194 protein-coding genes, 7 pseudogenes and 1 riboswitch (1 of these 202 cut by a window edge) are annotated in these 229,837 nt (G+C 72.3%); of the genes and pseudogenes, 124 read left to right on the forward strand and 77 right to left on the reverse strand.

Annotation, left to right across the window (positions count from 1 at the left end; genetic code table 11):
* Positions 1-18: the 3' portion of a C40 family peptidase gene (locus tag OHB04_RS30865; RefSeq protein ID WP_326690910.1), read on the forward strand. The gene continues 1,047 nt to the left of window position 1, outside the view; only the last 18 of its 1,065 coding nucleotides appear in the window; its start codon lies off the left edge, out of view; the stop codon is at positions 16-18.
* 124 nt (positions 19-142) lie between these two features.
* Entirely contained in the window at positions 143-1,465 is a 1,323-nt protein-coding gene (locus OHB04_RS30870) for a hypothetical protein (protein WP_326808744.1), read from the forward strand.
* A 35-nt stretch (positions 1,466-1,500) separates the two neighbouring features.
* On the opposite strand, the gene OHB04_RS30875 is transcribed toward OHB04_RS30870, so the two are convergent.
* Complete coding sequence (locus tag OHB04_RS30875) at positions 1,501-2,940, reverse strand: glycosyltransferase 87 family protein (protein ID WP_442815115.1); 1,440 nt, start codon at positions 2,938-2,940, stop codon at positions 1,501-1,503.
* A 92-nt stretch (positions 2,941-3,032) separates the two neighbouring features.
* On the opposite strand from OHB04_RS30875, the gene OHB04_RS30880 reads away from it, so the two are divergent.
* Both OHB04_RS30880 and OHB04_RS30885 read left to right on the forward strand, forming a co-directional pair.
* Positions 3,033-4,175 (forward strand): glycosyltransferase family 4 protein, encoded by a 1,143-nt coding sequence (locus tag OHB04_RS30880; RefSeq protein WP_326690913.1) that lies wholly within the window; start codon positions 3,033-3,035, stop codon positions 4,173-4,175.
* 49 nt (positions 4,176-4,224) lie between these two features.
* Complete coding sequence (locus OHB04_RS30885) at positions 4,225-4,377, forward strand: hypothetical protein (protein ID WP_326808746.1); 153 nt, start codon at positions 4,225-4,227, stop codon at positions 4,375-4,377.
* Here OHB04_RS30885 and OHB04_RS30890 read toward each other — a convergent pair.
* Positions 4,365-6,194 carry an AMP-dependent synthetase/ligase gene (locus OHB04_RS30890; RefSeq protein ID WP_326690915.1) on the reverse strand — a complete coding sequence of 610 codons (1,830 nt, stop codon included), beginning with the start codon at positions 6,192-6,194 and terminating at the stop codon, positions 4,365-4,367. The genes OHB04_RS30885 and OHB04_RS30890 overlap by 13 nt on opposite strands.
* A gap of 323 nt (positions 6,195-6,517) precedes the next feature.
* On the opposite strand from OHB04_RS30890, the gene OHB04_RS30895 reads away from it, so the two are divergent.
* The 6 genes from OHB04_RS30895 to OHB04_RS30920 all read left to right on the forward strand — a co-directional run bounded on the left by OHB04_RS30895 (position 6,518) and on the right by OHB04_RS30920 (position 12,234).
* Complete coding sequence (locus OHB04_RS30895; RefSeq protein WP_326690916.1) at positions 6,518-7,279, forward strand: metallophosphoesterase family protein; 762 nt, start codon at positions 6,518-6,520, stop codon at positions 7,277-7,279.
* A 103-nt stretch (positions 7,280-7,382) separates the two neighbouring features.
* A complete protein-coding gene (locus OHB04_RS30900; protein ID WP_326690917.1) occupies positions 7,383-7,874 on the forward strand; it encodes an SRPBCC family protein in 492 nt (163 codons plus the stop codon).
* A gap of 26 nt (positions 7,875-7,900) precedes the next feature.
* A complete protein-coding gene (locus tag OHB04_RS30905; RefSeq protein WP_326809558.1) occupies positions 7,901-9,379 on the forward strand; it encodes an ArsA family ATPase in 1,479 nt (492 codons plus the stop codon).
* 317 nt (positions 9,380-9,696) lie between these two features.
* Positions 9,697-10,362 (forward strand): DUF5304 family protein, encoded by a 666-nt coding sequence (locus tag OHB04_RS30910; RefSeq protein WP_326690918.1) that lies wholly within the window; start codon positions 9,697-9,699, stop codon positions 10,360-10,362.
* Positions 10,363-10,488: 126 nt separating this feature from the next.
* Complete coding sequence (locus tag OHB04_RS30915; protein ID WP_326690919.1) at positions 10,489-11,430, forward strand: ROK family glucokinase; 942 nt, start codon at positions 10,489-10,491, stop codon at positions 11,428-11,430.
* Between the two features lie 18 nt (positions 11,431-11,448).
* A complete protein-coding gene (locus OHB04_RS30920) occupies positions 11,449-12,234 on the forward strand; it encodes an endonuclease/exonuclease/phosphatase family protein (protein WP_326690920.1) in 786 nt (261 codons plus the stop codon).
* Between the two features lie 29 nt (positions 12,235-12,263).
* Here OHB04_RS30920 and OHB04_RS30925 read toward each other — a convergent pair whose 3' ends face one another.
* Together OHB04_RS30925 and OHB04_RS30930 are read right to left on the reverse strand one after the other, a co-directional pair.
* Positions 12,264-12,851 carry a hypothetical protein gene (locus tag OHB04_RS30925; RefSeq protein WP_326690921.1) on the reverse strand — a complete coding sequence of 196 codons (588 nt, stop codon included), beginning with the start codon at positions 12,849-12,851 and terminating at the stop codon, positions 12,264-12,266.
* Positions 12,848-13,627: an alpha/beta hydrolase gene (locus OHB04_RS30930; protein WP_326690922.1), complete on the reverse strand. Its 780-nt coding sequence runs from the start codon at positions 13,625-13,627 to the stop codon at positions 12,848-12,850. The genes OHB04_RS30925 and OHB04_RS30930 overlap by 4 nt, the downstream gene beginning before the upstream one ends.
* 259 nt (positions 13,628-13,886) lie before the next feature.
* On the opposite strand from OHB04_RS30930, the gene OHB04_RS30935 reads away from it, so the two are divergent.
* The 5 genes from OHB04_RS30935 to OHB04_RS30955 all read left to right on the forward strand — a co-directional run bounded on the left by OHB04_RS30935 (position 13,887) and on the right by OHB04_RS30955 (position 19,584).
* A complete protein-coding gene (locus tag OHB04_RS30935) occupies positions 13,887-14,687 on the forward strand; it encodes a lysophospholipid acyltransferase family protein (protein ID WP_326690923.1) in 801 nt (266 codons plus the stop codon).
* A 119-nt stretch (positions 14,688-14,806) separates the two neighbouring features.
* Entirely contained in the window at positions 14,807-16,108 is a 1,302-nt protein-coding gene (gene macS, locus OHB04_RS30940; protein WP_326809559.1) for a MacS family sensor histidine kinase, read from the forward strand.
* A 94-nt stretch (positions 16,109-16,202) separates the two neighbouring features.
* Entirely contained in the window at positions 16,203-16,847 is a 645-nt protein-coding gene (locus OHB04_RS30945; protein ID WP_326693004.1) for a response regulator transcription factor, read from the forward strand.
* Positions 16,848-17,042: 195 nt separating this feature from the next.
* Entirely contained in the window at positions 17,043-18,071 is a 1,029-nt protein-coding gene (locus tag OHB04_RS30950) for a 6-phosphofructokinase (protein WP_326690924.1), read from the forward strand.
* Positions 18,072-18,201: 130 nt separating this feature from the next.
* Positions 18,202-19,584: an SLC13 family permease gene (locus tag OHB04_RS30955; RefSeq protein WP_326808747.1), complete on the forward strand. Its 1,383-nt coding sequence runs from the start codon at positions 18,202-18,204 to the stop codon at positions 19,582-19,584.
* Positions 19,585-19,689: 105 nt separating this feature from the next.
* Here the strand turns inward: OHB04_RS30955 and OHB04_RS30960 are convergent, their stop codons facing one another.
* The gene (locus OHB04_RS30960) at positions 19,690-21,759 is read right to left on the reverse strand and encodes an anthranilate synthase family protein (protein WP_326808748.1); all 2,070 of its coding nucleotides are present in this window, start codon (positions 21,757-21,759) and stop codon (positions 19,690-19,692) included.
* Positions 21,760-21,995: 236 nt separating this feature from the next.
* Entirely contained in the window at positions 21,996-23,105 is a 1,110-nt protein-coding gene (locus OHB04_RS30965; protein ID WP_326808749.1) for an Lrp/AsnC family transcriptional regulator, read from the reverse strand.
* 137 nt (positions 23,106-23,242) lie between these two features.
* Between OHB04_RS30965 and OHB04_RS30970 the strand changes: the two genes are divergently transcribed.
* From OHB04_RS30970 to OHB04_RS30985, 4 genes are all read left to right on the forward strand, one after another.
* Positions 23,243-24,550 (forward strand): metal-dependent hydrolase family protein, encoded by a 1,308-nt coding sequence (locus OHB04_RS30970; protein ID WP_326690928.1) that lies wholly within the window; start codon positions 23,243-23,245, stop codon positions 24,548-24,550.
* Positions 24,551-24,561: 11 nt separating this feature from the next.
* Positions 24,562-26,241 carry an AbgT family transporter gene (locus OHB04_RS30975; RefSeq protein ID WP_326808750.1) on the forward strand — a complete coding sequence of 560 codons (1,680 nt, stop codon included), beginning with the start codon at positions 24,562-24,564 and terminating at the stop codon, positions 26,239-26,241.
* Between the two features lie 83 nt (positions 26,242-26,324).
* Complete coding sequence (locus tag OHB04_RS30980) at positions 26,325-27,674, forward strand: class II 3-deoxy-7-phosphoheptulonate synthase (RefSeq protein ID WP_405803243.1); 1,350 nt, start codon at positions 26,325-26,327, stop codon at positions 27,672-27,674.
* A gap of 121 nt (positions 27,675-27,795) precedes the next feature.
* Positions 27,796-28,095 (forward strand): (2Fe-2S)-binding protein, encoded by a 300-nt coding sequence (locus tag OHB04_RS30985; protein WP_326808751.1) that lies wholly within the window; start codon positions 27,796-27,798, stop codon positions 28,093-28,095.
* Between the two features lie 51 nt (positions 28,096-28,146).
* On the opposite strand, the gene bfr is transcribed toward OHB04_RS30985, so the two are convergent.
* Positions 28,147-28,635, reverse strand: a complete 489-nt coding sequence (gene bfr, locus OHB04_RS30990; protein WP_326690931.1) for a bacterioferritin — start codon at positions 28,633-28,635, stop codon at positions 28,147-28,149.
* A 239-nt stretch (positions 28,636-28,874) separates the two neighbouring features.
* Here bfr and OHB04_RS30995 point away from each other — a divergent pair, with 239 nt between their 5' ends.
* Entirely contained in the window at positions 28,875-29,498 is a 624-nt protein-coding gene (locus tag OHB04_RS30995; protein ID WP_326690932.1) for a sulfite oxidase-like oxidoreductase, read from the forward strand.
* A gap of 51 nt (positions 29,499-29,549) precedes the next feature.
* On the opposite strand, the gene OHB04_RS31000 is transcribed toward OHB04_RS30995, so the two are convergent.
* The 7 genes from OHB04_RS31000 to OHB04_RS31030 form a co-directional block, all read right to left on the reverse strand.
* Positions 29,550-30,041: a DUF4396 domain-containing protein gene (locus tag OHB04_RS31000; RefSeq protein WP_326808752.1), complete on the reverse strand. Its 492-nt coding sequence runs from the start codon at positions 30,039-30,041 to the stop codon at positions 29,550-29,552.
* Positions 30,042-30,209: 168 nt separating this feature from the next.
* The gene (locus OHB04_RS31005; protein ID WP_326690933.1) at positions 30,210-31,097 is read right to left on the reverse strand and encodes a deoxyribonuclease IV; all 888 of its coding nucleotides are present in this window, start codon (positions 31,095-31,097) and stop codon (positions 30,210-30,212) included.
* Between the two features lie 19 nt (positions 31,098-31,116).
* On the reverse strand, positions 31,117-31,896 hold the full coding sequence (locus OHB04_RS31010) for a transglycosylase SLT domain-containing protein (protein ID WP_326690934.1): 780 nt from the start codon (positions 31,894-31,896) through the stop codon (positions 31,117-31,119).
* 480 nt (positions 31,897-32,376) lie between these two features.
* Entirely contained in the window at positions 32,377-34,515 is a 2,139-nt protein-coding gene (locus OHB04_RS31015; protein ID WP_326808753.1) for a Stk1 family PASTA domain-containing Ser/Thr kinase, read from the reverse strand.
* Between the two features lie 133 nt (positions 34,516-34,648).
* The gene (locus tag OHB04_RS31020) at positions 34,649-35,446 is read right to left on the reverse strand and encodes a thiazole synthase (RefSeq protein ID WP_326690936.1); all 798 of its coding nucleotides are present in this window, start codon (positions 35,444-35,446) and stop codon (positions 34,649-34,651) included.
* A gap of 8 nt (positions 35,447-35,454) precedes the next feature.
* On the reverse strand, positions 35,455-35,682 hold the full coding sequence (thiS, locus tag OHB04_RS31025) for a sulfur carrier protein ThiS (protein WP_326690937.1): 228 nt from the start codon (positions 35,680-35,682) through the stop codon (positions 35,455-35,457).
* Entirely contained in the window at positions 35,679-36,935 is a 1,257-nt protein-coding gene (locus OHB04_RS31030; protein ID WP_326808754.1) for a glycine oxidase ThiO, read from the reverse strand. Before OHB04_RS31030 ends, thiS begins: the two co-directional genes overlap by 4 nt.
* Positions 36,933-37,045, reverse strand: a riboswitch (TPP riboswitch). (Overlaps the previous gene by 3 nt.)
* A gap of 140 nt (positions 37,046-37,185) precedes the next feature.
* Between OHB04_RS31030 and OHB04_RS31035 the strand changes: the two genes are divergently transcribed.
* The 5 genes from OHB04_RS31035 to OHB04_RS31055 all read left to right on the forward strand — a co-directional run bounded on the left by OHB04_RS31035 (position 37,186) and on the right by OHB04_RS31055 (position 41,793).
* Positions 37,186-38,427 carry an NAD(P)/FAD-dependent oxidoreductase gene (locus OHB04_RS31035; protein WP_442814992.1) on the forward strand — a complete coding sequence of 414 codons (1,242 nt, stop codon included), beginning with the start codon at positions 37,186-37,188 and terminating at the stop codon, positions 38,425-38,427.
* Positions 38,428-38,460: 33 nt separating this feature from the next.
* The gene (locus OHB04_RS31040; protein ID WP_326690939.1) at positions 38,461-38,835 is read left to right on the forward strand and encodes an Rv2175c family DNA-binding protein; all 375 of its coding nucleotides are present in this window, start codon (positions 38,461-38,463) and stop codon (positions 38,833-38,835) included.
* Positions 38,836-38,975: 140 nt separating this feature from the next.
* Positions 38,976-39,677 carry a thiamine phosphate synthase gene (gene thiE, locus OHB04_RS31045; protein ID WP_326808755.1) on the forward strand — a complete coding sequence of 234 codons (702 nt, stop codon included), beginning with the start codon at positions 38,976-38,978 and terminating at the stop codon, positions 39,675-39,677.
* 116 nt (positions 39,678-39,793) lie between these two features.
* Positions 39,794-40,711 carry a methylenetetrahydrofolate reductase [NAD(P)H] gene (gene metF / locus OHB04_RS31050; RefSeq protein WP_326690941.1) on the forward strand — a complete coding sequence of 306 codons (918 nt, stop codon included), beginning with the start codon at positions 39,794-39,796 and terminating at the stop codon, positions 40,709-40,711.
* A 47-nt stretch (positions 40,712-40,758) separates the two neighbouring features.
* A complete protein-coding gene (locus tag OHB04_RS31055) occupies positions 40,759-41,793 on the forward strand; it encodes a hypothetical protein (RefSeq protein WP_326690942.1) in 1,035 nt (344 codons plus the stop codon).
* Between the two features lie 49 nt (positions 41,794-41,842).
* Here the strand turns inward: OHB04_RS31055 and OHB04_RS31060 are convergent, their stop codons facing one another.
* From OHB04_RS31060 to OHB04_RS31075, 4 genes are all read right to left on the reverse strand, one after another.
* Complete coding sequence (locus OHB04_RS31060) at positions 41,843-43,300, reverse strand: phytoene desaturase family protein (RefSeq protein WP_326808756.1); 1,458 nt, start codon at positions 43,298-43,300, stop codon at positions 41,843-41,845.
* A gap of 440 nt (positions 43,301-43,740) precedes the next feature.
* Positions 43,741-44,370, reverse strand: a complete 630-nt coding sequence (locus tag OHB04_RS31065) for a TetR/AcrR family transcriptional regulator (RefSeq protein WP_326690944.1) — start codon at positions 44,368-44,370, stop codon at positions 43,741-43,743.
* Positions 44,371-44,425: 55 nt separating this feature from the next.
* On the reverse strand, positions 44,426-46,642 hold the full coding sequence (locus OHB04_RS31070) for a YhgE/Pip domain-containing protein (protein ID WP_326690945.1): 2,217 nt from the start codon (positions 46,640-46,642) through the stop codon (positions 44,426-44,428).
* Complete coding sequence (locus OHB04_RS31075; protein ID WP_326690946.1) at positions 46,614-47,462, reverse strand: ATP-binding cassette domain-containing protein; 849 nt, start codon at positions 47,460-47,462, stop codon at positions 46,614-46,616. The genes OHB04_RS31070 and OHB04_RS31075 overlap by 29 nt, the downstream gene beginning before the upstream one ends.
* A gap of 202 nt (positions 47,463-47,664) precedes the next feature.
* On the opposite strand from OHB04_RS31075, the gene OHB04_RS31080 reads away from it, so the two are divergent.
* The 3 genes from OHB04_RS31080 to OHB04_RS31090 all read left to right on the forward strand — a co-directional run bounded on the left by OHB04_RS31080 (position 47,665) and on the right by OHB04_RS31090 (position 49,856).
* Positions 47,665-48,258, forward strand: coding sequence for an SAV_6107 family HEPN domain-containing protein (locus OHB04_RS31080; RefSeq protein ID WP_326808757.1), 594 nt, complete (start codon positions 47,665-47,667; stop codon positions 48,256-48,258).
* 132 nt (positions 48,259-48,390) lie between these two features.
* On the forward strand, positions 48,391-49,167 hold the full coding sequence (locus tag OHB04_RS31085) for a methyltransferase (RefSeq protein ID WP_326690948.1): 777 nt from the start codon (positions 48,391-48,393) through the stop codon (positions 49,165-49,167).
* A 260-nt stretch (positions 49,168-49,427) separates the two neighbouring features.
* Positions 49,428-49,856 (forward strand): DUF3040 domain-containing protein, encoded by a 429-nt coding sequence (locus OHB04_RS31090; RefSeq protein ID WP_326690949.1) that lies wholly within the window; start codon positions 49,428-49,430, stop codon positions 49,854-49,856.
* A 452-nt stretch (positions 49,857-50,308) separates the two neighbouring features.
* On the opposite strand, the gene OHB04_RS31095 is transcribed toward OHB04_RS31090, so the two are convergent.
* From OHB04_RS31095 to OHB04_RS31110, 4 genes are all read right to left on the reverse strand, one after another.
* Positions 50,309-52,708 (reverse strand): transglutaminase family protein, encoded by a 2,400-nt coding sequence (locus OHB04_RS31095; RefSeq protein ID WP_326808758.1) that lies wholly within the window; start codon positions 52,706-52,708, stop codon positions 50,309-50,311.
* Positions 52,705-54,177 (reverse strand): DUF58 domain-containing protein, encoded by a 1,473-nt coding sequence (locus OHB04_RS31100; protein WP_326690951.1) that lies wholly within the window; start codon positions 54,175-54,177, stop codon positions 52,705-52,707. The genes OHB04_RS31095 and OHB04_RS31100 overlap by 4 nt, the downstream gene beginning before the upstream one ends.
* Positions 54,177-55,271, reverse strand: coding sequence for an AAA family ATPase (locus OHB04_RS31105; protein WP_326808759.1), 1,095 nt, complete (start codon positions 55,269-55,271; stop codon positions 54,177-54,179). Before OHB04_RS31105 ends, OHB04_RS31100 begins: the two co-directional genes overlap by 1 nt.
* Positions 55,272-55,407: 136 nt before the next feature.
* The gene (locus OHB04_RS31110; RefSeq protein ID WP_326690953.1) at positions 55,408-55,977 is read right to left on the reverse strand and encodes a beta-class carbonic anhydrase; all 570 of its coding nucleotides are present in this window, start codon (positions 55,975-55,977) and stop codon (positions 55,408-55,410) included.
* Between the two features lie 397 nt (positions 55,978-56,374).
* Between OHB04_RS31110 and rsmH the strand changes: the two are divergent.
* The 16 genes and pseudogenes from rsmH (at position 56,375) to OHB04_RS31190 (ending at position 74,472) form a co-directional block, all read left to right on the forward strand.
* Positions 56,375-57,294 (forward strand): annotated as a pseudogene (gene rsmH / locus OHB04_RS31115) (16S rRNA (cytosine(1402)-N(4))-methyltransferase RsmH).
* A gap of 5 nt (positions 57,295-57,299) precedes the next feature.
* On the forward strand, positions 57,300-57,662 hold the full coding sequence (locus tag OHB04_RS31120; protein ID WP_326690955.1) for a septum formation initiator family protein: 363 nt from the start codon (positions 57,300-57,302) through the stop codon (positions 57,660-57,662).
* Between the two features lie 80 nt (positions 57,663-57,742).
* Positions 57,743-59,758, forward strand: coding sequence for a peptidoglycan D,D-transpeptidase FtsI family protein (locus OHB04_RS31125; RefSeq protein WP_405807300.1), 2,016 nt, complete (start codon positions 57,743-57,745; stop codon positions 59,756-59,758).
* 12 nt (positions 59,759-59,770) lie between these two features.
* On the forward strand, positions 59,771-61,600 hold the full coding sequence (locus OHB04_RS31130; RefSeq protein ID WP_442814994.1) for a UDP-N-acetylmuramoyl-L-alanyl-D-glutamate--2,6-diaminopimelate ligase: 1,830 nt from the start codon (positions 59,771-59,773) through the stop codon (positions 61,598-61,600).
* Positions 61,597-63,033, forward strand: a complete 1,437-nt coding sequence (locus tag OHB04_RS31135; protein ID WP_326690958.1) for a UDP-N-acetylmuramoyl-tripeptide--D-alanyl-D-alanine ligase — start codon at positions 61,597-61,599, stop codon at positions 63,031-63,033. The genes OHB04_RS31130 and OHB04_RS31135 overlap by 4 nt, the downstream gene beginning before the upstream one ends.
* Positions 63,030-64,094, forward strand: coding sequence for a phospho-N-acetylmuramoyl-pentapeptide-transferase (mraY, locus tag OHB04_RS31140; RefSeq protein WP_326690959.1), 1,065 nt, complete (start codon positions 63,030-63,032; stop codon positions 64,092-64,094). Before OHB04_RS31135 ends, mraY begins: the two co-directional genes overlap by 4 nt.
* Positions 64,095-64,177: 83 nt before the next feature.
* On the forward strand, positions 64,178-65,581 hold the full coding sequence (murD, locus tag OHB04_RS31145) for a UDP-N-acetylmuramoyl-L-alanine--D-glutamate ligase (RefSeq protein WP_442815116.1): 1,404 nt from the start codon (positions 64,178-64,180) through the stop codon (positions 65,579-65,581).
* 50 nt (positions 65,582-65,631) lie between these two features.
* Positions 65,632-67,032 (forward strand): putative lipid II flippase FtsW, encoded by a 1,401-nt coding sequence (gene ftsW / locus OHB04_RS31150; RefSeq protein ID WP_326690961.1) that lies wholly within the window; start codon positions 65,632-65,634, stop codon positions 67,030-67,032.
* Positions 67,033-67,038: 6 nt separating this feature from the next.
* The gene (gene murG / locus OHB04_RS31155; RefSeq protein WP_326690962.1) at positions 67,039-68,133 is read left to right on the forward strand and encodes an undecaprenyldiphospho-muramoylpentapeptide beta-N-acetylglucosaminyltransferase; all 1,095 of its coding nucleotides are present in this window, start codon (positions 67,039-67,041) and stop codon (positions 68,131-68,133) included.
* Positions 68,134-68,180: 47 nt separating this feature from the next.
* Positions 68,181-69,035, forward strand: coding sequence for a cell division protein FtsQ/DivIB (locus OHB04_RS31160; protein ID WP_326808761.1), 855 nt, complete (start codon positions 68,181-68,183; stop codon positions 69,033-69,035).
* 342 nt (positions 69,036-69,377) lie between these two features.
* Positions 69,378-70,598: a cell division protein FtsZ gene (gene ftsZ / locus OHB04_RS31165; RefSeq protein ID WP_326808762.1), complete on the forward strand. Its 1,221-nt coding sequence runs from the start codon at positions 69,378-69,380 to the stop codon at positions 70,596-70,598.
* Between the two features lie 16 nt (positions 70,599-70,614).
* The gene (pgeF, locus tag OHB04_RS31170) at positions 70,615-71,346 is read left to right on the forward strand and encodes a peptidoglycan editing factor PgeF (protein WP_326690965.1); all 732 of its coding nucleotides are present in this window, start codon (positions 70,615-70,617) and stop codon (positions 71,344-71,346) included.
* Positions 71,347-71,349: 3 nt separating this feature from the next.
* On the forward strand, positions 71,350-72,099 hold the full coding sequence (locus OHB04_RS31175; RefSeq protein WP_326808763.1) for a YggS family pyridoxal phosphate-dependent enzyme: 750 nt from the start codon (positions 71,350-71,352) through the stop codon (positions 72,097-72,099).
* Between the two features lie 137 nt (positions 72,100-72,236).
* Positions 72,237-72,875, forward strand: coding sequence for a cell division protein SepF (locus tag OHB04_RS31180; protein ID WP_326690967.1), 639 nt, complete (start codon positions 72,237-72,239; stop codon positions 72,873-72,875).
* A gap of 63 nt (positions 72,876-72,938) precedes the next feature.
* Entirely contained in the window at positions 72,939-73,223 is a 285-nt protein-coding gene (locus OHB04_RS31185; RefSeq protein WP_326690968.1) for a YggT family protein, read from the forward strand.
* Between the two features lie 52 nt (positions 73,224-73,275).
* On the forward strand, positions 73,276-74,472 hold the full coding sequence (locus OHB04_RS31190) for a DivIVA domain-containing protein (protein ID WP_326808764.1): 1,197 nt from the start codon (positions 73,276-73,278) through the stop codon (positions 74,470-74,472).
* An 86-nt stretch (positions 74,473-74,558) separates the two neighbouring features.
* On the opposite strand, the gene ileS is transcribed toward OHB04_RS31190, so the two are convergent.
* Positions 74,559-77,705 (reverse strand): isoleucine--tRNA ligase, encoded by a 3,147-nt coding sequence (ileS, locus tag OHB04_RS31195; RefSeq protein ID WP_326690970.1) that lies wholly within the window; start codon positions 77,703-77,705, stop codon positions 74,559-74,561.
* A gap of 460 nt (positions 77,706-78,165) precedes the next feature.
* On the opposite strand from ileS, the gene OHB04_RS31200 reads away from it, so the two are divergent.
* Positions 78,166-78,984: a TraR/DksA family transcriptional regulator gene (locus OHB04_RS31200; protein ID WP_326690971.1), complete on the forward strand. Its 819-nt coding sequence runs from the start codon at positions 78,166-78,168 to the stop codon at positions 78,982-78,984.
* Between the two features lie 44 nt (positions 78,985-79,028).
* The gene (lspA, locus tag OHB04_RS31205; protein WP_326690972.1) at positions 79,029-79,634 is read left to right on the forward strand and encodes a signal peptidase II; all 606 of its coding nucleotides are present in this window, start codon (positions 79,029-79,031) and stop codon (positions 79,632-79,634) included.
* 63 nt (positions 79,635-79,697) lie between these two features.
* On the opposite strand, the gene OHB04_RS31210 is transcribed toward lspA, so the two are convergent.
* Entirely contained in the window at positions 79,698-81,011 is a 1,314-nt protein-coding gene (locus OHB04_RS31210; protein ID WP_326808765.1) for a peptidase M6, read from the reverse strand.
* Between the two features lie 131 nt (positions 81,012-81,142).
* On the opposite strand from OHB04_RS31210, the gene OHB04_RS31215 reads away from it, so the two are divergent.
* Both OHB04_RS31215 and OHB04_RS31220 read left to right on the forward strand, forming a co-directional pair.
* Positions 81,143-82,084 (forward strand): RluA family pseudouridine synthase, encoded by a 942-nt coding sequence (locus tag OHB04_RS31215; protein WP_326690974.1) that lies wholly within the window; start codon positions 81,143-81,145, stop codon positions 82,082-82,084.
* A 3-nt stretch (positions 82,085-82,087) separates the two neighbouring features.
* Entirely contained in the window at positions 82,088-83,710 is a 1,623-nt protein-coding gene (locus tag OHB04_RS31220) for a Na+/H+ antiporter (RefSeq protein ID WP_326690975.1), read from the forward strand.
* A 136-nt stretch (positions 83,711-83,846) separates the two neighbouring features.
* Here OHB04_RS31220 and OHB04_RS31225 read toward each other — a convergent pair whose 3' ends face one another.
* Positions 83,847-84,887, reverse strand: a complete 1,041-nt coding sequence (locus tag OHB04_RS31225) for a mechanosensitive ion channel family protein (protein WP_326690976.1) — start codon at positions 84,885-84,887, stop codon at positions 83,847-83,849.
* A gap of 151 nt (positions 84,888-85,038) precedes the next feature.
* On the opposite strand from OHB04_RS31225, the gene OHB04_RS31230 reads away from it, so the two are divergent.
* A complete protein-coding gene (locus OHB04_RS31230) occupies positions 85,039-85,617 on the forward strand; it encodes a dienelactone hydrolase family protein (protein ID WP_326808766.1) in 579 nt (192 codons plus the stop codon).
* A gap of 89 nt (positions 85,618-85,706) precedes the next feature.
* On the opposite strand, the gene OHB04_RS31235 is transcribed toward OHB04_RS31230, so the two are convergent.
* From OHB04_RS31235 to OHB04_RS31250, 4 genes are all read right to left on the reverse strand, one after another.
* Entirely contained in the window at positions 85,707-87,314 is a 1,608-nt protein-coding gene (locus OHB04_RS31235; protein WP_326808767.1) for a serine/threonine-protein kinase, read from the reverse strand.
* A 116-nt stretch (positions 87,315-87,430) separates the two neighbouring features.
* A complete protein-coding gene (locus OHB04_RS31240; protein ID WP_326690979.1) occupies positions 87,431-88,192 on the reverse strand; it encodes a thioredoxin domain-containing protein in 762 nt (253 codons plus the stop codon).
* 43 nt (positions 88,193-88,235) lie between these two features.
* On the reverse strand, positions 88,236-88,934 hold the full coding sequence (locus OHB04_RS31245; RefSeq protein WP_326690980.1) for a hypothetical protein: 699 nt from the start codon (positions 88,932-88,934) through the stop codon (positions 88,236-88,238).
* A 222-nt stretch (positions 88,935-89,156) separates the two neighbouring features.
* Positions 89,157-90,509 (reverse strand): DUF2252 domain-containing protein, encoded by a 1,353-nt coding sequence (locus OHB04_RS31250; protein ID WP_326690981.1) that lies wholly within the window; start codon positions 90,507-90,509, stop codon positions 89,157-89,159.
* 256 nt (positions 90,510-90,765) lie between these two features.
* Here OHB04_RS31250 and dnaE point away from each other — a divergent pair, with 256 nt between their 5' ends.
* Positions 90,766-94,311, forward strand: coding sequence for a DNA polymerase III subunit alpha (gene dnaE, locus OHB04_RS31255; RefSeq protein WP_326690982.1), 3,546 nt, complete (start codon positions 90,766-90,768; stop codon positions 94,309-94,311).
* Positions 94,312-94,502: 191 nt separating this feature from the next.
* Here dnaE and OHB04_RS31260 read toward each other — a convergent pair whose 3' ends face one another.
* Positions 94,503-94,667, reverse strand: a complete 165-nt coding sequence (locus tag OHB04_RS31260; RefSeq protein WP_326690983.1) for a hypothetical protein — start codon at positions 94,665-94,667, stop codon at positions 94,503-94,505.
* A 259-nt stretch (positions 94,668-94,926) separates the two neighbouring features.
* On the opposite strand from OHB04_RS31260, the gene OHB04_RS31265 reads away from it, so the two are divergent.
* From OHB04_RS31265 to OHB04_RS31280, 4 genes are all read left to right on the forward strand, one after another.
* The gene (locus tag OHB04_RS31265) at positions 94,927-96,303 is read left to right on the forward strand and encodes an NYN domain-containing protein (RefSeq protein ID WP_326690984.1); all 1,377 of its coding nucleotides are present in this window, start codon (positions 94,927-94,929) and stop codon (positions 96,301-96,303) included.
* Between the two features lie 94 nt (positions 96,304-96,397).
* Complete coding sequence (locus OHB04_RS31270; protein WP_405807297.1) at positions 96,398-97,417, forward strand: ABC transporter ATP-binding protein; 1,020 nt, start codon at positions 96,398-96,400, stop codon at positions 97,415-97,417.
* A gap of 139 nt (positions 97,418-97,556) precedes the next feature.
* Positions 97,557-98,468, forward strand: a complete 912-nt coding sequence (locus OHB04_RS31275; RefSeq protein ID WP_326690985.1) for an ABC transporter permease — start codon at positions 97,557-97,559, stop codon at positions 98,466-98,468.
* 46 nt (positions 98,469-98,514) lie between these two features.
* Positions 98,515-99,219 (forward strand): hypothetical protein, encoded by a 705-nt coding sequence (locus OHB04_RS31280; protein WP_326690986.1) that lies wholly within the window; start codon positions 98,515-98,517, stop codon positions 99,217-99,219.
* Positions 99,220-99,544: 325 nt separating this feature from the next.
* On the opposite strand, the gene ybaK is transcribed toward OHB04_RS31280, so the two are convergent.
* The 3 genes from ybaK to OHB04_RS31295 form a co-directional block, all read right to left on the reverse strand.
* The gene (gene ybaK / locus OHB04_RS31285) at positions 99,545-100,045 is read right to left on the reverse strand and encodes a Cys-tRNA(Pro) deacylase (RefSeq protein WP_326690987.1); all 501 of its coding nucleotides are present in this window, start codon (positions 100,043-100,045) and stop codon (positions 99,545-99,547) included.
* Positions 100,046-100,173: 128 nt separating this feature from the next.
* On the reverse strand, positions 100,174-100,983 hold the full coding sequence (locus tag OHB04_RS31290; protein ID WP_326808768.1) for an LON peptidase substrate-binding domain-containing protein: 810 nt from the start codon (positions 100,981-100,983) through the stop codon (positions 100,174-100,176).
* Positions 100,984-101,032: 49 nt separating this feature from the next.
* The gene (locus tag OHB04_RS31295; RefSeq protein ID WP_326690989.1) at positions 101,033-102,679 is read right to left on the reverse strand and encodes an oxidoreductase; all 1,647 of its coding nucleotides are present in this window, start codon (positions 102,677-102,679) and stop codon (positions 101,033-101,035) included.
* Between the two features lie 179 nt (positions 102,680-102,858).
* Here OHB04_RS31295 and hisD point away from each other — a divergent pair, with 179 nt between their 5' ends.
* The 8 genes from hisD to hisF are packed head-to-tail and all read left to right on the forward strand — an operon-like array spanning position 102,859 to position 108,626.
* Positions 102,859-104,202, forward strand: a complete 1,344-nt coding sequence (gene hisD, locus OHB04_RS31300) for a histidinol dehydrogenase (protein ID WP_326690990.1) — start codon at positions 102,859-102,861, stop codon at positions 104,200-104,202.
* A complete protein-coding gene (locus OHB04_RS31305; protein WP_326808769.1) occupies positions 104,199-105,350 on the forward strand; it encodes a histidinol-phosphate transaminase in 1,152 nt (383 codons plus the stop codon). The genes hisD and OHB04_RS31305 overlap by 4 nt, the downstream gene beginning before the upstream one ends.
* Positions 105,350-105,940 (forward strand): imidazoleglycerol-phosphate dehydratase HisB, encoded by a 591-nt coding sequence (gene hisB, locus OHB04_RS31310; protein WP_326690992.1) that lies wholly within the window; start codon positions 105,350-105,352, stop codon positions 105,938-105,940. Before OHB04_RS31305 ends, hisB begins: the two co-directional genes overlap by 1 nt.
* The gene (locus OHB04_RS31315; protein ID WP_326690993.1) at positions 105,937-106,101 is read left to right on the forward strand and encodes a hypothetical protein; all 165 of its coding nucleotides are present in this window, start codon (positions 105,937-105,939) and stop codon (positions 106,099-106,101) included. Before hisB ends, OHB04_RS31315 begins: the two co-directional genes overlap by 4 nt.
* Positions 106,098-106,745: an imidazole glycerol phosphate synthase subunit HisH gene (hisH, locus tag OHB04_RS31320; protein ID WP_326690994.1), complete on the forward strand. Its 648-nt coding sequence runs from the start codon at positions 106,098-106,100 to the stop codon at positions 106,743-106,745. Before OHB04_RS31315 ends, hisH begins: the two co-directional genes overlap by 4 nt.
* On the forward strand, positions 106,742-107,464 hold the full coding sequence (gene priA / locus OHB04_RS31325) for a bifunctional 1-(5-phosphoribosyl)-5-((5-phosphoribosylamino)methylideneamino)imidazole-4-carboxamide isomerase/phosphoribosylanthranilate isomerase PriA (protein ID WP_326690995.1): 723 nt from the start codon (positions 106,742-106,744) through the stop codon (positions 107,462-107,464). The genes hisH and priA overlap by 4 nt, the downstream gene beginning before the upstream one ends.
* Positions 107,464-107,871, forward strand: coding sequence for a Rid family hydrolase (locus tag OHB04_RS31330; RefSeq protein WP_326690996.1), 408 nt, complete (start codon positions 107,464-107,466; stop codon positions 107,869-107,871). Before priA ends, OHB04_RS31330 begins: the two co-directional genes overlap by 1 nt.
* Positions 107,868-108,626, forward strand: coding sequence for an imidazole glycerol phosphate synthase subunit HisF (gene hisF, locus OHB04_RS31335; protein ID WP_326808770.1), 759 nt, complete (start codon positions 107,868-107,870; stop codon positions 108,624-108,626). The genes OHB04_RS31330 and hisF overlap by 4 nt, the downstream gene beginning before the upstream one ends.
* 40 nt (positions 108,627-108,666) lie before the next feature.
* Here the strand turns inward: hisF and OHB04_RS31340 are convergent, their stop codons facing one another.
* Positions 108,667-109,305: an SIMPL domain-containing protein gene (locus tag OHB04_RS31340; RefSeq protein WP_326808771.1), complete on the reverse strand. Its 639-nt coding sequence runs from the start codon at positions 109,303-109,305 to the stop codon at positions 108,667-108,669.
* Positions 109,306-109,413: 108 nt separating this feature from the next.
* Complete coding sequence (locus tag OHB04_RS31345; protein WP_326808772.1) at positions 109,414-110,199, reverse strand: class I SAM-dependent methyltransferase; 786 nt, start codon at positions 110,197-110,199, stop codon at positions 109,414-109,416.
* A 122-nt stretch (positions 110,200-110,321) separates the two neighbouring features.
* Here OHB04_RS31345 and OHB04_RS31350 point away from each other — a divergent pair, with 122 nt between their 5' ends.
* Positions 110,322-110,987 (forward strand): DUF1707 SHOCT-like domain-containing protein, encoded by a 666-nt coding sequence (locus OHB04_RS31350; protein WP_326808773.1) that lies wholly within the window; start codon positions 110,322-110,324, stop codon positions 110,985-110,987.
* 28 nt (positions 110,988-111,015) lie between these two features.
* Here the strand turns inward: OHB04_RS31350 and OHB04_RS31355 are convergent, their stop codons facing one another.
* The 3 genes from OHB04_RS31355 to OHB04_RS31365 are packed head-to-tail and all read right to left on the reverse strand — an operon-like array spanning position 111,016 to position 114,546.
* Positions 111,016-111,756 (reverse strand): succinate dehydrogenase/fumarate reductase iron-sulfur subunit, encoded by a 741-nt coding sequence (locus OHB04_RS31355; RefSeq protein ID WP_326691001.1) that lies wholly within the window; start codon positions 111,754-111,756, stop codon positions 111,016-111,018.
* 29 nt (positions 111,757-111,785) lie between these two features.
* Positions 111,786-113,780 carry a fumarate reductase/succinate dehydrogenase flavoprotein subunit gene (locus OHB04_RS31360; RefSeq protein WP_326691002.1) on the reverse strand — a complete coding sequence of 665 codons (1,995 nt, stop codon included), beginning with the start codon at positions 113,778-113,780 and terminating at the stop codon, positions 111,786-111,788.
* A 1-nt stretch (position 113,781) separates the two neighbouring features.
* Positions 113,782-114,546 (reverse strand): succinate dehydrogenase cytochrome b subunit, encoded by a 765-nt coding sequence (locus OHB04_RS31365; protein ID WP_326691003.1) that lies wholly within the window; start codon positions 114,544-114,546, stop codon positions 113,782-113,784.
* Between the two features lie 94 nt (positions 114,547-114,640).
* On the opposite strand from OHB04_RS31365, the gene OHB04_RS31370 reads away from it, so the two are divergent.
* On the forward strand, positions 114,641-115,531 hold the full coding sequence (locus OHB04_RS31370) for a LysR family transcriptional regulator (RefSeq protein ID WP_326691004.1): 891 nt from the start codon (positions 114,641-114,643) through the stop codon (positions 115,529-115,531).
* 69 nt (positions 115,532-115,600) lie between these two features.
* Here the strand turns inward: OHB04_RS31370 and OHB04_RS31375 are convergent, their stop codons facing one another.
* Positions 115,601-116,794: a serine hydrolase domain-containing protein gene (locus OHB04_RS31375; RefSeq protein ID WP_326808774.1), complete on the reverse strand. Its 1,194-nt coding sequence runs from the start codon at positions 116,792-116,794 to the stop codon at positions 115,601-115,603.
* Between the two features lie 123 nt (positions 116,795-116,917).
* On the reverse strand, positions 116,918-117,550 hold the full coding sequence (locus tag OHB04_RS31380; protein ID WP_326691006.1) for a TIGR03085 family metal-binding protein: 633 nt from the start codon (positions 117,548-117,550) through the stop codon (positions 116,918-116,920).
* A gap of 101 nt (positions 117,551-117,651) precedes the next feature.
* Between OHB04_RS31380 and hisI the strand changes: the two genes are divergently transcribed.
* The 18 genes from hisI to OHB04_RS31465 all read left to right on the forward strand — a co-directional run bounded on the left by hisI (position 117,652) and on the right by OHB04_RS31465 (position 134,843).
* The gene (gene hisI, locus OHB04_RS31385) at positions 117,652-118,008 is read left to right on the forward strand and encodes a phosphoribosyl-AMP cyclohydrolase (RefSeq protein ID WP_326691007.1); all 357 of its coding nucleotides are present in this window, start codon (positions 117,652-117,654) and stop codon (positions 118,006-118,008) included.
* A 77-nt stretch (positions 118,009-118,085) separates the two neighbouring features.
* Entirely contained in the window at positions 118,086-119,609 is a 1,524-nt protein-coding gene (locus OHB04_RS31390; RefSeq protein ID WP_326808775.1) for an anthranilate synthase component I, read from the forward strand.
* 25 nt (positions 119,610-119,634) lie between these two features.
* Positions 119,635-120,315, forward strand: coding sequence for a TIGR02234 family membrane protein (locus OHB04_RS31395; RefSeq protein WP_326691009.1), 681 nt, complete (start codon positions 119,635-119,637; stop codon positions 120,313-120,315).
* A 218-nt stretch (positions 120,316-120,533) separates the two neighbouring features.
* On the forward strand, positions 120,534-120,788 hold the full coding sequence (locus tag OHB04_RS31400; protein ID WP_326691010.1) for an HGxxPAAW family protein: 255 nt from the start codon (positions 120,534-120,536) through the stop codon (positions 120,786-120,788).
* Positions 120,785-121,231, forward strand: coding sequence for a DUF2752 domain-containing protein (locus OHB04_RS31405; protein WP_405807294.1), 447 nt, complete (start codon positions 120,785-120,787; stop codon positions 121,229-121,231). The genes OHB04_RS31400 and OHB04_RS31405 overlap by 4 nt, the downstream gene beginning before the upstream one ends.
* 171 nt (positions 121,232-121,402) lie before the next feature.
* Positions 121,403-122,221: an indole-3-glycerol phosphate synthase TrpC gene (trpC, locus tag OHB04_RS31410; RefSeq protein WP_326691012.1), complete on the forward strand. Its 819-nt coding sequence runs from the start codon at positions 121,403-121,405 to the stop codon at positions 122,219-122,221.
* A 6-nt stretch (positions 122,222-122,227) separates the two neighbouring features.
* Positions 122,228-122,386, forward strand: a complete 159-nt coding sequence (gene trpM / locus OHB04_RS41975; RefSeq protein ID WP_405803230.1) for a tryptophan biosynthesis modulator TrpM — start codon at positions 122,228-122,230, stop codon at positions 122,384-122,386.
* A gap of 116 nt (positions 122,387-122,502) precedes the next feature.
* On the forward strand, positions 122,503-123,759 hold the full coding sequence (gene trpB, locus OHB04_RS31415) for a tryptophan synthase subunit beta (protein WP_326691013.1): 1,257 nt from the start codon (positions 122,503-122,505) through the stop codon (positions 123,757-123,759).
* Complete coding sequence (trpA, locus tag OHB04_RS31420; RefSeq protein ID WP_326808776.1) at positions 123,756-124,571, forward strand: tryptophan synthase subunit alpha; 816 nt, start codon at positions 123,756-123,758, stop codon at positions 124,569-124,571. Before trpB ends, trpA begins: the two co-directional genes overlap by 4 nt.
* A gap of 167 nt (positions 124,572-124,738) precedes the next feature.
* Complete coding sequence (locus OHB04_RS31425) at positions 124,739-125,476, forward strand: DsbA family protein (RefSeq protein WP_326691015.1); 738 nt, start codon at positions 124,739-124,741, stop codon at positions 125,474-125,476.
* An 88-nt stretch (positions 125,477-125,564) separates the two neighbouring features.
* On the forward strand, positions 125,565-126,647 hold the full coding sequence (lgt, locus tag OHB04_RS31430; protein ID WP_326808777.1) for a prolipoprotein diacylglyceryl transferase: 1,083 nt from the start codon (positions 125,565-125,567) through the stop codon (positions 126,645-126,647).
* A 214-nt stretch (positions 126,648-126,861) separates the two neighbouring features.
* Positions 126,862-129,948: a Na+/H+ antiporter subunit A gene (locus tag OHB04_RS31435; RefSeq protein WP_326808778.1), complete on the forward strand. Its 3,087-nt coding sequence runs from the start codon at positions 126,862-126,864 to the stop codon at positions 129,946-129,948.
* Complete coding sequence (locus tag OHB04_RS31440; protein ID WP_326691018.1) at positions 129,945-130,577, forward strand: Na(+)/H(+) antiporter subunit C; 633 nt, start codon at positions 129,945-129,947, stop codon at positions 130,575-130,577. The genes OHB04_RS31435 and OHB04_RS31440 overlap by 4 nt, the downstream gene beginning before the upstream one ends.
* A gap of 232 nt (positions 130,578-130,809) precedes the next feature.
* Positions 130,810-132,645 (forward strand): Na+/H+ antiporter subunit D, encoded by a 1,836-nt coding sequence (locus tag OHB04_RS31445; RefSeq protein WP_326808779.1) that lies wholly within the window; start codon positions 130,810-130,812, stop codon positions 132,643-132,645.
* On the forward strand, positions 132,642-133,226 hold the full coding sequence (locus OHB04_RS31450; protein ID WP_326691020.1) for a Na+/H+ antiporter subunit E: 585 nt from the start codon (positions 132,642-132,644) through the stop codon (positions 133,224-133,226). The genes OHB04_RS31445 and OHB04_RS31450 overlap by 4 nt, the downstream gene beginning before the upstream one ends.
* Positions 133,217-133,582, forward strand: a complete 366-nt coding sequence (locus OHB04_RS31455; RefSeq protein WP_326691021.1) for a monovalent cation/H+ antiporter complex subunit F — start codon at positions 133,217-133,219, stop codon at positions 133,580-133,582. Before OHB04_RS31450 ends, OHB04_RS31455 begins: the two co-directional genes overlap by 10 nt.
* A complete protein-coding gene (gene mnhG / locus OHB04_RS31460; protein WP_326691022.1) occupies positions 133,579-133,941 on the forward strand; it encodes a monovalent cation/H(+) antiporter subunit G in 363 nt (120 codons plus the stop codon). The genes OHB04_RS31455 and mnhG overlap by 4 nt, the downstream gene beginning before the upstream one ends.
* 170 nt (positions 133,942-134,111) lie before the next feature.
* Complete coding sequence (locus tag OHB04_RS31465) at positions 134,112-134,843, forward strand: VIT1/CCC1 transporter family protein (protein ID WP_326691023.1); 732 nt, start codon at positions 134,112-134,114, stop codon at positions 134,841-134,843.
* 36 nt (positions 134,844-134,879) lie between these two features.
* On the opposite strand, the gene OHB04_RS31470 is transcribed toward OHB04_RS31465, so the two are convergent.
* The 11 genes and pseudogenes from OHB04_RS31470 to OHB04_RS31520 all read right to left on the reverse strand — a co-directional run bounded on the left by OHB04_RS31470 (position 134,880) and on the right by OHB04_RS31520 (position 147,467).
* Positions 134,880-135,749: an HpcH/HpaI aldolase/citrate lyase family protein gene (locus OHB04_RS31470; RefSeq protein ID WP_326808780.1), complete on the reverse strand. Its 870-nt coding sequence runs from the start codon at positions 135,747-135,749 to the stop codon at positions 134,880-134,882.
* Complete coding sequence (locus OHB04_RS31475; protein ID WP_326691025.1) at positions 135,746-136,948, reverse strand: CaiB/BaiF CoA transferase family protein; 1,203 nt, start codon at positions 136,946-136,948, stop codon at positions 135,746-135,748. Before OHB04_RS31475 ends, OHB04_RS31470 begins: the two co-directional genes overlap by 4 nt.
* A complete protein-coding gene (locus OHB04_RS31480; protein ID WP_442815117.1) occupies positions 136,945-137,826 on the reverse strand; it encodes a ribokinase in 882 nt (293 codons plus the stop codon). The genes OHB04_RS31475 and OHB04_RS31480 overlap by 4 nt, the downstream gene beginning before the upstream one ends.
* 120 nt (positions 137,827-137,946) lie before the next feature.
* Positions 137,947-139,419 (reverse strand): annotated as a pseudogene (locus tag OHB04_RS31485) (ADP-ribosylglycohydrolase family protein); the annotation flags it as partial.
* Positions 139,416-140,624, reverse strand: coding sequence for an ADP-ribosylglycohydrolase family protein (locus OHB04_RS31490; protein ID WP_326691026.1), 1,209 nt, complete (start codon positions 140,622-140,624; stop codon positions 139,416-139,418). The gene OHB04_RS31490 and the pseudogene OHB04_RS31485, both read right to left, overlap by 4 nt.
* Positions 140,621-141,835: an ADP-ribosylglycohydrolase family protein gene (locus OHB04_RS31495; RefSeq protein WP_326691027.1), complete on the reverse strand. Its 1,215-nt coding sequence runs from the start codon at positions 141,833-141,835 to the stop codon at positions 140,621-140,623. Before OHB04_RS31495 ends, OHB04_RS31490 begins: the two co-directional genes overlap by 4 nt.
* Entirely contained in the window at positions 141,832-143,019 is a 1,188-nt protein-coding gene (locus OHB04_RS31500; RefSeq protein WP_326691028.1) for an ADP-ribosylglycohydrolase family protein, read from the reverse strand. Before OHB04_RS31500 ends, OHB04_RS31495 begins: the two co-directional genes overlap by 4 nt.
* Before the next feature lie 62 nt (positions 143,020-143,081).
* Positions 143,082-144,455, reverse strand: coding sequence for an ABC transporter substrate-binding protein (locus tag OHB04_RS31505; RefSeq protein WP_326808781.1), 1,374 nt, complete (start codon positions 144,453-144,455; stop codon positions 143,082-143,084).
* Complete coding sequence (locus tag OHB04_RS31510; RefSeq protein ID WP_326691030.1) at positions 144,455-145,342, reverse strand: carbohydrate ABC transporter permease; 888 nt, start codon at positions 145,340-145,342, stop codon at positions 144,455-144,457. Before OHB04_RS31510 ends, OHB04_RS31505 begins: the two co-directional genes overlap by 1 nt.
* On the reverse strand, positions 145,339-146,328 hold the full coding sequence (locus OHB04_RS31515; protein WP_326691031.1) for a carbohydrate ABC transporter permease: 990 nt from the start codon (positions 146,326-146,328) through the stop codon (positions 145,339-145,341). The genes OHB04_RS31510 and OHB04_RS31515 overlap by 4 nt, the downstream gene beginning before the upstream one ends.
* Complete coding sequence (locus OHB04_RS31520) at positions 146,325-147,467, reverse strand: LacI family DNA-binding transcriptional regulator (RefSeq protein ID WP_326808782.1); 1,143 nt, start codon at positions 147,465-147,467, stop codon at positions 146,325-146,327. The genes OHB04_RS31515 and OHB04_RS31520 overlap by 4 nt, the downstream gene beginning before the upstream one ends.
* 343 nt (positions 147,468-147,810) lie before the next feature.
* Between OHB04_RS31520 and OHB04_RS31525 the strand changes: the two genes are divergently transcribed.
* Both OHB04_RS31525 and OHB04_RS31530 read left to right on the forward strand, forming a co-directional pair.
* Positions 147,811-149,013, forward strand: coding sequence for a cytochrome P450 (locus tag OHB04_RS31525; RefSeq protein ID WP_326693010.1), 1,203 nt, complete (start codon positions 147,811-147,813; stop codon positions 149,011-149,013).
* A gap of 176 nt (positions 149,014-149,189) precedes the next feature.
* A complete protein-coding gene (locus tag OHB04_RS31530) occupies positions 149,190-150,395 on the forward strand; it encodes a cytochrome P450 family protein (protein ID WP_326693011.1) in 1,206 nt (401 codons plus the stop codon).
* A gap of 55 nt (positions 150,396-150,450) precedes the next feature.
* Here OHB04_RS31530 and OHB04_RS31535 read toward each other — a convergent pair whose 3' ends face one another.
* Complete coding sequence (locus OHB04_RS31535; RefSeq protein ID WP_326691033.1) at positions 150,451-151,062, reverse strand: TIGR03086 family metal-binding protein; 612 nt, start codon at positions 151,060-151,062, stop codon at positions 150,451-150,453.
* Between the two features lie 469 nt (positions 151,063-151,531).
* On the opposite strand from OHB04_RS31535, the gene gltB reads away from it, so the two are divergent.
* Together gltB and OHB04_RS31545 are read left to right on the forward strand one after the other, a co-directional pair.
* The gene (gene gltB, locus OHB04_RS31540) at positions 151,532-156,160 is read left to right on the forward strand and encodes a glutamate synthase large subunit (RefSeq protein WP_326691034.1); all 4,629 of its coding nucleotides are present in this window, start codon (positions 151,532-151,534) and stop codon (positions 156,158-156,160) included.
* Positions 156,153-157,616, forward strand: a complete 1,464-nt coding sequence (locus OHB04_RS31545) for a glutamate synthase subunit beta (protein WP_326691035.1) — start codon at positions 156,153-156,155, stop codon at positions 157,614-157,616. The genes gltB and OHB04_RS31545 overlap by 8 nt, the downstream gene beginning before the upstream one ends.
* A gap of 163 nt (positions 157,617-157,779) precedes the next feature.
* On the opposite strand, the gene OHB04_RS31550 is transcribed toward OHB04_RS31545, so the two are convergent.
* A complete protein-coding gene (locus OHB04_RS31550; protein WP_326691036.1) occupies positions 157,780-158,115 on the reverse strand; it encodes a DUF427 domain-containing protein in 336 nt (111 codons plus the stop codon).
* Between the two features lie 143 nt (positions 158,116-158,258).
* Positions 158,259-158,825, reverse strand: a complete 567-nt coding sequence (locus tag OHB04_RS31555) for a MarR family winged helix-turn-helix transcriptional regulator (RefSeq protein ID WP_326691037.1) — start codon at positions 158,823-158,825, stop codon at positions 158,259-158,261.
* Between the two features lie 65 nt (positions 158,826-158,890).
* Between OHB04_RS31555 and OHB04_RS31560 the strand changes: the two genes are divergently transcribed.
* Positions 158,891-159,610 carry an SDR family NAD(P)-dependent oxidoreductase gene (locus OHB04_RS31560; RefSeq protein WP_326691039.1) on the forward strand — a complete coding sequence of 240 codons (720 nt, stop codon included), beginning with the start codon at positions 158,891-158,893 and terminating at the stop codon, positions 159,608-159,610.
* Positions 159,611-159,716: 106 nt separating this feature from the next.
* Positions 159,717-160,796 carry a helix-turn-helix domain-containing protein gene (locus OHB04_RS31565; RefSeq protein ID WP_326691040.1) on the forward strand — a complete coding sequence of 360 codons (1,080 nt, stop codon included), beginning with the start codon at positions 159,717-159,719 and terminating at the stop codon, positions 160,794-160,796.
* A gap of 318 nt (positions 160,797-161,114) precedes the next feature.
* Here OHB04_RS31565 and OHB04_RS31570 read toward each other — a convergent pair whose 3' ends face one another.
* A complete protein-coding gene (locus OHB04_RS31570) occupies positions 161,115-161,750 on the reverse strand; it encodes a TetR/AcrR family transcriptional regulator (protein ID WP_326691041.1) in 636 nt (211 codons plus the stop codon).
* 85 nt (positions 161,751-161,835) lie between these two features.
* Here OHB04_RS31570 and OHB04_RS31575 point away from each other — a divergent pair, with 85 nt between their 5' ends.
* Together OHB04_RS31575 and OHB04_RS41980 are read left to right on the forward strand one after the other, a co-directional pair.
* Positions 161,836-162,243 (forward strand): RidA family protein, encoded by a 408-nt coding sequence (locus OHB04_RS31575; RefSeq protein ID WP_326691042.1) that lies wholly within the window; start codon positions 161,836-161,838, stop codon positions 162,241-162,243.
* Between the two features lie 227 nt (positions 162,244-162,470).
* Positions 162,471-162,578: pseudogene (locus tag OHB04_RS41980) on the forward strand (IS5/IS1182 family transposase); the annotation flags it as partial.
* A gap of 17 nt (positions 162,579-162,595) precedes the next feature.
* Here the strand turns inward: OHB04_RS41980 and OHB04_RS31585 are convergent.
* Positions 162,596-163,204 carry an HD domain-containing protein gene (locus OHB04_RS31585; protein ID WP_326808783.1) on the reverse strand — a complete coding sequence of 203 codons (609 nt, stop codon included), beginning with the start codon at positions 163,202-163,204 and terminating at the stop codon, positions 162,596-162,598.
* Between the two features lie 397 nt (positions 163,205-163,601).
* Here OHB04_RS31585 and OHB04_RS31590 point away from each other — a divergent pair.
* Positions 163,602-164,801 (forward strand): annotated as a pseudogene (locus OHB04_RS31590) (Cmx/CmrA family chloramphenicol efflux MFS transporter); the annotation flags it as partial.
* Positions 164,802-164,928: 127 nt separating this feature from the next.
* Here the strand turns inward: OHB04_RS31590 and OHB04_RS31595 are convergent.
* Complete coding sequence (locus OHB04_RS31595) at positions 164,929-165,681, reverse strand: maleylpyruvate isomerase family mycothiol-dependent enzyme (RefSeq protein ID WP_326808785.1); 753 nt, start codon at positions 165,679-165,681, stop codon at positions 164,929-164,931.
* A gap of 212 nt (positions 165,682-165,893) precedes the next feature.
* Positions 165,894-166,781 carry a helix-turn-helix transcriptional regulator gene (locus OHB04_RS31600; protein ID WP_326808786.1) on the reverse strand — a complete coding sequence of 296 codons (888 nt, stop codon included), beginning with the start codon at positions 166,779-166,781 and terminating at the stop codon, positions 165,894-165,896.
* Positions 166,782-166,892: 111 nt separating this feature from the next.
* On the opposite strand from OHB04_RS31600, the gene OHB04_RS31605 reads away from it, so the two are divergent.
* Positions 166,893-168,458, forward strand: coding sequence for an MFS transporter (locus OHB04_RS31605; RefSeq protein WP_326808787.1), 1,566 nt, complete (start codon positions 166,893-166,895; stop codon positions 168,456-168,458).
* 267 nt (positions 168,459-168,725) lie between these two features.
* Here OHB04_RS31605 and OHB04_RS31610 read toward each other — a convergent pair whose 3' ends face one another.
* From OHB04_RS31610 to OHB04_RS31630, 5 genes are all read right to left on the reverse strand, one after another.
* On the reverse strand, positions 168,726-170,801 hold the full coding sequence (locus OHB04_RS31610; protein ID WP_326693012.1) for an ABC transporter permease: 2,076 nt from the start codon (positions 170,799-170,801) through the stop codon (positions 168,726-168,728).
* A 248-nt stretch (positions 170,802-171,049) separates the two neighbouring features.
* Entirely contained in the window at positions 171,050-171,850 is an 801-nt protein-coding gene (gene modA, locus OHB04_RS31615) for a molybdate ABC transporter substrate-binding protein (RefSeq protein ID WP_326808788.1), read from the reverse strand.
* Between the two features lie 304 nt (positions 171,851-172,154).
* Complete coding sequence (locus OHB04_RS31620) at positions 172,155-172,547, reverse strand: TOBE domain-containing protein (protein ID WP_326691050.1); 393 nt, start codon at positions 172,545-172,547, stop codon at positions 172,155-172,157.
* A 243-nt stretch (positions 172,548-172,790) separates the two neighbouring features.
* Positions 172,791-173,456 carry a response regulator transcription factor gene (locus OHB04_RS31625; protein WP_326691051.1) on the reverse strand — a complete coding sequence of 222 codons (666 nt, stop codon included), beginning with the start codon at positions 173,454-173,456 and terminating at the stop codon, positions 172,791-172,793.
* Positions 173,426-174,601 carry a sensor histidine kinase gene (locus OHB04_RS31630; RefSeq protein WP_326808789.1) on the reverse strand — a complete coding sequence of 392 codons (1,176 nt, stop codon included), beginning with the start codon at positions 174,599-174,601 and terminating at the stop codon, positions 173,426-173,428. Before OHB04_RS31630 ends, OHB04_RS31625 begins: the two co-directional genes overlap by 31 nt.
* Positions 174,602-174,711: 110 nt before the next feature.
* Between OHB04_RS31630 and OHB04_RS31635 the strand changes: the two genes are divergently transcribed.
* The 5 genes and pseudogenes from OHB04_RS31635 to OHB04_RS41985 form a co-directional block, all read left to right on the forward strand.
* The gene (locus OHB04_RS31635) at positions 174,712-175,572 is read left to right on the forward strand and encodes an ABC transporter ATP-binding protein (protein ID WP_326808790.1); all 861 of its coding nucleotides are present in this window, start codon (positions 174,712-174,714) and stop codon (positions 175,570-175,572) included.
* Positions 175,569-177,992 carry an ABC transporter permease gene (locus OHB04_RS31640; protein WP_326808791.1) on the forward strand — a complete coding sequence of 808 codons (2,424 nt, stop codon included), beginning with the start codon at positions 175,569-175,571 and terminating at the stop codon, positions 177,990-177,992. Before OHB04_RS31635 ends, OHB04_RS31640 begins: the two co-directional genes overlap by 4 nt.
* 71 nt (positions 177,993-178,063) lie before the next feature.
* Positions 178,064-179,080, forward strand: a complete 1,017-nt coding sequence (locus OHB04_RS31645) for a pentapeptide repeat-containing protein (protein ID WP_326691055.1) — start codon at positions 178,064-178,066, stop codon at positions 179,078-179,080.
* Positions 179,081-179,528: 448 nt separating this feature from the next.
* A complete protein-coding gene (locus tag OHB04_RS31650; RefSeq protein ID WP_326691056.1) occupies positions 179,529-180,806 on the forward strand; it encodes a tetratricopeptide repeat protein in 1,278 nt (425 codons plus the stop codon).
* 131 nt (positions 180,807-180,937) lie between these two features.
* Positions 180,938-181,018: pseudogene (locus OHB04_RS41985) on the forward strand (hypothetical protein); the annotation flags it as partial.
* A 417-nt stretch (positions 181,019-181,435) separates the two neighbouring features.
* Here the strand turns inward: OHB04_RS41985 and OHB04_RS31660 are convergent.
* The gene (locus OHB04_RS31660; RefSeq protein ID WP_326808792.1) at positions 181,436-182,011 is read right to left on the reverse strand and encodes a dihydrofolate reductase family protein; all 576 of its coding nucleotides are present in this window, start codon (positions 182,009-182,011) and stop codon (positions 181,436-181,438) included.
* 292 nt (positions 182,012-182,303) lie between these two features.
* The gene (locus OHB04_RS31665) at positions 182,304-182,690 is read right to left on the reverse strand and encodes a nuclear transport factor 2 family protein (RefSeq protein ID WP_326808793.1); all 387 of its coding nucleotides are present in this window, start codon (positions 182,688-182,690) and stop codon (positions 182,304-182,306) included.
* 98 nt (positions 182,691-182,788) lie between these two features.
* Here OHB04_RS31665 and OHB04_RS31670 point away from each other — a divergent pair, with 98 nt between their 5' ends.
* Positions 182,789-183,367: a TetR/AcrR family transcriptional regulator gene (locus OHB04_RS31670; RefSeq protein ID WP_326808794.1), complete on the forward strand. Its 579-nt coding sequence runs from the start codon at positions 182,789-182,791 to the stop codon at positions 183,365-183,367.
* Positions 183,368-183,625: 258 nt separating this feature from the next.
* Positions 183,626-183,917, forward strand: a pseudogene (locus OHB04_RS31675) (helix-turn-helix domain-containing protein); the annotation flags it as partial.
* 564 nt (positions 183,918-184,481) lie between these two features.
* On the opposite strand, the pseudogene OHB04_RS31680 reads toward OHB04_RS31675, so the two are convergent.
* A pseudogene (locus OHB04_RS31680) lies at positions 184,482-184,820 on the reverse strand (transposase); the annotation flags it as partial.
* 166 nt (positions 184,821-184,986) lie between these two features.
* Between OHB04_RS31680 and OHB04_RS31685 the strand changes: the two are divergent.
* The 6 genes from OHB04_RS31685 (at position 184,987) to OHB04_RS31710 (ending at position 192,289) form a co-directional block, all read left to right on the forward strand.
* Positions 184,987-185,313, forward strand: coding sequence for a type II toxin-antitoxin system PemK/MazF family toxin (locus OHB04_RS31685; protein ID WP_326808795.1), 327 nt, complete (start codon positions 184,987-184,989; stop codon positions 185,311-185,313).
* A 356-nt stretch (positions 185,314-185,669) separates the two neighbouring features.
* Positions 185,670-186,614: a thiopeptide-type bacteriocin biosynthesis protein gene (locus OHB04_RS31690; RefSeq protein WP_326808796.1), complete on the forward strand. Its 945-nt coding sequence runs from the start codon at positions 185,670-185,672 to the stop codon at positions 186,612-186,614.
* Between the two features lie 439 nt (positions 186,615-187,053).
* Positions 187,054-190,101 (forward strand): lantibiotic dehydratase, encoded by a 3,048-nt coding sequence (locus tag OHB04_RS31695; protein ID WP_326808797.1) that lies wholly within the window; start codon positions 187,054-187,056, stop codon positions 190,099-190,101.
* A gap of 20 nt (positions 190,102-190,121) precedes the next feature.
* On the forward strand, positions 190,122-190,283 hold the full coding sequence (locus tag OHB04_RS31700; protein WP_326691064.1) for a hypothetical protein: 162 nt from the start codon (positions 190,122-190,124) through the stop codon (positions 190,281-190,283).
* A 128-nt stretch (positions 190,284-190,411) separates the two neighbouring features.
* Positions 190,412-191,176: a lanthionine synthetase LanC family protein gene (locus OHB04_RS31705; protein ID WP_326808798.1), complete on the forward strand. Its 765-nt coding sequence runs from the start codon at positions 190,412-190,414 to the stop codon at positions 191,174-191,176.
* 483 nt (positions 191,177-191,659) lie between these two features.
* A complete protein-coding gene (locus OHB04_RS31710; protein ID WP_326808799.1) occupies positions 191,660-192,289 on the forward strand; it encodes a GrpB family protein in 630 nt (209 codons plus the stop codon).
* Positions 192,290-192,365: 76 nt separating this feature from the next.
* On the opposite strand, the gene OHB04_RS31715 is transcribed toward OHB04_RS31710, so the two are convergent.
* Complete coding sequence (locus OHB04_RS31715; protein ID WP_405803215.1) at positions 192,366-192,872, reverse strand: ATP-binding protein; 507 nt, start codon at positions 192,870-192,872, stop codon at positions 192,366-192,368.
* A gap of 125 nt (positions 192,873-192,997) precedes the next feature.
* Positions 192,998-194,212 carry a helix-turn-helix domain-containing protein gene (locus OHB04_RS31720; protein WP_326691068.1) on the reverse strand — a complete coding sequence of 405 codons (1,215 nt, stop codon included), beginning with the start codon at positions 194,210-194,212 and terminating at the stop codon, positions 192,998-193,000.
* A gap of 250 nt (positions 194,213-194,462) precedes the next feature.
* Here OHB04_RS31720 and OHB04_RS31725 point away from each other — a divergent pair, with 250 nt between their 5' ends.
* The 15 genes from OHB04_RS31725 (at position 194,463) to OHB04_RS31795 (ending at position 214,249) form a co-directional block, all read left to right on the forward strand.
* Positions 194,463-196,313, forward strand: a complete 1,851-nt coding sequence (locus OHB04_RS31725; protein ID WP_326691069.1) for a glycoside hydrolase family 15 protein — start codon at positions 194,463-194,465, stop codon at positions 196,311-196,313.
* A gap of 559 nt (positions 196,314-196,872) precedes the next feature.
* A complete protein-coding gene (locus tag OHB04_RS31730; protein ID WP_326691070.1) occupies positions 196,873-198,729 on the forward strand; it encodes a fatty acyl-AMP ligase in 1,857 nt (618 codons plus the stop codon).
* Positions 198,726-200,636: an acyl-CoA dehydrogenase family protein gene (locus OHB04_RS31735; RefSeq protein WP_326808800.1), complete on the forward strand. Its 1,911-nt coding sequence runs from the start codon at positions 198,726-198,728 to the stop codon at positions 200,634-200,636. Before OHB04_RS31730 ends, OHB04_RS31735 begins: the two co-directional genes overlap by 4 nt.
* Complete coding sequence (locus OHB04_RS31740; RefSeq protein ID WP_326691072.1) at positions 200,630-202,408, forward strand: acyl-CoA dehydrogenase; 1,779 nt, start codon at positions 200,630-200,632, stop codon at positions 202,406-202,408. The genes OHB04_RS31735 and OHB04_RS31740 overlap by 7 nt, the downstream gene beginning before the upstream one ends.
* Before the next feature lie 39 nt (positions 202,409-202,447).
* Positions 202,448-202,897, forward strand: coding sequence for an acyl carrier protein (locus tag OHB04_RS31745; RefSeq protein ID WP_442814997.1), 450 nt, complete (start codon positions 202,448-202,450; stop codon positions 202,895-202,897).
* 2 nt (positions 202,898-202,899) lie between these two features.
* A complete protein-coding gene (locus tag OHB04_RS31750; protein ID WP_326808801.1) occupies positions 202,900-206,040 on the forward strand; it encodes a type I polyketide synthase in 3,141 nt (1,046 codons plus the stop codon).
* Complete coding sequence (locus OHB04_RS31755; RefSeq protein WP_326691074.1) at positions 206,040-207,101, forward strand: 3-oxoacyl-[acyl-carrier-protein] synthase III C-terminal domain-containing protein; 1,062 nt, start codon at positions 206,040-206,042, stop codon at positions 207,099-207,101. The genes OHB04_RS31750 and OHB04_RS31755 overlap by 1 nt, the downstream gene beginning before the upstream one ends.
* Entirely contained in the window at positions 207,094-209,031 is a 1,938-nt protein-coding gene (locus tag OHB04_RS31760; protein WP_326808802.1) for an HAD-IIIC family phosphatase, read from the forward strand. The genes OHB04_RS31755 and OHB04_RS31760 overlap by 8 nt, the downstream gene beginning before the upstream one ends.
* On the forward strand, positions 209,010-209,237 hold the full coding sequence (locus OHB04_RS31765) for an acyl carrier protein (RefSeq protein WP_326691076.1): 228 nt from the start codon (positions 209,010-209,012) through the stop codon (positions 209,235-209,237). The genes OHB04_RS31760 and OHB04_RS31765 overlap by 22 nt, the downstream gene beginning before the upstream one ends.
* Positions 209,234-210,112, forward strand: a complete 879-nt coding sequence (locus OHB04_RS31770; RefSeq protein ID WP_326808803.1) for a 2-oxo acid dehydrogenase subunit E2 — start codon at positions 209,234-209,236, stop codon at positions 210,110-210,112. The genes OHB04_RS31765 and OHB04_RS31770 overlap by 4 nt, the downstream gene beginning before the upstream one ends.
* Positions 210,075-210,884, forward strand: a complete 810-nt coding sequence (locus OHB04_RS31775; RefSeq protein ID WP_326808804.1) for a 4'-phosphopantetheinyl transferase superfamily protein — start codon at positions 210,075-210,077, stop codon at positions 210,882-210,884. Before OHB04_RS31770 ends, OHB04_RS31775 begins: the two co-directional genes overlap by 38 nt.
* The gene (locus OHB04_RS31780) at positions 210,874-212,202 is read left to right on the forward strand and encodes an FAD-dependent monooxygenase (RefSeq protein ID WP_326808805.1); all 1,329 of its coding nucleotides are present in this window, start codon (positions 210,874-210,876) and stop codon (positions 212,200-212,202) included. Before OHB04_RS31775 ends, OHB04_RS31780 begins: the two co-directional genes overlap by 11 nt.
* Positions 212,199-213,314, forward strand: a complete 1,116-nt coding sequence (locus OHB04_RS31785) for an alpha/beta hydrolase (RefSeq protein WP_326808806.1) — start codon at positions 212,199-212,201, stop codon at positions 213,312-213,314. The genes OHB04_RS31780 and OHB04_RS31785 overlap by 4 nt, the downstream gene beginning before the upstream one ends.
* Positions 213,311-213,679 carry a DUF4260 family protein gene (locus OHB04_RS31790; protein ID WP_326691081.1) on the forward strand — a complete coding sequence of 123 codons (369 nt, stop codon included), beginning with the start codon at positions 213,311-213,313 and terminating at the stop codon, positions 213,677-213,679. The genes OHB04_RS31785 and OHB04_RS31790 overlap by 4 nt, the downstream gene beginning before the upstream one ends.
* A gap of 117 nt (positions 213,680-213,796) precedes the next feature.
* Positions 213,797-214,249 (forward strand): hypothetical protein, encoded by a 453-nt coding sequence (locus OHB04_RS31795; protein ID WP_326808807.1) that lies wholly within the window; start codon positions 213,797-213,799, stop codon positions 214,247-214,249.
* A 66-nt stretch (positions 214,250-214,315) separates the two neighbouring features.
* On the opposite strand, the gene OHB04_RS31800 is transcribed toward OHB04_RS31795, so the two are convergent.
* The 4 genes from OHB04_RS31800 to OHB04_RS31815 form a co-directional block, all read right to left on the reverse strand.
* On the reverse strand, positions 214,316-215,287 hold the full coding sequence (locus tag OHB04_RS31800) for an ornithine cyclodeaminase family protein (RefSeq protein WP_326691083.1): 972 nt from the start codon (positions 215,285-215,287) through the stop codon (positions 214,316-214,318).
* A gap of 955 nt (positions 215,288-216,242) precedes the next feature.
* Positions 216,243-216,422, reverse strand: coding sequence for a hypothetical protein (locus OHB04_RS31805; protein ID WP_326691084.1), 180 nt, complete (start codon positions 216,420-216,422; stop codon positions 216,243-216,245).
* Positions 216,419-216,634 (reverse strand): hypothetical protein, encoded by a 216-nt coding sequence (locus tag OHB04_RS31810; RefSeq protein ID WP_326691085.1) that lies wholly within the window; start codon positions 216,632-216,634, stop codon positions 216,419-216,421. The genes OHB04_RS31805 and OHB04_RS31810 overlap by 4 nt, the downstream gene beginning before the upstream one ends.
* 652 nt (positions 216,635-217,286) lie before the next feature.
* The gene (locus OHB04_RS31815; RefSeq protein WP_326691086.1) at positions 217,287-218,567 is read right to left on the reverse strand and encodes a cytochrome P450; all 1,281 of its coding nucleotides are present in this window, start codon (positions 218,565-218,567) and stop codon (positions 217,287-217,289) included.
* A gap of 125 nt (positions 218,568-218,692) precedes the next feature.
* Between OHB04_RS31815 and OHB04_RS31820 the strand changes: the two genes are divergently transcribed.
* Complete coding sequence (locus OHB04_RS31820; RefSeq protein WP_326691087.1) at positions 218,693-219,298, forward strand: response regulator transcription factor; 606 nt, start codon at positions 218,693-218,695, stop codon at positions 219,296-219,298.
* A gap of 48 nt (positions 219,299-219,346) precedes the next feature.
* On the opposite strand, the gene OHB04_RS31825 is transcribed toward OHB04_RS31820, so the two are convergent.
* From OHB04_RS31825 to OHB04_RS31835, 3 genes are all read right to left on the reverse strand, one after another.
* Positions 219,347-220,621, reverse strand: coding sequence for a sensor histidine kinase (locus OHB04_RS31825; protein ID WP_326808808.1), 1,275 nt, complete (start codon positions 220,619-220,621; stop codon positions 219,347-219,349).
* A gap of 74 nt (positions 220,622-220,695) precedes the next feature.
* Positions 220,696-222,951 (reverse strand): TOMM precursor leader peptide-binding protein, encoded by a 2,256-nt coding sequence (locus tag OHB04_RS31830; RefSeq protein WP_326691089.1) that lies wholly within the window; start codon positions 222,949-222,951, stop codon positions 220,696-220,698.
* Between the two features lie 4 nt (positions 222,952-222,955).
* Positions 222,956-223,309, reverse strand: coding sequence for a hypothetical protein (locus OHB04_RS31835; protein ID WP_326691090.1), 354 nt, complete (start codon positions 223,307-223,309; stop codon positions 222,956-222,958).
* Positions 223,310-223,624: 315 nt separating this feature from the next.
* Here OHB04_RS31835 and OHB04_RS31840 point away from each other — a divergent pair, with 315 nt between their 5' ends.
* The 3 genes from OHB04_RS31840 (at position 223,625) to OHB04_RS31850 (ending at position 226,513) form a co-directional block, all read left to right on the forward strand.
* The gene (locus OHB04_RS31840) at positions 223,625-224,476 is read left to right on the forward strand and encodes an AfsR/SARP family transcriptional regulator (protein ID WP_326691091.1); all 852 of its coding nucleotides are present in this window, start codon (positions 223,625-223,627) and stop codon (positions 224,474-224,476) included.
* Positions 224,477-224,713: 237 nt separating this feature from the next.
* Entirely contained in the window at positions 224,714-225,628 is a 915-nt protein-coding gene (locus OHB04_RS31845) for a thioesterase II family protein (protein ID WP_326691092.1), read from the forward strand.
* A gap of 27 nt (positions 225,629-225,655) precedes the next feature.
* Entirely contained in the window at positions 225,656-226,513 is an 858-nt protein-coding gene (locus OHB04_RS31850) for an AfsR/SARP family transcriptional regulator (protein WP_326691093.1), read from the forward strand.
* 275 nt (positions 226,514-226,788) lie between these two features.
* Here the strand turns inward: OHB04_RS31850 and OHB04_RS31855 are convergent, their stop codons facing one another.
* Both OHB04_RS31855 and OHB04_RS31860 read right to left on the reverse strand, forming a co-directional pair.
* Positions 226,789-228,171: a hypothetical protein gene (locus OHB04_RS31855; protein ID WP_326691094.1), complete on the reverse strand. Its 1,383-nt coding sequence runs from the start codon at positions 228,169-228,171 to the stop codon at positions 226,789-226,791.
* Positions 228,171-229,613: a DUF6002 family protein gene (locus tag OHB04_RS31860; protein ID WP_326808809.1), complete on the reverse strand. Its 1,443-nt coding sequence runs from the start codon at positions 229,611-229,613 to the stop codon at positions 228,171-228,173. The genes OHB04_RS31855 and OHB04_RS31860 overlap by 1 nt, the downstream gene beginning before the upstream one ends.
* Positions 229,614-229,837 lie beyond the last annotated feature (224 nt).

A 229,837-nucleotide genomic window follows, 5' to 3' on the forward strand; every position in this document is an offset into this window, starting at 1 on the left:
TCCGTCACCAGACCCTGACCCGGCCGCCGCCCCCCCATCGCCGCCCCGCCCGCCGCTGTCCCGGCCCTGTCCCCGTCCCTCCCACGCTCGTCCCCGTCCGTGCGCTCGTCCCCCTCCGCATCCGCGCACGTACGATCGACGCGTGGGCACGCAGGGACGAGAGGGCCGGGACGGCGGGGACGGCCGGAGCGAGCATCGTCCGCGCCCGCACACAGGGCGCCGGGGGCGAGTGCTGAGCGGAATGCTCGCACTCGCCCTTCTCTTGGGGCTCACCGGCTTCGCCGCGTGCGGCGCCACGGGCCGGAACGGCCCCGGGCACGCCGTCTTCCAGGCGGTGCTGGCACACCAGGCCGCCGCCGTCCGCAAGGGCGACGAGCGCGGCTACCTCGCCACCCTCGACCCCCGCGCGCACACCTACCGCACCGAGCGGCAGCGGGTCTTCCACAACCTGCGCCGACTGCCGCTGGCCACTTGGTCCTACGAGGTCGCCAAGGTGACCCCCGCCGGTAGGGGCCGGGCCACCGTCGAGGCCCTGCTGCGTTACCGCCTGCGGGGGTACGACCGGGTCACCACCGCCTCCACCGAGCGCCTGCGCTTCATCCGGCGCGACGGCACCTGGCGCGTCTCGGCCGAGGCATCCGGCAGTGCCGTTCATGTGTGGGAGCAGGGCACGCTGTCCGTGGTGAAGGGCGCGCACAGCCTGGTGCTGGGCGTCGGGCACCGGCGCACCACGCTGCGCTCGCTCGCCCGGGCCGCCGACCGCGCCGTGCCCGCCGTCGGCCGCGCCTGGCCGGACGGGTGGTCGCGCCGCCTGGTCCTGGAGGCGCCCGCGTCCCTGAAGTCGATGGCCCGGCTGCTGGACACGCCCGCCGCCTCGTACGAGGGCATCGCCGCGGTCACCACCGGCGAGGCGGGCGGGGCCCCGGGTGCGAAGGACGCGCCCCCCGACCGCGTTCTCGTCAACCCGGACGCCTACGACGTGCTCAGCGAGGAGGGCCGTCAAGTCGTCCTGACCCACGAGGCCACGCACGTCGCCACCCGCGAGCGGACCACGGCCGCCACCCCGCTGTGGCTGTCCGAGGGGCTGGCCGACTGGGCCGGATACCGCGAGTCGGACCAGACGCCCCTTCAGGCGGCACCCGAACTCGCCCGCGCGGTCGCGGACACGAGTGGGGGCCACGGCGCGGACTCCGTGCTGCGCGCGCTCCCCGGCGACGACGACTTCCGCTTCGGCAACGACCCCGCGCGGCTCGCCCGCGCCTACGAAGGGGGCTGGCTGGCCTGCCGGATGATCGCCGAGCAGTGGGGAGCGGACCGGCTGACGGCGCTCTACAAGCGGGCCGGCCGGGAGAACGGGGGGAAGCGGCCCGGCACGGACGCCGCCCTGCGCGCTGTATTGGACGTCGGCCGGAAGGAGTTCACCGCCCGCTGGCGCGCTTACGTCATCCGGGAACTCGGCCGCTGACGGCTACCAGGGCTGACGGCTACCAGGGCTGACCTTTACCAGGTGAGCAGCCGGTCCCCGGACGGGGAGTGCGCGCGGGAGGCACCTCCGTCGCCGTCAGCCTCCGGGCCCGACCCGTCCGAGCCCGAGCCCGAACCCCCCGAGCCCGAGCCCGAATCCGAGCCGTCCGAGCGCGAATCCGAGCCCGCGTCTTCGTCCTCGTCCCGCAGGCGCGGTTCGGTGACCGTCGAGCGCCACAGCCGGGCGCAGGCCAGGAGGGAGGCCGCCACCAGCAGCCCGTTGCGCGCCCCGAGCACCAGGACTCCCGGGCCGTCGCTCATGACGACGTGTGTGAACCAGATGGGGAACTCCAGCAGCGTCAGCCCCGTCGCGGCCAGCACCAGGGCGGCGGGCAGCGCCTGTCGGCTGGCGCGCAGCGTCAGGCACACGGCCGCGAGCCCGACCAGCCAGATCAGGTACTGCGGGCTGAGGACGCGGCTCGTGGTGGTGAAGATCAGCACAGCGGCGAAGGCAGCGTCAGCGGGAGTGCTCCGCGTCCACTCCCTGGCCCGCAGCCGCCACAGCAGCAGCCATCCGAACCCCAGCACGGTCAGCACCAGCGCCGCATCGCTGACCAGCCGCACATGGGGCCCCACGAACTCCATCGAGCCGTAGTTCAGCAGCACCTGGCCCTCCCAGCCGAAGTGCCGTGCCACGTGCAGCACCAGCGCGCCGAGCGACTCCACCTCCGTGCCCCGGCCGCCCTGCGCCGTCACGAAGTCCAGCGCGCCCGGCATCGTCGCCGTGAACAGCGTCACCACCACGGCGGCCGTCAGCAGGGCGCTCAGCCACACGGTGCGGGTGACCCGGCCGCGCGGGGTGCCGAGCAGCAACAGCACGGGCCACACCTTCACCATCGCGCCGAGCCCCGCCAACGCCCCCGCGGCACGCGGATGCCGGGCAGCGGCCAGCAGGGCGGCCACGGCGAGTGCGGTGACCATCAGGTCGTAGCGCGCGTAGGCCGTCGGGCCCAGCAGCGGAACCCCCACGATCCACACCCACACCCCGGCCCGCCGCGCCCCGTCGGCGGGGGCCCGCGCCCGCGCCCGGGAGGCGTACAGCAACAGGGCGAGCACGGCCGCGTCGGCGGCGCAGGCGAGCATGAAGAAAGCGGCGGCGTAGCTGAGGAGGCCGAGGCCGGTCAGCAGCCCGGGGGAGAGGATGGCGAGCGCGGCGGCGGGCGGATACTGCCAGGTCACATCGTCGGTGGGGAAGGAGCCGGCGCTCAGCTGGGTGAACCAGCCGTGGTAGATCACCGAGACGTCGGTGGTCACGTCCAGCCCGCCGGGCAGCGAGAACACCTTGAAGACGTACAGCAGCAGCGCCGTCCGCGTCACCGCCCAGGCCAGCAGGGGCACGGCAACGCCGCCGGTCGTCCTCGCCTCGCCCCGCACAGGTGTCCTCTCAGTCCGTCCGTTGTTCGACCGCGAGGCCATCATGCCGTCCGTCCCGTATGAGGGCCATCAGGAGCGCCGCCCGCCGCCCGTACCGGCCCGGGTGCCTGCCGCTCGGGGTACTGTCGGCGGCGATGCGCAAGACCTTGATCGTCACCAATGACTTTCCGCCACGCCCCGGCGGGATCCAGGCATTCCTGCACAGCATGGCGCTGCGTCTGGACCCCTCCGAGGTCGTCGTCTACGCCTCCACCTGGAAGCGCGGCACGGAGGGTGCGGAGGCCACGGCCGCGTTCGACGCCGAGCAGCCGTTCGAAGTCGTACGGGATCGTACGACGATGCTGCTGCCGACGCCCCGGGTGACGCGGCGCGCCGTGGAGCTGCTGCGCGAACACGGCTGCCGCTCCGTGTGGTTCGGGGCCGCTGCCCCGCTCGGGCTGATGGCACCCGCGCTGCGCAAGGCCGGGGCCGAGCGCGTCGTGGCCACCACGCACGGGCACGAGGCGGGCTGGGCGCAGCTTCCGGCCGCCCGTCAGCTGCTGCGCAGGATCGGCGAGGGCACCGACACCCTCACCTATCTCGGCGAGTACACCCGCTCCCGGATCGCAGCGGCCCTCACACCCGAGGCGGCGGGGCGTATGACGCAACTGCCGCCCGGGGTCGACGAGAAGACCTTCCACCCCGCCTCCGGCGGCGACGCGGTGCGCGCCCGGCTCGGCCTGACGGAGCGGCCGGTGATCGTGTGCGTCTCCCGGCTCGTACGGCGCAAGGGACAGGACACCCTCATCGAGGCCATGCCCCGGGTGCTGGCGACGGTGCCCGACGCCGTGCTGCTGATCGTCGGCGGCGGCCCTTACCGCGAAGACCTGGAGAAGCTGGCCGCCTCCCTGGAGCTGGGCGACGCGGTGCGCTTCACCGGGGCCGTGCCCTGGGCCGAGCTGCCCGCGCACTACGGGGCGGGAGACGTCTTCGCGATGCCCTGCCGCACCCGGCGCCGCGGCCTGGACGTGGAGGGGCTCGGCATCGTGTACCTGGAGGCGTCGGCCACCGGATTGCCCGTCGTCGCGGGGGACTCGGGCGGTGCGCCGGACGCGGTGCTGGACGGGGAGACGGGTTGGGTCGTGCGCGGCGGCAGCCCCGAGCAGGCGGCGGAGCGCGTGACCGAGCTGCTGCGCGACCCCCAGCTGCGGGCCCGCATGGGCGGGCGTGGCCGCCGGTGGGTGGAGGAGCGGTGGCGCTGGGACCTGCTGGCCGAGAAGCTGCGCGAACTGCTGTGAGCCGACGCGCCGGGGTGGGGCCTGGGCGCTGGGTTGAGCCCCACGCCGGGTGAGCCGCGCAGACGGCAGCTCCGCGAACGGCAACCCCGTGTACGGCAGCTCCGCGAACGGCAACCCCGTGTACGGCAGCTCCGCGAACGGCAACCCCGTGTACGCCACCCCCACGTACGGCACCCCGGGCTACGACGTCTACGCGGTGTAGATGGCCTCGATCTCGTCCGCGAAGTCCTTGGCGACCACACCGCGTTTGAGCTTCAGCGACGGGGTGATGTGGCCCGACTCCTCGGTGAACTGGTGCCGCAGCACGCGGAACTTCCGCACCGACTCGGCCTTGGAGACCGCCTTGTTGCCGTCGTCCACCGCGCCTTGCAGCTCGGCCAGCAGCTCGGCGTCCGCCAGCAGCTGCTCGTGGGTCAGCTCCTGCTTGCCGTGCTCCTCGGCCCAGCGCGGCAGGAACTCCTCGTCGACGGTCAGCAGGGCGCCGACGAAGGGGCGGCCGTCGCCGACGACCATGCACTCGGCGACCAGGGCGTGCGAGCGGATGCGGTCCTCGATCACGGCGGGCGCGACGTTCTTGCCGCCCGCGGTCACCAGGATCTCCTTCTTGCGGCCCGTGATGGTGAGAAAGCCGTCCACGTCAAGGGTGCCGAGGTCGCCCGTATGGAACCAGCCATCGGCGAGGGCCTCGTCGGTGGCCTGGGAGTTGTTCCAGTATCCGGTGAACAGGTGCTCGCCGTGCAGGAGGACCTCGCCGTCGTCGGCGATCCGGACGACGGAGCCGGGCAGCGGCTGTCCGACGGTGCCGACCTTCTGACGCTCGAAGGGGTTGAAGGCCGTGGCGGCGCAGGACTCGGTCAGCCCGTAGCCCTCCAGCACCGTGAAGCCCACGCCCCGGAAGAAGTGGCCCAGGCGCTCGCCGAGCGGGGCGCCTCCGGAGATGGCGTGGGTGGCCCTGCCGCCCAGGACGGCGCGCAGCTTGCTGTAGACGAGCTTGTCGAAGACCTTGTGCTGCACCTTGAGCCTGAGCGAGGGCCCGGCGGGCTCGTCCAGCGCGCGGCTGTACGCGCCGGCGACCTCGGCCGCCTTGTCGAAGATCTTGCCCTTGCCGCCCGCGACGGCCTGGGCACGCGCGGAGTTGAAGACCTTCTCGAAGACGCGCGGCACCCCCAGCACCATGGTGGGCCGGAAGGCGCCCAGCTCGTCGGTGAGCTTCTTGAGGTCCGAGACATGGCCGAGCTTGATGGGCGCCATCACGGCCGCCACCTCCACCAGGCGCCCGAAGACGTGCGCCACCGGCAAGAAGAGCAGCACCGAGCCCTCACCGGGGCGGAACATCGGCCGCAGCCGCTCGACCACGTTGCCGCACTCGGCGAAGAAGCTGCGGTGGGTGAGCACACAGCCCTTGGGGCGGCCTGTGGTGCCGGAGGTGTAGACGATGGTCGCCGGGGAGTCGGCGCCCGCCACGGAGCTGCGCTCCTCGACCGTCGCGTCGCTGATCGGCTCGCCGAGCGCGGTCAGCAGGGCGACGGCCCCCTCCGTCTCCTGCTCGGGCCCGCCGGTCTCCCGGCCGGGCTCGATCTGCCAGACCTCGCGGAGCGTGGGCAGCCGGTCGCGTACGGACTCCACGGCCGCGGCGTGGTCTTCGGTCTCCACCACACAGGCCACGGCGCCCGAGTCTCCGAGGATCCAGGAGATCTGCTCGGGCGAGCTGGTCTCGTAGACGGGGACGGTGACGCCACCGGCGCTCCAGATGGCGAAGTCCAGCAGCGTCCACTCGTAGCGGGTGCGCGAGAGCAGGCCGACCCGGTCGCCCGGCTCGACACCGGAGGCGATCAGCCCCTTGGCCGTCGTCTGCACCTCGGTGAGGAAGTCCGCCGCCGTGAGGTCCTCCCACTGCCCGCCGCGCTTGCGTCCGATGACGGGGAGGTCCGGCTGCTGAGCCGCGTTCCGGCGGATGAGGTCCGTCAGGTTGCCGTCGGCGGGGACTTCGTAGAGGGCCGGAAGGCTGAACTCGCGCAAGACTGCTGCTCCTCGTCGGCACCAAAGGCGGGGCCGTCGAGGGGCGGCCTCCATTGGCTCGGTCCAAGATCGACGTGGATCCCGGGAATGACGGCCCGGACGTTACCCATCGGTATGGGCGTCGGGATAGAGGGTGGCGCCGAGATGTCTCGTGCGTCACACGCGGTGGATGGCTGATATGCAGCCTAGTCGAGGCGTTCGGGGACACGGAGGCGATGACGGGTAGAGAGCGTGGAGGCCGGACGTACAACCGGTTTCCGGGCGATCTCGGGTGGGTTGACGGGCTCTCCCGGCCCGCGCCGTGGCGATCTAGGGTGGAGCGCATGCGAGTCCACGTAGTGAGCGACGTACACGGCAACAGCGAGGACCTCGCGAAGGCGGGTGACGGCGCCGACGCGCTGGTCTGCCTGGGAGATCTCATCCTCTTCCTGGACTACGCCGACCACTCGCGCGGCATCTTCCCCGAGCTGTTCGGTCAGGAGAACGCCGACCGGATCGTGGCGCTGCGCACCGCCCGCCGCTTCGCAGAGGCCCGCGAGCTGTCGCGCCGGCTGTGGACGGGGCTCGACCGTGAGGCGGCGACGGAGGCCGCGGTGCGCGCGCAGTACGCCGAGCTGTTCGCCGCCTTCCCGGAGCCCACGTACGCCACCTTCGGCAACGTGGACATGCCGCAGCTGTGGCCCGAGTACGCGGGCCCGGGTACGACCGTGCTGGACGGTGAGGCCGTCGAGATCGGCGGCCTGCGCTTCGGCTTCGTCGGCGGCGGCCTGCGCACGCCCATGCGCACCCCGTTCGAGATCGACGACGAGACCTACGCGGCCAAGATCGCCGCACTCGGCGAGGTCGATGTCCTGTGTACGCATATTCCGCCCGACGTGCCCGAGTTGTGCTACGACATCGTCGCGCGCCGCTTCGAGCGCGGCAGCCCGGACCTGCTGGCGGCCATCCACACGGTGCGGCCCCGCTACCACCTCTTCGGCCACGTCCACCAGCCGCTGGCCCAGCGCATGCGCATAGGCGCCACGGAGTGCGTCAACGTGGGCCATTTCAACGCCACCGGGACCCCCTGGGTGCTGGAGTGGTGACCCGCAGCGCACCGGCACTTCCGGACGCGGGGTAGCCTTCCACCGCAGACGCTCCGCGCCACCGGCGGGCGCACCGAATCGGGCACATCGGAGGGCCATGGCGATGGCGGAACACACCAGCTCCAGCATCACCGTCGACGCAGCACCCGAGGCTGTGATGAAGGTGATCTCGGACTTTCCGCGCTACCCCGAGTGGGCGGGCGAGGTGAAGGAGGCCGAGGTACTCGGCCAGGACGAGAAGGGCCGCGCCGAGCAGGTGCGGCTGCTGCTGGACGCCGGCGCCATCAAGGACGAGCACACCCTCGCCTACGAGTGGATCGGTGACCCCGACGTGCGCGACGTCAACGAGGTGCGCTGGTCACTGGTGAAGTCCCAGATGCTGCGCTCCCTGGACGGCGTCTACCGCCTCACGCCGGTCGACGGCGGCGAGCGGACCGAGGTCATGTACCAGCTCACGGTCGACGTGAAGATCCCCATGCTCGGGATGATCAAGCGCAAGGCCGAGAAGGTCATCATCGACCGCGCGCTGGACGGTCTGAAGAAGCGCGTCGAGGCGGGCGGCGCCTCGGCCGGAAGCGGCGGGGCCGAGAGCTGACCGGCGACGGGCGGCCACAGACCGTACTGGTCACCGGCGCCGGCGGGGCCGGCCGTACGACCGTGGCGGCGGCAACGGCCTGCGCCGCCGCGGGACAGGGCCACCGCACGCTGCTGCTGAGTGCCGAGTCCGCCCCGCGTCTGGCCGCGCTGCTCGGCGCCGAGGGCGAGGGGAGCACGTCCACGGGCGTGCCGAATGCCGCGCCCGGTTCCGGCGCACCGGATGCCGCGTCCCGTTCTGCCGCACCGGATGCCGCGAGTTCCGCCGGCGCACCGGATGCCGCGAGTTCTCACCGGCGCGCGCCCGAGCAGGTCGCCGCCGTGCCCGGTCTGTGGCTGCTGCGTATCGACTCCGGGGAGGAGTTCCGCGTCCAGGCCGTCGAACTCCAGCAGCGTGGCAAGGCCGCGCTCGACCTGCTGGGCGCCGCGCCCCTGGACGAGGACGAGCTGACGGAGCTGCCCGGCGCGGGCGCCTTCGCCCTCCTGCGCGCCCTGCGCACCGCACACGCCACGGCGGGGCCGGACGGAGGCGCGGGAGGCGCGGATCGCCCGGAAGGCAGCGTGGGGGAGAGCGCCTGGGACATCGTGGTGGTCGACATGCCGCCCACCCCCGACGGGCTCAACCTGCTGGCGCTGCCCGAGCAGTTGCGCCGCTACCTGCGCCGGCTCGTCCCGCACGAGCGCCAGGCCGCCCGCGCCCTGCGCCCCGTGCTCGCCCAGCTCGCCGGCGTCCCCATGCCCGAGCAGTGGCTCTACGACGCCTCGACGCGCTGGTCCGCCGAACTGGCCGAGGTCCAGCGGGCTGTGGAGTCGCCCGCGACCGTCGTCAGGCTGGTCACCGAGCCGGGACCGCTGGCCGCCGGGGCGCTGCGCACGGCGGGCGCCGGGTTGCGGCTGCACGGGCTGGAGCTGGAATCCGTGGTCGCCAACAGGCTGCTGCCCGTCGGCTCCGCCGACGCCTGGCTCGCCGGGCTGGCGGGGCAGCAGCAGGCCGCGCTCAAGGAACTGCGCGAGAAGTGCGAAGCGGAATCCATACCGCTCTGCGAACTCCCGCACCTGGGACGCGACCCGCGCGGTCCCGAGGACCTGGTGGCCCTCGCGAACGCCGCCCGTACCGCCGTCACGGGCGCGGCCGGTCCAGGCGCCCGTTCCGGAGCGCGCGCGACCGCCCCCACGGACGCCGCACCCGCGGCCCCCGTGCCGCAGCCCCGGGAGGGCGGGCCCGGCACCGACGTCGCGCACGGCTGGGTCGAGGACCGGCTCACCGAGGACGGCAAACTGGTGTGGCACCTGCCCCTCCCCGGCGCGACCAGGGAAGAGCTGGAACTGGTGCGCCGGGGCGACGAGTTGACGGTGGGCGTCGGCCCCTACCGGCGCGTGCTCGCTCTGCCCTCCGCGCTGCGCCGCTGCCGCGTCTCGGGCGCGGCCCTCAACGGCGGGGCGCTGCGGGTGCGCTTCACCCCCGACCCCGGCCTGTGGCCCGGGTCCGGCGACGGGGGCCAGTGAGCCGGACGCCCTGGCACGCGCACGCGCCGCCCGCCACCGGCCCACGGCTCGGACCGGCCCCGATCCGGCGAAACGGAATCGAAGCGGAATCGAAGCGGAAGCCAGGATCCCGCAGAAGCGGAACCCAGGCCCGGGAGAAAGCGGAATCCCGGTTCCCGCACGAACGGAATCCAGGCCGCCGAAGGGGAATCCGTCGCCTCTCAACGCCGTGCCCCCGTTCCGGTAACGTCGGAAGGTAACCGGACCCCGGGCGCTCCGCCCGGCCGGCCCGATGAACCGCACGCCCCAGCACTCACCCTCGCCCGTAGGAGCCCGCCATGAGCGACGACGCCGAGCGCCCTGACTCCAGCGCCCCGTCCGGCTCGCCCGCAGTGTCCGCCGAGTACTCCGCGCACGCGCCGGGCCCCGCGGCAGCACCGGACCCCGACGCCTGGGCCACCGCCTGCGAGGAGGACCTGGCAGCCGAGAAGGCCCGCCGCCGCGCGGAGTACGGGCCGCCGCCCACCAGTGCGGCCGAAGAGCTGCGGAGGCTGGCCGACGCCGTCACCGACAAGGTCACCGAGCTGGGCAAGCCCCTCTTCGGAGCGGTGGGCACGGCGGCGGCCCAGGGCGTGGCCCAGCAGTTGTTCGCCCAGGCCAAGGCCACCATCGAGCCCGTGGTCGAGCGCAACCCGCAGCTCTTCGACCACCTCGCGGCGGCCGGCGGCGAACTGCTCGCCGCCTACCGCTCCGTCGTCCAGGAGTCCGAGCGCCGCTGGAGCGAGCCCAAGGACGCGAACGCGGCACCGCCCGCCGCCGGCACCGAGCGGATCGACCTGGACGACCGGACCGGCGCGGACGAACAGGGCGGGCAGGCCGGGCCGGACGAGCGTGTCGTGCTCGACGCGCAGGACGAGCCCACGGACGACGCCAGGAGCGGCGAGGAAAACCGCGGGGACGAAAGCCCCGGCGGCGGGTCGGAAGGGCCGCGCACCGGCGCCTGACCCCGCTCCCACCGGCGGCGCCTCAGCGCCGGGACGATCCGCCACAAGCCGGACCGTGCCCAGCGCGTGGGAGCGCTCCGGTACGGTTGTCGGCGGCGGGGATCACACCGGATGACCGAGGGACACATGGGACTCACTATCGGGGTCGACATCGGCGGCACCAAGATTGCGGCCGGCGTTGTCGACGAAGAAGGCACGATCCTCGAAACGAGCAAGGTGCCGACGCCTTCCACCCCGGACGCTGTGATAGACGCCATCGCCGACGCGGTTCGCCAGGCGAGTGCGGAATACCAGGTGGACGCCGTGGGCATCGGGGCTCCCGGTTACGTCGACGACAAGCGCGCCAACGTGCTGTTCACGCCCAACCTGTCCTGGCGCCACGAGCCGCTCAAGGACAAGGTCGAACAGCGCATCGACCTCCCCGTCGTGATCGAGAACGATGCCAACGCGGCGGCCTGGGGCGAGTACAAGTTCGGCGTGGGCACCGGCCACGAGGACGTCGTCTGCATCACCATCGGCACCGGCCTGGGCGGCGGCACCATCATCGGCGGCAAGCTCCACCGCGGGCGCTTCGGCGTGGCAGCGGAGTTCGGCCACATCCGGATGGTGCCCGACGGGCTGCTGTGCGGCTGCGGCAACCAGGGCTGCTGGGAGCAGTACGCCTCCGGGCGCGCGCTCCTGCGCTACGCCCAGCAGCGCGCCACCGCCACCCCCGACAGCGCGAGCATCCTGCTCGGCCTCGGCGACGGCACCTCCGAGGGCATCGAGGGCAAGCACATCAGCGAGGCGGCCCGCCAGGGCGACGCCGTGGCCATCGACTCCTTCCGCGAGCTGGCCCGCTGGGCCGGAGCCGGGCTCGCCGACCTCGCCTCGCTGTTCGACCCGGGCGCCTTCATCGTCGGCGGCGGGGTCTCCGACGAGGGCGAGCTGGTGCTCGACCCCATCCGCAAGTCCTTCCGGCGCTGGCTCGTCGGCAGCCGCTGGCGCCCGCACGCCGAGGTCCTCGCCGCCCAACTCGGCGGCAAGGCGGGCCTCGTGGGTGTGGCGGACCTCGCCCGCCAGGGCTGAACACACCGGCGGGCGCTGATGACACGCGAATCGGCCGGTCCGGCCGACCTGCCCCCCTCCGGCACCGAGCCCGACGGCTCGGCCGTGGTCAGGCTGCTCAGTTACAACGTCCGCTCACTGCGCGACGACCGGGAGGCGCTCGTCCGGGTCATCCGGGCCTGCGCCCCCGACGTCGTGTGTGTGCAGGAGGCGCCCCGCTTCTTCCGCTGGCGCAAGTACGCCTCGTGGCTGGGCCGCAGGACCGACCTGACGTACGTCGCCGGGGGCGCGACCGCCGCCGGGCCCATGATCCTGGCCTCGCTGCGGCCGACCGTCGAGCATGCCGAGGATGTGCTGCTGCCGCGCACACCCGGGCTGCACCAGCGCGGGTTCGCCACCGCTGTCCTGCGCTTCGGGGCCGCCGCGCGGCTCGGGGTGGTCAGCTTCCACCTCAGCCTCCAGGCGCGCGAGCGGTACGCGCAGGGCCGGGCGCTGCTCGAACAGCTCGGGAGCCTGGGGGAGTTCGCCGTCGCCGCGGGCGACCTCAACGACCGCCCCGACGGCCGGACCTTCCGCCTCCTGGCCGACGGCCTCCAGGACGCCTGGCGGACCGCGCCGTGGGGCAGGGAAATGACGTCACCGGCGGCGGATCCCGTACAGCGCATCGACGCGGTCTTCGCCACGAAGGGCGTACGCCTCCTCGGCGCGGGCGTCCCGGCCGGTCTCCCGGGCGTCACCCCCGCCGACCTCCGCACGGCGACCGACCACCTACCGGTCCTGGCGGCCCTGCGAGTGCCCCCGGCCGGGGCGCCGGAGGGGCTGTGAACAGCCCGCCCGGCGTCTGAGGACCCGGCTCACACCACGGCGCCCCGGCCAGGGTCGTCCCCGTCGTCCTCGTCGCGTCCGTCGCGCATCCGTGCGACAAGCGTGGCGAAGCCGCCGAGGAACCCGCCCACGCCGAGCGTGACGATCCACCAGGTCAGGTCGGCCTGGAGCAGGATCGCTCCGAAGAGCAGCAGCGGCCCGCCCAGCACCGCGAGCCACGCGAACTTCGTCGTCGTGTCCGCCTGGGGCAGCGGCGGCGGCTCGGGCGGCACGAAGTGCCCCTCGTCCTCGTCGTCGTCCGCCTCCCAGTCGCGGGGGGCGGTGCCCGCCGCGTAGACGGTGAAGCTGCGCACCGGAGGCTCCGCGTCCGGCGCCTGCCGGGGCTTGGTGAGCATGTCTCCGTCCGACTCGTCGGCGGGGGGCGGCTCGCGGTCACGGGCGGCCTCGGAGGGGCCCGCCTCCGTCTCCGCCTCCGGGGCGTCGTCGTCGGCCGGCTCCGGCCCGTACGCGGCGACGATCGCCGCCCACGCGGCCTCCTCCTCGGGTGGGAGAGAGGGGCCGTGGCGCGCCTCGCCCTCGTCCGGGTCACGGTCCGGGCCCGGGTCACGCTCCGTCACTGGCTGTCCTTCGCGGGGAGCGGCTCGCGTGCCACGAGCCGGTCGATGAAACCGTGGGAATCGGCGAAGATCCGTTCCGCGTCATGATCCAGGGTGGCGACGTGGAAACTTCGCTCCAGCACCGTCTCGGTCACGTCGGTGGACGAGACGCGGCTCAGGACCAGCGCGGAGTCCGAGGAGGGCACCACATGGTCCGTCCTGCTGCGCAGGAGCAGCAGCGGCTGCGTCACCTTCGGCAGATCCTTGTGGACGACGCGGAAGAGGTTGCGCAGCGCGTACGCGGCCCGGGTCGGCACCCGGTCGTACCCCAGCTCCGTGCGGTTCTCCTTGGCGATGTCGTCCGTGATGCCCCGCACCGAGCGGAGCAGGAAGCGCCCGGCGGGGAGCGCGAACCCCTGCGCCCGGGGGAAGGCCGCCGCCGGGTTCACGACGACGACCCCGCTCACCGCGTGCCCGTGCAGCGCGGCCAGCCGCAACGCGAGGGCGCCGCCCATGGACAGGCCGCAGACGAAGACGTGGTCGCAGCGCTCGCTGAGCAGCCGCAGCTCCCGGTCCACCGTGGCGTACCAGTCCTCCCAGCTGGTGAGGGCCAGGTCCTCCCAGCGGGTGCCGTGCCCGGGCAGCAGCGGGAGCGAGACGGTCAGCCCGCGCTCCGCCAGATACTCGGCCCAGGGGCGCAGGGAGTGGGGCGATCCCGTGAAGCCGTGACAGAGCAGCACCCCGGTCGATGATCCGTCGCGGTGGAAGGGCTCGGCTCCGGGGAGGAAGGGCGACACGGTGGGCCTCCAGGGGCTCGGCGGGTGACGCGGTGGGCGGATCGGCTCGTCGGTGGCCGCCGGGTCCGTCGGCTCCGTCGGAGGACGGGGCGCACGGCCGGCAGGGGTGCTGCCACCCTAATTCGTCGCCGACGACTCCGGCAGTGCCGAGGGGGCCGGAGCAGGGGGCACGAGTGGGCGGGAAGGGACCCGCCACTCCGGGGAGTGGGTCCCTTCGGGGCGAGATAGGGTCGAAGGCGTCCGATGGAGGAGGTCCAGGTTGTTCTACGGCGCGATGAAGCTGTCGGTCGGCAGCACGCTCAAGCTCGCGTTCCGGCCCTGGGTCGAGGGTCTGGAGAACGTGCCCGAGGAGGGGCCCGCGATCCTCGCGAGCAACCACTTGTCGTTCTCGGACTCCTTCTTCCTGCCCGCCGTCCTCGACCGCAAGGTCACCTTTATCGCCAAGGCGGAGTACTTCACCTCGCCGGGCGTGAAGGGCAAGCTGACGGCCGCGTTCTTCAAGGGCGTCGGCCAGCTCCCCGTCGACCGCTCGGGTGTGCGGGGCGCGGGCGAGGCCGCCATCAGAAGCGGCCTCGAAGTGCTGGAGCGCGGGGAGCTGTTCGGCATCTACCCCGAGGGCACCCGCTCGCCCGACGGCCGCCTCTACCGGGGCAAGCCCGGTGGCCTGGCGCGGCTCGCGCTGCGTTCGGGGGCGCCGGTGATCCCGGTGGCGATGATCGACACGGAGAAGATCCAGCCGCCCGGCAAGGTGGTGCCCAAGCTGATGCGGCCCGGCATCCGGATCGGCACCCCGCTCGACTTCAGCCGCTACCACGGCATGGACAACGACAGGTTCATCCAGCGCGCGGTCACCGACGAGGTCATGTACGCCATCTTGAAGCTCTCCGGCCAGGAGTACGTCGACATCTACGCGACGGCGGCCAAGCGGCAGATCGCCGAGGCGGAGAAGGCGGAGAAGGCCGAGAAGGCAGCCAGGGCCGAGAAGGCCGCGACGGCGTCCGGGAACGCCGCGGGCGAATCGTCGCCGCCCCAGGGTGAGAACGGCAACAGGGCCGCGTAGGAGCGCTCTTCGTACGGGCGCGGCCCGGGGCAGGCCGTAAGAGCCGCAGGGGCCGGTGAAGTCAGGCCGGTGGAGGACAGGCCGGTGGAGTCAGGGGGGAAGACGTGGCCGTGAAGAAGATGTCCGTGGAGCAGCCGCTGTGGAACGCGCTGACCGGATACCGCATCCTGGCCGCTCTCTACGCCCTCGGCGTCTTCGCCTGGAGCTACGACGAGTACAGCGCTCCGGTGCCGGGGCTGGTCTTTCTGCTGCTCCTCACCACCTGGACGTTCGCCACGCTGCGCAACGTCGGCTCGGCCGCCCGCTGCACGCTGCCCTTCCTCGTCACCGACATCGCCTTCGGTATCGCCGGGATCCTGCTCTCCCCGTACATCGACGCCCACGACCACGTCGGCCCCACGCTGCCGTCCATATGGGTGGCGGGCCCCGTGCTGGCCTTCGCGCTCAAGGGCGGCTGGCGGTGGGCGGCGGGCGTCTCGGTGCTGGTGGGGATCGCCAACATCATCGAACGCGGCATGGTCACCCGCTCGACCTTCCACAACGTGCTGCTCGTGTGCGTCGCCAGCATCGCCATCGGCTATGTGATCGAGGTGGCCCGCGCCAGTGAACGCACCCTGGCCCGCGCCCTCCAGATCGAGGCGGCGACCAGGGAGCGCGAGCGGCTCGCCCGCGACATCCACGACAGCGTTCTCCAGGTGCTGGCGATGGTGCAGCGCAGGGGCAGCACCATCGGCGGGGAGGCGGCCGAACTGGGCCGCATGGCGGGGGAGCAGGAGGTCGCGCTGCGCGCCCTGGTCTCCAGCGGGGTGGTGCCGCGGCAGCGCCCGGCCCCCGCGGCGAACGGCGCACCGGATGCCGCACCACATCCGCCCGGCGCGGGCAGGGGCACCGGCCCCGGTTCCGGCGCACCGGATGCCGCGGAACCTGGCGGCGCGGAGCCGGGCTCCGGGTCCGTCCCCGACGCTCTCCTCACGCTCGATCCAATCGGCGAGACCGACGGCGAGGCCGACAGCGCGCTGTGCGACGTCCGCGCGCTCCTCTCCTCGCACGCCGCGGCGCGGGTCTCCTACGCCGAGCCCGGGGCGCCCGTACTGCTGCCCGCACGGGTGGCCACGGAACTGACGGCGGCTGTCAGCGCCGCCCTGGACAATGTGCGCAAGCACGCGTGCGGCGAAGCGGGCCAGGAAGCCCGCGCGTGGATCCTGCTGGAGGACGAGCCGGATTCCGTGATCGTGACCGTCCGGGACGACGGCCCCGGCATTCCGGCGGGGCGGCTGGCGGACGCGGAGGCGGAGGGCCGGATGGGCGTCGCGCTGTCCATCCGGGGACGCCTGCGGGACCTGGGCGGCACGGCGGAGCTGGTGTCGGTCCCGGGGCAGGGGACGGAAGTGGAATTGAGGGTGCCCAAGAATGACCAGTGAAGCGAACGGCGAGCCGGTGAACGGACAGGCCGCGCAGAGCGAGCCGGCGAGCGGGGACGCGCCGGACGGCGTCCGCCCTCAGAGCGTGCGGGTGATGGTCGTGGACGACCATCCGATGTGGCGCGACGCGGTCGCCCGCGATCTGGCCGAGGCCGGGTTCGAGGTCGTCGCCACGGCGAGCGACGGCCACCAGGCGGTGCGCAGGGCCCTCGCCACCTCCCCCGACGTGCTGGTGCTGGACCTGAACCTGCCCGGCAAGCCCGGCGTGGAGGTGTGCCGCGAGCTGGTCGGTCCCGGCGCCTCGCTGCGGGTGCTGGTGCTCTCCGCGAGCGGCGAGCACGCCGACGTGCTGGAGGCCGTGAAGTCCGGGGCCACGGGATACCTGGTGAAGTCGGCCGGCCCCGAGGAGCTGCTGGACGCGGTGCGCCGCACGGCGCTGGGCGACCCGGTCTTCACCCCCGGCCTGGCCGGCCTCGTCCTGGGTGAGTACCGCAGGCTGGCGGCCGACCCGGTGCCCGCCGCGCAGGAGAGCCCCGACGTCCCGAAGCTGACCGAGCGCGAGACCGAGGTCCTGCGGCTCGTCGCCAAGGGGCTGAGCTACAAGCAGATCGCCGAGCGGCTGGTCATCTCGCACCGCACCGTGCAGAACCACGTCCAGAACACCCTGGGCAAGCTCCAGTTGCACAACCGCGTCGAGCTGGTGCGCTACGCCATCGAGCGCGGCCTCGACGGCGAGTGACCGCGCGGTCGACCTCGCGAGGGGCACGTGTGTCCCTCGTACGAGTGACCGTCCGGCTCCCAATTCCCCGATGTCGCAAGGGAATCCGCCTCCCGGCACATCCCTTGTGACGTGGATCACCGTTAGCGTGGCGGTTGTTGCGCCGTGCGTCACGGCGTCGCGTCCAGGCGCGTCCACGCGGAGAAGGGAGATCCCATGCGGGTCGGAGTGCTGACCGGCGGCGGCGACTGCCCCGGTCTCAATGCGGTCATGCGGGCTGTGGTCCGCAAGGGAGTTCAGCGTTACGGCTATGACTTCGTCGGGTTCCGGGACGGCTGGCGGGGCCCCCTGGAGGGGGACACCACCCGGCTCGACATCTCGGCGGTGCGCGGCATGCTGCCGCGCGGCGGCACCATCCTCGGCTCCTCGCGCACGAACCCCTTCAAGGAGGAGAACGGCGTCCGCCTGATCAAGGACAACCTCGCCAAGCACGAGGTCGACGCGCTGATCGCCATCGGCGGCGAGGACACGCTCGGCGTCGCGGCGCGACTGACCGACGAGCACGGCATCCGGTGCGTCGGCGTCCCCAAGACGATCGACAACGACCTGTCGGCCACCGACTACACCTTCGGGTTCAACACCGCCGTCACCGTCGCCACCGAGGCCATCGACCGGCTGCACACCACCGCCGAGTCCCACATGCGGGTGCTGGTGGTGGAGGTGATGGGCCGGCACGCGGGCTGGATCGCCCTGCACTCGGGCCTGGCGGGCGGCGCCAACTGCATCCTCATCCCCGAGCAGCGCTTCGACGTCGACGAGGTCTGCGGCTGGGTCGCCTCCCGCTTCAAGGCGAGCTACGCCCCGATCGTCGTCGTCGCCGAGGGTGCGATGCCCAAGGACGGTGAGGCGGTCCTCAAGGACGGCTCGACCGACTCCTTCGGGCACGTCAGGCTCTCCGGCGTCGGCGAATGGCTGGCCAAGGAGATCGAGGCCCGCACCGGCAAGGAGGCACGTACGACCGTGCTCGGGCACGTCCAGCGCGGTGGCACTCCCACGGCCTTCGACCGCTGGCTGGCCACCCGCTTCGGGCTGCACGCCATCGACGCCGTGCGGGACGAGGCGTGGGGCTCGATGGTCGCCCTGCGGGGCACCGACATCGTCCGTGTGCCGCTCGCCAAGGCCACCGAGAAGCTCAAGACCGTCGACCCCTCCCTCTACGAAGAGGCGGGCGTGTTCTTCGGCTGAGCCCGCCGGTTCGGGCCGAGCCGCCTCTGGTTCGCTGAGCCCCGCCGCCCCCTTCTCCCCGTCGCCGGAGGGGCTGTTCGCAGCCCCTCCGGCGATCTGGTGGTCCCAAGGGGCGATACTCGGGGGGCCCATGAACAGCATCCAGGCCGAAGCCCTCTCCGTCGCACTCCTGCTCGCCGTCCTCGTCTGGGCGGTGGCCCGCCCGCCCCGCTTGCCGGAAGCCATCGTCGCGGTGCCCGCCGCGGCGCTGGTGATCGCCACCGGAGCGGTCAGTCTCGACCATGTGGCGGACGAGGCCGCCCTGCTCGGCCCGGTCCTCGGTTTCCTGGCCGCGGTGCTGGTGCTCGCCCGGCTCTGCGCCGACGAGGGCCTGTTCCACGCCTGCGGTCTGTGGATGGCCCGTATCGCCGCGCGCCGCACCCGCGAGCGGCCCCGGCGGCTGCTGGCCGCCGTCTTCGTCCTCGCCTCCGTCACCACCGCGGTCCTCAGTCTGGACACCACGGTCGTGCTGCTCACCCCGGTCGTCTTCGCGACGGCCGCCCGGCTGGGCGTGCCGGCGAAGCCGCACGTCTACGCCTGCACCCACCTGTCGAACAGCGCCTCGCTGCTGCTGCCGGTCTCCAACCTCACCAACCTCCTCGCGCTGGCGGCCAGCGGGCTGAGCTTCAGCCGGTTCGCGGGGCTGATGGCGCTGCCGTGGGTGGCGGCGATCGCCGTCGAGTACGCCGTCTTCCGCCGCTTCTTCGCCGCCGACCTGGTGGACCCGGACCGGTATGACCAGGTCGGGGAGCGGAGCCACGGGGAGCGGCACAAGAGGCACGAGCGGGCCGGGGACGCCGACGCCGACGAGGACGAGACCGAGGCCGAGAACGCGCGCGTACGGGGCTCCGGCGAGGTCGGCGGGCCCGTTGACGTCCCCCTGTTCGCGCTGGTCACCGTCCTGGCCACCCTCGCGGGCTTCGTGCTCACCTCCGTGGCCGGGCTGGAGCCGGTCTGGGCCGCGGCGGCGGGCGCGCTCGTCCTGGGCGTGCGGGCGATGGTGCGCGGACGCACCTCGCCGCGCGCCGTGCTCACCTCGGTCGGCGTGCCGTTCCTGGCGTTCGTGCTCGCGCTGGCCGTGGTGGTCCGGGCCGTCGTGGACAACGGGCTCTCCGACTGGCTGGGGGCGCTGGTGCCCGACGGGGCGAGCCTGCCCGCGCTGCTGGGGACCGCCGCGCTGGCGGCTGTCCTCGCGAACGTGATCAACAACCTGCCCGCCGTGCTGGTGCTGCTGCCGCTGGTGGAGCCGACCGGTGCCGGTGCCGTGCTGGCCGTCCTCCTGGGGGTGAACATCGGCCCCAACGTCACCTACGCCGGCTCCCTGGCCACCTTGCTGTGGCGGCGCACCCTGCACCAGCACAACCACTCCGTCGGGCTGCGCGAGTTCACCCGGCTCGGGCTGCTGACGGTGCCGCCCGCGCTGGCGCTGGCCGTCGTGGCGCTGTGGGGCTCGCTGCGCGTCCTCGGCGGCTGACCCGTACACGGCGTACTCACGCGTGACGCGGCGGCCGGATCCTCGACACCACCGTCAGCTGCGCCGAGGATCTGGCCGGCCGTCGCACCCACGCGAACGTCCTGGTCAGTCCAGGTCGGGCAGGAGCGGGGCAGTCGGACCGGGCGGGGCAGCCGGGACCGGGTCGTCGAGCGTGGCCAGCAGCCGCGCGGTGACGTTCACCCCGTCCAGCGTCAGCACCGATTCGGGGTGGAACTGCACCCCCGCGAAGCCTGGCCCGCGCAGCGCGTGCACCTCGCCGGTGACCGGGTCCCTGCTCAGCTCCACGCCGTGCAGGGCGAGTTCGCCGGCGGTCTCCTCGTCGCAGCGGGCGGTGTAGGAGTTGTAGAAGCCGACCGTCTCGGGCCGTCCGAACAGGTCGATCCGCTCCTGCGCGCCCTGGTACGGCTTTTCCTTGCGCACCAGGTCCACACCCAGCTCGGCGGCGAGCAGCTCGTGGCCGAGGCAGACGCCCAGCAGCGGCTGCCGCCGGGCGCGCACCAGCGCGGCGGCCAGCCCGCGCAAGAAGCGCATCTTGGGGTCGGCACCCTCGCGCGGGTCGCCTGGCCCCGGTCCCAGCACGACCGGGCCCGCGTGGGACAACGCGGTCTCGTACAGGTCCGGTTCGTCATAGCGCCGCACCCGCACGGCGTGCCCCGTCGAGCGCAGCAGATGGGCCAGCATCGAGGTGAAGGTGTCCTCGCCGTCCACGACCAGCACCTCGCGCCCCGGAGCCGCGGCCTCCGGGCCGGCCCCGGCACCCGTCCCCACCCCGGCTGCTGCCCCGCGTACGGGCCGCTGACCCACCCGCATCCGCAGCCAGAACGGGGCCAGCCCCGCGCGCCGCCCCTCCAGAGCGGCCTGCACCCGGGGGTCGTCGGCCAGCTTCGGGCGCGGCCCGCCCGAGGGCCGCGCCGGTGCTTCCCGTACGCCCAGCGCGGTCAGCACACCGGCGGCCTTCGCATGGGTCTCGGCGACCTCGCTCGCCGGGTCGGACGCCCGTACGAGCGTGGCACCGACGGAGACGCGCAGCCTGCCACTGGCCGCGTCGATGTCGGCCGTGCGGATGAGGATGGGGGAGTCGAGCGTCTGGGCGCCGCCCGAGTCGTGCCCGATCAGCGCCAGCGCGCCCGCGTAGTAGCCCCGCCCGCGCGGCTCGTGGCGCTCGATCACCCGGCAGGCGTTCTCCACGGGCGAGCCGGTGACGGTCGCGGCGAACATCGTCTCGCGCAGCACCTCGCGCACATCCAGGGTGCTGCGCCCGCGCAGCTCGTACTCGGTGTGCGCCAGGTGCGCCATCTCCTTGAGCCGGGGCCCGACCACGACCCCGCCCTCGTCGCCGACGGTGCACATCATCTTCAGTTCCTCGTCGACCACCATGGACAGCTCCTCGCTCTCCTTGCGGTCGGCCAGGAAATCCAGCAGCCCCGCCACGTCCGGACCCTGCGGGGGATAGCGGTAGGTGCCGCTGATGGGGTTCATCACGACGGTGCCCCCGCTCATGCGTACATGCGCCTCGGGACTCGCGCCCACCAGCACGCGCTCGCCGGTGTGCACGACGAACGTCCAGTAGGCGCCCTGCTCCCCGCGCAGCAGGCGGCCGAAGAGCGCCAGCGCGTCGGCGCGGGAGAAGCCGGGGATACGGCCCTCGTAATCGCGCCGGATGACGAAGTTGGCGCCCTCGCCCGCGCCGATCTCGTCCGCCACGACCCGGCGCACGATCTCCTCGTAGGCGCCGTCCGCCACGTCGAACGCGCCCTCTTCGACGTGCACCCGGTGGCCGGGCAGCGCCTCCAGCGCGGCGTCCAGCGGCAGTTCGTGCCGCTCCTGGGGCAGCAGCACCGACAGGGGAGTGCCGTCGTCGCGCGCGCCGAAGCCGCGCTCCTGGATCTGGCGGAACGGCACCAGCGCGAGCGCCCCCGCTTCGCCCTCCAGGCTGACGGGGATGTCGGCGAGCCGCTCCACCTCGCGCACGGGGCCGGTCAGCACCTCGACGGTCTCCGGGTCCCGGCCGGGCCCGGACCTGCGCAGCAGCGCGAAGGGCGGGGCTTCGTCGCGGGCCAGCGCCTCGATCAGCGCGCGGGGTGAGGGCTGGGAAGCGGGCGGGGCGTCGTCGCGGGTGGGGACGGGGGTGGGGCGGGACATGGGACGGGACATGGGGCGGTTCCTTCCGTCTCGATACGGGAGAGGAACGGCCGCACACACGAAAAAGGCCGCCCCTCGGGCGGCCTGTCGCGGTGGTCTGAGCGTGCTCAGTGCATACGCGCGTCGGGGTGGGCCGCCTGGGAAGCGGGCCACCACCAGTTCATGGTCGACAGCGTGTGCATGCGGGCCACCATAGCGGATGCCCTGGCGGGCGTGGCCCCTCGGCGGACGGCTGGGCGGCTGGACGGCTACTCCGCTCCGGGGACCGGCGCGCTCGCGTCCTCCCCGGGGGCCGTCGCGCTCGCGTGCGGCCCCGCGTCCTGCCCGAGGTCCATCGGCACCGCCTTCACCCCGAAGCCCCGTCTGTCCAGCACCCGGCCGACGTGCTTGACCGTACGCAGCACCACGGCGCGCTCGTTCACCCGCAGCGAGAGCCCGCTCAGCTCCCGGGCTAGGTGGACCTCCAGCGCGTGCACATCCGGCAGGGCACGCAGCCACATGTCGAGGATCAGGTTGTGCGGCCCCGCCGTGACCGTGCACAGCCGCAGCTCGGGCAGGGTCCGCAGGGCGCGCGTCGCGGCGTCCAGGTGTTCGGCCGGGACGGAGGCGAAGTAGACCGCCGAGACGGGGTAGCCCGACAGCGGCCGGGCCACCGTGCACCGCATGGACAGCCGCCCGCTGTCGACCAGTGTCCGGAGCCTGCGCCGCACGGTGGCCACGCTGGTGCCGGTGTGCGCGGCCAGCTCGTTGAGCGGCAGGCGCCCGTCCCGGCCCAGCGCCACGGCGATCCGGTGATCGAGCGGACTCAGCTGCCCCACAGGTGCCGCCGTCCGCTCCCGCTCGGGCTCCGTCAGCCGGGCCCGCTGCGCGGGGGTGAGCGCCCGCAGCCGCCATTTGTTGCCCTCGAACGGCGCCATCGTGATCACGTGGATGCGGGTCGTGCGGACGCCGGGGACGCGGCACACCCGCTCGGTGACGTAGTCCACCAGCCGCCCCAGGTCGCGCGCGACGACGATCGCCAGCAGATCGCGCGAGCCCGAGGTCTGCTTGAGGCTCAGGACCTCCGGATCGTCGGCGAGGACCGTCGCGATCCCGGCCAGGAGCGCGCCGTCGGTGACGATCTCGACGTGCGCGTGCACGGCGTGGTCGTACGCGGGGGAGAGGTAGCCGTCGACCCAGGCGATCCCCTCCGCGCTCAGCCGCTTCCAGCGGCGGGCCGCGGTGACCGGGTCGACGCCCAGCACCGGGCCGATCAGCGACCAGGGCGCCCGGGGCCTGATCTGGAGGGCGTGGACGAGCGCCCGGTCCAGCTCGTCGAGATCGCCCCCACTCGCGGCACCGGCGGCAGATCCCTGCATCTGTAAGCCCTTTCCGAATCCTGCGGCTGTTGAGCGCGGATGACATCTTCCGGCGATTTCACAGCTCTGTCATACAGATAACTGACCGTATCTCCAGCTCAGTCCCGTCCTCAGATCGCCCACCCAAGGAGCCCTCCGTGACCACTGCCGCTCTCAGGATCGTCGGCGCCCGCCTCATCGACGGCACCGGTGCGCTGCCCGTGGACGACGGTGTGATCCACATCGACGAGGACGGCACCCTCGCCTACGCCGGGCGCGCCGCGGGCGAGCCCGGCACGGCGCCCGGTGTGCGCACCGTCGACCTGCGGGGCCGTACCGTGCTGCCGGGCTTCATCGACACCCACGTCCACTTCGGCGCCGGGTCCCCCGCCGATGTGGCCCGCCGCTTCCAGGAGGACCCGACCCTGCGGGTCTTCCGCACCGCCGAGCGGATGCGCAAGACGCTCGACGCGGGCGTCACCACGGCCCGCGACCTGGGCGGTATCCCGGCCGGGTTCCGCACGGCGCAGGCCGAGGGGCTGACCGCCGGGCCCCGCCTCCACACCGCCGTACGGATCATGGGCCACACCGGCGGCCACGCCGACTTCAGCACCCCGTGCGGCCTGGACCTCAGCGACGGCATCGGCGAGATCGTGGACACCCCCGACCAGGTGCGGATCGGAGTGCGCCGGCTGCTGCGCGAGGGCGCCGACGTCATCAAGCTGTGCGCGACCGGCGGCATGGGCAGCCCCCACGACCAGCCCGACGACGAGGGCCTGAGCGAGGAGGAGATCCGCACCGTCGTCGACGAGGTCTCCCGGCACGGCGGACGCCCCGTCGCGGCACACGCCCAGGGCACGGCGGGCATCCTCAACGCCGTCCGGGGCGGTGTGACCAGCGTCGAGCACGGCTACGGGCTGGACGCGCGGGCCCGCGAACTGGCCGGCGAGCGCGGCACCTTCGTCGTACCGACCCTCTCCACGGTCTTCGACGGTATCGACAAGTCGACCATGGAGCCGTACCACTACGAGAAGAAGATCCGCTGGTCCGGCATCACCAAGGAGAACATCGCCGCCGCCATCGCCGACGGCGTACGGATCGCGATGGGCACCGACGCCGCGATGTGCCCGCACGGTCGCAATCTGCGCGAGCTGACCCACCTGGTCGCCCTCGGCATGTCCCCGCTGGCCGCCATCACGGCGGGCACCAGCAGCGCGGCGGAGCTCCTCGGCCTCTCCGAACGGATCGGCACCCTGACGGCGGGCAAGGACGCGGACCTGGTGGTGTGCGACGGCGATCCGCTGGCGGACATCTCGCTGCTCGCCGACCCGGCCCGCGTCGTCGCCGTCCTCCAGCGCGGCACCGTGCGCAAGAGCCTGCTGCCCGACGAACTGCCCGCCGACGTGCTGCCCGCCGGGGCGCCGTCCGCCGTGCCCGGCCCGCCGTCCCCGGCGCCCGGCGAGTAGAGGACACGACGATGGCCAAGACGACCCGCACCACCCCCGCCGCCACCGCCCCCGGGGGCGCCCTGCTGGACCGGATGCTGGGGCTGATCGAGCGCGGCGGCAACCGGCTGCCGCACCCCTTCTACCTGTTCACCGCGCTCTTCGCCCTCCTCGCGGTGACCACGACCGTGCTGGCCGCCGCCGGGGTGACCGTACGGGTGCCGGGCGCCGACAAGACGCTCCAGGTGCACGGCCTCCTCACGGGCGAGGGCATCAGATGGCTGCTGGCCAACCTGATACCCAACTTCACCGGCTTCCCCTCGCTGGGCACGGTGCTGCTGATGATGATGGCCGTCGGCGTCGCGGAGCGGACGGGGCTGCTGGAGGCCGCCGTCCGCATCTCCATCGCCCGCGCGCCCGCCCGGCTGCTGCCCTACGCGGTCGCCTTCATCGCCTGCCAGGCCCACCTGATGAGCGACATCGCCATCATCGTGATCCCGCCGCTGGCCGCGCTCGCCTTCAAGGCCGCGGGCCGCAACCCGGTCGCCGGACTCATCGGCGCATTCGCCTGCGTGTGCGCCGGATACGCGGCGGGCTTCACCATCGGCGCCCTGGACGCGCTCTACGTCGGCATCACCGAGAAGGCAGCCGCCGTGCTGCCCGACGTCGGCGGGGTCGAGACCCACATCCTGGTCAACTACTTCTACACCTCGACAGCCAGCGTCCTCCTCGCCCTCCTCGGCGGCTTCTTGACCAGTCGCGTCCTGGAGCCCCGGCTGCCCGAACCCACGGGCGACGGGGTCACCGACCCGGACACGGACGAGGCAGCGGCGCCGGGCACCGGCGCGGACCAGGGCACCGGCGCGGACCCGGGCAAGGACGGCGAAGCGCCGAAGTCCGGCGCCGCTGTGCCCGGAGCCGCGCAGGCCGCCGGGGTCAGCACCGCCGTCAGCGCGCGGGAGAAGCGCGGACTGCTGTTCGCGCTGCTGTCCGTCGCCCTCTACGGGGCGGCCGTGGTGACCGCCTGGCTGATACCCGGCAGCCCGCTGCGCGGTGAGGGCGGCGCGCTCGTCCCCTCGCCGGTGCTCGACGGGGTGGTGCCGATCCTGTTCGTGGCGTTCCTGCTGGGCGGCGCGGTCTACGGCGTCACCGTGCGGACGCTGCGCAGCGCCGACGACGTCCCGAAGATCATGGCCCAGTCGGTCACCGGAATGTCCGGCTACATCGTCCTGATCTTCGTGATCAGCCAGGTGATCGGGCTCTTCGAGTGGTCCAACGCCGGCACCCTGCTGGCCGTCAAGGGCGCCTCGCTGCTCAAGGCCGCCGGGCTGACCGGCTTCACCGGACTGTTGCTGTTCGTCCTGCTGGTCTGCGTCCTCAACCTGTTCATCACCTCCGGCTCGGCGCTGTGGTCCCTGATGGCGCCGGTCTTCGTGCCGACGTTCATGCTGCTGGGCCTGGAGCCCGCGGTGACCCAGGCGGCCTTCCGCATCGGCGACTCCGCGACCCAGATGATCACGCCGATGAACCCGTACCTGTTCCTCGCGCTCGCGCTGCTGCGCCGCTACGAGCCCCAGGCACAGCTGGGCACCCTGCTCTCCCGGCTGGCCGTCTTCACCGTGCCCTTCCTCGCCGCCTGGCTCGCCGTCCTGGGCATCTTCTATCTGGCCGACCTGCCGCTGGGGCCCGGCGCCGGCATCCACCTGCCGTGAGCCGGGCCTCGCGTGCCGTGAGCCTGATCTCGCATGCCGGTCAGGGGGACGGGTACCCGCGGCGACGCCGTAACCTTGGACGCGTGACTGTGAACGCCCACCCCGAAGCCGCTGACCACACCTGGCGAGATCTGCCCGCAGCGCAGCAGCCCGACTGGCCGGACCACCAGGCTCTGCGCGACGCCCTCGCGGAGCTGGAGTCCTATCCGCCGCTCGTCTTCGCGGGCGAGTGCGACCAGTTGCGTGCCCGGCTGGGTTCGGTCGCGCGCGGCGAGGCGTTCCTGCTCCAGGGCGGCGACTGCGCGGAGGCGTTCGACCAGGTCAGCGCCGAGCACATCCGCAACAAGCTGAAGACGCTCCTCCAGATGGGCGCGGTGCTGACCTACGCGGGCTCCGTGCCCGTCGTCAAGGTCGGCCGGATCGCGGGTCAGTACAGCAAGCCCCGCTCCAAGCCGACCGAGACCCGCGACGGGGTGACCCTGCCGGTCTACCGGGGCGACTCGGTCAACGGCTTCGAGTTCACCGAGGAGACCCGCAGGCCGGACCCCGAGCGGCTGAAGCGGATGTACCACGCCTCGGCCTCCACGCTGAACCTGGTGCGCGCCTTCACCACCGGCGGCTACGCCGACCTGCGCCAGGTCCACGCCTGGAACCAGGATTTCGTCAAGTCGAGCCCCTCCGGGCAGCGCTACGAGGCGCTGGCCCGCGAGATCGACCAGGCGATGAAGTTCATGCACGCCTGCGGCACCGATCCCGAAGAGCTCAAGACGGTCGAGTTCTACTCCTCGCACGAGGCGCTGCTGCTCGACTACGAATCGGCGCTCACCCGCGTCGACTCGCGCAGCGGCAACCTCTACGACGTCTCCGGGCACATGATCTGGATCGGCGAGCGCACCCGCCAGCTGGACGGCGCGCACATCGAGTTCGCCTCCCGGGTCCGCAACCCGGTCGGCGTCAAGCTCGGCCCGACGACGACCTCGGAGGAGGCGCTCGCGCTCATCGAGCGGCTCGACCCGGACCGCGAGCCCGGCCGTCTGACGTTCATCACGCGGATGGGCGCCGACAAGATCCGGGACCGGCTGCCGGAGCTGGTGGAGAAGGTCACAGCCTCCGGCGCGCAGGTCGCCTGGGTCTGCGACCCGATGCACGGCAACACCTTCGAGGCGGCCAGCGGGCACAAGACCCGGCGCTTCGACGACGTGCTGGACGAGGTCAAGGGCTTCTTCGAGGTCCACAAGGGCCTGGGCACCCACCCCGGCGGCATCCACATGGAGCTGACGGGCGACGATGTGACCGAGTGCGTGGGCGGCGGCGACGAGATCTTCGTCGACGACCTGCACCAGCGCTACGAGACGGCCTGCGACCCGCGCCTGAACCGCAGCCAGTCGCTCGACCTGGCGTTCCTCGTCGCGGAGATGTACCGCGACCAGTGAGTTTCGCACTAGTGGGGCCCGCGTCACCCTTGTGACGCGGGCCCCACTACGTGTATGTGGACACGTTCCGCCGGGTAAGGTTAGGTTAACCTCAGAACGACTGACCGGACCGGAAGCGGAGGTGAACCGCGTGTACGTCTGCTCATGCTTCGGCATCACCGAGGAGCAGGTGCGCGAGCACGCGGACGCGGGGGCGTGCACCCCGCGCCAGATTGCCTCCGCGAGCAAGGCCGGCACGGACTGCGGCTCCTGCGTCCGCAGTATCCAGGGCATCCTCGGGCGCGGCCAGTGCCCCCGGCGGGCGGCCATGGAGCGGGGCGAGACGGCGCTGACGGGATCGGCGCCGAGCAGCGGGGCGGAGCTGGCCGAGCTGAAGCCGGAGCCCGCGGAGACACCGGCCGCGGCCCGGGTGGCGGCGTAGCCCCACCGCCCTCCCGCGTCCCGCTTGCGCGCCCCCTGCGGCGCGATCTCATCAGGTCTCGTCGGGCGCCTTCTGCTCGATCTGCTGGGCGATGTAGAGCGCCTCTCCCAGCTTCTCGACCAGTTCGAGCTGGGTGTCGAGGTAGTCGATGTGGTGCTCCTCGTCCGCCAGGATGTCCTCGAAGATGTTTGCGGAGGTGATGTCGCCCTTGGCCCGCATCAGCTCGACGCCGCGCCGCAGCCGGTCGATCGCCTCGACCTCGATCTGCCGGTCCGCCTTGAACATCTCGGTGACTGTCTGTCCGACCCGCACATGGAAGAGCCGCTGGTAGTTCGGCAGGCCGTCCAGGAACAGGATGCGGTCGGTCAGCCGCTCCGCGTGCCGCATCTCGTCGAAGGATTCGGCGCGGGTGTACGCGGCGAGCTTCGTGTAGCCCAGGTGATCCTGCATCTTCGCGTGCAGGAAGTACTGGTTGATCGCGGTCAGCTCGGCGGTGAGCTGCTCATTGAGGAACTCGATGACCTCGGGGTCGCCCTGCATGGTGGCGGGCTCCTTCCAGGGGGCGTGAACACATGGATCGTCGTGCGACGGAGCAGAGAGGTGCGCGCGCAGGGCGCATCCTCGCACCGCGCCCGCGACCAGGTCCAGTAAGTGCAGGCTTACCGAATTTGCCCGAATTCACGGTCGTGAGCTGCGGCTCCGCCTTCCGCAGCGGCCCGCCCCGGAGCGGGGCTCAGGGGCGGTCAAGACCAGTGCCCGGGGTCTGTCACCATGGGGGCATGGGTCAGCCGCAAAGCCGCGAAGGGGAGCAACAGGAGCTTCCGCCCGGGCAGCGGCTCCAGCGAGGCTGGCCGGTCACGCACTACGGCCCCGTCCCGAAGTTCAAGCCCGAGCGGTGGGATTTCCGGGTCTTCGGCGCCACGGCGGACGGCGACAAGCACTGCTGGGACCACGAGCAGTTCTCGGCCCTGCCGTACGAAACGGTGCTGGCCGACCTCCACTGTGTCGCGAAGTTCAGCATGCTGGGCGCCGAGTGGGGCGGCGTACGCGCCCGTACGGTCCTTGAGCTGGCGCCCCCGGCCCCCGAGGTCACCCATGTGATGGTGTGGGCCGAGTACGGCTTCAGCTCCAACCTGCGGCTGTCCGACTTCGCGGCTGAGAACGCCGTCTTCGCCACCCACGGGGCAGGCGAGCTGCTCACGGCCGAGCACGGATTCCCCGTCCGGCTGGTCGTACCCCATCTGTACGCCTGGAAGGGCCCCAAGTGGGTCAGGGGTATCGAGTACATGACGGCCGACCGCCGCGGGTTCTGGGAGGAGCGCGGCTACCACAACATCGGCGACCCCTGGCAGGAGCAGCGCTACTCCTACCAGGAGGAGCCGGGAGACGGCCCCGAGCTGTAGCCCCGGGCTCCGGCGCACGCCGGCGGCCGTACGCTGTGGGCCGCCGCGCGGTCAGTGGTACTGGTGGACCACCGCGTGGCCCTTGCCCTTGCCGATCAGCCAGCGGTTGACCGGGGTGGTGGCCACGAACGCGAGCGCGAACGCGAGGGCCAGCGCGAGCCAGAACAGCCACTCCGACAGCTGGGCGTCCATGGCGCCCGGGACCACCAGCACCACGCCGTTGTCGATCAGCTCCATGACCAGGATGGAGACCGTGTCGGCGGCGAGCGCCACCTTGAAGGCGGCCCTCAGATCCAGGCCCGCGCGCAGCACGGCTGCCATGGTGAAGCTGTAGCCGAAGGCGAAGGCCAGGACGATCGCCACGGCCATCGTGGGCGCGTTGTGCCAGGCCAGGGCCGTGCCGATCACCATGCCCAGCACCTCGCCCAGCGCGCAGCCGGTCAGGCAGTGCAGCGTGGCCCGCGCGGCCATGGCCCAGGAGACCGGGCCATGGCCCCTGTGCTCGGTGTGGCCGTCGTGGTGGCCGTGGGGGTGCTGCGTCATCGTCGACACCTCGCCGGGAAGGGAGCGGATCCTGCCGTCGTCCCGCGCAACGCTATACCCCCTCGGGGTATTCCACGGGTCAGGCGAGCCCCGAAGGGGCGCGGGGAACTGCGCGCCCAGCCCGAAGCGGACCGCACTCTGCCAAGCACAGTCAGGGGCAGCCCCTGCTCAGCACCGGGAAAGAGAGCGAAGCTTCTTCAGCTGCTCCACGTCCGCCGCGTGCCCCGTCTTGCCGCCGGGCGTCTCGATCACCAGCGGCACCCCCGCCGTCAGGGGGTGGCGGAACAGGTCCTTGAAGGGGTCGGCGCCGATGTGGCCGGAGCCGATGTTCGCGTGCCGGTCCTTGCGCGCGCCTGCGACGTCCTTGGAGTCGTTGGCGTGGATCAGCCGCAGCCGTCCCGGGCCTATGACCGACTCCAGCTCGTCCAGCGTGCGCCGCACCCCGCCGGGGGCCGCCAGATCGTGCCCGGCGGCGAAGACGTGGCAGGTGTCGAGGCACACCCCGAGGCGCGGATGGCGCTCCAGTACGTCGAAGTAGGGGCCCAGGTCCGCCACTTGGGAGCAGAGCGAGGCGCCCTGCCCGGCCGTCGGCTCCAGCAGCAGCCAGGGATCCTCGTCGTGGGTCAGTTCCTCCAGCAGCGGGAGCATCAGTTCACGCGCCTGGGCGAGCGCGGCCTCCCGCGCCCGGCCGCCGGTCGCCGATCCGGTGTGCACGACGACTCCCCGGGCGCCGATGGCCCGGCCGCGGCGGAGTGAATGCCGCAACGAGGAGACGGACTTGGCGGCCGTCTCCTCGTTGTGCGAGCCGAAATTGATGAGATAAGGCGCGTGGATATAGGCGGGCAGCTCCTGCTCGGCGCACGCTTCCTGGAATTCCGCGTCCTGCTTCGCATTTCCGGGGGAGGTGGCCCAGCCGCGCGGATTGGCGACGAAGACCTGGACGGTCTCGGCGCCGATGTCGGCGGCATAGGAAATGCCATTGGCGGCCAGGCCCCCGGCTACGGGAACATGGCCGCCAATGGGATTGCGTGCGCGCTGCTTCTCGTTCGTGGTCACACCGCTCAGTATGCCGAACTCAGTATGCCGAGTTGACGTTGTCCATCGAACCGTACCGGTCGGCCGCGTAGTTGCAGGCGGCGACGATGTTCGCGACCGGGTCGGTCATGTCCGTGGAGGTGCCGTCCACGTGGTATGCGTTGAAGGTCGGCTGGATGGTCTGGAGCAGGCCCTTGGAAGGCACACCGTTCTGGGCGTTGATGTCCCAGTTGTTCTGCGCCTTCGGGTCGCCGCCCGACTCGCGGATGATGTTGCGCTTGATGCCCTCGTAGGAGCCGGGGATGCCGTGCTTGGCCATGATCGCGCGGGCCTCGCGGATCCAGCCGTCCAGGTTGTTCGGGTAGGTGGGCGCCGCGGCGCGCTTGGCGGACCGGCTGGCGGCCTGCTTGGCGGCGCGCTCCTTGGCGGCCTTCGCCTCGGCCTGCGCCTTCTTGGTGGCCGCGGCCTTGGCTGCCGCCGCCTTCGCCTCGGCGGCCTTCTTGGCCTGGGTGGCCTGCGCCGTCGTGGTCGCGTTGGCGGCGCTCTCGACCTTCTTGCCGTCCTTGGGGAGCTGGAGGAGGCTGGAGCTGCTCTGGCCGGTCAGGTCCTTGCCCTGCTTGGGCAGGACCGAGGAGGAGGTGGAGCTGAACGCGGTGTCCTGGGCCGAGATCTTCTTGGCCGAAGCCTGGCTGGAGTCGCCGTGCGCGGCGGTGCCGGGGATGACCGTCAGGGCGAGAGCCGCGGCGCCCGCGGTGCCGATGCCGATCGTGGAAATCTTCTTGGCCTTGGGACTGAGCGTGAAGCCGGTGATGCTGGGCATAAGGAGAACGGACCTTTCCATCGCTGGCGTCGCAGAGGCAGGGAAGCCGGTGGAAACGCCGAGTTCTGTTTCACGGCGCCGTGCGACGTCGGCAATTGTTAAAGGGTCCGTTTTGGGAAATCAATGATGTGACGTACTACCCCAATTCGTGGGTGGGGTCTCCGCTCATGCTTCCCAAATCCTTGCTTTCCAGGTCGCCGGGAGTTGTCGTCCCCACTAATTTCTTTCGTAGGTGACGTGCGTCCTATGTGCGGGCTCACATGTGGCGGGGGGTTTTGCGACAAACGGTTACCGGCTCTGCGCGCTTTGTGTGCAGGTTTCGCTACTATTCGCCCTTGACGGACATGCCGCGTCTCGGCTCCTGAAAACGCAGGTCACCGCCGGCGAAGAGCCGACGGTGACCGGTCGAGCACGTGGATGAGGCAATCCGGGCCTCCCGCTCAAAGGGCGGGCGGATCGGCGTCCAGGGGACGGGCGGGGTCAGCGGAGCCAGATGGTGACCTCTGAGCCCCGGGGGGCCTTCTCGCCGCTGTCGGGGGACTGGTTGAAGACCGAGTCTCCGAAGAAGACCCGGCGCACCGTGACGGAGAAGCCCGCCTGCTCCAGCTTCTGCCGGGCATCGTCCTCGCTGCTGTCCTCCACATCGGGCACCTCGACCATGTCGGGGCCCTTGGAGAGGGTCAGCGTGACCGTGTCGCCCTTGGCGGCCCGCGCCCCCTCCTTGGGGGACTGGCGGGCGACGGAGCCCTTGTCCTCCTCGGAGAAGACCCGCTTGGCCGCGATACGGACCTTCAGGCCCTCCGAGCGCAGCGCGTCCGCCGCGTCCGCCTCCTCGTCCCCGACCACGTCGGGGATGTCGATCGGCTCGCCCTTGGAGACCGTGAGGGCCACGGCGGCCCCTGGGCGGCGCTCGTCACCGGATGACGGGTCGGTGGAGACGACGGAGCCCTGCGCGGTCTCCTCGTCGAAGCGGCGCTTGACCACGCCCGGCTCCAGGCCCGCGTCCTTCAGCTTGCGGCGGGCGTCGGAGAGCGGCGTGCCCTTCAGGTCGGGGACCTTCACGACCTTGGGCCCGCGCGAGACGGTGAGCGTGACGCTGCCGGATTTGCGGACGCGCTCGCCCGGATCCGGATCGGTGCCGATCACATGGCCGCGCTTGACCCGCTCGCTGTAGTCGCGGTCGACGTTCACGTCGAGCCCGGCGTCCTCCAGCACCTTCGTGGCCTGGGGCTGGGTCTTGTCCAGCACGGGCGGCGTCTTGATGAACTGGCCGGAGTTGATGTACCAGATGCCCGTGCCGAGCAGCGCCGCGAGCACCACTCCCGCCGCGGCCAGCACCCCCCAGCGCGGCCTGCGCCTGCGGCCGGGGCCGCCGACGGACCCCATGACCTCGCCGTCACCGCCCTCGCTGTCGGACCCCTGGGGCACGACGGGCGGCACCAGCGGGGGCGCGGAGAGCCGCGTGGTGCGATCCAGCAGCGCCGCGTCCGGAACCGGCCCCGCTCCCGTCGCCGCACCGGCCGCCCTGGGGTCGGCAGGAGGGGGCTCGGCCGGTGCCGGGCGGGGGATCACATACGTCTCGGCCGCGTCCCCGGCGCTCCCGCCGTGCGCCGCGTCATTGACCGTCGCACCGGATGCTTCACCGGAAGCCGCTCCGGAGAGCGCACCGGATGCTTCATCGTGAGCGTCGTCGGCGTCGCCGGGCTCGGCGTCGCCGGCCGCGTTCGCCGTCTGCTCCTTGGCCTGGGGCGGCACCGCGTCCAGCTGGGTGTCGGTCAAAGCCGCGCGGACGGCGCGGGTCTCCGACAGCAGCGCCACCGCGTCGTCGGGCCGGTCCTCCGGAGAGCGGGCAGCGGCGCGGGCGACCAGCCCGTCCAGCGCCGCAGCCATGCCGGGAACGGACTCCGAGGGCAGCGGCATGTCCTTGTTCAGGTGCTGGTAGAGCACCTGCGCCGGCGTTCCGCCCGAGTGCGGCTTGGCGCCGGTCAGCATCTCGTAGAACATCACGCCGCACGCGTACAGATCCGTACGCGTATCCGCCGTACCGTCCTCGATCTGCTCCGGCGCGAGGTAGGAGACGGTGCCCAGGATCGAGTCGGTCGTCGCGGACGTCTGGCTGTCCACGGCCCGCACGAGCCCGAAGTCGGCGACCTTCACCCGGCCGTCGTCCCCTATGAGGACGTTCTCCGGCTTCATGTCCCGGTGCACGAGCCCCGCCCGGTGCGCGGCCCCCAGGGCCGCCAGCACGGGCTCCAGGACGTCCAGCGCCGCGCGGGGCTGGAGCGCGCCGCGGTCCCGCAGCACGTCCCGCAGGGTGCACCCGGAGACGTACTCCATCGCCAGATAGACGTACGTACCGTCCGTGCCCTGGTCGAAGACCCCCACCACGTTCTGGTGCGCCAGGCGCGCCGCGGACTTGGCCTCCCGGATGAAGCGCGTCACGAACGTCTCGTCCGTGGACAGAGAGGTGTGCATCACCTTCAGGGCCAGCACGCGGTCCAGACGGGTGTCCATCGCGCGGTAGACCGTCGCCATACCGCCGACGGCCACCCGCGCGTCGATGCGGTACCGGCCATCGAGAACCTGACCCACCAGCGGGTCCTTGAGGGTGGTGTCCATTGCGCAGAGTCTACGAGGACGTTTGGGGCCCGGGCCGCTCGGTGGTGGAGTTACGCCTGGACCGCATCCGAACGGTGACATCCCTTTGTCCTCAAGGGCCGGACGGGCTGTGAAAAGCCCGTCCCCGGGCACCTCAGCCGAACGCCGGCCGCTCCGGATCCAGCGCGGCGACCCCGGCGGCAGGCGACGACGCCTCGGCGAAGTGCCGCCGGGGGATGCGCCCCGCGCGATACGCGAGGCGCCCGGCCTCGACCGCGTGGCGCATGCCCTCAGCCATGAGCACCGGCTCCTGGGCCCGGGTGACCGCCGAGGCCAGCATCACCGCCGCACAGCCCAGCTCCATGGCGAGCGCCACGTCCGAGGCTGTGCCGGCGCCCGCGTCCAGCACCACGGGCACCCGGGCCCGCTCGGTGATCAGCTGGAAGTTGTGCGGGTTCCGGATGCCGAGCCCGGAGCCGATGGGTGAGCCCAGCGGCATGATCGCGGCGCAGCCCACGTCCTCCAGCTTGCGCGCGAGCACCGGGTCGTCGTTGGTGTACGGCAGCACCGTGAAGCCGTCGTCCACCAGCGTCTCGGCGGCGTCCAGCAGCTCGACGGGGTCGGGCAGCAAGGTGCGCTCGTCGGCGATGACCTCCAGCTTCACCCAGTCCGTGCCCAGTGCCTCGCGGGCCAGCCGGGCGGTGAGCACCGCCTCGCCGGCGGTGTAGCAGCCCGCCGTGTTCGGCAGGACGCGGATGCCGTGCTTGTCCAGCAGCGAGAGGACCGAGCCCTGCACACCCGGGTCGAGGCGGCGCATGGCCACGGTGGTCAGCTCGGTGCCCGAGGCGAGCAGCGCCCGCTCCAGGACCTCCAGGCTGGGGGCGCCGCCGGTGCCCATGATCAGCCGTGCGGTGAAGGTGGTGTCGCCCATGGTCAGCGGATCGTCGGCCATCGCTGTGCTCAGCCTCCCTGGACTGCGGTCAGAACTTCCACACGGTCGCCCTCGCCGAGGCGGGTCCCGGCCCACTGCCCCCGGGGGACGACCCCCTCGTTGACGGCCGCCGCGACGCCGGAGGGCGCCGTGGTGAGGGTGGCCACGAGCTGGTCGAGGGTGAGGCCGGCGGGGACGGCGCGGGCCGCACCGTTGACGGAGACGGTCACGTGCGCCGCCGCTGCTGAGGACGTCATGCGGGCTGCTCCTGGGGGTGAGAGAAGCGCTGGGGGGTGAAGGGGCGCGCTTGTCCGGGCAGCTCACCGGAGGTCAGCAGCTCGGCCATGACCTCGCCGGTGACGGGGGTGAGCAGCACGCCGTTGCGGTAGTGACCGGTGGCCAGGTGGAGCCCCGCCAGCGCGGTGGGGCCGAGCAGGGGCGCGTTGTCGGGGGAGGCGGGCCGCAGCCCCGCGCTGGTCTCGGCCAGCGGCAGCTCGGTGATGCCGGGCACCAGTTCGTGCGCGTCCCGCAGCAGCTCGTACACGCCGCCCGCGGTCACGGTGGTGTCCCAGCCCAGCTCCTCGCTGGTGGCGCCGATGACCAGCTCGCCGTTCCCGCGTGGGACCAGATAGAGCGCCCCACCGCGCACCACGGCCCGGACCGTGCGGGAGAGGAGCGGGCCGTGGGCGGCGGATCCGGAGCCCCTGCCGAAGCCGGAGCCCTCGCCGGGGCCGCCCGGGTCGGCGCCGTACTCACCCGGCATCCGGAGCCGCAGCACCTGGCCCTTCACCGGGCGCACCGGCGGCAGCAGCTCGGGCGGCACGCCCGCCAGCTGTCCGCTGCGCGAGCCCAGCGCCACCACGGTCTGCCCGGCCGGCAGCTCGGTGCCGTCCTCCAGCGCGACCCCCGTCGCGCGGTCTCGCGCGGTGAGCAGCCGCAGGGCCCGCGCGCGCCGGAAGGTGACCCCCGCCCGCTCGCAGGCGAGCAGCAGCGCTGCCGCCAGCCGGCGCGGGTCGATCTGGTGGTCGCCGTCCACCCGTGCCCCGCCGCTTACGGAGGGGGCCAGCCAGGGCTCCAGGCGGCGGCACTCGCGCCCGGTCAGCCACTGCGAGTCCAGGCCGCACCGCTGCTGGAGCGCGTGCAGCTCCCGCAGGTGCGCGCGGTCGTCGGCGTCCAGGGCGACCGCGAGGGTGCCGCACGCGCGGTATCCGGTCGGCAGCCCCGCGGCTTCCTCCAGCTCGGCCACGAAGTCCGGATAGCGGGCGGCGGAGGCCAGGTTGAGGGCCAGCAGCGTCTCCTCGCCGTAGTGCAGCTCGGTCACGGCGGCGAGCATTCCGGCCGCCACCCGCGCGGCCCCGCCGCCGGGTTCGGGGTCGACGACGGTGACGCGCAGCCCGCGCCGGGCCGCGCGCCAGGCGGTGACGAGCCCGATGATGCCGCCGCCGAGGACAGCCACGTCGGCCGGAGGGGCGCCCGCGCGGGGCCGGGTGCTGGATGTCGTGGCACGCATGGGGATGCCGCTGCTCCCTTCGCCGGAATGACCCGGATCAGGTTCGGACGGTCGGAGGCCGCGGCAGCCTCCCTCTCAGCCCGGTGCGCCGGGCTCCCGCGTATTGCCGGATGTGCGGGGCCCAGCCTACTGCCGTGCTCCGCCCGCCGGTAAAGGGGAGTTGCAGGTTCCGCGGACCGGGGCCGGAGGCGCCGCGAGCCCCCGGACCCGGCCGAGCGGGCCCGTGGGCGGACCGTCATACAGTGATCGGGTGAGCGAGAGCCAAGAGCAGCAGCGGGCCGTGATCGTCGGCGCCGGGATGGCGGGTGTGCAGACCGCCGTGCAACTGCGCGAGCACGGCTGGCCCGGCCCGGTACGGATCGTGGGCGCCGAGCCGCACCTCCCGTACGACAGGCCGCCGCTGTCCAAGGCCGTCCTGCTCGGCCAGGGCGAGGAGGACGAGATCCCGCTCCTGGAGGTCGACTTCGAAGCGCTGGGCATCGAGCTGGAGCTGGGCAGGACCGTCACCGGGCTGCGTCCCGCCGAGCGGCTGCTGGAGACCGACGCGGGCCCCGTCCACTACGACCGCCTCGTCCTGGCCACCGGCGCCGAGCCCCTCGCGCTCCCCGGCAGCGAGGGCGCCCCCGGCGTGCACCTGCTGCGCACCCTGGACGACGCGCGCCGGCTGCGGCCCGTGCTGGCGGCGGGCGGCGAGATCGTCGTCGTCGGGGCCGGCTGGATCGGAGCTGAGTTCGCCACGGCGGCGCGCGAGCGCGGCTGCCCCGTCACCGTCGTGGAGGCGGCGGACAGACCGCTGCCCGGCGCGCTGCCCGCCGAGGTCTCCGAGCCGATGCGCGCCTGGTACGAGGAGGCGGGCGCGACACTGCGCACCGGCGCCCGTGTGGCCACCGGCGGACGGGGCGAGGTGCGTCTCGCCGACGGGACCCGGCTGCCCGCCGACGCGGTCGTCGTCGGCATCGGCGCCCGGCCCGCCACCGGCTGGCTGGCGGGCTCGGGCATCGCGCTGGACGACAACGGGGCCGTGGTGGCCGACGCCCGGCTGCGCACCTCCGTGCCCGACGTCCACGCCGTGGGCGACTGCGCCTCCTTCCCCTCCGCCCGCTACGGCAAGCGCCTGCTGGTGCACCACTGGGACAACGCGCTCCAGGGGCCGCGCACGGTCGCCGCGAATCTGGTGGCCGAGGGACACGCGGACGGCGCGGCCGAGCGCGTCGACTACGACCCGGTGCCCTACTTCTGGTCGGAGCAGTTCGGCCGCTTCGTGCAGTACGTCGGACACCACGACGAGGACGACGAGCTGATCTGGCGCGGCACCCCCGATGGCGCCGCCTGGTCGGTGTGCTGGCTGCGCGAGGACCGGCCGGCCGCGCTGCTGGCCGTGGGACGGCCCCGCGATCTGGCGCAGGGACGCAAGCTGGTCCAGCAGGGCACACGGGTGGACAAGGCCCTGGTGGCGGACCCTTCCGTCGCTCTGAAGAGGGCGGCGCGCTAGTGGCTGTCAGCGCGGGATGGCACTCTGGAACCCGTGACCGAGATTGACGCAAAGACCGATGCTCTCGTCCCCACCTGGCTCACTCTTCCCGACGCAGCCGAGAAGCTCGGCGTGGAAGTGACCCGCGTCCGGCAGCTCGTGAAGGAGGGCCAGCTCCTCGCGGTGCGGCGCACGGCCGACTCGGGGAACAGGGTGCTTCAGGTGCCTGCCGCCTTCATCGGCGAAGGCAGAATCGTGAAGGGCCTGGCCGGCACCATCACGCTCCTGAAGGACGACGGGTTCAGTGACGAAGAGATGCTGGAGTGGCTGTTCACCGAGGACGAGACCCTGCCGGGCTCGCCCGTGTCGGCCCTGCGGGAGAACCGGGGGACGGAAGTGAAGCGCCGCGCCCAGGCCCTCGCCGTCTGAGCGCGCGGGCCCCGGACCGGACGGCGAGCCCCTCCGCCGGGACCCAGCAGCACACCAGCACGCCAGCACCACGAAACCGCACATCCACCGGGTGCATGGGCCGCGTGCGGCCCATGCACCCCTGCTTGGGGGAACGCACCATGTCCAGCGGCACGCCCGCCACCGCCCGCGAGCGGCTCAGCGGCGCACGGCTGTATCTGTGCACCGGCGCACGTGAGGAGCAAGGCGACCTCCCCGAGTTCCTCGACGCCGTCCTGGCCGGCGGCGTCGACATCGTCCAGCTGCGCGACAAGGGCATGGAGGCGGCCGAGGAGCTGGAGCATCTCGCCGTCTTCGCCGAGGCGTGCCGCAGGCACGGTGCGCTCCTGGCGGTCAACGACCGCGCCGATGTGGCGCATGCCGCCGACTCCGACGTCCTGCACCTGGGCCAGGGCGACCTCCCCGTGCCCGCGGCCCGCGCCCTGCTGGGCGAGGACGTGCTCATCGGCCGCTCCACCCACGCGGCGGCCGAGGCGGACGCGGCGCTGCGCGAGCCCGGCGTCGACTACTTCTGCACCGGCCCCTGCTGGCCGACGCCCACCAAGCCGGGCCGCCCCGCACCGGGGCTGGATCTGGTCCGTCACACCGCGTCACGTACCCATGGCGATCCGGCCGCCCGTCCGTGGTTCGCGATCGGCGGGATCGACGCGGGCAATCTGGACCAGGTGCTGGATGCGGGCGCCCGCAGGGTGGTCGTGGTCCGCGCCCTCACCGAGGCGGACGACCCGGGCGCGGCGGCGGCCGGGCTGGCGAAGCGGCTGCGCGAGGCTGCCCTTGCGGACCCGGAAGGGGCCTCCTCGTAACACGGTGTGGCCGCCCTGTCCACAGGGTGGACATCAGCCATCCAGGAAACGGGCAGATCATCCCTTAACGTCTCCATGTTGAGCCACTCTGCAGGCCAGGCCGCTAGCCTGCACATATGGCCATCGGTATCTCAGCTCCCAGGACAGACCGTCCGCCGACCGTGCGTGAGCTGCTCGCGAGCGGAGAGCAGTCCTTCTCCTTCGAGTTTTTCGCACCGAAGACCGAAAAGGGCGAGCGGACCTTGTGGGACGCGCTGCGCCGGATCGAAGCGGTCTCACCGACGTTCGTGTCGGTGACCTACGGCGCGGGCGGCTCCTCCCGTGAGGGCACCGTACGCAACACCGAGCGCATCGCCACCGAGACCACGCTGACCCCCGTGGCGCACCTCACCGCCGTGAACCACTCGCGGGCCGAGCTGCGCAACGTCATCGGGCAGTACGCCGACGCGGGCATCCGCAACGTGCTCGCCATCCGGGGCGACCCGCCCGGCGACCCGCTGGGGGACTGGGTCAAGCACCCGGAGGGGATCAGCTACGCCTCCGAACTCGTCGAGCTGATCAAGGAGTCGGGAGACTTCTGCGTCGGTGTCGCGGCCTTCCCCGAGATGCACCCGCGCTCGGACGACTGGGAAACGGACATCCGGCACTTCGTGAACAAGTGCAGGTCCGGCGCGGATTACGCGATCACTCAGATGTTCTTCCAGGCCGAGGACTATCTGCGGCTGCGGGACAAGGCCGTGGCCGCCGGTTGCCAAACGCCCATCATCCCGGAGATCATGCCCGTCACGAACGTGCGGCAGATCGAGCGGTTCGCGCAGCTCAGCAACGCGACCATCCCGCGGGAGATGGCAGAGCGCCTCCAGGCGGTCCAGGACGATCCCGCGGCTGTACGCTCGGTCGGGATTGAATACGCCACGGAGTTGTGTGCGAGGCTGATGGCCGAGGGCGTCCCCGGGCTCCACTTCATTACGCTCAACCACTCCACGGCGACGCTGGAAATCCACCAGAATCTCGGCCTCCGCGCGAGGCACTGAGCCGACTGCCGCCCCGAATGCGGCGAGCAGCGGGAAGAGGGGCGTAGATGGGCTGGACGGTCCTCTATATCGCGTTCGGCATTGTGGCGCTGTGGCTGCTGGGCGAGGTGCTGTTCCAGTTCAAGGCCCGGCTCCGCTACCGGCTGCTGGCCTTCGTGGGCTTCCTCGGCGTCGTGGTGGGGGCCGTCCTGCCCTCGGTGGTCGTGATCGGCATCGGCATCGCGGCCTTCGCCACGGGCCAGACCTTTGTGACCCTCTCCTACCGGCAAGGCTTCTCCACCGGCTGGGCCATCGGCGGACGGCCGGGCTCCAGCCGGCGGCGCCGCACCGGCGGGGGGAGGGCGGCCGACCCCTCCCTGGAGGTCTCCGACCTCCAGACCTACGCCCCCGGCACCGTCCCGGTCCCCGACCCGGTCGACGATTACGGCAACGCCGGATACCACGCGGAGAACAACCAGCCCGCCCCTGAGTACCAGGGCTACGGCGCCGCCGAGGAGACCCAGGCGTACGCCTACGGCGACCTCCAGACCCCGCACCAGGATCCGTCCTTCCAGGAGCCGTCCCCCTACCAGGACGCGTCCCTCCAGGCCCCGGCCCACTACCAGGCCGAGCCCCAGCAGTACGCCGCGTACGCGGACCCCTACCTCGGCTACGACCACCAGGGCGAGCCGGCGCCCGTCCCCGCCGCCGCACAGCAGCAACAGCCGTCCTACGACTACGGATACGGCGACTACGGCAGCGGCGATCACCTCAACGGGGGCTATGGCAACGGGGACTTCAACGGCGGGAACTTCAACAACGGCTACGGCGGCGGCGATTACCCCGCCGGCTCCGACGACGGCTACGGCGGCTACGGCTATCCGACGCAGGGGCAGCCGCCCCAGCAGCAGCCGTCGTACTACACCGACTACGCAGACGTCCCCGAGACCCCGCCCGGCGGTGTGTGGGTCCCCCAGCAGCGCGACGCGGGCGCGACGCCGCCCCCGCCCCCCGAGCAGCCGCCCGTGCCCTACGGCTACTCGGACGAGACGTACCAGCAGTACCCGCAGGGCTACTACAACGACCGCCACGGGACGTACTGAGCCGCTGAGCCGCCGCGGGGGGATCTGCTCCCGTAAAACCCCCGCAACCTCAGCTTGAGCCGCGCCAGTCGGGGTCCTGGAAGAGCCCGGCGGCCATCGCGCCGGTCATCCCCGCGGCGGGCAGCCCGCCGCCGGGATGGGACCAGCCGCCCACCGCGTAAAGGCCCTCCAGCGCCGTCCGGTTGGCGGGGCGCAGGAACGCGCCGCCCGCGCCCGGTAGCGACGGCGGGGGCACCAGTCCGCCGGGCGCACCGGTCTCCGCCTCGTTGTCGGCGGGCGTGCGCACCTCGTGCCACAGCAGGCGCCCGCTCAGCCCCAGCCCGGCCTCGTCGGCCGAGGCCAGCAGCTCTTCCGCGAGCCGCCGGGCCTCCTCCTCGGAGCGCACCGAGCCCACCGGCACCGGGAAGGACAGCACGGCCGATTCGTACGCGCCCTCCGGCCGCAGCGTGGGGTCGTCGGGCCGCAGTACGGTCAGCGGCCGGGCTGCGCCGTGCGCGCTGTGCACGACCGTGCGGTGCGGGGTGCCCTCGGGGCGCGCGCCGCGCAGCGCCAGCAGCACGGTGAGCCGGGCCATCCCCGGAGTGCTCCCCTCCGCCGCGCCCTGGCGCGCCACGGGCCCGCCGCCCGCGACCACCGCGTCCGCCTCGACGCTCTCCCCGTCGTCCAGCTCCAGGCCGACGGCCCGCCCGTCCTTCTCGCGCACCCGGGCCACGCCGCTGCCGAAGCGGAAGGTGACCCGGCGCCGGCGGCACCGCTCGTGGAGCGCGTCGGCCAGCGCGCGCATGCCGCCGCGTACGTACCAGGTGCCGAAGGTGTCCTCGATGTAGGCCAGCACGGCGGCCTCCGCCGGGGTCCGGGCCGGATCCAGTCCGTGTGCCCAGGCGTAGGAGCCCAGCACGGCCGCCAGCCGCGGGTCGCGCAGCTCGTCGGCCGCCACCTCGGCGAGCGTCGGCGGACGCCGCCGCAGCAGGCCCTTCCTGCGGAGCGCCGGATAGGCGCCGTCGCGCGAGAGCGCCGCCCGCGAGGCGGGCTCCTCGCGCAAAGGCTCCTCCAGCAGCGGCCGGCGTACGGCCTCCCACGCCTCCCGCCCCCTGGTCAGCACCCCGGCCCACCGCTCGCCCGCACCTGCGCCGAGCGCCTCGTCCAGCGCGTCGACGACCTTGCCGCGCGAGGCGTTCGGCAGCGTGACGGAGCCGCTGGGGAAGTCGGGGCCGGGGAAGCCGCCCTCGGGGAAGATGTGGTGCGCGGTGACCGGGACCTCCGTCAACTCCACGCTGTCCTCCAGCCGTTCGCGGCCGGTCTTGACGAACAGGTCTCGGTGGACGGCGGGCAGGTGCAGCAGCCCCGGCCCCGTGTCGAAGGCGAAGCCCTCCCGCTCATAGCGCCGTAGGGCGCCTCCATAGGTGTCCGTGCGCTCGTGGACGACGACCTCGTGCCCGGCCACAGCCAGTCGCGCAGCCGCCGCCATCGCGCCCATTCCCGCGCCGATCACCGCGATACGTGCCATGAGGAGCGACTCTAGCGAGCGGCGGTCACCCTCCGGATCACCGGCCGGGGCAGTGCACGGAGCACCGGCCGGAGCACCGGCCGGGTCAGCGCCCGGTGTGCGGCGCGGACGGCGTGCTCCGTACGGGGGCCTACTGCTAGGTACAGCTACTCAGGCCCCCGGTTGAGTAGCCGCACGGATGGGCCCCGACCTGCGCGGACGGCAGAGTTGTCGGCACGGAAGGGGCGCGGCACCGATACCGCCGGCACGGGGCTGCGGAGCGGTGCTGACGACCCTTCCGGAACAGGGGGATCCGGGGGAACGAGCCGGGAGCCCGGGTGCGTGCCCGGGGTCCACGGCACGACCGGGGGACAAGGGGGGCAGGACGGCCGGTTCCGGTAGACCAGGCCGCTTCGCGGCCACGCGCGGCGGACCCCACGCCGCCGCGCGGTGGCCGTGGGTCACCGGGACCGGCCCCGGCCCCCCACCCGCCCCTGCAACAGCAGGGACAGTGCGCCGTGCACGTCCTCCAGCGAGCGCTCGGGCTGGAACGCCTTCCAGTCCAGCGCCGCCACCAGCACCATCCCCACCAGCGCCGCCGCCGTGAGCTGGATGTCGATGTCCTCGCTCAGCTCGCCCTCGGCCACACCCGCGCGCAGCACGTCCTCCACCACGGCGACGGCCTGCTTGCGCACCACCATCAAGGTGTCGTTCCAGGCGCGGTTGGTACGCCACAGCTCCGCGACGTACAGCTGGGTGAAGGCGGGGTAGCGGTCGATGAACAGCAGCCCGGCGCGGATCATCGCGTCCAGCGCGTCCACCCTGGTGCCGTCGTTCCCGGCGGTCCGGACGGCGGCCTCCCGCAGGTCGGCGGTGAGCAGTTCGACGCCGTGCCGCAGCAGCTCCTCGAACAGCTCGGTCTTGCTGGCGAAGTTGTAGTAGACCGTGCCCTTCGCGACCCCCGCGCGCTCGGCGATCTCCTCCACCGTCGTGGAGGAGAAGCCCTGCTCGGCGATGAGGGTGACGGCCGCCTGGAAGAGCTTGTCCCGGGTGGCACTGCGGCTGCGTGAAGGAGTACGGGCACTCGTCATGCGGTCATTCTCCACTCGGATCATGGGTCTCCCGACAACGAGTTGTCCGTACGCCTCACAACGAGATCTCCGGGCGCAGCCGGTCCAGCGTCCACACCTGCTTACGGCGCGCGGTGACCGCGGTCAGCGCCAGGGCGCCCACCGTGAAGGCGGACAGCACCGCGCACGCCCGCCACACCGGCCACAGCTCCCCGCCGGTGATCAGGTGCCGCAGCCCTTCCACGACGTAGCTCATCGGCAAGAACGGGTGCAGCGCGTTGAAGAACCCGGGGCTGGTCTGGATCGGGTAGGTGCCGCCGGCCGAGGTCAGCTGGAGCATCAGCATCGCCAGTACGAGGATCCGCCCGGCGGGCCCGAAGCGGGCGTTGAGGAACTGCACGATGCTGGTGAAGCACGCCGTGACCAGCAGCAGGAAGCCCACCGTGCCCGCACCGCGCGCCATCTCCAGGCCCAGCCCCCAGTGCAGCACGCTCATCAGCGCGGCCACCTGGGCGACCCCGATCGCGGCCACCGGCAGCCAGCCCGCCAGCGCGATCCGCCAGGACGGCGCACCGGCCGCCAGCGCCCGCTTGTTGAGCGGCTGGAGCAGCATGTACGCGATCATCGCGCCGACCCAGAGTGAGAGCGGGATGAAGTACGGGGCGAATCCGGTGCCGTAGTTGGGCGCGGTGTGGGCCTTGCCGGAGTTGAGTCCCACCGGGTCGGCCATGACGCCGGTGCGGTCGGAGCGCTCCTTCTTGCCGTAGTCGGGGATCTGCCCGGCCCCGTCGTGCAGCCCCCCGGCCAGCTTGCCCGAGCCGTCGGCGAGTTTGACCATGCCGCCCTTCAGCGAGCCGGCGCCGTCGGTGAGTTTGCCCAGGCCGGTGTCGAGTTCGGCGGCCCCGCTCTTGGCGGTGCCGAGCCCGGAGTGGAGGGTGCCCGCGCCCTTGGAGACCTGGTGGGCGCCCTTGTTGAGGGTGTTGATCTGGTGCACCGCCTTGTCCATGTCCTGCTGGAGGTGCGGGGCACGCCGGGCGAGGAGGGTCGCCTTCTTGTCGAGGTCGTCGAGATGGCCGCCCAGCTCGGCGAGGTTCTTGCGGTTCTTGACGAAGCCGTTCACGTCATCGGCCACGCCGGCGGACCGCTCGGCCGCGTCGACCGCCTTCTTCAGGTCGGCGCAGGAGCTGTCGGGGCCGGGTTTGGCGGGCGGCCGGGGCTTGGCCGAGGACGCCTGGCCGGGAGCGGCGCCGGTCCCGGCGCCCGGAGCGGACGAGCCGGGCGAGGGCGCGCCGGGTGAGGCGGCCGGGGCCGTCGGGGCGCCCTTGGACGGTGCGCCCTTGCCGCAGCGTGCCTCGTACAGCGTCGAGAGGGTGTCGGCCGCCTCCCGCGAGTCGGTCTGCGCCCGCCGGGCCGCTCCGGGCAGCTTGTCCAGGTTCTCCTTGAGCGTCTTGCTCGTTCGGGCGACACCACGTGCGGCCTTGCCGATCTCGCCGCTGTGCTCCTTGAGGAAGGGCCGGACGTCATTGGCGGCGCCGTTGACCTTGTCGGCCAGCTTCTGGGTGCCCTTGGCGACCTTGCCCGAGCCCTTCTTGAGGGAGCCCGCGCCCTTGTGCAGCCGGGCCGTGCCGCTCTTGAGGCTGCCGCTGCCGTCCTCCGCGTCGCCGAGGCCGCTCTTCAGCTTGCCGGCACCCTTCTCGGCCTTGCCGATGCCGTCGCCCAGGTCGTCGGCGCCCTTCGCGGCCTTGGCCGTCTTGCCGTGCAGCGTCGAGAAGGACATGTAGATCTTGTCGTAGAAGCCGCGCGAGACCTTGCTGGAGGCGGCGGCGCGCACCTCGGAGAAGACGCTGCGGGATATCTGCCCGACGATGTAGTTGTTGGCGTCGTTGGCCCGCACCTTCAGCGCGCCGGTCTCGGGAGAGTCGCCGGAGCTGGAGGAGACCCGCTTGCTGAAGTCGGAGGGCACGGTCAGCGACAGGTAGTAGCGCCCGTCCTCGACCCCCTTGCGCGCGTCGGCCGCGCTCGTCTCGTGCCAGTCGAAGGAGTCGCTGTCGTGCAGCCCCTTCACGATGGAGTCGCCGGCCGCCACCTTCTCGCCCTTGACGGTGGCGCCCTGGTCGCTGTTCACCAGGGCGACCGGAACCTTGTCCAGGCGGTCGTAGGGGTCCCAGAAGGACCACAGGTACAGCGCCCCGTACAGCAGCGGCAGCAGCAGCATCGCGGCCATCGCGGCGCGCGGCAGCCGCCCCCTCCCGAACCGCTTCAGCTCAAGCGCGGCTAGCTTCGGCGAGCGCATCGGCCGCCCCTCCCTTTCCGTTCATGTCGTCCCGGCCACTCGCGCCCTCCGGGCCGTCCTCGCCGGGCCCGGCCCCTTCGCCCCCGCTCTCGTCCGCGCCCTGACCGCCCGGCGCCTCGGCCTCCGTGCGGACCACCACCGCGCCCAGATCGTCGGGCGGCGGCTCGCTGCACACCGCCAGCACCGTCGTCCCGGCGTCCGCGACCGAGCGCAACCGCGCCCAGGCCGCGGCGCGTTCCTCCTCCGACAGCTTCAGATCCAGGTCGTCGACGGCCAGCAGCCGCGGCTCGCCCAGCAGCGCGAGCGCCAGCGAGAGCCGCAGCCCGGCGGGGCGCTCCAGCTCCCGCACCGGCGTGCGCCCGCCCCTGGGCAGGGCGTCCAGATCGAGGCCTGCCGCCTCCAGCGCGGCCTCCAGGCGGGCGCGGCTCGCGGCGGCGCGCTCGGCGCGCGGGCGCAGCAAGGAGCGCACCGGGTTGCCGAACCGGCGCTGGAGCAGGACGCGTTCGCGCAGCTGCTCGGTGACGGTCAGCGCGGGGTCGAGGTCGTTGACGCCGGGGACGGGGCCCAGGGCGCTGACGCGGCGCACGGCCGACAGGCGCTTGGGCAGCGGGTGCCCGGCGACCTTCGCATGGCCCTCGTCCGCCTTCATCCGGCCGGTGAGCGAGAGCAGCAGACAGGTGCGCCCGGAGCCGGAGGGCCCCGCCAGCGCGATGAGCGAGCCGGGCCCGGCGGCGAAGGTGACGCCGCCGAAGATCCGGCCGCGCGGCCCCTGAAGTCCGAAGTTCTCCGCCGAGACGGCGGCTCCCCGACCCTGTGTCACGGGCCTCTCCTTCTTTGAACTGACCGGTCAGTTCAAAGTATGCAGCACGCCGTGCCGCCTGGGTCAAGCAGCCCCTGGCGTGGAGCTGTCAGGTGCGGTGTTTGCGCAGGTCAGCACGGATTGTCAGTGGCATGCGTCACGATGTGCACATACGGCCGATTCTTCTGAACCGGCAACCGCCGACGGGAGGTTGATTCACGTGATGCGACCTTCTCGGGGTGCGCACCCGGCGCCCCCGCAGCCGACAGCGCAGCCCGCGAGCCGTACCGACCAGGTGCCCGACATCCACCCGGTGCTCCGCAGAGCCACCGCACCGCCCGCCGCGCTAGACCTGCTCGCCCAGGCCCAGCACGGCCTGGACGAGGCGCAGGCCATGGAGACCGCCAACGAGCGCTATGCCACGGCCCACCTCGCGGCCCTGCGCACCGCCGCCGCCGTCCTCGCCGTACGCGGCAGACCCGAGCTGGAGCCCGCCCGCAGGCGCGGCGCCCCGCCCCGCCGCACCCGACGCGCCGGCATCCGCAGCGCCTGGGAGGTGCTGCCCGAGGTCGCACCCGAACTGGCCGAGTGGAGCGCGCTGTTCGCCTCCGGAGCCCAGCGCAGAGCCCGCGCCGAAGCGGGCATCAAGGGCGCCGCGAGCTGGCACGAGGCCGACGGGCTGGTCCGGGACGCCGGGATGTTCCTGCGCCTGGTCGAGCGCATGCTCGTCTCCCAGCCCGCGCTCCCGCAGCCGCGCGTCGCCCCCGGCGACGAGCAGCTCACCCGGCACCCGCCTCCCGACCGCCGCGCGGGATGAGCACACCCCGCAGGTCGGGGACGGTGCGCAGGGGCCGTCCAGGGGCGTGCGCCGGGGCGCCCACCGGGCGGCCCGGGCGGGCCCCGAGGCAATAGGGTGGGAGTGCCCGTCACTGAGCCGAGGAGCAGCCGCATGTCCCGCCCCAGCGCAACCCTCCGTACCGCCGTGGTCTGGGACGTCCTGCGAGGAGCCCTCGACCAGCGCGTCAAGCTGTCTGACCGCACCGAGCTGGAGGTCCTCGACACCGGCGGCGGCACCGGCAACTTCGCCGTGCCCGTCGCCCGCCTCGGCCACCGCGTCACCGTCGTCGACCCCAGCCCCAACGCCCTGTTCGCGCTGGAGCGCCGCGCGGCGGAGGCCGGCGTCGCCGACCGGGTGCGCGGCGTGCAGGGCGACGCCCACGGCCTCTTCGACGTCGCGGAGCGCGGCGCCTACGACGCCGTGCTCTGCCACGGCGTCCTGGAGTACGTCGACGACCCGGCGGAGGGCGTGCGCAACGCGGTCGCGGCCCTGCGCCCGGATGGCGGCACGCTCAGCGTCCTGGCCTCCGGGCTCGGTGGAGCCGTGCTCGCGCGGGCGCTGGCCGGACACTTCGCCGAAGCACGCCAGGCCCTCACCTCGGCCGACGGCCGGTGGGGCGAGAGCGACCCGATGCCCCGCCGCTTCACCCCCGAACAGCTCACGGCCCTGGTCACGGGCACCGGCCTGGAGGTCGTCTCCGTCCACGGCGTACGGATCTTCGCCGACCTGGTCCCCGGCGCCCTGGTGGACACCGGAACGGACGCACAGGAGGCGCTCACCAGGCTGGAGGCCGCCGCGGCCGAGCTGCCGGACTTCCAGTCGATCGCCGGCCAGCTCCACGTTCTCGCCGAGGTCCCGCCCCGGGCCGCGGGGGCCCACCAGGGCTGATCGTCCCGGTCACGGGCCGCCCGGCTGGCTCTCGCCCGCCCGATCATCAGCTACGCGCCGTATGATCGAGGCACACCGTCCGGCATGGCGGAAAGGCGGCGAGGGAATGTACGGAACACGTCGCTCAGCGCCACCGTCCGGCATGTCGGGCTTGGTGGGAGGAATTGGCGTAGAGGGGCGGGTTTCACGGGGGCGATTCCCTGCCTATCCTTTAAGGGTCGCATCCGGTCGCCCCCGCGACCGACGAGTAGGAGGACTCCGTGCCGCTCTCTGAGCACGAGCAGCGCATGCTCGAGCAGATGGAGCGAGCGCTGTACGCCGAAGATCCCAAGTTCGCGACAGCGCTCGAAGGAAGTGAGCTGCGCCGGTACACCCGCAGGCGGGTCTATCAAGCGGTCGCGGGCTTTCTGGTGGGTATCGCGCTCCTCATGGCCGGGATGGTCGCTCAGCAGATCTGGATCAGCGTGGTGGGCTTCCTCGTGATGCTCGGGTGCGCTGTGCTCGCGGTGACCAGCTGGCGGAAAGCCCCGAAAGCGGGCGAGCAGCAGGGCGAGGGCCAAGCGGCACAGAGCGGTCCGGGTGCCGAAGGCAGTGGCAAGCGGCAGTCCGGCAGACAGCAGCCCAGGGCCCGCCGGTCGATGATGAACCGCATCGAGGAGCGGTGGCAACGCCGCCGCGACGAGGGCTGACCGCGCGCTCCGGCACCCCCACAGCCCCACCCGTGGCCCCCAACCGGGGGCCACACCCATGTCGCCCCCCTCCCCGCCACGACGGCGCTCAGCCACCGGCTACGACTTCGGCCCCCCTTCCCGCCGCGACGGCGCTCGGCCGCCGGCTACGTGCTCGGCGGTGCCGGACGCCCCTTTTCCCCGCCGGGACGGCGGGCTCGGGCCCTCGCTGCGGGGGCACCCTTCTTCCCGCCGCGACGGCGCTCAGCCACCGGCTACGTGCTCGGCGGTGCCGCACCGGCGCGCGCCGGTGCGGCACCGCCGGTCTGCGCCGTTTCGCGTCCCGCCGTCGCGGCGGGAAAGAGGGCACCGCCCCGCCCTCGCGGCGGGAAAGAGGGCACCGCCCCGCCCTCGCGGCGGGAAAGGAAGGGGCACCGTCCCACCCTCGCGGCGGGGGAAAAGGGGCCGGCCCCTCACTTCGCGAAGCGGAGTCTCCAGGCTCCGCGCCACCTCGCCCGGAGGGCGGCGAGACGCCGGGACGCCGACCACAGGAGGCGTGCCGTCGACGGCGGCAGGAGAAGCGCGCGCAGCCGGATCCCCCGCGGTGCGGCCTCACGAAGGCCGCCGCGTACGCGGAGGACATCCTCGGCGAGGCCCGTCGAGACACGCGGCTCCGGCGCGTACAGCACCTGCTCGACCGCGAGGGCGAGCCGCCGCGCGGCCTCGGCCGCGTCCGGCTTCAGCTCACCGATGCGGGCCAGCCGCTCGGCGGCCTTGCGCGGGGTCGCCGAGTCCTCGGGGACGACGCCGTGGTCCCAGCCGGTGTCGATCAGCTCCTGCCAGGCGTCCAGCACGCCCGCCACCGCCGCCTCGGGATCGTCCGGCGCGCGGGGCCGCAGCCGGCGGGACCGCTTCCGTACCCGCAGCAGCATCGGCAACAGGGGCACCCCCAGCACCACCGACGCTGCGGCTGTGATCGCCGCGATCGTGCCCACGGGCGGCCCGTCGCCCCCCTGCCCCGAGCCGGAGCCCGGCGCCGCGGCGCCGCAGCCGGGGTCGGCACGCTTCTCCTCGGCCGTACAGGTGGCCGACCGGGAGGGGCTCGGTGTGGGCGAGGCGTTCTCGCCCCGGTCGGGGAGCCGCTCGGCGGGGTTCTGGTCGGCGTCGGGGGAGTCGGGCTGGGCGTACGAGGGGGTCGTGCCCCGCGTCGGGGTGGGCTCGAAGCGGGTCCAGCCCACGCCCTCGAAGTACAGCTCGGGCCAGGCGTGCGCGTCCTGGAGCCCGACCTCCATCTTCCCGTCGCCGCGCGCGGTCCCTGGGGTGAAGCCCACCGCGACCCGGGCGGGGATGCCCAGGGTGCGGGCCATCGAGGCCATGGCGAAGGAGAAGTGGATGCAAAACCCCTCCTTCGTCTCCAGGAACTTGGCGATCGCGGCCGTACCGCTGCCCGCCTGCACCTGGGTGTCGTAGCTGAAGCCGCCCTTTTCCGTGAACCACTCCTGGAGCATCACGGCGCGGTCGTAGTTGTCCTTGGCGCCGCTGGTGACCTTGCGGGCCGTGGCGTCCACCACGTCCGGCAGCGAGTCCGGGACCTCGGTGTACTCCCGCTTCAAGTCGGCAGGCGGCGCGGGGGCGTTCCGGAGCTGGTCGGAGGTCGGCCGGACCAGCAGGCTCTCGACGTCGTAGCGGGCGCCACGCGTGTTCTGGCCCTGGTAGCCGACGAGGGTGCGGCCCTCCGGCTCGAAGCGCCACTTTCCGTTGATGCGCACCCTGTCGGCGGGGTACGGCATGGGCAGCCAGTCCTGCGCGTACCAGTCGCTCGCCTGGACGGTGCTGCGGATCTTCGTCGTCCGCACGTCCGGCGCCAGTCCCGCGGGCGTCGGCATCGGGTCCGGGATCTCGCCGATGCGGCGCTCGGAGGGCTTCCACGCGGAGCCGTCGAACTTGTCCAGCGCGACGATGCGCATGTACAGCTCTTGGGTGTCCTCGACGTTCGTCTTGTAGGTGAGGGCCGTACGGTTCTCCGGCTGGTTGAGGCTGTCCTGGAGCGCGACGAGCGGGTTGACGGCCGAGACCGTGCCCCCGCCGCCCTCGCCCCGGCGCCCGCCGTTGCCGCCCGCCCCGTCCAGCAGCCCGCCGCTGAGGGAGGGCAGGAGGGCGGGCACCACGAGCGAGATCCCCAGCGCCAGCGCGCCGATCCGCCGCCCCGTACGCACGGGGGCGACGGCGGGGCCGCCGACGGCACCGGGCTGGTACGGGGCCGAGCCGGGGCGGGACTTGTCGGCGAACATGCGCCCCCACTGCGACAGCCGCTCGCGCCCTTCCGCCAGCAGGAGCAGCAGATAGCCGCCCGCCGCGCACAGGAACCACAGCCAGCGCGCACCGCCCTGGGAGAGCCCGGCGGCCACCGAGTACAGCGCCAGCAGCGGCAGCCCGGCCGGGGCCGCGCTGCGGAAGGTGACCGCGACCGTGTCGACCAGCAGCCCGATCACCAGCACCCCGCCGACCAGCATCAGCCGGATCCCGTCGGTGACCGGCGCGGGTATGGCGAACCGGCTCACATCCTGGGTGCCCTGCGTCAGCAGCGCCCCGAAGTGCTGGAAGACGTCCGGGGTCGGGACGAAGCCGCCCGGCGCGGACTCCCGGGCGAAGACGACGGTGAGCAGCAGCAGCGAGACGAGGAGCTGCAGCAGCGTCGTCACCGGCCTGGGGAGGGGCACCCGGCGTGCCGCGGCGCCCACCCCGGTCTGCACCGCCACCAGCAGTGCGGCCTGCAACAGCCAGGTGGCCGGGTCCACCAGTGGCAGCAGCGCGCAGGCCGCGGCGATGGTCGCCAGCGCCGCGCAGAAGGCGAGCCTTCCTCTTCCGCTCATCGCTCTCCACCCCGCACGGTCGTGTTGTCCGCCTCGCGCCACAGCGTGGAGACCGGCACGCCGGGCCCGCCCGGCAGCGCCGTCCACCCGGCCTCGCGCAGGGCGCGCAGCGCGGCCTCCTGCCCCGGCTGCCCAGGCTGTCCCGCGCCCGTCGCCACGCCCTCGCCGGCGCCCTCCGGACCGGGCTGCGTCGCGACGGCGGGTGCCGAGGACGACTGAAACGCCACAGCGCGGTGCGAGCGCTGCCGCATGCGGCCCACCGTGGCCGCCTGTTCCTCGTCGAGCGCGCCGAGGAACGCCACCAGCAGCCCCTCGGTGCCCGCCGTGCCGCCGCGCAGGGCGTTGAAGGCGCCCGCCAGGTTCGGTTCGGCGGAGTGTCCGACGACGGCGAGCGTGTCGAGGAGCAGTCCGGCGGTGTCCGAGGTGTCGGCGAGGAAGCCGCCGCTCTCGGGGCCCGGCACCATGGCACCGGTGTCGGTCAGCAGCCGTACGGAGTAACCGCGCTCCAGCAGATGCAGACAGACCGAAGCGGCCCCGGCGACCGCCCACTCGAACGCGGAGTCGGGCCCCGAGCCCGCGTAACCGGTGTGGCGGGTGTCCAGCAGGACGGTGCAGCGGGCCTGCTGCGGCTGCTCCTCGCGGCGCACCATCAGCTCGCCGTAGCGCGCGGTCGAACGCCAGTGGACGCGGCGCAGGTCGTCGCCGTGCCGGTAGCCGCGCGGGATCACATCGTCGTCACCGGCCAGCGCCAGCGAGCGCTGCCGGCCCTCCCCGTAGCCGCTCGTCTCGCCCGACAGCCGCGCGGGCGGCAGCGGCTCCACTGGCGGTACGACGGTGAGCGTGTCGAACGTGCTGAAGGAGCGCGTCAGCTCGCACATGCCGAACGGGTCCGTCAGCCGCAGCTGGAGCGGCCCGAGCGGATAGAGCCCGCGCAGATCGGAGCGCACCCGGTAGGAGACCTCGCGGCGACCGCCCGGCTCGACCTTGTCCAGCACGAAGCGGGGGCGGGGCCCCAGCACGTAGGGGACGCGGTCCTGGAGCATGAGCAGCCCCGTGGGCAGCCGTGAGACATTGTCGACCCGCAGGTGGACGCGGGCCTCCGAGCGGGCCGGAACCCGCGAGGGCGACAGCCGCCGGGAGCCCGCGACCCGGTAGCGGGTGCGGTGCAGCACCAGGACGCACACCAGCGGCAGGGCCGCCAGCAGCATCCCGACCCGCAGCAGCTCCTCCTGGCCCAGCGCGTAGGCGCAGATCGCGGCGGCCACTCCGGCGGCCAGGAAGGACCTGCCGCGCGTGGTCAGCCCGCCGAACGCCGTACGCAGCGAGCCTCTGCTCTCCTCCCCGGTGCCACCCGGGCCGGCCTGGCCCGGAGGGGCGGGATGACCGGGATGGCCCGCTGGGCCACCGGGTCCGGTGCCCGGCCCCGCGCCCGGTGCGGGCGGTGCGGCGGGTGCCGGTCCGAAGGCCATCAGTAGCCCCGGGGCTGTCCGGTCTGCGGTTGCCCCGGTTGCCCCGGGTGGCCGGGCTGCGCGTACGGGTTGGGCGAGCCGCCCGGCACACCCGGCGCACCCGGCATGCCCGGGGCCGCCGGGGGCGGGCCCATGGCGGGTACGGGGACGCGCTGGACGATCTCCCCGACGACCTGCTCGGACGTACGGCGGTTCAACTGGGCCTGTGCGGTGGGCAGCAGCCGGTGCGCCAGCACCGGCACGGCCAGCGCCTGCACATCGTCCGGCAGCGCGAACTCCCGGCCCGCCAGCGCGGCCGACGCCTTCGAGGCCCGCAGCAGATGCAGCGTCGCCCGCGGCGAGGCACCCAGCCGCAGATCGGGGTGGGAGCGGGTGGCCGTGACCAGCTCGACGGCGTACCGCCGCACGGCGTCGGACACATGCACCCCGCGCACCGTGTCGATCAGCTTGACGATCTCGTGGGCGTGCGCCACCGGCTGGAGGTCCTCCAGCGGGGAGGCCCCGCCGTGCACATCGAGCATCTCCAGCTCGGCGGCCGGACTGGGGTACCCGATGGAGACCCGCGCCATGAAGCGGTCCCGCTGGGCCTCGGGCAGCGGATAGGTGCCCTCCATCTCCACCGGGTTCTGGGTGGCGACGACCATGAAGGGGTCGGGCAGCTCGTAGGTCTGCCCGTCGATGGTGACCTGCCGCTCCTCCATGGACTCCAGCAGCGCCGACTGCGTCTTGGGCGACGCGCGGTTGATCTCGTCACCGATCACGATCTGCGCGAAGACGGCGCCGGGCTTGAACTCGAAGTCCTTGCGCTGCTGGTCGTAGACGCTGACCCCGGTGATGTCGGAGGGCAGCAGGTCGGGGGTGAACTGGATGCGCCGCACCGTGCAGTCGATGGACCGGGCCAGCGCCTTGGCGAGCATGGTCTTGCCGACGCCGGGCACATCCTCGATCAGAAGGTGGCCCTCCGCCAGAAGGACGGTGAGCGAGAGCCGGACGGCCTCGGGTTTCCCCTCGATCACCGACTCGATGGAGCGGCGTACCTCGCCCGCTGTGGTGCTCAGCTCGCTAAGGTTCGCCCGCTCGTCATAGGTCGTCACCGGCCCTCCTCGGCCCCATCCCCGCTGTACGTGTACCCGCTGCGGCTGTAGTGCTTTCGCGAGTTCTGCTGTGCCGCTCTCACGCATTCTTCACGGCGACAGGGCCGTTCGTCACTCTCCCGGGGTCATCCCTGGGTCACGCCGGGTCGATCTCGCGCAGCAGACCCGTCGTCACATCGAAGACGAAGCCGCGTACATCGTCCCTGTGCGGGAGGAACGGCGAGGTCCGAACGCGCTCCATCGACTGGCGCACATCCTGGTCGAGATCCTTGAAGGACTCGACAGCCCAGGACGGCCGCTGGCCCACTTCCAGTTCCAGCTCGTGCCGGAATTCCTCGGTGAGGTTGAGCAGCCCGCAGCCGCTGTGGTGGATGAGCACCACGGAACGGGTGCCGAGGGCGCGCTGGCTGATGGTGAGGGAGCGGATGATGTCGTCGGTGACGACGCCTCCGGCGTTGCGGATGGTGTGACAGTCACCCAGCTCCAGGCCGAGCGCTTCGTGCAGGTCCAAGCGCGCGTCCATGCACGCGACGATCGCGACGCGCCGCACGGGGCGGGCGTCCATTCCGGGGTCGCTGAACTCCTCGGCGTAGGTCCGGTTCGCCGCGACGAGCTGATCGATGACGGTGGTGGCAGAGCCGTCCTGGTCCGGACGGGAGCCGTTCCCGGAGGGGGCGGGCTTCGGCTGAGGTGCGGATATCGACATGAGTACGACGTTAGACGCCCAAGATGAATAAGGCCTGCTCAGAGACCGGCGAAAACGGGCAGCGGGGAGTGATGTGAGGTAACCCACAAGCGCCACACGAGCCTCCCCCATCCGGCGGACATCACCCCCGTGACCCGGATGTCAGCCGCTGCCGTGACGCGCCTCGTCCCGTAGTTGACCGAGGGGACGAGTGGACTAAAGTGACGCGAAGTGGGAGGCGAACTCTCCCCAAGGACCCCCGATTCCCCTCGCGTGCGCGGGCGCGCACGTGCGGCTCGGCCTCCTCCCGCTCCCGGTCCTCCGACGCCCACATCGTGGCGGAGGCGGGCCACTCCCCTTCGAGCGGGCGGGGACCAAGGAGCATGTGCACCAGTGCCCGCCAGATCTGAGAGGGCACATGACCACCAACGAGCGGCCCATCGGCGAACTCCACAGCCCGGTCATGCTCCGGCGCACCCTGGACCTGCTCGCACCCGCCCTCGCCGAGCCCGGCGCCACCGTTGTCGACTGCACCCTCGGCCTCGGCGGCCACAGCGAGGCCCTGCTGTCCACCTTCCCCGCGGCGCGGCTCATCGGCCTGGACCGCGACCCGGCCGCCCTGGAGCTGGCGGGGGAGCGGCTGGCCCCCTACGGCGACCGCGCCACGCTCGTCCACGCGGTCTACGACGAACTCCCCGAGGTCCTGGAGCGCCTGGCCGTCCCCCGCGTCCAGGGCGTCCTCTTCGACCTCGGCGTCTCCTCCCTCCAGCTCGACGAGGCCGAACGGGGCTTCGCCTACGCGCAGGACGCGCCGCTGGACATGCGCATGGACCAGACGACGGGCCCGAGCGCCGCCGAGGTCCTCAACACCTACGCACCGGGTGAGCTGGTGCGCATCCTGCGCGCCTACGGCGAGGAGAAGCAGGCCAAGCGGATCGTCGAGGCGACCTGATCCGTGACGCGCTGCCGCAGGCCGCCAAGCGCACCGGGGGCAACCCCGCCAAGCGCACCTTCCAGGCGCTGCGCATCGAGGTCAACGGCGAGCTGGCCGTCCTGGAGCGGGCGCTGCCCAGCGCGCTGGACGCGCTCGCCGTCAGCGGCAGGATGGCCGTCCTCGCCTACCACTCGCTGGAGGACCGGCTGGTCAAGAAGGTGTTCGCGGTCGGCTCCACCAACTCCGCGCCTCCGGGGCTGCCCGTCGTCCCCGAGCAGTACCAGCCCCGGCTGCGGCTGCTGACGCGCGGCGCCGAGCTGCCCTCCGACGAGGAGATCGCCGAGAACCGCCGTGCCGCCCCCGCCCGGCTCCGCGCGGTCCAGCGCATCAGGGAGGCGAGCTAGTCCACATGGCCGCACAGCAGCGCCTCGCGCGCCTGGCCAGGCTGGTGCCCGCCGGGAACTCGACAGCTGCGCGTACCCCCTTCGTCCTGCTGGTGGTCCTGCTGCTCGGCACCGGCCTGCTGGGCCTGCTGCTGCTGAACGCCTCGCTCAACAAGGGATCCTTCAAGCTGAGCAGGCTGGAGAAGCAGACCGAGGAGCTGACGGACCAGCAACAAGAGCTCCAGCAGCAGGTCGACGGCTACTCGGCCCCGGCCCAGCTGGAGAAACGTGCCCGCGGGATGGGTCTGGTGCCCGGCGGCAACCCCGTCTTCCTCAACCCCGACGGCACCGTCCGCGGCAAGCTCGACAGCAAGCAGGTGGGCCCGTGAGTGAGCGTCCCCGTGAGCCGGGCCGCGGTGCCCGCCAGAGCACCGGCAAGAGCGCGGGCAAGAACCCCGGAGGCGGCCGGCTGCCCACCGGGCGCGGCCAGGCCCAGGGAGGCGGGGGAGGGCGCGGCCAGGAGGCCGGGCGCTCCCGCGACCCGCGCCGGGTACCCCGCCCCGCCAGGCCCGGACCCTCCCGCGCACCCCGCGGTCCGGGACCCTCCCGCACCGGCGGCCCCAGGCCCCCGCAGGGCGGTGGCGGTGCCCCGCTGCGGCTGGCCAACCCGCGCCCCCGGCTGCGGCTGGTCGCGGTCGGGCTCACGCTCGTCATACTGGCCTTCACGGTGCGGCTGCTCCAGGTGCAGGCGGTCGATGCCGACGCGTACGCCGAGAAGGCCGCCGTCAACCGCTACATGACCGTCCCGCTGGCCGCCGAGCGCGGCACCATCGCGGCGCGCGACGGCTCGGCGCTGGCGGCCACGGTCGACGCCTACGACATCACGGCCGACCCCTATCTCTTCACCTCGAAGCAGACCAAGATCAAGGACGCCCCGGAGCAGGCGGCGAAGATCCTCGCGCCGCTCATCGGGAAGAAGCGCTCCGAGGTGGCCGAAAAGCTCTCCCGACGCGACACCCGCTATGTGCTGCTCGCCCGCCAGCAGACCCCCAAGACCTGGCGCCAGATCAAGAAGCTCAAGGCCAAGCTGGCCGAGAAGGCAGCCGCCGACCCCCAGGGCGGGAAGCCCAACGTGCTCGCGGGCATCTACCAGGAGAAGCACGCCAAGCGCGTCTACCCGAACAAGGAGCTGGCCTCCTCCGTCCTCGGCTTCGTCAACTCCGAGGGCAAGGGCGGAGCCGGCGTCGAGGCCCTGCTCAACAAGGATCTCTCGGGCGAGGACGGCAAAATCACCTACGCCCAGTCGGGCGGCCGTCAGGTCCCCACGGCGGGCGTGCGCGAACAGGCGGCCAGGCCGGGCTCCGACATAGAGCTGACGCTCGACCGGGACATCCAGTGGTCGGCCCAGCAGACGATCACCGAGCAGATCAACAAGTCCCACGCCGACAGCGGCTACGTCATCGTCCAGGACACCAGGACCGGGCAGCTGCTCGGCATGGCCAGTGCGCCCGGCTTCGACCCGAACGACATCTCCCGCTCGAAGGTGGACTCCTTCGGCAACGCGGCGCTCCAGGACGCCTACGAGCCCGGCTCCACCAGCAAGCTCATGTCCATGGCCGCTGTGCTGGAGGAGAAGAAGGCAACCCCCGGCACCGCCGTGACCGTGCCCAACCGGCTCAAGCGCGCCGACCGCTCCTTCGCCGACGACGTCGACCACCCCACCTGGCACCTCACGCTCAACGGCGTGCTGGCCAAGTCCAGCAACATCGGCACCATCCTCGCCACCGAGCAGCTCGGCCGCACCCAGCGCGAGGCCAACAAAGTGCTCCACGGCTACATGCACGACTTCGGCATCGGCAGGCCCACCGGACTCGGCTTCCCCGGTGAGACCGACGGCCTGCTGGAGAAGCCCGGCAAGTGGGGCTCCTCCCAGCAGTACACGATCCCCTTCGGCCAGGGCCTGTCCCTCAACGCCGTACAGGCCGCCTCCATCTACTCCACCATCGCCAACGGCGGCGAACGGATCGCTCCCACGCTCGTACGCGGCACCACCGGGCCCGACGGCCGCTACACCGCGGCCAAACGGCCCGACAAGCGCCGGGTGGTGAGCGAGAAGACCGCCAAGACCCTCTCGCGGATGCTGGAGTCGGTCGTGGACGACATGGAGGGCACCGGTACCACCGCCAGGATCCCCGGCTACCGCGTCGCGGGGAAGACGGGTACGGCCAACCGGGTGGACCCGAAGACCGGCCGCTACCACGGCTACACCTCCTCCTTCGCCGGGTTCGCGCCCGCCGACAAGCCCAGACTCACCGTCTACTGCGCCGTCCAGAACCCGAAGAAGGGCAGCTACTTCGGCAGCGACGTGTGCGGCCCGGTCTACAAGAAGGTCATGAAGTTCGCCCTCAAGACCCTCCAGATCCCGCCGACCGGGGCCGGCCCTGCACGGCTCCCGGTGCTCGCGGGGCACAAGCGGAACGGCTGACCGGTGCGCCACGTGAGAACGATCACTGAGAACGGGTACAACCCTCAGCCGGATCAGGGCCCGCCGCGCCCCTCGCTTCGCGACCCGGGCGCCGCGCCCGGTACGCTCACCGCCGTGCCACAAGCTGATCAGACCTCCCCCGAGTCCTACCCTGGGCCGCCCCGCCCCGAGCGGGTCACGCCCGTCCCGCTCGCGGAGCTGGCCCGACGGCTGGATGCCGACGACCCCGGCGCCCTGCTGAGCGGTGCCGCTGACGAGGCGTCCGCCACCGGCATCACCCACGACTCCCGCGCGGTGCGCCCCGGCGACATCTACGCGGCGCTGCCGGGGGCCCGGCTGCACGGCGCGGACTTCGTGGCGCAGGCCCAGAGCCTGGGCGCCGTCGCCGTCCTCACCGACCCGGGCGGCGCCGAGCGCGCCGCCGCCACGGGCCTGCCGGTGCTGACGGTGCCCGACCCGCGCGGCCGGATGGGCGAACTCGCCGCGGCGATCTACGGGGTGCCCGGCCAGGATCTGCTCCAGATCGGCATCACCGGTACCTCCGGCAAGACCACGACCGCCTACCTCATCGACGGCGGGCTGCGGAAGGCGGCGGAGAAGGGGCTGCTGGAGGATGGCGGCGGGCAGGCGGGCCACGCGCTGACCGGGCTGATCGGCACTGTCGAGTCCCGGATCGGCGACGAGCGCATCAAGTCCGAGCGCACCACCCCCGAAGCCACCGACCTCCAGGCGCTGTTCGCGGTGATGCGCGAGCGCGGCGTCCGCGCGGTCGCCATGGAGGTCTCCAGCCACGCACTGGTCCTCGGCCGGGTCGACGGCTGCGTCTTCGACATCGCGGTGTTCAACAACCTCAGCCCCGAACACCTCGACTTCCACCCGGACATGGAGGACTACTTCCAGGCCAAGCGGCAGCTGTTCACCACGGCACGCTCCCGCGCCGGAGTGGTCAACGTCGACGACGAGTACGGCTCCCGGCTGCTGACCGAGCTGAGGGACGAAGGCTTCCCCGTCACCTCCTTCTCCGCCGAGGGCCACCCCGACGCCGACTGGCGCGCCCAGGACGTGGAGATCGGCCCGCTCGGCTCGACCTTCACCGCCGTGGGGCCCCAGGGCCAGTCCGTGCCCGCGAGCGCGCCCCTGGCCGGGCCGTTCAACGTGGCCAACGCGCTCGCCGCGCTGACCGCGCTGGTCGCCGCCGGGATCGACCCGTACACCGCCGCTGAGGGCATCGGCGCCGTGCCCGGCGTCCCCGGGCGCCTGGAGCGGGTGGACGCGGACCAGGACTACCTCGCGATCGTGGACTACGCACACAAACCCGACGCCGTGGAGTCCGTCCTCTACGCGATCCGCAAGGTCACCGAGGGCCAGGTGCACGCGGTGCTCGGCTGCGGCGGCGACCGCGATCCGCACAAGCGCCTCGCCATGGGCGCGGCCCTCGCCCGCCTCGCCGACACGGCGATCCTCACCTCCGACAACCCCCGCTCCGAGGACCCCCTCGCGATCCTCGCCACGATGCTCGCCGGGGCCGCCGAGGTTCCCGCCTACGAGCGCGGCACCGTGCTGGTCGAGGAGGACAGGGCAGCCGCCATCGCCGCGGCCGTGGCCCACGCCCAGCCGGGCGACTCCCTCCTGGTGCTGGGCAAGGGCCACGAGCAGGGCCAGGACATCGCGGGCGTGGTCCGCCCCTTCGACGACAAGGACGTGCTGCGCAGGGCCATCCAGGAGCGCACGGCACACCGTGCCGCCCTCGTACCCTCCGCACCGCACGACCGCACCTCCGCCGCGGCCGAGAAGGCCGGGACAGCCGAGACACCAGACCGGACAGACAACCAAAATCGATGATCCCCCTCTCCTTCGCAGAGATCGCCGCCATCACCGGCGGACGGCAACACGACATAACGGACCCGGAAGCGCGGATCACCGGGCCTGTGGTGATCGACTCCCGGGAGGCAGGCCCCGGCACGCTTTTCGCGGCCTTCGACGGTGAGCACGTCGACGGCCACGACTTCGCCGAGGGCGCCGTCGCCTCCGGCGCTGTCGCCGTGCTCGCCACCCGGCCCGTCGGCGTCCCCGCGATCGTCGTGGACGACGTCACCACCGCCCTCGGCGCCCTCGCCCGCCATTCCGTCCACGCGCTCGGTACCCAGGTCATCGCGCTGACCGGCTCCAGCGGCAAGACGAGCACCAAGGACCTGATCGCCCAGCTCCTGGAGCGGCTGGGGCCGACGGTCTGGACGCCGGGCTCCCTCAACAACGAGATCGGGCTGCCCCTGACCGCGCTGCGCGCGGACGAGAGCACCCGGCACCTCGTGCTGGAGATGGGCGCCCGGGGCATCGGCCACATCCGATACCTCACCGAGCTGACGCCGCCGCGGATCGGCGTGGTGCTGAACGTGGGCACCGCGCACATAGGAGAGTTCGGCGGCCGGGAGCAGATCGCCCAGGCCAAGGGCGAGATGGTGGAGACGCTGCCGGCGGCCCGGGACGGCGGGGTCGCGGTGCTGAACGCCGACGACCCGAACGTCCGCGCCATGGCGGCGCGCACCAGCGCCGCCGTCCTCCTCTTCGGCGAAGATCCCGAAGCGGACGTTCGCGCTGAAAACGTCCGACTCACGGAGCACGGCACCCCCGCTTTCTCCCTTCACACCCCTACCGGGTGCGGTGACGTGACCATGCGGCTGTACGGTGAGCACCACGTGTCGAACGCGCTCGCCGCGGCGGCCGTCGCCCACCAACTCGGCATGCCCGCCGGGGACATCGCCGAGGCGCTCTCCTCAGCCGGCACGCTGTCGCGTTGGCGGATGGAGGTCACCGAGCGCGCCGACGGTGTCACGGTCGTCAATGACGCCTACAACGCCAATCCCGACTCCGTGCGGGCCGCGCTGCGTGCGCTCTCCACCATGGGGGAGGCAGCGAAGGCCAGGGGGGGCCGGACCTGGGCGGTGCTGGGCAAGATGGCCGAGCTGGGCGACGATACGTTCGCCGAGCACGACGCGATCGGGCGGCTCGCCGTCCGGCTCAACGTCAGCAAGCTCGTGGCGGTCGGTGGCCGGGAGGCCGCCTGGCTCGACATGGGCGCCAAGAACGAGGGTTCGTGGGGTGAGGAGTCGGTGCACGTGTCCGGCGCTGAGGCAGCCGTCGACCTGTTGCGCGGGGAACTGCGCGCGGGGGATGTCGTACTGGTGAAGGCTTCCCGTTCGGTCGGCCTGGAGAAGGTGGCTGCCGCTCTCCTTGACGAGAGTGCGAACTCCGGCGACGGGGGCGCCGCCCGATGAGGCAGATCCTTATCTCCGGGGTCATCGGACTGTTCCTGTCCCTGATCGGGACCCCGCTGCTGATCAAGCTGCTGGCGTCCAGGGGCTACGGCCAGTTCATCCGCGACGACGGCCCGCAGAACCACCACAGCAAGCGCGGCACCCCCACCATGGGCGGTATCGCCTTCATCCTGGCGACCCTGCTCGCCTATGTGCTCACCAAGCTGATCACGGGTGAGCCGCCCTCCTTCTCCGGCGTCCTGGTGCTCTTCCTGTTCGCCGGCATGGGCCTGGTCGGCTTCCTGGACGACTACATCAAGATCGTCAAGCAGCGCAGCCTCGGCCTGCGCGCCAAGGCGAAGATGTCGGGCCAGCTCATCGTCGGCATCGCCTTCGCGGTCCTCGCGCTCAGCTTCGAGGACGCGCGCAAGCTGACCCCGGCCTCCAGCAAGCTCTCCTTCACCCAGGACTTCGGCTGGGCACTGCCGCCGGTCATCTTCGTGGTCTGGGCGCTGTTCATGATCCTGGCGATGTCCAACGGCGTGAACCTGACGGACGGTCTGGACGGGCTGGCCACCGGCGCCTCGGTGATGGTCTTCGGCGCCTACGTCTTCATCTGCGTGTGGGAGTACCAGGAATCCTGCGCCCACATCGCCACCGCGGGCCCCGGATGCTACGAGGTACGAGATCCACTCGACCTCGCCGTCGTCGCGGCGGCCTTGATGGGCGCCTGTTTCGGCTTCCTGTGGTGGAACACGTCGCCCGCCAAGATCTTCATGGGTGACACCGGCTCCCTCGCCCTGGGCGGCGCGCTCGCGGGTCTGGCGATCTGCTCGCGCACCGAGCTGCTGCTGGCCATCCTCGGCGGCCTCTTCGTCCTGATCACCATGTCCGTCGTCATCCAGGTCGGCTCCTTCCGGCTCACCGGTAAGCGCGTCTTCAAGATGGCGCCGCTCCAGCACCACTTCGAACTCAAGGGGTGGTCGGAAGTCCTTGTGGTGGTCCGCTTCTGGATCATCCAGGGCATGTGCGCCATCGTCGGCGTCGGCATCTTCTACGCGGGCTGGGCGGCGAGCAATTGAGCACCGCGGACGGTACGGACTTCCAGGACCTCAAGGAGCTTGCGGGCCGCCGGGTGACCGTCGCCGGGCTCGGCGTCAGCGGGATGCCGGCGGCCAAGGCGCTGCACGGCCTCGGCGCCCGCGTCACAGCGGTCAACGGCGGTGACGGAGAGGGCCCGCGCCGCCAGGCCGCCGAGCTGGAGGCCCTGGGGATCACGGTACGGCTCGGAGACGACCGCACCCTGCCTCCGGGCACGGATCTGATCGTCACCACGCCCGGCTTCAAGCCCGACAGCCCGCTGTTCCAGGCGGCGGCCGAGGCCGGCGTGCCCGTGTGGGGCGATGTCGAGCTGGCGTGGCGGCTGCGCGGCCCCGAGAGCCCGCCCTGGCTCGCGGTGACCGGCACCAACGGCAAGACCACCACCGTCCAGATGCTCGCCAGCATCCTGCGCGCGGCCGGACTGCGCACGGCGGCCGTCGGCAACATCGGCGTCTCCCTCATCGACGTCGTCCTGGAGCAGGAGCCCTACACCGGGCTCGACGTGCTGGCAGTCGAGCTGTCCAGCTACCAGCTCCACTGGGCGCCCAGCCTGCGCCCGCACTCCGCCGCCGTACTCAACCTCGCCCCCGACCACCTCGACTGGCACGGCTCGATGGAGGCGTACGCCGCCGACAAGGGCCGGATCTACGAGGGCAACCAGGTCGCCTGCGTCTACAACGCCGACGACGCCCCCTCCGACGAGAGTGCCGGCCCCCGGACCGAGGACCTCGTGCGCGCCGCCGACGTCGTCGAGGGCGCCCGCGCCATCGGCTTCACCCTCGGCGCCCCCGCTCCCTCCCAACTGGGCGTGGTGGACGGCGTCCTGGTCGACCGCGCTTTCGTGCCCGCCCGGCACCAGCAGGCCCAGGAGCTGGCCGAGACCGGTGACGTACGCCCGGCGGCCCCGCACAACATCGCCAACGCCCTGGCGGCGGCGGCCCTGGCCCGCGCCTTCGGCGTCCAGGCCACCGCCGTACGCGACGGGCTGCGGGCCTTCACCCCGGACGCCCACCGCATCACCCACGTCGCCGACACCGGCGGCGTCGCGTGGGTGGACGACTCCAAGGCCACCAACACCCACGCGGCCGAAGCCTCCCTCGCCGCCTACGACCCGATCGTGTGGATCGCGGGCGGCCTCGCCAAGGGCGCGTCCTTCGACGAGCTGGTCGCCGCCTCGGCGCCCCGGCTGCGCGGCGTCGTGCTGATGGGCGCCGACCGGCACCTGATCAGGGAAGCGCTGGCGCGACACGCCCCTGATGTGCCGGTCACCGACCTGGACCGCACCGACACTGGGGCGATGGCGGAGGCCGTCCGCGCGGCGAAGTCCCTGGCGCGTCCGGGCGATACCGTACTGCTTGCCCCCGCGTGCGCCTCCATGGACATGTTCGTCAACTACAACGCGCGGGGTGACGCGTTCGCCGAGGCGGTCAGAGCACTCGCGTCCGCCGAAGGCCACAGCGAGGAGTAGCCCCGCAGTCCCCGCCGACCGAGGACGCGGGTGAGACGGAGGGGAAACGGATGACGGCGCGATCCGCCAAACCGCCCACGGCACGGCGCGCGAGCGGCCGGCCCGCGCCCGTGCGTCCGCCCCGGCGCCTCGGTACGCCTCGGGGCCCCTCCGGACCGCAGCGGCTCTTCGAGCGCGCCAAGCGCACCTGGGACCGGCCGCTGACGGCCTACTACCTGATTCTCGGCGGCAGCCTGCTCATCACCGTGCTCGGCCTCGTGATGGTCTTCTCCGCCTCCCAGATCCAGGCCCTCCAGTCGGGCCTGGCCTCCACCTACTTCTTCCGCAAACAGCTGGTGGCCGCCCTCCTGGGCACCGTCTTGCTGTTCGCCGCCATGCGGATGCCCGTACGGCTGCACCGGGCGCTTGCCTATCCGCTGCTGATCGCCTCCGTCTTCCTGATGTGCCTCGTCCAGGTCCCCGGCATAGGGCAGGAGGTGAACGGCAACCAGAACTGGATCTATCTGGGCGGCCCCTTCCAGCTCCAGCCCAGCGAGTTCGCCAAGCTCGCGCTCGTCCTGTGGGGCGCCGACCTGCTCGCCCGCAAGGGCGAGAAGAAGATGCTCACGCAGTGGAAGCACATGCTGGTGCCGCTGGTGCCCATGGCGCTGCTGCTGCTCGGGCTGATCATGCTGGGCGGCGACATGGGCACCGCCATCATCCTCACGGCCGTCCTGTTCGGACTGCTGTGGCTGGCGGGCGCTCCCACCCGGCTGTTCGCCGGCGTGCTCGCGGTAGCGCTGACCGTGGGTGCGTTTCTCATCACATCCAACCCGAACCGGATGTCCCGGCTCGCCTGCATCGGCGCCACCGACCCCGGCGCGGACGACCAGTGCTGGCAGGCCGTGCACGGCATCTATGCGCTGGCCTCGGGGGGCTGGTTCGGTTCCGGGCTCGGTGCGAGTGTGGAAAAATGGGGTCAACTTCCTGAACCGCACACCGACTTCATCTTCGCCGTGACCGGGGAGGAACTCGGTCTGGCGGGGACACTGTCGGTGCTCACTCTCTTCGCGGCTCTAGGCTATGCGGGTATCCGCGTGGCCGGACGCACGGAGGACCCCTTCGTGAGGTATGCCGCGGGAGGCGTGACCACCTGGATCACTGCCCAGGCAGTGATCAACGTAGGTGCGGTGCTCGGTCTGCTGCCGATCGCCGGTGTCCCGCTCCCGCTGTTCTCCTACGGGGGATCCGCCCTGCTGCCGACGATGTTCGCCGTCGGACTGCTGATCGCTTTCGCGCGCAGCGACCCGGCGGCGCGCGCTGCCCTGGCCGTGCGGCAGCCCGCCTTGCGGCAGCGCACGTCAGGGGGAGGGCCGGCAGGGGTGCTGCGAATCCCGGGGGGCGCTCCCCGCCGGAAGAGAGAGAAGACGATGAGACGGCGCGCTTCACGGCCGCCGTCCGGAGAGCGGTGAATCAGCGTGCACGTCGTACTCGCCGGTGGGGGGACCGCCGGCCATATCGAGCCCGCGCTCGCCCTCGCGGACGCCCTGCGCAGGCAGGACCCGACCGTGGGGATCACGGCGCTCGGTACGGAGCGCGGACTGGAGACGCGGCTCGTGCCGGAGCGCGGCTACGAACTGGAGCTGATCCCAGCGGTCCCGCTGCCCCGTAAGCCCACCCCCGAGCTGATCACCGTGCCCGGTCGGCTGCGCGGCACCATCAAGGCGGCCGAGCAGGTTCTGGAGCGCACCAAGGCGGACTGCGTGGTCGGCTTCGGCGGCTATGTGGCGCTGCCCGCCTATCTGGCCGCCAAGCGCGTCGGGGTGCCCATCGTGGTCCACGAGGCCAACGCCCGCCCCGGCCTCGCCAACAAGATCGGCTCGCGCTACGCCTATTCCGTCGCCGTCTCCACCCCCGACAGCAAGCTGCGCGGTGCCCGCTACATCGGCATCCCGCTGCGCCGCGCCATCGCGACGCTCAACCGCGGCGCCGTACGCCCCGAGGCACGCGCCGCGTTCGGGCTGTCGCCGAACCTGCCCACGCTGCTCGTCTCCGGCGGCTCGCAGGGGGCGCGCCGCCTCAACGAGGTCGTCCAGCAGGCCGTCCCGCACCTCCAGCGCGCCGGTATCCAGATCCTGCACGCCGTCGGTCCCAAGAACGAACTCCCCCACGTGGACCACATGCCCGGAATGCCGCCGTATGTGCCGGTATCTTATCTGGACCGGATGGACCTCGCGTACGCGGCGGCCGACATGATGCTCTGCCGCGCGGGCGCGATGACCGTAGCGGAGCTGTCGGCCGTCGGGCTGCCCGCCGCCTACGTCCCACTGCCCATCGGCAACGGCGAACAGCGGCTGAACGCCCAGCCGGTCGTCAAGGCGGGCGGCGGACTGCTCGTCGACGACGCGGAGCTGACGCCGGAGTGGATCCAGAGCAACGTGCTCCCGGTCCTCGCCGACCCGCAGCGGCTGACCGGCATGTCGCGGGCGGCGGCCGAGTTCGGCCGCCCGGACGCCGACGAGCTGCTGGTCGGAATGGTGTACGAGGCGATCGCCGCACGCGGCCAGGGCTGACCCGGCGCGGGCGCGGAGCGGCGGCGGAGAGAGAGCAGGGTGGTCCCGTGGCAAGAGGCGTCAAAGCTGCCAGAGCGACCGAGGCGACCGACGCCGCAGGACCGGAGAGGACCACCGGCCGGGGCGTGCGCGACAGCGCCCGCCCCGGCACCCGCACGGAGCCCGGCGACCCGCCCGGGGGCCGGGACTCACGGTGGACCCGCCTGCCGCGACGGCTCGTCGTGCTGCTCGTCCTCGTCCTGGCCGCCCTCCTCGGCGGCTTCGTCACCTGGGCGCTGTACGGCTCACCCTGGCTGCGGGTCGAGCAGATCGGGGTCCAGGGCAACAGTGTGCTCCACAAGAAGGAGATCGTGCGTGCCGCCGCCGTCTCGAAGGGCGCTCCGCTTGTGACGGTGGACAAGGCGGCGGTACAGCGCCGCGTGCGATCCGCGCTGCCGCGCGTCCGCGAAGTGACGGCCGAACGCTCCTGGCCGCACGGCGTCGTGCTCACCGTGACCGAAAGGCGGCCACATCTGGTCATGGAGAGCGCGGGAAAGTACGTCGAAGTGGACCGGCGGGGCGTCCGGTTCGCCACCGTCGTGAAGCCCCCGAAGGGGGTTCCGCTTCTCGTGCTGGACCGCGGCTCACGCGCGGCGCACTTCTCCCCGGCCCGCCTTCGCAGAGAAGCCGGGCGCGCGACCGAGGCACTCCCGTATTCCGTACGCCGGGACACCCGCACCGTGCGGGTCCGTTCCTATGACAACATCACGATGGAGCTGACCGGGGACCGAGAGGTGCGATGGGGGAGTGCCGAGCGCGGCAAGGCGAAGGCCAAGAGCCTCAGCGCCCTGATGAAAGCCGCCAAGGGAGCGGAGCACTTCGACGTCTCCGTTCCCAGCGCCCCGGCGGCATCGGACAGTTGACACCCCGTCTTCCCACGCGCTCCACCCGGAAGTCATCCCCGCGCCGCGGACCCGCCCCCGGCGTTGGGGTGCTCTCACCATTTGGGTGGGCCGTGTCAGTTGACGCGCATACGTGCTGGTGAGCACCCTGGATGGCTACTGCTTGGCCTGATCACATAGGGTGAAAAGAAAAACGGGAGGTTCGGCGTGTTCGTTGAACACCCACCACTTGTCGACTTAGTGTCCGTTGCGAAGAGTCCAAGTAAGACAGGCACTGGTAACCCTAAACTTCAGACTTAGGGTTCGGGTCGGCGTTCGAACCGCCCCACAGGGATACGTAACTCGAGGCGAGAGGCCTTCGACGTGGCAGCACCGCAGAACTACCTCGCAGTCATCAAGGTCGTCGGTATTGGCGGCGGTGGCGTGAATGCCATCAACCGGATGATCGAGGTCGGTCTCAAGGGCGTCGAGTTCATCGCGATCAACACTGACGCGCAAGCCCTGTTGATGAGCGACGCCGACGTCAAGCTCGATGTGGGCCGCGAGCTGACTCGCGGCCTCGGCGCAGGCGCGAACCCGGATGTCGGCCGCAAGGCCGCCGAGGATCACCGCGAGGAGATCGAGGAGGTCCTCAAGGGGGCCGACATGGTCTTCGTGACCGCGGGTGAGGGCGGCGGCACCGGCACCGGTGGCGCCCCGGTCGTGGCGAACATCGCCCGCTCGCTCGGCGCCCTCACGATCGGCGTCGTCACCCGCCCGTTCACCTTCGAGGGGCGCCGTCGCGCCAACCAGGCGGAGGACGGCATCGCCGGCCTGCGCGACGAGGTCGACACCCTGATCGTCATTCCGAACGACAGGCTGCTGTCCATCTCCGACCGTCAGGTGAGCGTGCTCGACGCGTTCAAGTCGGCCGACCAGGTACTGCTCTCCGGCGTGCAGGGCATCACCGATCTCATCACCACCCCCGGCCTCATCAACCTCGACTTCGCCGACGTCAAGTCCGTGATGTCCGAGGCGGGCTCCGCGCTGATGGGCATCGGCTCGGCCCGTGGCGACGACCGCGCGGTGGCCGCTGCCGAGATGGCGATCTCCTCCCCACTGCTGGAGGCGTCCATCGACGGAGCACGAGGCGTGCTGCTGTCCATCTCGGGCGGCTCGGACCTCGGTCTGTTCGAGATCAACGAGGCGGCCCAGCTCGTGAGCGAGGCGGCACACCCCGAGGCGAACATCATCTTCGGCGCGGTGATCGACGACGCGCTCGGCGACGAGGTCCGTGTCACCGTCATCGCGGCGGGCTTCGACGGCGGCCAGCCGCCGTCCAAGAAGGGCGAGAAGGCACTCGGCTCCTCCGCGCCCTCCTCGTCCGCGTACAAGGACGAGCCCTCCGAGCCCGAGCCCGAGCGGCCCTCGTTCGGCGGCCTGGGCGCGCTCACCCCGCGCGAGGAGGACAAGCCGCTCCGTGCCGAGCCCGCGCCCGTCGGCGAGGTGCCGCCGCCCCCGGCCACCACCCCGCAGGTGCCGCCGGCCCGTCCGTACACGGACAGCCAGGCGGAAGAGCTGGACGTGCCGGACTTCCTGAAGTGATGCCGGGCCTTCCGAAGTGATAGCGAGGCAAGAGACGGTCAGCGGCGCCCACTTCGCCTTCACCGACAGGTGGGGCGGGGTGAGCGCCGCTCCGTATGAGGAGCTGAATCTGGGCGGCGCCGTCGGCGACGACCCCGAGGCCGTACGGACCAACCGGCTGCGCAGCGCGCGTGCGCTCGGACTGCCACCCGGCGAAGTGGTGTGGATGAACCAGGTCCACGGGCGCGATGTCGCCGTCGTGGACGCCCCGTTCGGCGCGGACGCACCGGCGGTCGACGGAGTGGTGACGGCGCGGCGCGGGCTCGCGCTCGCCGTACTCACCGCCGACTGCACTCCGGTGCTGCTGGCCGACTCCGTGGCGGGTGTCGCCGGTGCGGCGCACGCCGGGCGGCCCGGGGTGCTGGCGGGGGTGACGGGCGCGACGGTGGAGGCCATGACGAAGCTGGGTGCCCGCCCGGAGCGGATCGTCGCCCGAACAGGGCCTGCCGTGTGCGGCCGGTGCTACGAGGTGCCCGAGGCGATGCGCGCCGAGGTCGCAGCCGTTGTTCCCGAGGCGTACGCGACGACCCGGCAGGGGACTCCGGCCGTCGACATGGCCGCCGGAGTGCGCGCTCAGCTCGCCCAAGCGGGTGTCACAAGATGGGAACAGTCTTCCGTATGCACCCTGGAATCGGCTGATCACTTCTCGTACCGGCGGGACAAGGCCACTGGGAGGCTTGCGAGTTATGTCTGGATCGAGGGGGAATGAGCCGTGACAGCTGAAGCGGCGCCGGAGCCCCCCGAGGCGGCTCGCAAGGCGGAGCTGAGCGAGAACCTCGCCCGGGTGGAGGAGCGCATCGGGAGCGCTTGTCTCGCGGCGGGGCGTAAGCGCGAGGACGTGACTCTCGTCGTGGTCCCCAAGACCTACCCCGCCGGTGACGTACGGCTGCTGGCCGAGCTGGGGGTGCGGCATGTCGCGGAGAACCGGGACCAGGACGCGGCGCCCAAGGCGGCGGCCTGTGCGGACCTGCCGCTCACGTGGCACTTCGTGGGACAGCTCCAGACCAACAAAGCCCGTTCGGTGGCTGGTTATGCCGATTTCGTGCACTCTGTGGACCGTGTCCGGCTCGTCTCGGCGCTCTCGGTCGCCGCGGTGCGCGCCGAGCGCGAGCTGGGGTGTCTGATCCAGGTGGCTTTTGACGCGGAGTCAGGTTCGGTCGCCGCGCGGGGCGGTACGGCGCCCGACGGGGTGGCGGCGCTGGCGGAGGCGGTGGCCGGTGCCCAAGGGCTGCGGCTGGACGGAGTGATGGCGGTGGCTCCGCTGGAAGGGCCCTTCTCGGGCCGTCCCGGCGGGGCTTTCGAGCAGCTGGGGGAAATCTCAACCAGCCTGCGAGCGGCGCATCCTGCTGCCACCATGGTTTCGGCTGGGATGAGCTCGGATCTCGAAGAGGCGGTGCAGGCCGGTGCGACACATGTGCGCGTCGGCAGCGCGGTGCTCGGAGAGCGACCCCGGCTCGGGTAACGTCGCCAAACAAGTTGGACCACAGCAGAATATATGGTCATTTCCGCCGGGAAAGACCGGTCGGAGAGGCTGCGTGGATCCAGGGCCACCGGTGACGGTGACGGAGTCGATCCACCACAGAGCGGAGGACGCAGAGAATGGCCGGCGCGATGCGCAAGATGGCGGTCTACCTCGGCCTCGTGGAGGACGATGGGTACGACGGCCGGGGATTCGACCCCGACGACGAGTTCGAGCCCGAGCCCGAGCCCGAGCGGGACCGTCGGAGGTACCCGTCGGAACAGTCGCACCACTCCCTCCAGAAGACCGAACCCGACGAGCCGGTGAGGGTCGTTCACCCCCCGGCACAGCGTGAGCGGGAGCAGGAACCGTCTGTGGCGGTTGCTGCCGAAAGCGGACGACCCGGGAGAATTGCTCCGGTGTCATCCATCACACCTGAACGCCAGAACGTGGAGAAGAGCGCACCGGTGATCATGCCCAAAGTTGTGTCCGAGCGGGAGCCGTACCGGATCACCACGCTGCACCCCCGGACCTACAACGAGGCCCGTACCATCGGGGAACACTTCCGTGAGGGCACTCCGGTGATCATGAATCTGACGGAGATGGACGACACCGATGCGAAGCGACTTGTCGACTTTGCGGCTGGTCTGGTCTTCGGTCTGCACGGCAGTATCGAGCGGGTGACGCAGAAGGTGTTCCTGCTGTCTCCTGCTAACGTCGATGTCACGGCGGAGGACAAGGCCCGCATCGCAGAGGGCGGGTTCTTCAACCAGAGCTGAGACGCAGGACCTAGGAAGAGGCCGTGAGGCCGCACGTAGCACCCAGGGGAGAGGGACGCGTAGATGAGAACCGCAGTGGACGTGGTCCAAATCGCGCTGTACTGCTTCCTGCTCGTGCTGATCTTCCGGCTGGTGATGGACTACGTCTTTCAGTTCGCCCGCTCATGGCAACCCGGCAAGGCGATGGTGGTCGTTCTGGAGGCCACCTACACTGTTACCGATCCGCCACTCAAGCTTCTGCGGCGGTTCATCCCACCGCTGCGCTTCGGGGGCGTGGCGCTCGACCTGTCCTTCTTCGTGCTCATGATCATCGTCTACATCCTGATCAACGTCGTGGCCAGGCTGTGAACGATCGAAATGGTCTTGCCGATATGCCGACGACTTACGTTGAGGTGAAGAGATGCCCCTGACCCCCGAGGACGTGCGGAACAAGCAGTTCACGACCGTCCGTCTCCGTGAAGGCTATGACGAGGACGAGGTCGATGCCTTCCTCGATGAGGTCGAAGCAGAGCTGACCCGTCTGCTGCGGGAGAACGAAGACCTGCGTGCCAAGCTGGCAGCGGCGACTCGCGCAGCCGCCCAGAACCAGCAACAGGGCGGGATGCGAAAGCCTCCTGAACCTCAGGACCGGCAGCAGCAGCAAGGCGGGGCTCCTGTGCCCGCCGCCATATCTGGACCGCAGCCCGTCCCGCCCCAGCAGCAGGGCATGGGCGGTCCGCCGCAGCTTCCCGGTGGCCAGCCGCAGCTGCCCGCCGGTCCCGGTGGCCCGGGTGGGCCCGGTGGTCCCGGCCCCCAGCAGGGCGGCCCGATGGTCCCCGGTGGTCACCCCCAGCAGGGCGGCCCCATGGGACCTGGCGGTCCCGGTGGGCCTGGCGGCCCCGGTGGTCCCGGCGGCCCGCAGGGTGGTCCGCCCCAGATGCCCGGCCAGAACAACGACAGCGCCGCACGCGTGCTGTCGCTGGCGCAGCAGACCGCCGACCAGGCGATCGCGGAGGCCCGTTCGGAGGCCAACAAGATCGTCGGCGAGGCGCGCAGCCGCGCCGAGGGTCTGGAGCGCGACGCCCGGGCCAAGGCCGACGCGCTGGAGCGGGACGCACAGGAGAAGCACCGCGTGGCGATGGGCTCGCTGGAGTCCGCTCGCGCCACGCTGGAGCGCAAGGTCGAAGACCTGCGCGGCTTCGAGCGTGAGTACCGCACGCGGCTGAAGTCGTACCTGGAGAGCCAGCTGCGTCAGCTGGAGAACCAGGCGGACGACTCGCTCGCTCCGCCGCGGACTCCCGCGACCGCCTCGCTGCCGCCGTCGCCCTCGATGGCCACGGCCGGTGCGGGGGCTCCCGCGGGGGCCGGTGCGGCCGGCGCCGGGTCCATGGGAGGACACCAGTCCATGGGCGGCAACGGGCACTCCATGGGCGGCCACGGTGGCCCGGCGGGTGCTCCGCACACCCAGGGCGGGCAGCAGTCCTATGGCGGGCAGCAGCAGATGTCGCCCGCGATGACGCAGCCGATGGCTCCCGTGCGGCCCCAGGGCGGGCCGCAGCCGGCGCAGCAGGCGCCTTCGCCGATGAGGGGCTTCCTCATCGACGAGGATGACAGCTGACGCTGTCGCTTCTTCACGGGCCGGGCCCGAGAGCTTCTCGCTCTCGGGCCCGGCCCGTTTTTGGCTCCCCGTCCCCGGGGGGCCTGCTACTGCTTGCGGAGGCGGAACTTCAGGGAGAGGGGCTCGTCCTCGAAGGTGGGGCCTTCCAGCTCTTCCGGGGAGCCCTGGGTGAAGTCCGCGGCCAGGACCTCCTCGGCGATGAGGGCCGTGTGCTCGGACAGCGCCTGGGTGACTTCCTCGTCGGCCGACTGCCAGCGCAGCGTGATGCGGTCGGCCACATCCAGGCCCGAGTTCTTGCGGGCCTCCTGGATGAGGCGGATGGCGTCGCGGGCCAGGCCCGTGCGCCGCAGCTCGGGAGTGATCTCCAGGTCGAGAGCGACCGTGGCGCCCGGGTCGGAGGCCACCGACCAGCCCTCGCGGGGCGTTTCGGTGATGATGACCTCCTCGGGGGACAGCGGCACCGTCTCGCCGTCCACCTCGACCGTCGCGGTGTTCTCGCGCAGGGCGACGGAGAGCGCCGCCGCGTCCGCCTCGGCGATGGCCTTGGCGACGGCCTGGGTGTTCTTGCCGAAGCGGCGGCCCAGCGCGCGGAAGTTGCCCTTCGCCGTGGTGTCCACCAGCGAGCCGCCGTCCGCCGGACCGGCGGAGGCTTCCGTGAGGGAGGCCAGCTCCGCGACGTTCAGCTCCTCGGTGATCTGGGTCCGCATCTCCGGGGAGAGGGTCTCGAAGCCCTGGGCCGCGATCAGCGCGCGGGTCAGTGGCTGGCGGGTCTTGAAGCCGGATTCCGCGCGGCTCGCGCGGCCCAGCTCGACCAGGCGGCGCACCAGCAGCATGTCCTGGGACAGCTCCGGGTCGATCTTGCCGAGGTCGGCCTCGGGCCAGGCGGCCAGGTGGACCGAGTCGGGGGCGCCGGGGGTGACGGGAACGATCAGGTCCTGCCACACGCGCTCGGTGATGAAGGGGGTCAGGGGGGCCATCAGCTTGGTGACCGTCTCGACCACCTCGTGCAGCGTGCGCAGCGCGGCGGGGTCGCCCTGCCAGAAGCGGCGGCGGGAGCGGCGTACGTACCAGTTGGACAGGTCGTCCACGAAGGTGGACAGCAGCTTGCCGGCGCGCTGGGTGTCGTAGCCGTCCAGCGCGATGGTGACCTGGTCCACCAGGGCGTGCAGCTCGCTCAGCAGCCAGCGGTCCAGCAGCGGGCGCTTGCCCGGCGCCGGGTCGGACCCGGAGGGGGCCCAGTCGGACGTACGGGCGTAGAGGGCCTGGAAGGCGACCGTGTTCCAGTACGTCAGCAGGGTCTTGCGGACGACCTCCTGGATGGTGCCGTGGCCCACCCGGCGGGCCGCCCAGGGTGAGCCGCCGGCCGCCATGAACCAGCGCACCGCGTCGGCGCCGTGCTGATCCATGAGCGGGATGGGCTCCAGGGTGTTGCCCAGGTGCTTGGACATCTTGCGGCCGTCCTCGGCGAGGATGTGGCCGAGGCAGACGACGTTCTCGAAGGAGGACTTGTCGAAGACCAGGGTGCCGACCGCCATCAGCGTGTAGAACCAGCCGCGGGTCTGGTCGATGGCCTCGGAGATGAACTGGGCCGGGTAGCGCCCCTCGAACAGCTCCTTGTTCTTGTACGGGTAGCCCCACTGCGCGAAGGGCATCGAGCCCGAGTCGTACCAGGCGTCGATGACCTCGGGGACGCGGTGGGCCGTCAGCTCGCAGCCGTCCTGGGGGCAGGCGAAGGTGACCGCGTCGATGTACGGGCGGTGCGGGTCCAGGGCCGACTGGTCGGTGCCGCTCAGCTCGCTCAGCTCGGTCAGGGAGCCGACACAGGTGAGGTGGCTCTCCTCGCAGCGCCAGATGGGCAGCGGGGTGCCCCAGTAGCGGTTGCGGCTCAGGGCCCAGTCGACGTTGTTGTCCAGCCAGTCTCCGAAGCGGCCGTTCTTGACCGAGTCGGGGAACCAGTTCGTCGCCTCGTTCTCCCGCAGGAGAGCTTCCTTGATCTGGGTCGTACGGATGTACCAGGAGGGCTGCGGGTAGTAGATGAGGGCCGTGTGGCAGCGCCAGCAGTGCGGGTAGCTGTGCTCGTAGGCCACGTGCCGGAACAGCAGGCCGCGTGCGTCCAGGTCGGCGACGAGGTCCTCGTCGGCCTTCTTGAAGAACTGGCCTCCGACGAGGGGAACGTCCGCCTCGAAGGTGCCGTCGGGGCGGACGGGGACGACCACCTCGATGCCGTTGGCACGGGCCACCCGGAAGTCGTCCTCACCGAAGGGCGCGATGTGCACCATGCCGGTGCCGTCCTCGGTGGTCACATAGGTGTCGTTGACGACGAAGTGGGCGCCGGGGATGTCGACCAGGTCGAACGGGCGCTGGTAGCTCCAGCCCTTCATCTCCGCTCCGGTGAAGCGCTGCCCGGTGGCGTGCCAGCCCTCGCCGAGTGCCTGCTCCACCAGCGGCTCGGCCACGACAATCTTGTCGGTGCCGTCGGTGGCGACGACGTAGGTGACGTCCGGGTGCACGGCCACCGCGAGGTTGGCCACCAGCGTCCAGGTCGTGGTCGTCCAGATCATCAAGGACGCCTCGCCCGCCAGTGGGCCGGAGGTCAGCGGCATGGTGACATAGACGGAGGGGTCGACGACCGTCTCGTAGCCCTGCGCCAGCTCGTGGTCGGACAGGCCGGTGCCGCAGCGGGGGCACCAGGGCGCGACGCGGTGGGACTGGACGAGCAGGCCCTTGTTGAAGATCTCCTTCAGCGACCACCAGACCGACTCGATGTACTCGGGGTTCATCGTGCGGTAGGCGTCGTCCAGATCGACCCAGTAGCCCATCCTGGTCGTCAGCTCGGCGAAGGCGTCGGTGTGCCGGGTCACCGACTCGCGGCACTTGGCGTTGAACTCCGCGATGCCGTAGTTCTCGATGTCCTGCTTGCCGTTGAAGCCCAGCTCCTTCTCGACCGCCAGCTCCACCGGGAGGCCGTGGCAGTCCCAGCCGGCCTTGCGCGCCACGTGGTAGCCGCGCATGGTGCGGAAGCGGGGGAAGACGTCCTTGAAGACCCGGGCTTCGATGTGGTGGGCGCCGGGCATGCCGTTGGCGGTGGGCGGGCCCTCGTAGAAGACCCATTCGGGGCGGCCCTCGGACTGTTCGAGGCTGCGGGCGAACACCTTGCTCTCGCTCCAGAAGTCGAGCACCGCGCGCTCCAGCGCTGGTAGGTCGACCTGGGCGGGCACCTGGTTGTATTGCATCGTCGGGGCTTCCTCCGGCGGACATCGAGAAGATGCTGGTCTTCGTCTTCCGTCGGAGGGACGAGGCGGCTGCCCTTCCGGCAGCGGACCCGCGGTACCACCCTCCTTGGCGGTGGGCTGTGCCCTCCGCCCCCTCATTGGGACGGCGCTGCCGGGTCTACTCGCTCCGGGGAGCTTTCTTCCGGCGGCTCCGGGGTGATCTTCACATCGCGCTCGCCCCCGGGCTTCCACCGTCCCCGGGTCGCTCCTGGCCGCACACGGACGCTACTCGTCCCCTTCATAGCCTCTCGCCGCCCCCAGTGTACGGGGCTTCGCGGGCCGCGGCGGAGCGGTTTTCGGGCGGCCGGGCGGGGCACAACGCTTGCAGACCGGCGTGCCCCGTTGCCGAGCGCCTGAAGTCGATTTATCGTTCCGGACACGTTTCGCGAGCAAGATCACAAAATGTGAAGGGGCCGCGGTCATGGTGGCGAGAGAGAGCGCCGCGAAGAAGACGGCAGCAAAGAAGACCACACACAAGGCCGCGGAAGCGAAGAAGGTCCCCGGCGAGGCGGCACCGGCCAAGAAGACCGCAGCCAGGGCGGCACCGGCCAAGAAGGCGGTGGCGAAGAAGACGGCGGCCAAGAAGGCTCCGGCCAAGAAGGCCGCCGAGGCGGAGGGGGCGGCGACGTCCGAAGGGACGGCGCAGTCCGAAGCGACAGCTCGGGTGGAGGAGCCGGGTCGGGCGCCGGAGGCTGCTTCGGCGTCACAGAAAGCGAAGCCGGCCCGGAAGCAGACGGCGGCGAAGAAGACGACGGGAGCCAAAACGGTGGCTGCGAAGAAGACTCCGGCGGCGGCGAAGGCCGAGGCGGTGCCCCCGGCACGGAACGCCGGAGAGCCGGTGCCCCCCGGCGAACTGGCGGTACGTCCGGGCGAGGATCCCTGGACGGCGGATGAGGTCGAGGAGGCCCGCGCGGGGCTGCACGCGGAGGTCGAACGGCTCCGCGCGGAGATCACGAGCTCCGAGGAGGCGCTCAACGGTCTGATGCGGGACTCGGGGGACGGCGCGGGGGACGACGACGCCGACACCGGGACCAAGAACATCACGCGCGAGCACGAGATGTCGCTGGCCGCCAACGCGCGCGAGATGCTCTACCAGACCGAGCGGGCGCTGGAGCGGCTGGACGCCGGGACCTACGGGCTGTGCGAAAACTGTGGCAAACCGATCGGAAAGGCCAGAATGCAGGCGTTCCCCCGGGCCACGCTGTGCGTTGAGTGCAAACAGAAGCAGGAGCGCCGCTGACCACCGGTGAACCGTGCCGTACGTGTGTGCCGTACCCTCAAGGCGTGACTGAGGTGGAGCGGCCCATCGGCACGCCCGATGACGGTGCGGACGGCAAGGACGGCACCTCGGGTGCCGAGGGCACCGAGGGGGAGAGCGCTGAGGACGTTCCGGCGGCCGGCGAGCGCAAGCGCCGGATCAGTGTGCTGGTCGCGGTCGCCGGTCTTGCCTTCGTGCTGGATCTGGTCAGCAAGCTGATCGTCGTCGCGCGGTTGGAGGACCACGCGCCGATCGACCTGATCGGCTCCTGGCTGCGGCTGAACGTGATCCGCAATCCGGGGGCGGCCTTCGGCATCGGCGAGGCGCTGACCATCTTGCTGACGGTGATCGCCGCCGTCGTCGTCATCGTGATCGTGAGGATCGCGCGCAAGCTCTACAGCACCCCGTGGGCGATCGCGCTCGGGCTGCTGCTGGGGGGTGCCTGCGGGAATCTGACCGACCGGATCTTCCGCTCGCCCGGCGTCTTCCAGGGCGCGGTGGTCGACTTCATCGCGCCCAAGTACTTCGCGGTCTTCAACCTCGCGGACTCGGCGATCGTGTGCGGCGGCATCCTGATCGTGCTGCTGTCCTTCCGCGGCCTCGACCCTGACGGGACCGTCCACCGGGACTGACCGGCCGGTTCTCGGTCCGGCACCGTCCCTCGGTCCGCCGATTTTTCGGTCCGGCGCCGCTTCTCAGCGTGAGTGGCCGCCGTCCGCGTGGTGTTCGCCGGGCATGTGGAGCAGGACGCGGTAGCCGGAGCCGTCGGCCTGGTGGACCTCGACCCGTACGCCGTCCCGGAAGGTGTGGCTCTCCCCGGGCGCGAACGGGGCGTCCGACATCTCGGCCAGCTCGCTCGGCAGCCGGTCGGCGCAGTCCATGCCGCCGCTGCTGCGGGGCCGGGAGTCGACGACGCGGACGGGGCCCTCGCCGGTGGGGACGCGCGAATCGACGGTGTACAGGAGTACTCCCTCCGCGCAGATGTCCCGGTCGAGTCCCGAGCGGGAGCGGGCCTCGGCGACGATCGCGCGGTGCCGGCCCGTCCGGATGACGGCGATGTTGGCGCCCTCGTCGCTGATGGGGGAGAGGGTGTGCTCGGTGGTGCCCGGTGCGGTGACGCAGTTGACGCGGGCACGGGAGAGCCAGCCGAACTTCCACTTGTGCCAGCCGAGCAGGTCGGAGATCCCGGCCATGCTCATGGTGTCCCAGCCGCCCGCGTACTCGACCGAGGCGCCCTCGGCGACGTTGTAGAGGTCGGGGAGCCCGTAGAGGTGGTTGGCCTCGTGGACGAAGTTGCCACGCTGCCACAGGGCCGCGTCGTCCGCGCGGCCGAATATCAGGGCCGCTCCGCCGACTCGGGTGCCGCCCGCCCGCAGGCCTTCGAAGGTGTGGGCCTGTGAGACGGTCGGCGCCGCGGGGATATTGGTGTCGGCGACGACGAAGACCAGGTCAGCGCCCTTCACGTCGGTGCCCTGCCGCTCGGCGGCGTCCAGCGCGTCCTGGACGTAGCCGCGCATCACGCTGGTGGGTATGCCGCGGGTGATCCGGTAGGAGGCCCAGGGCCGGGGCATGCGTATCCAGTCGTCACTGGGCTGGACGTCGAGGCGGTACTTGCCGAAGGAGGCCCGGTTCAAGAAGCGGTCGCCGTATCCGGAGAAGAACCCCGCGCGGTCGGTGGCCCGGGTGGTGGCGGGCAGGTCGCTGAAGTCGACCATCAGCATGAGGGCCCGCTTGTGGCCCTGCGGGTGGACGTAGGCCGGGCCGAGGGGCCCCTCGTCGGTGCCGGACCCGGCGGCTATGGCGCAGGGGCCCGCTATGCCCTCGGCCGCCGCCACGTTGACGGGTGCGAGGGTGAGGCAGGCCGTGGCGAGGGCCGTGGCAACGGCGAGAGCGGGGCGGTGTGCGGCGGGGCGGCGCGCGGGTGCTGCCGGACGGGGGCGCCGGGGGGAGCGCGGATGGCGGTGCCGAGGGCCTCGCGGTGGCTCCTGCGGTGTTCTGCGCGGCGTCATTCGGCGTCCCTCCGCTTTCCTCGCTCTCCCCCGGGGCGTAGTCACACCGTCGTGCGGGTGAGGGGGCGTCGCACTCCGGGGTGGGCCGCGCGGGTGAGGGTCGAAGGGGGATGTCCTGCATACTCGATCAGGTGAGCACGCTTCCTGAGACCCGCACCCTGCCCGTACCGGACGGCCTTGAAGGCGAGCGCGTCGATGCCGCGCTCGCCCGCATGTTCGGTTTCTCGCGTACCAAAGCGGCCGAGCTGGCCTCCGGCGGGAAGGTGTCGCTGGACGGAGAGCCCGCGGGCAAGTCCGACCGGGTCCAGGGCGGTGCGTGGATCGAAGTCGAGATGCCGGGGCAGCCACAGCCCGTACGGATCGTCGCGGAGCCGGTCGAGGGCATGGAGATCGTCCATGACGACAGCGACATCGTGGTGATCAACAAGCCCGTCGGGGTGGCCGCGCACCCGAGCCCCGGCTGGAGCGGCCCGACCGTCATCGGCGGGCTGGCCGCGGCCGGGTACACCATCGCCACCTCGGGCGCCGCCGAGCGCCAGGGCATCGTGCACCGGCTGGATGTGGGCACCTCGGGGCTGATGGTCGTCGCCAAGTCCGAACGGGCCTACACCCTGCTCAAGCAGCAGTTCCGGGAGCGCACCGTCGACAAGCGCTACCACGCGCTCGTCCAGGGCCACCCCGACCCGCTCAGCGGCACCATCGACGCGCCCATCGGGCGCCACCCGCAGCACGACTACAAGTGGGCGGTCATCGCCGAGGGCAAGCCGTCGGTGACCCACTACGACCTGATCGAGGCGTTCCGCGCCGCCAGCCTGCTCGACATCAAGCTGGAGACCGGGCGCACCCACCAGATCCGGGTGCACATGGCCGCGCACCGCCACCCCTGCGCCGGGGACCTCACCTACGGTGCCGACCCGAAGCTGGCCAAGCGGCTGAAGCTGGAGCGGCAGTGGCTGCACGCCGTACGGCTGGGCTTCGAACATCCGGGCGACGGCGAGTGGGTCGAATACGAGAGCGCCTACCCGGAGGACCTCCAGCGGGCGCTGGATACGGTGCGTGGGGAGAGCGCCTGATTCATGGACCAGCTCGCACTCTTCTTCGCACTGCTGCTGGCCGCTGTTCTGATGGTTCCGCTGGGGGACAAGCTCGGGTTGCCCGCGCCCGTGCTGATGACCATCTTCGGCGGGGTCCTGGCGCTGATCCCGTCCATCCCGAACGTCTCGCTGCCGCCGGAGTTCATCCTGCCGCTGGTGCTGCCGCCGCTGATCTACGCCGCGGCCCAGCGGACGTCCTGGCGGCAGTTCGCGGCGAACAAACGGCCGATCTTCCTGATGGCGGTGGCGCTCGTCTTCGTGACGACCGCCGTGGTCGCCGCCGTCGCCAACGCGCTGGTGCCGGGCCTGGGAGTGGCGGGCGCCGTGGCGCTGGGCGCGCTGGTGGCGCCGCCCGACCCGGTCGCCGCCACCGCCGTCGCGGGCAACGTCGGGCTGCCCCGGCGGCTGGTGTCCGCGCTGGAGGGCGAGGGCCTGTTCAACGACGTCACCGCGATCACCCTCTACCACGTGGCCATAGCCGCTGCCGTGACCGGGACCTTCTCGCTGCCCCACGCGGCGGGCGAGCTGGTGTTGTCCGCCGTGGTGGCCGTGGCCGTGGGGCTCGGGCTGGGCTGGGTGGCCAACAAGCTGATGACCTACCTGGGGGACGCCACGCTCCAGACCGGCCTGACGCTGCTGGTGCCGTTCGCCTCCTACGTGCTGGCCGAGGAACTGCTGGGCTCCGGCGTCCTGGCCGTACTGACCACCGCGCTCTACCTCGCCTCCGGGCACGCCGTGGACGCCGACGACGTGCAGGGGCGGCTGGCGGGGCAGACCTTCTGGTCGATCGTGGACACGCTGGTGACCGGGATCGCCTTCGGGCTGATCGGCCTGGAGCTGCACACCATCTTCGGGACCGTGCGCCACGAGTGGCAGCACCTGCTGCCCGCAGCGCTCGCCGTGGTCGGCGTCGTGGTGATCGTCCGGCTGCTGTGGCTGCTGCCGACCGCCTGGCTGGCGCAGCGCCTGCACAAGAAGAAGGACCTGGACGAGGACATCCCGCGCAACTGGCGCGAGACGGTCGTCGTGTGGTGGTCGGGAATGCGCGGGGTGGCCTCGGTCGCGCTGGCGCTCGCCGTGCCGCTGGCGGTGGAGCCCGAGGCCGGCGGCGGTCACTTCCCCGGCCGTGAGGCGATCATCTTCATTGCCTTCGCCGTGGTGATCGTCACCCTCATCTTCCAGGGACTGACGCTCCCGTGGCTGGTCAAGCGGCTGAACGTCCAGGTGGACAGCGCCGCCGAGCGGGAGCTGGAGCGGCAGCTGGCCGTACGGGTCGCCAAGGCGGGGCGTCGGCGGCTGAAGGAGATCGAAGAGGTCGAGGATCTTCCCGAGGAGGTCTCCGAGGCGCTGCTCCGCAGGACCTGGGACGTCGGAGCACGGATCTCGCCGGACATCGTGAGCGACGAGCGGCGGGCCGCGCACAGCCAGCGCGTGGCCCGGCTCCAGAAGATGCGCAGGCTCCAGGGCGAGCTGCTGTCGGCGGCCCGGCACGAGGTGCTGGCGGCCCGGGGCGAGCCGGGCGTGGACCCCGAAGTGGTGGACCGCGTACTCCACCAGCTCGACCTGCGCAGCTACCCGGTGCCCGAGCCGCCGCAGGTGCGGTGAGCCGGAGCTCTCAGCAGCTCGCCCGGTGCGGCCTCCTTGCGCTCGCTCCGGGCGGCCTGGTGGCGCTCTGCCCGGGGTGACCTGGCAGCGCTCGGCCCGGGTGACCTGGCAGCTGCCCTGGAGGGGCCATTCCGGCTCAGACCTGCTTTTCCTCCGGCTGGTTGACGCGGATGCGCGGCAGCGCCTCGGGGTGGTGGTGCTTGAGCCAGGTGAACAGCTGCTCGCGCAGTGCGCACCGCAGGGTCCACAAGTCGTCCGAGGAGCGCGCGGTCACCGCGACGCGTACCTCGATCGTGCTGGGCGTGCTGTCGGTCACCACCAGGCTCCAGCTCCGGCCGTCCCACTCGTCGCTGGCCCGCACCAGCTCCTCCGTCTTGGCCCGCAGCTCCTCGACGGGCGCGCAGTGGTCGAGCTGGAGGAAGACGGTGCCGGTCTGCTGGGGGCCGCCGCGGGACCAGTTCTCGAACGGCTTGCTGGTGAAGTAGGAGACCGGCATGGTGATGCGGCGCTCGTCCCAGGTGAGCAGGACGAGGTAGGAGACGGTGATCTCGTCCACCGTGCCCGACTCGCCGTCCACCACCACCTCGTCCCCGATGCGCACCATGTCGCCGAAGGCGATCGACAGCCCGGCGAACAGGTTGCCCAGCGTGGACTGGGCCGCGATACCGGCGACGATGCCCAGCACACCGGCCGAGGCCAGCATCGAGGTGCCGAACGTCTTCATGCCGGGGAACTGGAGCAGCACGGCGGAGACCGCGATGACCGTGACCACGGCCGTGACCATCCGCTGGATCAGCGTGAGCTGGGTGCGCACCCGCCTGCCGCGCGCCGGATCGTGGGTGGAGCCCGCGTAGCGCGAGGCCAGCGTCTCCGTGACGGCCGCGACGAGCCGCAGGATCAGCCAGGCCGAGGCGCAGATCAAGATGATCGTCAGCCACAGGTCCACGCCCTTCCTGTGGTCCTTGGCCAGGTGGGTGTGGTCGAAGAAGCCGCTGACCAGCGCGACGAACAGCACGGCCTGAAGCGGTACGCGACCTCGCCGGAGCAGCTCCCACATCGGGGTCTCGGGGTGCCGGACGTCGAGGCGCACCAGCAGCCGGTCGACGGCCCAGGCGAGCACGTACGAGATCACGATCGCGCCGCCGAACACGATGACCGGCCGCAGGACGTTCTCCATGGTCGTCTCTCTCCTCGGGACTCATCGGGGCTCTCGGGGACGGCGACCTCATCAGGGCCGCCCGGGGCCACCGATGACCGTACCTGGCACCATATGGAGGGACCGGCTCCAGGGGACTCGCCAGGGGCTCATTGTGAAGGATGTGACATCAGTGGCACCGGTAACGATCGTTCTGTTCCACTCCGTGTGCGGACTGACGGCCGATGTACGCTCCGCAGCCGACCGGCTGCGCGAGGGCGGGCACGAGGTGCACACCCTCGACCTGTTCGACGGGCGCACGGCGGCCTCCGTCGAGGAGGGCATGAAGCTGCGCGAGGAGTTCGACCGCGACGAGGTGCTGCGGCGCGCGATCGCCGCGGCGGCGCCGCTCTCCGAGCGCGGGCTGGTCTACGCGGGCTTCTCCTTCGGCGCGGCCGTCGCGCAGAACCTCGCGCTGGCGGACGCGAAGGCACGGGGTCTGCTGCTGTTCTCCGGCACCTCCGACATCGCCGAAGACGCCGCCGTGGACGAGCTGCCGGTCCAGCTGCACGTGGCCGACCCGGACCCCTTCGAGCCGCACGACTGGCTGACGGCGTGGTACCTGCGCATGGGCCGGGCGGGCGCCGACGCGGAGGTCCACCGCTACCCCGCGGCGGGGCACCTCTACACCCACGCCGAGCTGGACGACTACGACGAGGAGGCGGCCGAGCGCACCTGGCAGACCGCGCTGGCCTTCTTGGAGACGCTGTAGGGCGAGTGCTGTAGGGCGAGCTTGGAGACGTTGCAGGGCGAGCTTGGCGACGCCGGTGAGGGACCAGGCGCGGAGCCGGTCCGGGGGCCTCAGCGCTCGCAGCGGCCGGTGCCCCGGACCTGGCCCTGGCCCTTGCTCGGGGTGCAGATGAAGTTGCGGTCCGCGGCGGCGTGGCTGACGTAGCGGCCGAAGCACTGGCCGCCGTCGGACAGGTCCTTCGTGGCGCACCATTTGGCGGCGGCGTGGCCGTTGGGGAAGCCGTCGGAGGGGCCGGAGCTGTAGAACGTCCAGTATCCGGGCTTCAGCGAGGCGAACCGGTCGCCGTCGACCCAGCGCACGTCGTCGTTCTCGCGGTTCAGCTCGGCGGCCATATCATCCCGGGCCTTGATGCCCCTCGACTTGGCGATTGATCCGAGCTGCGCCACCCAGGCGTTGTTGGGCACGGGGCGATGGCCCCCCGGATTGCCCTTCGTGGGCTGTTTCGGCTCGTTGCCGCTCGTCCGGCCGCCGTCGGCCGCGTTGTCCGGGCCACCGTTCCCCTTCGCCAGATAGGTGCCGCCTGTGATGAGCAGCGCTGCGGCTACGACGGCGCCCACCACGGTGAGCACCATCCGGCGGCGCCGTTTCCTGCCGTCGTTCGGCTGGTGCGGTGCGGGCGGGGTGCCGAACGCGCCCGGAGGCTGCCCGTATCCGCCCGTGGCGGGCCCGGCCTGAAGGGCCTGGGACCCGGTCAGGGGCTGAAGGGGCTGGGACCCGGCCAGGGTCGCGGGATGGGTCTGCACGGGCGCCTGTACGGCCATCGCCGGCTGCGTCGGCAGGTGCGGCACGGGCGCCCGGCCCTCCGCGACATCGGCCAGCAACTCCGCGAGCTGCTCGGCGCCGGGCCGGGCCCCGCTGTCCCGTACCAGCACGCTCTCCAGCACCGGGCCGAGCGCGCCGCTGCGCACCGGCGGCGGCACCGGGTCGTCCAGTACGGCGGCCAGCGTGGCCAGGGTGTTCGCGCGGCGCATCGGGTTGTGCCCCTCGGTGCACACGTACAGCGTCAGCGCCAGTGACCACAGGTCGCTCGACGGGTCGTCGTCGATGCCCCTGATCCGCTCGGGTGCGATGTACTCGGGGGAGCCCAGGAACTCACCGGTGGCCGTCACGCTCGTCGAGCCCTGGAGCGCGGCGATGCCGAAATCGGTGAGCACCGCAGAACCGTCTTCGCGCAGCAGTACGTTGCCCGGCTTCACATCGCGGTGCTGGATGCCGGCGGCGTGCGAGGTGCGCAGTGCGGCCAGCACCTCGCGGCCGACCCTGGCCGCCTCGTGCGGCGCCAGCGGGCCCTCTGCGAGCCGCTGCTCAAGGGAGGGGCCGCGAACCAGCTCCATCACCAGCCACGGATACGGGCCCTCGTCCGCGATCTGATAGATCGTCACCACATGGGGGTGGCTGAGCCGGGCCAGCGCGCGGGCCTCGCGCAGCACCCGCTCGCGCCGCGCACGCGCACTCCCGGACGGCTCCCCGCCCTCGCCCTCGGGCAGCTCCCCGGGTTCGGCGGCGGGGGGACGGACCTCCTTGAGCGCCACCTCGCGGTGCAACGCGCTGTCCCGGGCCCGCCATACGGTGCCCATCCCACCTGCGCCGAGCCGCTCCAGCAACTCGAAGCGCCCATCGACGATCTGTCCGCGGTATCCATGTGTGCGCCCGGTCATGGGATCAGCCTACGGGTGGCCCCGGCGCCCGCCGACAGGCTTCGGGCGGAGAACGCCGACCGGCAGGCCGGAAGAATTCCGGCCTGCCGGTCAGCGGTGCGTCGCGTGCGCCCCGGCTACTGCTTCTTGTCCTTGCCGGCGTCCAGCTTGACGCCCATCTTGTCGAGCTGGCTCGCCAGTTCCTGCGGCTCGGTCTTCTTGCCGTCGATCTTGATGGTGGGGGTGCCCTGGATCTCGGCGCCGTTGAAGCTGGCGATCATGTCCTTGGCCCACTTGTTGTACTTCTTGCCCTTGACGGCCTTCTGGAACTTGGCGTTGTTCTTGAGCGCGTCCACCTCGTCCGCCACCTTGAGCAGGTACTTGTTGTCGGCGAACTTGTCGTCCTGCTCCGGCGGGTGGAACTTCTTGGAGTACAGGAGCTTGTGGTATTCGGTGAACGCGTCGACGTTCACGGCCTTGGCGGCCCCCAGCGCGCGGGCCGCGTTCTTGGAGCCCTTGCCGCCCATGTTGTCGTCGATGATCGAGCCGAGGTGGATGCGCAGCTTGTACTTGCCGTCGTCGGCGCCCTTCTGGAGGGCCGCGCCCATCGTCTGCTCGAACTGCGCGCACGCCGGGCAGCGCAGGTCCTCGTAGACGTCGATGGTCTTCTTGGCCTTGGCGCCGCCGGTGGTGACGGCCATGTCCTCGCCGCTGGAGTCCTTGTCGTTCATCTTCGCGACGGCGACCCCGATGCCGCCCACCACCGCGAGCACCGCCACCACGGACACTCCGACGAGGAGTTGCCGCCGGGTGCGCTCCTTCTTGGCCTGCTTCTCCCGCTCGGCGCGCAGCCGCTCGCGGGCGGCGCGCTTGGCTTCCTGGTTGTTGCGCTTGCTCATGACTGTTCTTCTCCGTTGCTGCGTACGCGAATTCGGACCGTGCTCAGACCGCGGGAACGGCGAGCGCGGGCGGACCGCGACGGTGCACGGAGTGCGTCAGCAGCGGCAGCGCGGCGGGTGTGCGCACCGACGGTGTCCGCGGCGCCGGGGCGGGGCCCGTGGCGCCGGGAGAGGTGTGGCAGACGGCGACCGCCAGCCGCAGCGGGCGGAAGGCCGTGGCCGCGACGGCGCGCAGCAGCCCGGCCAGCGCGGCCTCGCCGCGCCGCAGCCAGGCGGCGGCCAGCAGCCCCACACAGATGTGCGCGGCCAGCAGCAGCCAGGGCACGGCGGGCGCCAGCGCGCCGTGCGCGCCCACCGGGAGTGCGCCGGCCTCGCCACCGCGCGCCGCCATCCGGGCCAGCGGGGTGCCGACGCTGCCGCCGCCGCACAGCAGGTCGAAGCCGACCGAGCGCAGCGGCCCGGCGACGGGGCCTCCGGCGCGGCCGTAACAGGCGTGCTGGCCGGTGGTGAAGACCGTGTCGGCGGCCAGCTCCAGCGGGATCAGCAGTGAGGCGATCCGGGTGAAGCCGCGCTCCCGGCCCGCCAGCGCGAAGGCCAGCAGGAAGACGCCCGCCGAGATCGCGACGAGGGGCGGCAGCGGTACGGGCGAGCCGGACAGCAGGACATGAGCGCCGGCGGACAGCGTGACGCAGAGCGCGGTGAAGACCGCCGCCCTCGCTGTCCGTATGCCTGCCGCTCCCATGCCCTGCGTCCCCTAGCCGTGTGATCGAATGCCGGCCGATCGGCCGAGTGCCGCGCCGGGGCGCGTTCGGCCGAGCGGGTCCCGGCGGGCCGGCCTGCCGGGGCAGTCCTGCCGCATGCCTATCGCGGCCCGAGTCTGCCATGGGTCCGCGTAAGCGGTCCCTAAAGGGCCCGAACTCGTGGGATGGCAGCCCGTGAATTCTCCCGTACGCCCCGTATTCGGCTACACCCCCGCGATCCGGCCGTTGCGGAACAGGTCGACGAAGATCTGGTGGTCCCGGCGGGCGGTGGAGCCGTAGGAGTGCGCGAAGTCGACCAGCATCTCGGCGAAGCCGTCCTCGTCGGCGGAGATGGCCGCGTCGATGGCGCGCTCGGTCGAGAACGGCACCAGGCTGTGCCCGCTCTCCGCCTCGTCGGCCGCCGCGTGCATGGTGGCCGTCGCCCGGCCCAGGTCGGCTGTGACCTGCGCGATCTCGTGGGGGTCCGACAGATCGCTCCAGTCCAGGTCGACGGCGTAGGGGGAGACCTCGGCCACCAGCTGGCCCGCGCCGTTCAGCTCCGTCCACCCCAGCCAGGGGTCGGCGTGCGACTGGAGGGCGCGCTGCGAGATGACCGTGCGGTGGCCCTCGTGCTGGAAGTAGTCGCGCACGGCCTGGTCGGTGATGTGCCGGGAGACGGCCGGAGTCTGGGCCTGCTTCATGTAGATGACCAGGTCGTTCTCCAGCGCGTCGCTGTGACCCTCCAGCAGGATGTTGTACGAGGGCAGGCCGGCGCTGCCGATGCCGATGCCGCGCCGTCCCACCACGTCCTTGACCCGGTGGGCGCCGTGCCGCTCGCGGCCCTCGCCGCGCGGGAGGGTCTCCAGATAGGCGTCGAAGGCGTCCAGGACGGTGGCCCGGGTGTCCTTGTCCAGCTCTATGGAGCCGCCGCCGGAGGTGAAGCGGCGCTCCCAGTCGCGGATCTCGGTCATGGTGCTCAGCAGCCCGAAGCGGGTGTTGGCCCGGGCGGCGCGCAGCGCGGCGAGCACGGGGCCGCGCGCGGTCTCCAGGGTGAGTGCCGGCGGCTCGGTCTCCGGCGCACCGGATGCCAGGGCGCGGATGCGGTCGCGGTAGGCGGCGGCGTAGGTGGTGACCAGCGAGGTGATCTGCTCGTCGCTGAGCGCCTTGCTGTGTCCGAGCAGCGCGACGGAGGCGCTGAAGCGCTTGAGGTCCCACGTGAAGGGACCGACGTACGCCTCGTCGAAGTCGTTGACGTTGAACAGCAGGTGACCGTTTGCGTTCATGTACGTGCCGAAGTTCTCGGCGTGCAGATCGCCGTGTATCCACACCCGGCTCGTACGCTCGTCCTGGAAGCGGTCCGTGTCCCGCGACCTCGTCCCGTAGGGGCCCTCGGGGGCGGTGAGGTCCGCGTAGAAGAGGCAGGCCGTGCCGCGGTAGAAGGCGAAGGCCGAGGCGGCCATCTTGCGGAACTTCGTCTGGAAGGCCGCCGGGTCGGCGGCGAGGAGGTCACCGAAGGCGGTGTCGAAGACCTGGAGGATGGTCTCGCCGCGTTCCTGGTCCGGGCCTGCCTTGGTCATGTGTGAGCTCCGTTGTGCGTTCGGTGTCCGAGAGGCTTTACGGGTGCCTAACGTACGCCGCCCCGCGGTGGTGCCAGGGCCCGCCGGGCCCCCGGCGTGGGCTCTCGCGTCGGGGGCCGGGCGCGTCGGGGGCCCGGGGTGCGGCGGGCATCGGGTGCGACGGGGGCCTCGGGCTGCGGGCGTCCGGCTGTTGTCAGTGGCGGGTCGTAGACTCCTCACTCGCCCTGAAGATCCGCGCCCGGAGGTGGCCTTCGTCGTGAGTGAGCAGCCCTTCACGCATCTGCATGTGCACACGCAGTATTCGCTGCTCGACGGAGCGGCGAGGCTCAAGGACATGTTCAACGCCTGCAACGAGATGGGCATGTCGCATATCGCGATGACCGACCACGGCAATCTCCACGGGGCCTACGACTTCTTCCATTCCGCGAAGGACGCGGGCGTCACGCCGGTCATCGGCATCGAGGCGTATCTGGCCCCCGACCACCGCAGGAACACCCGCCCGGTCAAGTGGGGCACCCCCCACCAGAAGCGCGACGACGTCTCCGGCAACGGCGCCTACACCCACATGACGATGTGGGCGCGCAACGCGACAGGGCTGCACAACCTCTTCCGAGCCCAGTCCCGGGCCAGCCTGGAGGGCTTCTTCCGTAAGCCCCGGATGGACCGCGAGCTGCTGGCCGAGTACGCGGACGGGCTGATGGCCACCACGGGCTGCCCCTCCGGCGAGGTCAGCACCAAGATCCGCCTGGGGATGGAGGACGAGGCCCTCCAGGCGGCGGGGGAATACCAGGACATCTTCGGCAAGGAGAACTTCTTCGTCGAGCTGATGGACCACGACATCCAGATCGACAAGCGGGCACGGGACGGTCTGGAGCGCATCGCCCGCAAGATCGACGCCCCGTTCGTGGTCACCAACGACTCGCACTACACGTACGCGAGCGAGTCCGCGGCGCACGACACCCTGCTGTGCATCCAGACCGGCAGCAATCTCTCCGACCCGGACCGCTTCAGCTTCGACGGCTCGGGCTACTACCTGAAGTCGGCCGAGGAGATGTACGCCATCGACTCCTCGGACGCCTGGCAGGAGGGCTGCCGCAACACCCAGCTCCTGATCGCCCAGCGGGTCGAGACGGAGGGCATGTTCGAGCCGAAGAACCTGATGCCGAAGTTCGACGTGCCCGAGGGCTTCGACGAGGTGTCCTGGTTCCGGGAGGAGGTGCGGCGCGGTATGGACCGCCGCTATCCCGGCGGCGTCCCGCAGGACCGCCAGGAGCTGGCGGACTACGAGATGAAGGTCATCATCGACATGGGCTTCCCGGGGTACTTCCTCGTGGTCGCCGACTTCATCATGTGGGCCAAGGACAACGGCATCGCGGTGGGCCCGGGGCGTGGCTCGGCGGCCGGCTCGATCGTGTCGTACGCCATGGGCATCACCGACCTCGACCCCGTCACCCACGGGCTGATCTTCGAGCGGTTCCTCAACCCCGAGCGCATCTCCATGCCGGATGTCGACATCGACTTCGACGAGCGCAGGCGCGGTGACGTGATCCGCTACGTCACGGAGAAGTACGGCTCCGACAAGGTCGCCATGATCGGCACCTACGGCACCATCAAGGCCAAGGCCGCCATCAAGGACGCCTCCCGCGTGCTCGGCTACCCGTACGCGATGGGTGACCGCATCACCAAGGCCATGCCCGCCGATGTGCTCGGCAAGGGCATCCCGCTCTCCGGCATCACCGACTCCAAGCACCCGCGCTACAGCGAGGCGGGCGAGGTCCGGGCGATGTACGAGAACGAGCCGGACGTCAAGAAGGTCATCGACTCGGCCATGGGCATCGAGGGCCTGGTGCGCCAGATGGGCATGCACGCCGCCGGCGTGATCATGTCCAGCGAGCCGGTCATCGACCACGCCCCGATCTTCTCGCCGAAGAACGACGGCACGGTCGTCACGCAGTGGGACTACCCCAGCTGTGAGTCGCTCGGCCTGCTGAAGATGGACTTCCTGGGGCTGCGCAACCTCACGATCATGGACGACGCGGTCAAGATGATCCGCAAGAACAAGGACGTCGACCTCAAGCTCCTCGATCTGCCGCTGGACGACGCCAAGACGTTCGAGCTGCTGTGCCGGGGCGACACCCTGGGCGTCTTCCAGTTCGACGGCGGTCCCATGCGCTCCCTGCTGCGCATGATGAAGCCCGACCACTTCGAGGACATCTCCGCGGTCTCGGCGCTGTACCGCCCGGGCCCGATGGGCATGAACTCGCACATCAACTACGCCCTGCGCAAGAACGGCCAGCAGGAGATCACTCCGATCCACCCGGAGCTGGAGGAGCCCCTCAAGGACGTCCTCGACATCACCCACGGCCTGATCGTCTACCAGGAGCAGGTGCAGAAGGCCGCCCAGGTGCTGGCCGGATACTCGCTGGGGCAGGCCGACCTTCTCCGGCGTGCGATGGGCAAGAAGAAGAAGGAGGTTCTCGACAAGGAGTTCGTGAACTTCCAGAAGGGCATGCGCGAGCGGAACTACTCCGACGCGGCCGTCCAGGCCGTGTGGGACGTGCTGGTGCCGTTCGCCGGGTACGCGTTCAACAAGGCGCACTCCTCCGCGTACGGTCTGGTCACCTACTGGACCGCGTATCTGAAGGCCAACTACCCAGCCGAGTACATGTCGGCCCTGCTCACCTCGGTGCGCGACGACAAGGACAAGTCGGCGGTCTATCTCAACGAGTGCCGCAAGATGGGCATCCAGGTCCAGCCGCCGAACGTGAACGAGTCGGAGGCGAACTTCACCTCGAAGGACGACTCCACGATCGTCTTCGGTCTCACCGCGGTCAGGAACGTCGGCCAGAACGTGGTCGACTCGATCGTGAAGTGTCGCAAGGCGAAGGGGAAGTACACCTCCTTCCCCGACTTCCTGGACAAGGTCGAGGCCGTCGTCTGCAACAAGCGCACGGTCGAGTCCCTGATCAAGGCCGGCGCCTTCGACGAGCTGGGCCACACCCGCAAGGGCCTGACCGCCCAGTTCGAGCCGATGATCGACAACGTCGTCCAGGTCAAGCGGAAGGAGGCCGAGGGCCAGTTCGACCTCTTCGGCGACCTCGGCGGGGACGACGCGGCGGACTCGGGCCCCGGCTTCGGGCTGGACGTGCAGTTCTCCGAGGAGGAGTGGGAGAAGACCTATCTGCTGGCCCAGGAGCGCGAGATGCTCGGCCTGTACGTCTCCGACCACCCCCTCTTCGGCCTGGAGCACGTCCTCAACGACAAGGCGGACGCGGCCATCGCCCAGCTCACCGGGGGCGACTACTCGGACGGCTCCATCACCACCATCGGCGGCATCATCTCCGGCCTCCAGCGCAAGATGACCAAGCAGGGCAACGCCTGGGCGATCGCCACCGTCGAGGACCTGGCCGGCTCCATCGACTGCATGTTCTTCCCCGCCACCTACCAGCTCGTCTCCACCCAACTGGTCGAGGACGCCGTGGTCTTCGTCAAGGGCCGGCTGGACAAGCGCGAGGACGTGCCCCGGCTGGTCGCGATGGAGCTGATGATCCCCGACCTGAGCGAGGCGTCCTCGAACGCGCCGGTCACCATCACCATCCCCACGGTGAAGATCACCCCGCCCCTGGTCGAGAAGCTGGGATACGTACTGACGCAGCACCGGGGGGCGAGCGAGGTGCGGGTGCGGTTGCAGGGCGCCCGCAAGACGACGGTGCTCCGGCTGGACCGGCACCGGGTGACGCCGGATCCCGCGTTGTTCGGAGACCTGAAGGAGCTGCTGGGGCCCGCCTGCCTCGCGGGCTGACGCCTGCGTCGAGCCGACATGAGTGAGGGCGCCCGATGCCGGGCGCCCTCACCCCTTGGTGCTTCCACCGGTTGCGACGGGTCCGGCACGGCCGGTCACGTCCGTCGTGGGACGCGCCGTCGCGGCCGGGAAATTGGTGGGACCGCGTAGCGACTAGTGCCGCGACGGGGCAAAGCTTGCCGGGAGGGGCACTAGTTGTGGCCGAAGCGGCGCTCGCGGCCCTTGCGGGCTACGTCCGCCGGGCTGGCGATGCGCTGGTCGGCCGTCGAGCCCTTGCCCTGCTCGCGCTGCTGGGTCTGCTCCTCGGCCGACCGGTCCTGTCGCTGCTTGTCGCGCTTGCTCTTGTTCTTGGCCATGATCGCCTCCTGGGGACGCGCTGGACAATTGGCCGCGACCAGCCTTACACGCTCGGACATAGCGCGCATTTCGGGTAGTTACCGTATGTAGGCAGCTGCGCCCGCTCCGTGCCCGTAACGTGCTCGGTGTCGACGGGGACGCCACGCCGATGATCGAGTTCGGGCTGATAACCCCCGCGCGGTCGGGCAGACTCGAAAGACACGGGGAATAAACGGGAAAAACGGCCGGCACGCGAGGGCACAGCCTCGGCTGTACGTCATGACCGAGAGTGGGTGGAACGTCGTGGACCGCTGCGTCGTGCTTGTGGACGCCGGCTACCTGCTGGGCGCCGCCGCCAGCTTGCTGGCAGGGGAGCCGACCCGCTCCCGTATCACCGTCGATCACGCCGGGCTGATCCAGGCCCTGCGCCGACAGGCCGAGGCCGACACCGAGCGCTCGCTGCTGCGGATCTACTGGTTCGACGGAGCGCCCGACCGCGTGCCCCAGCCCGAGCACCGCAGGCTGCGCGTGATGCCCCGGGTCACGGTGCGCCTGGGCGCCCTGACCCGCAGCGACGGCCGCTGGGCACAGAAGGGCGTGGACGCCGCCATGCACGCCGAACTGACCGAACTGGCCCGCAACCGCGCCTGCTCCGACATCGTGCTCGTCACCGGCGACGGCGACCTCCTGCCCGGGCTGATGTCCGCCAAGGAGCACGGCGTCGCCGTCCATCTGTGGGCCGTCCAGGCCGCCGACGGCGACTACAACCAGTCCGAGGACCTGGTCGCCGAGGCCGACGAGCGCCGCGTCCTCGACCGCACCTGGATCACGCCGGTCGTCCACGCCAAGGACCTCACCGGCGTCTGCTCGCCGGCGCCCGTGCCCCGCCCCGAGATCGCCGCGATCTTGTCCGCGCCCCTTCCCGAGACCGCCAAGAACGGCGACGGCGTCCAGCACGGTCCGGCTCGGCCCCCGCAGCCCCCCGGCCGTCCGGCCACGCCCGCGGGCTCGCACTCGGCACCGGACGACGGCACGGGCACGGTCACCGGCGCCCGCCCCGGCCCCGGAGCCGGGGGCAAGGAGGGCGCGGGCGAGGACGAGTCACCCGCCGCGAGAGGCGCCCACGGCACCTCCGCGCAACGCACCGAGGGCGCCGGGGTGCCCACCCCCAAGGACCTGGCGGGGCTGGGACGTCCGGGCCCCGGGGTCGGCGCCACCGCCGGGCCGCCGGGCGCCACCTTGCGCTGGTCCTCCGACCGGGGCTGGGTCGAGCGCGCGGCCACCGGCGAGGCGCCCGAGACGGCGTCGCTGCCGATGCTCGCCCAGCTCACCACCGCCGAGCAGCGCTGGGCCGACCGCGAGGAGGACATCACCGCCGTCAGCGGCGACCCCTTCGAGGTCGGCCAGGTCTTCGCGCGGCGCTGGATCGAGCGGCTCACCACCGGCGGCCATCTCGGACAGCTCTCCGGTGAGTACCCGCGCATCCCGCACCGCATCGACGGCGAACTGCTGCGCTATGCCGCCAGGTTCGGGCTGCTCGCGCACAAGGACGACCAGATCGACGAGCACGACCGCTACGCGATCCGCGCCGGGTTCTGGCGCGAGGTCGACGCGCGCACCGGCTCCTCCGCGGAACACGCCCCGGCGGGTGACTGACAGGGCCCAGACTCAGGTACGCGAAGCCGGACGCGTACCCTCATAGTTCGTGAGAACGGGCACTCGGCAGGCGGTGGACAGCTCGGTGGACAGTGTGGAGACACCGAAGCGGGCCGCCGCACGCGCCGTGCGCGTCGAGGGCCTGGTCAAGACCTACCCTTCCGTTCGCGCCCGGCGCGGCACCGCGGCGGCGCCCGCCATCCGCGCCAGCGACGCCATCAGCCTCGATGTGCGCCAGGGCGAGATCTTCGGCCTCCTCGGGCCGAACGGCGCCGGCAAGTCCACCCTCGTACGCCAGCTCACCGGGTTGCTGCGCCCCGACGCCGGGTCCGTCGAGGTCCTCGGCCACGACGTGGTGCGCCATCCGGAGCGCGCCGCCCGGCTGCTGGCCTACCTGGGCCAGGAGTCGAGCGCGCTGGACGAGCTGTCGGTGGCGCTGGCCGCCGAGACCACCGCGCGGCTGCGCGGCATGGAGACGGCGGCGGCACGCACCGCCCGCGACGAGGTGCTGGGCGAACTGGGACTGGAGGATCTGGCGGGACGGCCGCTCAAGAAGCTCTCCGGCGGCCAGCGGCGCCTGGCGTGTGTGGCCTCGGCCCTGGTGGGCGACCGGCCGCTGTTGGTCCTGGACGAGCCGACCACGGGCATGGACCCGCACGCGCGCCGCGCCGTATGGGCCGCCGTCGACCGTAGGCGGGCCGAGTGCGGGACGACGGTGCTGCTGGTGACGCACAACGTGATCGAGGCGGAGACCGTCCTCGACCGGGTCGCCGTCCTCGACCGGGGCCGGGTCATCGCCTGTGACAGCCCCGGCGGGCTGAAGGCGAAGGTCGGCGACGAGGTGCGCCTGGAGCTGGTCTGGCGCGAGCGCGCGCCCCTGGGGATCCCGGAGGTCGCCGCGCTCGCCGCGGGCGCCGGGGTGACCGGCCGCCGCTGGACGCTGCGGCTCTCGCCCGAGGAGGCCAGGGAGGCGGTGGCGCTGGTCACCGAGGGACCTGCCTTCGCGGCGCTCGACGACTTCCGGCTGGCGACACCCAGCCTGGAGGACGTCTACGTGGCCCTGGGCGGACGCGCGGCGGGCAAGGACGGCGCCGAGGGCCTGGTGAAGGCGTGAGGGCGCGCGACGACAGGAAGGCGTACGACGGCGTGACGGCGCGTGACAGCGCGCCGGCGCAGGACGGAGCGAGGGTGCGCGGCGGCGTGAAGGCGTCCCACCGCGCCAGGGCGCGGGACCGGGTGAGGGGCGGAGTCGGGTGAGTACGGCGGCGGAGAGAGGCACGGCGGTCGTGGAGGCGCCGTCCGGCGTGCGGGCGCGCACGCGGGGCGCGGCGGCCACGAGCGCGGCCCTTCAGGACAGCCAGAACAGCCAGAACAGCCAGGGCAGCCGGAACAGCCGGGACGGCAGGGACGCTGCCCCGCTGGCCCCCAGGGCGAGGCTGTGGCCCTCGCTGTGCGCCGTCTACCGCGCGCAGCTCTCCCGGGCCCGGGTGGCGAGGATCCCCCTGCTGTTCGTGGCCACCTTCCAGTCGCTCGGGATCATGGTCCTCATGCGCGGTGTCGTGGACGGGGGCGACGAGGCGCGGGCCGTCGTCGCCGGGTCGAGCGTGCTCGTGGTCGCCTTCGTCGCGCTCAACCTGCTGGCCCAGTACTTCGGCCAGCTCCGGGCCAGCGGAGGCCTGGACCACTACGCCACGCTGCCGGTGCCCGCCGCCTCCGTCGTGCTGGGCGCCGCCGCCGCGTACGCCTCCTTCACCGTGCCGGGCGTGGCGGTGACGGCGGTCGCGGGAAGCCTGCTCTTCCAGCTGCCGATGGGCGGACTGTGGGTGCTGATCGCCGTGATCCCGCTGGCCGGCGCCGCGCTCGCCGGGCTGGGCGCGGCACTCGGACTGCTCGCGCCACGCCCCGAACTGGCGACGCTGGGCGGCCAGTTGGGCATGTCGGCGGCGCTGCTCCTGGGTGTACTGCCGGCCGGGGGCATGCCGCTGCCCGTCCAGTGGGTGCGTGATCTGCTGCCGTCCACCTACGGCGTGGAGGCCTTCGCCCACACGTTCGCCGCCCGGCCCGACTGGGGCGAGGTCGTCCTCGACCTGGGCGTCTGCGCCGCCGTCGGCGTGCTCTCGCTCGCCGTCGCCACCCGCGCCTACCGCTGGGCGGCCACCCGCTGAGAGGGTCGGGGCCCGAGCCCTGGCGGGGGCCTGGCACGATGGCGGAGTGACCGTACCGACGCCCTCCTCACACAATCCGGATCCCTCGCACTCGTCGCCGTCCTCGGCGTCGTCCCCCGTGGACGGCGTGCCCGGAGGGCCCGAGGGCGCCGGCCCCTCGGCCCCGCCGCCGATTTCCTACCCGGGCGGGGCGGACCAGGGCCACGGCAGCGGCTTCGGACACGGCGACGGGCTGCTCGTGCGGCGGGAGCTGCGGGACGGCGTGGTGTGCGCCGTGGCGGTCGCCGTCGTCGGCGTGCTGCTGGGGCTGTTGTGGCTGTGGCTGGCGCCCCGCGTGCCGCTGTTCACGGACGGCAAGGCCGTCTATCTCAAGGACCCCGAGGGCGAGGAGTCCGTCGGCGCCGACGGCACCTTCACGCTGCTCGGCCTCGCCTTCGGCCTGGTGGCCGGGATCGTCGTCTTCCTGTGCCGCAAGAAGGGCGGCGTCGGCCTCGTCGTCGGCCTGACCGTGGGCGGACTGCTCGGGTCGCTGCTGGCGTGGCGGGTCGGCGTCTGGCTCGGGCCCGAGACGGACCTGGTCGCCGCGGCGAAGGCGGCGGGCAAGAACGCGACGTTCGACGCGCCGCTCAAGCTCCAGGCCAAGGGAGCGCTCCTGGCCTGGCCGCTGGCCGCCATCGTCGTCCACCTCGTGCTGACAGGGTTCTTCGGCCCCCGCGATCCGGATCCGGAGCCCGAGCAGCCCCTGTGGTGAGCCCTGGACCGGATCCGGCCCGGGTCGGGATCAGGCGGGCCGTCTCCCGTGGTTGGCGCGTCGCTTCTTGATCCGCCACTTCCGCTTGCGGGTGCGCTTCGACATGGGTCAGTCGTAGCGCCGTACGGCGAAGCTGGGAAGCCCCGCCGCACCGGTCCGTCACCGGCTGCGGGCGGGACGTCGGCCACGCCCTGTCCGGCGGATCTTTCCGGTGCCCTCTTGCCTGGTGCTGAGCAGGGGCTGCGGCTGCCTGTGCTTGGCAGAGTGCCAGTTCGTCGTGGCTGGTCGCGCAGTTCCTCGCGCCCCTTTGGGGCTCCGCCAGGCCCTACGTGCGGGCGACGGGGGCCACTGTGGCGTCGGTGAGGGCCGCCAGGTCCCCCGGGGCCAGCTCGATCTCCAGGCCGCGGCGGCCCGCCGAGACACACACCGTCGCCTGCTCGGTGGCCGAAGCGTCCAGCACCGTGGGCAGCTTCTTGCGCTGTCCCAGCGGGGAGATGCCGCCGCGCACATAGCCCGTGGTGCGCTCGGCCGCCGCCGGATCGGCCATCGTGGCGCGCTTGCCGCCCACGGCGGAGGCCAGCGCCTTCAGGTCGAGCGAGGCGGACACCGGCACGACCGCCACCGTCAGGGCGCCGTCCACCTCGGCGACGAGGGTCTTGAAGACCTGCTCGGGCGCCACCCCGAGAGCCTCGGCCGCCTCCAGGCCGTAGGAGGGCGCGGCCGGGTCGTGCTCGTAGGCGTGGGTGGTGAACTCCACACCGGCCCCGCTCGCGGCGACGATCGCGGGGGTCGCGGAGCCCGACTTCTGCTTGCTCTTCTTCGCCAACGTTCGCTGCCTTGTCCGCCGGGGATGTCTCGTTCGCCGGGATGTTCCGGTCGGCCGCCGGGCCGCCCCGTTCGCCCGGGACGCCTCGGCTTCGCCCGGGACGCCTCGGCCGCCTCGGGTGCGCGGCCTCAGTTGGGGCTGGTCGGCTTGCGGGTCAGATCCGCCGCAGGGAGCGAGGGGAGCTTGCCGATGACCGAGGTCTCGCGGCGCAGCACCTTCAGCTCGTCCGCGAGCCGTGTGGCCGTGTCCGGCGCCTGGAGGAGCCGCTGCTTGGCGGGGGTGTCCAGCACGGTCGCCGCGGCCACCAGGTAGGACACCACGGAGGGGTCGTCCGGCAGGTCCTGGTCCTGGCCCGCCGCGATCGTCCGCTCGCGGGCGCCGGCCAGCCGCTTCTGGTACGCGCGGAAGGCCCGCAGCACCCCGGAGGCCAGCGCTCCGGCGCCGTCGCCCTCCTCTTCGGGCAACTCCTCGATCTCCCCGGTCAGATACGGCCCGGAGGCGTCCACCGACAGCAGGCGGAAGCGGGTGGTGCCGGTGGCCATGACCTCGTAGCCGCTCGTGCTCGTACGGGCATCGGCGCCCGTGGTGCCCTCCTGCGGCGCGTCCGCGGCCTCGGGGGCGCCGCCGGTGCGCTCGCGGATGGTGGAGGCGTCGGCCACACAGCCCACCGTGTAGAACGACTTGATCGGGTCGGGCCCGAACCCGGCCGTGGGGTCGGCGCCCGGCGGCGGCACCGAGTCCGGCATCCCGGTGGCGGTGGGCGCCACCTCACGGCCGTCCCGGATGGCTACGACGCCGAACCGGCGGGGCGCATCCTCGGGCAGTTCCAGCAGGTCACGCATGAGCGCGCGGTACCGCGCCTCGAAGATGTTCAGCGGCAGCACCAGGCCAGGGAACAGCACCGAGTTGAGCGGGAAGAGCGGGAGCGCGGTCGTCACAACCGGTAAGCCTAAAGCCTCCGGGCGCCCCTTCGCGGCCCGGTGCGCCCTACTGGCGCCGCAACAGCCGTGTGGCCCCTGCGGCGACGGTGGTGGCGAGGACCCAGCCGAGCAGGATCATCACCGCCGCGATCCACTGGTAGACCCCCACCGGATCCCACGAGAGGTCCTGGCCGAAGGTGATGACGGGCAGCAGCAGATCCAGCGTGTACAGCGCCGCGTTCCACTGCGGGGCCTCGTCGCCCTTGAGCGCGGGCGGCCGGTGCGCGTCGAACAGCAGCGAGCCGGTCAGCCACAGCACGGCCATCCACAGCGCGGCCTGCCCGGGGCGGTAGCCGTAGGCGACCGTCCAGTCCTGGATGACGCCCCACAGCTTGCCGGGCAGCGGCAGCGTCTCGCGGCGGCGGCGCTGCTTGGCCAGCAGCACGATGCGCGCGTTGGTGTCCTCGCCGCTGTTGCGGTACATCGCCGAGAGCTGCTCATACGGCTCGGGCGCGTACTCCGCCGTCGCCGCCGTGACCCACTGGAGGCGCTCGCGGACGTTGAAGTGGCCCTCCTTGGGGATGGCGTGCAGGTAGGTGAAACCCGCCATCCACAGCCGGTGGTCGCGCGGCCAGCTCGACGCCCTGTCCATCAGCTTCTCGACGCTGGCCCCCGACAGCACCACCAGGCCGCGCTCGGGCAGCTGCGGGGTGAAGGACAGCTCCGGGGTGGTGATGCGGCGCAGTGACAGCTCCTGGTCGCGCTGCATCTCCAGCCGGGCGTTCTCGATCACCAGCGAGGAGCCGAACCGTCCGTCGTCCAGCACGATCCCGCCCGTGCACTCGAAGTGCTTGGTGCGCCAGCGGGCGCCCACGCCCGCGTCGGCACGGGGTCCGCCGGCGGCCGAGGCCAGGTCGTAGCGGGTGCCGGTCGGTGGCGTGGTGGCGTAGATCTGCGGGGCGCTGCCACGGCCCGCGTCGGCGAAGCTGGCGACCTGCTCCACGGTCATCTGCGGCGCGTACAGCGCGAAGCGGCCCCGCGGGTTGCGCAGCACGGTGCCGAACATGTGCAGCGAGCTGCCGACCGTCGCGCCGCGCAGGCTCACCTGGCCGTCGGTGACCAGCAAGCTGGCCTGAAGCTCCTGGGAGACGGTGATCCCGTCCGCGGCGATGGCGCGGGTCCTGCGCCCGCTGCCGACCGTCGCCTCGTTGAGCAGCAGGTCCGTGCCGATGGTGGCGTCCGTCAGCTTGATGCCCTCGGGCAGGCTGCACCGGGGCAGGTGCAGATCGCCCTCGGTCGTCAGCCGCGCGGCCTCCAGCCGGGGCAGGTAGCAGTCAACGAAGCGCGCGGTGTTCACCCGCGCCTCCGGCAGCCGCACCTCCTGCTCGAAGCGGCACTGGCGCAGCTCGAAGTAGGGCTCGACCACGCCGCCGGCCATGTCGAGGCAGCCGGTGACGTACGCGCCGGTCAGGTGGAGCGAGGCGACCCGGCCCAGCAGCGCGGGCGGGCCGTGCAGCAGCAGGAGCGCGATGATCCGGGCGCGTACGGAGCGCTCGGGGCCCCACAGATGATCTCCGTTCGGGTCGTCCAGTTCGGGCTCCCGGCTGCGCAGATCGTGCTCGCTGCCGTTGCGGAACGCCTGCCACAGCCCCCACTCCGCAGTGGTCAGCTGCAAACCCGGAGGCGGCTCACCAGTGTCCACTGGCTCGCTCACGCTTCCTCCCCCTCGACTTCATCGATGTGCTGGTCATGTTCGAATGCGGTGGTCGTACCGCTTCCCATTCCCGCTCCGTGACCGGATGAACGCGCGAGGCGACGATCGTCTGGTGTGACCCGTATCAGCCTCTGATACGGGCGGCCGGAGCGCCGGACGGGTCTGAGAGACTTGGGTGTGTGATCTCCCGAATCGATCTGCGTGGTTCCGCGTCCGCCGGCCCGGCCTCAGTGCCGGCGGCGACCGGGACCGACCGCGACCTGCTGCCCCGTGCCGAGCTGGACGTCGAAGCCGCCCTGGAGAAGGTGCGGCCCCTGTGCGAGGACGTACGGCATCGTGGCACAGCCGCTGTGATCGAGGCCACGGAGAAGTTCGACGGCGTACGGCTGGAGCGCCTGCGGGTGCCCGCCGAGGCGCTGAGCAGGGCGCTGGAGGAGCTGGACCCCGCCGTACGCGCGGCGCTGGAGGAGTCCATCCGCCGTGCCCGCCTCGTCCACCGTGACCAGCGGCGCACCGACTCGACGGTGCGGGTCGTCCCGGGCGGCACCGTCACCGAGCGCTGGGTGCCCGTCGAGCGGGTGGGCCTCTACGTGCCGGGCGGCCGGGCCGTCTACCCCTCGTCGGTCGTGATGAACGTGGTGCCCGCGCAGGAGGCCGGCGTCGAGGCGCTGGCCGTCTCCTCGCCGCCGCAGCCCGACTTCGACGGCCTCCCGCACCCCACGATCCTCGCGGCCTGCGCCCTGCTGGGCGTCGACGAGGTCTACGCGGCCGGCGGGGCCCAGGCCGTCGCCATGTTCGCGTACGGCACCGAGGAGTGCGCCCCCGTCCAACTGGTGACGGGGCCGGGCAACATCTACGTCGCCGCCGCCAAGCGCCTCCTCAAGGGCGTCATCGGCATCGACTCCGAGGCGGGCCCGACCGAGATCGCGATCCTCGCCGACGACACCGCCGACGCCGTCCACGTGGCAGCCGACCTGATCAGCCAGGCCGAGCACGACGTGGTGGCCGCCGCCGTCCTGGTCACGCCCTCCGAGGCGCTGGCCGAGGCGGTCGAGGCCGAGCTGAAGACGCAGGTGCCCGCCACCAAGCACAGCGAACGCATCGCCGAGGCGCTGGGCGGACGGCAGTCCGGCATCGTCCTGGTCGACTCGCTGGAGCACGGCCTCGCCGTCGTCAACGCCTACGCCGCCGAGCACCTGGAGATCCAGACCGAGGACGCCGCGTCCTGGGCGGCCCGGGTGCGCAACGCGGGCGCCGTCTTCGTCGGCCCCTACGCCCCGGTCTCGCTCGGCGACTACGCGGCCGGCTCCAACCACGTGCTGCCCACCGGCGGCTGCGCCTGCCACTCCTCGGGGCTGTCGGTGCAGTCCTTCCTGCGCGGCATCCACGTCGTGGACTACACCAAGGAAGCGCTCGCCGAGGTCACCCACCACGTGGTGACCCTCGCCGACGCGGAGGACCTGCCGGCACACGGCGACGCACTGCGGGCGAGGTTCGGGTGGGAGGTGCCGGAAAGCCTGTGAGCACTCCCAGCACCCTGGACGAGCTCCCCATCCGGGACGAGCTGCGCGGCAAGTCCCCGTACGGCGCGCCCCAGCTCGACGTGCCCGTGCGGCTCAACACGAACGAGAACCCCTACCCGCTGCCCGAGGAACTGGTCGAGCGCATCGCCGAGCGGGTCGCCGAGGCGGCGCGCGGGCTGAACCGCTACCCGGACCGGGACGCGGTCGAGCTGCGCACCCGGCTCGCGGACTATCTCTCGCGCACGGCCGGGCACACCGTCGGCCGCGAGCAGGTGTGGGCCGCCAACGGGTCCAACGAGGTGCTCCAGCAGCTCCTCCAGGCGTTCGGCGGCCCCGGCCGCACCGCGCTGGGCTTCGACCCCTCGTACTCGATGCACGCGCTCCTGGCGCGCGGCACCGGCACCGGCTGGATCTCCGGGCCGCGCAACGAGGACTTCACCATCGACGTCGAGGCCGCCCGCCGCGCCATCGCCGAGCACCGCCCCGACGTGGTGTTCATCTGCTCGCCCAACAACCCCACGGGCACCGCCGTCTCGGAGGAGACGGTGCTGGCGCTGTACGAGGCCGCGCAGGCGGCCCGCTCAGGCCGCCATGAACACGGTGCGCTGGTGGTGGTGGACGAGGCGTACGGCGAGTTCTCGCACCACCCCTCGCTGCTGCCGCTCATCGAGGGGCGGCCGGCTCTGGTGCTCTCGCGCACCATGTCCAAGGCGTTCGGCGCCGCCGGGCTGCGGCTGGGCTATCTGGCCGCCGCGCCCGCCGTGGTCGACGCCGTCCAGCTCGTCCGGCTGCCGTACCACCTCTCGGCCGTCACCCAGGCCACGGCGCTGGCCGCGCTGGAGCACACCGATACGCTGCTCGGCTACGTCGAGCAGCTCAAGACCGAGCGCGACAGGCTGGTGAGCGAGCTGCGGTCCATCGGCTGCCAGGTCACCGAGTCCGACGCGAACTTCGTCCAGTTCGGCCGCTTCGACGGCGCCGCCGGCTCGCACGCCGTGTGGGAGGCGCTGCTGGCGCGGGGTGTCCTGGTCCGGGACAACGGAGTGCCCGGCTGGCTGCGGGTGTCGGCGGGGACGCCGGAGGAGAACGACGTGTTCCTCGACGCGGTGCGAGCCGTGACGAAGGAACTGAAGGAGAAGAGCGACTGATGACGCGCAAGGGCCGCGTGGAGCGCACCACGAAGGAGACCTCGGTGGTGGTCGAGATCGATCTCGACGGCGCCGGCAAGGTCGATGTGTCGACAGGTGTGGGCTTCTACGACCACATGCTCGACCAGCTCGGCCGCCACGGCCTGTTCGACCTCACGGTCAAGACCGAGGGCGACCTGCACATCGACAGCCACCACACCATCGAGGACACCTCGCTGGCGCTGGGCGCCGCCTTCAAGCAGGCGCTCGGCGACAAGCGCGGCATCGTGCGGTTCGCCAACGCCTCGGTGCCGCTGGACGAGTCGCTGGCCCAGGTCACCGTAGACCTGTCGGGCCGCCCGTACCTGGTGCACACCGAACCCGAGGGCCTGGCGCCGATGATCGGGGCCTACGACACGACGATGACCCGCCACATCCTGGAGTCCTTCGTCGCCCAGGCCCAGGTCGCGCTGCACGTCCACGTCCCCTACGGGCGCAACGCGCACCACGTCGTGGAGTGCCAGTTCAAGGCCCTGGCCCGCGCTCTGCGGTACGCCAGCGAGATCGACCCCCGCCAGACCGGCATCCCCTCCACCAAGGGCGCGCTGTGAGTGGCCTTTCGGCGATTCTCATCTTCGTCGGGCTCTTCCTGGCCGGCGGCGCGGTCTCCTTCTGGAAGCAGAAGCTGCCCACCGGCGTGATCGTGCTGCTGGGACTCGGCTCCGCGCTGGCGCTGCTGGCCGGAATCCTGCGGCTGGAGTGGTGGTCATGAGCGCCGGGAACAAGAAGAAGGTCGTCGTCTTCGACTACGGCTTCGGGAACGTACGCTCCGGCGAGCGCGCCCTCGAACGCGCGGGCGCCGAGGTCGAGATCACCCGCGACTACGACAAGGCGATGGCCGCGGACGGCCTGCTGGTCCCCGGTGTGGGCGCCTTCGCCGCCTGCGTCGAGGGCCTGCGCGCCGCGCGCGGCGACTGGGTCATCGGCCGCCGGCTGGCGGGCGGGCGCCCCGTCCTGGGGATCTGCGTCGGGATGCAGATCCTCTTCGCGCGCGGCATCGAACACGGCGACGAGGCCGAGGGCATGGACGAGTGGCCGGGCACCGTCGGCCCGCTCAGGGCGGAGGTCGTCCCGCACATGGGCTGGAACACCGTCCAGGCGCCCGCCGGCTCCCAGCTCTTCGCGGGCCTGCCCGCCGACGAGCGCTACTACTTCGTGCACTCCTACGCCGTGCACGACTGGGAGCTGGAGTCGGGCAACTCCGCGATGCGGGCACCTGTCGTGAGCTGGACGACGCACGGGCAGCCGTTCGTCTCCGCCGTGGAGAACGGCCCGCTGTGGGCCACGCAGTTCCACCCCGAGAAGTCCGGCGACGCCGGAGCGCAACTCCTCTCCAATTGGATCGGAACCCTTTGAGTAAGCTCGAACTCCTCCCCGCCGTGGACGTCCGTGACGGCCAGGCCGTGCGCCTCGTGCACGGCGAGTCCGGCTCCGAGACCTCCTACGGAGACCCGATGGACGCCGCGCTGGCATGGCAGCGCGCGGGCGCCGAGTGGCTGCATCTGGTGGACCTGGACGCCGCGTTCGGCACCGGCGACAACCGGCAGCGCATCGCCGAGGTCGCCGCCGCCATGGACCTCAAGGTCGAGCTGTCCGGCGGTATCCGCGACGACGCCTCGCTGGCCGCCGCGCTCGCCACCGGCTGCACCCGGGTCAACCTGGGCACCGCCGCGCTGGAGACCCCCGAGTGGGTCGCCAAGGTCATCGCCGAGCACGGCGAGCAGATCGCCGTCGGCCTGGACGTACGCGGCACCACGCTGCGCGGACGCGGCTGGACTCGCGACGGCGGCGACCTGTACGAGACCCTCGCCCGGCTCGACGAGGAGGGCTGCGCCCGCTACGTCGTGACCGACATCGCCAAGGACGGGACCCTCCAGGGCCCCAACCTGGAGCTGCTGCGCAACGTGTGCGCGGCCACCGACCGGCCGGTGGTGGCCAGCGGGGGAGTCTCATCCCTTGACGATCTGCGGGCGATCGCGACCCTGGTACCGGAGGGTGTCGAGGGTGCCATCGTCGGCAAGGCCCTTTACGCCAAGGCGTTCACCTTGGAAGAGGCGTTGGAGGCGGTTGGCTGATGAGCGGTATACACCGGGTTGCGTCCGATGTTCCCTGGGAGGAGACCTACGGCTACTCCCGCGCCGTGGAGCTGCCCAACGGCCTGGTGCTGGTGGCCGGTTGCACCTCGGTGGTCGACGGAGTGGTCACCGAGGGAGGCCCTTATGAGCAGGCCCTCAACGCCTTCGGAGTCGCGCTGGAGGCGCTGAAGGGGCTCGGGCTCGGCGCCGACAGCGTGGTGCGTACGCGGATGTACGTCACCCACGCACGGGACGTGGAGGAGGTCGGCCGCGCCCACAAGGAACTGTTCGACGCGGTCCGCCCGGCCGCTTCGATGATCATCGTCTCCGGCTTCATCGACCCCAGCCTGGTCGTGGAGGTCGAGGTCGAGGCGTACAGAGACGCAGAAGGAGCAGACACCGCATGACCCTGGCGGTCCGAGTCATTCCCTGCCTGGACGTGGACGGCGGCCGGGTCGTCAAGGGCGTCAACTTCCAGAACCTGCGCGACGCCGGGGACCCGGTGGAGATGGCGAAGGTGTACGACGCGGAGGGCGCCGACGAGCTGACCTTCCTCGACATCACCGCCTCCTCGGGCGACCGTGAGACGACCTACGACGTGGTGCGCCGCACCGCCGAGCAGGTCTTCATCCCGCTCACGGTCGGCGGCGGCGTGCGTACGACGGAGGACGTCGACAAGCTGCTGCGCGCCGGCGCCGACAAGGTGGGGGTCAACACGGCGGCCATCGCCAGGCCCGAGCTGATCCGGGAGATCGCGGAGCGGTTCGGCAGACAGGTGCTCGTCCTGTCCGTGGACGCGCGGCGCACGGCCGAGGGCGGCGGCTTCGAGGTCACCACGCACGGCGGGCGGCGCGGCGCCGGCATCGACGCCGTCGAGTGGGCGCACCGCGCCGCCGAGTTGGGGGCCGGGGAGATCCTGCTCAACTCCATGGACGCGGACGGCACCAAGGACGGCTACGACACGGAGATGATCGCCGCGGTCCGCAAGCACGTCACCACCCCTGTGATCGCCTCCGGCGGCGCCGGGGAGCTGGCGCACTTCCCGCCCGCCATCGAAGCGGGCGCCGACGCGGTGCTGGCCGCCTCCGTCTTCCACTTCGGTGACCTGCGCGTCGGCCAGGTCAAGCAGACGCTGCGCGAGGCCGGGCACCCGGTGCGCTGAGCCGGATGCCCCGGGGCGGCCGGGGCATCCGGATCCCTGCTCAGGCGAGGGAGAAGCCCAGCAGCACCGCGCCCTGGACGCTGACCTGGCCCGGGGCGAGGTCACCCTCGGAAGCGGGTTCGTAGCCGCCGTGGCCCCGGTAGCGGGAGGCGAGCGGGCCCTCCGGGTCGACGTCCTCGATGTGGACGACCGCGCCGAGCGTCACGCCCGCCGCCTCCGCGTACAACTCGGCCTTGCCGCGTGCGGCGCGCACCGCCTCCTTGCGGGCGCGGGCCCGCAGCGCGGGCTTGTCGCGCACGTCGAAGTCCACCCCGTCCACGCGGTTGGCGCCCGCCTCGACGGCGTCCACGAGGAGCTGCTCCAGCGAGTCCATGTCGGTCAGGGTCACCGAGAAGTCGGCCTGGCAGCGGTAGCCCTGGAACGTGCGGTTCGCGTTGTAGCCCTCCCATTCGGTGCGCAGGCCCAGCCGCGAGGAGGAGACGGCTTCCTCGGGTATGCCGTACCGGCGGAAGGTCTGCCGCAGCGCGGTGACGCCCTCGCGGGCCGAGCTGAACGCCTGAGCGGGCGTGTCCTTGGTGCGGTCGACGGCGATGCGCAGCCGCACGGTGTCGGGAGTGGCGTTCACACTGGCGGCGCCGTAGACGCTGATGCCCCAGGGGCTGTCGATCTTCGTCTGCATCCGGGCAGTGAAACACACACCCGCGCTTCCGGTGCCGGGTTCCTCGCGAACAACTCCCGCCCGCCCGTACGGAGCTGGTCCGGTCCCTCCCCGACCGCCCGTACGGGGCTAGTCCGGCAGCCGGGTGCCCACCACCAGGCGGCAGCGGGGGGATCCGTCCGGGCGCAGGCCCAGCTCCGGCAGGGGGTGCAGCGTGACACCGAAGCCGGCCGCGCGCAGCTCGCGGCGGACGTCGGCCAGCGGCCAGGTGCGGTAGTACATGACGAACGGCGGGCGCCACACCGCGTTCCGCACCCGCATCGCGCTGTCGAACCCGAGCAGCGACCAGTAGGCGCGGGTGCCCGGCCGGGGCGGCGCCGCCAGGGGGAACGCGAACAGGCCACCGGGCCGCAGTACCGCCCGCACCTGCGCGAACAGACGCGGGCGCTCCTCGGGCAGAAAGTGCCCGTGGGCGCCGAAGCTGACGGCCAGGTCGAAGACGCCCCGCCCGAAGGGCAGCGCGTGAGCGTCGCCGCGCACCCAGCTCAGCGCGGGCCGCTCGCCGCCGTCGGGCCGCTCCCGGCCGTCGGGGCCGCTCGCGGCGGCCTCGGCGAGCATGCCCGCGCTGAAGTCGACGCCCACTGTCTCGTCCGCGCAGACCTCGCGGAGGACGCGGGTGCCCGCGCCGGTACCGCAGCACAGGTCGAGCCCGTTCGCGAACGGGCCGAGTCCCTTGAGGGCGCGGGCTGTCGCATCCAGGACAGCGTCCGGGGTGCGGTACGAGGTGTGGTCGAACTTCGGCGCGAGCAGGTCGTAGCCGTGCTCGACGGAGGACAGCGCCTGGACTGCCAGCTCACGGAGGGTGGGGCCCTGGGAGCGGGCGCGGAGGTGGGTACGGCTACGGGTTGCGGGCACGGGCTCAGCCTAGGCGGGCGGCTGCGCCTTTCGATGTACGGGTCCCGTCGGCGATCTCGTCCGGTACGCCGAGGCCCCGGGTACGCGCCGCGTGGTCCCCTGGGCTGTGAGGAGGTGGCGCCATGTCCGCACAGCCCCCGCAGAACGGGTACGGGCGCGACGGGGAGGAGGGCCGTACGCGGGCGTCCGACGCCGAGCGCGAGGCGGCCGTGGAGCGGCTGAGCGAGGCGACGGCAGAGGGCCGGCTCACTCTGGAGGAGCTGGCCGACCGCTGTGAGGCGGCCTACCTGGCCCGCTACCGGGACGAGTTGGAGCGGGTGGCCGCCGACCTGCCGCCTCCGGTGTCCCCGGTGTCCCCGGTGTCCCCGGGGAGCGCCGGAAAGGGGAGCGGAAGCGGTGTCTACCGCGCGGGCGTCGGCGACGTCACCCAGGAGGCCCCGGCTCCCGGCCCCTCCGGCGGCATCGAGGCGCAGGCCCTGCTCGGCGATCTCACCTTGGACCTCACCCGTACCCGGATGCCGTCTTCCGGCCCGCTGCGCGTGATGGCGAAGGCGCTGGCCGGCGATGTGGTCCTGATCGTGCCCGAGAGCGTCGAGGTGCGGGTGGAGTGCCGGCGACTGGCGGGCGACGTGCGCGACCGCAGACAGCCGCGCCCGGTACCCGAGGGAGCGCCCCGGCTGCTGGTGACGGGCACGGCGGCGCTGGGCGACATCGTCGTCAAGCACCCGCACGGCAACCGCCGTTCGCCCTGGCGCGAGTGGATCGACGCAGCCCTGAAGACGGTCTGATCACGTCTTGGGCGCTCGGGCGCCGTCTTCAGCGCTTGGCAGCGGCGCGCAGGTACTCCCTGTTCATCGCCGCGATCGACGGCATCGGGATGCCCTTGGGGCAGGCCGTCGCGCACGCGCCCGTCAGGGTGCAGCCGCCGAAGCCCTCCGCGTCCATCTGGTCCACCATGTCCAGCACCCGGCTCTCGCGCTCCGGGGCGCCCTGCGGCAGCGAGGCCAGGTGGTTGACCTTGGCTGAGGTGAAGAGCATCGCGGAGCCGTTGGGGCAGGCTGCCACGCAGGCGCCGCAGCCGATGCACTCGGCGTGCGTGAAGGCGTTGTCGGCGGCCGGTTTGGGCACCGCCGTCGCGTGCGCCTCCGGCGCGCTGCCGGTGGGCACGGTGATGTAGCCGCCCGCGCCGATCACCCGGTCGAACGCGGAGCGGTCCACCATCAGGTCCCGTACGACGGGGAAGGCCGCGGCCCGCCACGGCTCGATGTCGATGGTGTCGCCGTCCGAGAAGTGCCGCATGTGCAGCTGGCAGGCGGTGGTGCGCTCGGGGCCGTGCGCCTGGCCGTTGATGACCATGCCGCAGGCCCCGCAGATGCCCTCGCGGCAGTCGTGGTCGAAGGCCACCGGCTCCTCGCCGCGCAGGATGAGGGTCTCGTTGAGCGTGTCGAGCATCTCCAGGAACGACATGTCGGGAGAGATGTCCTCGATCTCGTACGTCCGCATCCCGCCCTCGGCGGAGGCGTCCGGCTGGCGCCAGATCCGCAGGGTCAGCCTCATGCTGGGGCTTGGGTTGGGGCTCGGGTCACTCACGTGTAGCTCCGCTGGGTGGGGTGGACGTACTCGAAGTCGAGGGCTTCCTTGTGCAGCACGGGTGCCTCGCCGGGGCCGGTGAACTCCCAGGCGGCGGCGTAGGAGAACTCCTCGTCCCGGCGCGCCGCCTCGCCGTCCGGGGTGCGGGACTCCTGACGGAAGTGACCGCCGCAGGATTCGGTGCGGTGCAGCGCGTCCAGGCACATCAGCTCGGCCAGCTCCAGGTGGTCGGCGACCCGGTTGGCCTTCTCCAGCGACTGGTTGAGCGCCTCGCCGGAGCCGGGCACCTTCACCCGCTCCCAGAACTCGGCGCGCAGCTCGGGGATGCGGTCCAGCGCCTTGCGCAGCCCCGACTCGTCGCGCGACATCCCGCACTCGTTCCACAGCAGCTCGCCCAGCTCGCGGTGGAAGGAGTCGGGGGTGCGGTCACCGTCGGTGGACAGCAGCGTGTCGAGCCGACCGGTGACGGCGGAGACCGCCTCGCGTACCGCCGGGTGGTCGGGGTCGGCGGCGTCGTGGCCGGTGGCCGGGTGACGCGCGAGGTAGTCGCCCAAGGTGGCGGGCAGTACGAAGTAGCCGTCGGCCAGGCCCTGCATGAGCGCTGAGGCGCCCAGCCGGTTGGCGCCGTGGTCGGAGAAGTTGGCCTCGCCGATCGCGAACAGCCCGGGAACGGTGGTCTGGAGGTCGTAGTCGACCCAGAGGCCGCCCATCGTGTAGTGGATCGCCGGGTAGATGCGCATGGGCCGGGTGTACGGGTCCTCGGCGGTGATGCGCTCGTACATCTCGAAGAGGTTGCCGTACTTCTCCTGGACCGCCGCCCGGCCCAGGCGCTCCAGCGCGTCGGCGAAGTCGAGGTAGACCCCCTCCCCGCCCGGACCCACGCCGCGTCCCTCGTCGCACACGTTCTTGGCGGCGCGCGAGGCGATGTCGCGGGGGACGAGGTTGCCGAAGGAGGGGTATTGCCGCTCCAGGTAGTAGTCCCGCTCGCCCTCGGGGATGTCCTGCGGGGCGCGGGTGTCGCCCGCCTGCTCGGGCACCCAGATGCGGCCGTCGTTGCGCAGCGACTCGCTCATCAGCGTCAGCTTCGACTGGTGGTCGCCCGAGCGCGGGATGCAGGTGGGGTGGATCTGGGTGAAGCAGGGGTTGGCGAAGTGGGCGCCCCTGCGATGGGCGCGCCAGATCGCGGTCGCGTTGGAGTTCTTGGCGTTGGTGGACAGGTAGAAGACGTTGCCGTAGCCGCCGGTCGCCAGGACGACGGCGTCGGCGAGGTAGGTGTCGATCCGTCCGGTCAGCAGGTCCCGGGCGACGATGCCGCGGGCCCGCCCGTCGATGACGATCAGGTCCAGCATCTCGGTGCGCGGGTGCATCTCCACGTTGCCGACGGCGATCTGCCGCGAGAGCGCCTGGTAGGCGCCCAGCAGGAGCTGCTGGCCCGTCTGGCCGCGCGCGTAGAAGGTGCGCGAGACCTGGACGCCGCCGAAGGAGCGGGTGTCCAGCAGGCCGCCGTACTCGCGGGCGAAGGGCACGCCCTGGGCGACGCACTGGTCGATGATGCCGGTGGAGATCTCCGCCAGCCGGTGCACGTTGGACTCGCGGGAGCGGAAGTCGCCGCCCTTGACGGTGTCGTAGAAGAGGCGGTGCACCGAGTCGCCGTCGTTGCGGTAGTTCTTCGCCGCGTTGATGCCGCCCTGTGCCGCGACGGAGTGGGCGCGGCGCGGGGAGTCCTGGTAGCAGAACTGCACGACGTGGTAGCCCTGTTCGGCCAGCGTCGCGCCCGCCGAGCCGCCCGCCAGGCCGGTGCCGACGACGATGACGGTGTGCTTGCGCCGGTTGGCCGGGTTGACCAGCTTGGCCTCGAAGCGGCGCCGGTTCCAGCGCTCGGCCACCGGGCCGCCCGGTGCCCGGGTGTCGGCGAGCGGCTCGCCCGTGGTGTAGCTCTCGTACCGGTGGAGGACTTCAGCTCGGTGCAGATCTTCAGCCGGGGTGCCCATGTCAGTTCACCACTCCCGTCATGACGCCGATGGGTACGGACAGGAAGCCGGCGGTGAGGACCACCGCGAGCACATCGGCCCCGCCCTTGAGCAGCCGCGCCGCACCGGGACGGGTCACCCCGAGGGTCTGCGCCGCGCTCCAGAAGCCGTGCCTCACGTGCAGTCCGACGGCGAGCATGGCGACGATGTAGATGACGTTGGCGTACCAGTTCTGGAAGCCGGCCACGATGTTCTCGTACGGGTGCCCGGACTGGCCGCGCGGGTTGACGGTGCCGGTCGTCAGGTCCAGCACGTGCCAGACGATGAACAGCGCGAGGATGATGCCGCCCCAGCGCATGGTGCGGGTCGCGTAGTCGGTGCGGCGGCGCCGGTACTTCACGGGGCGGGCCGCGAGGTCCCGCCTGCTGAGCTGGTAGGCGCTGACCCCGTGCAGGACGACGGCGGCCAGCAGGACCACGCGGGCGATCCACAGGAACCACTCGTAGTGGAGCACGGGGCTGCCGAAGGTGCGCAGCCAGTGCGCGTAGCCGTTCATCTCGGCGGGCCCGAAGAACACCTTCAGGTTCGCGAACATGTGCACGACCAGGTAGATCAGCATCATCAGGCCGCTGACCGCCATGACCGCTTTCTTGCCGATCGTCGAGCCCCACAGGGTGCGCAGAAGGCCCCGGCGCCTGCCGGGCCCGGCAGAGGGGCCGCCCGCCGAGGGGCGCCCTGCCGGGGGGCGGGTGCGGGAGGACCGCGGGGTGCGCGTTGCCGTCGCCATGGCCCCGACGGTAGGGAGCCGGGGATGCATCAGTCCAAGACATAGAAGTGCTGCTTTCGATAGAGCACCGCTATCAGCTGTCTATGCTGTCCGCATGCAGCTCCAGCAGCTCCGCTATTTCGCAGCCGTCGCCGACACCCGCCACTTCACCCGCGCGGCACAGCGCGAGCATGTGGCGCAACCCTCGCTGTCCCAGCAGATCAGGGCGCTGGAGCGGGAGTTGGGCGCCGAGCTGTTCCACAGGGCGCGCGGTCACATCTCGCTCACCGACGCCGGCGAAGCCCTGCTGCCGCTGGCCCGCCGGGTGCTGGCCGACACCGAGACGGCGCGCCGCGAGGTGCAGGAGGTGGCCCAGCTGCGGCGCGGCCGGGTGCGGCTCGGTGCCCCGCCCAGCCTGTGCGCCAGCCTGGTCCCCGATGTGCTGCGGGCCTTCCACGACCGCTATCCCGGCGTCGACCTGGTGGTGCACGAGGACGGCTCCCAGGACCTGGTGCGGGTGCTGGCCGACGGCGAGCTGGACCTGGCCCTGATCATCACCCCGCTCGCCGGGGGCCCCGCGCTGACGACCTCCGAGCTGCTGCACGAGGAACTGGTCGTGGTCTCGCCCCCCGAGGAACCCGCCCCCGTACGCCGCGCCCGCATCCGGGTCGAGGACCTGCGCGACCGCCCGCTGGCGATGTTCCGGCGCGGCTACGACCTGCGCGAGCTGACCGTCGCCGCCTGCCGGGAGGAGGGCTTCGAGCCGGTCTTCGGCATCGAGGGCGGCGAGATGGACGCGGTCCTCGGCTTCGTCCGCGCGGGACTCGGCCTGGCGGTCGTGCCCAGCATGGTCGCGGCGCGCTCGGGCCTGCGGATCACCCGCTTCGCCGCGCCGGGCCTGCACCGCACCATCTCGGTGGCGCACCGGGGCGACGTCTCGCCGCCCCGCGCGGCCCGCGAACTCCAGCGCATCCTGACCGAACGGCTGACGGCACCGAGCGTCTGACGCCACCGAGCGTCTGACGGCATCAAGCGTCTGACGCCACCGAGCGGCTGGCGATCGCCCTCGGGCGGATCAGCTCCCCGGCACCCCGCTCGCCGCCGCCACGATCCGCTGGCTCATGGCGGACGGGTCGGCGCCCGTCTGCGTCGGGCTGAACGACCAGACCAGCTGGCGCCGCTGGTCGCGGGTGGCGAACATCCCGCTCGCGTAGCCCTCCTGCTGGCCGGTCTTGCCCCACCAGGTGACGCCGCCCACCGTGGCCGTCTGGAGCCCGGTGCTGTAGCGGGCGGGGCTGCCGTCGAGCATCTTCACGTGCTTCGGGGGCAGCGTGAACATCTTCTGGAGCTGCCGCTCGGGCAACAGCGCCCCGGAGAACAGCGCGGCCATGAAGCGGTGCATATCGCCGGTGCTGGAGATGATCTCGCCGTCCGCGTGGCTGCGGGACATGTCGAACTCCGTCACATCCACCAGCGACCCGTCCGCCGCCTCCAGGCAGGCGTGCACATGCGGCCCGTGGATCCGGCGGTCGTTCCCGTCCGCCGAGGGGAAGGAGGTGTGGCCCAGCCGCAGCGGGCGCAGCAGCCGGTGCCGGATCTCCGTCCCGTACAGCCGCCCCACCACCTGCTCGATGACGAGTGCGGCCAGGACGTAGTTGATGCCCCGGTACTCCTGCTTGGTGCCCGGGGTGAACTTCAGCGGGCCGCGGGTGACCGTCGCGACGACCTGCGGGGGCGTCCACCGGTCGAAGCGGTGCCGCAGCACCTGCTCGGTGGTCTTCATCTCCGGCAGCCCGATGTGGTCGGGCAGGCCACTGGTGTGGTTGAGGAGCTGCGCCACAGTGATCGCGCCGAAGCTCTCGGGCAGCAGCTTCGGCAGATAGTGCCGCACCGGCGACTCCAGCCGCAGCCGTCCCTCGTCGGCGAGCTGGAGGACGACGGTGGCCACGAACGCCTTGGTGACGCTGCCCGCGCGCACCTTGTCGTTGAGCCCGATGGGCCGCCCGGTCGCCGGGTCGGACACCCCGGAGGTGCCGTACCAGCGCCCTGCCGAGCCGCTCACGCGCAGCTGGGCGCCGCTTGCCGCAGGGTGCTTCAGGTCGTCGATCGCGGCGCGCAGCGCCCGGGTGTCCGGCGGCGGGAGCGTCCCCGCGCCTCCGTCACGGGAGGCGTGGGCGGCGACCGGCGCGCCGACGGCGGCGAGCGCGGCGCCGGAGGCCACACCGGCGAGCAGTGTCCTGCGGCTGGGGGAGAGCGGCGTCGAAGTCATGCCTCCACCCTCCCGGCGCCGCGGCCCCGCCTCCATCCGGGAAGACCCTGACGGCGCCCCGAGCCCTGCCCGAGGCACCTCGGGGTGCTCTCGGGGGGACTCGTCGGGGGCGGGGCCGGGGACCTACAGCCCCAGCTTCGCCTCCAGGAGGCGGGTGATGGCCGGCTTCTCGCCGTCCAGCTCGACATCCGCCTGCTCCTGCCGTCCGAAGGCGAACAGCAGCAGCTCGGACGGCGCGCCGACGACGGTCACCACCGGGGTGCCACGGTTCGCCACGGCCGTCTGCCCGTTGGGCCGCCGCAGCACCAGCCCCACCGGAGCCTTGCGCCCGCTCATCCGAGCGCTCCGCTCCAGCCGGTGCCACAGGGCGTCCTCGAAGACCGGGTCCAGCTCGCGCGGTGACCAGTCCGGCTGCGCACGGCGTACGTCCTCGCCATGGACGAAGAACTCCACCGTGTTCGCCGCCTCGTCCACCTGCTTGAGCGCGAACGGTGACATCTTCGGCGGCCCGGAACGGACCAACCGGACCAGCTCGTCGTAGGGCTTGGCGACGAACTCGGCCTGCACGCGCGCCAGCCGGGACTGGAGCGGCTTGATCAGGAGTCCGCCCGCCGCGTCCGAGCGGTGCTCCCGTACGACGAGATGCGCGGCGAGGTCCCTGGTCGCCCACCCCTCGCACAGGGTCGGGGCATCGGGACCGTGGGTCTCCAACAGATCTGCGAGCAGCAGACGTTCTCGCTTGGCATGGGTCGACATGCGGCAAGCGTACGGCGCGGACGGGTCGAGTGCGCGGGTGTGTCCGGTTGTGTGCGGGATGTGTTTGTCCCGTACCGCGCCGGGTGCGGGAGAATGGGGGCATGCCCCAGGAGACACCCCTCGACCCAGCCGTCGCCGCCCGCCTCAAGCGCGACGCCAACGGCCTCATCCCCGCGATCGCCCAGCAGTACGACAGCGGGGAGGTGCTGATGCTCGGGTGGATGGACGACGAGGCACTCCGCCGCACGCTCACCTCCGGGCGGGCGACGTACTGGAGCCGGAGCAGGCGCGAGTACTGGGTGAAGGGGGACACGTCCGGGCACGTGCAGTGGGTCAAGTCCGTCGCGCTCGACTGCGACGCGGACACGGTGCTCGTGAAGGTCGACCAGGTGGGTGCGGCCTGCCACACCGGTGCCCGCACCTGCTTCGACGAGGACGAGCTGACGCTCGGCGGCTGATCAGGCCCTTGCCCCGCCCCTTCACCGTTTCTTCCGGAGGCTGGGGGAGGGACCGGGGCCAAGTAGGGTGACGAGCCATGATCTGCGCGCCCGACCTCGACGCATTCCGTACGCTCGCCAAGGACCGGCGGGTCATCCCCGTGACCCGCCGGGTGCTGGCGGACGGCGACACCCCCATCGCCCTCTACCGGAAGCTGGCGGCCGAACGTCCCCGCACCTTCTTGCTGGAGTCGGCCGAGAACGGCCGCACCTGGTCGCGCTACTCCTTCATCGGCGTGCGCAGCGACGCCGCGCTGACCGTCGAGGACGGCCGGGCGCACTGGCTGGGCACCCCTCCCGTCGGCGTCCCCACCGACGGCGACCCCCTCGACGCGCTGCGCGCGACCGTCGAGGCCCTGCACACCCCGCGCGACCTGCACCACAGCGCGGAGCTGCCGCCCTTCACCGGCGGCATGGTCGGCTACCTCGGATACGACATCGTCCAGCGCCTGGAGAAGGTCGGACGCGACAGCGACACCGTCGATGACCTGCGGCTTCCCGAGCTGACGATGCTGCTCACCTCCGACCTTGCCGTCCTGGACCACCGGGACGGCACGGTCCTGCTCATCGCCAACGCGATCAACCACAACGACCTGGACACCGGCGTGGACGAGGCGTACGCGGACGCCGTACGCCGCCTGGACGCGATGGCCGCCGACCTCGCCCGGCCCGCGCCGGTGCCGCCGGTGACGCTGCCGGCCTCCGAACTCCCCGACGCCCTGGCCCGGTCAGCGGGCGCGACCTACCAGGGCTGGGTCGAGGACATCAAGGAGCGTATCCGCGCCGGTGAGGCGTTCCAGGTGGTGCCCTCGCAGCGGTTCGAGACGCCCTGTGCGGCGAGCGCGCTCGACGTCTACCGCGTGCTGCGCGCCACCAACCCCAGCCCGTACATGTACCTGCTGCGCTTCGACGACTTCGACATCGTCGGCTCCAGCCCCGAGGCGCTGGTCAAGGTCGAGGACGGGCGCGCGATGATGCACCCCATCGCGGGCACCCGGCCGCGCGGCGCCACCCCGCACCAGGACAACGCGCTGGCCGAGGAGTTGCTCGCCGACCCCAAGGAGCGCGCCGAGCACCTGATGCTCGTGGACCTGGGGCGCAACGACCTCGGGCGGGTGTGCGAGCCCGGCAGCGTGGAGGTCGTGGACTTCATGTCCATCGAGCGCTACAGCCACGTGATGCACATCGTCTCGACCGTCACCGGCCGGCTCGCACAGGGCAGTACCGCCTTCGACGCGCTGACCGCCTGCTTTCCCGCGGGCACCCTCTCGGGCGCGCCCAAGCCGCGCGCACTCCAGATCATCGAGGAGCTGGAGCCAACCCGCCGCGGCGTCTACGGGGGATGTGTCGGATATCTCGACTTCGCCGGCGACTCCGACACCGCCATCGCCATCCGCACCGCGCTGCTGCGCGACGGCACCGCGTACGTCCAGGCAGGCGCGGGTGTCGTCGCCGACTCCGAGCCCGTCTCCGAGGACACCGAGTGCGCCAACAAGGCCGCGGCGGTGCTGCGCGCCGTCCATACCGCCGAACGGCTGGGGGCACCTCCCCAGGGGGCGTAGGCCCAGGGGGCGGTAGCGTGGAGGGGTGACTTCCTCAACCCCCGCTCCCGACGCGGACGGCGCGCACGGCGCCGAGGGCGCTGACGCGCCGGCCCCGGCACGCTCGCGCGCGCCCCGCACCGCGCTCGGTATCGCGCTGCTGTGCGGCGCGGTGGGCGCCGCGCTCGCGCTGGTCGCCGCAGGGCAGATCTGGAGCGAGTCGACCGCCGAGTTCGCGCAGGGCCGGGTGCCCGTGCAGGCCAAGGGCGGCGATGTCACGGGGCTGCCCAGCGCGCTCGGGCTGGTCGGCCTCGCCGCGCTCGTGGCCGTCTTCGCCGTACGCCGCGCCACCCGCTTCATCGTCGCCGTGCTGCTCACGCTGTGCGGCGCCGGGGTCATCGCCTCGGCGCTGATCGGCGCGGACGACACCGGTGCGCTGAGCGAGCAGGCAGCCAAGACCAGTGGCCTGGCGGGCAGCACCGTGGGCGCCGTCGAGCTGACCGTCTGGCCCTACGTCTCGGCGGTCGGCGGCGCGCTGTTGCTGGTCGCGGGGCTGCTGGCGCTGCGCTACAGCCGCGTCTGGCCGTCCATGTCCGGCAGCGCCCGCTACGAGCGCGCCCCGCTGCGGCAGCGCGCCGCCCGGCCGCAGCGCTTCGACCCCGACCGGCCCGAGGACCTGTGGAAGGCGCTCGACCGCGGCGAGGACCCCACCCACGGCACCGCCTGACGCCGGCTGACGCGAAGCAGCCCCGGCCGGTGCTCCGGGCCGCGCTTCCGGCCGCTGGCCCCGGAACGCTCTCCTGGCCGGCCCGAGACCCGCCAGCCCGACGGCACGCTGCCCGTACGGGCGACCCCCGTGCCGGGGCGCGGGCGCCCAAGGGGGAGAATGGGCGCTGAGCGGGCCGGGTGGCCCCATCTCACGTTGTGACTCATCAAGGAGCATTCATGGCGCACAGCCACGGACACACCCCGGCCGCGTGGACCGGCGTGATCATCGTCTTCGCCGGTTTCTGTGTGGGCTCGGTCTTCATGGTGATGGCGCAGCCCCTCGGTGTGGTCGCCGGAGTGGTCCTGACCCTGGTGGGCGGCGTGGTCGGCGGCCTCATGCGCGCCGCGGGGCTGGGCCAGAAGAAGGCAAAGGGTCTGACCGCTGCGGAGTTCCAGGCCCACAAGCAGGCCCACGCCAAGGCGCACTCCTGACCGAACGGCGGAACGCCACGACGGTGCGGCACCGGCTGCGTCACGCGGTGCCGCGTACGGCCGCGCCTCTCGGTACTCTCGCCGGGGTGGGCGCGGCCTTCGTGTATGTGGCCGCCGTCGACCCCGGCCGCCCCGGCCACTACCCCGTCTGCCCCTTCCTGAGCGTCACGGGCCTGTACTGCCCGGCCTGCGGCGGGCTGCGCAGCGCTCACGCCGTGGCCCACGGCGACCTCGCCGCCGCGCTGGGCGCCAACGCGGCGGCGGTGCTGTTGTTCGCGGCCTTCGCCGCCTTCTGGATCCACTGGTTCACCCGCGCGGTGCGCGGCGCGGGCTACGCCTTTCCGGTACGGCTCACCGCCTGGCACGGGTGGGCGGCGGGCGCCCTGCTCCTCGCGTTCACGGTTGTCCGGAACACGCCCCTCGGTACGGCACTGGTCCCCTGACCGGAGCGTGCTCACGGGATCACCGCCCTGGCGATTTGTCCCGCTATGTGGGATTAAAGTCAACCGGATGCGAGGCCTCCGTCCCTCGGCGGATACCATCGCAGTGCCGTACCTGACCATCCCCCGCAGCGTTCGTGGGGGTCAGCACCCAGCCAAGAAGGGGGCCGCTCGGTGAGTGTGCTCGACGAGATCATCGAAGGCGTGCGGGAAGACCTCGCCCAGCGGCAGGCGCGCGTCAGCCTCGACGAACTCAAGGAGCGCGCTGCCCAGGCGCCCCCGGCCAAGGACGGGCTCGCCGCCCTCAAGGGCGACGGCTCGGCCGGGGTGCAGGTGATCTGCGAGGTCAAGCGCTCCAGCCCCTCCAAGGGCGCGCTCGCCGCCATCGCCGACCCGGCGGGGCTCGCCGCCGACTACGAGGCGGGCGGCGCCGCCGTCATCTCCGTCCTCACCGAGCGGCGCCGCTTCGGCGGTTCGCTCGCCGACCTGGAGGCCGTCCGCGCCCGGGTCGACATCCCCGTCCTGCGCAAGGACTTCATCTTCTCCTCCTACCAGCTCTGGGAGGCCCGCGCGCACGGCGCCGACGTCATCTTGCTGATCGTCTCCGCGCTGGAGCAGGAGGCGCTCGTCTCCCTGATCGAGCGTGCCGAGTCCATCGGGCTGACCCCGCTGGTCGAGGTGCACGACGAGGAGGAGGCCGAGCGGGCGGTGGCAGCCGGGGCGAAGATCGTCGGGGTGAACGCGCGCAACCTGAAGACCCTGGAGGTCGACCGGGGCAACTTCACGCGGATCGCGCCCGAGATCCCCGACCACATCGTGAAGATCGCCGAGTCCGGGGTGCGGGGGCCGCACGACCTGATCGCCTACGCGAACGACGGGGCCGACGCCGTGCTGGTCGGGGAGTCGCTCGTCACCGGCAAGGACCCCAAGGGCGCGGTCGCCGACCTCGTCGCCGCGGGGGCGCACCCGGCCCTCCGCCACGGGCGGGGCTGACGCTCCATGTCCGCCCCCAAGATGTGTTCTCTCGCCCACGCGGGGCTGGCACGTGGGTGCCGGCCCCGCGGGTGCGGGGCGCCCGCGCGGCGCGTGCGGGGGCGGGCGGTTCGGTACCACATCGGGTGTGAGCCGGGCGTGGTGCGTGGCTCGCGATGGCGTTGAGTTTCCCCCTCCCCGCCCCTTCCCGTTCCGCCTAGCGGGCTCTGCCCCCACAGGGGCTGAGAATCGGCAGGGGCCAAGGTCATCGCGTACGCCCACACCCAAGGAGCACTGTCGGCATGTCATCCGACTACTTCATTCCCGACCCCGAAGGCAAGAGCCCCAGCGGCGCCGGATACTTCGGCGCGTTCGGCGGCAAGTTCATCCCCGAGGCCCTGGTCGCCGCCGTCGACGAGGTGGCGGCCGAGTACGAGAAGGCGAAGGCGGACCCCGCCTTCGCCGCGGAGCTCGATGAGCTGCTCGTCAACTACACGGGCCGCCCCAGCGCCCTCACAGAGGTGCCCCGCTTCGCGCGGGAGGCGGGCGGGGCCCGGGTCTTCCTCAAGCGGGAGGACCTCAACCACACCGGCTCGCACAAGATCAACAACGTGCTGGGCCAGGCCCTGCTGACCAAGCGCATGGGCAAGCCCCGCGTCATCGCGGAGACCGGCGCCGGCCAGCACGGCGTGGCCACGGCCACCGCGTGCGCCCTGTTCGGGCTCGAATGCACCATCTACATGGGCGAGATCGACACCGAGCGCCAGGCGCTCAACGTCGCGCGCATGCGCATGCTCGGCGCCGAGGTCATCCCGGTGACCTCGGGCAGCAGGACGCTGAAGGACGCCATCAACGAGGCGTTCCGCGACTGGGTCGCCAACGTGGACCGCACCCACTACCTGTTCGGCACCGTCGCGGGCCCGCACCCGTTCCCGCAGCTGGTGCGGGACTTCCACCGGGTCATCGGCGTCGAGGCGCGCCGCCAGATCCTGGAGCGGACCGGCCGCCTGCCGGACGCCGTCGCCGCGTGTGTCGGCGGCGGCTCCAACGCGATCGGCCTCTTCCACGCCTTCCTGGGCGACGAGTCCGTGCGGCTGGTCGGCTTCGAGGCGGCGGGCCACGGGGTGGACTCGGGCGAGCACGCGGCGACGCTGACGGCGGGCGAGCCGGGCATCCTGCACGGCTCCCGCTCCTACGTCCTCCAGGACGACGAGGGCCAGATCACCGAGCCGTACTCGATCTCCGCCGGGCTCGACTACCCGGGCATCGGCCCCGAGCACGCCTACCTGAAGGACAGCGGGCGCGGCGAGTACCGCCCCGTCACCGACGACGCGGCGATGCGCGCGCTGCGGCTGCTGTCGGAGACCGAGGGCATCATTCCGGCCATCGAGAGCGCACACGCGCTCGCGGGCGCGCTCGACCTCGGCAGGGAGCTGGGGCCCGAGGGCCTCGTGCTGGTCAACCTGTCGGGGCGCGGCGACAAGGACATGGACACGGCCGCGCGGTATTTCGGCCTGTACGACGGGCAGGGCGCCGGGGAGCAGGGGGAGAGCAAGTGAGCGGCAACGTCGAACTTCTGAACAAGACCCTCACGACCGCCCGGACCGAGAACCGGGCCGCGCTCGTCGGCTATCTCCCGGCCGGATTCCCCACCGTGGACGGCGGGATCGCCGCCTGCACGGCGCTGCTGGAGAGCGGCTGCGACGTGGTCGAGGTCGGGCTGCCGCACAGCGATCCGGTCATGGACGGGCCCGTCATCCAGACCGCCGACACCGTCGCGCTGCGCGGCGGCGTGCGGATCGCGGACGTTATCCGCACCGTCCGCGAGGCGCACGCGGCCACCGGGAAGCCGGTGCTCGTGATGACCTACTGGAACCCCGTCGACCGCTACGGCGCCGAGCGGTTCGCCGAGGAGCTGGCCGCTGCGGGCGGGGCCGGGTGCATCCTGCCCGACCTCCCCGTGGAGGAGTCGGAGGGCTGGCGGAAGGCGGCGGAGCAGGCCGGGCTGGCGACGGTGTTCGTGGTCGCGCCCAGCAGCCAGGACGCGCGGCTCGCGCGGATCACCGCGGCGGGCAGCGGCTTTGTGTACGCCGCCTCCTTGATGGGCGTCACCGGGACGCGGGAGTCGGTCGGGCGCGAGGCGCGCGACCTGGTCGAACGCACCCGCGCGACGACGGAGCTGCCGGTGTGTGTCGGGCTCGGGGTCTCCAACCCCGAACAGGCCGCGCAGGTCGCTCAGTTCGCGGACGGCGTGATCGTCGGCTCCGCCTTCGTGAAGCGGCTGCTCGACGCGGGCGACGACCTGGAGGCGGGGCTCGCCGAGGTGCGGGCGCTCGCAGGCGAGTTGGCGGCCGGCGTCCGGAGGGCCTAGCCGCTGCTCCTTCCCCCGACTCCTTCGCGCCCCGGAAGGGCTGCGATCAGCCCTTCCGGGGCACCAACAGCGGGGTGCGGGAACGGCGCCCCTGCCTCCCCTTTTTGGGTGAAATGGGGCAGGTGCGGGCGCGCGTGCGTGGGGCCGTCTCGTTGGCTCCGGGTGTGATGAGCCAGAAGAACAGTGAAGGCAGGCGCTCGGCCCGCGAGCGGCTGCGGGTTGAGCAGGAGCGCCACAAGTCGGCGCAGAAGCGGCGCCGTACCCTCAAGGTCGGCGCCGTTGTCGTCGGGGTGCTGGTCGTCGCCGCGGTGGTGGGGGTGACCGTCGCCAGCCAGACGGGCGGCGGGGACGGCGGGGAGTCGGCGAAGCCGATCAGCGTGGGCCGGGCGAGCGCGCCCGCCAAGCTGACCGTCTACGAGGACTTCCGCTGCCCCGCCTGCGGTCAGTTCGAGAACACCTACCGCGGCACGATCAAGAGCCTGGAGAAGGCGGGCAAGCTCAAGGCCGACTACCACTTGGTCACGCTCATCGACGGCAACATGGGCGGCAGTGGCTCGAAGAAGGCGGCCAACGCGGCTGCCTGTGCCCGGGACGAGGGGAAGTTCTCCCAGTACCACGACGTGCTCTACCGGAATCAGCCCGCCGAGCAGAACGACGCCTTCGCCAGCACCAAGCGGCTGTTCCAACTGGCCGGGAAGGTCGAGGGGCTGGACAGCGCGGCCTTCCGGAAGTGCGTGACCAGCGGCAAGCACAACAAGTGGGTCAAGAGCTCCAACGCCGACTTCCGCGACTCCAAGCACCAGGCGACGCCGACCGTATTGCTGGACGGCAAGGACGTCTACGGCGACCAGTCCCACCCGCTGACGCCCGACGAGCTGACGAAGATGGTCGAGCGGAAGAGCTGACGCGGGGTGTGCGGCGATGGACGTTATGGAGCCGTTGTGCGGCCTGATTGCCGAGGTTGCGTCCAGGCACGGTAGCGTCGGGGGGGCCATGGAGACCCTTGCCTTTATTCCCAGTCCCTCGGCCGGTGAGATTCACCTCGGGCCGCTCCCGCTGCGCGGCTACGCGCTCTGCATCATCCTCGGCGTCTTCGCCGCGGTCTGGCTCGGCGGGCGCCGGTGGGTCGCCCGCGGTGGCCGGCCGGGCACAGTTGCCGACATCGCTGTCTGGGCCGTGCCGTTCGGCCTGATCGGCGGCCGGCTCTACCATGTCGTCACCGACTACCAGCTGTACTTCGGTGAGGGACGCAACTGGGTCGACGCGTTCCGTATCTGGGACGGCGGCCTCGGGATCTGGGGTGCCATCGCGCTCGGCGCGCTCGGCGCCTGGATCGGCTGCCGCCGCCGCGGCATCCCGCTGCCCGCCTGGGCCGACGCCGTGGCCCCCGGTGTCGCGCTGGCGCAGGCCCTGGGCCGCTGGGGCAACTGGTTCAACCAGGAGCTGTACGGGCGGGCCACCGATCTGCCCTGGGCGCTCAAGATCGACCCGGAGCACCGGCCCGTCGACAGCCCGGACCTGGCGACGTACCACCCGACCTTCCTGTACGAGTCGCTGTGGTGCGTCGGCGTCGCGCTGCTGGTGATCTGGGCCGACCGGCGCTTCAAGCTGGGCCACGGCCGGGCCTTCGCGCTGTATGTCGCGGCGTACACCGTAGGGCGCTTCTGGATCGAGTACATGCGGGTCGACGACGCGCACCACGTGTTCGGGATGCGGCTGAACAACTGGACGGCGATCGTCGTCTTCCTCGCCGCTGTCGCCGCCATCGTGATCTCGGCGAAGAAGCGGCCCGGTCGCGAGGAAGTCGTGGAGCCCGAGGTCCCCGGCGCGGCCGGGGAGGGCGACGAAGAGAAGTCCGGCGCGGACGCGAAGGGGAAGACGGTCTCCGCTTCCGGCGAGGACCAGGCGTCGGAAGACGCCTCCAAGGCTGAGTCCAAGGCCGAGTCCAAGGCCGCTCCCAAGGCCGAGCCCAAGGCCGCGTCCAAGCCCGAGTCCAAGCCTGCCTCCGCCACCGAGTCCGCCTCCGACTCGGGGTCGAAGTCCGGTGACAAGGCAGTGGGCGGGTCCAAGTCGTAGTCCCCGCAAGGCTGTCGTAGGACCGCCGGACTCTCCACGTCGAAGCTCGGTGCCGTCGCGGCGGAACATGTGTCCCCGCCGCGACGGCGAGTGAGCCGGCGCCGGGGTCCGGCGGTGCCCGTTCGGCAGCAGCCACGGTGTGCGGCGCTCCCGGCGGGAGCGGTTCCAGAGCAGCCTGTCCGAATTGTGCCCTTGTGTGTGCAATTCTCTGTGCGTGCTGTGGTTGATCGTCGTCCACTTCGCGGGCGCCTGCGGTGCCGGGCCGCTGGTGCGGTGGCTCGGCCCGCGGGCTTTCGTGCTGCTCGCGCTGGCGCCGGCCGGGGCGGCGGGGTGGGCGGCGGCGCGCTGGGGGGATGTCGCGGGAGGGCGCGCGCTCAGCGAGCACTGGTCATGGATCCCGGCGCTCGGTGTCGGCCTCGCGCTGCGGTGCGACGCGCTCGCGCTCTTGATGGTGCTCATCGCGGGCGGCATCGGCGCGCTGGTGATGATCTACTGCGCGGGCTACTTCGCGCCCGGCGAGCGGCGCCTCGGGGAGTTCGCGGGGGCGCTGACCGCGTTCGCCGGGGCCATGCTCGGGCTGATCCTCGCCGACGACCTGATCGTGCTGTACGTCCTGTGGGAACTCACCACGGTCTTCTCCTTCCTGCTCATCGGCCACGGCTCCGAACGCAGGACCAACCGGCGCGCCGCACTCCAGGCGCTGCTGGTCACCACCTTCGGCGGGCTGGTGATGCTCGTCGGCTTCCTGATGCTGGGCCGCGCCGCCGGCACCTACCGGATCTCCCGGATGCTGGCCGAACCGCCGGACGCCTCGGGGCTCGTCGCGGCCGGGCTGGTGCTCGTGCTGGTCGGGGCGCTGTCGAAGTCCGCCGTGTGGCCGTTCAGCTTCTGGCTGCCGGGGGCCATGGCCGCGCCGACGCCCGTCTCCGCGTATCTGCACGCCGCGGCCATGGTCAAGGCCGGGGTCTATCTGATCGCGCGGCTCGCACCCGGCTTCGCCGCGGTGGCGCCCTGGCGGACGCTGGTCCTGGCGCTGGGCGCCGCGACCATGCTGCTGGGCGGCTGGCGGGCGCTGCGGGAGACGGATCTGAAACGGCTGCTGGCGTTCGGCACCGTCAGCCAGCTGGGCTTCCTCACCCTGCTCGTCGGCGACGGCACCCGGGACGCGGCGCTGGCGGGTACGGCGATGATCCTGGCGCACGCGCTGTTCAAGGCGCCGCTCTTCCTCATCGTCGGCGTCATCGACGACGCCACCGGCACCAGGGACCTCAACCGGCTCTCGGGAGTGGGGCGTTCGCTGCCGTGGGTGTGCGCCGCCGCCACCCTCGCCGGGCTCTCCATGGCGGGCCTGCCGCCGCTGCTCGGGTTCGCCGCGAAGGAGGCGGCCGTCTCGGGGCTCGCGCACGGCGGGGCCGGCGAGTATTGGGCGCTGCTGGCCGTGGTCGCGGGATCGGCGCTGACCACCGCCTACACGCTGCGCTTCATGTGGGGGGCCTTCGCGCACAAGGGCGGCTCACCCCCGCTGGAGCCGGTGACCGTGCCGCCGGGCACCCGCACCGGCGCCTTCACCTTCTGGCCGCCCGCGCTGTGCGCGCTGTGCGGGCTGGGGCTCGGGCCCGGTGTGGTGGGGCTCGATCCGCTGCTGGCCCGGTACGCCGACACCTTTCCCGCCGAGGACGGGGGCTTCCACCTCGCGCTGTGGCACGGCTTCGGCCCGGCGCTGGGGCTCTCCGCCGTCGCCTGGGCGCTGGGAGCCGTCATCTTCCTCGCGGGCCGCCCTCTCGCCGCGCTGGGCGACAAGCTCTCGCAGGTGGACGGCGACCAGGTGTTCGCCCGCTCCCTGTGGAGCCTGGAGCGGGTCTCGCTCCAGCTGACCGGCCTCGTACAGCGCGGCTCGCTGCCTGTGTACCTGGGCACGGCGCTCGTCGTACTGCTCGGCTTCGAGGGGGTGCAGCTGGCGGTGGGCAAGCCCTGGGCCGACCTGCCGCCGCCGCGCTGGTACGACTCCGTTCCCCAGCTCGTCGTCGCGCTCGGCGTCGCGGCTGTCGGGGTGCTGTGCGTGGTGGCCAGGCAGCGGCTGAAGGCGGCCGTGCTCGCGGGGGTCACCGGATACGGCGCCGGAGTGCTGTACGTGCTGCACGGGGCGGCGGACCTGGCGCTGACCCAGTTCGCCGTGGAGACCGTCTCGCTGATCGTCTTCGTGCTCGTGCTGCGCAGGCTCCCCGCCCGCTTCCCCGACGGGGCGCAGGTGTGGCGGGTGCGGCGGGCGGTGCAACTGGTCTTCTCCGTCGCGGCCGGAGGACTGGTCGCCGGGCTGATCCACCTCACCCTCGCCGCGCGCGTCGCCGCGCCCTCCGGGCCCCGGCTGCTGGAGGCGACCGCCCACGACGGCCTCAAGAACGTCGTCGCCACCACCCTGGTCGACCTGCGGGCCTGGGACACCATGGGTGAGTCCGCCGTCCTGGCCGTCGCCGCCATCGGCGTCACCAGCCTCGTCTACCTGCGCCGCCGGGCCCGGGTGCCCGTGGCGCTGCCGGTGCCCGGATCCGAGGGCACCGGGGGCGAGGGGGGAGGAGCCGCCGCCTCGGCGAGCGTCGCGCTGGGCGACGCGTCGGCGCGGCACACCGTCGGGCGCATGGACGCGTGGAAGCTTCCCGCCAAGACCGCCGCCGAGGCCCCGCGCCACTCGCCCGTCGCGCCCCGGCGCACCTGGCTCGCGGCGAGCGTCACGCTGGCTCCCGAGGGCCGCTCGGTGATGTTCGAGGTGATGGCCCGGCTGGTCTTCCACCCGATCGTGGTGCTCTCGCTCTATCTGCTGTTCTGCGCGGAGAACCTGCCCGGCGGCGGCTTCACCGCCGGCCTGGTCGCCGGGCTGGCGCTGGCCGTGCGCTATCTGGCGGGCGGACGGCTGGAACTGGCCGCCGCCGCACCCGTCGACGCCGGATTCCTGCTCGGCCTGGGGCTGCTGATCCTGACGGGGACGGGGCTGGCCGGGCTCCTTCTCGGCGGCAGCGTGCTGGCCTCGGGAACGGTGCACGGCGAGTTCTGGCTCGCCGGGAAGTTCCACGCGGCCAGCCCCGTCCTGTTCGACAGCGGTGTGTATCTGCTGGTGCTCGGAGTCGTCCTGGACGTCCTGCGCAGCCTCGGTTCCGAGATCGACCGGCGCATGGAGCGCGAGCGCGACAAGAGGGCTCGCGCCCGCCAGGACGAACAGCCGTCCGGGCCCCCGGAGGGCCCGGCCCCGGGGGGCCCTGGCCCGGGGGACGGGGCGGGGCCCCGGAGCGGGGAGCGGGGAACATGACGGGAACGCTCGCCCTGGTGGTCTGCGGCGGAGTGCTGTTCGCCTCCGGCACGGCCCTGCTGCTCACCCGCCCCCTGACCCGCATCCTGCTGGGCGCCGTCCTCGTCGGCAACGGCGTCAACATCCTCGTGCTGGCCACCTCGGGCCCGGCGGGGGAGGCCGCGCTGCTGTACCCCGGCACCGACCCGGCGAAGGTGGCCGACCCGCTGCCGCAGGCGTTCATCCTCACCGCCATCGTCATCACCCTCGCGCTCACCGCGTTCCTGGTGACCATGGCCTACCGCTCCTGGCAGCTGTCCGGCAGCGACGACGTGCCCGACGACACCGAGGACATCCGCGTCGTACGGCGTGCCGAGCACGCCGAGGAGCGCGAGCGGCTGCGCGCCACCTACCGCGAACGGCGCCACGAGTACCGCACGCTGGCGCACGACGAGGAGGAGCGGGAGGCGCTGGAGCACAGCGCTTACCAGAAGCTGGGCCACGCTCGCGACCAGTACCGCGAGATGCGCAGACGGGCGCGCGCCGAGGCCCGCGCCTTCCGCACGCGCCAGGCACGGGCCGAGGAGACGGCGGAGGAGACCGAAGGGGAGGACGACCCGTGGCAGACGATCCTGGGCGCGGACCGGTGAGCGGCGGAGCGCTCTTTTTCCCGCCGCGTCGGCGAGCTCCGCATACGGCGTGTTCGGCGGTGCCGGGCGGGCGGGTCCGGGTTGGTCGGCACCGCCGGTCCGCGTCGTGGGGGTGCGCGCTGTTGCGGCGGGGAGGGGGCGGGCACCGCCGGTCCGCGGCGTCGGGCTTCGCGCCGTTGCGGCGGGGAAGGGGTGGCGGGCACCCCCGGTCCGCGTTCTCGGGGTGCGGGCGGTGAGTGGCGGCGGGCAGCCGCCTGACGTGGCGGCTGTCGCCTCCTCGCTGGTGCCGTTGCCGGTGATCCTGCCGCTGTGTGCCGCCGGGCTGAAGCTGGCCATCGGGGCCCGGCTGGAGCGGGTGCAGCGCTTCATCAGTGCCGCCGTGCTGCTGGCCGTGCTCGTCGTCTCCCTGGTGCTGCTGATCGCCGCCGACCGGCACGGGCCGCAGGTGATGTACGCGGGCGGCTGGCCGCCGCCGGTCGGCATCGTGCTGGTGGCCGACCGGCTCTCCGCGCTGATGCTGGTGATCTCCTCGGCGGTCACGCTGTGCGTGCTGGTCTTCTCCGTGGGCCAGGGCATGGCCGACAACGACGAGACGACGCCGCTGTCGGTCTTCCACCCCTCGTACCTGGTGCTGGTCGCCGGGGTCTCGGACACCTTTCTGGCCGGGGACCTGTTCAACCTGTACGTCGGCTTCGAGATCATGCTGACGGCCAGCTATGTGCTGCTGACCATCGGCGGCACCCTCGCGCGGATCCGCGCGGGCGCGACGTACGCCGTCGTCTCGCTGCTGTCCTCCGTGCTGTTCATGGCGGCCGTCGGCATGGTCTACGCCGCCACCGGCACCGTCACGATGGCCGAACTGCCCGCGCGGCTGGACGCGTTGCCCGCGAGCGTGAGCACCGTCATCCAGATCGCGCTGCTCGGCGTCTTCGGCATCAAGGCCGCCGTCTTCCCCCTCGCCGCGTGGCTGCCCGACTCCTATCCCACCGCACCGGCCCCGGTGACCGCCGTGTTCGCCGGGTTGCTGACCAAGGTCGGCGTCTACGCCATGCTCCGCACCCAGACGCTGCTCTTCCCCGGCGACCGGATCGGGGGCGTGCTGATGGTCGTCGCGCTGCTCTCGCTGCTCGTCGGCATCCTGGGCGCCGTCGCCCAGACCGACCTCAAGCGGCTGCTGTCGTTCACTCTCGTCAGCCACATGGGATACATGGTGTTCGGGATCGCGCTCGCCTCGCACGGCGGCATCGCCGGCGCCGTCTTCTACGTCGCGCACCACATCACCGTGCAGACCACACTCTTCCTCGCCGCCGGGCTCATCGAGCGGCGCAGCGGTACCACCGACCTCCAGAGCCTCGGCGGCCTCGCCACGCTCTCGCCCCTGCTGGCCGTCATCTTCTTCATCCCCGCGATGAACCTGGCCGGTGTCCCGCCGCTTTCGGGGTTCCTGGGCAAGCTCAGCCTGCTGCGGGCCGGTGTGGACGACGGGGGCGCGCTGGCCTACGTCCTGGTCGGGGGCGGCACGGTCACCAGCCTGCTCACCCTCTACGCCCTGACCAAGGCGTGGAACCTGGCCTTCTGGCGCGCGGCGACCCCCGAGATGTGCGTGGTCGGCACGGTCCTGGACACGGCGGAGGGCGAGTCCCCGGAGGAGGAGGGGGAGCAAGGGGAGCGGGAGGCGCGGGAGGTGCGGGAGGCGGCGGACGCGGGGAGTTGCGTGGGCGCGGACGGTACGACGGGCGGGCCGGGCCCCGAGGACACGCGCCGTACCCAGAACACGCCGGGCTCCCAGGACGGCCCCGAGGCCCGCAAGACGCGTGGCGCCCGTGGTGGGGGTGGCGTGCGGGCCGCGACGGTGCTCGCGGGGCGCAGGGTGTCGGCGACCTTCGGCGGCCAGGAGATCACCACCAGCAGTGTGCTGCCGGTGACCATGACCGGCGCGACCCTCGCGCTCCTGGTCTTCGGGCTCGCCTTCACCGTGCTGGCCGGACCGATGTTCGGGCTGACGGACCGCGCCGCCGGTGAACTGATCGCTCGTACCCCCTATGTGAAGGCGGTGATGGACGGATGACGGCGCCTCAGCGACTGCCCGAGGCCAGCAGGCTGCGGGCGACGCAGTGGCCGATGGTGCTCGGCCTCACTCTGCTGTGGATGCTCCTGTGGGGCACGCTCACCCCGGCGAACGTGGTCACCGGCGTGCTCGTCGCGCTGCTGGTGGTGCTGGTCTTCCCGCTGCCGCCCATCGAGAAGCAGGCCCGCCCCCGCCCCGTCGGGATCCTGTTGTTCGCGGCGCGGTTCACGCTGGACATGGTGATCTCCAGCTGGCGGCTCAACCGCTACATCCTCGCCCCCGGCAAGCCGCCCTGCGCGGTGCTCGGCGTCAAGATGCGCTGCCCCGGCGACTTGATGCTCACCGCCACAGCGGTGGCCGTCTCCGCCGTGCCCGGCAGCACCGTGCTGGAGGTGCACCGCAGGTCGGGCACGCTCTACCTCCATGTGCTCGGCGCCGGAAAGGAGTCGGAGCGGGCGCGGGCGCGACGGGACGCGCTGCGGCTGGAGGCCCGCGTGGTCCGCGCGTTCGGAACGCCCGCCGATGTGACGGCGATCCGCGCCTCCGAAGCGGCCGAGGAGGTGTTCGGCCGGTGGAGGTGATCTTCGCCGTGATCGCCGGACTGCTGCTCGCCGCGGGCTTGATGTTCACCCTCCGGCTGGCGCTCGGCCCCACCACGCTGGACCGCGCCGTCGCGCTCGACGCGCTGATCTCGGTGGTCATGGCCGGGATCGGCGTCCAGACGGCCGTGCGGCACAACGCGTTCTACCTGCCCGCCCTGCTGGTCCTCTCCTTCCTCGGCTTCACCGGCTCCGTCGGCGTCGCCCGGTTCATGGCCCTGCGCGACGAGGCGGGCACGGAGGACGTCGACGACAGCGAGGAGACAGGTGAGGCGAACGGCGCGGCGGGCAGCGCGGAGAGCGGTCCCGCGGGCGGCCGGACGGGGGAGGCGCGATGAGGTGGACCGAGGTGGCGGACGGGGTGGGCGCCGCGTTCATGCTGGGCGGCGCCGCGCTGTGCCTGCTGGCCGGGATCGGGCTCCTGCGGCTCCCCGACGTGCTCACCCGCATGCACGCCGCCACCAAGCCGCAGTCCCTGGGCCTGCTGCTCGTCCTGATCGGCGCCGGGCTGTGGCTGCGCAACGTCATCGACCTGAGCACTCTGCTACTCGTCGGCTTCTTCCAGCTGCTGACCTCGCCGGTGGCGACGCACATGGTGGGGCGGGCCGCCTACCGGACCGGGCGCATGGACCGGGAGCACATCGTCGTCGACGAGCTGGCAGAGGCGCTGCGGGCGGGCGAGCACGACGACGAGTGACCGCCCCCGTCGCGGCTGTTCAGTAAAACCGCAGGTCAGGGCGGTAAGTTCGGCCTTCCTTGCTGGCAGGGCAGAGGCGTTCGTGCCTACTCTTCGAACGTAAGCGCGCAAGTGCGTAAGCGCCTGATGAGGGCGCGAGCGCCATCCGAAGTGAAGGAGCCGTACCGGCCATGTCCGACGCTGGAGTCTCAGACCCGACCCATGTCGCACACCGTGACAACCACACCCACCGCGACGTCAACGGCGGCTGGCTGCGCCCCGCCGTCTTCGGCGCGATGGACGGGCTGGTCTCCAACCTCGGTCTGATGACCGGCGTCGCGGGCAGCGCCGCCTCCTCCCAGACGATCGTGATCGCGGGCCTGGCCGGACTCGCGGCCGGAGCCTTCTCGATGGCCGCCGGTGAGTACACCTCCGTCGCCTCCCAGCGTGAGCTCGTCCAGGCCGAGCTGGAGGTGGAGCGGCGGGAGCTGCGGCGCAGTCCCGGCGAGGAGGTCAAGGAGCTCGCGGCGCTGTACGAGTCGCGCGGCGTGGACACCGCGCTCGCGCTGGAGGTCGCCCGGCAGCTGCACCGGGACCCCGAGCAGGCGCTGGAGATACACGCCCGCGAGGAGCTGGGCATCGACCCCGCCGACCTTCCCTCCCCGACGGTCGCGGCCGTCTCCTCCTTCCTGTCCTTCTCCCTGGGAGCCGTACTGCCCGTACTGCCGTACCTGTTCGGGGTCACCGTGCTGTGGCCCGCGGTGGCGCTCGCGCTGGTGGGGCTCTTCGTGTGCGGCGCTGTCGTCTCCCGGGTCACGGCCCGGGCCTGGTGGTACAGCGGCCTGCGGCAACTCGCGCTGGGTGGCGCCGCGGCGGCGGTCACGTACGGGCTGGGCGCGCTGTTCGGGGTGACGGTGGGCTGACCGCTCCCCGGCCGGAGGCTGGGGGCAGGGGTGACGTCAAAGGCGCTCGGCCAGGCGCAGTGTGCGCTCCGCTTCCGCCACGACCGCCGGGTCGACGAAGCGGCCGTCGGGCAGGGCGAGGGCACCCGCGTCCGTCGCCGCCGCGGTCACGATCTCGCGGGCCGCGTCGATCTCCTCCGGCGAGGGCCGGTACGCCGACTCGATGACCGCGAGCTGCCTGGGGTGGATGGCCGTCCGGCCGAGAAAGCCGAGGGCGCGCCCCTCGGCGCAGGAGCGGGCCAGGCCTTGGGTGTCCCGTACGTCGGGGTACACGGACTGCGGCGGCGGCGCCAGCCCGGCCGCGCGGGCCGCGACCACCGCGCGACCGCGCGCGTAACCCAGCCCTGACGCCGCCGAGACGGCGGCGACGCCCAGGTCGGCGCGCAGGTCGGCCTCGCCGAGCGCGATCCCGTGCAGCGCCGGGTGCCCCGTGGCGATCTCGAAGGCGCGCTCCACACCGAGTGCGGACTCCAACAGCGCGTAGAGCGGCGGAACGGCCTCGCGCCCGCCCGCGTCCGCGCCCGCCCACGCGGCCACCCGGTGCAGCGCGGCGCGGTCCGTCACCTTCGGCAGCCGCAGCCCGGCCAGTCCGGGCAGGGGAGCGAGAGCGCGGATCTCCCGCTCGGCGAGCGGGCCGTCCAGCGCGTTGACGCGTACGTGGACGGGAACGGGGCCGGGCGCGGGGTCGGCCAGCAGTTCGGCCGTGGCGTCGCGCGCGTACGCCTTGCGGCCGGGCGCGACCGCGTCCTCCAGGTCGACCAGCACCACGTCAGCGCCCGAGCGGAGCGCCTTGGCGACCACGTCGGGGCGGTCGCCCGGTACGTACAGCCAGGTCACAAAGGTGTTCACGGCGGTGGTCGCGCTCATAGCGCACCTTTCTCGCGCAGGGCTTCGATCTCCTCGGCGGACAGGCCGAGTTCGCCGAGGACCTCGTCGGTGTCGGCGCCGTGCCGGCGGCCCGCCCACTTGATGGCGCCGGGGGTGCGGGAGAGCCGGAAGAGGACGTTCTGCATCTTCACGGTGCCGAGTTCGTCGTCCTCGACCTCGGTGATCGAGCCCAGGGCGCGGTACTGCTCGTCGGCCATCACATCCCGTACGTCGTAGATGGGGGCGACGGCGGCCTGGGCCTCCTCGAAGGCGCGGACGACCTCGTCGTGGTCGTGGCGCGCTATCCAGCCGCCGACGGCCTCGTCGAGTTCGTCCGCGTGCCGGGCCCGGCCCGCGCCCGTCGCGAACCACGGCTCGTCCAGGAAGTCGGGGCGGCCCACCAGGCGCAGCACGCGCTCGGCTATGGACTGCGCCGAGGTGGAGACGGCCAGCCAGCGCCCGTCGGCGGTGCGGTAGGTGTTGCGTGGCGCGTTGTTGGCCGAGCGGTTGCCGGTGCGCGGCTGGAGGTAGCCGAGCTGGTCGTACCAGATGGGCTGGGGCCCGAGCACCGTCAGCATCGGCTCGATGATCGCCATGTCCACCACCTGCCCCTGCCCGGTGCGATCGCGCCCGGCCAGCGCCGTCATCACCGCGTACGCCGTGGACAGCGCCGCGATGGAGTCGGCCAGCCCGAACGGCGGCAGTGTGGGCGGCCCGTCCGGCTCGCCGGTGATCGCCGCGAACCCGCTCATCGCCTCGGCGAGGGTGCCGAAGCCGGGGCGGTGCGCGTAGGGGCCGGTCTGCCCGAAGCCGGTCACCCGCGCCAGCACCAGCCTGGGATTGGCGGCCGACAGCTCCTCCCAGCCCAGGCCCCACTTCTCCAGAGTGCCGGGGCGGAAGTTCTCCACGATGACGTCGGCTCCGGCGGCGAGCTTCAGCAGCACCTCGCGCCCGCCCGGCGAGGACAGGTCGAGCGTGATCGTCTTCTTGTTGCGGCCCAGCAACTTCCACCACAGGCCCACTCCGTCCTTGCTGGGACCGTGACCGCGGGACGGGTCGGGCTTGCGCGGGTGCTCCACCTTGATCACCTCGGCGCCGAAGTCACCGAGCATCGTCGCGGAGAGCGGCCCGGCGAAGAGGGTCGCGAGGTCGAGAACGCGCAGCCCCGCCAGGGGGGCGGGCTGAGGAGTGTCGTTCATGATGCGGGGACTTCCTTCGTCGCGAACTGGGTGATCTCGGTGCGGTCCGGCATCGAGGACGAGGCTCCCGGACGCTGGACGGCCAGCGCCGAGGCGGCCGAGGCCCAGGCCATCGCCTCCGGCACGGTGCGGCCCTCCGCGTACGCCGTGCACAGCGCGCCCACGAACGTGTCGCCCGCGGCCGTCGTGTCCACGGCCCGCACCCGCACGGCGGGCACGGTCACCGGCTCGGCGCCCCGCGCCGCGTACAGGCTCCCGGCGGCGCCGAGGGTGACGACGACCTCCGGCACCCGCTCCAGCAGGGCCGCGGCGGCCTCGTGGGGGTCCGCCTTGCCCGAGAGCGCCGCTGCCTCGTGCTCGTTGGGCACCAACAGGTCGATGAGACCGAGGAGTTCGTCCGGCAGCGGCTCGACGGGGACGGGAGCGGGGGTCAGCACGGTGCGCACCCCGTGCGCGTGGGCGGCGCGCGCCGCGCTCAGCACCCCTTCGAGGGGGGTCTCCAACTGGAGGAGCAGAGCCTGTGCTCGAGCGATCCGCCGCTCGTCGTCCTCGGTCAGCGCCGTGACGGTGGCGTTGGCGCCGGGTACGACGACGATCGCGTTGCCGCCCTCGTCGTCCACGACGATGTGCGCGGTGCCGGTGGGCGTAGCGGCGGTACGCAGCCCGGTGACGTCCACGCCGGACGCGGCGAGGGCCTCGCGCAGTCCGGCGCCGAACGCGTCGTCGCCGACGGCGCCGATCATCGACACCGCGCTGCCCGAACGGGTCGCCGCGATGGCCTGGTTGGCGCCCTTGCCGCCCGGGACGGTCGTGAAGGAGCGCCCCGCGACGGTTTCCCCCCGGCGGGGGGCGCTCGCCACCTGTGCGACCAGGTCCATGTTGGCGCTGCCCACGACGGTGAGGGCGGGCTGGGCGCCGTCAGGATCGGGGCAGTCTGCCGCCTGGGGCGGCAGGGCGGGCCGGTCCGGCCCGCGGGCGGCAGCGGTGCTCAGCGCGGTCGTACGCGCTGCCAGCTCGTCGAAGCCCACCCCGTTCATGTCGCCGACGCTTGTCGACAGGCGGTTCTTCAAGGGCGCCGTCCAGCGGCGGGGGAGGACCGCCGGGCTGCCCGCGAGCAGCGCTGTCAGGGAGCCGGCGGTGGCGCCGTTGGAGTCGGTGTCCCAGCCGCCGGAGACGACCCGGCGGATCGCCCCGTCGAAGTCGCCGCCCGCATGGGTGACCGCGGCGGCGAGGAGGGCCGCGTTCGGGAGCACGTGCACCCAGTGGTGGTCGCCGTACGCGGCGTGGAGCCCGTCGACGACCTGCTCGAAACCGGCCAGGGAGGCGTTCGCCGCCTCGCGGGCCGCCGCCACGCCGGTGCGGACGGCGGTGGCGTACCGCGAGCCGGGCGGCACCACCGACAGGCCCGCCGCCACGCACGCGTCCACGTCCACGCCGGGGCCGCCGCCCGCCGCGCGGGCCAGCGCCGCCGCGGTGAACATCTCGCCGTACACGCCGTTCGCCGTGTGGGTGAGGACCGCGTCCCGCCAGGCCGCCTCGGCGGCGCCCGCCGGGTCGCCCGGGTGGGTCCAGCCGAAGACGTCGGCGCGGATCTGCGCGCCGATCCACTCGCGGAACGGGTTGCGGTACGCGCCCGTGTGCGGCGGCTCGATACCCGCGAGCAGGTTGCGGTAGGCGACCCGCTCGGCCGTGAAGGTGCGCCCGGCCGGCAGCTCGTCCAGCCACAGCTTCGCCACGTCGCCGGTGCTGAAGCCGGGCCCGTGCCGCTCCAGCAACAGGAGGGCCAGCAGCGGGTAGTTGAGGTCGTCGTCCTCGGGCATCCCGTCGATGTTCTCGGCGAGCGAGGTCGTGCGCGAGCGACGGTTCCACGGGTACGCGGCGGCGACGGCCGGGTCGAGGCCCCGCTCGGTGAAGTAGCCCGTCAGCGGCCAGTTGTCCGTGGAGCGGGCCAGCGCCCGGATGCCCTCCACAGTGAGCTTCTCCACCGGCTTGCCCAGCAGGCACCCGGCCGCGCGCCCCAGCCAGGCGGCGTGCAGCCGCTCCTCCAGCCCGGCCCGGGGCACTTCGGCCGCCGTGGGCCAGTCGGGGCAGGCCGCCTTGACGGCGGCCAGGTCCGTGGGCTCGTAGGGCTCCAACGGAGATTCGAGCGCGGTCAGTTCGTCCAGCAGCTGCTCGGCCGTCGCGCGCAGCGCCGGGCTCGCGGGAGCGGACGAGGCCCCGGCCCGCTCGGGCGCCGGGTGCCCGCCGGCGGCCAGCCAGCGGCGCTCGATGTCACTCGCGTCGCGCCCGTCCTGCGCCGCCTGCCGCAGCTCGTGGCCCAGCAGGTCCTCCGGCTGCGTCCAGGTCAGGCGCAGCGGGGCGCCACCGTCTCGCGGGGGCCGCGCGCCACTGCCCGTCGTGCCGCCGCCCGTTGGGCCGCCACCCGTCGTGCCGTCACTCGTCGTGCCGTCACTCGTCGTGCCGCCGCTCATCGGGCGGCACCCGTCAGCGCGGTGAAGGCCGTCTCGTGGGCGCGGCGGCGCTCCAGGTCGCGGGCGAAGACCTCGCGGGCGACGGCGGCGAGCGAGGCGGCGGGCGCGTGCAGGTCCAGCTTGCTGGCGTCGGAGACCGTCCCGCTCCACTCGGCGGGCACGGCGCGCTCGCCGTACAGCGCGCCCACGATCGCGCCGCTCATGGAGGCGATGGAGTCGCAGTCGCGGCCGTAGTTGACCGAGCCGAGCACCGTGTGCCGGAAGTCGCCCCGGCCGACCAGCAGCATGCCCAGCGCGATCGGCAGCTCCTCGATCGCGTGCAGCCGCGAGGGCCGCCGGGCACCCAGCGAGGGCTGCCGGTAATCCGGGCCGACGGTGTCGAACGGGGTCACCGCCTCGCGCAGCGGCTTCAGCGCCTCCTCGAAGTCCTCGTACCGTGCCGCGCTCTCGCACACGCTCTCTATCGCCGCGCGGGTGCCGTCCTTGGCGAGCCGCAGGGCCTCCTCGACGACGGACCCGGGCGTGGCACCCGGGCGGAACGCGGCGGCGACGGCGGCTGCCAGCACCCCGGCGGCCTCCCGCCCGTAGGAGGACTGGTGGGCGCCCGCCACATCCACCGCCTCCGCGTACGCCGCGTCCGGATTCCCCGCGTTGACGGCGCCGACGGGCGCCATGTACATCGCGGCACCGCAGTTGACGATGTTGCCCGAACCGGCCTCGCGCGGGTCGACGTGCCCGTAGTGCAGCCGGGCGACCAGCCACTTCTCCGCGAGGAAGATCCGCTGCAACGGCAGTGCCTCCGCCTCGAGTTCGGGAATCCAGCGCGGCGTGCCGATCAGGTCGGGCACCAGGTGCTCGGCGACGGCGTAGGCGTCCAGGTGGTCGCGGACCTTCTCGTAGACGCGGACCAGGGCGTGCGTCATGAGGGTGTCGTCGGTGACGTGCCCGTCGCCCTTGTGGTACGGCGCGATGGGGCGCGCGGTGCGCCACTCGTCCTTGTGGAACGGCTCGACGATGCCGCGCACCCGGCCGCCGTGCCGCTCGGCGATGGCCTCGGGGGTCCAGCCCTCGACGGGCCCGCCCAGCGCGTCGCCGACGGCGGCACCGACCAGGCAGCCCGCTGTCCGGTCCTCAAGGGAAAGGCTGTCGCCCGAGGGACCGCCGTCGGGGGAGGGGCGCGCTGCGGGAGCTGTGGGGGAACTCATGAGTTCAGGGGTCCTTCCGGGACGGCGGGAGAGGCGTTGATGAGGTGGTGTGCGGCCAGCCGCCCGGCGGTCTCCACCAGGTCGGCGCCCGCGAACTGGGGCAGGGAGCAGCCGGACAGCTTCCGGCAGGCCTCCCGCCAGGAGTGGGGCAGCGAGGCGGCGCCGCCGAGCGCGCCGGCCAGCGCCCCGGTCAGCGCGGGCGCCGAGTCGGCGACCCGGGTGAGGCACGCGGCGGACGGCACGGCCTCGCTCAGCACGCCCTGCGCCGCGGTGGCCACGGCGAGCGCGACCGGCACTGTCTCGGCGGCGGCGATGCCGTAGCTGTAGACGTGGTCGACGATCTCGTGCTCCAGCACGGGCACCAGCGCGAAGGCGCTGCCGGGCAGGCCCGCGCTGTCGCTGAGCGCCACCTGTGCCAGCTCTATGGCCCGCAGCGCGTTGCGCCGGATCTCGGTGCCCTCGGGCAGCTGGGCCAGCGCGGCCCGCACGCAGGCGCCGATCTCGTCCCCGGCCAGCGCCACGGCCACGGCCGCCGCCATGGCGCGCGCCCCGTACACCCCGTCGTCGTCCTGGGTGTAGCGGGCGTCGAACTCGGCCAGATCGGCGGCGCCCCCGGGGTCGCCGGGGTGTACGACCGCCAGGACGGTGGCGCGCACACAGGCCGCGTCGTCGAAGTAGTGCGGGTTGTCGTGCCCGGTGGCCGGGGGCCGCAGCCCGGCGGCCAGATTGCCCAGCCCCGCGCGCACCGAGATACGGGCGCGCAGCGGGATCTGGGCCGACTCGATCTCCTCGGCCTGCTCGGCGGCGGCTGCCACCTCGTCGGCGAGCGCGTTCCACGCCAGGGTCAGCGCGGCGCGCACCCGCTGGTCGGGGGTCAGGTCGCTGTGGTTCGCGGTGTCTGCGGACAAGACGGCGTGCGCGGTGAAGGCCGCCCACTCCGCGTCGTCGGAGGGGCCCAGCCGCAGCGGTTCGGGCGGCTGGTTGAGCGCGATGGGCACCGGCAGGGTGGTGGTGGCGTTCAGCTCGGCGAAGGTGTCGAGTTCGCGGGTCAGCCGCCGCGTCCAGTCGGGCATCCTGGCGGCCCTGTGCCGGGCGGCGGGCCAGCCGGCCGCGTCGCCCGCCGCCAGCCCGAGCAACAGTCCCTCGATGCGGCCGGGTTCGCCGTCGCCGGGCTGGGAGGGGCGGTGGGGTTCGATGATGGTGCAGCTCATGAGGCATCCCGTGCGTGATTCAGCGGCGCGGGCGTGGTGCCTTTCGGCGGTGTGCGCCCGGTGTCCTCGGGTGGCGTGTGCCTGGTGCCGCCCGGCGGTGCGGGCCGTGTGCCGCCGCGCGGCGTGTGCCCGGTGTCGTCCGGCGGCGCGGGTCCGGTGTTGCCGGACGGTGCGATTTCCGTGCCGGCCGGCGGCGCGAGCCGGTCGGCGATCTCGCGGACGTGCCGCCCGGCCATGGAGGGCAGACAGGTGCCGCGTACGGGCCGGATCGCGGTGGCCCACTCGGCGGGGATGGCCGGCTCGCCGCGCAGCGCGCCCGCCAGCGCGCCGGCGACGGCCGCCGTGGTGTCCGCGTCACGGCCCATGTTCACGGCGGTCAGCACCGAAGCCCTGAAGTCGCCGCGCGCCGCGGTGAAAGCCCCGAAGGCCAGCCCGATGGCCTCGGGCGCCAGGTCGGTCCAGGGGTAGCCGCCGATGACCACGGAGGAGCGCACGGCGCGCTCCACGCTCAGCTGTGTCGCATCCGGCCGCATCGGCGCCCGGCGCGCCGCGGAGACGGCGCGCTGGAGGGAGCGGGAGGTCCAGGAGTTCGCCGGGATGACCGACAGCGCCGCCTGGACGACGACCGCCGGGCTGTCGCTCACCATCGCCGCCGCGACCCCGGCGGCCACGGCCCGCCCGCCGTAGATGCCCTCGCCCTCGTGGCTGACCGTGCCGTCGATGGACACCAGCCGGGCGGCCTCGGCGGGGCGTCCGGCGGCGAACACGCCGAAGGGCGCCGCGCGCATGGCGAGGCCGTCGCTCCAGGCGTGCCGGTGCTGCGCCGAGATCGGCGCGGCCAGGCCCCTGCGCAGGTTCTCCAGCGTCCCGCGCTCGCTGAAGCCCGCGCCCCGGAAGGAGCCCTCGTCCAGGTCGGCGATCCACCGGTGCCAGGCGGCTTCCACGTGCTGGACGGTGAGGGCCGAGCCGTGCTCGGCCAGGAGGAGTCCGGAGAAGATGGCGTACTCGGTGTCGTCGGTGCCCGCCGGGTCGTCGGAGACGAAGCCCTCGATGCGGCCCCAGCGTTCGCGGATCTGTGAGGGCTTCATGTTCTCGGCGGGCGCGCCCAGGGCATCGCCCACGGCCAGCCCCGTCATGGCGCCGCGAGCCCGCTCCCGGGGCAGGGCCGCCTGATTGACGCTCATCGTGCGCCTTTCCTCGTAGTGCGGTGGTGCTCCGGCCCCCTGAGCGGGGGCCGGTCCAGGCGTCAGCGTTGATAGCGGTTGAGGATGAGGTTTCCGTCGTCCACGAGGGAGTCGCTGAGCGAGTCCAGGCCGGTGTCGGCGTTGTAGTACCGCTGGAAGGCCGGGGTGGCGACCTTGTCGGACCACTCCGCGTAGCCGCGTACGCCGAGGGTCGGTGAGGGCCGAAGGGTTCTGGCGATCGCGACCCCGGCCCGCCAGCCGTCCTTCCGGCGGTTGATCGCGGGGTCCTTGAGGGCTTCCTTCCCGGTGGGCAGGATCCAGTCACCCTTGGCGAGTTCGGCCATGTGATCGGGTCGGGTCAGGTAGGAGATGAAGTCGGCCGCGGCCTGCTTGTGCGCGCTGTCCTGGGCCACGGACAGGGTCTGGGGGACGACGCCCTGGGCGTTGTGGCCCCGGCCCTCGCCCCGTGGCATGGGCAGTACGGTCCACTCGAAGCCGTCGGGCGCCTGCTGCTGCACCTGCTGGCGGAAGGAGAAGTTGAGCGGGACCATCGCGTAGCGGCCCGCGAAGAAGCCGGGCAGCGCGTCGGAGCCGGCCATGCCCAGGCCGCTCCTGGGAGCCGTGTGGTCCTTGTTGACCTGGCGGTTGATCAGGCGGCTGACGGCCGAGTCGCGTGCGTCGAAGCGGACGGCGTTCTTGGTGCCGTCGTCGGTGCGCTTCTTGGTGAAGATGCTCCCGCCGGTGGACAGCGACAGGTTGACCGACTGCTTGACCGGCTCCTTCATCGTCCATACGGCGCCGTACCGCGCGGGCTGCCCGCCCCGGCCCTTGCCGTGGGTCAGCTTGCGGGAGACCTTCTCGAACTCGTCCCAGGTCCACGGATGGGCGGCCGTGGGGATGCGCACCCCCGAGCGCTCCAGCAGCTTCTTGTTGGCGACGATGACCTTGGGTTCCTGGAGGAAGGGCACGCCGTAGACCCCTCCGCCGTTCATGGTGACCGAGTTCCAGCTGGCCTGCGGGATCCGGGTACGCGACTTCTCGGGCAGGTAGGAGCGCAGATCGGCGAGGTAGCCGCCGTAGGCGAAGTCCGTCAGGTCGCTGGCGTCGTCGTGGATGATGTCGGGGGCCTCGCCGCCCTCGAAGGACGTCAGCAGCTGGTCGTGGACGGTGTCCCACTGGCCCTGCACATAGCGGACCTTGATCTTCTCGTGAGTCTTGTTCCACCTCGCGACCAGTGCCTTGTTGGCCTGGATGGACTCCTTCTGCCAGGCCAGGCTGAAGTAGTCGAGGGTGACGGTGCCGTCGCTGTCGCCCTCCCCGCCGCCGCACCCGGCCAGCAGCGCCGCGGCCAGCGCGGTGGCCAGCGCTCCGGAGGCCGCCTTGCGCAGGGTTCGTGCGGGCCGCGCCGTCGCGCGTGGGAACCGTGGGTGCCGCATCAGCCCTTCACCGCCCCTGCCAGCATGCCGCTCGCCAGCCGGCGCTGGAGCAGCGCGAAGAACAGCAGGCTCGGGATCGTCGCGAGCACCGAGGCGGCGGCCAGCGGGCCCAGGTCCGCGACCCCCTCGGCGCCGAGGAAGCGGGTGAGGATGACGGACATCGTCTGATTCTCCGGAGACTTGAGCAGCACCAGGGCGAAGAAGAACTCGTTCCAGGCGGTGACGAAGGAGAACATCAGCGTCGCCACCAGGCCCGGCGCCAGCAGCGGCAGGACCACGCTGCGCAGGATGCGGAAGCGGCCGGCCCCGTCCATCGCCGCGGCCTCCTCCAGCGAGACGGGCACCGCCTTGACGTAGCCCTGGAGCATCCACAGCGAGAAGGGCAGGTTCCACACGACGTAGACGATGATCAGCCCGCCCAGCGAGTTGATCAGGTGGATGTTCTTCAGGACCAGGAACAGCGGGATGATGACCAGCACGAACGGGAACATCTGGCTGACCAGGATCCAGCCGGTGGCCGCGCTGCTGACCTTGGAGCGGTAGCGCACCATCACGTACGCGGCGGGCACGGCGATGGCCACCGAGATGAGGGTGGCACCGCCCGCGACGGTCAGGCTGTTGAGCGCGGAGCGGGCCAGCGGCTGGGCCTCGAACGCGTCCCGGAAGTTCTGGAGTGTGGGGTGCTGGGGGATCCAGGTCGGGTCGATCCTGCCCAGTTCCTGCGGGGACTTGAACGAGGTCGACACCAGCCACACCAGCGGAAAGGCCAGGAAGACCAGGTAGCACAGCAGGCCCAGATACTGCCCCGCACGGCCCGCGAACCGCCGGGCCCGCAGCCGGCCGGGAGCCGCCGCACGGGCAGCGGTGGGAGCGGTCGCCGCACTCATGACGGGTCCTCCTTGAGGCGCTTGCGCAGGAAAACGGTGAGGAACACGGCGATGACGGCGATCATCACGACGCCCATGGCCGCCGCGTAGCCGAACTGGCCGTATTTGAAGGCTTCTTCGTAGGCGAAGAGCATCGGCAACCGGGTCTGCCCGCCGGGCCCGCCCTGGGTCAGCACATAGACCAGGCCGAAGGAGTTGAAGTTCCAGATGAAGTTCAGCGCGGTGATGGCGATCGCCACCGGCTTGACGGCGGGCCAGGTCACCGAGGCGAAACGCCGCCACACCCCGGCGCCGTCGAGCTGTGCGGCCTCGGTCAGCTCCTGCGGCACGTTCTGGAGCCCGGCCAGCAGCACCACGGTGGTCTGCGGCATGCCCGCCCATACGCCGACGAGGATCACGGCGGGCAGCGCGAGGGACAGGTTCGTCAGCCAGTCGATGTTGTCCGCCGCGCTCCCGATGAGGCCGACCTGCCGCAGCGTCTTGTTGAGGATGCCCGCGTCCTGGTGGTAGACGAGCCGCCACATGATGCCGACCACGACCTCGGGCATCGCCCAGGGGACGAGCGCGAGGGTGCGGGCCAGCCAGCGGAAGCGCAGGTTCTGGTTGAGCAGCAGCGCGAGCCCGAGCGCCAGCAGGAGCTGGAGGACGGTGACGCACAAGGCCCACACCAGGCCGATCCGGAACGATTCCCAGAACAGGGAATCCAGCCGCAGATCGGCGAAGTTCTCGGCGCCCACGAACTGGGTGGCCGCCGTGCGCCCGGCCTGCGAGTCGGTGAAGGCCAGCGAGATCGCGTACAGCAGCGGTCCCGCGCTCAGCACGAGTATCGGGATCAGCGCGGGCAGCAGCAGGAACCACGCGCCCCGGTCCAGGCCCAGCACCCGCTTGCGCTCGGCGGGGGTTCTCGGGGGCGGGGTGCCGCGCTGGGAGGGGATGCTGTCGGGCGCGGTGGAGCCCGCGCGCCCGCTGACGGAGGCGGCGCTCATGCCGTGGCCCCTCTCGCCTCGGTCTGCCCGGCGTGTTCGGTGTCTTCGGCCGGGGCGGCCGAGGCGGCCGGGACGGCCGGTGCGGACGGGGCGGATCGGATGGAGCGGGCGGTGGGAGTGGCGGGGGCCGAGGAGGAGCCGCGGACCATGAGCCGGGGCGTGGTGGTCGTCCTGCGCGCCGGCGTGCTGTCGAGGCCGGCGCCCGCGAGCCGTTCTAGCAGCATCCGGGCCGCGGTGCGGCCCCGCTCCTCGGAGCCGAGGTCGACGCTGGTCAGCGGCGGCCAGCAGGCGCGGGCCAGTTCGCTGTCGTCCATGCCCGCGATGGCCAGGTCCTCCGGGATGCGCAGCCCCCGCTCGTGCGCGGCCTGCCCGGCGCCCAGGGCCAGTTGGTCGTTGGCGCAGAAGACGGCGTCGGGCGCTGCCCCCGCGTCCAGCAGGTCGAGCATGGCCTCGCGGCCTGCGGCGAGCCCGAAGGAGGTGGCGCGCTCCAGTGTTGGGTCCGGCGCGATCCCGTGGTCGGCCAGCGCCTTGCGGTAGCCCTGCCCGCGGTTGTGCCCGGGGACGGTGTCCACGGGGCCGTTGATGAAGGCGATACGCCGCCGCCCCGATTCGGCCAGGTGCCCGACGGCCAGCCGGGCGCCGGATATGGAGTCGGCCTGTACGGCGTCCACGGGCACGTCGCCCGGGAGCGAGCCGATGACGACGACGGGCCCGGCCGCCGCGGTGAGCACCTCGATGTGCTCGGGCGTGATGCGGATCGGGCACAGGATCAGCCCGTCGCTCGTACGGTCGCTGAGGCTGCGCACGACGGCCAGTTCGTCCTCGATGACGGCGTCGGTGGAGTGCAGCAGCAGGCGGTAGCCGGCGGCGCGGGCGACGGCCTGGATCTCGCGGACCATCGCGACGTAGACCGGGTTGCCGATGTCCTGCATGGCGAAGGTGAGCTGCTTGGTGCGCCCGCCCTTGAGCGACTGGGCGACGGCGTTGGGCACGTAGCCCAGCTCCGTGGCTGCCTGTTCGACCTTCTGTACGGTCTCGGGCCGCGCTCCCACGCCGTTGAGCACCCGGGACACCGAGGCGATCGAGACGCCCGCGCGCTCTGCGATCGACACGACGGTGGGTGGTCCGCCGTCAGACATCACGTATCGCCCCTTTGCGATGGATCCGGTAGTGGGCTGTAAACCTTTACAGCGACTGAAAACGTTTACAGATATTGGTGTCAGGTCCACCGTCTGTCAAGAGTCCTGTCATGTGAAAAGCGCAAGCCCTGCCAGGTGAAAGAAAGCGCCACGAGTGAAGGAAGAGAACGGCCACCAAGCGATCCCCAACAGCCCTAAGCTGACCCGAAGTTGACCCATATGGAAGCCAAGTGCCGCCCGTCGCAGGGGAGTAGCGATCGTGACCAGCCAGCCCCACGAGGCAGCGGGACCGTCCGTCCCGCCGCCCGGCTGTCCCGCACGCGGGGCGGCCCCGGTGCCGCTCATGGGCCCGAGGTTCCACACCGACCTGGAGGCCGTCTACCGCGACATGCGCCGCGATCACGGCTCCGTCGTCCCGGTGACACTCCCCGGCGACGTGCCCGCCTGGCTGGTCATCGGCTACCGGGAGATGTACCAGGTCACCGGCGATCCCATCCTCTTCCCCCGCGACGCGGGGCTGTGGAACCAGTGGGAAACCCTCCCCGAGGACTGGCCCCTGCGCCCGATGGTCGGCACCCGGCAGCCCTCGGTCTACTTCACCGTCGGCGAGGAGCACCGCCGCCATCTGGCCATGGTCCAGGGCGCGTTGGAGCGGATCGGCCACATGGAGCTGCGCCGGGACACGGAACAGGCGGCCGACGGGCTGATCGACCGGTTCTGCGCCACGGGCGAGGCGGAGATCATCTCCGCGTACGCCAAGCCGCTGCCGATCCTCGTCCTCGCGCGCATGCTCGGCTTCCCCGAGTCCGACGACGAGGCGCTGCTCACCTCGCTCGGCGCGATGGCGGACGGCGGGGCCGACGCGATCGGGGCCTTCGAGCACGCGATGGCGCTGATGGGCCGGCTCGTGGCGGACAAGAAGCAGGCACCGGGCGCCGACGTCGTGTCGTACATGGTCACGTATCCGGCCGAATTCACGGACGAGGAGTACACCTTCGACCTGATGGCGATCACCGCCGCCGGTTATCTGACCACCGCCGACTGGATCGGCAACTCGGTGCGCCTCATGCTCACCGACGACCGCTTCGCCGCCTCCATGAGCGGCGGACAGCACAGCGTCGCCGAGGCCATGAACGAGGTCCTGTGGGAGGACACCCCCACCCAGATCCTCGCCGGCCGCTGGGCCTCCCGGGACACCCGGCTGGGCGGGCAGCGCATCGCGGAGGGCGACATGCTGCTGCTCGGCCTCGCGGGGGCCAACGGCGATCCGGCGGCGCATGTCCCCGGCTCCCCGGACGGCCTGCGCAACAGCAACTTCGCCCACTTCGCCTTCAGCCACGGCGAGTTCCAGTGCCCGTTCCCCGCGCAGGAGATCGCCGAGATCATCGCCAGGACCGGCATCGAGGTGCTGCTCGACCGGCTGCCCGGCATCGACCTGGCCGTCCCGCCCCAGGCGCTGGCCCGCCGCCCCTCGCCGTTCCTGCGCGGGATGACGGTGCTGCCGGTCGAGTTCACCTCAACCCCTTCCGCCCACGGAGGACGATGATGCAGGGACAGCAGGCCGCGACGCGGGGAGAGTCCACGACGCCGCGGGGGCCGTCCGCCGACGCGCCGCAGGGCCGGCCCGCCGCGCCGCAGGGTGAGCCCGCCGCGCCGCACGGTGAGCCCGCCGCCGGAGAGTGCCCCGTCGCGCCCGTGCCCGGCGCCGTGGGGGAGTGTCCGATGGTGATCGACCCGCTCGTGGGGGACCTCGCGCGGGAGACGGAGGTGCTGCGCGGGGCCGGGCCTCTGGCGCGGATCGAGCTGATGGGCGCCGAGGCGTGGACGGTCACCACCCACACCGAGGCCCGCAGCCTGCTGACCGACACCCGGCTGGTGAAGGACGTCAGGCGCTGGAACCTGTGGCAGAGCGGGCAGATCAACGAGACCTGGCCGCTGATCGGCATGGTCGACTCGGGGCGCTCGATGTTCACCGTCGACGGCGCCGAGCACCGGCGGCTGCGGGCGAAGACGGCGCAGGCGATCACCCCGCGCAGGCTGGAGGCCGGCAGGCCCGCCATCGAGCGCATCACCGCACGGCTGCTGGACGGCATGGCCCGGCGCGCCCCGGGGGAGCCGGTCGACCTGAAGGCCGCCTTCGCCCAGCCGCTGCCGATGTCGGTCGTCTGCATGCTGATGGGCGTCGACCCCGAGCTGGAACCCCGGCTGCACGAGCTGTACGAGGCGTTCTTCTCGACGACGACCCCGCAGGACGAGCGGCTGGCCGTCTTCCGGGAACTGGACGAGCTGTATCACGATCTGGTCATCCAGAAGACCGAGGCACCCGGCGACGACCTGACCAGCGCGCTCATCCTGGCCGACGAGGGCGGAGAGCCGCTGACGGCCGAGGAGGTGCGCGGCAACCTGGAGGCGATGGTCGCCGCCGGTCACGAGACCACCGTCGGCCTCATCCTGTGCGCCGTACGGGCCCTGCTCACCCATCCGGACCAGCTCAAGCTCGTGCTGGGCGGCGAGCTCGGCTGGGGCGCGGTGATCGAGGAGACCCTGCGCTGGGAGTCGCCCTCCACGCATCTGCTGATGCGGTTCGCCACGGAGAACATCGAGGTCGGCGACCGCATCGTGCGCGAGGGCGAGGGCGTGGTCATGTCGTACCGCGCCATCGGCAGGGACCGCGAGCAGCACGGCGAGGACGCGGACAGCTTCGACATCCGCCGGGGCGGCGGCGCCCCCGTCCGGCACCTGGCCTTCGGGCACGGCCCCCACATCTGTCCGGGCGCGGCGCTCTCCCGGCTGGAGGCGTCGATCGCGCTGCCCGCGCTCTTCACCCGCTTCCCCGGCATGCGGCTGGCGGTCCCCGCGGATCGGATCCGCAACCGGCCGGTGCTCACCCAGAACGAGCTGGAGTCGCTGCCGGTGTTTCTGGGGTGAGCGCCCCGCCCCGCTCTGGCCGCCTGTTCACGGGTGTCTGCCTACGGCCGTCTGCCTACGGGCGCCTGCCCATGAGCCGGAGCAGGCGGCCTTGCGGGGTGTCCCCGCCGGGCGGCGACGGCTCGGTGGCCGGGTCGGCGAAGTAGGCGTCGGTCTTGCCCGGGACGAGGGGGCCCTCCGACAGCCCCCGGTAGATCCACCCGACGTTGCCGGCGACCCAGTCGACGAGCCCGGGATCGAGCTGTTCGGAGGCGCTCGTCGCGCGCGCCAGATCCCAGGTGTGCACCAGCGTTTCCGCGATCATCAGTCCGAGCAGCTGCCGCCCGTCGACCGGCCCGAAGGGATAGTCGATCCCCCGGTCGAGCGCGCCCGGCGCGTGAAACTCGGCCGAGAGCCGGGCGCAGGCCCGCCCGTGCTCCGCCGCGGGGTCCTCCCCGAGCGGATCCCGGTCCAGCTCGGCCATGAACCCGTCGGCCGAGCCGCCGCGCAGCAGCGCGATGTAGAGCAGCTTCCCGGTGACCAGGTGCCCCGCGAGCTTGCGCACGTCCCACTCGGCACAGGGCGTGGGCCGGGTCCACCAGTCGGCGCGTACGGCATCCAGGTGCGCTGCGCACTCGGCGTGAGCGGTGGTGAGGTGGCTGAGCAGGGTGCTGTCGCTGTCATGCATGTGAAGCAGTGTGCGGCCCCGCGAAGCCGGCCCGCTGGCGGGATTCGGCCCTCGGCCTGAGCCGCGCCGGGGCGCTCTTCCAGGTGCCGCCGCACGCACTGTGACCTGGGACACGGCGCCGAAGGCCGGATGAGGTGCATGATCCCTGTGTTACCCGACGGTTTCATCTGTTGCACTGTTGGGCAGGAGTCCGTGAAGCCGCCGGCAATGACGCCGGGGCGACTCTTGAGAGAACCGCTCATCCCCCGGGGGATCACCCCACCCCCGCTCCCCGCGCAGGCCCCATGAGGGCCCCTTCGTGTTCGCTTCCCCCGTGCTCGCGAGCCCAGTGCGTGTCCGCATGCTGAGCTTGCTGTATCCACTTTTCGGGAAGTCGGCCAGCATGTAACCTGCGTGAAAATTTTCTGCCACGGAGGGCCAACGTCGTCCCTCGGTACGTTCCACTGCCACGAGACGACGGGAGACGCCAATGCGTGCTGTGCCGACAGCGGATTGGGCCGCCCACCAACCTGCCAAGCAGGGGCTGTACGACCCCCGGTACGAGCACGACGCCTGCGGTGTCGGCTTCGTGGCCACCTTGACCGGTGAGGCCAGCCACACGCTGGTGGAAAAGGCCCTCACCGTGCTCCGCAACCTCGAACACCGGGGCGCGACCGGCTCCGACCCCGACACGGGCGACGGCGCCGGCATCCTGCTCCAGGTCCCGGACACCTTCCTCCGCGAGAACGTCCCCTTCGCATTGCCGGAGGCCGGCTCCTACGCCGTGGGGATCGCCTTCCTCCCGGCCGAGGAAGAGGCATCCACCGCAGCCGTCTCACACATTGAGACGCTCGCGTCCGAAGAAGGGCTGCGGGTGCTCGGCTGGCGTGAGGTGCCCGTCGCACCGCAGCTGCTGGGCCCCGGTGCCCGCGCCACCATGCCCGCCTTCCGGCAGATCTTCGTGTCCGCGGCCGAGGGCGACCACAGCGGTATCGCGCTGGACCGGCTCGCCTTCGTGCTGCGCAAGCGCGCCGAGCGCGAGGCCGGGGTCTACTTCCCCTCGCTGTCCGCGCGCACCCTCGTCTACAAGGGCATGCTCACCACCGGACAGCTGGAGCCCTTCTTCCCCGACCTGTCCGACCGCCGCTTCGCGACCGCGATCGCGCTGGTGCACTCTCGCTTCTCCACCAACACCTTCCCGAGCTGGCCGCTGGCCCACCCGTACCGCTTCGTCGCGCACAACGGCGAGATCAACACGGTGCAGGGCAACCGCAACTGGATGCGCGCCCGCGAGTCCCAGCTCAACTCGGAATTGTTCGGCTCTGCCGACCATAAGCACAGCGGTGACCACCAGACGCTGGAGCGGATCTTCCCGGTCAACACTCCGGGGGCCTCGGACTCGGCGACCTTCGACGAAGTGCTCGAACTTCTGCACCTCGGTGGCCGTTCGCTTCCGCACTCAGTGCTGATGATGGTGCCCGAAGCCTGGGAGAGCGCCGAGTCGCAGGACTCGATGGACCCCGCGCGCCGCGCCTTCTACCAGTACCACTCCACGATGATGGAGCCCTGGGACGGCCCCGCCTGCGTCACCTTCACCGACGGCACCCAGGTCGGCGCGGTTCTCGACCGCAACGGTCTGCGCCCCGGCCGTTACTGGGTCACCGACGACGGCCTCGTCGTCCTGGCCTCCGAGGTCGGCGTCCTGGACATCGACCCGGCCACCGTCGTGCGCAAGGGCCGTCTCCAGCCCGGCCGCATGTTCCTCGTGGACACGGCCGAGCGCCGCATCATCGAGGACGACGAGATCAAGTCGAGCCTCGCCGCCGAGCAGCCCTACCAGGAGTGGCTCGACGCCGGCCTCATCAAGCTCGCCGACCTTCCCGAGCGCGAACACATCGTGCACACCCACGCCTCGGTCACCCGCCGCCAGCAGACCTTCGGCTACACCGAGGAAGAGCTGCGCGTCCTGCTCGCGCCCATGGCCCGCGCCGGCGCCGAGCCGATCGGCTCGATGGGCACGGACTCGCCGATCGCCGCGCTCTCCGAGCGCCCCCGGCTGATCTTCGACTACTTCACCCAGCTGTTCGCGCAGGTCACCAACCCGCCGCTGGACGCGATCCGCGAGGAACTGGTCACCTCGCTGCACTCGCCGCTGGGCCCGCAGGGCAACATCCTGGATCCGAGCGCCGCCACCTGTCGCAGTGTGACCCTGCCCTTCCCCGTCATCGACAACGACGAGCTGGCCAAGCTCATCCACATCAACGCCGACGGCGACCTGCCGGGCTTCAAGTCCGCCACGCTCTCCGGTCTCTACAAGGTCGCCGAAGGCGGGGAAGGCCTCGCGGCGCGCATCGAGGAGATCTGCGCGGAGGCCGACGACGCGATCGAGGCCGGAGCCCGGCTCATCGTCTTGTCGGACCGCCACTCGGATGCCGAGCACGCGCCGATCCCCTCGCTGCTGCTCACCTCCGCCGTCCACCACCACCTCATCCGCACCAAGCAGCGCACCCAGGTCGGCCTGCTGATCGAGGCCGGCGACGTGCGCGAGGTCCACCACGTCGCGCTGCTCATCGGATACGGCGCCGCCGCGGTCAACCCCTACCTGGCCATGGAGTCCGTCGAGGACCTGGTCCGCGCCGGCACCTTCTTGCCGGGCCCCGGGGAGATGGCCCCCGAGGAGGCCATCAAGAACCTCATCTACGCGCTGGGCAAGGGCGTGCTGAAGGTGATGTCCAAGATGGGCATCTCCACCGTCGCCTCCTACCGCGGCGCGCAGGTCTTCGAGGCCGTAGGCCTGGACGAGGCGTTCGTCGACACCTACTTCCACGGCACCACCACCAAGATCGGCGGCGCGGGCCTGGAGGTCATCGCCAAGGAGGTCGCGGCCCGGCACACCAAGGCCTACCCCGCCTCCGGCATCGCCTCGGCCCACCGCGCCCTCGACATCGGCGGCGAGTACCAGTGGCGCCGCGAGGGCGAGCCCCACCTGTTCGACCCGGACACCGTCTTCCGGCTCCAGCACTCCACGCGCTCGCGCCGCTACGACATCTTCAAGCAGTACACCTCCCGCGTGGACGAGCAGTCCGAGCGGCTGATGACCCTGCGCGGACTCTTCGGCTTCGACAGCGGCCGGGACCCCATCTCCCTGGACGAGGTCGAGCCCGCGAGCGAGATCGTCAAGCGGTTCTCCACCGGCGCCATGTCCTACGGCTCCATCTCGCAGGAGGCCCACGAGACGCTGGCGATCGCCATGAACCAGCTCGGCGGCAAGTCCAACACCGGCGAGGGCGGCGAGGACGCCGAGCGGCTCTACGACCCGGCGCGGCGCTCCTCGATCAAGCAGGTCGCCTCCGGCCGCTTCGGCGTCACCTCCGAGTACCTCGTCAACTCCGACGACATCCAGATCAAGATGGCCCAGGGCGCCAAGCCCGGCGAGGGCGGCCAGCTGCCCGGCCACAAGGTCTACCCGTGGGTCGCCAAGACCCGGCACAGCACCCCCGGCGTCGGCCTCATCTCGCCGCCGCCGCACCACGACATCTACTCCATCGAGGACCTCGCCCAGCTCATCCACGACCTCAAGAACGCCAACCCGCAGGCCCGCATCCACGTGAAGCTGGTCTCCGAGGTCGGCGTCGGCACGGTCGCGGCGGGCGTCAGCAAGGCCCATGCGGACGTCGTCCTGATCTCAGGGCACGACGGCGGAACGGGCGCCTCCCCGCTCACCTCGCTCAAGCACGCGGGCGGCCCCTGGGAGCTGGGCCTGGCCGAGACCCAGCAGACGCTGCTGCTCAACGGGCTGCGCGACCGGATCGTCGTCCAGACCGACGGTCAGCTCAAGACCGGCCGCGACGTGGTGATCGCCGCGCTGCTGGGCGCCGAGGAGTTCGGCTTCGCCACGGCCCCGTTGGTCGTCTCCGGCTGCGTGATGATGCGCGTGTGCCACCTGGACACCTGCCCGGTGGGCATCGCCACCCAGAACCCGGTGCTGCGCGACCGCTACAACGGCAAGGCCGAGTACGTCGTCAACTTCTTCGAGTTCATCGCGGAAGAGGTGCGCGAGCTGCTGGCCGAGCTGGGCTTCCGCACCCTGGACGAGGCCATCGGGCACGCCGAGCTGCTCGACACCTCGCGCGCCGTCAACCACTGGAAGGCCCAGGGCTTCGATCTCGCGCCGCTGCTGCACATCCCCGAGCTGCCCGAGGGCTCGGTGCGCCACCAGGTCGTCGGCCAGGACCACGGCCTGGAGAAGGCGCTCGACAACCAGCTCGTCAAGCTGGCCGCCGACGCGCTGCACGCGGACACCGCCGAGGCCGCACAGCCCGTGCGCGCCCAGGTCGCCATCCGCAACGTGAACCGGACCGTCGGCACGATGCTCGGCCACGAGGTCACCAAGAAATTCGGCGGCGCCGGGCTGCCGGACGACACGATCGACCTCACCTTCACCGGCTCGGCCGGCCAGTCCTTCGGCGCCTTCGTCCCCCGGGGCGTCACCCTGCGCCTGGAGGGCGACGCCAACGACTACGTCGGCAAGGGCCTGTCCGGCGGCCGGCTGATCGTCCGCCCGGACCGGGGTGCCGATCACCTCGCGGAGTTCTCCACCATCGCCGGCAACACGCTCGCCTACGGCGCGACCGGCGGCGAGATCTTCCTGCGCGGACGTGTCGGCGAGCGCTTCTGCGTGCGCAACTCGGGCGCGCTGGTCGTCGCCGAGGGCATGGGCGACCATGGGTGCGAGTACATGACCGGCGGCGCGGCCGTCGTGCTGGGCACCACGGGCCGCAACTTCGGCGCCGGGATGTCCGGCGGTGCCGCGTACGTCATCGACCTGGACCTGGCGAACGTCAACGCGGGGCTGCGTCCGGCCGTCGAGGAGCTGACGGACGACGACAAGCGCTGGCTGCACGAGGTCGTGCGCCGCCACCAGGAGGAGACCGGCTCGACCGTGGCCGCCAAGCTCCTCGCCGACTGGGAAGGACCCGAGGGGGCGCTCGCCCGCTTCAGCAAGGTCCTCCCCGCCACCTACAAGGCCGTGCTCGCCGCCAAGGACGCCGCCGAGCGGGCCGGGCTCACCGAGTCCGAGACCCACGAGAAGATGATGGAGGCGGCGACCAATGGCTGACCCCAAGGGCTTTTTGACCACTGACCGCGAGGTCGCGCAGTCCCGCCCCGTCGAGGAACGGGTCAAGGACTGGAACGAGGTCTACGTCCCCGGCTCCCTGCTGCCCATCATCAGCAAGCAGGCCGGGCGCTGCATGGACTGCGGCATCCCCTTCTGTCACAACGGCTGTCCGCTGGGCAACCTCATCCCCGAGTGGAACGACTACGCCTACCGGGGCGACTGGAGCGCCGCCTCCGAGCGGCTGCACGCGACGAACAACTTCCCCGAGTTCACCGGACGACTGTGCCCCGCGCCGTGCGAGTCCGCGTGCGTGCTGGGCATCAACCAGCCGCCGGTCACCATCAAGAACGTCGAGGTCTCGATCATCGACAAGGCGTGGGAGAGCGGTGACGTCACCCCGCAGCCGCCCGAGCGCCTGTCGGGCAAGACCGTCGCGGTGATCGGCTCGGGTCCGTCGGGCCTGGCCGCAGCCCAGCAGCTCACCCGCGCAGGCCACACGGTCGCGGTGTACGAGCGCGCGGACCGCCTCGGCGGGCTGCTGCGCTACGGCATCCCCGAGTTCAAGATGGAAAAGCGCCACATCAACCGCCGTATCGAGCAGATGCGCGCGGAGGGCACCAAGTTCCGCACGGGTGTGGAGATCGGGCGCGACATCGACGCGAAGAAGCTGCGCAAGCGGTACGACGCCGTCGTCATCGCTGCGGGCGCCACGACGGCCCGCGACCTGCCGGTGCCGGGGCGTGAGCTGAACGGCATCCACCAGGCGATGGAGTACCTGCCCCTGTCCAACAAGGTGCAGGAGGGCGACTTCGTCGCCCCGCCCATCACGGCCGAGGGCAAGCACGTGATCGTGATCGGCGGCGGCGACACCGGCGCCGACTGCGTCGGCACCGCACACCGCCAGGGCGCGGCCTCCGTCACCCAGCTGGAGATCATGCCCAAGCCGGGCGAGGAGAGGTCCCCGGGCCAGCCCTGGCCGACCTTCCCGATGCTCTACAAGGTGACCTCCGCCCACGAGGAGGGCGGCGAGCGCGTGTACTCCGTCAACACCACGCACTTCGAGGGCGACGAGGACGGCAACGTCCAGTGGCTGCACATGGTCGAGGTGGAGATGGTGGACGGGAAGCTGGAGCCCAAGCCGGGCACCGAGCGGAAGATCCCCGCCCAGCTGGTCACCCTCGCGATGGGCTTCACCGGCGTCGACCGGGAGAACGGCCTGGTCGAGCAGTTCGGCGTCGAGCTCGACGCGCGGGGGAACGTGGCCCGCGACGAGGACTACGCCACCAACGTCCCCGGCGTGTACGTGGCCGGTGACGCGGGCCGGGGCCAGTCGCTGATCGTCTGGGCCATCGCCGAGGGCCGCTCGGCGGCCAAGGCCGTCGACCGCAGCCTCACCGGCACCCCCAGCACCCTCCACGCCCCCATCCGCCCCACGGACCGCTCCCTGACGGTCTGACCCGCCCCCTTGGTACGTCCGTACCCCCCCTGGTTTCCGTACAACGGAGTACGGATTCTGACGCGGCGCCCGCTGTCCCCGACCGGACAGAAGCGGGCGCCGCGTGCGTGTGTGCCTCTTGCGCTTCTCGCGCGTGTCCTGCGTGCGTCCTACGCGCCCCGGGCTACACCAGCTCGACGTCGGCGAAGCACAGGTGGTCCTTGACCGCCGCTGCCGCCGGCAGCGGCTCGGGGTAGGCCCACGCGACGTCCTCCGGACCGCCGGGCAGCGACCAGTAGGAGGCCGTCCCCTTGAACGGACAGACGGTGTGCGTCGAGGACGGGATCAGCAGATCGGTGCGCACGTCCTCGGGCGGCAGGTAGTAGCGCACCGGATACCCGGTCTCCGAGAGCAGCATCGGCCTGCTGCTCTCGGCCAGCACCTGCCCGGCGACCGTCACCCGCACCCGGTCGCTCCCCTGCTCGATCTCGATCCGGTGCCCCTGACCCTCTGCTGCCATGACCGCTCCCGCCTCTCCTGGCTTCCCGCCACCGTTCCGGCCGCCTGGCCGCTGCTCAGCGTCGCACAGGTCCGTCCCGCACCCCGCGGGACTCACCCCGGACCGGTTCCTGCCGCGGCTGGACCGCCCGGCTGTATCAGGAGTCAGTCGTCCGGCTCTCCCACCTGGACGATGCGGTTGTCGCCAAGGCGGTGCTGGACGTCCTGGAGGAGGAGGCGCAGGAGGTGGGCGAGTTGGGTCTGCTGGTCCGGGTCCAGGCCGGAGACGAGGTCGGACTCGCGGGTGAGGACCTGGTCGACGGTGGATTCGACCAGGTCGTGGCCCTCGGGGGTGAGCCGGACCTCGACGGAGCGGGGGCGGCCCTCGCCCGGGCGGCGGGTGACCAGGCCCTCGCGTTCGGCGCGGGCCACGCGCTGGGAGATGGCGCCGGCGGTGATGAGGGAGCGGCGGGCCAGTTCGCGGGTGCTGAGGGTGTAGGGCTCGCCGGAGCGGCGCAGCACGCTGAGCAGGTCGAGGGTGGCGGCGTCCACTCCCGCGCGGGCCAGCACCCTGCGGCGGTCGTCGCCCAGGAGCTTGGCCAGCCGCCACATCGGGGTGACGATGCCGATCGAGGAGACGGGGGTGCCGGGGCGCTCGCGCTCCCAGGCGTCCGCGATCTCCTGTACGGGATAGCCGGACGCGTTCTCCAGCGGATAGTGATCGCTTGCCATGACCCCTCCTGCGGATGTTACGTTCAGATCTAAATTTAGGCCTGAACGGAGTAGGAGAACAGCTTATGTCACGCGGCATTCTTGTCACCGGCGGTGCCACCGGGATCGGGCTCGCCGTGGCGCGGCACTTCGCCGCGGCCGGGGACGAGGTCGTCATCACGGGTCGGCGTCCCGGACCGCTGGAGACGGCGGCCAAGGAGACCGGGGCCCGGGCCGTGGTCTGCGACCACACGGACCCCGAGGCACTGCTGCGGTTGCTGCCCGAGCTGCCCGGCACGCTGGACGTACTGGTCAACAACGCGGGCGGCCAGACCGACTTCGACGCCCCCGGCGGCGAGGACCTGGCCGACTACGCGCGCGACTTCCGGGCCAACCTGGACGCGAACCTGCTGAGCGCGGCGCTGACGACCCGGGCCGTGTCGGACCGCCTCGCCGACGGCGGCGCCGTCATCCACATCGGCTCCATCGCCGCCGACAAGGGATCCGGTTCCTACGGCGCCGCGAAGGCGGGCCTGGCCTCCTGGAACATCGACCTGGCCAAGCAGCTCGGCGGACGGGGGGTCACGGCGAACGTCGTCTCGCCCGGATACATCGCGGACACCGAGTTCTTCCGCGACTTCCTGACCGACGAGCGCCGCGACGCGCTCATCGCCGCCACCGCTGTCGGCCGCCCCGGCGTGCCCGACGACATCGCGGGCGCCGTCGCCTTCCTCGCCTCTCCGGCGGCCCGCAACATCACCGCGCAGGTGATCAACGTCAACGGCGGGGAGGTCAGCACGCGTTGAGGCGGCCCGGGTGCGGCGACGGGCCGGGTGCGGCGGCGCCCGGGCCGCGCCGGGGCCGGGTGGCGTCGTGTGGCCAGGTGGGGCGGGCTTCTGGTAGGGGTACGGCATGGATGCCGAAGGGAAGTCTGTCTTACCGCACATACAGGACGTTCCCGCGTTCCTGAAGCGTCTGCGGCAGCTGAAGGGGGAATCGGGCCTGACGCTGCGGCAGTTGGAGGAGCGGGCCACGGCGGTCGGCGACTACCTTCCGCGCAGCACGCTCTCCCACATGCTCAGCGGCAGAAGGCTTCCCCGGCCGGAGCTGCTCGCCGCGTTCGTCCGGGCCTGCGGGAACGAGAAGGACTTGGCAGTGTGGCTCAGCACGCGGGAAGCCGTCGCCAAGAGAGCCGCCGAGGGGGCCGGCGGCGACGGTGCCGGGGGTGCGGGTGCCGACGGCGCGGGTGCCGGCGGCGGGGGTGGCTCTGTCGTCGAGGGTGGTTCTGTCGTCGGGGGTGGCTCGGGCGACGCGTCCGCGCCGGGATCCGGCACGGCCCTCGTCCGGCTCCGGGGTCATCTCCGGAGGGCTCGCGTGCTGGTTCCGGCCGCCGTTGTCGTCCTGCTCGCCGCCACGGCGGGAGTGCTCAGCACGCGCGACGACGAGCCCGGGACCCGGCCCGACCACACCACTCCTGCCGGGGACGCCGCGGGGGAGTCCTCCGAGGGGACAGGTGCCGGACCGGCGCACGCCGCCGAAGACGTGCCCCGTGGCGCGGTCCGGCTGCGCCCTGTGACCGCCCGGGGGCTGTGCCTGACCGACGGCAAGGTCCGGGACAAGCGCTACGGCTCACAGGTCGCCGTCCAGCGGCCCTGCGACCAGACTGCGCCACAGACGACCGAGCTGCCCCCGGCCTCCGGGACCGCCCGCCACCGCGTCCAGTGGGACCACCCCGAGTTCGGCACCGGCTGCCTCAAAATCCTCACCACGGGGCCCGGCAAGGATCTGCTGGAGCCCTGGGACGCCTGTGACCGCGCCGACGTCTTCCGGCTCGCCCCCGCGAAGGGCCGGAACGTCTACGCGCTGCGCACCGAGGACGGTCGCTGCGTCGGCATCGCCCGACCCGTCACCGCAGAGGGCTCGGAGGCGGTCGCTCAGCCCTGTACCCCGAGCCGCCACCAGCTGTTCCGTATCGAGTCCGCCGCCGACTGACGTCTGCCGGGAGCCGCTGGGTGACGTCCGCCCGGAGCTGCTGGGTGCCGTCCGCCGGGAGGCTGGCCTGCCCTCACCCACCCCCGTGCCGGTGAGGGACGGCCGACCGCCCCGCAGGCCTGGTCAGATCCTGTGGTGTGCCGTGGGGGCGGGGAAGGGGAACGCGCTGTCCCGGACAGCCGGTTCGCTGTTCTCGCAGGTCAGCGGCATACCCGGGAGGTGTCCCGGACAGCGCGGAAGCGGGACGGCGCCGGTCGTGGATGCCGGACGTTCGCGGACGCCGTCCGGTCGGTCGTGGGCCAGGCCCTGTCTCTCCGATCACGAGAGTCGGACCGGGTCGGCCCAGGCCGGCTGGCCCCAGCCGTGCTCAACCGACCGGCGACATCGGTTGGGTTCGTCTCCTGCGCCGGTGAACAGTGCGGTCAGCATGGGTGCGCCGTGAGCGAGCGCCTGGCGCGGCAGGGGGCCTGTGGCGACGAGGGAAGCGAGTCCGTGGCCGATGGTCCAGCTCTGTGTCGCCAGTTCCAGCGGGTCGACCTCGTCGCGGAAGCGGCTTTTCGTCTTGGCCCGTTCGATGGCCTGGACGAGGCGGTGCAGGGTTTCGTCGGCGGCGCCGGTGTCTTCGAGGTCGAAGCCCGCGTCGAACATGACGCGGTAGAGGTCAGGGTTCTCCAGGGCGTTGGCCAGGTAGGCGGCGCCCAGTGCGGCGAGGTCTCGTACCGGGTCGGCGGACATCTTGACGGCTGCGAGTCGGGCGGCCAGGCGTGTGAAGCCTTCTTGGCGCATTGCCTTCCAGAGGCCGTCCATGCCGCCGAAGTAGGTGTAGACAGCCATCGTTGATACGCCGGTTCCGGCGACCAGGGTGCGCAGTGTGACCGGTTGCCTCGTCCGCAGCATCTGTGCGGCCCGGTCGAGCAGCAGGGAGCGGACCGCTGGATCTTTCGTCCTTGCCATGGCCTCACAATACATAGCGTCGCTATGCTTTGATGGGTGCTGAGCTGATCTTGCTGCTCCTGACGCCACGAGGAAGAGGCCGTTCATGTCTGTGACGCTGCACAATCCCGAGGGATTGCCGAAGCCCGAGGTCTACCGGCAGCTGTCGGTCGCCACCGGATCGAAGCTGGTGTTCCTCGCGGGGCAGGTCGCCCGCGACGCCGACGGCCGGCCCGTGGGCCAAGGAGACTTCGCCGCTCAGGTCGAGCAGTGCTATCTCAACATCGGCACCGCTCTGGCCGAGATCGGCGGCTCCTTCGACGACGTGGCGAAGCTGACCATCTACGTCGTCGACTGGAGTCCCGAGAAGATGCCGCTGCTGGGTGAGGGCGTGGGCAGGGCGGCAGCGAAACTGGGCATCGACCCGGTCAAGCCGATCACCCTGCTGGGCGTCGCGGCGCTGGGAGAACCGGACCTCCTGGTCGAGGTCGAAGCCACCGCGGTCATCGAATAGCCGTAGCGCTGCGAGCAGGGAGACTCTGGGGCCGGCCATGCTGAGTCGGGGGATTTGACGGACGGCGAGTGGGCGGTGCTGGTGCCGCTTTTGCCGGTGAGCAACCACCGGTGCGGCCGGTGGTTGCTCACCGGCAGGTGATCAACGGGATCACCCGCCGGCTGGGCACCGGGGTGCAGTGGCGGGAGCTGCCCGAACGCCGCCGGGACAACGGGCGGACTCACAACGGCAAGCTCAAGCAATTCAGAGCCGTGGCTACCCGCTATGACAAGCGCGGATACGTCCATCTCGGCCCCGGCACCGCTGCCGCACTCCTCATCCGGCTCCGATCATGATCGGAGAGACAGGGCCCCTAGCGCGGAAGCAGGCCGCGGGCGACAGCGGTCTCCCGTACCTCCTCGTACAGCGCCGTCAGCGTCTCGCTCGCGGTCACGCGCGGCAGTTGGAGCCGGTCCAGCGCGGCTGCGTCCGCCCCGACGTCGCTCCAGCCCTGGCCGGTGAGCAGCCGCATCAGCGCGGGGTTCAGCCGGTCGACGCCCCGCACGAGGCGTGCCTCGGGGGTCGCTCCTTCCTCGTACTCCCGCCACAGCGCGAGCAGTTCACGCCCCAGCGGCGCGGGGAGCGCCCCGAAGCGGTCGTGGGCCACGCCGTCCTCCAGCTGAGCCTTTCCGGCCGGGCCCGCAGGGTCCGCCGGGTCCGTCTCCCAGGCGGAGGGGTCGCCCGCGTCGATCTCGACCAGGTCGTGCATCAGGCACAGCTTCAGCATCCTGGTCAGGTCCAGCGACAGCCCGCTCTCCCGCTCGAACTCCGTGTGCAGCACCCAGCTGACCAGGGCCAGGTGCCAGGAGTGCTCGGCGACCGACTCCTTCCGTAGGGCGGTCGCGTTGTTGTGCCGCTCCACCTCGCGGAGGCGGGCGGTGTAGGCGATGAAGTCGAAGAGGGCGTGCGTGGAGTTCGTCATGGCAACGGGCACTGTAGCGACCGGAAAAGCGTTTGGACGACCGTGGCGAGGCGTGATTGGCTGCGCGACGTGTCCAGTCCCGAGGCTTCCAGACGGTAGCCACCGGCCATCCGGTGGCTCCTTTCGTGCTGTCTGCCGAGGCCATCGGATCGCCGTAGTACGGGCTGTGTTCCCGACCCCGGCCTGTCACGCAGGTCGTTTTCCATGCGGTGGTGCGCCGCGTGGCCGGACTGGACGGCTTCTCCTCGCGTAACCCTGTGAGTCGCGTGTGCTGTGCCGGCCTGCCTGGGCGAAGCCCGCTTGCTCTGCTGCCCGTACGCTGCGGGCCTGCTCCTGAGCGTGCGCGCGTGTGCGCCTGCCGCATTCCTTGACGATCCGTAGGGATTGCGGAGTTTCCATGCCAGTTGTGCTGTACGTCCTCGCGCTTGCCGTGTTCGCGCAGGGGACCTCGGAGTTCATGCTGTCCGGGCTCGTCCCGGACCTCGCCCGGGACCTTGGGGTGTCCCTCTCCTCCGCCGGGCTGCTGACCTCGGCGTTCGCCGGGGGAATGATCGTCGGCGCGCCGCTGATGGCGGTGCTGAGCCGACGCTGGCCCAGACGCCGGGCGCTGCTCGGTTTTCTGATCACCTTCCTGCTGGTCCATGTGCTGGGAGCCCTCACCACCAGCTTCGCCGTGCTCGTCGTCACCCGCGTGGTGGGCGCGCTCGCCAACGCCGGGTTCCTCGCCGTCGCCCTCACGGCCGCGGCCGGAATGGTCGCGCCCGACGCCAAGGGGCGTGCGACCTCCGTCCTGTTGAGCGGCGTCACCCTCGCCTGCGTCGCGGGTGTGCCCGCCGGCGCGCTGCTGGGACAAGTGTGGGGCTGGCGCTCGGCGTTCTGGGCCGTCGCGCTCGTCTCCGTCCCGGCGGTGTTCGCCATCCTGCGGTCGCCCGTGGACGTACCCGGCACGGGGGCCGAGACGGGGGCCGTCGCGGAACGCTCCGTCGGTGTGCGCCGCGAACTGGCCGCGCTGCGCGGGCCGCGCCTCCTGGTCACCATGCTGCTGGGCGCGCTGGTCAACGGCGCCACCTTCTGCGCGCTCACCTATCTCGCCCCGCTGGCCACCGAGGTCACCGGCTTCGGCGCGGCCTGGGTGCCCGCGCTGCTCGCGCTCTTCGGTGTCGGCTCGTTCCTCGGCGTCACTCTCGGCGGGCGCATGGCGGACTCCCGCCCGCTGCCGATGATGCTCCTCGGCGGGGCGCTGCTCCTCGCGGGATGGGTACTCTCCGCGCTCACCTCCCAGAACGCCGTAGCTGTCGTCGTCCTGGTGCCGGCGCAGGGCATCCTGTCGTTCGCGGTGGGGACGACGCTCATCTCGCAGGTGCTGTACGCGGCCGTTGAGGCGCCCACGCTCGCCGGCGGTTTCGCCACCGCGGCACTCAACGTGGGGGCCGCGCTGGGCCCCTGGACGGGTGGCCTGGCCCTCGGCGGTGACCTCGGCCACCGGGGTCCGCTCTGGGGCAGCGCTCTGCTGGTGGCCGCGGCCTTCGTGGTGGCGGGCCTGACGGAGCCGGCCAAGAGGGTGGCCAGGATCCTGGTCCCCGCCCCGGTTCCCCGCGTCGCCGAGTCCGCGCGGGAGGGCGCCGAGTCCGCGCGGGAGGGCTCCGAGTCTGCGGGGGAGACCGCTGAGCCCGCGTGGGCGACCGCTGAGCCCGCGCGGGGAGCTGCCGTGGGCGGGGAGGGGATCAAGGAGTGAGGATCGACTGCCACTGCTGTGCCGTCTCCAGGCTGCCCCGCAGGGTGACCGTCGTCAGCGGCAGGCGGTTCCAGAGCGTCAGGTAGAGGTCCGACGCTGATCCCTCGTACACCAGGTCGGCCTCCGGGAGCGGCTCCGTGGCCTTCTCGGCACGGAGCCGCTCTCCCGGCTCTCCCAGGCGCACCGTCCAGAGGGCGCCGTCCACATCGGTGGCGCGCACCGCCAGCGTGCGCGGTGTGCGGGCGGCGCCCTCCGGGACCTTGATCCGCGGCGCGAAGCCGCACAGCAGCTCGTCGATGCCGTCGGCGGCGAAGCCGGACCCCAGTGGGGTGAGCGGGACACCGAGCGCGGTCTCGGCGTCCACGCGGTGCACGGCCGTCTCGTGGGCCTGCCGCCGCGCCCAGAACGCGAGCGGGGAGGGGGCGGGCAGGAACGTCAGGCACTCCAGGTCCGACGGCGCGGCCAACAGCGCCTCGACCAGCGCGCCGTGGCCCTCCCGCAGCCAGGGCGCCAGCGCGTCGTCCGCCAGTTCGGGGACGTCCGGCAGCTGTACGCGTGTGACCCGGCCCGTCACGACGAACCCTCGCGCCCAGCGGTGCACCCGGCCCAGATGGGTGGTCAGGTCGCGGACGGACCAGCCGGGGCAGCCGGTCACGGGCGCTTCGGGCGCCGCTTTTTCGACGGCGTCGGCGAACAGCCGGCCCTCTTCGCGCAGGACTTCTACGAACTCGGCGGTCTCCATGCCGGAAGTCTGCCTGCGGGGACGGTGCCGTAGTAGCCGTTGCGCTGAGGGCGGATGCGGTCTGCTGAGGGCGGATCCGGTCTGCTGAGGGGGGATCGGGTCCGCTCAGGCGGGGTTCGGGTTCGGTTCCGCTCAGGCGGTTCGGGTCCGTTCAGGCGGCTCGGGGCCGCCGAGGGATCGGAGCAGGACCGGTGACGGCCCCGGTCCGGTCCTCAGCAGCCGGCCGGGTGGGACTTGTCCGCGTCCTTCGGGTCCGCCATGTCGAGCAGCAGCATCGCGTCGTAGTCCCGGCTTCCGGGCGTCGCCTGGTAGGCGACCAGGCGCTGGCCGTCGGTCCGGGCGAGGGCCATCACCTCGTAGGTGAGGACCATGGAACCCACGTCCGGGTGCCGGTAGTGCTTGACGCCGCCGCCGCGGCTTTGCACCTCGTACCGCTCCCACACCCGGGCGAACTCGGAGCTCTTCATCAGCAGTTCGCCCACCAGAGAGGCCAGTTCGGGCTGGTCGGGGTCGGCGCCCGCTGCCGCGCGCAGGTGGGCGACGCTGTGCCCCACCATTTCCTCCCAGTTCGCGAACAGGGTGCGGCCCTGCGGGTGCAGGAACATGTAGCGGGTGACGTTGCGCCGCCGTGCCGGCCACTCCTCGATCCCGGGGAGCAGCCGCAGCCCGCCCCGGTTGAAGGCGAGGATGTCGTTGGTGCGGCTGATCACGTAGGCGGGGCCGGGGCGCAGGTTCTCCAGCAGCTGGATCACGGACGGGCGGACCGAGCGCTCGACGGGGAGCCGGGCGCCGCCGTGGCGCGCGGCGAGCTGGGCCAGGTCGCGCAGCCGCTCCAGCGCCTCCCCGGAGAGCTGGAGCGCGCTGCCCAGCGCTTCGATGACGGGGGGACTCGGCCGGGACTCGCGCCCGCGCTCCAGCCGCGTGTAGTAGTCCACGCTCACCCCGGCCAGCGTGGCCAGCTCCTCACGGCGCAGGCCCGGCGTACGGCGCGTGCCGGTGCCGGTCGGAAGACCGGCCTCCTCGGGACCTATCCGGGCGCGGCGGGCGCGCAGAAATCTGCCCAGCTCCGTACCTTCGTTCACCCCGTTGCTCCGGCTCATCCGCCGATTGTCGCAGGCAGCGGGGTGGCACGGGGTGCCGTGGGGGGCCCTGTCACTCCCTGGAACGGCCCGGTCTGCCGGAGGGGCGGCGTCCGGACCATGGTGGGTCCTATGCCGAGCCCAGCCCGTACAACTCACGCCAGCCCTGCCCCTACGACAGACCCGAGCCCTGCCCCTGCAACGGGCCCGAGCCCTGTCCCCACGACAGACCCGAGCCCTGTCCCCACGACAGACCCGAACCCAGCACGACGTACGACAGACGGAACAGGCTCCGCGAGCCCGAAGCCGGCCGAATCCGGCGGCGACGGGCGGGAGCGCAGACGTGGGCGCGGGCCCGGTGCCGCGGTCGCCGCCGCGCTGATCGGCTTTGTCGTCATCACCCTCGACGTCTCCGCCGTGAACGTCGCGCTGCCCGCCATGGGCGACAGCCTGGACGGCGGCATGTCCGGACTCCAGTGGGTGGTCGACAGCTACACGCTGTTCTTCGCCGCGCTCATGCTCTCGGCCGGCGCGCTCTCCGACCGGATCGGCGCACGCCGCGCCTACGGCTGGGGCCTGGCGGTCTTCATCCTGGCCTCCCTCGCCTGCGGTCTCGCACCGACGCTGGGCGTGCTGATCGGAGCCAGGGTGGTGCAGGGCGCGGCGGCTGCCGTCATGATGCCGACCTCCCTGGCGCTAATACGGCAGGCGTACGACGACGCGGCCCGGCGGGCGCGTGCCGTCGCGGTCTGGGCGGCGGGGGGCGCCGTCGCCATGGCGGCCGGGCCGGTGCTGGGCGGGTTGCTGACCAGCGTGTGGGACTGGCGCTACGTCTTCCTCATCAACGTGCCGGTCGGCGCGGTCGGCGTCGTGCTGCTGGCCCGGGTGGCGCGCTCGCCGCGCCGTCAGGCCGCTTTCGACCTGCCGGGCCAGTGCGCGGCCGTCCTGGCGCTGGCCGGGCTGACGTACGCCGTGATCGAGGGCGGACACGCCGGATACGGCCACCCGCTGGTGCTCACCGCGACCGGTGTCGCGCTCGCGGCGGGTGCGGTCTTCGTCGCGGTGGAGGCCCGGCACCGGGACCCGATGGTGCCGCTCACGATGCTGCGGCGGCGCACGGTCGCGGTGCCGGTGCTGGTCGGCTTCACCGTCAACGCCAGTTTTTACGGTGCCATCTTCGTCTTCGGCCTCTACTTCCAGCAGGCGCGCGGCCAGTCGGCGCTGTCGGCGGGGCTGATGTTCGTGCCGATGGCCCTGGCGACGGCGGCGCTCAACCTCCTCTCGCCCCGGCTCACCGCGCGGGTCGGTCCGCGTACCTCCATCGTGGCGGGCCAGTTCGTGCTGGCCGCGGGACTGCTGGGGATCACGGCCACCGATGCGGGAACGCCCACCGTGGCGATGATCGCGCTGATGCTGCCCGTCGGTTTCGCGGGCGCCACGGTCGTCCCGGCGCTGACGACGCTGATGCTCGAAAGCGTTGAGCCCGCTCGCGCGGGTACGGCCGCCGCGGTCCTCAACACCAGCCGCCAGATGGGCGGCGCGCTGGGTGTCGCCCTCTTCGGCGCCTTCCTCGCGGTCCCGGCCGACGATTTCGTGGCCGGGGTGCACCTGAGCATGGAGGTGGGCGCGGGACTGATACTGGCCACGGCGCTGGCGGCCTGGGCGCTTTTGGAGGGGCGCGCGGGCGCGGAGCGGTGACGCGCGGGCCGCGGAGGGGTGACGTGCGGGCCGCGGAGGGGTGACGTGCGGGCGCGGAGGGGTGATGGGGCGGAGGGGCGACGGGGTGGAGGCGTGACCGGTCAGAGCGGTGACGGGTCAGAGAGGTGACGGGGCGGAGGGCGAAGAGGGAGAGGGTGGTTGGACGGCCACCGGGATCTGATGGCCTGCGGGTCGTCGGGATCTGGCGGCCTGGCGGCCTGGCGGCCTGACGGTCGCCGGGACCTGATGGCCACGGTGGTGGTCAGGTCAGATGGCCACGACGGTGATCTCCGTGGCCTTGACGCTGGTGAAGACCTCGGCGCCGTCCTCCAGGCCCAGTTCCGCCGCAGCCTGAGTGGTGATCTCCGCCACCAGGCCGGGGCCACGGACCGGGGTCGGTATCCCGCTCGGGTCCGGTTTTCCGTCCCGGGCGGGCGGGCCGGGACTGATCAGAACCCGCAGTCTGCTGCCGACCGAGGTGATCTCCCGTACCGTCCCCGGCCACACATTGCGCGGGCTTCCGCCGGGGCGCTCCCGGTGGACGGCGACCGCCTCCGGCGCGATGACCGCCAGGACCGGTGCCCCCTCCTCGACGGGCTCCGCGACCACCAACGTGCCGCCGTCGGCCAGCGTGAGTGAGCCGTCCGCGGCGCCCGTTCCGGTGCCCGGCAGCGCGTTGCGGCCCAGCATCCGCGCCACCCACGGTGAGCGGGGGTGCCGCGTGACCTCGGCCGGCGGCGCGTCCTGGACGGCGCGGCCCTCCTCCAGTACGAGCACGCGGCCGGCGAGCGAGACCGCCTCCACGGGGTCGTGCGTGACGATCAGACACACGCCGCCGAAACCGGCGAGGTGGCGGCGCAGGGTGTGCCGCACCTGCCCCCGCGTCGTCTGGTCGAGCGCGGCGAGCGGCTCGTCCAGGAGCAGCAACCGGGGCCGCGCCGCCAGTGCGCGGGCCAGCGCGACACGTTGGGCCTGGCCGCCGGACAGCTGTGCGGGTTTGCGGTGTCCCAGGTGCCCTACGCCGAGCCGCTGCAACCAGCGCCCGGCCTCGCGGCGTGCCTCGGCCCGGGAGATGCCCTGGGCGCGCAGACCGTAGGAGGTGTTGGAAAGCGCGCTCAGGTGGGGGAAGAGCGCCCCGTCCTGAGGTACCCAGGCGACGCCACGGCGGTGCGGCGGCAGCGCTGTGACGTCCGTGTCCCCAAGGGTGAGCTCCGCTCCGGCGCGCGGGGTGAGGCCGAGCAGGGCGCGCAGCAAGGTGGTCTTGCCCGCCCCGTTGGGGCCGACGACGGCGACGGTGGTCCCGGGCTCGGCGTCCATCGTCAGCTGCGTGAAGCCGCTGACTCGCGCGTGGAGGGGCCAGCGGGCGGGTGGGGGCGGTTCGGCGAGGGGCGGCCCGGGCTCGGTCGAGCCGGTGAGGGGCGCGCAGGCCTCGCCTGAACCGGCGAGGGGCTCGGGTGAACGGGCGGGGGGCGTGAGGGACGCGGCCGGATCGGCGCGGGGCGCGCTGGAGTCGGCCGAACTGGCGATGGGCTCGGTGGAGTCGGCGTGAGATGCGGTGGGGTCGGGGAGGGGCGCGGTGGGTTCGTCCTCCGGGACGGCCGCTCGCCGCCCGCCGCCGGGGCGCGCCGTCCCGCCGGTCCACCGTCCGCGCAGCGCGACGAGTACGGCCATGGCGATGACGAGCAGCAGCAGGGAGACGGATGTCGCGGCCTCCGGCTGCTCCTGGAGGAGCAGATAGACCTGGAGCGGAAGGGTCTGTGTCGTCCCCGGGAGGTTCCCCGCGAAGGTGATGGTGGCCCCGAACTCGCCCAGCGCACGCGCCCAGGTGAGCGCAGCGCCGGCGGCCAGGCCGGGCGCGACCATCGGCAGCGTCACCGTGAAGAACACCCGCACCGGCGAGGCGCCCAGCGAGGCCGCTGTCTCCTCGTAGGCGGGGCGCAGTCCAGCCAGCGTGCCCTCCAGGCTGATCACCAGGAACGGCATCGCCACGAAGGTCGCCGCCACCACGGCTCCCGAGGTGTGGAACGGCAGTACGATCCCGAAGGCCGACTCCAGCCACGGCCCCAGCAGCCCCCTGCGGCCGAACCCCAGCAGCAGCGCGACGCCGCCCACGGTGGGCGGCAGCACCATCGGCAACAGCACCAGCGAGCGCACCAGCGCCTTGCCCGGGAAGCTGACCCGGGCCAGCAGCCACGCCAGCGGCACGCCCAGCAGCAGCGAGAGCGCCAGCGCGCAGAAGGAGACCAGCAGCGAGAGCCGCAGCGCCTCGGTGACGCCGTCGCTGGTCAGATGGGAGCCGAGGTCGCTCCACTCCGTACGCGCGAGGATGCCCAGCAGTGGCATCAGCAAGAACGCGACCGCCAGCAACGCGGGGACGGCGAGCGCCACGGGCGCGCGGGTACGCGACTTGCGGGGCGTGTGCGGGCTGTGGGGCCCGCGAGTGCTGCGGGGGCTGTGGGGTCTGCGAGGGCTGCGAAGGTTGTGTGGGCTGCTGGGGCTGTTGGGGTTGCGTGCTTCCTGCGGCTTGCGCAGGCGCATCGGCGTACGGGGCGTGTGCGGGGCGTGTGGGGTGGTGCGTCGGGGCGTGCGGCTCACGGCTTCTGGAAGCCCGACTTGCGCAGCATCTTCTGGGCCTTGGGCGTGCTGAGCCACTTCACGAACGAGGCGGCCTCCTTGCTGTGCTTGGACTGCTTGAGCGTGGCCGCCGGGTAGGAGGCGACGGCGTTCTGGCTGTCCGGAATGCTCACCGCGTCGACCTTGTCGGGGGCGGTGGCGGCGTCCGTCTTGTAGACGATGCCCGCGTCGGCCTCGCCCAGTTCGACCTTGCTGAGGACCGAGCGCACGTTCGTCTCCTGGGAGACCGGCTTGACCTTCAGCTTCTGCGCGTCCAGCACCTGCTTGCTGTAGCGGCCGACCGGCACCTGCGAGGCCGCGAGAACGACCTTCAGCTCGCTGTCGGTCAGGTCCTTGAGGGCCTTGACCTTCTTCGGGTTGCCCTTGCCGGTCGCGATGACGAGCCGGTTCTTGGCGATGACGGCCGGCTTACCCGTCTCGCCCTTGAGCCCGTCCATGGTCTTGGTGTCGGCCGTGACCAGGGCGTCGGCGGGGGCGCCCTGCTTGACCTGGGCCGCCAGCTCCTGGGACCCGGCGAAGGAGAACTTCACCTTCGTGCCGGGGTGTTCCTTCTCGTAGACCTTGCCCGCCGCCGTGAACACATCGGTGAGGGAGGCGGCCCCGAGCACGGTCAGCTCGGTCTTGTCGCCCTTGCCCTGGTCTTTGCCCTTGCCGGTGTCGTCCTTGTCGTCACTGCCGCAGGCAGCGAGCGATACGAGAAGCGCACCGGCGGCGACAGCGGCGAGGGCGCGGCGCTGGGTGAAGAGGGTCGTCGGCATGGGCGGGACTCCAGAAAGAGCGGACGGTGACCCTGCCGGGGGCGGGGCCGCCTGGGTGGATGGGAGGGCGGCTGAGGGCTGGGAGCCCGGGGCCGGGCGCTGGGGGCTGGGGGCTGAGGGGTGGGAGCGGCGCGGGGCCTGGGTGGCGGTGGCGGTGGCGGGCGGTGAGTGATGGATGGCGGGTGGCGTCGGTCCGGGGGCCGCGGCTGGAGCGACGTCGGTCCGGTTCCGGGTCCGGTACGTCGAACCGGGGGCGTGGCGCGGTCCAGGGAGCGGGGGTCGCCTTGAGGAGATGGGGAGTGGCTCAGGGGGTATCGATGTGCACGCTGGTGGACTTCACGCGGGCCGTGGCCTGCATGCCGACCTCCAGCCCCAGCTCCTCGACGGCCTCCCGCGTCAGCAGCGAGACCAGCCGGTGGGGGCCCGCCTGGATCTCGACCTGCGCGGCCACGTCGCCGAGCTTCACTGCCGTGACGATGCCGGGGAACGCGTTGCGCGCCGAGGTGTAGGAGACCTCGTCGTCCTCGTTGTTCTGGCCGATCTCGACGGAGAACGCGGCCAGATCCCGCCCGTCGATGAGGCGGCGCCCGCTCTCGTCGCGATGGGTGGTGACCCGGCCCGCGTCCGCCCAGCGGCGTGCCGTGTCAGGGCTGACCCCGAGGAGACGTGCCGCCTGACCGATTGTGTAGGACTGCATGTGCGCCAACGTAAGCGGCGGTCCCTCGCATCTGCAACGCGCTACCTCCTGGTCTATAGCAATTGCCAGCCTGTTCTGGAGGAACCCCCAACGTCTGTCCTGCGGTCCGACGGGCGTCATCTCCTTCGGGCAGTCAAGAGGAGTATCGCGCATATCGCATGGCATTTACCATGCTCTGCCTCCTGTAAGGTTGGCGAATCGGGCCCCCCTGCCTCCTTGTCCGATCGCCTTCGTGTAGCTGCCTCACGCCCGCAGATATGTGAGCACCGCCAACACCCGACGGTTGTCGTCGGGGGCCTCTGCCGGGAGGTCCAGCTTGAGGAGGATGCTGGCGATGTGCTTGGCGACGGCCGCGTCGGTGACGAACAGGCGACGGGCGATGGCCGCATTGGACCGGCCCTCCGCCATGAGCGCCAGCACCTCCCGCTCCCGTGGGGTAAGGCGCTCCAGGGGAGCGCGGCGGCGGGCGAAGAGCTGGCGTACCACCTCCGGGTCCACGACCGTGGCTCCGGAGGCGACACGGGTGATCGCGTCGGTGAACTCCTCGACGTCGCCGATGCGTTCCTTTAGCAGATACCCCATCCCCGCCCCACCGGAGCGCTCTTCCAGCAACTCTTCGGCGAAGGTCTGCTCGACGTACTGGCTCAGCACCAGCACTGCCAGCTCCGGCTGCTCCTCCTGGAGGGCGCGGGCCGCGCGCAGGCCCTCGTCGGTGAAGTCCGGTGGCATTCGCACGTCCGCCACCACCAGATCGGGCCGGTGCTCGCGCACCGCCGCCAGCAGGGCGTTCCCCTCGCCCACCGCAGCCGGCACCTCGTGCCCGAAGCGCCGCAGCAACTGGACGATGCCCTCCCGCAGCAGCACTCCGTCCTCGGCGATCACGATCCGGAGGGGACGTTCGGGCTGCACGGTATCTCCGCTCTCACCAGGGTGGGTCCGCCTTGCGGGCTGGACAGAAACATTCTGCCGTCGGCCGCGGCGATTCTGTCGGCCAGCCCGGTCAGGCCCGAGCCCGCCTCGTGGTCGGCGCCGCCCACGCCGTCGTCCGTGATCTCCAGCCGCAACACCCCGTCCCGCACCCGCGCCGAAACCCGGCACTCTGCGGCTCCGCTGTGCTTGGCGGCGTTGGTCAAGGCTTCGGCCGCGACGAAGAAGGCCGTCGTCTCCACGGTGGTCGGCAGCCGCCCCGGGAGGTCGATGTCCAGCTCGACGGGTATGGGAGAGCGTCCGGCGATGTCCCGTACCGCCGCGTGCAGGCCACGCTCGCTGAGGACCTGGGGGTGCACGTTCCTGATCAATTCGCGCAGCTCGATCAGAGCTTCCCTGGCCAGCTTGTGGGCCTCGCCGACCTCCTTCGCCGCGACGCTGTTCGCGGGCAGGTCCAGCTCCGCCAGGCCCAGTCTCATGTTGAGCGCCACCAGCCGCTGCTGCGCCCCGTCGTGCAGATCGCGCTCGATGCGGCGGCGCTCCGTCTCGAAGGCATCCACCAGCCGAGCCCGGGAGCGCACGACCTCGCGCAGCTCGCCGTCCCTCGGCGCCAGCACAGCACGCGCGACCGAGCCACGAATGCCTGCCCAGGCGCCTATCGGGTACGCCGCTACGAGGAACAGCATCGCGCCCGAAATGGGTCCCGTCACCTTTTCCCAGGTGGTTGCTGTCGGTTGGAGAGGCGAGAGCAGCAGCAGGCCGGGGATGCCGATCGAGACCAGCGCCACCGCCAGGTCGGCCCAGCCGACGGCCAGCACCGACACCGCGCCATAACCGAAGGCTCTGCGGTCCGCGCGGGCCCGGCGCAACTCGCGGTCGACCAGGCAGAGTCGGCGTAGCTCCAGCGGGCCCGCGAGCGCGGCACCGAAGAGCACTGCCAGCAGCGCGCACAGAGAACCCGTCACCTTCCCGAACGGCCCGGCCAGCACCGCCGCCCCCGTCAGATACACCGCAGCCGCAAGGGTGCCGCCGGACAGCAGATAGCCCAGCGCACGCCACGGCCAGACGGTGAGTGGGAAGCGCAACGGGGCGTGGCTGAGGGCTTCCAGGACATTTCGCGAGATCACCACACGACCGTAGCCGCGACCTGCGGGGCCGGGCAGTAGTGCCAGGTGTAGTACGAGGACTAGCCCAAGGGCTGGTGTGCCGAGAGGGTCTCGCGTCGTCTGCTGGAGTCATGACCGAACAGACCACAGGGCAGGCCGCCGAGCGAGCTCCCGACCAGGCCCTCGTACCGCCCGTCGAGCTGCGCGGCGTCACCACGCGGTACGGCGAGGGCGAACGTGCCGTCACCGCGCTCGACAACGTCACTCTCAACTTCGCGCACGGCACGATGACCGCCGTCATGGGCCCCTCCGGCTCCGGCAAATCCACGCTGCTGCACTGCGCGGCAGGGATAGAACGGCCCACGCGAGGCGAAGTACTCGTCGCCGGGACGGAGTTGGGGCGTCTGGATGAGAACGCACTGACCTTGCTGCGCCGCGAGCGGGTCGGGTTCGTCTTCCAGGCCTTCAACCTCGTTTCCGCTTTGACGGCTGCCCAGAACGTGGAGCTGCCACTGCGGCTCGCCGGCCGCCGTGCCGAGTCCGGCGAGGTGATCGCGGCTCTGGAACGCTTCGGTCTGGGCGAGCGCGCCGGGCACCGGCTCAGCGAGCTGTCCGGCGGTCAGCAGCAGAGGGTAGCGCTGGCCCGTGCCGTGATCACGCGTCCAGCCGTGCTCTTCGCCGATGAGCCCACCGGCGCGCTGGACACCCACACCTCGCGCGGCGTGCTGCGGCTGCTGCGTGAACTCGTCGATGTGCACAGCCAGACGGTGGTGATGGTCACCCACGACCCGGCAGCCGCCGCCTACGCGGATCGTGTGGTGCTGCTCGCCGACGGCAGACCCGTGAGCGAGCTGAGCGGCAGCGAGGGAGCGGAGGCCATCGCTGCGAAAATGGCCGCTCTGGAGGGGGCGGCTCAGGACAGGGCCGCCCCGGTGCCCGAAGCCACCTCTGCCTCCTTGCGTTCTGGTGGCCGAGGGACGGTGCGAGCGTGATCAGTCTGGCGACCGTGCGTGAGCGGTGGGCCTCCTTCCTGGGCTCGTTCGTGGCTGTCGCGCTGGGCGTCGCCGTTGTGACGATGAGCGCGCTGATCCTGCTGTCCGGTGGCACTGGCGTGCCCGAACGCCTCGCAGGCGCACCCGTGTTGGTGCGCGCTCCGGCGGGGGAGCAGGCAGGGGCGCAGTTCGCGGAGAACCCGCCCTGGGCACCCACACGCGCCAAGGAACTGCGGCAGAAGCTGGCCGGGCTGCCCGGCGTACGCTCAGCCGTCGCCGACCGGTCCTTCTATGCCCAACTGCCAGGCATCAAGCAGGGCGCGGGCGAACGGCAGGGCCACGGATGGTCCTCGGCCGCGCTCGCCTCCTACGGACTGCACGAGGGCCAGGAACCCTCGGCGCGCGACGACATCGTCCTGGACCGTGCCCTCGGTCACGGCCCTGGCGACCGCATCACCGTGCTCACCGCCGGCGGCCCCCAGCGCTTCACCGTATCGGGCACGCTGAAGGGGCCCGGCTATTACGTCACCGATGCCTGCGCCACTGACCTGACCGGCGGGATACGCGTCATCGGCCTCACCCTGGAGCAGGGCGCCTCAGCCCCGGCCGTCGCATCCGCTGCCGAGCGGGCCGTGAGCGCCGCAGGAGGTGGGGGAGAGGTACTCATCGGCGAGGACCGCGACAAACTGGCGCCCCGGCAGGATGAGATGACCCGCTGGATCGGCGCCCAGGTCCTCACCGCCATGGCCGCGCTGTCCGCCTTCGTGACCGTCTTCATCGTCTCCTCGGCCTTCGCGTTCACAGTGGCGCAGCGCCGCAGGGAGTTCGGGCTGCTGCGCACCATCGGAGCAACTCCGAAACAACTGCGCCGGATGGTCTGCGCGGAGGCGCTGACGGTGGGCGCGCTCGGCGCTGCGGTTGGTGCGCTCGCCGGACTGGCGCTCGCGCCCTCGGCCGCTCGGGTACTGGTGGACGCGGGCCTCCAGCCGGACGGCTTCGCCGTGCAGGCCCGATGGTGGGTGCCGTGCGTGGCGCTCCTGCTGGGTGCCGCCGTCGCGCTGGCCGGAGCGTGGTCGGCGTCGCGGCGTGCGGCGCGAGTGGCGCCTCTGGAAGCGATGCGGGAGGCCGCTGTTGACGAGCGGCCCATGACCCGCAGACGGTGGATCTCCGGGCTGGCAGCGATCACGGCCGGGGTGGGCTGCGCCGTGGGCACGGCTTTCTCGGGCAGCGACACGATGGTGCTGCTCGGTCTGGGCACAGCGATGGGCCTGACCACCGGGCTCACCCTGCTCATTCCGGCGCTGGTGCGCCCCGTCGTCGGGGCGCTCGCCCGCCCACTGGGCAGCCGCAAAGGGGCGACGGCACTGCTGGTGCGGGAGAACATGCGCACCGCTGTCCGCCGCACCTCCGCCACCATCGCGCCGGTGCTGGCCACCGTCACCTTCGCCGTGCTGATCACCAGCACGGTACAGACGACGGAAACCGCGGACACCGACCGGCAGGCGGCTTCCGTCCACGCGAGCGCCGCACTCGCACCGCAGGGCACCCCGGGGCTTACCGACGCGGCGACCGCCGGGTCGGGGCTTCAGGAGAACGCGCTGCTGTCCACCACGGTCTACGGCGGCAGCCGGCGGTCTCCGCTCACCGCGGCAGGTGTCTCCTCCGGTTTCCAGCGGCTCTACGGCCACCCGGCGCCGCACGCCGGCACCGTCGTGGTGACCAAGGCCGTCGCCGCCGCGCACGGGTGGAGCCAGGGGCACAGAGCGGTGCTCACCTTCGAGGACGGCCGCAGGGAGCGGCTGCGCGTGGCGGCGGTGTTGAGCGACGAGGCAGTGCCCTACCAACTGGTTCTCCCGCGCGCACTGGTCCGCACCCACGACCCCTCGGCGCTCGCGGACGTGGCCTACCGCACCACCGGGGACACACCGGTGCGCCCGGTGGGCGGGCTGGGGGCACACGAGGTCCGGGTGGAGACCTACGCCGCCTCGGCAGAAGCGGAGGAAGACCGGCTGGTGTGGATCTTCACACTGATGCTGGTCGCCATGACGGCCGGATACACCGCGATAGCTGTGGCCTCCACGCTGCTGACAGCCACGGCTGACCGGGCCGGTGATCTGCGGATCCTCCGGCTGTCAGGGGCCACCTCCCGGCAGGTGCTGAGGGCCGTGGCCGGGGAGACGGTCTGTGCGGTGGTGCTGGGTGCGGTGCTGGGGATGGTGGTGGTCATACCTGCCTTGCTGGGGATGGTTCAGGGGTTGCGCGAGAACCTGGGCGTACCAGTTGAGGCCACGGTGGCCTGGCCCTGGGTGGTCGGCGCCGTGGGTGGGTGCCTGGTGCTGGGCCTGGCCGCGAGTGTTCTTCCCGCCCACACCCTGCTGAGGGGGCCGGCCGGGAGGAGACGCTCGGCCCGCGTCGGCTAGCGCGTGATGATCCGGCTCGGGCCCGGCTCCTGTTCGGATGGGGCGTTTTCGGGGCGGGGTAGGTTGAATGGGTGAGCGAGAGTATGGAGCGTCTGAAGGCGGACTGCGAGCGGTGTACGGGGCTGTGCTGCGTGGCGTTGCCCTTCACCGCCTCAGTGGACTTCGCCGTGAACAAGCCTGCGGACCGGCCCTGCGCGAACCTGACCGCGGACCACCGTTGCGGGATCCACTCCCGGCTGCGGGAGAGCGGATTCCAGGGGTGCACCGTCTTCGACTGCTACGGCGCGGGTCAACGGCTCACCCAGCGTGCCGACCTCGCACCGGGCCCGGAGATGTTCGCGGTCTTCCGGGTGACGCGCCAGCTGCATGAGCTCCTCTGGCTCCTCACCGAGGCTTCCGAGCAGGGGCGGCACGGGCAGGCTGACGACCACGACCACGCCCCGCGCCGCCGCCCGCACCACCGGGACGACCTGGCGGCACCGTACGGGGAGGCCGCCGAGGAGGCCGGGGCGCTGCGGGAGGAGATCGACGCGCTGGTCGACGGGAGCGCGGACGCGCTGCGTGCCACCGATGTGGACGCGCTGCGTGCGCGGGCCGGGGTGGTGCTGGAGGCGGTCAGTGAGCGGGTGCGGGCACCGTTCAAGGGGCGGGATCTGCGGCGGGCCGACCTGATGGGCAGCCGGATGAAGGGCGCCCGGCTGCGTGGGGCCTCTCTGCGCGGCGCGCTGCTGATCGCCGCCGATCTCAGGGGCGCGGATCTGCGAACGGCTGACCTGCTGGGCGCGGATCTGCGGGATACAGATCTGCGCGGTGCCGACCTCACCGGCTGCCTTTTCCTGACGCAGCCGCAACTGTCCGCTGCGCGCGGTGACTCCACCACTGTGTTGCCCGCCAGGCTCACCCGGCCCGATCACTGGCCCGTCCGTCACTCGGCCGGGCAGCATGAGCCCGTGCAGCACATGGGTGGGCAGCGGCGCGGGAAGGCCACCCAGGGTGATGGCGGCGGCGGGAGGAGCGGCAGTGATCGCAGCGGGCTCACAGGACGCGGCGGGCGCGGGCGAGGAGGGCGCGGGCGCGCGGGGCACTGAACACCCCGAGCGGCCAGCCCCGGATAGCCGGGCCGAGGGGGTGGCCCCTCGTTCGGGCCCGAGCGGGACGAGTCCGGGTGCGGACATGGTCCCGGGTGCGGGTGCGGGCACGACCTCTGCTCCGGCGTCGCCCCCGTCCCCATCGTCATTGCCGTCCCCGTCCCCGTCCCCGACTCCACTTCTGCTCCCACCCCCGACCCCACCCCCGTCTGCCTGCCCGTCCGTATCCCCGCTCCCGGCCCCATCGCAGGCGCCGGTGCCAGGCTCGGCGGCGGCTTCGGGTGTCGGGGCTGGGGGGCGGGATCGGCATGGGTTGGAGATGAGTTGTGGAGGCGGGGAGAGCGAGGCGGTCCGGCTCTATGAGGGGGCCGTCGATTCGCTGCTGTTCTTCCGGGGTGATGTTGCCGAATCCGTACGTGCGTTGCGCGAAGTGGCACCGTGCGGCCCGATGGGGCATGCGTTTGCGGCCTATCTGGGGCTGTTGGGCACGGAGGCTTCGCAGGTGGCCGTGGCGCGGGAGGAGTTCGCGCGATTTCGGGCCGGAGCCGAGCAGAGCGCGTTCACCGCGCGCGAGCGGGCCCATCTCCAGGTGGCATCGGTGTGGCTCGCGGGGGACATCGAGCGTGCCGGGGCGCTGCTGCGGGAGCTGTCGGTCTCCTGGCCGCGAGATACCCTCGCGCTCGCTGTCGGACACCAGATCGACTTCTTCACCGGGAACGCGGGCTCGCTGCGCGACCGCATCGCCGGTGCCCTGTCCGTGTGGGACGAGGAGGACCCGCACTACGGGCCGCTGCTGGGCATGTTCGGGTTCGGGCTGGAGGAGTCGGGGCAGTACGCGCGGGCCGAGCAGGTGGCGCTGTCCGCCGTCGCCCGGAACGCCGGGGACGTGTGGGGCGTCCACGCCGTCGTGCACGCGTTGGAGATGCAAGGGCGGTTCGCCGAAGGGATCGGCTATCTCGACGCCCGCACCGAGGACTGGGGCGCGGGCAACATGATGGCGGTGCACAACTGGTGGCACTACGCCCTCTACGCGCTGGAGGCCGGGGACCCTGCCCGTGCGCTGGAGATCTATGACGCGAGCCTCCATCACGCCGGCTCCGATGGGCTGGCCCTCGAACTGCTGGACGCGGCGGCGCTGTTGTGGCGGTTGCATCTCGATGGGGCGCACGAGGCCATCGGGACGCGGTGGGGTCCGCTGGCCGACGCGTGGGCCGCGCGCGGCGACGGTCCGCACTACGCCTTCAACGACACCCACGCCGTTATGGCCTACCTCGGCGCGGGGCGGCTGCGCGAGGCTGAGGCACTGGTCGCCGAGCGCACCGAGTGGGCGGCCCGGCCCTGGTCGGGTGTCACCAACCACACCATGACCGGGGAGATCGGGTTGCCGGTGTGCCGGGCGCTGATCGCGTTCGCGCAGGGGCGGTACGGGCGTGCCGTTGACCTGCTGTTGCCGCTGCGTCACCGGCTTCAGTCGTTCGGCGGCAGCCACGCCCAGCGGGATGTCGTACAGCGCACCCTGGTTGAGGCGTCGCTGCGCGCCAAGCGGTTCGCGCTGGCCCGCATGCTGCTCAGTGAACGGCTGCACCTGCGACCCAGCAGCCCCTACAACTGGCTCGGTCAGGCCCGGCTGGCGGACGAGTTGGGTGAGGCCGCCGTCGCGGAGACGGCGCGTAAGAAGGCGGTGACCCTGGCGGCGCCGGGGCTCAGCGCCCTCGCCCTGCGGTAGCCTCCCGGCGACCAGCCCCCCGCAGCAGACCAGCTCTGCGGCAGACCAGCCACCCTGCTCGGGAGTCCCGGCAGACCTATCCCCGTCGTAGGCCGCGCCTTGGCGGGAGACCGCTTCTGGGCCGGCCGTCGGTGTGCCGGAGGCGGTTGATCGACGGGATCCGGCGGCGAGCGCGGAGTGGTGCCCCGCGGAGGGATCGGCCCGCCGAGTACGGACCATGGCAGACGGTCTACGGGCTGTTCCGCCGCTGGCAGTGGGACGGGACATGGGTTGTGGTGCTGACGGGCTGCAAACCGGGCGGACGTGGCCGGGCTGATCACCTGGGAGATCAACTCTGCGTAGGCGCGGGATCCGCTGCCCGGTCCCGGGATCCGCTGCACGATCCCGGAGCCGGCCGATCAGGTCGGCCACCACAGACGCCGAGGAACGGTCGGCGGACGGCCTCCGGCCTCCGGCCTGCGACCTTGCGGGCTACAAGCCCGGCACGCAGTCGAGTGCGTCATCAACCGGTTGAAGCGCAACACCGCGCGGTGGCCACCCGGTTCGACAAACTGGCAGCCCGCTTCGAGGTCACCGTCCTCATCCGCCTGCGACCTCCCCAAACAGCCCACCCAGCACATCAGCAACTTCTAAAGCAAGGCCTGGCGCGCCACGCGGTGGCGGAGGTAGACGACTCTCGAGTTGAAGGTGCGAGTCTCGACGAGTTCGAGATCCACCCGGCGCTCGCGCTGGGGAAAGAACGGAATGCCACCGCCAACCAGCACCGGGTAGACCATGGCCCGGTACTCGTCGATCAGACCCAGCGCTGCGGCCTCGGCGGCGAGAGTCGCGCCGCCGATCGCGATGTCGCCCTCCCCCGGCTCGGCTCGCAACCGCTCGATCTCCTCCGCCAGGCCGCCGGAGGCCAGGCGGGCATTGCCCTGCACCGCCGACAGCGTGGTGGAGAACACCACCTTTGGGAGCGGCTTCCAGAGCGCGGCCCACTCGAGCATTGAGTCGTCGAGCGATGGATCCTGGTCGGCGGTCTCCCAGTACAGCATCGTCTCGTACAGCCGTCGTCCCAACAGGTGGACGCCGACCTCTCGAATCTCGTCGATCCAGAAGCGAAAGACCTCCTCGTCGGGCGCCGTCCAGTCGAAGCCGCCGTCCGGCCCGACGATGTAGCCGTCAAGTGAGACGCTCATCGAATAGGCCACGTTGCGCATCTGAGGCCCTCCTCGGTAACGGGTTCGACAGTACGACCGCCGGACGTCGCAGGACTCATCGCGGCTCGCGGGATTCCCTCAGATTTCCCCGCCCCACGCGAAGATCATCACGAAGGACGGCGATCTTTCAAAACACGGCCTCTAACTTGAGTTTTAACCTCAGACGACTTGCTCGCCCCGTCTCCGCAGTATCACCTGCCGATCCCGCCCGGCTCAGGCAGGTGACGAGAGAGTCGAGGCATGGTCGCGCTGGAGCGAGGAGCCGGTCGAACAGAACCCAAGCTTGGAGTCGTCAGACGAAGAAGGCGTTCATCCCGGGCACGTCGGAGAGATAGGTCTCGATGCTCGCGATCTTTCCGTCGCGGAGCTGGCAGACAGTGGCCAGGTGTTCGTCCAGCACGGCGCCCTCCCGGCGTGCGGTGTTGTGCAGGGAGAGCGCCATGTTCTCCCTGCTGACCAGAAGGTGCAGCAGCTCGAAGTTGAGGCCGTACGAGGCGATCTTCTGAGCGCGCGCCACCACCGCGTCGGCGCCGTCGGCCGTGCCGGAGATGGTGTTGTCGCCAGGCAGGGTCCAGGTGGCGTCGTCGTGCAGCAGGGCTCGGATGCCGTCCCAGTCGGCCGAGATGAGGGCCTGGTGGAAGCTGCGACCGAGATCGAGGGGGGCTTGGTTGGTGGACATGGCATACCCTTCACATCGCTAAAGCGGCGATCTCCGCTTTAGCGCGACTGTAGGCACGCGGCACACTAAAGCGCAACTCTTTGCCTTAGAGTGGAGGGGTGAACGCTGAAGCATCGACGAAACGGCCCGGAGGTCGCAGCACCCGCGTCCGCACCGCCGTACACAGTGCCGCGGTCGCGCTGGTGGCCGAGCGCGGCGCCGACCAGGTGACCCTCCCCGCCGTTGCCCAGCGCGCAGGGGTAAACTCCAGCAGTCTCTACCGGCGTTGGGGCACGGTCGCCGCGCTTCTGGCCGACGTCGCCAAGCACCGCGGCGACGCCGGCGCGCCCCCGCTCGTCGGCGACCTGCGCACCGACCTGGAGAACCAGGCGGCCTGGACGCTGGCGGAGCTCTCCCTGCCCGGTGGCATCGCGTTCTTCCGCGCCGAGGTCGCGCCTGACGTCGACGAGCGGCACGACGGACTGCGTGAGTGTCTGCGCAGGGTCAGCGAGCGCTTCCGACCTGTCCTCGACACGGCGCGGGAGCGCGGCGACGCGCCCCCGCCCCTGGAGCGGGTTCTGGATCGGATCGTTGCCCCGCTTTACTTCCGGGTGGTCTTCTCGATCCCCGGTACGGATGAGGCGTACGTCCGCGACCTTGTCGCGGAGCTGCTCGGGAAGCTTCAACCTGAGTTGTGAACCTCGCTCGGCTCCTCGCTCCAGCGGAACCCGTCCGGAGCCGCACACACCTCGGGCCCGGAGGAAGAGATTACGGAACACCTGCAGGACAGCCCGACGGCCCCATGCCGTTTCAGAACCTCTCGTCACCTGCCTGAGCCGGGCAGAACCGGCCGTGCACACCACGGAGACGGGGTCGGCAAACCGGCCTGATGAGGTTAAAACTCAAGCTCTAAAGGTTATCCCGTAACAGCTGGTCACGGATGAGATGATCTTGATGTGGCTGGTGTGATCACGGCGTCGGAGCCGTCCTGGACAGCCCCATTCACCGGGCTGAGCCCGCGCTGCCTCGGCAAGCTGGTGGCCGCGGTACGCCGTGAGGCCACGACCGACGGGGATCGCGGCTGACCCTGGAGCTTCCGCTGGAGGACCGCATCCTGCTGGTGGCGGCGTACTGGCGCACGACCTTGATGATGCGCCAGCTCGCGCCGTTTTCGGCGTCTCGAAGTCGGCGGCCGACCGGATCATCGACCATCTCGGCCCGCAGCTCGCGCCCTATCACAGGCTCCGGAGTCGTGGGGGAAGATTAGGAACTTAGTCGTCCGACACGATTCTCACGTGAGACGGCAACAGCTCGGCGCCGGTGAGGGTTACCTCGGACGGGACTTGCAGCCCGCAGCGAATTCGACTTGGCCAGCGAGCTGACATCCAGCCGCATCAGGGCGTGTGGTTCCTCGGCGTTGGATACGGGAAAGTACAGGGCGTCGTCGTTCAGGTGGGCAATGACCTCCTCTGCGTAGCGAGTGGTGTCGAATCGGCTCCAGGCATGAACGAGCTCGGTCTGGACACGCGTGTCGAGGAGGCCGCGGTACTGGGCAAGTACGGGAATTGCGGCGTCCGTCGCAATACGGATCGCGCAGACGACGGTAAGAAACGCCTCATCGGCCGAGAGCCCTCGGGGCCGGGCAACAGCTCCAGAATGAACGGCCCGACGCCGGACAGGGCGCGCGCCTGCTCCCCCGACCGGGGAGGGACCAGTGCCGCAGCTCGCTGCTGTACTGCGCTTCGGACCTCTGGCTCCAACTCCGTGGCGTGTTCGAGACAGGCCGCAGCCAGCAGGTGTAGTCGATGGCCCTCGGGCGTTCTCGATCCTGCCCGCGGTGCCGGTGTACTGGCGCTGGACGCCGACCGTGCCGGTGCCCTTCTTCACGTCGCCGGTCTCGTCGACCACCAGAACCGCCTGGTCGTCGTGCAGGTGCTCCACCACGTAGCCGCGTACGTCGTCGCGGACCTGGTCGGCGTCCCACTTGGCCCGCCCGAGCAGGTGTTGCATGCCGTCCGGGGTGGCCTCCCCGGACCACTCGGCGATGGACCAGCAGTTCATACGCGGCAGGTCCGACAGCAACCCGAGCACCAACCGTCCGGCCCTGCGCCGGGGTTCGACTCGCGTGAACCGGCCTGCGATCCGGCTCATCCGGCCCTCGAACGCCTCCTGCCAGCGGGCAGGGTCTAAGCTGTGACCTGCGGCCACCGCATGATCGTTTGTCTTCACACACCGATGGTCAACGGTGGCCGCACCCGTCTCCACAGCGCGTCAGGGTCGTGCAGCGTTCGTCTGCCGTCCTGTGTCAGGAGGACATGTGCAGCGTGGCGAAGTCTGGTGGGTCGAGTTCGACGAGCGGCGGCTGGTCGTACTGCTGTCGGCAGACGACGCGGCCGGGATCCGGGCGATGCAGGTCGTCGCGCCGGCGGGCGTCGACATCAGCGGTCTGGGCGTCGAAGTGCAAGTAGGCGCCATGGAAGGACTGCCCTTTGAAGGCGTACTGCGGTTCGCACTCCCGCGTCCTGGCTTCACCCCCTGCACGTGGCTGACCACCATGTCCCGGGACGACCTGATCGAGCGGGCAGCCGTCCTGTCCTCCGCGAAGCTCAGCGAGATCGAGGATGCCCTACGTGCGTCTCGGTGAACTCGAGTAGGCGGACAACGCCCCCCGATGGCGTGGTCGATCTCGTCCAGATGATCGCACTGGCCACCTGTCTCCTCGGCGCCCTCACCATCGAGATCACGAACTGCGGCTGGAGTCTAGGGTCCATTTTCGTGGTCCATGTTTCGGATCTCTGTTTTTGCGGCCCTTGTTTTCAGAGGGCGGGGGCGGGCTGGGGGTTTCGGGTATCACGTGGTCGGCTGAGTCGGAGTCGGGTGACCCTCGCCGTGCACCGGCGCACACCCGTCCATTATATGAAGAACCCGCATTCGTTCTTCATTCAACCTAATACTGGGAAGTCCCTCTTTGTGATGCAATTTCCATGAAGGGGGCGGGAATTGACGAAGTCCGACGATCTTCTCGCGGAGCGGCTTCGTGACGCCCGTGCACGCGGTCGGCTCTTTCTCGCCGGGGGCCTCGCCGCGGTGCGGGACACCGGGCGGTCCGCGGCGTGGGTGCAGCTCAACCTACGGCTGGAGTCGGGTGCCGGGGCCCGCCATTTCCTCTACGGCGAACTCTCCGCGACGGCACGCGAATTCCTTGGCGCGGAACGTGCGCGGAATTTCTTCTTCATGCACAAAGAGCCCGGAATCCGCGTGCGCTTCGAGGCTCCGGCGGGCGAGGTGGAGCCGTTGCGTTCCGGGCTGGTGCGCCGGTTCGCGCGCTGTGAAGGGCTGAGCGAGGCGCCGGTGTGCGTCGTCTATGAGCCCGAGCACTATCTGTTCGGTGGGCACGCTTCCATGACGTACGTGCACGATCTGTTCACCCTCGACTCGCTCGCCTGGCTGGACCACCACCTTCACCATCCAGGGAGGGAAGGCCAGTTGACGGGCTGGCGGCATTCGATGCTCATGCTGCGGGAGGTCTTCACCGGCCTCGGCATCGTCGGGTGGGAGCACCGAGGGGTGTGGGAGGCCGTTCGCGCCCAGGCGGGCCGCGGTGTCCGCCCCGCCGCCGTCGGCACCGCGGACCGGGCCACGCGGCAGCGCGCGGCCCAGGGCATCGTCGCGCACTGGCGTACGACGCGGGAGGACGCGCTGAAGGGCTTTCCGTCCGAGCGGAGGGCGGCCCTCGCCCGTCACGCAGAGGCGGCGCTGCTGGCGGCGGACAGCTGGCGCACCGGTTACTTCGAGGCGGGCGAGGCCACCGTCGGCCCCCGCGTGGCCGCCGCGTACTTCACCGTCTTCCACTGGAACCGCGGACTGGTCTCCCTGGCCCGGCAGAGCCTGCTGACGGACGCGCTCGCCGACGAGGGGTGCCGGTATGCCGTCGCACGGAGTTGAGGCCCGCCTCGGGGTGCGGACGGGGTCCCTGTCGGGGCGGACCCTGCCTGGTCGGGGTGCGTCCTCCGCGCCTGCCTCGGGCGGGTCGCCTGTGCTCGGCTCGGGCGAGCCGTCGGTGTCCGGCTCGGGTGCCTCGTTGGTACCTGGCTCTGGCGCGTCGACCGTGGCCGGCTCTGGCGCTTCGACCTCGCCTGGCTCTGGCGCGTTGACCTCGCCCGGTTCGGGTGCCTCGACCTCGTCCGGTCCGGGTGCCTCGTGTGCGTGTGGGAGCGCTCCGTCTGACTTTGGTCCAGTCGTATCGCACGTCTCCTGCGAGGTTGCCCTCGGGAGTGGCCGTGGGGCGGGCAGCGGTGGGGGAAGGGGGACGGTTGGGGCTTTGGGGTTGGTTCGAGCTGGTGGGGTCGGGGTGGGGGTTTGGGGGGCTGTGGGGAACGAGAGCGTGTTTGAGCGGGCTCTGGAGCTCGGTGACGAGGAGGGGGAGCTCGCGGGGTGGGCACGGGAGTTGGGGGTGCGGCTCGGCGAGGAGGTCGTGCCCGATGAACGGCTGGCCGTCGAGGACCGGCGGGCCGTGCTCGCGCTGCGCCGTACGCTGCACGCGGGTGGCGTGCCCGAGGGAGCGGGCGCGCGGCGCGTGGTGCGGGAGGGGGTCGCGCCGCTGGCGCCCGCGATGGCGCGCGAGCTTGACGAACTATGCCGCGCCGCCGCCTCGTTGAGCGAGGCGCGCGAGCGCTTCGAGCGCGACATCGCCGCCGAGCGCGAGCGGGTCGGGACGCTGCTGGTGACGCTGTTCCGCTCGGACCCCGTGCTGCGGGACTTCGTGGCGCGGGCCTCGCCCCGCGTCGTGGCTGACCTGGCTCGGCGTGCGGCGGCGGGGGAGCCGTGGGGGGGCAAGCGGCAGCGCAAGGGGACCGGTTATCTGTGGCGGGCGCTGGGCCGGGCCGCCGCGAAGACGACCCCGCGCGACTGGATCGGGCAGCTCGCCGTCGTGCCCGTCCGTAGCGAATCCGGACCTGGGCCTGGGCCTGGACTTGAATTCGGGCCCGGACCTGGGGGACCCGGACCCGAGCCCGGACCCGGAATCGAGGGAAGCGGGGGACCCCGGGAGAGCGCGGTGCTTCTTCGTGGTGGCCCGGTGTTGGGGGAGGTCGCGGGGCGCCTGACGGAGAACGTCCATCTGCTGTGGGCGGAGCTGCGGAACGTGGATCTGCGCGCGGCCGGTACCGGGACGCTGGTCGCGCCCGCGCCGTTGCACCACCTCTTGGGTGAGCCCGGCACAGGGCACGTCCACTGCTGGGTCGTGGACCCGGCTGTCAAGGGCGCTCGGTTGCGTCGGCTCGCCCTGCGCCGTACTCCACCGCTGGAGGCGGTCCTCACCCTGCTGCGCTCCGGTCCGTGTTCCCTGGGCGGGCTGGAGGAGTCGCTCGCCGCCTCCGCCGAGCGGACCGTACTGCGCGCCTTCCTCGCCCACCTGCACCGCATGGGCGCCCTCCAGATCTGCGCGGGACCCGAGGCCCGGCAGCTCGACTGGACAGTTGCCGGGGGGAGCTCCGGGTCGGCGTCCTTCCGGCAACTGTCCTCCCATCCCCTCTCCGTTCCCCACCCTCAGCCTGATTCCCAGCCCCGGCCCGCTCCCCGGTCCCGGTCTCGGTCCCTGCTCTCGGTTCCGCCCTCACCCTCACCCTCACCCCTTCCTCCGTCTTCGCCTCTGGTCACCGGGGGTCGACGGGAGCCCCGGGGATGGTTTCTGGACTCGTACCGGCGGTTGGAGCCGGGGGCCGTCCTGGACGGGGGAGCCGTGGCGCGGGTCGCCGAAGGGGTGGGGCTCGCCCGGCGGGTCGCGGGGCTGAGGACGCGGGACAGACCTGCGTCCGCCCGGTGGCGGGAGTGGGAGGAGGCCGCGTCGATCGGCCCGGAACCCCGTTCCGTCGTACAGATCATGGCTGAACATCTCCCCGGGGACGGCGCTCCGGCGCCCGGCCCGCGCGGGCGGGCCCGTTACAGCGGGTGGGAGCCCGCGCGTACATCCGACTCCGGGTATGCCCGCCTGCTGGCCCACATCGGCGCGCGGCTGGACGAGGAACAGGTCGACCTGGACGCCACGTTGCTGGACGCGCTGGGCGCGCCGGAGGTCCCTGGCGTACGGGAAGCCTGGCCGACGGACTGTCTGCTGCGGCCCCTCCCGCAGGCCGGGCCGCACGCGGGTGCGGGCGCGGGCGCGGGCTTGAACGGGGGCGCCGAGCCGCACGCGAGTGGCGGCCCGTACGCGGGAACCGGCCTGTACGCGGGCACCGGCCCGTACGCGGACGCCGGTCTCCTCGCCGTGCTGGAGACCGTCTCGCCCGCCGGGACGGTGGACGCGCGCTTCGCCGACGCCCTGGCCGCGCTGCACGGGACGGCCCCGAACACGGCGCGGCCCACGGGCCCGGAGCCTCCCGCGATGTCCGGTGTCCCCATGTACGCCAACGCCGCCGTCCACCGCGACTTCCTGGCGGCCTTCGAACGGGCCGCCGGCGTCCGCTTCGTCGAAGTGCTGCTGCCGCCGCTTGCCGAGTCCGCCGCCAACGCCGTACGCCGTCCGGCGCTCACCTCCTGGTGCACCGGCGACCCCAACACCGCGCTCTACTACGGCGACACCGCGCCCTGTTCCGGCGCTCCGGCCCCCGCCCCGGCAGGGGCCAGCACCGTCGGCCCCGGCCCCGGCATCAGCCCTCGCCCCGGCCCGCGTTCCGGTCTTCCTGCGGCCGGACGATACCTCCCGCTCGACCGTCTCACCTTGCGCAGTGAGGGCGACGCGTTGATCGCGGAGGCCGACGGGGTGCGGGTTCTTCCTGTGCACCACGCCACCCGCACCCCGGCACCCCCCTACGACGGGCTCCTGCGGCTGCTGACCGCCGCGGGGCACCCAGCCACCTCGTACGCGGTACAACTGGACGGTCTCGCCGCCGCGTTCCCCGAGGCGCCGCGTGTGCCCCGGCTGACGGTCGGCGGAGTGCTGGTCGTCAGCCCCGCGCAGTGGCGCGTCCCCCGGGCCGCGCTGTGGCGGCCGGGCGAGCCGGAGGCGGCCAAGGTCGCGGCGCTCGCCAGGCTGCGCCGTTCGGCCCGGCTGCCGCGCTTCGGTTACGTACGGCCGGAGCCCGCCGCCAAGCCCTTCCCCGCGGATCTCGCCGCGCTGCCCGTGCTCCAGGCGCTGGAGCGGCTGTGCCGGGCGACTCCGGGCGAGGACCTGATCTTCGAGGAGGCCCTGTCGGGACCGGGTGCGACGACACTTCGCGACCGGCGCCGTGGCCCCGGCACGGGCGCCGGGCCCGGCACACGGCACGCCGAATTCGACGGTGTGGCAGGGGAGTTGCTGCTTCGCCTCCCGCACGACCGCACAGCCTCGGAGCTGGCGGCCCTGGCTCACGCCGCCTGGCGCGGCGTGCCCGAGCTCCCCGGCCCACGGCCGCCAGACGGCGGTGCGCCGGGGCGGACACCACAACCGCACTGACACGGGAAAAGGAGAGCACCATGCCCGCCACGCTCGAAGCGACCGAACTCAGCCTCGACACCCTCATCGACGACCTCGACGCCAGGATCACGGAGAGCGACCTGCCGGAAGCCCCCATGAACAGCGGCATTTGCAGCAACCTGTGCACGGTCCTGGTCTGCAACACCGCGGTGATCTGCTGACCGTCACCGTGCCTCACAGGTCCGCCCCGGCCCCACATCGGGGCGGGCCTCCGCACATCGCCGCACCGCATCAGCTGAGCCGAAAGCCGCACCGCACCGGCGCAGCCGACGTCACGGGGAGAAACGCCATGTCGCAGCCGGCCCGTTCGGACGCCGCGGCGCAGGCGCGGGCGCGGGCCATGGCGGTACGGGTCGCCGTCGAGGCGCTGGAGGGGTGGGCCGACCGCGCACGGCGGGAGCACCAGGAGCGCGAGCGCGAGGAGCGTCGGCGTCAGGAACGCGAGCACCACGACCCCGCGCACCGAGAGTCCCCACGCGACGCCGTGCGGCGGCTGGGCCCGCGCCCCGAACTGGCCGGCGCGCTGGCCAACACCTGCCGCTGGCTGACGCGCGAGTCCTACCAGGACGCGCGGGACATCCGCACCTGGAGCGGTGCCGGGCCCGGCGGCGGCGCGCGGCTGTCCGGCGCGAACGCGCGGCAGGCGTGGTGCTACGGCACGCCCGGGGTCGCCTGGGCGCTGTGGGACGCGGCCGAGGTGCTGGGCGACGGGGAGACGGGAGTGTGGGCCGCCGAGGCCTTCACGTCGTTGGCCGACGGCTACCACGAGGGCTTCCACCTCTTCGGCGAACACCCGGGCGACCGGCTCGGACTGTGTCACGGCGCTGCTCGGGTGCTGGCCGTCGCGGACGCCTTCCACCGGCATGCCGCGCTGCCCGCCGCCACCGCCCTGCGCTCCAGGATGCTGCACCATCTGCTGGCCGCCGAGGACGAGCTGCGCGCGCTGGGACGGGAGCGGGCCGGGCTGCTCACCGGGGTGGGAGGCGCGCTGGCCGCCGTGCTGACGGCCACCGGCGGCAGTGGCACCTGGCTACCCTGCCTCGGCCTGCGCTGAGTTGCCTGTCCTCTCGTGGGACCCGCCCCAGCGCGCCGCCACCCGCTCCGCTTCGGGTACGAGGTGTACGGCGACCGCGTACGCGCTGGGCGTCGAGCGGGAGCGGATCGGCGCGGGGTTCGAAGGTTCAACGAACACTGGTGGCGATCGCGTTCGCGGTGTTCCTCGTGCCCGGCTATGCCTCGATCTGGTTGATGACGGTGGGCGGTGGCCGAAGCAGCACACACCCAGCTACACGCTCCACCTCGAACACACCGACAACGCCCTCACAATGAGCGCCAATTGCTGCGACGGCTCGCTTCCTCTGCGCGGTGTCGACAACGCCTGTCGTCATATGCGCGAACGCCAGATTGCTCTCGCGCTCCAACAAAGTTCGCTGCCGTCGGCACGACTTGTCGCACAAGACTCCACGGCCGACCCGCAATGCAGCGCAACCTTCGGCGGTGACTGCACGGGTGGACATCGCAGCGTGCGTTGACCAGGATGACGGCCGTGTCAGAGCCCAGCGGCATCCACGTAGCAGACTATGACCCGAGCTGGCCCAGGCAGGCTGCTACCGCCATCGATGCTCTCCAGGCGGCGATACCTGGGCTGTTCGTGGAGATCGAGCACATCGGCTCGACCGCTGTCCCGGGGCTGGCGGCCAAGCCCGTCATCGACCTGATGGCCGCCGTCCACGACCTCACACACGCCGCACCCCACCAGGCGGCGCTCGCCGACCTCGGCTTCCGCCCGCACGACAACGGGATGACTGACCGGCTGCTGTACGTCCGAGCAGATGCCGGGGTCCGCAGTCATATCCTGCACGTGGTGACCCTGGAGAGTTGGCCTGCCCGGAACCAGCGGATCTTCCGGGACTACCTGCGCGCCCATCCCGAGGACGCGACCCGATACGCGCAGCTCAAGCGGACGGTCGTCGCCGGTACAGGACCGGGTGAGTATGCGCGAGCCAAGACAGCGCTGGTGCAGGAACTCACCGACCGTGCTCGCGCACAACTGGGTCTGCCATCGGTACCCGTGTGGGAGAAGCGGTGCGTGAGGCTTCGCCAACCATGCTGTGTTCAAGCCGAGTTGACAGGGCCCGCGTGCGGGAAGGGGTGGAGCTCCGGGTAGATGGGTTGTCGACCAAGAGCAACCTGTCCGCCCGGCCGACGGGAGAGCCTGTCGCCGGGCAGCATTTCCTGACATGCTACGGTCCCCTTCGCCTTTCGACTCCAGGTGAGTCATTCGACCCAGGGATGTCCTCCAAATCCCTCCCGGCTGAACCGGGGATACATTCAGACGCCTCCAAGGCGCATTCCGCCCACACCCGCTTGCCCCATGGCAGCAGTTCGGTGCCCCAGCGGTCGGCCAGCTCGTTCACGAGCGCGAGGCCACGGCCGCCCTCGTCCTCGGCGTCATATTCCTTGGGTGCAGGGGGCACCTTCGAGAAGTCCACGACACCGATGCACACCCGGGTTGTCCCGGGTCGATCGACGGTGAGCCGGATGGATTCTCTCCGAGCGTGCTGGACGGCGTTGGACACCAGCTCGGAGACGATCAGGGTGCCGTCCTCTGCCAGGTCGTGCAGACCCCAGACGGCGAGCGCGACTCGCAGCAAGCGGCGCGCGGTGGCGGCGCTCTCCGGCTCGCGGGGGAGGGTTTCGCTATACCCGGGGTAGCTGGTCGGACGCGCCCGCGTTGTAGGTTGCGGCATGTCGGTCTGCTCTCTCAGATCGGCCAAGCCCCGGGACCGTTCGCGCGGTCGCCGGGGCGCTGTCCGCTCATGTAAGCGACACGCCAGAAATGCTGACAGGGGCGCAACGTCCTACTTTCGGCACGCTATTCGCTGATACCCAGAAACTCTGCCAACGGCCGGAGTCCCGGCGGATGATGGGGGAGCGCCCACAGGTCGCGCACGATGGCCACGGCCAATGTGTGGTGCTGCATCCACGTCGGCGCCACCCGGCGCAGGGACTCCAGGGTCTTCACTGCCCCGGCAGCGTCCCCGGTATCTGTGTGGGCCCGGGCCACGTCCAGCAGAAGCCACGTCCGCCAGGAGGGTGGGGTGTCCTTGCTCAGTCGCATGCCCTTGGCCAGCGCCAAGGCGTCCTCCGGGTGGCCGTACTGAACGGCGAGACGGACGCGTTCGATGCGGACCGACGACGGGCTGAAGACGCTGACCATGCGGTTGTCGGTACCGTCAGGCAGCCTCGAGACGCGGGCGGCTTCCTTCTCCGCCGTCTCCATCATCGCCGCCGCGCGCTCGTAGTCGCCGCTTCGAGCGGCCGACGTGGCAGCGCTCATGGTCAGTGCGCCCCACACCTTCAGGCCGTCGGCTGTCTCGTCACGGCCTGCGTTCACCATGCCGTCGGCGGTACGGAGGGCGATGCTCAACGCGTCCTCCAGGCGGCCTTGTCGCTGATAGGTCCACGCCGTGGAGTTGACGATCATCGGCAGAAGCAGCGGATCGGAGGACTGTCCCGCAGCGTCTATGGCGCGTTCCAGGCTCGTCAGGGCGAGGTCCGTCTTGCCCATGCGCACGGCAACGTGTCCGGCGAGCTGAAGCGCCTTGCCCAGGGCCGCGAAACCGGCCCTGCGGTCGTCGTCGTTGCCCGAGGCCGTGGCGGTGCGCCCATCCGAGAGCAAGTCCGGCAGCGCCTTCATCACCGTGTCGAACTCAGCGGCGTGGTACTGCGTCCAGCCGTCCGCGATCTGCTCACGGAGACGGCCCAGCGAGAAGCCGGGGCCTGGCGGCTCCGGCTCCGCTCCCCAGAGCACGGGCATGATGGCGCGGCGTACGGCCACGAAGCGTGGTCCGTCGTTCTCGCTTGTGGAGGAGACCGCAGGCGGGTCGCCCAGGAGCGTGGTCAGTTCCACGCCGAGACCGTTGGCCAGCGCGTGCAGCGTGGGGAGGCGCGCCGAGTGTTTCCGCCGCTGTTCGAGCTGGCGGATCACATCGACGGACACACCGCAGCGCTCAGCCAGCTCCTCTTGCGTCAGGGCGGCCAGACGGCGCAAGCGACGCAGGGTCTTCCCCAGGTCTTCGTTTGCCACGTCGCCACCGTACGCTGCCGCGCTGTCGTGCTTCTTCAGCAGTGCAGAGCCGCAGTCCTCCGATGGCCACACCCTCACCAGGCCCCCCTATGTCCTGAGCCCGGTCCCATCGTCCCCCGCCCCCAGCGTCCCTTGAGCGGCGCTCCATAGCCTCCGTCTGTGCTGGTGACGGCCCCAGCCGTTGCGTTCGGGGTGCCGGGAAGCAAGTGCCGGGAAGCGGGTGCCGGGGAGTCGGGGAGGCGGAGGCCGGGTGGCGACGCTCATCGAGGACTACGCGCTGATCGGGGACATGCAGACCGCGGCCCTGGTCTCCAGGGACGGCTCCGTCGACTGGCTGTGCCTGCCACGCTTCGACTCGCCGGCCGTGTTCGCCGGGCTGCTCGGCACGGGCGAACACGGCTTCTGGCGGCTGGCGCCCGCCGGGTCCGGCGGGCCCGCCGGACCCGGCGGAAGAGCGGCGGCCACCCGGCGCCGCTACCGGGGCGACTCGCTGGTGCTGGAGTCGGAGTGGGTCACGCCCGAAGGGACCGTACGCGTGACGGACTTCATGCCGCCCCGCGAGGACGCCGCGCCCTGTCTGGTGCGGATCGTGGAGGGCGTCTCGGGGCGGGTGCGGATCAGCTCCGCGCTGCGGATGCGCTTCAGCTACGGCCGTATCGTGCCGTGGGTACAGCGCGAGTGCGGCCCCGGGCTGCCCGACCGCACGGTCGCGGTCGCCGGGCCCGACTCGCTGTGGCTGGACACCGAGGTGGAGACCTACGGCAGCGACCTGACGACCCATGCCGACTTCACCGTCGCAGCGGGTGCGCGCGTCGCGCTCACCCTCAGCTGGCAGCCCTCCCACCTGCCGCCCCCGCCCCGGCCCGACGCGGACGAACTGCTGCGCGGCACCGAGAGGTTCTGGGCGGGCTGGACCGACCAGTGCAGCTACACAGGCCCCTGGCGGGAGGCCGTGATGCGCTCCCTCATCACCCTCAAGGCCCTCACCTACGCGCCCACCGGCGGCATCGTCGCCGCGCCCACCACCTCGCTTCCCGAGGAGATCGGCGGCGTGCGCAACTGGGACTACCGCTACACCTGGCTGCGGGACGCGGCCATCACGCTGGGCGCGCTGCTGCGCACCGGATACCGGGAGGAGGCCCGCCGCTGGCGCGAGTGGCTGCTGCGCGCCGTGGCGGGCGACGCGCAGAACCTCCAGATCATGTACGGCGTCGCGGGGGAGCGCGAGCTGTCCGAGGCCGAACTTCCCTGGCTGCCCGGCTACGCCGGATCGCGCCCCGTACGCATCGGCAACGGGGCCGCCGCGCAGCTCCAGCTGGATGTGTACGGCGAGGTGGTGGACGCGCTGTGGCTCGGCCAGACCTCGGGCCTGACCCGGGACGACAGCACCCACATCCTCCAGATGAAGCTCATGAACTACCTGGAGTCCAACTGGCGGGAGCCGGACGAGGGCATCTGGGAAGTGCGCGGCCCCAGGCGCCACTTCACCCACTCCAAGGTGATGACCTGGGTGGCCGCCGACCGCACCGTGCGCAGGCTCTCCCGGCTCGGGCTGGAGGGGCCCGTCGCCAGGTGGCGGGCGCTGCGGGAGGAGGTCCACAAGGAGGTGTGCGCCAAGGGCTACGACGCGGACCGCAACACCTTCACCCAGTCCTACGGCTCCCGGGAGCTGGACGCCTCACTGCTGCTGATCCCCCAGGTGGGCTTCCTGCCGCCGGACGACCCCCGCGTCATCGGCACCGTCGAGGCGGTGCAACGCGAGCTGTGCGAGGACGGCTTCGTGCGGCGCTACCCCGTCGCGGAAGGCTCCGGCGAGGCGGGCGGCGCCCAGCTCGCGGGGGACGGGCTGCCCGGCGGGGAAGGGGTGTTCCTGGCCTGCTCGTTCTGGCTGGCGCACGACCTCGCCCTCATCGGCCGCGCCGCGGAGGGCCGCCGCCTGTTCGAGCGGCTGCTCGCGCTGCGCAACGATGTGGGGCTGCTCGCGGAGGAGTGGGACACCGTACGCCGCCGCCAGGTCGGCAACTTCCCCCAGGCATTCAGCCACGTCCCCCTGATAGACGCCGCGCTGCGCCTGGAGGGCCCGCTCTCCCCGCCCGGTTGAGCGGCTCAGCCCCTCCCCGCCCGGTTGAGCGGCTCAGCGCGCCGACGAGGGGTACGCCAGCTCGTCGCTGAACCCGATCGGCGGCAGCATGGGGCGGCTGCTGTCGGCGCTGTAGGGCGCTACCGCGACGTCGCTGAACAGGTCGTCGATGTCTCGACGCGTCAGGCGCCATCGAGGCGGCCAGGACCTTCTACCTCCGCGCTGCCGCGCTGTCCTAGAGCGGTTGTCGAGCGGCCGGCCCCACCCTCGGTGGACGTCGTCCCCGGGAGGTCCGAATGGTGTGGGTCCGCAAGGCGCTGGGTGTGGTGTGGAGGGCTCTCTCGACGTACGGGCAGCTGTGGGTCGTGCCCTACACGAGCGGGCGGGAGCACGAGTGGGAGCGCGAGCGGGAGCCGAGCGAGCAGGTACAGCCCTCTCGTTCGACAAGGTCCACGTGGAATAGAGGAGGACTTGAGAGAACGGGGTCAAGCTCTGGCCATGGATGACGAGTTCGTGGTCGTCCTGAAGTGGCCCCGCCCCACGGCGGGCCGCCAACGGGGATTTGGGGGCGATGATGGCTATGCCCAGGAACTTCACCGAGCTCGCGTTACAACGGATGGAGGAGCTGTCCGGCGAGACGGCCTACCAGTTCGTCAAGGCCGCCCCTGACGGCGAGCGGCTTGAGGCCGACTCTCTCACATACGGCGAACTGGGCCGCCGCGCGCTGCGGCTGGCCGCCTGGCTCCAGGAGCGCGGCTGTCACGGGCAGCGGGTGCTCATCCTGCACACCGACGGGCAGGAGTTCGCCAGCAGCTTTCTCGGCTGTCTCCTGGCCGGTGCGGTGGCCGTTCCCGCGCCGCCTCCCAGCGGCGCCCGGCAGAACGTCGAGCGCGTGGCGAACATCGTCAGGGACGCCGCCGTCAGCTATCTGATGACGGACTCCGCCAACGCCTCCTCCGTCTCGCAACTGCTGGCCAACATCGGCCACTCCGAGGTGGTGTGCCTGGCCACGGACCGCGCGGGGCGCGCCGCCGGGTCCGAGGGCGCGGAGACGGGCTGGCACGATCCGGGGCTCTACCCCGACGACGTGGCCTACCTCCAGTACACCTCGGGCTCGGTGAGCGAGCCCAAGGGTGTGATGGTCACCCACCGCAACATGCTCGCCAACCAGCAGGCCATCCACCAGGCCATGCGCACCGGGCCGGACTCGGTCGTCGGGGGCTGGCTGCCCTTCCACCACGACATGGGCCTGGCGGGCCATCTGCTGCACCCGCTGTGGCTGGGAAGCCGGGGCGTGCTGATGAGCCCGATCACCTTCGTCAAGCGCCCGGCCCGCTGGCTGAGCATGGTCGACACGTACGGCATCACCACCGGCGGCGGCCCCAACCTCGGCTACGAGCTGTGCCTGCGGCGGATCAGGGACGAGCAGATCGACCAGCTCGACCTCTCCCGCTGGGAGACCGCCGTCAACGGTGCCGAGCCGGTACGCGCCGAGACCATGGACGCCTTCGCGCAGCGGTTCGCGCCCGCGGGCTTCCGGCGCTCGGCCTTCTACCCCTGCTACGGACTCGCCGAGGCCACCCTCCTGGTGACCGGCGGCGTCCCGGGCGAGCCCGCCAGGGAGCGCACCGTGGACGCCGGGGAACTGGAGCACCACCGGATGCGTGAGGTGCGCACGGGCGCGGCGGGGCGCACCCTGGTCAGCTCCGGCATGCCGCACGGCTGCGAGGTGCGCGTCGTCGACCCCGAGAGCCACGCGCAGTTGCCGTCGGGCCGGGTCGGCGAGGTGTGGGTGCGCGGCGACAGCGTGGGCCACGGCTACTGGAACAGGCCGCTGGAGAACACCCACGCCTTCCGCGCCACCACCAGCGACGGCAGCACGGGCTTCTTGCGCACCGGCGACCTGGGCGTGCTGGACGGCGGCGAACTGTTCGTCACCGGGCGGCTCAAGGACGTCATGATCATCGCGGGCCGCAACCTCTACCCGCAGGACATCGAGCGCAGCGTGCAGCGCGTCAGCGCCCTGTTCGGCTCCAGCGCCGCCTTCGCCGTCGAGTCCGACCGCGACCACGTGGTCGTCGTCCAGGAGGTGCGCACCAGCAGGGACTTCGACGCGGAGCTGGCCTCGCTGGCGGCGGCCGTGCAGAAGTGCGTGGCCAAGGAGTTCGAGGTCGCGGCCGAGAACGTGCTGCTCGTACGCCCCGGCACCGTGCGCAGAACCACCAGCGGCAAGCTCCAGCGCCGCGCCATGCGCCGCATGTTCCTGGAGGGCCAGATCCAGCCCCTGCACGAGGTCGTCGCGCCCGACGTGCGCAAGCTGGTGGAGGCGGCGGCCGGCGCGCCCAAGGCCACGCGGGGTGGCGGGCCCGGCCCCGAGCGGGCCGCGGCCCGCCCCCTCACGTACGGCAACGGGTCCGGCACCGGGGAGCCTGCGTGAGGGTGCTGCGTGAACAGGCCGCCGCCCGGGAGACGAAGCGGGCCGGGCCGACGAAGCGGGCCGGCGGGGCGGGGGGTGCCGGGCGGGCGGCGGAGGCCGGGCGTACCGGCGGGTCCGCGGGCGCCGAAGGGGGCGGGCGCCCGGCGGCCGACCGCTGGCCGCTGGCCGAGCGCCTCGAGGGGCGGCTGGGCGACCCCACCGACGAGGCCGGGCCGCTCAGCTACGCCACCGCGGCGCGCGAGGACGCCGCCGAGGAGTTCCCGGCCGCGGCCTGCGCGGCCCTGGACCGGCTCGGCGTCCAGCACTACTACGTGCCCGCGCAGTACGGCGGCGCCCTGACCGGGCTGCCCCAGCTCCTGGAGATCGTCCGCACCCTGGCCCGGCGCGACCTGACGACCGCCGTCGGGCACGGCAAGACCTTCCTCGGCGCCGTGTGCATCTGGGTGGCCGAGGACCGCGCGGGCGCCGACCGGCTGGCCGAACTGGTGCGCGCCGGTGAGCCCGTCTCGCTCGGACTGACCGAACGCACCCACGGCAGCGACCTGATGGCCGGCGAGGTCGTCGCCGAGCACGCCCCCGACGGCTACCGCATCACCGGCGAGAAGTGGCTGATCAACAACGCCACCCGGGGCCGCCTGCTGTGCCTGCTGGCCCGCACCAGGGCCGAGGGCGGGCCGCGCGGCTTCAGCCTGCTGCTCGTCGACAAGGACGAGCTGCCCGCCGGCACCTACCGCACCCTGCCCAAGGTGCGCACGCTGGGCATCCGCGGCGCCGACATCAGCGGGATCGCCTTCGACCAGGCCCCCGTGGGCCACGACTGCCTCGTCGGCCAGGAGGGCGAGGGCCCCGAGACCGTCCTCAAGTCCCTCCAGATCACCCGCTCCCTGTGCACCGCGCTCTCCCTCGGCGCCGCCGACCACGGGCTGCGGCTGGCCTACGGCTTCGCCGCCGGGCGCGAGCTGTACGGGCGCAGGCTGCTGGACCTGCCCATGGCCCGGCGCACGCTCGCCGAGAGCTACGCCGACCTGCTCGCCGCCGAGGCCCTGAGCACCGTGGCGGCGCGCAGCATCCACACCCTGCCCGGCGAGCTGAGCGTGACCTCCGCCGTCGCCAAGTACCTCGTACCCACTGTCGTGGACGCCCTGCTCGGGCGGCTGCGCGGCGTGCTGGGCGCCCGCTCCTTCCTCAGCGACCACCACGCGCACGGCCGCTTCCAGAAGCTGGAGCGCGACCACCGCATCGTGGGCATCTTCGACGGCAACACGATGGTCAACCTGTACGCGCTCACCGCGCAGTTCCGCACCCTCGCCCGGGGCTCGGTCCTGCCCCGGCCGGAAGGGCCCGAGCAGCGGGCCACCTTCGGACTGGGCGAGCCGCTGCCCGACCTGCGGCCCGAGAGGCTCAGCCTGCTGGTGCGCCACGGGAGCACCCCGACGGCCGCGCTGCCCGCGAGCGCGGCGGCGCTGGAGAAGGCCGCCACGCACGACGACGGGCTCGCCCTCGCTGCCCGGCAGGCCCGTACGTTCAGCGCCGCGTCCCGCGAGCTGCACGCGCGGATGGGCGCGGCCCGGCTGCTGCCCGGCGGCGCCCCCGTGGAGAGCTTCGACCTCGCCCGCGGCTACAGCGCCTGCTTCGCCGCCGCCTGCGCCCTGGGCCTGTGGCTGCACAACCCGCCCCTCGCCCGGGGCGGGCCCGTCTGGCTGGAAGCGGTTTTGGACCGGCTCTTGAGCCGGCTGGAGGACGCTGTGCCCGGGAGCACGGGACCGCTGCCGCAGCCCCTGGGGGCCCAGGAGGAGGTGAGGGAGCCGTTGTACGAGCGGCTGCTGGAACGGATGGCCGAACAGTACGCGGCCGGGGAGCTGTTCTCTTTGCTCCCGTGCCGCATAGCAGAGGGACCGCCATGCTGACGCCGACCGAGGAAGAAGCGCGCATCCGGCACCGGGTCGCCGACCTGGAGCGCCGCTTCGGCGACCCCTCCGACCCGGACAACCCCCTCGGACTCACCGCGCTGCTGGCCGCCGACGAGCGCGGTGAACTGCTCGCCGAAGCCGAGGACGCGCTCACCGGGTTCGGGCTCAACGCCGAGTTCGTCCCCACCGAGTGGGGCGGCAGGCTGGAGCGCGTGGACACCATGGGCCGGGTGCTGCGCGGCGTCTTCCGCAGGGACGCCAGCCTCGGGCTCGGCTACGGCGCCACCTCCTTCCTCGCCGCCGTCGCCGTCTGGGCCGCGGGCACCCCCGAACAGCGGCGCCGGGTCGCCGAACTGCTGCTGGGCGGCGGGCGGCTGGCCATCGCCTACCACGAGCTGGCACACGGCAACGACTTCGTCCGCAACGAGTTCCGGGCCACCCCCACCCCCGACGGCTTCGTGCTCGACGGCACCAAGCAGGTCATCAACAACGTCGTGCGCGCCGAGGCGCTGGTCCTCTTCAGCCGCACCGACGAGGCGGCCGGCAGCCGCAGCCACTCCGTGCTGCTCATCGAGAAGGACCGGCTGCCGGAAGGCCGGCTGCGCTACCTGCCGCGCTACGCGACCGTCGGCGTACGGGGCTGCCAGAACGCGGGCATCGAGTTCACCGACTGCCCCGTCGAGGCCGACGCGCTGGTCGGCGAGCTGGGCGACGGCGTCGAACTCGCCCTGCGCTCCTTCCAGATCACCCGCAGCGTCGTGCCGTCCATGATCCTCGGCGGCGGCGACACCGCGCTGCGCACCGCCGTCAGCTTCGCCCTGGACCGGCAGCTGTACAACCGCTCGGTCCTGGAGATCCCGCACGCCCGCGCCACCCTCATCGGCGCCTTCACCGACCTGCTGATCTGCGACTGCCTCGCGCTGGCCGCCACCCGTGCCGTGCATCTGCTGCCGGGTGAGACCAGCGTGTACGCGGCGGCCGTGAAGTACCTGCTGCCCAAGCTGCTGACCGAGGCCACCTACGACCTGTCGATCGTGCTCGGCGCCAACTTCTATGTGCGCGGCGGGGAGTACGGCGCCTTCCAGAAGCACGTACGGGACCTGCCGATGATCAGCCTCGGCCACGCGGGCACCGCCGCCTGCCAGGCCACGATCATCCCGCAGCTGCCCCGTCTGGCCCGTACCGCCTGGTTCCGGGGCGAGCCCGCGCCCCGGGGCCTGTTCCGCATCCGCGACCCGCTGCCGCCCCTGGACCCGGCCCGGCTGGGCCTGGCGGCCGGGACGGACGGGCTCGCCTGCTCGCTGACCGGGGCCGCACAGGCGCTCGCCGAGGAGTGCGGGGAGCGCAGCGGCGCATCCGCCGAATCCGCCGGGTACGCCGGGTACACAGAGACGCTGGTCGCGCTGGCCCACGAGATGGAGGAGGAGCTGCGCAGCCTCCAGCGGGAGTGCGCCGCCATGCCGGCCAAGGACCGCACCGTGCTGGCCAGTCCGCGCGCCTACGCCATCGCCGACCGCTACGCGCTGCTGCTGGCGGCGGCGGCCTGCCTGGGCGTCTGGCGCCACCAGGGAGAGGAGCAGGACAGCTCCTCCGGCTTCCTCGCCGACCCCTGCTGGCTCGCCGTCGCCCTCACCCGGCTCGGCAAGCGCCTCGGACGCCCCTTGCCGAAGCTGCCCGAAGGCTGGGAGGAGAAGCTGCTGGACGAGGTGCTCGCGCGCTACCACGAGGCTCGCAGCTACGACCTCTACGACACCCCGATAGCCGGCTGACGGCACCCGCGCCGTCGACACGCTGCTGAGGAGCATCACATGGTGCTGCATTCCACCGGGGCCCAGCCCCCCGACCACGGAGGCACCCGGCCCCAGGCCCCCGAGCGGGGACGTGGCGGTTTCGGGGAGCGCGAGTTCGCGGACTGGCTGGCCGCCCGGCTCAGCGAGTTCCTCCAGCGCCCCGTGCACGGAATCGACCCGCGGACGCCCTTCGCCGAGTACGGCCTCGACTCCGTCGCCGCGCTCAGCCTCTACGGCGACATCGAGGAGGAGTTCGGGCTCTGCCTGGAGCCGACCGTCGCCTGGGACCACCCCACTGTCGAGGCCCTCGCCCGCCATCTCACCGCGGAGTCCGCTGCCGCGCAGTCCGCCGGCGCGGGCCAGGTGGGGGACGGGGGCGGGGACGGGGCTGAGGGCGGGGACGCGGGCCGGGCCGTGGACGCGGTCCGGGGCCCGAGCGGCGGCGCGTCACGCGCCCGGGAGGTGTGACCGTGCCGCACCCCGACCCCCGCGCGGCGGGCCCACGCGCCGTCGCCGTCGTCGGCCTCGACTGCGCCTTTCCCGGCGCGGCCGGCCCCGAGGGCTACTGGCGGCTGCTGACCGGCGACCAGGACACCGTCGGCGAGCCGCCCACCTCCCGCTTCCGGGGCGGCGCCGTCGGCGCCTTCCTCGGTGACGCGGACGCCTTCGACCCCGGCTTCTTCGGCATCGCCACCGCCGAGGCCACCGCCATGGACCCCCAGCAGCGGCTGTTGCTCCAGTGCACCTGGCGGGCCGTCGAGGACTCCGGGCTGCCGCCGCCACGCCTGGCGGGCACCAGGACGGGCACCTACGTCGGGGCCATGTCCGACGACTGGGCCAGACTCGCCCTGGCCGACCCCGCCGGCATCACCCCCCGCACCGGCACCGGCAGCGGGCGCGCGATGCTGGCCAACCGCCTCGCCTACCAACTCGACCTGCGCGGGCCCAGCATGACCGTGGACACCGCGTGCTCCTCCTCGCTGGTGGCCGTGCACCTGGCCTGCAACGCGCTGCTGACCGAGGAGTGCGACCTGGCGCTGGCGGGCGGCGTGAACCTCGTCATCGGCACCGCGCTCGACCAGATCTACCGCCAGTCCGGGCTGGCCGCCCCCGACGGGCGCTGCAAGCCGTTCGCGGCGGAGGCCGACGGCATCGGGCGCGGTGAGGGCATCGGCGTGGTGGCGCTGCGGCGGCTGGCCGACGCGCTGCGCGACGGGGACCCCGTGCACGCCGTCATCCACGGCAGCGCGGTCAACCAGGACGGGCGCAGCAACGGCATCATGGCCCCGCACCGCGCCTCCCAGCGCGACGTGATCACGGCGGCCCGCGAGCGCGCCGGTGTCCGGCCCGCCCAGGTCCGCTACGTCGAGGCGCACGGCACCGGCACGGCGCTCGGCGACCTCATCGAGGTCCTCGCCCTCGACGACGCGCTCGGCGCCCGGCGCGGCCCGCGCGAGCGGCCCCTGGCCCTCGGCTCCGTCAAGGCCGCCATCGGGCACACCGAGGGCGCGTCCGGCATGGCGGGCCTGATCAAGGCCGTCCTGGCGCTGCGCGAGGGCACCGTGCCCCCGGGCCCGGCGGTGGGCAAGGAGAACGACCGGCTCGCGCTGGCCAAGCGGAGCATGGAGCTGGTCGCCGCGCCGCTGGACCTGGCGGCGGAGGGCGCCGGGTGCCGTGTCGGGGTCTCCAGCTTCGGCATGGGCGGCACCAACGCGCACCTCGTCCTCGGCCCGGCGCCCGCGCCCGCCGCCGAGCCCGCGACCGCGCACGCGTCGGAATCCGCGCCGGAACCTGAACCTTCCGCGGAGCAACAGCCCGGCCCCGTCGCGGTGTTCACCCTCTCCGCCGACACCCCCGAGGCCCTGCGCGACAACCTCGCAGCGCAGGCGGAGGCCGTCGCGGGCACCCCGGCGCGCGACCTGGCGGCGCTGTGCCGTACGAGCAACCGCGTGCGTGCCGCGCAGCCCTGCCGCTTCGCGGCCGTCGCCGGGGCGCCCGAGGAGCTGGCGGCGGCGCTGCGCGCGGGAGCCGGGGCCGAGACGGACGTGCCGGCCCCGGCCGAAGAGCCCTCCGTGGCCTTCGCGTTCACCGGGCAGGGTGCGCAGTACCCGGGGATGACGGCGGGGCTGTACGCCGCCTCGCCGCTCTACCGCCGCTTCCTCGACGAGGCGTCGGAGGCTCTGCGGCCCTACACCGTCGAGCCGGTGGTTGAGCTGATCCTCGGCGGCAGCCCTCGCGTGCACCGCACCGGAACCACCCAGCCCGCGCTCTTCGCCGTCGAGTACGCGCTGGCCATGACCCTGTGCGAGCTGGGTGTGCGGCCCGCCGCCGTGATCGGGCACAGCATCGGGGAGTTCGCCGCCGCGGTGACGGCGGGCGCGCTGGATCTGGCGGGCGCCGCACGGCTGGTCGCGCTGCGCGGCGCGTTCATGGAGGCGCTGCCCGAGGGCGGCGGCATGCTGGCGACCCGGGCCCGGGTACGGGAGGCCGTGGCGCTGGTGGAGCGGGAGCCGCTGACCTCCGTCGCCGCCGTCAACGCGCCGGGCGCCACCGTGCTCTCGGGTGACCTGGCGGCGCTGACGCGGCTGCGTGCGGAACTGGAGCGCGGCGGGTTCGGCTGCACCCCGCTGACCGTCTCGCACGCCTTCCACTCGCCGCTGATGGAGCCGATGCTCGGCCGCTTCGCGCGCGCCGCCTCCCGGGTGCCCGGCGCGGTGCCCCGGCTGCCGTTCCACTCGACGGTGCACGGCGGGCCGCCGGCGGAGGGCACCCCGCTGGACGCCGCCTACTGGACCGCGCAGATCCCGGCGACGGTGCGGTTCGAGGACGCGGTCGGCTCGCTGTGCTCGGGGCCCGAACCGCCCACCCACATCGTGGAGATCGGCCCCAAGCCCGTGCTGTCGGGGCTGCTGCGCAGGATCTCCGCCGCGCGCGGCATCCCGGCCCTGCCCGTGTGCCGCGACGCCGCCTCGGACCTGCGCCAGCCCGCCGAGATCCTGGCCCGCCTCTACCAGGACGGGCTCGACCCCGAGTGGGAGGAGCTGTACGCACCCGGCGACCGCCGCACCGTGCGGATGCCCGCACACCTCTTCTCCACCCGCTGGCGCTCCTGGCGGCAGCCGCCCACGATGGCCTACGACCCGGCGACGGCGGACGAAGCGGCGCACGGGCACGGGCACGCGAACGGGCACGGCAACGGGAACGGGAACGGGAACGGTTCTCAGGCCAACGGGAACGGCACCGGCTCGCAGGCCCAAGCCCACGGCAACGGCTCCCGCAGCGGCACCAACGGCAACGGCTCCCCGGCCGGCCCCGGCCCCGGCCCCCTCATCCTCGCCAAGGAAGGCGCCCCACCGGCGCACGTACAGGCCCGCGTGCGCGAGGTGGTGGCGCAGATCGTCGGGGGTGAGGCGGGCGAACTCGATGAGGACCTGCGCTTCTACGACGACCTGGGATTCGACTCGGTGATGCTCATGGAGCTGAAGTACCGGCTGGAGACGCGCTTTCCCGAGCTGGGCGAGCTGTCGCTGCCCGAGATGCTCTCCAGCCTGGTGAGCATCGGATCCCTCGCCGACTACGTGCGCGGCCTGCTGGCACCGGCGGCCGTCTGATGTCCCCCCTTGGCACCGCGCGCCGCGGCATCCCCCTGTACCTGCTGGGGGTGGGCACGGCGCTGCCCGGCGAACCCGTGGACAACGAGGCGCTCTCCAGCAGGCTGGGCATCGCCTCGGAGTGGGTGGAGACGTTCATCGGCACCAGGACCCGGCACTTCGCCGTCGACCTGGAGGGCGGGCACGTCCGCTGGACCCTGGAGGACCTGTGCACCGACGCCGCCGACCGGGCGCTGGCCGACGCCGGGGTGGAGCCGGACGACATCGGCTTCCTCGTACTGGCCACCGCGACCCCCGACGCGCTGATGCCCACCACGGCGGCGCTGCTCGCCGACCGCCTCGGCATCGGCGGCACGCCCGCCTACCAGCTCCAGTCCGGGTGCAGCGGCGCCGTGCAGGCGCTCGCGCTCGCCCGCGCGCTGCTCGCCGAGGGCACGGGAGGCGGCGGCCCCGGGCTGGTCGTCGGGGGGGACGTGTGCACCAAACACCTCGACCTGCGGCAGGACTTCCGCCGGCTGCCGCCGGGCGCGCTGGTCAACTACGTGCTGTTCGGGGACGGCGCGGGCGCGGCCCTCGTCGGCGCGGCGCCGGGCCCCCGTACCCGGGCCACACTCACCCACGTCACGCACCGCCTCGACGGGCTGGGACTGCCGCCGGGGCAGCGCGTGGAGTGGTTCGGCGCCGCCGACCTGGAGCCCTACCGGCCCGCCGCCACCGAGGACTACAAGGCGGTCGAAGACCGGGTGCCCGTCATGGCCCTCGAGGTGCGCGACGAGCTGCTCGACGCGTGCGGCTGGCCGCCCGACAGCGTCGACCATCTCCTTCCGCCGCAGCTCAACGGCAGGATGACCCAGCGGATCACGAGGGAGCTGAGCCACGGCCTCGAGTGGCAGGACGTCTCCTGTGTCGCGGAGACGGGCAACAACGGGAACGCGCTCGTCTTCCTGCAACTGGAGCGGCTGCTCGCCCGGATCCACCCCGGGCAGCGCGCCCTCGGCATCGCCATCGAGTCCAGCAAGTGGATAAAGGCCGGCTTCACAGTGGAGGCGCCCCATGCCTGACAGCGTGCCCTCCCCGGCCGGCTCCCTGCGCGCCCTCCACGCGGCGGGCGAGCTTGTCGCCGCGTACCCGCAGGTGCGCGGACTGCTGGACGGGGCACCCGCGCACGAGCTGGACTTCGCCGGGCGGGCGCTCGCCCGGCTCGACCCCGACGAGGTGCTCGCCGCGCACCCCGGCACCCCCGTGGTGCGGGTCGCCGTCACGGGCCGGGGCACCGTCGGGGAGCTGGTGCCCGCGCTCACCGGAGAGGCGGCGCGGCACGGAATGCTGCTGCGCACCCTGGTGTGCGGGGGCGGCTACGCCCGCGAGCTGGCCGACCCGCGCTCCGCGCTGTACGCGCACGCGCCCGAGCTGACCTTGTGCGTCCTGGACCCGCTCACCGTGTGGGAGAAGGTCGCCGAGCCCTGGCTGCCGATCGAGGTGACCGTGGCCGCCGCGCGGCAGCGCGCGCTGCTGGCCGAGCTGGCCGCCGCACACGCCGCGCACGCACCGTCCGGCGCCACGCTGGTGCTCAACACCGTGCCGCTGCTGCGCCGCTTCACCCACCAGCTCACCGGGCTGGCCCAGCGCGCCGAACTCGGCGGACTGTGGCGGGAGTTCAACGCCGACCTGCTCTACATGTCCACCCCCGCCGAAGGGCTGGCCGTCCTCGACCTCGAACCGCTCCTGGCCGCGGGGATCCGCGCCGACGACCCCCGCATGGGCGCCTACGCCGACGCGCACTGCACCGCCGGGCTGCTGGCCGCCTACGCGCGCGAGGCCGGCCATCTGCTGCGGGCGCTGCGGGGCGGCGCCAAGAAGTGCCTCGTCCTCGACCTGGACGGCACCCTGTGGGACGGGGTGCTCGCCGAGGAGGGCCCCGAGGGCGTCAGCGCCTCCGGCAGCCTGCGGGGCGCCGCCTTCGGCGCCTTCCAGCGCGCCGTGCGCCAACTCGCCTCCCAGGGTGTGCTGCTCGCCGTGTGCAGCAAGAACGACCCGGCCCCGGTGGCCCGCGCGCTCGCCGAGCACCCCGAATTCCCGCTGGGTGCCGAAGACTTCGTGACGGTCGTCGCCGACTGGGGGTCCAAGGCGGAGGGCGTGCACACCATCGCCGCACGGCTGGGCATCGCCCCCGAGGCCGTCGTCTTCGCCGACGACACGCCCTTCGAGCGGGAGACCGTACGTGCCGGGGTGCCAGGGGCCGCCGTCGTCCCGTTGGACGCCGAGCCCGCGCTGCACACCGAACACCTGCTGGCCGACGGCTGGTTCGACACCCCCACGCTCACCGAGGAGGACCGCCTGCGCCCCGCGCGCTACGCCCAGCGCGAGCGGCGTGAGCGCTTCATGGACGGCTCCTCCGACACCACCGGCCACCAGGCCTTCCTCGCCGGCCTCGGCATCCGGGCAGAGGTCTCGCCCGCGCGGGAGCACGAGAGCGCCCGGCTGGCCCAGCTCAGCCTGCGCACCAACCGGTTCAACCTCACCGGCACCCGGCTGACCACGGCGCAGGTGCGGCAGCTCGCCGACGGGCCCGGCACGCTGGCGCTGGCCGTACGCGCGGCCGACAGGTTCGGCGACGAGGGCGTGATCGGCGCCGTCTTCGGCCGCGTCGACGCCACCGGGCTGCACCTGGACAACCTGGTGCTCAGCTGCCGGATCCTTGGCCGGGGCATCGAGGAGGCCCTCCTCAGCGGCCTGCTGTACGCGGCGCGCGCTGCGGGGCTGCCCGCCGTGCACGCCCTGTGGCGCCCCACCCGCGCCAACGGGGCGCTGCGCACGCTCTACCCGGACCACGGCTTCGCGCCCGTACCCCGCCCAGGCGCGGCGGCGGACGGGGGGAGCCTGTGCTTCCGGCACGCGCTGGAGCGCGTCACACCCGTGCCCGCCCATGTGCGGCTGCGGCTACGGCTCACCGAAGCGGAGGTGGAGACATGCACACCGTCGAGGACCTGATCGAACTCGCCAACACGCACCTCGGCACGGCGCTCGCACCGCAGGACGCCGGGGCCGAGCTGGCCGGACTGGCCGCCTGGGACTCGGTGCAGCTGCTGCGCCTGGTCGCGCTCCTCGAACAGGAGCTGGGCAGACCCGTACCGGTCGCGGAGGTGCTCCAGGCGCGCAGCCTGCGCGACATCTGGGCCGTGGCGGTGGGCACATGAGCCCCCGGGACGGCACGGCAGTCGTCCCAACCGACTCCCGCTCCCGGCGGCACACCCGCTACTTCCTGCGCTGGGCCCGCACCGCCTCGCCCGTCCACCTGGGCGCGGACATCGACATGACCCGTGTGACGGAACACCGCGGGGCGGCCCGCATCTCGGGGCACCGCTACTCCTACGTCTCCTACCTGCTGCACGCCGCGGCCCGCGTGCTGGCCGGCCACCCGGAGGCCCGCGCGCTCGCGGCCGGGGTGCTGCGCCCGCGCACGGTGCCGCTGCCGGGTCCCGGGGTCGGCGCCAAGCTCGCGCTGGACGCGGCGGGCCCCGGCGGCGGGCGCGCCGTACGCACCGTCGTCCTGCCGGAGGTGGACACCCTGCCCCTGGCCCGGATCCAGGAGCTGGTCGACCACTGCCGCGCTGCCGACCCGGCCCGGCTGCCGGGCGCGGAGGCGGTGCGGGTGCTGTGCGGACTGCCGCCGCCGCTGGGCGAGCTGGCCTTCCGGTACGGGGTGCGGGGCCCGAAGGCGCGGGCCCGGCGCATGGGCACCTTCGCGGTCAGCTCGCTGGGCCACCGCGCGGTGGACGTCTTCCACTCCTACGGCGGGACGGCGGTCACCTTCTGCGCGACCCGGGTGAGCGAGCGGCCGGTGGCCCGTGCGGGGCGGGTGCTGAGCGCACCCGTCATGCGCCTGGGACTGACCTTTGATCACAGGGTGCTCGACGGAGCCGCAGCGGCGGACGTACTCGATGGTGTGGTGATGCGGCTGGAGGGCTGGCATGGCGATCTTCCTGGGCCCTGCGACGAGCCAGCGGACGGCGGCGTTCGCCAGGCCGGTGCGGATGAGCGGACCCGAGGGGCCCTGGGAACGGGTCCGTGAAGCCGTCGAGCGGCACGGCAGCGTCGTCGTGCACGCGCGGCTTGGGGACTGGCTGCCGCCCGACCTGGACGATCCGGGGCTGCGTCCGGTGCTCGGCCGCGACTACGCCCGCTTCCAGTCGATGACCCACCATCAGGTCCGCTCCCGTTTCGTGGCGTCCAGACTGCTGCTCAAGCATGTGGCCTGCGCGGTCGTCGAAGCGTCTTTGGAATCGGTCGAGCTGGCCTACAAGCCCGGCGGACGCCCCTACGTGCGCGGCCTCGACCAGATCGACATCAGCCTCAGCCACACCGAGGACCTGCTGCTCGTCGGCCTCACCCGGCGCGGCTGGATCGGCGTGGACGCCGAGGCCAAGGACCGCCCCATGCTGGGCCTGGGCACGGAGAACCAGGTGTGTACGCCGCATGAGAGCCGCACCCTCGCGCAGATCGCCGAGGAGCGGCGCAACGCGGCGCTGGTGCGGCTGTGGACGCTGAAGGAGGCGTACAGCAAGGCCATCGGCCAGGGCATGCGCTTCCGCTTCACCGAGTTCGGCTTCGGCCCCCAGGACCGCAATGTGCAGGTGCTGAGGCCGGACGGGGCGCCCGGCACCGGCGACGAATGGACCTTCCACACCTGCCTGGTGGACCGCGCCTACACGGTCAGCGTCGCCCTGTTCGACGCCGGCTTCGGCGACACCAGCGACACGGCGGCGGCCACCATGCTCGATGCCGGGCTGATCGAGGCCCTGGTGTCCGACGGGGCACGGGAGGCGGCAGCAGATGAGCGCTGAGACACCGCCGGGAGGCGGGCGCGCGACGAGGACGGAGACCGAGGTGTGCGTCGTCGGCGGCGGGCCCGGCGGCCGGGCCCTCGCGCGGGCGCTGACCCGGCTGGGCCGCGATGTCGTCCTCCTGGAGAAGCGCGACCCGGCCAAGAGCGCCGGGCCCTCCTTCCGGGGCGAGTCCGTCTCACCGGACGGGGTGCGGCTGCTGGACGGACTCGGCGTGCTCGGCCGCGTACGGGAGGCCGCGCACCGCGTCGACCGGCTGGAGATCCAGGACGCCGGGCGGAAGGTGCTGGACGTACGCTTCGCCGGCTTCCCCTACGCCTACCGCCACCCCGTCGAACTCGCCCAGCCCGCCTTGCTGTCCGCGCTCGCCGAACCGGTGCGCGGCCCGGGAGCCGGACGGTGCGCCGTGCTGGAGCCCGCCACCGCCGTCGGCCTGCTCAGGAAGGACGGGGCCGTCACAGGCGTACGCGCCGGGACCCCCGAGGGGCCCGTCGAGATCAGGGCGGCGCTGACCGTGGGCGCCGACGGGCGCTACAGCGCCGTACGCCGGATGGCCGGGCTCGACGCGCACGCCCGGCGCACCCCGCTGGAGCGGGACGTGATCTGGCTGAAGCTGCCCTTCCCCGAAGCCTGGGACCGCCGCGCCTACCGGGTGCGCATCAGCCGGGGCAGCCACGGGCTGTTCCTGCCCAGCACCGACGGGACCGTACGGGTCGGCCTCAACATCCCCAAGGGCGGCCTGCGCGAGCTGCGTTCGGGCGGCGCCGGGCCCGGCGTGCTCCGCGAACGGCTGGCGAAGCTGGCGCCGGAGGCCGCCGAGGCGGCCCGCGAGGGGCTGCGCACCTGGTCGGACACCGCGCTGCTGGACATCTTCACCACCGAGGTAGCGCGCTGGTGGGTGCCAGGCCTCGTCCTCATCGGCGACGCCGCGCACACCCTCTCGCCCATCCTCGGCCAGGGCGTCAACCACGCCCTGGCCGACGCCGTCGCGCTCGCACCCTTGGTCGCGGAGGCGCTGGGGAGCGGCGGTGCGCCTACCCCGGCCGGCGTGCGTGCGCCGGCCGGCGTGCTGGAGGCCTTCCAGCGCGGTCGGAAGGGCGACGTGGCACGCTCGCGGGCCCTACAGCTGCGCCAGGAGCGGATGTTCACCCTGGCCGCACCGGCGGCGGCCGTGCTGCGCAGAACCGTCTACCGCGCCGTCAACTCCAGCCCCGCGCTCCAGCGCAGGGTGCTGGCCCCCGCCTACTTCCCGGGCCGGCGGCCCCTGACGCGCACCGAAGCCGCCGCCGGCGGCCCCAGGGAGGCCGAGCCCGTATGAGCCCACAGCCGAGCCTGGCCGAACTGCGCGCCCTGGCACCCCTGCACGCCCGCGCCCAGGGCATCCCCCGCCGGCGCTGCCGCGCCCTGCTGGCGCGGATCGGCTCCGCGGCGGACGAGGGGCCCGACTCCTGGCCGGCCGTCTGGAGCCGTGCGGGCGACGCGCTCGCCGCACGCGGCCGGCATCTGGACGCCGCGCGCCACTACGCGCTGGCCCGCTTCCCCTACGCGACGGGCCCGGCGGGTGAGCGGGCGCAGCGGCTGTGCGTACGCTCCTTCGACCGGTGGCGCACCACCTACCCCGGCATCGGCCGCGTAGAGGTCGAACTCCCGGGCGGGGCGGGCACGTTCGCCGCCTGGACGGCGGGGCTCTCCACCGCAGCGCCCCGCCCGCTGATCGTGGTGTGCGGCGGCATCGTCTCCGTCAAGGAGCAGTGGGCGCCGCTGCTGGCACGCGCCGCCGCGCTGGGCACCGCCATCGCCGTCACCGAACTGCCCGGCGTGGGCGAGAACACGCTGCGCTACGGCACCGACAGCCCGGCCATGTTCTCCGCGCTCCTCGACCGGCTCGCGCGCCACGCCGACGTGGGGCGCACCCACGCCGTGGCGCTCAGCTTCGGCGGACACCTCGCGCTGCGCGCCGCGCTCACGGACCCCCGGCTCGTGGGGGTCTCCACCGTCGGCGCGCCCGTACGGCACTTCTTCCGCGACCAGGACTGGCAGCGCACGGTGCCCACGACCACCACCCGGACCCTGGCCCACCTCACCGGCCACCCGGCCCCGGCCGCCGGAGTGCCGGCCTCGCTGGGGGAGTGGGCGCTGGAGCCGTCCGAGGTGGCGGCGCTGCGGGAACTGCCCGTCACCTACATCGCCGCGCTGCGGGACGAGGTCGTCCCGCTCAGCGACGCGGCCCTCCTCGCGCGCGACCCCGGCGCGCGGTGCGAACTGCTGGTCCTGGACGACGAACACGGCGCCCCGGCCCACCTGCCGCGGGTGCGCGCCACGCTGCTGGGCTCGGCCCTGCGCGGCCTGGGCGTGCACCCGGTGCGGCGTGCGGTGCTGGGGCTCGCGGGGAGCCGGCCCGGAACGCGCGGCGGGCGGGTGCGGTTGTGAACGGCTGGACCTGGCGCCACCCGACGGGCCGCACCCTGAGTGCGGCCGTCGGCGTGGCGGCGCTGTGCGCGGGGGCCCGCGCCGGGGGGTCTCGCAGCCGGCTGCTGTGGACCTGCGCCCTCCTCCCCGACGCTGCTCTGCTCTACGGCATCGCCTCGGCCCCCACCTTCGACCCGCTGCCCCGCTACGCGGTACGCCCGTACAACGTCCTCCACTCGCCCGGCATCCCCCTGGTCCTGCTGGGCGCCGCCCGGCTTCTTCGCAGCCGTGAGCTGTGTGCGGCGGGCTGCGGATGGCTGGCCCACATCGGCGTGGACCGGGCGTGGGGCTACGGCCCCCGTACGGCGGACGGCTCCCGCCGGTGAGACTAATTCCGTTTGCTTGCACGTAAGTTGCTGCCGTTAACCGGCTGTGTCGCTATCATCACTCCCGCCGTGCCCCCGCTCGACCAGCGGGGTGAACTTCTCGTAAGGGGGAGCCAGATGCGCAAGGCGGTCGGTGGAGCGGCACTGGTCATGACAGCGGTTCTGCTGGCCGGATGCGGTGTCCTGGACAGCGGGTCGGTGAAGAGCCACAGCGGGACGTCCGCGTCGGACAAGCAGAAGTCCGTGAAGAAGGACAAGTGGGCGCCGCCCGAGACCCACGAGGTGACCCTGGAGGCCAAGGGCAAGGGCACCCCGCAGATCAGCTGGATGGCGGACACCAACCACTTCGAGAAGGTGACACTGCCCTGGAAGAAGACGCTCCAGGTCAAGCTCAAGGGCGCCCAGTTGAAGCTCGGAGTGCCGCTGTACGTCACACCGCAGGCGGTGCCGGGCCCCGACGGCCGGTACGTGTATCCGTCGTGCGCCATCGAGGTCGACGGCAAGAAGGTCGCCGAGAGCGCGGGCGGTACCAGCACCAAGGGCTGCAAGTACACCCTGAAGGGCGACTGAGAGCCCTGACGGGGGCCGTCCCGGCGGGAGCGAACCCGGCCCCCGTGAACGGGCCCCGCCGCCCGCTCAGTCGCCCGCCCGGTTCCGCTCCGCCGCAGCCGCGACCACCAGATCCTGCCAGGCCATGCCGGTGCCCTTGAACAGCCGTGGACGGGTGCGGTCCACCGTCCGCTCCCCGCACACCACCTCCTGGAGCGGGACCAGCGCCCCGGCTGTCAGCGCGCCCTCGTCCAGGGGGATCGCCACGTCTCCCGCCTCCCGCAGCGCGGTCGCCACGTCCTCGACGACCACCGTCGAGGACGCGACCGTGACGGTGTCCACCTCCCGTGCGTCGGTGGTGTGGGAGCCCATGGCGACCACCGTGACGTGCGGTGCCAGGGCCGCGCCGTCGAACAGGGGCGTGGGGGAGGCGGTGCAGCAGGCGACGATGTCGGCACCGGCGACCGCCTCCGGCGCGGCGGCACTGGCGGTCAGCCCGATCTCCGCACAGCGCTCCACCAGGCTCCGCACCCGCTCCGGATCGCGCCCCACGACCTCCACGGAGGTCAACGGCCGCACATGGTGCAGCGCGACCGCGTGTGCGAACGCCTGCGGGCCGGTACCGAAGAGCACCAGGCGCCCGGCGTCGCGTGCGGCGAGGTGGTCGACAGCCAGCGCGGAGACCGCCGAGGTGCGCAGCAGGGTCAGCGCCGGTCCGTCCAGCACGGCCAGTGGGCGCAGGGTGGGCGCGTCCATCAGGAGGTAGGTCCCGGTGATGGACGGCAGCCCCCGCGCGCGGTTGCCGGGGACCACCCCGGCGAGCTTCACCCCGGCGTGCCCGGCGAACTCCGCCGGCATCACCAGCAGTTGCCCGCCGCTCAGCGGCACCCGGGACCGGGGCGGGGTCGCGGCGACGTCGAGCGCGCCCCGCAGGGCCGCGCGCAGCGCCGCCACGGCGTCCCCGACCGGCAGCAGCCGGGCCAGCGCGGGCCCGTCGATCAGTGCGGGACCCTCGTCCCCGGGGGACGGGGCGGACTCGGTGCTGTCACGTTCGGACACGCTCTGCTCCTGGTACGACGAGGTGGGCGACGGCGCGCGCGCCGCTTCGCGGCGAGCATCCCACCCGTGGTCCCGCCGGGGAACCGGGCCCCGGGTCCAGGGGCTACCGGCGTGGTCGGCGTGCATCTGAGCCACCGGCCGCCTTCGCCGGGGCAATGGCCGGCGGACGGCGCCACGGCTTACGGCCGGCCGCCCACCTGCATGCCGGGGAGCCCGAGGTGCGGGTGAGGAGCCGCAGGCCCGGTGTTGAGAGGCGCGAAGGGCTGGTCGGGCTGCATGAGGGCCTTCTGCTGACTGGCTACAGGCGCGGGCCGCTGTGCTGCGTTCGGGGTGCGGGGGTGCAGCTTCCACTCGTTCGGGCCCGTCGGCACCATCGTGAAACCGCCTGGGTTTTCCAGCGCGGCCTTCGTCAACGGCCCCACCGAACGCCCATCCCTGGCGAGGTTGGCCAGCCACATCCTCGTAAGATACTCTTCTTCCGAATTTGCGTATTGTGACTGTTTTGGCACTAGATTCGGTGACCCTGCCCCCGGGCCGCCAGGGCTGAAATACGCAATCACTCTGCGCGCGTTATTCCGGTCATCCTCTGGCTCGGGCGTCGGCATAACAGCTCCCTCCATTTTACCGAACAGCGCTTATCCGACTGCAACATCGGAGCCAACTCACTCCTCACTAACGGGCTCCCGTCTCAGCTGGTTCACCGCATTCACTGGAGATCTTCAACGGTGCGGGTCACGCCGGGTCGTGACGGCGCCTGGCGTGTCGATGGGCGTTGTCGGAGGCGCCGTTTCCGGCTCACCGGGCGCCGTGCCGGGCTCGTACGGGTCCGCGGGGGCCTCCTGTTGCCTTCAGTCCGTGCGTAATTCTCGGAGCTGCGAGCACGTTATTCATGCCGTGGTGTACCGCCATTCCGCCAAGCACTTTCGGGTCGGTGCCGAGGATTCCTCAATTCCCCTCAACGGCCGCTTGGCCGGTCTTTCTCCCCCGTTGGTAGGGTGCCGGCGCGTTGGCGCATGCGCTCCAGGAGGTCGGCGCGGCGGTCGGCCTGCGCGGACTCCGCGCGGCGGTCCTTGTCCACGATGCTTCCCCCGCGCGCGGTGCCGGTCGCCCGGCGGAGGTGGGGTGGCTTGCTCACCGTCGGGTCCTTTCCCCGGCCGCTGCGCGGTTCTCCCGTCCGTGCGGATGTCCCGCGATCACGGCGTTGCAGCTGCGGACCGTCAGACCGTGCCCCTTCACCCGGGCACGGTCCCGGTCCTGGGCTAACAGTTCGCAGACGTCGCAGCCGGGGACCGGCACCGGCTCCAGCACCGGTCCGGGCTGCTCCTCCTCGGTCAACTCCACTCCCATGTGGCCTCTCTCCTCCGCTGCCTGCATGAATGGTTGATGCGTCGGCCGGCGCATCCAGCGGATGCCACCCGCTCTTGTCACGCTCCGCGGTCCACCAGTGACAACACTGGAGTGGGGCCCGCTAATGTGAGGAGGGTTTCGGCGCCCGACCTGGGCGTTGGTCACGTGGGCATATGCGCATGCCGCCGACCGTCGGAAACCGCACCGTTGTGACGCATGACCACACCTACGGTCAGGGGGAGTGGTGGGGGAAGAAACGGCGCATGAGGGGCGCGCCGTGGTTGTCAAGGGTGCGGGGGACGCTCGGGACCCGCGCAGGGTGTTCGCCGAGGAGTGCCGGAGCGCACGGGAGCTTTATCCCGAACCCCCGTTGAATCAGCGTCAGTTGGCGCTGATTGCTCGCACGTCCAAGAGCACGATCTCCCGCGTGGAGACGTGCTTGGGGCCGATTCCGGCCGGGCTTCCGTCCTCGCTGGACGAAGTGTTCGCGACGGACGGCACGTTCAAACGGCTCCACGAGGAGGCCGTGGCGGCCTCGTTCCCATGCGGGACGGCAAGGCCCCGGAGGGCCCTGTCCTCGGCTTCCCGCTGCCGCGTTCGCGGACTTCGTCGCGGGCGTCAAAGCGGGCGGCTCCGCGGCTGAGCAGGGGGCTCACCAGGTGACCGGTAGCGAGGTGAGCCGGTTGACCAGCAGGCCGGTGTGCATGGTGATCTCCTCGGCGGGGATCGCCAGCCGCAGGGTGGGGAAGCGGGTGGCCAGGGTGCGCAGGGCGATCTGGAGTTCGGCTCTGGCCAGTGGCGCGCCCAGGCAGTAGTGCGGGCCGTAGCCGAAGGCCAGGTGGGAGACCGAGGCGGTTTCCTCGGCGTCTGCCGGCCCGGAGCGCTCGGGGCCGAAGCGCTCCGGGTCGAAGCGGTCGGGTTCCGGGAAGCGGTCGCCGTCCCGGTTGGCCGAGCAGATGGAGGCGACGACGGCGCTGTTGGCGGGCAGCGTCGTCCCCGCGACATCGAGCGGTGCCGTGGTGACCCGCAGCGGGCCGCCGTCACCGATCGGGTTGACCCGCAGCAGCTCCTCCGTCAGCGCGGCCAGCCCCGCGTCCGTGCCGGGGACGAGCCCCATCCGCTCCGGGTGCCGCAGCAGCGTGAAGACCGAGGCGCCCAGCACCCCGGCCGTGGTCTCGTGGCCCGCGATCAGCAACGTCATCGCCATGGTGAGCAGTTCGTGCTCGCTCAGCCCGCCCAGGTCGTCCCGTACGACGACCAGCGCGCTCAGCAGGTCCTCGCCCGGCTCGCGCCGCTTCTCGGTCACCAGGTCCTGGAGGTAGGCCAGCAGCGCGCCTTTGTGCTGCCGCATCTGTTCCGGGGTGTGCGCCGTCAGCGACAAGACCGCGTCCGACCAGGTGCGGAAGCGCTCCCGGTCGGCGTAGGGGATGCCGAGCAGCTCGCAGATGACCGCGACGGGGAAGGGGAAGGCGAAGGTCTCGTTCAGGTCGGCGGGGGCGCCCGCCGCCTCCATCGCGTCCGCCAGTTTCCCGGCCAGTTCCGCGAGCCCGGGCCGCATGCCCGCCACCCGGCGCGGGGTGAAGGCGCGGGAGACCAGGGCGCGCAGCCGGGTGTGCTCGGGCGGGTCCATGGTGAACAGCCCGCCCGCGTCGAACGGGACGGCCGTCAGCTTCGGCGCCTCGGGCAGCACGGTCGCCGCGCGCGAGCAGCGCGGGTCCGCGAGCACGGCGCGTACGTCCTCGTAACGGCTGACCAGGTGCCCCGTATCCCCGCTCGGCAGCGTCACCGGGCAGACCGGTGACTCCGCGCGCAGCCGGGCGTACGCGCGCGGCACCTCCGTGGCCGTCTCGCGGGGCGGCGGATAGCGGCGGGGGGCGGGGACGGCGCGGTCGGACGGCGTGCTGGAGGGCGTACGGGTGGAATCCTGCGACATGAACACACTGTTGGGCCTTGGCCTCGGGTTGTGGTCAAGCCGGTGTTGGCGGGGACTTGAGGCGGTATTGTCACCTCCCGAACTGTCACACGACAGACCGGCCGAGTCCGCGGGGGAACTCGACGATGATCTCAGTGGTGCTCGCCGAGGACATGCACATGGTCCGCGGCGCCCTGGTCGCGCTGCTCGACATCGAGAGCGACATCGAGATCGTCGCCGAAGTCGACTCCGGCGGCGACATCCTGCCCACTGTCTTCGCGCACCGCCCCGACGTCGCCGTCATCGATATCGACCTGCCCGGCATGGACGGGCTCACGGCCGCCGCCGAGGTGCACGAGAAGCTGCCGTCCTGCCGCACCCTGATCCTCACCAGCCTGGGCCAGCCCGGCAACCTGCGCCGCGCCCTGGAGGCCCACGTCTCCGGCTTCCTGCTCAAGGACGCCCCGCCCAGCAAGCTCTCCGACGCCATCCGCCGGATCCACGTCGGTGAGCGGGTCATCGACCCCGAACTCGCCCTGGACGCCTGGTCGGCACGGGAGAACCCGCTCACCGCGCGCGAGACCGAGGTCCTGCGGCTGGCCGCCGAGGGCGCCGAGGCCGCCGACATCGCCGGGCGGCTCTTCCTGTCGGTGGGGACCGTGCGCAACTACCTGACGACGATCGTCATCAAGCTCGGCGCGCGCAACCGCGTCGACGCCCTGCGCATAGCCCGCGAACAGGGCTGGCTGTAGGGCCCGGCGTCGCACCGCGCTCAACGCGCGGCCGGCCCGCGCGCACCGCTACACCGCGCTGGACAGCCGCGCGTGGGCCCCGGGGTCGCCGGGACGGGAGGAGGGAGTCAGCGGAACACGTGCCTCCAGGTGGAAGCAGCCGTCGTCGGCCTCCCGCGCGCTCAGCGTGCCGCCGATCGCGCCGACCCGCGCCGACAGGTTCCCTATGCCACTGCCGCCTTCGGTGTCCGGCGCCGGAGTCGTCGGGTCCGCCGGATCGGGGCGCGGTTGCACCCCGTCGTTCACCAGCCGCAGCACCGCGCAGCCCGCGTCACCGCTCACCGTGATCACGCACTTGCGTACCTTGCTGTGCCGCAGGATGTTGGTGACCCCCTCCCGCAGCACGGTCGCCAGGACCGTGCCCACCGCCTCGGGTATCCGATTCAGCGAGGTGTCCACCTCGGCCTCGATCCCGGCCGCCTCGAACACCGAGACGGCGGAGGAGACTTCGGCGGGCAGCGAGATGTTGCGGTAGCTGCGCGCCACGGCCCGCACATCGGCCAGTGCCTGCCGGGAGACCTCCAGCACCGAGGTCACCTCGTTCTTCGCCCGCACCGGGTCGCCGTCCACCAGCCGGTGCGCCAGCTCGCTGCGCAGCGTGATCGCCGAGAGGCTGTAGCCCAGCAGGTCGTGCAGGTCCCGGGCGAAGCGCAGCCGTTCCTGCTCGACGGCCAGCCGGGCGATCTCCTGCTGGGCCGCGCGCAGCCGCATCACCATCTGCGAGAGCAGCGTCAGCCCGACCACCATCGCCGTCGTGGTCATGCTGGAGACCCCGATGTAGACGCCTTCCATACCGCTGAAGCCGTACAGCGACGTCAGCCAGAAGACGCTGCCCCAGACGGCGAGCGTGAGCACCCACGACCACGGGCGTCGTAAGGACAGCAGCACCGAGCCGGCCAGCAGCCCCGGCAGGCTCACCCACGAGGCCCCCATCAGTGCCACCGGCGCGTACACCAGTACGGCCTGCACCCACAGCAGGGTGTGGACCTGCCTCCGGCGCAGCGGGGTGACCCGCGGCGCCGAGCGCATGATCTGAGTGACGAACAGGCCGATGAGGGCGGCGGCTCCCCCCAGGACCTGTAGGAGGGAACCGCCGATGGTCAGCAGGTGGAGGGTCGCCGAACTGAGAAAGCCGCACAGCGTCACCACCAGCAGGATCAGCGCTATACGCGAGGCCGAGCGGGTGTCGGGGCCATCAAGGTCCCGCTGCCGCGATCCCAGGACCGCGTCGTAGGCGCGTCTGCTCCACAGCGGTCCGTTGCGTGCTTGCTTCGCCTTCCCCACCGTGCGTCTCCCCGTGGCCTTGCCGCCCCTTGCCCGGATAGTAGGCGCGCTGTCGCCGACCGTTAGCGCCATTACTAGACAAAGACCGGGATCGGATTGAGGCCGTCGTACGGAGTCGGCGCCGGCTGACGGCCGAGTTGCACCGGTACGTCGTACAGCCTGCCATCCGCGAAGCGTGCCCAGAAGTGCCGGAGTCCGGGCACCATCACCTTGACGACGGGAATCCCGAGGTCGGGCCGGGTCTGGTCCAGCACCAACAGCTCCATCCCCCGCGCACGCACCAGCGCCTCGGCGGTGAGAACGTCATCGAGCAGATCCTCGCGCGGGGTGTAGGGGAAGTCCCCGCACACCCGGGCCGGAGCCTCCGGATCCGGCAGCAGATAGGGCTGGTTGGCCACCGTTCTTCGCGTGCACCAGTCGAGCAGCTCGGGGTCCTCGGCCGTGGTCCGCGCGTCCAGCATGCCGGGCAGCAGCTGGTTCAGCTCCGTCACGGCACGGCGCATCGCGACCCCCGGGTCGAAGTGAGCGCCGAAGCCGAACGCGATGTCCTCGCGCGGCCCTTCGGTGATCCGGGAGAGCGCGGCGACAACCGGCACCCCCAGGTCCGAGGTCAGGTCGAGCGCCCATATCTCGCGCCCCAGCCGCCCGTGCTGCTCCCGCGTCGCGGTCAGCCACGGGTCGGCGAACGAGTCCAGATCCAGGCCCGGCACCCGCGAGCGGTTGTACCACCACAGGGCCACCGCGTCCCGCTCCACCAGCTCGAAGAAGCCCTGGAGCACGGCGTCCTCCAAACTGGCGCCCGCCGCGTTCCCGTTGGAGTCGGCCCGCACGTAGCAGGCCCCGGAGGGCCCCGGCGCCGAGTAGTACAGCATTCCGGTCGGCAGCATGCGGTGCGTGCCATGGGTCACCGACCACACCGGGGTCCAGTCGATGACGGCGTCCTCGTCCAGCGGATCGCACACGTACTGGAACGCCGGGTGCGCCCCGTTCCAGCGCAGCCGGTCGGTGAACTGCCGCTCGTGGTAGAGCTGGCACTGGTTCGGGTGCACGGCCCGCGTGCCGAGGTCGCTCAGCCGCGCGGCCGTGCGCGGCTCGTCCCCGTGATAGGTGGCCGAATACCGCTCCAGCGCCTCACACAGCGCCCCCACCTTCGCGTCCAGTTCGCTGACGCCCTTGCCGCCGCTCTGCGCGCGCAGCGCGTGCCGCAGTCCGCGCAGGCCACGGCCGACGACCGCCGGATTCGAGCCCGACAGATAGGAGTTGAGGAACTCGGGGCAGCGCGGATCGCGCCGCAGCGTGTGCACCACCCCGGTGACCTCGCCCACCAGATACTCGTACCGCTCCAGGATCTGCCGGGACGGCAGCGCCCGGTGCCCGCCGCCGCCCTGTTCGAGCTTGGGGCGCGAGGTGAGGCGTACGGGGCGCCGCACCTGCTTGGTGACCAGCAGCGGATCGCCGCACTCCGCGCACTGCGGACGGCGCTCCACGCGGTGCTGCTTGGTGACCAGACACAAGCTGTCCAGCGTGCACACGGCGTGCTGGCTCTCGTGCCGGAATCCGGCCAGCCACTTCGACGCCTGGAGCGCCACCATGTGCAGCGCCGTCGCATGGCTGGCGCCGGTCGCCGCGCGGGGCGGGGTGGGCGGGGCCGCCATGCCGAGGGCCTCGCCCAGATACAGCTCCGATTGCCGGTGGTGGCGCACCCGGTGGGACAGACACTGCCAGCAGGCCCCCGCGGCCGGCTGGAAGACGGGCCCTATCCACGCGGTGACCCCCGAGGGCTTGGCCAGCAGCCACGGCGTGCCCGCCAGCCGCTGCTCCCGGTCGATTCCGGCCAGGTCGGGGGAGAGGTAGTCGTCGCACAGGACGACGGTGAGCGTATGGCCCCCGCCCTCGTCGACGGTCAGTCCGGCGGCGGTGAGCGCCTGTGCTCCCCCCGCGCCGGCCCCGGCCGTCAGGTCCTTGAGCAGGACACGGGCCGAGGCCATCTCCTCGCGTGCCCGGTCCCCGTGCAGTCCGGCGCACTCCCAGAACGCCGCTTCCGCGTCCTGGGAGGCGCCCTGCGGGGGCGGGGCGAAGCGGTCCACGAGACCCGCCCTGGTCAGCTGGGCGAGCAGGCCCCCCAGCACGGCGGGGCTCAGCTTTCCTCTGGCGTCCCTGACCAGCGCCGCGAGGTCCCGGCTGCCGTCCAGCAACGGGGCCAGCACGGCGACGGCTTCACTGCCGATGGCGGTGACGCCCTGCTCGGAGACGAGGTAGGTCGCGTCTCCGGGCACCACGACGGGGGTCAGGTGGCGTCGGAAGGCCACCCGGGAGAGCGCGGCATCCACCGATTCACCGGAGGGTGTCGCGCCGGACGGGGGCAAGGTCGCGGGGATCGTCGGAGACCCGGCAGACCTGTGACCCGGTGAGGCGGGGGGCGACCAGCACGGGGTCGTGCGGGTCGAGGCTGGTGATCGTCAGCTCGCCGCCGGTGTCGGCAGGCAGGGCGGGGATCGGGGTGTGTTCGTCGGTACGGATGCCGAACTCCGCGAGCACGCCGTGCGGTTCGACGGCGTAGCGTACGGCCAGCGTCGGGTCGAGGTAGCACTGCGCGGTCAGTTCGGCGAAACGCCAGTCCTGGTCGACGGAGCCGGTCCCGGGCTGCGGGCGGTTGACGGTGACCTTGGAGAGTGCGTGACCTGACATCGTGACTTCTCCCGTCGTGTGGGGAACCCTGTGTAACCGTCTGATGTGGGGAATGGCCCGATCGTGAGGGTCGGTGGCGCATCAGCAGTGTGATCGGGCACACAAGTGAAGGGCCAGTGGAGGGGTCATGAACCTCCATGTGAAGAATTCATGGTCGACTCTGCCGCGATATCCGCCCCAAGATCGTGAGTTACTCACTGTCGCACCCGTGGAGCGGATGGGATTCTCCTGAACGGGTCTCTCCCCTGGGGCCCGTCGGACCCGGTCGCGGGGATGCGGACCGGGTGCGGCCTGACAGCCAACGGGAGGCACCACATGCACATCAGGGTGCTGGGAACTCTGCACGCTGAGACGGCAGGAGCCTCGATCGTGCCGAGCGCGGCCAAACCGCGGCAGATCCTGGCCCTGCTCGCCCTGAACAGCCGGCACATCGTGCCGGTGCCCGACCTCATGGAAGAGGTCTGGGGCGCGAATCCCCCACGCAGCGCGCCCACCACACTCCAGACGTACATCCTCCAGCTGCGCCGCAGGCTCCGCACCGCACTGGGCGAGCCCGCCGGAGACGGCGCGGGGCCCGGCGGCCGGGACGTGCCCGGCGACAAGGACATCCTGGCCACCCGGCACGGCGGCTACCAGCTGGAGGTCGCCGAATCCGACGTCGACGCCCTGGAGTTCGAGCGGCTGACCCGTGCGGGTCACTCCGCCTTCGAGACGGGCGACATGGCCAAGGCGTCCCACCTGCTGACCTCCGCGCTCGCCCTGTGGCGGGGACCGGCGCTCGCCGATCTGCCGCACGGAAAGCACCTGGCCATCGAGGTCACCAGGCTGGAGGAGAGCAGGCTGGGCGCCATCGAGCGGCGCATCGCCGCCGACCTTCGGCTCGGCCGGCACCGCGAAGTGCTCGGCGAACTGTGCGCGCTGCGCGGTCGCTACCCGCTCTACGAGAACCTCCACGCGCTGCTGATGATCGCCTTTCACCAGGACGGCCGGTCCTCGGACGCCCTCATCGCCTTCAAACGGCTGCGCGGCACCCTGGTCGAGGAGCTGGGCCTGGAGCCCTCCCCCCGTCTCGACCGTCTCCACCAGGCAATTCTCCGTGGCGAGGACGCGCTCAGCGCCTGGAGCGACCCCGCCGGGGCCGGCGAGGCGGCCGGGATCGCAGGGTGAGGGCCAGGGCCGGTCGCCGGCGGCGCGCGGTGATCACCCGCCGGGCGGCGCGCGGTTGAACCATCCGCGCCGGGGGCGGCGGCGCCCCGGCGCCCGCCCCGGCGCGCGGCGGGCGACGGCTCAGGGCACCTCCTGCGCCGGGTCCACCTCCCTTCAAGCCGTCGTCCAGCGTCGATCGTGAGGATCGGGCCCTCAACGACGCCGGTCCGGGTCCGGGCCGGCAGGAAGGGGGAGGGCATGAACGCGTATCTGGGCGTGGCTCCCGGCCGAAGGGCGGGCGAGGCCGGACACCCCGGCGCGCCACTGCGTCTCTTCTGCTTCCACCACGCCGGTGCCGGAGCGCTCACCTTCGCCCGCTGGAAGCGCGAGTTCACCCCCGACGTGCACGTCCTGCCGGTGCGGCTGCCCGGCCGGGAGACCCGCCTGCGCGAGCCCCGCATCACCGAGGGGCCGCTCCTCCTGGACGAACTCGACACCCACCTGGGCCCGCTGCTGGAAGAGCCGTACGCCTTCTACGGGCACAGCCTCGGCGCGCTGGTCGCCTACCGCTTCGCCCAGTACCGGCAGCGCACCGGGCAGCGCGGGCCCGCGCTGGTCGGGCTCGGCGCCTGCCCGCCGCCGCACCTGCCGACCCCGCTGACCGAGCACAGGAGCCTGTCGGACGAGGGCCTGCTGGCCGCGCTGAACCGTTACGGCACCCTGCCCTCCTACCTGTTCGAGCGCCCGCGCTGGCTGAGCACGCTGCTGTCGACCACGCGCGATGACCTTCACCTGGCGGCGAGTCTGCGCGAGGGCGCGGGGGAGCGGCTGACGTGCCCGGTGCACGCCTTCGCCGGAACCGAGGACGAGGTCGCCACGGCGTCCGCCGTCGCGGAATGGCGCCGCTACACCAGCGGCCCCTTCGCGCTGCACACCGTCCCCGGTGGTCACTTCTTCGTCCGGGAGGCCGTGTTGCCCGAACTGCTCGCCGCCGAACTGCGCCACCGCACCCGGCCGCACCCGCGGCCCGCGAACAACGACAACGACAACGGCAACGACAACGGCAACGACAGCGACAACGAGGTACACAGCGAGATGCACAGGGCCGACGACATCAACGCCGACGGCAGACACAGCACCAACAAGGCGCGGATAAGCCATTTATCCGTGTAGTGCGAAGTGAACCGAAGGGAGCAGGAGATGGACATCAGCGTGCTGGGGCCGTGCAGGGTCGTCCAATCGGGGGTCTCCGTCGTCCCGACCGCGGTCAAACCGAGAAAGGTGCTGGCGCTGCTCGCGCTCTATCCGGACCAGGTGGTCTCCGTGGCCTCACTGGTGGAGGAGCTGTGGGGCGAGTCCCCGCCGCGCAGCGTGCAGACCACGCTCCAGACCTATGTGCTCCAACTGCGCAACCTGATCGCCGCGGCGCTGGGCGACCGCCTGCCCGCCGACCTGCCGAACGGCGCCAAGAGCGTTCTGGTGACCGAGTCCGGCGGCTATCTGCTGGACACCCAGGGCGGCATGGTCGACGTGTCGGAGTTCGAACGCCTCTCGGGCGCCGGACACCGGGCGCTGGAGGCGGGCGACTTCGTGGGCGCCTCCTCCTCCTTCCGCCGGGCCCTGGAGCTGTGGCGCGGACCCGCGCTCGTGGACGTGCAGTGCGGGCCCCTCCTGGAGATCGAGGCCACCAGGCTGGAGGAGTCCCGGCTGGGCATCCTCAACCAGCGCATCGAGGTCGACCTCACCCTGGGCAGACACCACGAGCTGGTCGGCGAACTGTCCGGCCTGGCAGCGCAGCACCCCATGCACGAGGGCGTGCAGGCACAGCTGATGCTCGCCCTCTACCGCTCGGGCAGGCGCGGCAACGCGCTGGAGGTCTACCAGCGGCTGCGGGGCGTGCTCTCGCGGGAACTGGGCCTGGACCCCTCGCCCGACCTCCAGCGGCTCCAGTGCGCCGTGCTGGACTCATCGGTCGAGCTGGAGCTGACCCGTATCGCACCGGAGACCGGCTTCAGCGGCAGCGGAGGGCCGCTGCGGGCGCTCCGTGGCAGCCACTGAACGGTTTTGCTGAAGTCCCACGCGGTTCGCTCGTGCCCCGAAGGGGCTCGGGGCTGTGTCACATGCGGCGCCGCCGCGCGGGCGCGACCAGCCTGGGGGTACCTCCCTGCTCGAAGAGCTTGGGGGAGCAGCCGCAGCCGAACGACGGCACCCTGGCGCCGCCGCACGTGCCCCGAAGGGGCGCGGGGAACTGCGCGACCAGCCACGACGAGGTCGCAGCCGAACGACGGCACCCCGCGGCACTCCCCACGGAGCGCATAGGGCGTCCGGGTGCCCTAGCGGCCGGCGTCCCGCGTCCAGGCAAGCACCGCGTTCTGCGACGTGGCGCCGTCCTCCAGACGGCTGCGGACCCAGCAGCCGCCGGGCCGGCCGCCGAACAGCATCGGGCTGAGCACCGGGGCGAGCCGGGACATCCAGGTGGTGTCCCCGTCGGTCAGCTCCACGAGCGTGCCCGCCGGTTCGACGTACTCCTGAACCACACTGTCGCCCTCCCGGAAGGCGCGCTCCACGGCCGCCGCCCATACCCGCGCGCCGCACTCGCGGCCCACCAGCGGCGGGCGGCCCGCCGCGCGCACGGCGCTCTTGAGCACGAACCGCTCGCGCTCGCCCCACAGCAGCCCCGGCAGCTCCTGTTCGGTGCCGTGCCACCGGGTACGGCCCGCCACGCTGATCCGCGTCCACGGCAGCCAGCGGTCCACCAGGCCGCGCTCGCCCCGCGTCATCCAGGGCAGGCCCTCGGACACCAGCGCCAGCGCCTTCTTGTTGTCCAGCAGCCCGCCGCTCTGCGGCGGCAGGAGAAGCAGCCCCGCCCGCTGCGCGGCCCGTACGGGCTCCACCCGCGCGCCGCCCTGGGACCGGTCGCCGGGCGCGAAGGCGCGCAGGCCCAGCGGATAGCGCAGCTTGCCGGGGCGGCCCAGCGCACCGGGCAGCTCCTCGGGCGCGAAGAGCGCGGCCTCGAAGCCGCGCGCGCGGAAGTGCTCCAGATCCCGTTCGGGAAGGCGTTCGGGTAGGTGGCCGGGGAAGCGGTCGGGGAAGCGGCCGTCCCCGGGCCGTGCCGTCCCGCCCGGCGGCGCGATGACCGCCAGCGCGCGGGGCAGGCCCCTGCGGGTGCACACGTCCTCGAACGCTGCGGCGCGTGCCGCCAGCGGGTCGTGCCCGGTGAACGGGGGCCGCCCGTCCTCGGTGTGGGTGCGCCGCCATACGCGGGTGAAGGCGTGGGTCTCATGGGGGCCGCCGAACGCGTCGCCGACGTCGAACCCGAGCAGTTGCGGGCCCGCCTCGCCGACGACGATGTCGGCGCGGGCCATCATCGCGCAGTAGTCGGTCTCGGTGTTGTCCAGCCCGGAGAACAGCGGATGGTCGGCCGGATCGGCGCCCAGCGCCACCAGCCGTTCCGGCCAGGTCGGGCCCAGCGAGAGCACGGCCCTGCGCACCAGCCCCAGCAGCACCTTGCCGACGACGAACAGCTCGTCGTAGGAGCGCCGGGGCAGCACGAACGGCTGGGCGGGCAGCGCGCCCGCCAACTCCACACCCAGCCCCGCCAGTTCACCGCGCAGCCCGGCGGCCACCTCGGCTGCGGAGTGGGTGCGCGCCAGGGAGGGCGCGGGCCGCCGGGGGGCGTGGAAGAAGGGGTGGGCGCCCCGCGCCGGAGCTGTCATCAGTGCCGCCCGTCCGGGTCGACGGCGGCGGCCACGACGGTGTGCAGCTCGCCCGCGGAGTCCGCGTAGCGCGCGTGCGCGGCGGGCAGCGGGGTGAGCTCGTCCTCGCTGTAACAGCCGGTGCCGTGCACCAGTACCTCGGGCGACTCCAGCAGCCCTCGGTCCACCGCGTTCAGCACCCCCGTCATCGCCATCACCAGCGCCCACTCCCGCAGCCGGCCGGGGTCCTCGGGCAGCTCGATACCGGCGGGGCGCAGCATCGCGCGCACCGACGGGTAGCGGGCCAGGCACTCGTAGCGCGAGACGACGATGCCGCCGCCCCCGCCCGCCCGTACTGCGGCCGTCATCTCCGCGGCCGTGTCCGGGAAGCGCACATAGAACGTGGGGTCGACTTCCTCCTCCGGCGCGTACGTCGTGCGCGGGAAGTGCGGGTCCTCCCGCTGCTGGTGGAGGCGACGGGTCCGGTCCCAGGTGTAGGAGGGCAGCCCGTCGCGGGAGAACGAGCCGGTCAGCGCGTGCAGCACCAGGCCCGGGGTGCGCGGGTGCTGCACCATGAAGTAGCGCGGCGCCGGGCCGTCTTCGGGCTCCGCCAGCGTGGTGCCCAGCTGGTGCCCCAGCAATCCGGTGGCGGTGGCGACGGCCTGTGCGTGGACGCGGCCTCGAGGCGGCGCGGGCGGCAGCGACTCCCGCTCCAGCAGGGCTCGTACCGTGGCGGCGGCCCGGTGGTCGGCGGGGTGGGCGCCCCACCACAGCGCGCCGCCGGTCCGGACGCGCAGCCAGGTGGTGTGCGCCTGGTGGTAGTCCCGGGCCAGTCCCCGCACGCCGGCCGGCTCCGAGCCGTGGTAGACGACCAGCGGGTTTCGGCGCCGCAGCTCCGGGTGCTCGTCGAGCGTGGAGCCCCCCACCTTGTCGCGGGAGCGTGCGGGCACCAGGCAGACGGCGCGGAGCTGGTCGGGCCCGGCCAGCCCGCACAACTGGGCGCGCAACACCGCGTCCCGCAGCGCTGTGGCCCCGTTGCCGGAGGAGGGCGCGAGCAGGGTGACGGGCTCGCCGGTGCTGCGGATGTGCTGGACGGCGCGGGCGACCGTCACCAGCGCGCCCTGGGTGTCGGCGGTACGCGAGGCGGGGTGGCGGCGCAGGTCCAGCAGGTGCAGCCGGGCCGACCTGTAGTCCGGCAGCCGCACCACGGACGCGGCGGAGGCCGCGAGGAACTCCCGCATGGGGCCGTCCAGTTGAGGCAGCGCGGTGTCGTCGGCACCCGCGTCGGGCGGCGCCGCGCCGCGCTCGTGCAGCGTGCGCATGGCGGTGCGCACAGCCAGGCGCACGGTCTCCCAGTGGCGCACCAGCGGAGCCTCTTCGGCCCTCACCGGCTCAGGGGTCTGCGCCGGCACGGGCGGCCCGGAAGCCGTCCCGGCGCGGCCGGGGGTATGGGCGAGCGTCATGGTCGTCTGCCTTCTGCTTCTCGGCTCCGCCGTCCTGGCGCGGAGCGGGAAGGGGCAATGCGAAGGGAAACGGCGCGCGGGGCACGGAAATGGCCGGAAAGAGCGTCACCAGAATTCTTTCCGTATTCCGTCTGCGATTGTTCCCTTTCCCTTTTCCTTTCGCTTCCGCTGCGAGCGCTGGACAATGAGTCGCCGGGCTGATTATTCTGGGAACAACTCCCGGT

It is taken from the genome of Streptomyces sp. NBC_01775 (assembly GCF_035917675.1).
GTDB lineage: Bacteria > Actinomycetota > Actinomycetes > Streptomycetales > Streptomycetaceae > Streptomyces.

Bases quoted from the DNA above. Each gene is read 5' to 3' on its own strand.
- trpM (WP_405803230.1), top strand. From the start codon at position 122,228: ATGTCCGCCCCCAAGATGTGTTCTCTCGCCCACGCGGGGCTGGCACGT.
- modA (WP_326808788.1), bottom strand. From the start codon at position 171,850: ATGCCGACGACCCTCTTCACCCAGCGCCGCGCCCTCGCCGCTGTCGCC.
- OHB04_RS31545 (WP_326691035.1), top strand. From the start codon at position 156,153: ATGGCTGACCCCAAGGGCTTTTTGACCACTGACCGCGAGGTCGCGCAG.
- OHB04_RS31565 (WP_326691040.1), top strand. From the start codon at position 159,717: ATGGATGCCGAAGGGAAGTCTGTCTTACCGCACATACAGGACGTTCCC.
- OHB04_RS31740 (WP_326691072.1), top strand. From the start codon at position 200,630: ATGCTGACGCCGACCGAGGAAGAAGCGCGCATCCGGCACCGGGTCGCC.
- OHB04_RS31770 (WP_326808803.1), top strand. From the start codon at position 209,234: ATGAGCCCCCGGGACGGCACGGCAGTCGTCCCAACCGACTCCCGCTCC.
- OHB04_RS31660 (WP_326808792.1), bottom strand. From the start codon at position 182,011: ATGCGCAACGTGGCCTATTCGATGAGCGTCTCACTTGACGGCTACATC.
- OHB04_RS31010 (WP_326690934.1), bottom strand. From the start codon at position 31,896: ATGCCCAGCATCACCGGCTTCACGCTCAGTCCCAAGGCCAAGAAGATT.
- OHB04_RS31060 (WP_326808756.1), bottom strand. From the start codon at position 43,300: ATGGCACGTATCGCGGTGATCGGCGCGGGAATGGGCGCGATGGCGGCG.
- OHB04_RS31700 (WP_326691064.1), top strand. From the start codon at position 190,122: ATGCCCGCCACGCTCGAAGCGACCGAACTCAGCCTCGACACCCTCATC.
- OHB04_RS31225 (WP_326690976.1), bottom strand. From the start codon at position 84,887: ATGGAGAACGTCCTGCGGCCGGTCATCGTGTTCGGCGGCGCGATCGTG.
- OHB04_RS31550 (WP_326691036.1), bottom strand. From the start codon at position 158,115: ATGGCAGCAGAGGGTCAGGGGCACCGGATCGAGATCGAGCAGGGGAGC.
- OHB04_RS31365 (WP_326691003.1), bottom strand. From the start codon at position 114,546: ATGGCGACGGCAACGCGCACCCCGCGGTCCTCCCGCACCCGCCCCCCG.
- OHB04_RS31600 (WP_326808786.1), bottom strand. From the start codon at position 166,781: ATGAGCCGGAGCAACGGGGTGAACGAAGGTACGGAGCTGGGCAGATTT.
- OHB04_RS31265 (WP_326690984.1), top strand. From the start codon at position 94,927: ATGACCGAGAGTGGGTGGAACGTCGTGGACCGCTGCGTCGTGCTTGTG.
- OHB04_RS31245 (WP_326690980.1), bottom strand. From the start codon at position 88,934: ATGGGAGCGGCAGGCATACGGACAGCGAGGGCGGCGGTCTTCACCGCG.
- OHB04_RS31235 (WP_326808767.1), bottom strand. From the start codon at position 87,314: ATGACCGGGCGCACACATGGATACCGCGGACAGATCGTCGATGGGCGC.
- OHB04_RS31065 (WP_326690944.1), bottom strand. From the start codon at position 44,370: ATGACGAGTGCCCGTACTCCTTCACGCAGCCGCAGTGCCACCCGGGAC.
- OHB04_RS31835 (WP_326691090.1), bottom strand. From the start codon at position 223,309: ATGTCAGGTCACGCACTCTCCAAGGTCACCGTCAACCGCCCGCAGCCC.
- gltB (WP_326691034.1), top strand. From the start codon at position 151,532: ATGCGTGCTGTGCCGACAGCGGATTGGGCCGCCCACCAACCTGCCAAG.
- OHB04_RS31020 (WP_326690936.1), bottom strand. From the start codon at position 35,446: ATGGCCGACGATCCGCTGACCATGGGCGACACCACCTTCACCGCACGG.
- ileS (WP_326690970.1), bottom strand. From the start codon at position 77,705: ATGCAATACAACCAGGTGCCCGCCCAGGTCGACCTACCAGCGCTGGAG.
- bfr (WP_326690931.1), bottom strand. From the start codon at position 28,635: ATGCAGGGCGACCCCGAGGTCATCGAGTTCCTCAATGAGCAGCTCACC.
- OHB04_RS31555 (WP_326691037.1), bottom strand. From the start codon at position 158,825: ATGGCAAGCGATCACTATCCGCTGGAGAACGCGTCCGGCTATCCCGTA.
- OHB04_RS31085 (WP_326690948.1), top strand. From the start codon at position 48,391: ATGTCCCGCCCCAGCGCAACCCTCCGTACCGCCGTGGTCTGGGACGTC.
- OHB04_RS31390 (WP_326808775.1), top strand. From the start codon at position 118,086: ATGATCTGCGCGCCCGACCTCGACGCATTCCGTACGCTCGCCAAGGAC.
- OHB04_RS30965 (WP_326808749.1), bottom strand. From the start codon at position 23,105: ATGCAGGGATCTGCCGCCGGTGCCGCGAGTGGGGGCGATCTCGACGAG.
- OHB04_RS31730 (WP_326691070.1), top strand. From the start codon at position 196,873: ATGCCCAGGAACTTCACCGAGCTCGCGTTACAACGGATGGAGGAGCTG.
- OHB04_RS31745 (WP_442814997.1), top strand. From the start codon at position 202,448: ATGGTGCTGCATTCCACCGGGGCCCAGCCCCCCGACCACGGAGGCACC.
- OHB04_RS31535 (WP_326691033.1), bottom strand. From the start codon at position 151,062: ATGCATGACAGCGACAGCACCCTGCTCAGCCACCTCACCACCGCTCAC.
- hisI (WP_326691007.1), top strand. From the start codon at position 117,652: ATGCCCCAGGAGACACCCCTCGACCCAGCCGTCGCCGCCCGCCTCAAG.
- OHB04_RS31705 (WP_326808798.1), top strand. From the start codon at position 190,412: ATGTCGCAGCCGGCCCGTTCGGACGCCGCGGCGCAGGCGCGGGCGCGG.
- OHB04_RS31465 (WP_326691023.1), top strand. From the start codon at position 134,112: ATGTCCGACGCTGGAGTCTCAGACCCGACCCATGTCGCACACCGTGAC.
- OHB04_RS31110 (WP_326690953.1), bottom strand. From the start codon at position 55,977: ATGTCGATATCCGCACCTCAGCCGAAGCCCGCCCCCTCCGGGAACGGC.
- OHB04_RS31100 (WP_326690951.1), bottom strand. From the start codon at position 54,177: ATGGCCTTCGGACCGGCACCCGCCGCACCGCCCGCACCGGGCGCGGGG.
- OHB04_RS30895 (WP_326690916.1), top strand. From the start codon at position 6,518: ATGCGAGTCCACGTAGTGAGCGACGTACACGGCAACAGCGAGGACCTC.
- OHB04_RS31520 (WP_326808782.1), bottom strand. From the start codon at position 147,467: ATGTCTGACGGCGGACCACCCACCGTCGTGTCGATCGCAGAGCGCGCG.
- OHB04_RS31500 (WP_326691028.1), bottom strand. From the start codon at position 143,019: ATGAGCGTCAATCAGGCGGCCCTGCCCCGGGAGCGGGCTCGCGGCGCC.
- OHB04_RS31780 (WP_326808805.1), top strand. From the start codon at position 210,874: ATGAGCGCTGAGACACCGCCGGGAGGCGGGCGCGCGACGAGGACGGAG.
- OHB04_RS31180 (WP_326690967.1), top strand. From the start codon at position 72,237: ATGGCCGGCGCGATGCGCAAGATGGCGGTCTACCTCGGCCTCGTGGAG.
- OHB04_RS31560 (WP_326691039.1), top strand. From the start codon at position 158,891: ATGTCACGCGGCATTCTTGTCACCGGCGGTGCCACCGGGATCGGGCTC.
- OHB04_RS30995 (WP_326690932.1), top strand. From the start codon at position 28,875: ATGGGTCAGCCGCAAAGCCGCGAAGGGGAGCAACAGGAGCTTCCGCCC.
- OHB04_RS31425 (WP_326691015.1), top strand. From the start codon at position 124,739: ATGAGCCAGAAGAACAGTGAAGGCAGGCGCTCGGCCCGCGAGCGGCTG.
- OHB04_RS31220 (WP_326690975.1), top strand. From the start codon at position 82,088: ATGGACCAGCTCGCACTCTTCTTCGCACTGCTGCTGGCCGCTGTTCTG.
- OHB04_RS30900 (WP_326690917.1), top strand. From the start codon at position 7,383: ATGGCGGAACACACCAGCTCCAGCATCACCGTCGACGCAGCACCCGAG.
- OHB04_RS31355 (WP_326691001.1), bottom strand. From the start codon at position 111,756: ATGAGGCTGACCCTGCGGATCTGGCGCCAGCCGGACGCCTCCGCCGAG.
- OHB04_RS31810 (WP_326691085.1), bottom strand. From the start codon at position 216,634: ATGGGAGTGGAGTTGACCGAGGAGGAGCAGCCCGGACCGGTGCTGGAG.
- OHB04_RS31765 (WP_326691076.1), top strand. From the start codon at position 209,010: ATGCACACCGTCGAGGACCTGATCGAACTCGCCAACACGCACCTCGGC.
- OHB04_RS31185 (WP_326690968.1), top strand. From the start codon at position 72,939: ATGAGAACCGCAGTGGACGTGGTCCAAATCGCGCTGTACTGCTTCCTG.
- OHB04_RS31515 (WP_326691031.1), bottom strand. From the start codon at position 146,328: ATGAGCGCCGCCTCCGTCAGCGGGCGCGCGGGCTCCACCGCGCCCGAC.
- OHB04_RS31260 (WP_326690983.1), bottom strand. From the start codon at position 94,667: ATGGCCAAGAACAAGAGCAAGCGCGACAAGCAGCGACAGGACCGGTCG.
- OHB04_RS31795 (WP_326808807.1), top strand. From the start codon at position 213,797: ATGCGCAAGGCGGTCGGTGGAGCGGCACTGGTCATGACAGCGGTTCTG.
- mnhG (WP_326691022.1), top strand. From the start codon at position 133,579: ATGAGGTGGACCGAGGTGGCGGACGGGGTGGGCGCCGCGTTCATGCTG.
- macS (WP_326809559.1), top strand. From the start codon at position 14,807: ATGTCCGTGGAGCAGCCGCTGTGGAACGCGCTGACCGGATACCGCATC.
- OHB04_RS31530 (WP_326693011.1), top strand. From the start codon at position 149,190: ATGGTGATCGACCCGCTCGTGGGGGACCTCGCGCGGGAGACGGAGGTG.
- OHB04_RS31845 (WP_326691092.1), top strand. From the start codon at position 224,714: ATGAACGCGTATCTGGGCGTGGCTCCCGGCCGAAGGGCGGGCGAGGCC.
- OHB04_RS31470 (WP_326808780.1), bottom strand. From the start codon at position 135,749: ATGAGCGCGACCACCGCCGTGAACACCTTTGTGACCTGGCTGTACGTA.
- OHB04_RS30975 (WP_326808750.1), top strand. From the start codon at position 24,562: ATGGCCAAGACGACCCGCACCACCCCCGCCGCCACCGCCCCCGGGGGC.
- OHB04_RS31030 (WP_326808754.1), bottom strand. From the start codon at position 36,935: ATGCGTGCCACGACATCCAGCACCCGGCCCCGCGCGGGCGCCCCTCCG.
- OHB04_RS31620 (WP_326691050.1), bottom strand. From the start codon at position 172,547: ATGCAGTCCTACACAATCGGTCAGGCGGCACGTCTCCTCGGGGTCAGC.
- OHB04_RS30955 (WP_326808747.1), top strand. From the start codon at position 18,202: ATGAACAGCATCCAGGCCGAAGCCCTCTCCGTCGCACTCCTGCTCGCC.
- OHB04_RS31610 (WP_326693012.1), bottom strand. From the start codon at position 170,801: ATGCCACTGCTGGGCATCCTCGCGCGTACGGAGTGGAGCGACCTCGGC.
- OHB04_RS31490 (WP_326691026.1), bottom strand. From the start codon at position 140,624: ATGAGTTCCCCCACAGCTCCCGCAGCGCGCCCCTCCCCCGACGGCGGT.
- trpB (WP_326691013.1), top strand. From the start codon at position 122,503: ATGTCATCCGACTACTTCATTCCCGACCCCGAAGGCAAGAGCCCCAGC.
- OHB04_RS31815 (WP_326691086.1), bottom strand. From the start codon at position 218,567: ATGTCGCAGGATTCCACCCGTACGCCCTCCAGCACGCCGTCCGACCGC.
- thiS (WP_326690937.1), bottom strand. From the start codon at position 35,682: ATGACGTCCTCAGCAGCGGCGGCGCACGTGACCGTCTCCGTCAACGGT.
- OHB04_RS30915 (WP_326690919.1), top strand. From the start codon at position 10,489: ATGGGACTCACTATCGGGGTCGACATCGGCGGCACCAAGATTGCGGCC.
- OHB04_RS31240 (WP_326690979.1), bottom strand. From the start codon at position 88,192: ATGAGCAAGCGCAACAACCAGGAAGCCAAGCGCGCCGCCCGCGAGCGG.
- OHB04_RS31775 (WP_326808804.1), top strand. From the start codon at position 210,075: ATGAGCGGACCCGAGGGGCCCTGGGAACGGGTCCGTGAAGCCGTCGAG.
- lgt (WP_326808777.1), top strand. From the start codon at position 125,565: ATGGAGACCCTTGCCTTTATTCCCAGTCCCTCGGCCGGTGAGATTCAC.
- OHB04_RS31755 (WP_326691074.1), top strand. From the start codon at position 206,040: ATGTCCCCCCTTGGCACCGCGCGCCGCGGCATCCCCCTGTACCTGCTG.
- OHB04_RS31570 (WP_326691041.1), bottom strand. From the start codon at position 161,750: ATGGCAAGGACGAAAGATCCAGCGGTCCGCTCCCTGCTGCTCGACCGG.
- OHB04_RS31585 (WP_326808783.1), bottom strand. From the start codon at position 163,204: ATGACGAACTCCACGCACGCCCTCTTCGACTTCATCGCCTACACCGCC.
- OHB04_RS31200 (WP_326690971.1), top strand. From the start codon at position 78,166: ATGGTGGCGAGAGAGAGCGCCGCGAAGAAGACGGCAGCAAAGAAGACC.
- OHB04_RS31495 (WP_326691027.1), bottom strand. From the start codon at position 141,835: ATGAGCTGCACCATCATCGAACCCCACCGCCCCTCCCAGCCCGGCGAC.
- OHB04_RS31855 (WP_326691094.1), bottom strand. From the start codon at position 228,171: ATGACAGCTCCGGCGCGGGGCGCCCACCCCTTCTTCCACGCCCCCCGG.
- OHB04_RS31860 (WP_326808809.1), bottom strand. From the start codon at position 229,613: ATGACGCTCGCCCATACCCCCGGCCGCGCCGGGACGGCTTCCGGGCCG.
- OHB04_RS31360 (WP_326691002.1), bottom strand. From the start codon at position 113,780: ATGGGCACCCCGGCTGAAGATCTGCACCGAGCTGAAGTCCTCCACCGG.
- OHB04_RS31525 (WP_326693010.1), top strand. From the start codon at position 147,811: ATGGGCCCGAGGTTCCACACCGACCTGGAGGCCGTCTACCGCGACATG.
- murD (WP_442815116.1), top strand. From the start codon at position 64,178: ATGCCGGCGGCCAAGGCGCTGCACGGCCTCGGCGCCCGCGTCACAGCG.
- OHB04_RS30910 (WP_326690918.1), top strand. From the start codon at position 9,697: ATGAGCGACGACGCCGAGCGCCCTGACTCCAGCGCCCCGTCCGGCTCG.
- OHB04_RS31635 (WP_326808790.1), top strand. From the start codon at position 174,712: ATGACCGAACAGACCACAGGGCAGGCCGCCGAGCGAGCTCCCGACCAG.
- OHB04_RS31370 (WP_326691004.1), top strand. From the start codon at position 114,641: ATGCAGCTCCAGCAGCTCCGCTATTTCGCAGCCGTCGCCGACACCCGC.
- OHB04_RS31820 (WP_326691087.1), top strand. From the start codon at position 218,693: ATGATCTCAGTGGTGCTCGCCGAGGACATGCACATGGTCCGCGGCGCC.
- OHB04_RS30920 (WP_326690920.1), top strand. From the start codon at position 11,449: ATGACACGCGAATCGGCCGGTCCGGCCGACCTGCCCCCCTCCGGCACC.
- OHB04_RS31135 (WP_326690958.1), top strand. From the start codon at position 61,597: ATGATCCCCCTCTCCTTCGCAGAGATCGCCGCCATCACCGGCGGACGG.
- OHB04_RS31850 (WP_326691093.1), top strand. From the start codon at position 225,656: ATGGACATCAGCGTGCTGGGGCCGTGCAGGGTCGTCCAATCGGGGGTC.
- OHB04_RS31330 (WP_326690996.1), top strand. From the start codon at position 107,464: ATGAGCGGTATACACCGGGTTGCGTCCGATGTTCCCTGGGAGGAGACC.
- OHB04_RS31575 (WP_326691042.1), top strand. From the start codon at position 161,836: ATGTCTGTGACGCTGCACAATCCCGAGGGATTGCCGAAGCCCGAGGTC.
- OHB04_RS31210 (WP_326808765.1), bottom strand. From the start codon at position 81,011: ATGACGCCGCGCAGAACACCGCAGGAGCCACCGCGAGGCCCTCGGCAC.
- thiE (WP_326808755.1), top strand. From the start codon at position 38,976: ATGTCCAGCGGCACGCCCGCCACCGCCCGCGAGCGGCTCAGCGGCGCA.
- OHB04_RS31510 (WP_326691030.1), bottom strand. From the start codon at position 145,342: ATGAGTGCGGCGACCGCTCCCACCGCTGCCCGTGCGGCGGCTCCCGGC.
- OHB04_RS31120 (WP_326690955.1), top strand. From the start codon at position 57,300: ATGGCCGCACAGCAGCGCCTCGCGCGCCTGGCCAGGCTGGTGCCCGCC.
- metF (WP_326690941.1), top strand. From the start codon at position 39,794: ATGGCCATCGGTATCTCAGCTCCCAGGACAGACCGTCCGCCGACCGTG.
- OHB04_RS31650 (WP_326691056.1), top strand. From the start codon at position 179,529: ATGGGGCATGCGTTTGCGGCCTATCTGGGGCTGTTGGGCACGGAGGCT.
- OHB04_RS30945 (WP_326693004.1), top strand. From the start codon at position 16,203: ATGGTCGTGGACGACCATCCGATGTGGCGCGACGCGGTCGCCCGCGAT.
- OHB04_RS31250 (WP_326690981.1), bottom strand. From the start codon at position 90,509: ATGACCAAGGCAGGCCCGGACCAGGAACGCGGCGAGACCATCCTCCAG.
- OHB04_RS31595 (WP_326808785.1), bottom strand. From the start codon at position 165,681: ATGGAGACCGCCGAGTTCGTAGAAGTCCTGCGCGAAGAGGGCCGGCTG.
- OHB04_RS31605 (WP_326808787.1), top strand. From the start codon at position 166,893: ATGCCGAGCCCAGCCCGTACAACTCACGCCAGCCCTGCCCCTACGACA.
- OHB04_RS31505 (WP_326808781.1), bottom strand. From the start codon at position 144,455: ATGCGGCACCCACGGTTCCCACGCGCGACGGCGCGGCCCGCACGAACC.
- OHB04_RS31450 (WP_326691020.1), top strand. From the start codon at position 132,642: ATGACGGCGCCTCAGCGACTGCCCGAGGCCAGCAGGCTGCGGGCGACG.
- OHB04_RS31190 (WP_326808764.1), top strand. From the start codon at position 73,276: ATGCCCCTGACCCCCGAGGACGTGCGGAACAAGCAGTTCACGACCGTC.
- OHB04_RS31840 (WP_326691091.1), top strand. From the start codon at position 223,625: ATGCACATCAGGGTGCTGGGAACTCTGCACGCTGAGACGGCAGGAGCC.
- mraY (WP_326690959.1), top strand. From the start codon at position 63,030: ATGAGGCAGATCCTTATCTCCGGGGTCATCGGACTGTTCCTGTCCCTG.
- OHB04_RS31480 (WP_442815117.1), bottom strand. From the start codon at position 137,826: ATGGACCTGGTCGCACAGGTGGCGAGCGCCCCCCGCCGGGGGGAAACC.
- OHB04_RS31380 (WP_326691006.1), bottom strand. From the start codon at position 117,550: ATGTCGACCCATGCCAAGCGAGAACGTCTGCTGCTCGCAGATCTGTTG.
- OHB04_RS31710 (WP_326808799.1), top strand. From the start codon at position 191,660: ATGACGGCCGTGTCAGAGCCCAGCGGCATCCACGTAGCAGACTATGAC.
- hisB (WP_326690992.1), top strand. From the start codon at position 105,350: ATGACGCGCAAGGGCCGCGTGGAGCGCACCACGAAGGAGACCTCGGTG.
- OHB04_RS31080 (WP_326808757.1), top strand. From the start codon at position 47,665: ATGCGACCTTCTCGGGGTGCGCACCCGGCGCCCCCGCAGCCGACAGCG.
- OHB04_RS31785 (WP_326808806.1), top strand. From the start codon at position 212,199: ATGAGCCCACAGCCGAGCCTGGCCGAACTGCGCGCCCTGGCACCCCTG.
- OHB04_RS31070 (WP_326690945.1), bottom strand. From the start codon at position 46,642: ATGCGCTCGCCGAAGCTAGCCGCGCTTGAGCTGAAGCGGTTCGGGAGG.
- OHB04_RS31340 (WP_326808771.1), bottom strand. From the start codon at position 109,305: ATGCAGACGAAGATCGACAGCCCCTGGGGCATCAGCGTCTACGGCGCC.
- OHB04_RS30960 (WP_326808748.1), bottom strand. From the start codon at position 21,759: ATGTCCCGTCCCATGTCCCGCCCCACCCCCGTCCCCACCCGCGACGAC.
- OHB04_RS31400 (WP_326691010.1), top strand. From the start codon at position 120,534: ATGGCGCACAGCCACGGACACACCCCGGCCGCGTGGACCGGCGTGATC.
- OHB04_RS31015 (WP_326808753.1), bottom strand. From the start codon at position 34,515: ATGGACACCACCCTCAAGGACCCGCTGGTGGGTCAGGTTCTCGATGGC.
- OHB04_RS30950 (WP_326690924.1), top strand. From the start codon at position 17,043: ATGCGGGTCGGAGTGCTGACCGGCGGCGGCGACTGCCCCGGTCTCAAT.
- ftsW (WP_326690961.1), top strand. From the start codon at position 65,632: ATGACGGCGCGATCCGCCAAACCGCCCACGGCACGGCGCGCGAGCGGC.
- hisF (WP_326808770.1), top strand. From the start codon at position 107,868: ATGACCCTGGCGGTCCGAGTCATTCCCTGCCTGGACGTGGACGGCGGC.
- OHB04_RS31665 (WP_326808793.1), bottom strand. From the start codon at position 182,690: ATGTCCACCAACCAAGCCCCCCTCGATCTCGGTCGCAGCTTCCACCAG.
- OHB04_RS31715 (WP_405803215.1), bottom strand. From the start codon at position 192,872: ATGCCGCAACCTACAACGCGGGCGCGTCCGACCAGCTACCCCGGGTAT.
- OHB04_RS31055 (WP_326690942.1), top strand. From the start codon at position 40,759: ATGGGCTGGACGGTCCTCTATATCGCGTTCGGCATTGTGGCGCTGTGG.
- OHB04_RS31095 (WP_326808758.1), bottom strand. From the start codon at position 52,708: ATGAGCGGAAGAGGAAGGCTCGCCTTCTGCGCGGCGCTGGCGACCATC.
- OHB04_RS31000 (WP_326808752.1), bottom strand. From the start codon at position 30,041: ATGACGCAGCACCCCCACGGCCACCACGACGGCCACACCGAGCACAGG.
- OHB04_RS31375 (WP_326808774.1), bottom strand. From the start codon at position 116,794: ATGACTTCGACGCCGCTCTCCCCCAGCCGCAGGACACTGCTCGCCGGT.
- OHB04_RS31475 (WP_326691025.1), bottom strand. From the start codon at position 136,948: ATGAACGACACTCCTCAGCCCGCCCCCCTGGCGGGGCTGCGCGTTCTC.
- hisH (WP_326690994.1), top strand. From the start codon at position 106,098: ATGAGCGCCGGGAACAAGAAGAAGGTCGTCGTCTTCGACTACGGCTTC.
- OHB04_RS31760 (WP_326808802.1), top strand. From the start codon at position 207,094: ATGCCTGACAGCGTGCCCTCCCCGGCCGGCTCCCTGCGCGCCCTCCAC.
- OHB04_RS30880 (WP_326690913.1), top strand. From the start codon at position 3,033: ATGCGCAAGACCTTGATCGTCACCAATGACTTTCCGCCACGCCCCGGC.
- OHB04_RS31440 (WP_326691018.1), top strand. From the start codon at position 129,945: ATGACGGGAACGCTCGCCCTGGTGGTCTGCGGCGGAGTGCTGTTCGCC.
- OHB04_RS30875 (WP_442815115.1), bottom strand. From the start codon at position 2,940: ATGGCCTCGCGGTCGAACAACGGACGGACTGAGAGGACACCTGTGCGG.
- OHB04_RS31350 (WP_326808773.1), top strand. From the start codon at position 110,322: ATGTCCGCACAGCCCCCGCAGAACGGGTACGGGCGCGACGGGGAGGAG.